Raw genomic sequence first — 224179 nt, 5'->3', positions numbered from 1 at the left:
CCCTCGTAGGCCCCCCACTGCGCGCCGGTCACGAACGAGGCGCCGCTGGTGGCCAGCGTCGGCTCGCCGGAGGACCACACGGCCGGGACGGCGCCGTCGATCGCCGGATCGGTCATCGGGACGCTCTCGTCGTAGCTGCCGCCGCCGTCGGGGTCCCAGCCGTAGTTGCCGCCCTCCCGGAGGAGGTTGACCTCGTCGTCCCGGTCGGGCCCGTGCTCGACGGAGAACACCTGGTCGGTGCCCGGCCGCACGGCCAGGCCCTGGACGTTGCGGTGCCCGCGCGTCCAGATCTGCCGTTCCCCGGTCCCGGGGTCGACGCGCAGCACCTTGCCGCCCAGCGACCGGTCGTCCTGCGGCACGGTCCCGTCGGCGGTGTCGCCCGTGCCGACCAGCAGCGTGCCGTCGGGCGCGAACGCCAGCCGGCACCCGCCGTGCCGGCCCGACCGCTCGTTGAGGGGGATCCCGCCGAGCAGGGGGTCGGCGACCCGGGTGGCCGAGGACCAGTCGGGCGCGGCGGTCCACGCCACGACGACGATCTCGCCGTCCCGGCTCCCCTGGCAGCTGTAGAACCGCCTGCCGGTCTCGAACCCGGGGTCGAGCGCGAGGCCCATCAGGCCGGTCTCGCCGTCCGCGAAGAGGTCGCCGAGGTCGGCGGCGACGTCGCGGACCGTGCCGTCCGGCAGCACCGCGGTGAACCCGCCGGCCCGCTCGTCGACCAGCAGCGTCCCGTCCGCGGTCCGGACGACGTCCCAGGGGTGGTCGAGCCCGTCGAGCACCACGGCGACGTCGAGCGCCGGTGCGGCCGCGGCCGAGGAGGAGCCGGCCGGCGGGGTGCCCGGCGACGCCGGGGTGTCGCTGACCGCCGTGTCGGTGCAGCCGGTCAGCAGCACCAGGACGAGCAGGCCGGCGATCCTCCGCATCGGCCCAGCATGCCGCTAGCTGGTGCGGGTCACCACGTAGTCGCAGAGGGCGGAGAGGGCGTCGCGCACGTCGCCGGCGGGCACACCGGCCAGCCGGGCCCGCGCCCGGTCGGCGTACTGCGCCAGGACGTCATCGGCGCGGGCCAGCGCCGCGGACGACCGCAGGAGGGCGAGCGCCTCGGCGTGCTCCGCGTCGTCGGTGACGGGGCGGGCGACGAGCTCGCGCAGCCGGGCGTCGGCCGGGTCGTCCCCGGCCAGCGCGAACAGCACCGGCAGGGTGGCGATGCCCTCGCGCAGGTCCGTGCCGGGCGACTTCCCGGAGGCGCCGTCCTCGCTCACGATGTCGAGCAGGTCGTCGGAGAGCTGGAACGCGACGCCGACCTCCTCGGCGAAGGCGGTGAGCTCGGCGACCAGCGCCGCGTCGACGCCCGCGAAGCTCGCGCCGAACCGGGCCGAGGTGGCCACCAGCGACCCGGTCTTGTCGGCGAGCACGTCGAGGTAGTGGTCGACCGGGTCGACGCCGGTCTCGGCGCCGACGGTCTCCCGGATCTGGCCGGTGACCAGCCGCTCGAAGGTCTGCGCCTGGATCCGGACCGCCTCGGGACCGAGGTCGGCCAGCAGGTCCGAGGCGCGGGCGAAGAGCAGGTCACCGGTGAGGATCGCGATGCTGTTGGTCCAGCGGCTGTTGGCGCTCTGCGCCCCGCGGCGGACGTCGGCCTCGTCCATGACGTCGTCGTGGTACAGCGTGGCCAGGTGGGTCAGCTCGCAGACCACCGCGGACTCGGTGACCCCAGGAGCCCGCGGGTCACCCAGCTGGGCGGCCAGCAGCGCCAGCATCGGCCGGAACCGCTTGCCGCCGGCCGACATGAGGTGCCCGGCCGCCTCGCGGATGAAGGCGTGCTCGCTGCCGACGGCCTGCACCAGCGCGGCCTCGACCCGGGCCAGCCCGTCGGCCAGCGCCGCCCCCAGCTCGCCGTCGGGCAGCCAGGGGCCGATGGTCGACGCAGGGGTGGAGATCCGGCGCTGCAGCTGGGGGCTGCCGCCCTGGACCTGCAGGTTGGTGCCCTCGACTGCGGCACGGGCTCCGGTCATCAACCGACGAATCTAGCCGCCTGCTCGGCGAGGTCGAGCACCGACCCGGGCACGATGCCCAGCGCCAGCGTCGCCGTGGCCGTGATCGCCAGGACGATCGTGGTGGGCAGACCGGGGACACCGACGGTCGGTCCCTGGCCGGTCTCCGCACCCGCGGGCGGCGAGAAGTACATGAGCACGATGACCCGCAGGTAGAAGAACGCCGCCACGGCGCTGGCCAGCAGCGCGACGACCGCCAGCGGCCAGGCGCCGTTCTCGATGGCGGCCCGGAACACCGCGAACTTCCCGGTGAAGCCGGCGGTCAGCGGGATGCCGGCCAGCGCGAGCAGGAACAGGGTCATCACCGCCGCGACGAGCGGGGAGCGCGCCCCGAGGCCCGCCCACTGCGACAGGTGCGTCGCCTCGCCGTCGCCGTCCCGCACGAGGGTGAGGACGGCGAAGGCGCCGAGCGTGGTCAGCCCGTAGGTGAGCAGGTAGAACATCGTGGCCGCCAGGCCCGAGCCCTCGCCGCCCGCACCGAGACCGATGACGCCGGTGAGGAGGAAACCGGCGTGCGCGATCGAGGAGTAGGCGAGCATCCGCTTGAGGTCGGTCTGGGTGAGGCCGAGGACCGCACCGACCACCATCGACACGATGGCCACCCCGTAGACCAGCGGCCGCCAGGTCCACTCGGCGGTGCCGAACGCGACGTAGAGCAGCCGCAGGATCGCCCCGAAGGCGGCGACCTTGGTGCAAGCCGCCATGAAGGCGGTGACCGGCGTCGGGGCGCCCTGGTAGACGTCCGGCGTCCAGGTGTGGAAGGGCGCGACGCTGGCCTTGAACAGCAGGCCGACGACGAGCAGCGCCAGCCCGAGGACCAGCAGGAGGTCGGTGCCCTCGGCGACGGAGGCAGCGCGGATGTCGGCCAGCCGGACGCTGCCGGTCGCGCCGTAGACGAGGGCCAGCCCGTAGAGGAAGAAGGCGGAGGCGAAGGCGCCCAGCAGGAAGTACTTGACCGCCGCCTCCTGCGAGAGCAGCCGGCGCCGGCGGGCCAGCCCGCTGATCAGGTAGAGCGGGAGGCTGAGCACCTCGAGGGCGACGAACATGATCAGCAGGTCGTTCGCCGTGACGAACAGCATCATGCCGCCGATGGCGAAGGAGGCCAGCGGGTAGACCTCGGTCTGGACCCGAGGCACGGTCAGCAGCTCGCGGTCGCGCGGGCTCCCGGCGGGGACGGCGGCGGAGACCACGAACGCCGAGCGCGCCGGGTCCAGCGACCGCTCGGCGAACAGCAGCAGCGACAACGCGCCCAGCCCGGCGACGGTGGCCTGGAGGAACAGCCCCGCGCCGTCGATGGCCAGCGCGCCGCCGGCCGTCACCTCGCGCGTGCCGGCCAGCAGCAGCGTGCTGACGAAGGCGCCCACCGTGCCCACCAGCGCGACGGCGACCTGCACCGGGTGCCGGGTGTCGCGCGGCCAGAACGCCTCGACGAGCACGCCGACGCAGGCCGCACCGAGGACGAACAGCAGCGGCGCGAGCGCGGCGAAGGAGAGGTCGGGAACCTCGATCACTGGTCGATCCCTCCGAGGTCGCTCATGGTGGCGCTGACGGCCGGCTCGATGAGGTCGAGCAGCGGCTGCGGGTACACGCCCAGCACGATGATCAGGGCGACGAGCGGGGTCACGACCCCGAGCTCGCGCCGGCTGAGGTCGGCCACCCGCAGCGTGCGGGTGGGCGCGGTCAGGGTGGCCGTCGCGCCGCCCTCACCGGTCGCAGGCACTGCGGGGTCCTCCTGCAGCAGCACGCCGCGGGCCGGGCCGTGCATCGTCCGCTGGTACATCAGCAGGATGTAGAGCGCGGCGAGGATGATCCCGGCGGTCGCGATGATGGTGAAGACCGGCTCCTCCGGGAACGAGCCGATGAGCACCAGGAACTCGCTGACGAAGCTGTTGGTCCCGGGCAGCGCCAGCGAGGCGAGGCCCGCCACCAGGAACGCGCCGGCCAGCAGCGGGGCCTTCGCGGCCACGCCGCCGTAGTCGCCGATCTGCCGGGAGCCGCCGCGGGCGATCAGCATCCCGACGACGAGGAAGAGCAGACCCGTCGCGATGCCGTGGTTGACCATGTACAGCACCGCGCCGGTCGCGGCCTCCGTGGTGAAGGCGAAGATGCCCAGCGCGATGAACCCGAAGTGCGAGATCGAGGTGTAGGACACCAGCCGCTTCATGTCGCTCTGCCCCATGGCGAGCAGTGCGGCGTAGAGCACGCCGATCACCGCCAGCACGAGGACGAACGGCGCGAAGAACCGCGAGGCGTCGGGGAACAGGGGCAGGCAGTAGCGCAGGAACCCGAAGGTGCCGACCTTGTCGAGGACGCCGACCAGCAGGACCGCACCGCCGATCGGCGCCTCGGAACCGGAGTCGGGCAGCCAGGTGTGGAAGGGCACCAGCGGGGCCTTGATGGCGAAGGCGATGAAGAACCCGAGGAAGAGCAGCTTCTGCACGCCCGGGGTGATCTCCAGCTGGCGCAGCGCGTCGAAGGCGAAGGTGCCCTCGCCGAGCTGGCTGTTGCTCACCACGTACAGGCCGATGACCGCGGCCAGCATGACCAGGCCGCCGAGCAGGCTGTAGAGGAAGAACTTCACCGCGGCGTACTGCCGCCGGGGGCCGCCGAAGCTCCCGATGATGAAGTACATCGGGACGAGCATCGCCTCGAAGAAGACGTAGAAGAGGAAGACGTCGGTGGCGGCGAAGACGCCGACCATCATCGCCTCGAGCAGCAGCAGCCAGGCGAAGTAGGCCTTCATCGACCGGGCGCCGGGCAGCTCGTCGTCCCACGACGCCGCGATCACGACCGGCACGAGGACGCCGACGAGGAGCAGCATCACCAGCGCGATGCCGTCGACGCCGAGGGCGAAGGAGACGCCGAAGTCCTCGATCCAGGTCCACGAGCTGGTCAGCTGGAAGCGGTCGCCGCCGGTGTCGAATGCGACCGTCGCCAGCACGGCCAGCAGCAGGACCACGAGGCTGACGGCGAGCGACACCTGCTTGGCGAGCAGGTCGCGGCCCTTCGGCAGCGCAGCGACGGCGGCGGCTCCGACCGCGGGCAGCGCGATCATCAGGAGGAGCCAGGGGAAGTCGCTCACGATCGGGGTCCCTTTCCGGAGATGGAGCTCATCCCGCCGTCACCGCCAGCAGGGCGCCCGCGACCAGCACGGCGCCGCCGAGCATCCCGAGGGCGTAGGTGCGCACGAAGCCTGTCTGCGTCCGGCCCAGCCGGGACGACGACCCGCCGAGGGTGGCGGCGAGGCCGTTGACCGCGCCGTCGACCCCGCGGTTGTCGAACCAGACCAGGGCCCGGGTGAGCCACTGGCCGGGGCGCATGAACAGCGACTCGTTGATCGCGTCGGCGTACAGGGCGTTGCGAGCCGCGCGGGTGACCGGCGAGACCCGCGTCGGGGCGGTCACGGGTACCTCGCGGCGGCCGACGAACAGCCAGGCGGCCAGGACGCCGAGCAGCATGATCACCGTCAGCGCGATGCCGATGGTGACCGGCGCGATGACGTGCTCGGCCTCCTCCGGCTCCCCGAACACCGGCTCGAGCCAGTCGCTCAGGGGGAAGACCGAGACCAGGAGCGCGCCGGAGAACACCGAGCCGACGGCGAGGACGATCATCGGCACCGTCATCACCGAGGGCGACTCGTGCGGGTGGACGCCGTCCTCCCACCGGGCGCGGCCGAAGAAGGTCATCAGCATCAGGCGCGTCATGTAGAACGCGGTGAGGCCGGCGGCGAGGACGGCGATGCCGCCGAACGCCCAGCCGAGCGCGTCGTCCCGGTCGAACGTGGCCTCGATGATCGCGTCCTTGGTGAAGTACCCGGACAGGAACGGGAAGCCGATCAGCGCCAGGTAGCCCAGCCCGAAGGTGACGAAGGTGACCGGCAGCTTCCGCCAGAGCCCGCCGAACCGGCGCATGTCGACCTGGTCGTCCATCGCGTGCATGACCGACCCGGCGCCGAGGAAGAGCCCGGCCTTGAAGAAGCCGTGCGCGAGCAGGTGCGCCAGGCCCGCGACGTAGCCGGCCGGCCCCAGGCCCACGGCCAGGAACATGTAGCCGATCTGGCTGACCGTCGAGTAGGCCAGCACCTTCTTGATGTCGTCGTACGCGCAGCCGGCGATGGCCCCGATGAGCAGGGTCAGCGCACCGATGGCCATGACGACGGTGCGCGCGGTCTCGGTGAGGTCGTAGATCGGCGCGGACCGGGCGATCAGGTAGACGCCGGCGGTGACCATCGTCGCGGCGTGGATGAGCGCCGAGACCGGGGTCGGGCCCTCCATGGCGTCGGGCAGCCAGGCCTGGAGCGGGAACTGGCCGGACTTGCCGCACGCGCCGAGCAGGAGCAGCAGGCCGATCGCGGTGATCGTCCCGCCGGCCAGGGTGCCGACGGTGCCGAAGACACCCGCGTAGGACGTCGTCCCCAGCTGGGCGAACATCAGGAAGATCGCCAGGGCCAGGCCGACGTCGCCGACCCGGTTCATGATGAAGGCCTTCTTGGCCGCGGTGGCCGCCGCCGGGCGGGTGTACCAGAAGGCGATCAGCAGGTAGGACGCCAGACCCACGCCCTCCCAGCCCACGTACAGCGCGACGAAGCTGTTGCCGAGGACGAGCAGCAGCATCGCGGCGACGAACAGGTTCAGGTAGGCGAAGAACCGCCGGCGCGCGGGGTCGTGCGCCATGTAGCCGATCGAGTAGACGTGGATGAGCGAGCCCACGCCGGTGATCAGCAGGACGAACACCGCCGACAGCGGGTCGTAGAGCAGCCCGGCGGTGATGTCGAGCTCGCCGGTGGAGATGAACGTGAACAGCTCCACGTCCACCGACCGCTCGTCGAGCCCGGCGAGCTGGACGGTGCACAGCAGCGCGAGCACGAAGGCGGCGACGACTGTCGCCGTCCCCAGGAGGTGACCCCAGCGGTCGGTGCGCCGCCCGCCCAGCAGCAGCACCGCGGCACCGGCGAGCGGCAGCGCGATCAGCAGCCAGGAGGCAGCGAGCAGGCCCTCGGCGGGCAGAGCATCCATTCCCCGGTCCCCGTCAGTACTTCAGCAGGTTGGCGTCGTCGACCGAGGCGGACCGCCTGGTGCGGTAGATCGACATGATGATGGCGAGGCCGACCACGACCTCGGCGGCGGCGACGACCATGACGAAGAACGCCATGATCTGGCCGTCGACGGTGCCGGTGGCGCGGGCGAAGGTGACCAGCGTCAGGTTCACCGAGTTGAGCATCAGCTCGACGCACATGAACACGACGATCGCGTTGCGGCGCACCAGGACGCCGACCGCGCCGATGGTGAACAGGATCGCGGCGAGGACCAGGTAGTAGGTGAGCGTCATCGGTCGCTGCTCCCGTCGCGCGGCGCGGGGTCGAGGGTGCCGAGCGCGGCGTCGGGCGAGCCGAGCTGGCCGCGGCCGGTGGGCCGGGGCATCTGGTCGGGCACCTCGGGCTCGATGCCCGCGGCCATGCTCGCCTCGGAGCGGGTGCCGTCGGGCAGGATCGCGGGCACGGCGACCGAGTTCGCGCGGGCGAAGACACCGGGGCCGGGCAGGGTCTGCGGGTGGTCGGCGGTGAGGAACCGGGCCCGCGAGAGCTCCTTCTGCGTCCGGCGGCTGCCGGGCTCCCGCTCGATGTGGGCGAGGACCATGGCGCCGACCGCGGCGGTGATCAGCAGCGCGCTGGTCACCTCGAACGCGAGCAGGTAGTCGGTGAACAGCAGCTCGGCGATCGCCGGGATGTTGCCCACGCCGCCCTCGTCGGCCAGCCCCGCGACGGGCAGGTCGCGGGTCGCCTCGGCGATGCCGGCGCCCACGAGGCCGGCGAAGCCGATGCCGAGCAGGATCGCCGCGACGCGCTGGCCGCGCAGGGTCTCCACCACCGAGTCGGAGGAGTCGCGGCCGACCAGCATGAGCACGAAGAGGAACAGGATCATGATCGCGCCGGTGTAGACGATGATCTGCACCGCGCCCAGGAACGGCGCCTCCTGGACGACGTAGAACACGCCCAGCGCCAGCATGGTGTTGACCAGCCAGAGCGCCGAGTGCACCGCGTTGCGGCTGAGCACCATGCCGAGCGCCCCGGCCAGGGCGATCGGGCCCAGGACCCAGAAGACGACGGTCTCGCCGCCGCCGAGCGTCTCGGTCATACCCGCTCCCCCTGCACCGGCTCGGCCGCGGAGGAGCCCGGGACCCGCAGGTAGTAGTCCTTCTCGTCGTCCCCGAGGCGCATCGGGTGCGGCGGCTGCTCCATGCCGGGCAGCAGCGGCGCCATGAGCTGCTCCTTGGTGTAGATCAGGTCCTGGCGGTTGTCGTCGGCCAGCTCGAAGTCGTTGCTCATCGTCAGCGACCGGGTGGGGCAGGCCTCGATGCACAGCCCGCAGAAGATGCAGCGCAGGTAGTTGATCTGGTAGACCGCGCCGTACCGCTCACCCGGCGAGAAGCGGGCGTCCTCGGTGTTGTCGCCGCCCTCGACGTAGATCGCGTCGGCCGGGCAGGCCCAGGCGCACAGCTCGCAGCCGACGCACTTCTCCAGGCCGTCGGGGTGCCGGTTGAGCACGTGCCGCCCGTGGTAGCGCGGCTTGGTCACCTTGGGCTCGAACGGGTACTGCTCGGTCGTCACCTTGCGGAAGATCTGCGCGAACGTGACCCCGAACCCCTGCGCGGGCGCGGGCATGATGCTGTCGCGCACCGCGGGCCGGTTGCGCGCCCCCGTCGAGCGCTCGATCTCAGACACTGTCGTCCTCCTGGACGGTCGCGGAACCCCGTCGGCCCGTGCCGACGACCACGTTCTGGGAGCCGGCCCCGTCCGTGGTGACCTGCTGGCGCCGCAGCCGAGGCGACGGCGGCACCTTCAGGTCCATCGGTGGGATGGGGAAGCCGCCCTCCGAGCGGCTCGGGCCCCCGCTGGGCCGGCGGCGCGGACCTGCCGCCGGCAGCACGTCGGGCTCCGGGTCGACGGCGTGGATCCCGCCCGCCGCGGCCTCCTCGGCCATGAGCCGGGTGTCGCGGTTCGCCGTCCGGCTGGCGACGAGCAGCCCGGCCAGCACCAGCAGCGCGATCGGGACGCCGACGTAGAGCGCGACCTGACCGGTGGACAGGTCGGCCTCGCGGGACACCGTGCGCATCGTGGCGACGACGAGGATCCAGACCAGCGCGGTCGGGACCAGCACCTTCCAGCCGAACCGCATGAACTGGTCGTAGCGCAGGCGGGGCAGCGTGCCGCGCAGCCAGATGAACACGAACAGCGCGACGACGACCTTGAGGAAGAACCAGAGCAGCGGCCACCAGCCGGTGTTGGCGCCGTCCCAGATCGAGATCGGCCAGGGGGCCCGCCAGCCGCCGAGGAACAGCGTCGCGGCCAGCGCCGAGACGGTGACCATGTTGATGTACTCGGCGAGGAAGAACAGCGCGAACTTCAGCGACGAGTACTCGGTGTGGAAGCCACCGACGAGCTCCGACTCGGCCTCCGGGAGGTCGAACGGGGCGCGGTTGGTCTCGCCCACGACGGCGATCGCGTAGATCACGAACGAGACCGGCAGCAGGACGGCGAACCAGCTCGGTCCGGTGAACTCCCAGCCGAAGAACGACAGCTGGTTGCCCTCGGCCTGGGCGGCCACGATCTCCGAGGTGGACATCGAGCCGGCGTAGAGGAACACCGCGACGATCGAGAGCCCCATCGCGATCTCGTAGCTGACCATCTGGGCGGCGCTGCGCAGCGAACCGAGCAGCGGGTAGGTCGACCCGGACGCCCAGCCGGCCAGCACGATGCCGTAGACGCCCATCGCCGAGCAGGCGAGGACGACGAGGACGCCGATGGGGGCGTCGGTGAGCTGCAGCGGGGTGCGCTCGCCGAAGATGCTCACGGTGGGGCCCAGCGGGATGACGGAGAACGCCAGGAACGCGGGGATCGCGGCGATCACCGGCGCCAGGAAGTACACCGGCTTGTCGGCGAGCGCCGGCATGATGTCTTCCTTGAACGCCAGCTTCAGCCCGTCGGCGAGGCTCTGCAGGTAGCCGCGGGGGCCGACCCGGTTGGGGCCGATCCGCTGCTGCATCCGGGCGACGACCTTGCGCTCGAACACGATGGCGAACAGCGTCATCAGCACCAGCACCACGAAGATGCCGACGATCTTGATGAGAACGATCCACCAGACGTCGGAACCGAAGTCCTCGAGCGTCGGCTGGTCGGGAGCTGAGAGCAGCATCAGAGCGACCCCCCGGCCGACAGTCGGACCACGCCACCCGGGCCGGTGCCCAGGTCGCTGCGGACATCGCTGCCCGGTGACCTCATCGGCAGCCAGACCACCTGGTCGGGCATGGCCGTGACGCGGACGGGCAGGCTGACCGAGCCGGTCGCGCCGCTCACCGTCACGCGGTCGCCGTCGACGACGCCGAGCCGGCCCGCGGCCTCGACGCCGATGCGGGCGACCGGCTGCCGGGCCGTACCGGCCAGCTCGGGCTCGTCGCGCAGCAGCGTCCCGGAGTCGATGAGCTGCCGCCAGGAGGCGAGCACCGCCTCGTCCTGCCGCAGCGACGGCGCCGGAGGCGGCGCGACGTCCAGGCCGGTCCCCTCACCGGGCCGGCGGACCGCACCCAGGGCGGCGAGCTCGGCACGCGCGGCCTCGGGGGTCGGCAGCCGCAGGTCTGCGACGTCGTCACCCATCTCGACCATGGCGTCAGCGATCCCCTGGAGGACGCGACCGTCGGGCAGCCGCCCGGTGCCGTGCAGCGTGGCGTCGAAGGTCCGCGGCCGGCCCTCCCAGTCGAGGTAGGTGCCCGCCTTCTCCGGCGCCGCCGCGACCGGCAGGACGACGTCGGCCCACTCTGTGACCACGCTCGGGAACATCTCGAGGCTGACCACGAAGGACGCGCTGGCCAGCGCGGACTCGGCCAGCGCCGGGTCGGGCAGGTCGCACGGGTCGACCCCGCCGACCAGGAGGCCGGGCAGCTCGCCGTCGCGGACGGCGGTGAGGATGCCGGTGAGGTCCCTGCCCGGGGTGGCGGGCAGCTCGGCGCCCCAGAGGGCGGCCACGTCGGCGCGCGCGGCGGCATCGCCGACGCCGCGACCGCCGGGCAGCAGGCTCGGCAGCGCCCCGGCCTCGACGGCGCCGCGCTCACCCGCGCGCCGGGGCATCCAGGCGACGCGCGCGCCGGTGGCCCGCGCCAGGGCGACGAGCGCCGAGAAGGCACCGGGTGCCTCGGCCAGCCGCTCGCCGGCGAGGACGACGGCGCCGGGCGCGCGGAGCGCCTCGACCGCCGGGCCGCCCCAGGTGCCCTCGGCCAGCGCCCGCAGCGACTGCGCCTCGGCGCCAGGCAGCGTGGTCAGCACGGTGGCGTCCAGCTTCTCGGCGGCGCGGGTGGCGAACGGCGCGAGGTCGAAGACCGGGAGCTTCCGCGTGCGCACGGCGCGGCGCAGGCGGAGGAACACGATCGGCGACTCCTCCTCCGGCTCGAACCCGGCCAGGAGGACGGCGGGCGCCTGCGCCAGCTCGTCGTAGGTGACCCCGCCGCGGCCCGGTCCCGTCCCGGCGACGAACGCGCCGAGGAAGGCGAGCTCCTCGGCGGAGTGGGCGCGGGCGCGGAAGTCGACGTCGTTGGTGCCGAGGGCCACGCGGGCGAACTTGGCGTAGGCGTAGGCGTCCTCGACCGTGAGCCGGCCGCCGGGCAGCACGCCGACACCGCCCTCGGCCCGCGCGTGGCTCAGACCCGCCGCCGCGGCGGCCCAGGCCTCCGGCCACGAGGCCGGCTGCAGCTCGCCGTCCCGGCGCACCAGCGGCGTGGTGAGCCGCTCGTTGGCGGTGACGTAGCGGAACGCGTAGCGGCCCTTGTCGCAGTTCCACTCCTCGTTGACCGCCGGGTCCTCGCCGGCCAGCCGTCGGGTGGTCTTGCCGCGCCGGTAGTCGGTGCGCTGGGCGCAGCCGGACGCGCAGTGCTCGCAGACGCTGGGCTCGCTGCGCAGGTCGAACGGGCGGGCGCGGAACCGGTACTGGGCGCTGGTGAGCGCCCCGACCGGGCAGATCTGGGTGGTGTTGCCGGAGAAGTAGGACTCGAACGGCTCGTCCTCGTAGATGGCGACCTGCTCCAGCGCGCCCCGCTCGAACAGCTCGATGAACGGATCGCCGGCCACCTGCTGGGAGAAGCGGGTGCACCGCGCGCACAGCACGCAGCGCTCGCGGTCGAGCAGGATCTCGCTGCTGATCGGCAGCGGCTTGGGGTAGGTCCGCTTCTCGTCGACGAACCGGCTCTCCGTGCGGCCGTTGCTCATCGCCTGGTTCTGCAGCGGGCACTCACCGCCCTTGTCGCAGACCGGGCAGTCGAGCGGGTGGTTGATCAGCAGCAGCTCCATCGTGCCCTGCTGCGACTTGTCCGCGACCTCGCTGGTGAGCTGGGTCTTCACCACCATCCCGTCGGTGACCGGCATGGTGCACGAGGCCACCGGCTTGCGCTGGCCCTCCACCTCGACCAGGCACTGGCGGCACGCGCCGACCGGCTCGAGCAGCGGGTGGTCGCAGAACCGCGGGATCTGGACGCCGATCTGCTCGGCGGCCCGGATGATCAGCGTCCCCTTGGGGACGGCGACCTCGAACCCGTCGATCACGCAGTGGACGGCGTCCGGCGGCGTGTGCGGCCCGGGCGTGCCCGGGGGGACCGCGGGCGCGGGAGTCGGGTTGGTCAGCGTCACGAAGCGACTCCGACGGGCTCGATGCGGAGGGAGCGGCCCAGGCGGGCCTGCTCCTCGGGCGGCAGCAGGGCGACGTAGTCGTCCCGGAAGTACTTCAGCGAGCTGGCGATGCAGCTGGTCGCACCGTCACCCAGGGCGCAGAACGAGCGGCCCAGGATGTTGTCGCAGGTGTCGGTGAGCAGGTCGAGGTCCTGCGCGGTGCCCCGGCCGTGCACCAGCCGCTCGAGGATCTGGACCAGCCAGTAGGTCCCCTCGCGGCACGGGGTGCACTTGCCGCAGCTCTCGTGCGCGTAGAACTCGGTGAACCGCAGCGTGGCCTCGACGATCGAGTCGGTCTCGTCGAAGACCATCAGCGCCGTCGTGCCGAGCATCGAGCCCGCGGCCGCCACCGAGTCGAAGTCGAGCGGGACGTCGAGGTGCTCGGCGGTGAAGTACGGCGTCGAGGACCCGCCCGGCGTCCAGAACTTCAGCTCGTGGCCGGGCCGGACACCGCCGGCCATCTCGAGCAGCTCGCGCATCGTCGTCCCCATGGGGGCCTCGTACTGGCCCGGGCGGACGACGCGGCCCGACAGCGAGTAGATCTTCGGACCGGGCGACTTCTCCGGGCCGAACTCCTTGAACCAGTCGGCGCCCCCGCGGACGACGAACGGCACGCTGGCCAGCGTCTCGACGTTGTTGATGACCGTCGGCGACCCGTAGAGACCGGCGACCGCCGGGAAGGGCGGCTTGAGCCGCGGCTGGCCCCGGTAGCCCTCGAGGGACTCCAGCAGCGCCGTCTCCTCGCCGCAGATGTAGGCGCCGGCGCCGGCGTGCACGACCAGCTCGAGGTCGTACCCGGAGCCGAGGATGTCGGTGCCGAGGTAGCCGGCCGCGTAGGCCTCCTCGACGGCGGCCACCAGCCGGCGGTGGGCGTGCACGGCCTCGCCGCGGACGTAGATCGCCGCGAAGTGCGACCGGATCGCGTACGCGGAGATGATCACGCCTTCGACCAGCGAGTGCGGGTCGGCCATCATCAGCGGCAGGTCCTTGCAGGTGCCCGGCTCGCCCTCGTCGGCGTTGACCACGAGGTACTTGGGCATCGCCGCGGGACCGGTGGGCGTCTCCCCCGGCTTGGGCTGCGGGATGAAGCTCCACTTCATGCCGGTCGGGAAGCCGGCACCGCCGCGACCGCGCAGGCCGGAGTCCTTGACCATCGTGACCAGCTCGTCGGGGGTCATGGACAGCGCCGTGCGCAGCGCCGCGTAGCCCTCCATCGACTCGTAGGTCGACAGCCGCCAGCTCTTGTGGGCGCCCCAGCGGGTCGTGAGGACGGGAGTGAGGGGCATGTCAGGCCTTCCCCGGACCCTGGCCGGAGGTGCCCGGCTCGGTCCCTGCAGGTGTCTCGGTGCCGTCGTCCTGGTCGGCGAGGGAGCGGCCGGCCGGCTCGGGCGCGTCGGGGTGCGAGCCGGCCGCGCCGGCCTTCTCGGCCGGGGTGTCGGCGGCGGCGACCCGCGCGTCGGCGGCCTCGCGGCCCGGCGTCTCCCCCGTCCGGCCCGTGGGCGCGACGGTGGCAGCGGGCTCGTCGGTGTCCGGTGCCGGCGTGGACGGGCGGGGCATCGGCGGGGCCGACTCCCTCCGCTGCTCGGCCAGCCGCAGGCCGACCAGGGTCGGCCCGTACTCGCCGGGGTTGTCGACGGCGGCCGCCGCGGAGGCGTCGTCGCCGTGCTGCGAGAAGCCGGCCAGCTGACGGGAGATGCCCCTGAAGTCGGTGAGCGGCGCACCGCGGGTGGGCAGCGGCTTCTCCCCGCGGCGCAGGGCGGCGACCAGCTCGCGGGCGCTGTCGACGTCCTGCTGGTCGTAGAACTCGTAGTCGACGGTGACGACCGGCGCGTAGTCGCAGGCGGCCAGGCACTCGGCGTGCTCGAGGGTGATCGACCCGTCGGCGGCGGTCTCGTCGTGGTGCACGCCGAGGTCGGCCGAGAGCGCATCCATGATCCGCTGCCCGCCGAGCACGCTGCACAGCGTGTTCGTGCAGACGCTGACCAGGTGCCGGCCGGTGGGACGCCGCTTGTACATCGTGTAGAACGTCGCGACCGCACCGACCTCGGCCTTGGTGAGGCCGAGCTGGTCGGCGCAGAACGCCACGCCCTCGGGCGAGACGTAGCCCTGCACCGACTGGACCAGGTGCAGCATCGGCAGCAGCGCCGAGCGGGGCACCGGGTAGCGGGCGATGATCTCGGCCGCCTCGAGGGCGGTCTGCTCGGTCAGCGGCGGCAGGTCGAGCGGCGCCGGCTCGACCGGGCTCGAGTCGAGGCCCGTGACCGCCGTCCCCTCGGCGGATCCAGGAAGTGCACTCACCGGTCGACTCCTCCCATGACGGGGTCGATCGAGGCGATCGCGGCGATGACGTCGGCGATCATGCCGCCCTCGCTCATCGCCGCCGTGGCCTGCAGGTTCACGAAGCTGGGGTCGCGCACGTGGACGCGCCACGGCCTGGTGCTGCCGTCGCTGACCACGTGGTAGCCGAGCTCGCCGCGGGGCGACTCGATCGGCACGTAGACCTGGCCGGCCGGGACCCGGAAGCCCTCGGTGACCAGCTTGAAGTGGTGGATCAGGGCCTCCATCGACTGGCCCATGATGTGCCGGACGTGGTCGAGGGAGTTGCCCATGCCGTCGGCGCCGAGCGAGAGCTGGGCCGGCCAGGCGATCTTCTTGTCCTCGACCATGACCGGGCCCGGCTCGAGCCGGTCGACGGCCTGCGCGATCAGCTTGAGCGACTCGTTGATCTCGGCCATCCGGACCAGGTAGCGGCCCCAGGCGTCGGCGGTGTCGGCGGTCGGGACCTCGAAGTCGTAGGTCTCGTAGCCGAGGTAGGGCTCGGTCTTGCGCAGGTCCCACGGCAGACCGGCCGAGCGGAGCACCGGCCCGGTGACACCGAGGGCGAGGCAGCCGGTGACGTCGAGGTAGCCGACGTCCTTGAGCCGCCGCTGCCAGATCGGCTGGCCGGTGAGCATGCGGTGGTAGTCGGCCACCCGCTTCGGCATGATCGTCAGGAACTCGCGGATCGAGTCGACCGCCCCCTCGGGGAGGTCCTGCGCGAGGCCGCCGGGGCGGATGTAGGCGTGGTTCATCCGCAGGCCGGTGATCTCCTCCAGCAGGTCGAGGCACATCTCCCGCTCGCGGAACCCGTTGGTCATCGCGGTGAGCGCACCGAGCTCCATGCCGCCGGTGGCCAGGCCCACGAGGTGGGAGGCGATCCGGTTGATCTCCATGACCAGCACGCGGATGGTCGCCGCGCGCTGCGGGATCTCGATGCCGAGCAGCTTCTCGACCGCCATGCAGTAGGCGGCCTCGTTGTACAGCGGGCTCAGGTAGTCCATCCGGGTCACGAACGTCGTGCCCTGCGTCCAGTTGCGGTACTCGGTGTTCTTCTCGATACCGGTGTGCAGGTAGCCGATCGTCGTCCGGGCCTTGGTGACCGTCTCGCCCTCGAGGTCGAGGATCAGGCGGAGGACGCCGTGCGTCGACGGGTGCTGCGGGCCCATGTTGACGACGAGGCGCTCCTCGCCGTGCGGGTCGGCGAAGGTGAGGTCCCAGTCGCCGCCGGTGACCGTGTAGACGCGGCCCTCGGTGGTCTCCCGGGAGCCGGCGTACGGGTCGGCCTCGTTGTAGACGGTGCTCATCGGTAGGCCCCCTTCATCGGTAGGCACGTCGGGTGTCCGGCGGCGGGATCGTCGCGCCGTGGTACTCCACGGGGACGCCGCCGAGGGGGTAGTCCTTGCGCTGCGGGTGCCCGTCCCAGTCGTCCGGCATGAGGATCCGGGTCAGCGCCGGGTGGCCGTCGAAGACGACGCCGAACATGTCCCAGGTCTCGCGCTCGTGCCAGTCCGCCGTCGGGTAGACGCCGGTGACCGAGGGGACGTGCGGGTCCTCGGCGGTGACGGCGACCTCGAGCCGGATGCGGCGGCGGTAGGTCATCGAGGTCAGGTGGTAGACGACGTGCAGCCGCGGGCGGTCGGGCCCGGCCGCCGGGCCGCCGCTGTCGAGGTAGTCGACGCCGGACACGCTGCTGCACAGCTCGAAGCGCAGCGCCTCGTCGTCGCGCAGCGCCTGCACGAGCGTGAGCAGGTGCTCGCGGGCGACGAAGTAGGTGATCTCGCCGCGGTCGACCAGCACCCGCTGCACCGCGGCCGCGTACGTCGCCTCGCCCACCGACTCGATCAGGGCGTCGGTGACCTCGTCGAAGAACCCGCCGTAGGGGCGGTCGGTGGAGTGCAGCGCCACCGCGCCGCCGGGCTCGACCCGGACCAGACCGCCGAAGCCGGAGGTGTCGCCGCTGCCGGTGACCCCGAAGGCGCCCTTCCGGAACCCGCCGCCGGGTGGGGTGGCGTCGTCGTAGCCGGCCTGCTCGCGGCCGGGGACGAGGTTCGAACCGCCGTCGTCGCTCATCAGCGCTGTCCCCTCATCGCCAGGCGTTCCCGAGCCCGCTGGGCCGCTCGTCGGGCAGCAGGACGGCGTTGCCGCCCCGCTGCTCGATCGCGAACTGACCGGTGCGGCCGGCCGCCGCGGCCTCCTCGTAGGCGCGGCGTGCCTTCTTGTCCACGCGCACCGTCGACGGCATCTCGACGTGCAGGTCCTTCGCCGTGCCGTCCTCGCGGGCCCGCTCCAGCTGCCGCTCGCGCTTGGCGCCGAGGGGCTCGTGCTGGATCTTGTGGTGCAGCTTGAGGATCGCGTCCATGAGCATCTCCGGCCGCGGCGGGCAGCCGGGCAGGTACATGTCCACCGGGACGATGTGGTCGACGCCCTGGACGATCGCGTAGTTGTTGAACATGCCGCCGGAGCTGGCGCAGACGCCCATCGCGAGCACCCAGCGCGGCTCGGGCATCTGGTCGTAGATCTGGCGGAGGACCGGCGCCATCTTCTGGCTGACCCGGCCGGCCACGATCATCAGGTCGGCCTGGCGCGGCGAGGCGCGGAAGACCTCCATGCCGAAGCGGGCCAGGTCGTAGCGGCCGGCGCCCGAGGCCATCATCTCGATCGCGCAGCAGGCCAGGCCGAACGTCGCCGGCCACAGCGACGACTTGCGGGTCCAGTTGACCAGCTTCTCCACGCTGGTCAGCAGCACGCCGCTCGGCAGCTTCTCCTCGAGTCCCATGTCAGCTCCCCTGTCAGTCCCAGTCGAGCCCGCCGCGGCGCCACACGTACGCGTAGGCGATGAACACGGTGGCGATGAACACGACCATCTCGACCAGCCCGAAGACGCCCAGCGCCTCGTTGTGCACGGCCCACGGGTAGAGGAAGACGATCTCGATGTCGAAGACGATGAAGAGCATCGCGACGAGGTAGTACTTCACCGGGAAGCGGCCGCCGGTGAGCGGCTGGTCGACCGGCTCGATCCCGCACTCGTAGGCCTCGAGCTTGGCCCGGTTGTAGCGGCGCGGACCCACGTACGGCGCGGCCGTCACCGAGAACAGCGCGAAAGCTGCGGCCAGCGCGAAGAGCCCGACGATCGGGACGTAGTTCGAGAGCATCAGCGGCACCCTACGGTGAGGACGATCACGTTCCGGCCAGGGACCGGACGGTTGCGGAGCGTGTCGATACGCGTGTGACGTGGCATGTCAGACCGCCGGTGCCAGCCGCGTGAGGACGGCGATCGCGCGGTCGACGCCGTCGCCGTCCCGGCCGTCGCTGAGGTTGCCCATGAGCCGCAGCGCGGCGTTCACCAGCGCCGGCCGCTTGAGGCCGTGGGCGGTGGCGAACCGGACGACGTCCGGCCGGGCCAGCAGGGCCAGGAAGCCGACGCCGAGGCGGTGGTGGCGCCCGTAGGCGGCGCGCAGCCGCTCGGGGTATCGGCGGAGGACGGCCTCCCGCGCCGGGCCCGCAGGAACCGCGAGCGCGTCGGCCGCGGCCTCGGCCGCCGTGCGCCCGGTCTCCATGGCGTAGCTGATGCCCTCGCCGTTGAACGGGTTGACCGTGCCGGCGGCGTCGCCGGTCAGCAGGAGGCCCCGGGTGTAGGCGGGCTGCCGGTGCAGGGCCATGGGCAGGCCGGCTCCGCGCAGCGGCGTGACGGCGTGCTCCTCGCCGAGCTGGTCCTCGGCGGGGAAGGTGTCCAGCCACCGCCGGAGGACCTCGCGGTGGTCGCTGCCGTCGGAGCGCCGGGTGTCGAGCAGGCCGAAGCCGACGTTGGCGGTGCCGTCGCCCATCCCGAAGATCCAGCCGTACCCGGGCATCGACTCGGAGGTGGGCCCCTCGGGGGCGAGGTCGAAGGAGATGTCGAGGTACTCGTCGGCGGTGCGCGGGCTGCTCACGTACCGGCGGACGGCGACACCGAGCGGCCGGTCCTCGCGGCGGGCCAGCCCCAGGCTCTTGGCCAGGCGCCCGGAGAGCCCCTCGGCCGAGACGACCAGGTGGGCGCGGATCTCGCCCGGCTCCTTGCCGGGGCCGGCGGTGTAGCGCACGCCGGCCACCCGCCCGGCCTCGTCGAGCAGCGGGTCGGTGACGGTGACCTCGGTGTGCAGCCGGGCGCCCGCGGCCTGCGCGTGGGCGGCGAGGCGGGCGTCGAGCTCGCTGCGACGGCACACCAGGCTGTACCCGGGCCAGCTCGCCAGCCGCGGCCAGTCGACCTCGACCACCTGTCCCCCGCCGGCGACCCGCAGGCCCTTGTGCCGCACCCAGCCGGTGGTGTCGACGCCCATGTCGTCGAGAGCCTTCACCCCGCGCGGGGTCAGGCCGTCGCCGCAGACCTTCTCGCGCGGGAAGGCGGCCTTCTCGAGGACGACGACGTCGAGCCCGGCCTGCGCCAGCCACCACGCGGCGCTCGACCCGGCGGGACCTGCACCGACCACGACCACATCGGCGCGGGCGTCCGCGTCGAGCGGTGCTGCGGTCGTGCCGGGCACGGCGCGCCTCCTCGGTTCCGCTTGTGAATTGGTTCACAAAGTCGACAGTTCCGAGTCTAGGCCGCGGTGTGAGCAACCTGACAGCACCCCCTGGCGGTGCGATCGGTCACAGCTCGCGGGCGGCGCCGTGGAGGGCGTGCCGGACCTCCTCGTCGGTGGTCTGGCCGAAGTCGCCGTAGGCGTGCCCGACTGCCCGGAACGAGGGCGGGGCCAGCAGGCAGACCAGGTCGTCGACGAGCGGCCGGAGTGCGTCGCAGGCCCGCGGCGAGCCGACCGGCACGGCGACGGTGATCGACGCAGGGCTCCCGGACCTGGCGGCGACGACGGCGGCGTGCATGGTGGCGCCGGTCGCGAGCCCGTCGTCGACCAGGACCACCGCGCGCCCGGCGACGGCCGGTGGCGGCCGGCCCTCCCGGTAGGCGGCCTCCCGCCGCCGCAGCTCCACGAGCTCCCGCCGCCCCACCTCGTCGAAGGCGGCGCTGCCGGCGCCGGCCGCGACGAGGACGGACTCGACCCGCACCGTCTCGACCGCCTCGCCGAGCGCGGCGATCGCGCCCATGGCCAGCTCGGGCTGGGCGGGCAGGCCGAGCTTGCGGACGACGAGGACGTCGAGCGGGGCGGCGAGCGCTGCGGCCACCTCCGCGGCGACGACCACCCCGCCGCGGGGCAGGCCGAGCACGAGCGGGGCGGGGAGGGGACGGCGGGCGAGGTGCTCGCCGAGCGCCCGTCCTGCGGCGCCGCGGTCGGCGAACGCGCGGCGGCCCACCGGAGGCCCCCGGCCCTAGAGCGGTTCGGGCATCGGCGCGGGCGGGGGCGCCGACGGGTCGACCGGATCCGGGGTCGGGTACGGCGCAGGCATCGGCGGCGGGATGGGGTCGGTCGGCGACGGCGAGGGACCCGGTGGCTGCGGGGACGGGGGCGGCGGGCTCGTCATGGACCGACGCTATGACCGGAGGTGCCCGACCGGAACCCGGGGAGGCATCACTCCGCGGGGCCGCCGCCCAGTCCGATCTCGTTGCCGTCGGGATCCCGGTAGGTCACCTTGCGCACGCCGTTCTCGTACGTCTCCCGCTCGGCCGGCGATATCCCCTGGTCGGCGAGGCGGTCGACCCACGCGTCGAGGTCGTCGACGAAGAGCGTGTGCATCGCGTGGCCGGCGTGCTCCGGCCGCACGTCGATGTACAGGTACCGGTGCTCGCCGATCTCCCAGACCGCCTCGACCTCGTTCGGGAAGAACGCGGGTGCGCCGAGCAGCCGCTCGTACCAGGTCAGCGACAGCTCGTAGTCGCTGACGGGCAGTCCCGCGAAGAGGTCGACAGCCACGCCCGGACGCTAGCGATGCCGACGCCGGCCGGGAACCGCTCACGGTCCGCCGCGGTGAGGGTCGTCAGAAGGGCGGCGGTTCGTCCGGCGGCCCCGGTGGCGGCGCCGGTGCGGGCAGTGCCCGTTGCAGGACGGGGTGGCGCAGACCCGGGGGGCGGGTGCACCGGGTGACGCCGCTCGGGGTGGTCACCCGGAGGGTCCCGTCGGGCGAGAGCTCGAAGCGCCAGTTCCGGGCGAAGGTCTTCAGCCGGTGGTGCGTCCGGCACAGGCAGCAGAGGTTCTCGCAGCCGGTCCGCCCGCCGCAGTCGTAGGCCACGACGTGGTCGGCATCGGTCCGCCCGGCCGGCTGCGAGCACCCGGGGTGCCGGCAGGTCCGGTCGCGGAGCTTCAGGAACCGGCCCTGGGCGGCGGAGGGCGCGTATCTCGCAACCGCGGCCGGCGCCCCGAGAACGGGGCAGGCGCACGCGGCGGCGCGGCCGTGCACCGGGCAGCCGCGTGCGGACTGCCGCGCCAGCTCTCCACCGGTTGCCGTCGCCAGCAGCGCGCCGTCCTCGCCGGTGATCGCGACCTCGAGGCTGCCGCCGGGCGGTGCCTGGACACCGAGAGCGCCGAGCTGGGTCATGAGCTCGCGCAGGTGTGCAGCGGTGATCGGCACGCCGGCAGCCTGCGGCCCCTGGTCGACGGCGAGGTCCGCGGTGCCGCCCGGGTGCAACGCCGCCAGCGGCGCGAGCACCGTGATCTGCGCGGTGGAGCCGGGCCCGGAGGGCGAGCCGCCGGGCCGGAGCACCATGGCCGCGTGCGCCTCGGCGCGCAGCAGCCCGATCGGTCGGTCGTCCCCCGCGGTGCGCGCGAGCTGGGCGGCCGTGTCGATCGCCGACCACATCGCCGCGGCCACCGGCGAGGGCAGCTCGCTCGACAGCACCGACATGCCGTCCTGCGTCGGCCGGACCCGCACCTCCGCGCGCCGCTCGGCCTCGATCCGCCGTCGCTCGGCGAACTCCTCGTCCGCCGCGATCGCGGCGGAGATCAACCGGCGCCGCAGCCGCCCCGACGAGAGCGCGGCAGCTTCCGGCAGCACGGCGGGCACCACGGTGGCGACCACCTCGTCCGAGGCCGGCCCCAGCACGTCGGCGAAGACCCGGGCCCGCCACCAGTCCAGCGCGCCCGCGGCGCACGCGGCCTGCACCGCGGGCATCCGCTCGACCAGCTCGTAGGCGTCCGCGAGGACACCCGTGGCGAAGGTGCGCGAGCAGTTCAGCACCAGCGCGAGTTCGTCGGGCAGGAATTCGCTGGTACCCGGCACCGGCGACCCCGCGCCCCGGCGCCGCGCACCGGGGTGGCCCGGCGGCGGGTCGTCGGTGTCCGGGCGGTCGGCCGCGAGACCCATGACCAGTTCCGCCTCGTACGCGGCGTCCATCGCCTTGCGGGCCTGGAGCCGCTGGAGCTCGGCGGCCTTCTCCCCGTCGGACAGCAGCGCCACGGGCAGCCGGGAAACGTCCGGCGGCTGCTCGAGCAGCAATCCGACCAGCGCGCCCTCCACAGGGCTGCGGCGGAGCTCGTCGACGGGCACGGATCGAACATACGTTCGCAGTACGACAATTCCGCGTGCGGCAGGATGACGTGCGTGACGACCCGAGCGATCGGCCGGCCCGAGCTGCTGCTCGGCGCGGCAGGGACGGCCGGCGCGGTCACGGCCGCGGTGCTGGACCGGTGGGTCCTGGCGCTCGTCGTCCTGCTCGGCTCGACCGTGGCGGAACTGCTCGTCGTCCTCGTGAGGAGGGGACGGTCAGGACGCGTCTGAGTTCCCTGACCGCCGCGCGCGGTGGAGCGCGACGATGCCGCCGGTGAGGTTGTGCCACGCGACGTCGTCCCAACCCGCGTCCTGGACCTTGGCCGCCAGGGCGGCCTGGTCGGGCCAGGCGCGGATCGACTCCGCGAGGTAGACGTAGGCCTCCGGATTGCTCGACACCGCACGGGCTATCCGGGGCAGGGCCTTCATCAGGTACTCGGTGTAGACGGTGCGGAACGGCGTCCACGTCGGCGAGGAGAACTCGCAGATCACCAGCGTCCCGCCCGGCCTGGTGACCCGGTGGAACTCGCGCAGCGCGGCCGACGGGTCGGCCACGTTCCGCAGGCCGAAGGAGATGACGACGCCGTCCACGCTCTCGTCGGCCAGCGGCAGCGCCATCGCGTCGCCGGCCACCTTGGGCACCGGCCGCGCCGCCCCCGCCCGCAGCATGCCCTGGGAGAAGTCGCAGGCGATCGCGGTCACGCCGCCGGCCGCGAGTTCGACCGTCGACACGGCCGTCCCGGCCGCCACGTCCAGGACCGTCTGCCCCGGTCGTGCGCCCAGCGCCTCGCGCGTGGCCCGCCGCCAGGAGGCGTCCAGTCCGCCGGAGAGCACGGTGTTCGTGACGTCGTAGCGCTTGGCGACCCGGTCGAACATCGCCGCGACGTCGGCCGGCCGCTTGTCCAGACCCGCCCGCAGCCCGGCGGTGTGTGCCATGTCCCTATGAGCAGGGTCTCGCCGGTCTCCCACGGCACCGACGCTACCGGGCTGCCTACGCTGGGGGCGTGACGGCAGCGGCTCTGACCTCCCCGGCAGCGGCCGCGCGCACCGTCACGACGGTCTGCACGGACGCCGTCGGCGAGCTGCTGGACCGGCTCCCGGCCGACGGAGCGCTCTCCTGGGTGCGTCGCGGCGAGGGCCTGGTCGGCTGGGGCGAGGCCGCGCGGCTGGAGGTCACCGGCCCCACCGCGCTCCGGGACGCCGCCGCGTGGTGGGCCCGCTACACCGCCGGCCTCGACGCCGACGACGCGCTGTCCGTGCCCGGTTCGGGGCCCGTCGCGTTCGCCAGCATCGCCTTCGACCCGGTCGCCGGGACGTCGGTCTTCGTCGTCCCCGAGGTGGTGCTCGGACGTCGCGACGGCGTGGCCTGGCTGACCACCGTCGGGGACGTCGACCCGCGCGACGTCCTCCTCCCCGGGCGCACCGACGACGGGCCTGCCCCGCGGCTGCGCTACGCCGACGGGGCGATGGACCCGGCGAGCTGGTGCGCCGCCGTCGCCACCGCCGTCACGCGGATCGACGCCGGCGAGCTGCAGAAGGTGGTGCTCGCGCGCGACCTGCTGGTCTCCGCCGACGTCCCGCTCGACCCGCGGCGGTTGCTGCGCAAGCTGGCGGCCCGCTTCCCCGACTGCTGGACCTTCTCCGTCGACGGGCTCCTGGGCGCCACGCCCGAGCTGCTGCTGCGGCGCACCGGGCGCGAGCTGTCGGCCCGTGTGCTGGCCGGAACGGCCCCGCGCGGCGCCGGAGCCGACGACCAGCGCCTGGCCGCGGCCCTCATCGGCTCGGCCAAGGACCGGGCCGAGCACGCGCTGGCCGTCGACTCGCTCGTCCGGGCGCTGGAGCCCTACTGCTCGACGCTGGACGCCCCCGCGGAGCCACAGCTGCTCACGCTGGCCAACGTGCGGCACCTCGCCAGCGACGTCACCGGGACGCAGCGGGGGCGCGCCGGGCTGCTCGAGCTGATCGGCGCGGTCCACCCGACGGCCGCCGTCGGTGGCACGCCCACGCCGGACGCCGTCGCGGTCATCGCCGAGCTCGAGGGCATGGACCGGGGCCGCTACGCGGGGCCGGTCGGCTGGCTCGACGCCCGCGGTGACGGCGAGTTCGGCCTGGCGCTGCGCTGCGCCGAGCTGGTCGGCGACGACAGCGCCCGGCTGTTCGCCGGTTGCGGCATCGTGGCCGGCTCGGACCCGGCCGCCGAGCTGGCCGAGACCCAGTCGAAGTTCGCCGCCTTCCAGGCCGCGCTCGAGGGCTGAGAGCTCTCAGTCGCGCAGCGAGCGCCAGGCGACCGGCGCCTCCGACCCGTAGAACAGGGTCACCATCCGGATCGGGTGGGTGAGCAGGTTCGTGCCCGGCTCCAGCTGCCGGGAGACCGCCGCGAGCACGAGGAAGCACGCGCCGACGACAGCGAGCCCGAGCCCGGCCAGCAGCGGGTCGTCCGATCGCACCGGCGCCGCATCGCCGGTGAGGCCCAGCACCAGCGCGACCACGTGGCTCAGCCACAGGAGCGACACCATCACCAGGTAGGCGATGGCGACCGGCCGGCTCAGCCGCACCTCATCCAGGCGATGCGTCACGTCGCGCAACGCTGGACGATCGAGGACCCGGCGGCAAGGACGACGCCCCGCACGCGGGCCGGTGTCACCCACCAGGGCGACCCTCAGGCCGCGAGCGCGTCCGCCGCGGCGGCGCGCAGCTCGACGGCGAGCGCGGCCTCCGCCCGCTGGTCGGTGCGGACGACGACGACCCGCGGACCGCCCAGGGCCAGCGCACCCGGCAGCTCCGCCGGGGACGAGATCTGCGTCGCGGCCCAGCCCAGCGACTGGGCCACCGCCACCAGGTCGCGGCCGTGCGGCGTCCCGAACACCCGCCGGTAGTCGCGCGCGTGCCGGTCCTCCCCCGGCTCGAGCTGGGCGAAGATGCCGCCGCCGTCGTTGTCGGGCACCACGACGGTGAGGTCCGGCGCCGGTTCGCCCTCGCCGAGCAGCAGACCGGTCAGGTCGTGCAGGAACGTCAGGTCACCCATCAACGCGAACGCCGGGCCGCCGTGCACCGTGGCGGCGCCCACCGCGGTCGAGATCGTCCCGTCGATACCCGCCACGCCCCGGTTGGCCAGCACGGTGAGGTCGCCGCGCGGTACGGCGAGCCGGTCGACGTCCCGCACCGGTGTCGAGGAACCGAGCACCAGGAGCGCCCCGGACGGCAGCGCCGCGACGACGTCGCGCGCGAGCCGGGCGGCGGTGAACTCCGGCCGGGCGTCGAGCAGCCCGTCGACGGCGGCACCCACGCGGTCGGCCGCCGCCGCCCACTCCCCGGCCCATCCGGCCACGACCGGGACCTGACCCGGCATCCGGGGGAAGCCGGTCGGCGGGCCGCCGACGCGGGCGGTCGACCGCGTCGCGTCCGGCCACCTCGGGCTCGCGGCGACGCTCTCCACGCGGACCTCCGGGTCGGCGAGGAGCGCCGAGACCGGTCGGGACAGGGTCGGCCTGCCGATCACCAGCACGCGCCCCGGGCGGTGCTCGCGCGCCCAGTCCCGCGCCCCCAGGAGCAGTGCCCCGCCGCGCTCCGAGGCCCCCCACGCGCCACTGGACGGCTCGGCGACCACCGGCCACCCGTGCTCCGTGGCCGCCTGGGCCGCCACGGCACCGAACCCGCCCGGCCCGTCGCCCACGACGACGAGGGTGCGCTCCGCGCCTCCGGCCAGGGGGGCGGCGACGGTGATGCGCTCACCGTCGGTCCACCGGGCACCGTCCGGGCGGCCGGCCCAGGGACCGGTGAGCTCCGCACCCTCGTCGTCCGGCAGCAGCGGCTCGCGCAGCGCGAGGTTCAGGTGCACCGGGCCCGGGTCTCCCGACAGGGCACCGCGGGCCGTGAGCAGCGCCTTGGCGACGAGCGACCGCCAGTACCGGTTCTGCGCCTCCTCGCGGCCCTCCTCCGGCACGCCGGCGTCGGCCGCCCACCGCACGGCACCGCCGTACAGCCCGGTCTGCTCGATGGTCTGGTTCGCGCCGGTCGCGCGCAGCTCGGGCGGCCGGTCGGCGGTCAGCGCCAGCAGCGGAACCCCGCTCGCGTCGGCCTCCAGGACGGCGGCGTGCAGGTGCGCGGCCGCGGTGCCGGACGTCGTCAGCACCGGCACCGGCCGGCCCGACGCCTTCGCCAGCCCGAGCGCGAGGAAGGCCGCCGTCCGCTCGTCGATGCGCACGTGCAGCCGCAGCCGCCCGTCCCGCTCGGCGGTCGCGAGCGCCAGCGCGACCGGCGCCGACCGGGAGCCGGGCGCCAGCACGGCGTCGGTCACGCCGCCCCGGACCAGCTCGTCGACCAGCACGCGGGCGAACGCGGTGGAGGGGTTCACGCGGCCGCCACGGCGTCGAGCCGGGCGCGCCAGCGGGCGGCGGTACCCGCGTCGGCCGCCACCGCGTCGAGCCGGTCCGGCTCCGGTCGCACCACCGGCAGCTCGCCGTCGACGGGGAGCAGCGGTGAGGAGGTCACGTCGTCGGTGAACAGGGCCACCGTGGCGAGCCCGCAGGCGAAGGGCAGCTCCGGCAGCGCGGCGGCCAGGGCGACCCCGGCGGCGATGCCGACCGAGCTCTCGAGCGCCGAGGACACGACGCACGGCAGGCCGTGCGCCTCGGCGACCCGCAGCGCCGCCCGCACCCCGCCCAGCGGCTGCACCTTGAGGACGACGACATCGCACGCCTCGCGCAGGTCGACGCGCAGCGGGTCGGCCGAGCGGCGGACGACCTCGTCGGCGGCCACCCGGACCTCGATCCTGCGGCGCAGCGCGACCAGCTCCTCGAGCGTGGCGCAGGGCTGCTCGACGTACTCCAGGCCGACGCGGTCGAGCTCCCCGATGCGGGCGACCGCCGTGTCGACGTCCCAGGCCGCGTTGGCGTCGACCCGGATCGCGCCGGCCGGCCCCAGGGCGTCGCGGACCGCCTCGACGCGGGCCAGGTCGTCGGCGGGCGTCTGCCCCGGTTCGGCCACCTTGACCTTGGCCGTGCGGCACCCCGACGCGCTGACGATGGCGTGCGCCCGTTCGGCGTCGACCGCGGGCACGGTGACGTTCACCGGGACCGACGAGCGCACGGGGGCCGGCCAGCCCTCGACGGCGGACTCGACGGCGGCCGCCCACCAGCGGCGGCTCTCGTCGACGTCGTAGTCCCAGAACGGGGAGAACTCGCCCCAGCCGGCCGGGCCCTGCACCAGCACGCCGTCGCGGACGTCGATGCCGCGGAAACGGGTGCGCAGCGGCACCCGGTACACGGCGGTCATCACCACGCCAGCGTAGTTGGGCAGCGCCGTAGGCTTGCCCGTCGTGGCCCAGCACCTCACCCTCGTGGCCGCAGCGGAGCTCACCCCGGACCACCTGCGCGACGCGCTGCGCGGCGGACGCCCCCTCGCCGTGCTGCCCGCCGGTCCCCCCGCCGTCGTGGACGCCGCTCTCGCGGTGCTCCGGCCCGACGAGCCCCTCGAGCACGGCACCGACCTCGTGGTCGTCACCTCCGGCTCGACCGGCGGGGGCCGCGGCGTCCTGCTCCCCGCCACCTCCCTCGAGGCCTCCGCGACCGCCACCCACGAGCGGCTGGGCGGTCCGGGGAACTGGCTGCTGGCGCTGCCGGTCTCGGCGATCGCCGGGTTGCAGGTGCTCTGCCGCAGCCTTCTCGCGGGGACGCGGGCCGAGGTCCTGGCCACGGGCGAGCGCCTCGCCGACGCGGTGCGCCGCATGCCGGCCGGGCGCCGGTACACGGCCCTGGTCCCCACCCAGCTCCGGCGGTACCTGGACGAGGAACCCGATGCGCTGCGCGCCTTCGACGCCGTCCTCGTCGGGGGCGCGGCCACCGACGCCGCGCTGCGCGACCGGGCGTCGGAGGCCGGGGTCCGCGTCGTGACGACCTACGGGATGACGGAGACAGCCGGCGGCTGCGTGTACGACGGGCGGCCGCTGGCCGGCGTGCAGGTTCGGGTGACCGACGGTGTCGAGCTGACCGGCCCCACCCTCGCCCTCGGCTACCGGCTCGACCCCGGGGCGACGGAGGCGGCGTTCGGCGGCGGCTGGTTCCGGACGCGGGACGCCGGCGCCCTCGACGCCGACGGCCGGCTGACCGTCACCGGCCGGCTGGACGACGTCGTCATCTCCGGCGGCGTGAACGTCGCGCCGGCCGCCGTGGAGGCCGCCCTCCGGGAGCACCCGGACGTCGCGGACGCCGTGGTGTTCGGCCGCCCGGACGAGACGTGGGGCCAGCGCGTGGTCGCCGCCGTCGTCCCGGCGCCCGGCGGGCGGCCGGACCTGGCGGCCCTGCGCGCGTGGGTGGCCGGGAGACTGGGCGCCGCGGCCGCGCCCCGGCAGCTGCACCTCCTCGACGAGCTGCCCCTCCTGCACACCGGCAAGCCCGACCGCCGCGCGGTCGCCGCCCTGACCACGGAGGTCTGATGGCCACCCCCGCCCAGTGGATCGCCGGCGCCCGGCCGAAGACCCTCCCGGCCGCGCTCGCCCCGGTCCTCGTGGGCACCGGCGCGGCGGCCGGGCTGGACGGTTTCGACCTCCCCGCGGCCCTGCTGGCCCTGGTGGTCGCGCTCGCCCTGCAGGTGGCCGTGAACTACGCCAACGACTACTCCGACGGCAAGCGCGGGACCGACGCCGACCGGGTCGGGCCGATGCGGCTGGTCGGCTCGGGCGCCGCCACCCCGGAGCAGGTGCTGGTCGCCGCCGGCATCGCCTTCGGCGTCGCGGCGGTGGCCGGGCTGGCGCTGGCCGCGCTGTCGAGCTGGTGGCTGGTCGCGGTGGGCGCCGTCTGCATCGTCGCCGCGTGGACGTACACCGGCGGGCCGGCCCCCTACGGCTACCGGGCCCTGGGCGAGGTGTTCGTCTTCGTCTTCTTCGGTCCCGTCGCCGTCGTCGGCACCACCTTCGTGCAGACCGGCGACGTCGAGGGCCTGGCGATCGCCGTCTCGGTGCCGATCGGGCTGCTCATCGTGGCGATCCTGGTGGTCAACAACCTGCGCGACATCGACGGCGACGCGACGGCGGGCAAGCGCACCCTCGCGGTGCTGCTGGGCGACCGGGCCACCCGGTTCCTGTTCGTCGACCTGTTCGTCGCCGCGTTCCTGGTGGTCCTCGCCGTCGGCGTCGTCCGGCCCTGGGCGCTGCTCGGCCTGCTGGCCGCGCCGCTCGCGGTCCCGCCGTCGCGGACGGTGCTGTCGGGCGGACGCGGACCGGCGCTCGTCGCGGCCCTGCAGGGCACCGGGAAGCTGACCCTGGCCACCGGGATCCTGCTCGGTGCGGGGCTCGCGCTCAGCGGTTGAGCGGGCTACTCGTCCCCGCTCAACCGGGTGCGCAGGTCCTCCTTGGCCGCCTTGCGCGCGACGCTGCGGGCCGCGAGGGCCTCGGTGAGCCGGTCGCGGGAGGGCCGCAGCAGCAGGTAGGACACCGGCATCGACAGCAGCAGGCCGAAGAGCAGGCCGGGGAAGCTGCCCAGGCCGAGCATCCAGAGGATCAGCACCAGCGCGGCGGCGATCGCCAGCCGCCCCACCGTGTAGACGAGCAGCCACGGGAGGATCTTGGGCGGTGTCGCCGGACCGCCCGACGGGCCGGCGGGGACGGGACGGTTCTCAGCCATGTCGGCCTTCCCATTTCGTGGAGAGCACCACCGTGGTGCGGGTGCGGGCGACACCCCTGATCCGGTTCAACGCGCCGATGGTGGCCTCCAGTGCCGGGATGTCGGTCACGCGCACCTTGAGCACGTACCCCTCGCTGCCGGCCACCCGCCAGCAGTCCTCGATGCCCGGGACCTCGCGCATCGCGGCCTCGACGCCGGTGTCGTCGACGGCGTCGCTCTCGATGACGCTCACCAGGGCGGTGACGTCGAGACCCACGGCAGCCGGGTCGACGACCGCGCGGTAGCCGGTGATGACACCGGCCGCCTCCAGCTTGCCGACCCGCTCGTGCACGGCCGGCGAGGACAGGCCGACCTGGCGGGCCAGCTCGGCGTAGCTCGCACGGCCGTTGGCGCGCAGGAGGTCGATGAGCTGCTCGTCCACGGCGTCGATGGCGGGCTCCTGTCGGGGTGTGGTCGAGAGATGTTCGTCCGTCCGGCACCGAGTATCTCCGCGGACGTACGCTGGGTGCCGACGAGGGGGTTCAACCGTGGTGTTCCTGGTGGTGCTCGTGATCGCCGTGGCGATCGTCGTGCTGGTCATGCGGGCGGCTGCCGCCCCCGGGCGGCCTGGTGGAGGCCTGCGCGCGCCGCGGCCGCCGCGCAGCCCGCGCCCGCAGCGTCCGCAGGGTCGTCCGCGACCCCTGGCGCCGGACGACGACCCCGACTTCCTGCGCGAGCTGGACCGGCGCACCCGACGGGACGACGGCTCGCCCGCCTAGGCGACCCGGCTCACCCCGAGCAGCCGGCGCCACCCGCGCCGGGCCGTGTCCGGTGCCGCCGGCGCCGGTGGTGCGGGCTCCTCAGGGGCGCTGTCGGCCTCGTCCGTCCCGTCGCCTCCCAGGCCGCCGGGCCAGCCCAGCCCGCCGCCCTCCTCGGCCGGCGTGCCCGGCCAGCCGACGGGGCCCTCGACCGCGGCGTGGTGCGCGGCTCCGGCCGGCCGGCGCGCGAGCGCGTCGGCGACGATCGGGTCGGCCGTCGCCCCCTCGGGCGCAGCATGCTTACCCACGGTGAACCCCCATGTGGCTGGTCGACGGTCGTCCGGGGGCATGGAAGCACGGAAACCGCGCCGTCGTCACCACCGGGTGCGCGACGAGGCCTCGGGGCCGGTGACGCAGCGTGAGGACAGCGGTGCTCAGCTGACGCCGGCGTAGCTGTGCAGGCCGGTGGACACCATGTTCACGAAGGTCAGGTTGAAGATCATCACGACCAGGCCGACGACGTTCACCCACGCAGCCGGCTTGCCCCGCCAGCCGGCCGTCGTCCGGGCGTGCAGGTAGGCGGCGTAGACGACCCAGGCGATGAAGGCCCAGGTCTCCTTGGGGTCCCAGCCCCAGAACCGGCCCCAGGCGGCCTCCGCCCAGATCGCGCCGGCGATGACGGTGAACGTCCAGATCGGGAAGCCGAAGACCGCCGTCCGGTGGGCGACCCGGTCGAGCGCCGCGGCGCCGGGCAGCCGGGCGAGCAGGCCACCGGCCTCCTCGCCGGCGGCGACCCGCTCGTCGGAGCGCGTCTTGACCAGGTACAGGATGCTGGCGATCCCGCTGACGAAGAAGATGCCGAACCCGATGATGGCCGTGCTCACGTGGATGGCCAGCCAGTACGACCGCAGCGCCGCCACCAGCGGGCCGGCCTCGGCGTAGAGGAACAGGCCGATCAGCACCATGGCCAGGACGACGGGCGCGAGGACGAACAGCCCGATGTGCCGCAGGCCGGGCGTGCGGACGGCGAAGACCAGGTAGGCCACGACGGCGACGAAGACGGTCGCCGTCGAGAACTCGTACATGTTGCCCCAGGGCAGCCGGTCGGTGGCCAGCCCGCGCGTGACCAGGACCGCGCCGTGGGCCACGGCGCCGAGGGCGGTCAGGCCCAGGGCGATGGCGCCCCAGCGGCGACCGCGGGTGTCCTCCGCGGACGCCGGGGTGGGCTCGGGAGCGGGGAGGGCCGGGCCACCGGCACCGACCAGCTCGCGGGCCCGCGTCGTCCGGCGGCCGAAGGCGAGCTGCGCGCAGAAGGCCACCATGGCCACGGAGTACAGCGCGATGCTGATCGAGAAGAGGGTGTCCGACAGCGAGGCGAGCTGGTCAGCAGTCACGCGGGTGGTCCTCCGGTTTCGGGTGCACGGGTGCCGTGCCGCTTGGTCAACGCGGCACCCAGGTCGTCGGTGAGGGCGGCGAACCGGGGCCCGTTCTCGCCGCTGCCCCGGGTGAGCGAGGCCAGCGTGAGCACGGTACCGCCGTCGCCGGGAGCGGGTTCTGCCCGGGCGAAGACCCGTTCGCGGCGCAGCAGCAGCATGCCCAGCAGCCCCGTGAGCAGCGCGATCGAGGAGACGAGCACCCACACCTGGCCGGGGTCGTGCGAGAACTGGAAGGCGGCGAACTCGCGGAACCCGGTGAACGCGATCGTCGTCCCGTCGGGGAGCGTGGTCGACTCCCCGACGGCCAGGTTCGCCGCCCCGACCTCGGTGAGGCTGCCGCGGTCGATCTGCGAGGCGTCGAGCGAGTAGACCGACTGCGGGATGCCGGAGTCCAGGCCCAGGTAGCCGGAGTAGGCGACGATCGCGACCTGCGGCGCCAGGGGGCGCGGGTCGACGGAGGTGAGGATCCCGCCCTGCACCAGCCCGGTCGGGGCGAAGAAGCCCTCGATCGCCAGCTGGTCCTCGCCGTCGGCCTGCAGGTCGGGCACCTTGAGCGCGCCCTGGCTGGCCATCGTCGACTGGTCCGAGGGCAGGAACGGCACCGACACGTCCTCCAGCGAGGTGCCGTCCGGGCGGGTGACGGTGAACGTCGGGCTGAAGCCGTGCCCGGTCACGTAGACGCGGTCGCCGTCGAGGCGCAGCGGCTCGTTGACGCCGATCGTCGTCCTCCGCCCCTCCTCCCCCGGGCCGCCGTAGCGGATGTCGGCGGTGAACGAGGCCGCGGTCAGGTTCTCCTCGTACTCGGCGCGGAAGTCGTCGAGGTCGACGCACAGCGGGCTGAGGTCCCCGCTGTCGACCAGCGGACCCGACGAGTAGGTGTCGTACTGCTGGAAGGAGTTGCAGAAGCCCTGGCCCTCGGTGACCAGGATGCTGCCCTCGTAGCCCCACAGCTTCCCGCCGGCCAGGCCGAGCAGCAGCGCCACCAGCGAGAGGTGGAACAGCAGGTTGCCGGTCTCCTTGAGGTAGCCCTTCTCGGCCGACAGCTCCGGGCCCCGCGCGGTCTCGCGGCGGACGACGCGGAACCGGCGGACCCGGAGCTCCTCCTCCACGACGTCGAGCGCCTGCTCCGCCGGCAGCGGGGTGCCCAGCTCGCCGGCGTCGGGCAGCCGCAGCAGGTTGCGGGGCGCCGCCGGGGGCGCGGCCCGCATGGCGCGGAAGTGCTCGAGCCCGCGGGGCAGCACGCAGCCGATCAGGGAGACGAAGAGCAGCAGGTACACCGCGGCGAACCACGGCGAGCTGAAGACGTCGAACAGGTACAGCCGGTCGAGCACCGGCGCGAGCGTCGGGTACTCGGTGAAGTACTGGTTGACGTTGTTCTGCGACAGCGACCGCTGGGGCAGCAGCGAGCCGGGGACGGCGGCCAGCGCGAGCAGGAACAGCAGCACGATGGCCGTGCGCATCGCGGTCAGCCGGCGCCACCAGCGCAGCAGGAGCCCGGCACCGCGCCGGGGGGCCGAGGGCGACGGCGCCGGCGCGGGCGGCCGCGGAGGGGCGATGGTGCTCACAGGGCCGACTCCCCGAAGCCGGTCGCGGCCAGCCAGGAGCGCAGCCACTGCATCATCTCGGTCCAGGCGCCGGTGAGCAGGAGCAGCCCGACCAGCACCAGCACCGCCCCGCCGAACCGCGTCACCGCCTGCGCGTGCCGGCGCAGGAACGACGTCGCCCCGACCGCCCAGCGGGCACCCAGCGCGACCAGCACGAACGGCACACCCAGACCGATGCAGTAGGCGACGCTCAGGACGGCACCACGGGTCGCCGTCGCCTCGGAGAACGCCAGCGAGTACACCGCCGACAGCGTCGGGCCCAGGCACGGGGTCCAGCCCAGGCCGAACACGATGCCCAGCAGCGGCGCCCCGGCCAGGCCGACGGCCGGCCGCGCGCTGAGCCGCTTGGTGCGCTGCAGCAGGGGCAGCCAGCCCAGGAAGCCCAGCCCGACGACGACGGTGATCACGCCGAACACCCGGTTGAGCAGGTCCGCGTGCTGCACCATGAGCCGGCCCAGGCCGCCGAAGGCCGCGCCGAACGCGACGAAGACCAGCGTGAAGCCGAGCACGAACAGCGACGCGCCCAGCACCATCCGGGCGCGCGGCGGGACCTCGGTGCGGACGGCGGTCGCCGTCCCGCCCGAGCCCGCCGGCCGGGACGCCGGTGCGCCGCTGCCGACCAGCCCGGTGACGTAGGACAGGTAGCCCGGCACCAGCGGCAGCACGCAGGGCGAGGCGAAGCTGATCAGGCCCACCAGCGCCGCGACGGCCGCGGCGACGAGCAGCGGGCCGTCGGTGACGAGGCCGGCGAAGGTCTCACCCACGTCAGGCCTCCTCCAGCACCAGGTCGATCACGCGGCGCAGGTCCTCCTGCGACACCTCGCCGGTGTAGACCGCGGCGACCCGGCCGTCCGGGTCCAGCACGATGGTGGACGGGATGGCGTTGGCCGGGTAGTCCCGGAACGCCAGCGCCACCTCCCCGCGCGGGTCGTAGAGCGAGGGGAACTCGATCCCGAAGCGCTCGACGAACTGCAGGGCGAACTGCTCGTCGGGCTCCTTGACGTTCAGCCCGAGGAACTGGACGCCGTCGTCGCGGACGTCGGCGTAGACCTCCTGGAACTCCGGTGTCTCCACCCGGCAGGGCGCGCACCACGATCCCCAGAAGTTGAGGACGGCGACGTCCCCGGCGAGCTCGTCGGAGCTGAAGTCGCCACCGTCGAGCAGCGTGCCGCTGAACTCGGGGGCGGCCCCGCGCTCGTCCGGGGGGATGACCTCGCCGCTCGGGGTCGCGGCCACGAAGCGGAACTCGCCGCCGTTGTTCACGTCGACCTGGTCGGCGCCCGTCGAGCAGCCGGCTACGAGGGCCGCCGCGCCCAGCGCGAGGACGAGGCGCCTCATGCGCCGGGCACCGCGTCGGGGTCGGTGGCCCCCGCGGGCTCCGCGTAGCCCAGCCCGACGAAGCGGTCGCCGTCGTAGGTCAGGGAGGTGACGCTGGCCAGGGCGCACTGCCGGCGCCGCGGGTCGTGCACGTAGCGCCGGCCCTCCACGTGCAGCCGCGTCGTCCAGATGGGCAGCTGGTGGCTGACCAGCACCGCCTCGTGCCCGCGGGCGGCGTCCCGCGCCGCCTCGACCGCGGCGAGCATGCGCGCGGCGATCTCGACGTAGGGCTCGCCCCAGGAGGGCTCGAAGGGGTTGCGGAGCTTCCACCAGTTGCGCGGGGCGCGGAACACGCCCGCTCCGCCGGCCACCTCCATCCCCTCGAAGGCGTTGCCGGCCTCGATCAGCCGGTCGTCGATCGCGACGGGGAGCGACAGCGACTCCGCCAGCGGCGCGGCGGTCTGCTGCGCGCGTTCGAGCGGGCTCGACACCAGGTGCGTGACGTCCTTGCCGGCGAACCACTCCGCCGCGGCCAGCGCCATCGCCTCGCCCGTGGTCGACAGCCGGTAGCCGGGCAGCCGGCCGTACAGCACGCCCCGGGGGTTGAAGACCTCGCCGTGGCGGAGGAGGTGGACGACCGTGGTGCCGCTCACGTGGACCTCTCGCTGCCGAGCTCCCCGGTGCGGTGCTCGTCCACCTCGGCGGCGGCGCGGGCAGCAGCCGGCAGCGCCTCGAGCACCCGGTCGAGGGCCTCCCCCGACAGCGCCGCGTTGACGAACCACGCCTCGAACGCCGAGGGCGGCAGGTACACGCCGCGGGCCAGCATGGCGTGGAAGAAGGCGGTGTAGCGGGAGACGTCCTGGGTCTTCGCGTCGTCGTAGTCGCGGACCTGACGCTCGTCGGGCACGAAGAAGATCGAGAACATCGAGCCGGCCTGCTGGACGCGGTGCGGCACCCCGGCGGCGAAGAGCGCCGCGCTGGCGGCCCCGCGGAGGACGGCCGCCACCTCGTCGCAGTGCGCGTAGACCTCGTCCGTGCAGTGCCGGAGCGTGGTCAGCCCCGCGGCGACCGCGACCGGGTTCCCGGACAGCGTGCCGGCCTGGTAGACGGGGCCGATCGGCGCCAGCTGGTCCATCAGGTCGGCCCGCCCGCCGAAGGCCGCCGCCGGCAGCCCGCCGCCCATGACCTTGCCGAAGGTGAACAGGTCGGCGTCGACGGGGTCGAGGCCGTACCAGCCCGAGCGCGAGACGCGGAAGCCGGTCATGACCTCGTCCAGGACCAGCAGCGCGCCGTGCGCGGCGGTGAGCCGCCGCAGCTCGGAGTTGAAGCCGTCCAGCGGCGGGACCACGCCCATGTTCCCCGCGGCCGCCTCGCTGATCACGCAGGCGATCTCGCTCCCCCGCTCGGCGAAGACGGCCTCGACGGCGGCGACGTCGTTGTAGGGCAGGACCACGGTGTCGGCGGCCGCGCCGGTCGTCACGCCCGGGGTGTCGGGCAGGCCGAGCGTCGCGACGCCGGAGCCGGCCGAGGCCAGCAACGCGTCGACGTGGCCGTGGTAGTTGCCGGCGAACTTCACCACCAGCGGCCGTCCGGTCGTGCCGCGGGCCAGCCGGACGGCGGAGAGCACCGCCTCGGTGCCGGAGTTGACCAGCCGCACCTTCTCGACCGGCGCCACGCGGTCGCGGATCTCCTCGGCGAGGTCCAGCTCGCCCTCGGTGGGGGCGCCGAAGGACAGCCCGCGCCGCGCGGCGGCGGTGACGGCCTCGACGACGGCGGGGTGCGCGTGGCCCAGCAGCAGCGGCCCCCAGGAGCTGACCAGGTCGACGTAGCGCCGTCCGTCGGCGTCGGTGAGCCAGGGCCCGGAGCCCTCGACCATGAACCGCGGGGTGCCGCCGACGGCCTGGAAGGCGCGCACCGGGCTGTTCACCCCGCCGGGGATGATCCCGCGGCCGCGGGCGAAGAGGTCGGCCGAGACCGGCGCCTCGTAGGTGTAGGCGGTGCTGTCCAGCGAGGTCACCGGCCCAGTGTCCCTTCTGTTCCTGACGGCCGGTCACGGGTGTCGGCGAGCCTGCCCACGAGGGCCTCGTGGAGCGGGGCGGGATCGCGCGTCGGCACGAGCACCGTGCGGCCGTCGGTGAGCTTCAGCGGCAGGCCCGTGCGGCCCTTGGGCAGCGACCACCCGCCACCCAGCACCGGCGCGCCGGCGTCGACGCCGGCGTCGACGGCGCGCAGGTGGTCGACGTCGATGTCGGCGTACCGGACCGTCTCGCGCCCGACGGAGAGGCCCTCGTCGTCCACGCGGACCGTCCAGACGCGGCGGGCCGACAGGCAGCCGATCCCGACGACACCGAGCACCCCGACGACGGCGACCAGCCACAGCAACGCCGGCACGTCACCGCCGGGCAGCGCGAGGTCGAGCACGAGGAAGACGGCGAGCGCCCCGGCGACCAGCCAGAACGGCCGCCAGCTGCCACCCGGCTCGACGTAGCCCTCTCCCGTCCCCCCGGTCACGTCAGCGGCGGAGCAGGCGCGCGGCCTCGACCGCCCAGTAGGTGAGCACGGTCCCGGCGCCTGCGCGGCGGATCGCGGTCAGGGTCTCCAGGATGGCCCGCTCGCGGTCCACCCAGCCGTTGGCCGCGGCCGCCTCGACCATCGCGTACTCGCCGCTGACCTGGTACGCGCTCACCGGCACGTGCACCGCGTCGGCGACCCGCGTGATGATGTCCAGGTAGGGCAGCGCCGGCTTCACCATGACGGCGTCGGCGCCCTCGGCGAGGTCCTGGGCCACCTCGCGCAGCGCCTCGTCGGCGTTGGGCGGGTCCATCTGGTAGGTCGAGCGGTCGCCGAACTGCGGCGCACCCTCGGCGGCCTCGCGGAACGGCCCGTAGAACCCGCTCGCGTACTTGGCGGCGTAGGCCAGCACCGGCGTCTCGGTGTACGCGGCGCCGTCCAGGGCCGCACGGATCGCGGCCACCTGGCCGTCCATCATCCCGCTGGGCGCGATGACGTGGGCCCCGGCCTGCGCCTGCGCGACGGCGACCGCGGCGTACCGGTCCAGGGTCGGGTCGTTGTCGACGACTCCTGCGGGCGTGACCACGCCGCAGTGCCCGTGGTCGGTGTACTCGCACAGGCACAGGTCGGCCATCAGGACGAGCTCGTCCCCGAGGTCGGACCGCAGCTGCCGCAGCGCGACGTTGACGATGCCGTCGGCGGCGTCGGCCTGCGAGCCGACGGCGTCCTTCTCGCCGGGGATGCCGAAGAGCATCAGCCCGCCGATCCCGGCGTCGGCGGCCTCGTGCGCCGCCTTCCGGAGCGAGTCCAGGGTGTGCTGGACGACGCCGGGCATCGAGCTGATCGCGACCGGCTCGTCGATGCCCTGCTTGACGAAGACCGGCAGCACGAAGTCGGCCGGCGCCAGCCGCGTCTGCGCGGTGAGCCGCCGCAGCGCGGGCGTCGACCGGAGCCGGCGCCCGCGCGCGAAGCCGGGGTTGGCGCCGCCGACCGAGATCACTTGCCCTCGCCGTCCTCCGACTCGCGCAGCGACAGGGCGTACTCGGCCAGGGCGTCGACCAGCGGCGCGACGGCGGCCGTCTCCGGCTGCACGTCGACGCGCAGGCCGAACTCCTGGGCGCTGGCCGCGGTGGCCGGGCCGATCACGGCGACGACGGTCTTCGCGTGCGGCTTGCCGGCGATGCCGACGAGGTTGCGCACGGTGCTCGAGGAGGTGAAGCAGACGGCGTCGAAGCCGCCGCCCTTGATCGCCTCGCGGACCGACGCGGCCGGCGGAGCCGCCCGGACGGTGCGGTAGGCGGTGACGTCGTCGATCTCCCAGCCGCGTTCCTGCAGCCCGGCGGCGAGCGTCTCGGTCGCGATGTCGGCGCGGGGCAGCAGCACCCGGTCGATCGGGTCGAAGACGTCGTCGTAGGGCGGGAAGTCGGCCAGCAGGCCCTGGCTGGACTGCTCGCCCGAGGGCACCAGCTCGGGCTGGATGCCGAAGGCGCGCACGGCCTCGGCGGTCTGCTCGCCCACGCAGGCGACCTTGACGCCGGCGAACGCGCGGGCGTCGAGGCCCAGCTCGGCGAACTTCTCGCGGACGGCCTTCACCGCGTTGACCGAGGTGAAGACGATCCAGCCGTAGCGGCCGGTGACCAGGCCCTTGATGGCGCGGTCCATCTGCGCCGGGCTGCGCGGCGGCTCCACGGCGATGGTCGGCACCTCGACGGGGACGGCCCCGTAGGCGCGCAGCCGGTCGCTCATCTCGCCGGCCTGGTCCTTGGTGCGCGGCACCAGCACGCGCCAGCCGAACAGCGGCCGGCTCTCCCACCAGGACAGGCGGGCGCGCTTGTCGACGGCGGTGCCGACCGTGGCGACGACGGGGCCGGTGAAGGCCTCCACCCCCGCGGTCTTCTCGGCCACGGCGGCGAGCTTGGCGACGACGCTCTTCTGCGCCGTGCCGGAGCCGCCGGTGGTGACGACGACCGGCGTCGTGGCCGCCAGCCCACCCTCGACCAGCCGGGCGGCGGCGTCGGGGAGGTCCTCGGCGTTGCCCTGGAGCACCAGCGTGCCGCCGGTCGCGTGCGCCGCGGCCGCGAGGGCCGGCACGTCGACGCCGCTGCGCAGGTCGGCGGTCACCGCGGTGCCGCCGGTGGCGACGCCGGCGTAGGCGGGCACTGCGGTCGCGGTGGCCACGCCGGGCACGACGTCGAAGGGCACGGAGGTCCGGCCGACGGCCAGCACCTCCTTGACCACACCGTCCGCGGCGTAGGGGTCGCCGGCCACCAGGCGGACGACGACGGCGCCCTTCTTGGCGGCCTCGACGGCGGCCTTGGCGACCTCCGCCGGCTCGCCGACGGCGGCGCTCAGCTCGGTGCCGGGGTTCGCCTCGCGGACGGCGTCCTGGACGGCCGGCGAGACCTCCGGGTCGACGAGGACGAGGGCGGCCTCGGCCAGCGCCGCCGTCGCCCGGGCGGTGAGCATGCCCGGGTCACCCGGTCCTGCTCCGACGAAGACGACCCGGCCCGTCTGGCCTGCGGTCTTCTTGACGCGCGTCATCGCGTGCTCCTGATCTCTGCCCGGCTCGGCCGGGCGATCGGCACGGCCCTGAGGGCCGCTGTTACGGGGGTCTGGACGGGGTGGGCGATCACTGGCCCACCGCCATGAGCTCGGCCGCGCCGCGGTCGAGGAGTTCCGCGGCCAGCGCCCGCCCGAGGGCGGCGGCATCGGCCGGCGGGCCGCTCACCGAGCCGCGGACGGCGTCGCTGCCGTCGATCGCGGTCACGGAGGCGCGGAGGAACAGTTCGGGACCCGAGTCGCCCTCGGATGCCCCGCCCTCGGCGATCACCGCGTAGGCGGCGACGGGGGCGCTGCACCCGGCCTCGAGAGCGGCCAGCGTGCTGCGCTCGGCCTGGACGCAGGCGCGGACGACGGGGTCCTCCAGCCGGCCGATCAGCTCGCGGGTGCGGGCGTCGCTGGCACGGCACTCGACCGCCAGGGCGCCCTGCGCCGGTGCGGGGAGGACCTGGAGGGGGTCGAGGGTCTCGGTGATGGCGTCGAGCCGGCCGAGGCGACTCAGCCCGGCGCGGGCGAGGACGACGGCGTCGAGGTCGCCGTCGGCCACCCGCCCCATGCGGGTGTCGACGTTGCCCCGGATCGGGACGACGTCGAGACCGAGCCCCAGCGCCCGGAGCTGGGCGACGCGCCGCGGGGCGCCGGTGCCCACCCTGGACCCCGGCGGCAGCTCGCCGAGGGTGAGGCCGTCGCGGGCGACCAGCGCGTCGCGCGGGTCCTCGCGACCGGGCACCGCCGCGATCGTGAGACCCGGTGCGGGCGCCGTCGGCAGGTCCTTGTAGCTGTGCACCGCGAGGTCGACCTCGCCCGCGAGCAGGGCGTCCCGGAGCGCGGCCACGAAGACGCCGGTGCCGCCGAGCTGCTGGATCGCCGCCCGCGAGCGGTCGCCCTCGGTGACGATCGGCACGAGCTCGACGGCCGCACCGGTCGCGGCGGTGATCGCGTCGGCGACGGCCTGGGACTGGGTGCGCGCCAGCAGGCTGGCCCGGGTGCCCAGGCGCAGGGTGGCGGTGACGGTGGACGTGGTCACGACGCCTCCCCGGCCCGCAGGTCAGGGTCCACCCGGACGGCGTCCGACAGGACCTCGACGGGCGTGTCGATGCCCAGGCCGAACAGCGCGCGCAGCGCACCGGCGTAGTCGGTGTCACCGGACGAGGCGGCCAGCTCCTTCACGCGCACCGTCGGCTCGTGCAGCAGCTTGTCCACGACCCGGCGGACGGTGCGGGCGATCTCGGCCCGCGCCCGGGCGTCGAGGTCGGGCAGGCGGGTCGACAGGCGCAGCAGCTCGGCGTCGACCACCTCCGCGGCCTGGCTGCGCAGGGCCGACACGGTGGGCGCCACCTCGGCGGCCTGGCGCTCGGCTCGCAGCAGGGCGGTCTCGGCCTCCACGAGGGCGTGCGCGGCCGCGACGTCGTCGGCGGCCAGCGCCCCCGCGGCGGAGCCGCGCTCGGCCTGCAGGAGTGCGAGGTCCACGACGTGCACGCCCGGCAGCGCGGCCACGCCGGGGTCGACGTCCCGGGGCAGGGCGAGGTCGACGACCGCGAGGGGGCGGCCGTCGCGACCGGTCATCGCCTCGGCGACGACGTCGGTGCCGACGACGAGCCCCGTGGCGCCGGTGCAGGTGAGCAGCAGGTCGGCGGTGGCGATCTCCGCGGGCAGGTCGGCGAGGTCGGCGGCACGGCCCCCGACGGCCTCGGCCACGCGGGCGGCGTGCGCCTCGGTGCGGCTGCTGACGACGACGGCGGCGCCCCGGCGGGCGAGGGTCGCGGCCGCGAGCGCGCCCATCGAGCCGGCGCCGACGACGAGCACCGGGCGGCCCTCGAGGCCGCCGATCGACTGCTCGGCGCGGTCGAGGGCGACCGACACCAGGGACGCGCCGGCCCGGTCGATGCCGGTCTCGGTGTGCACCCGCTTGCCGACCCGCAGCGCCCGCTGCGCGACCGGGTGCAGGGCCCGGCCGACGGTGCCCTCCTCGCGGGCGAGCGCGTAGGCGGCACGCAGCTGGCCCAGCACCTGGGTCTCGCCCACGACCATCGAGTCGAGGCCGGAGGCGACGGTGAACAGGTGCGCGACGGCCTGGTCCTCGTAGTGCACGGTCACGTACGGGGAGAGCTCCTCCACCGTGGCCCCGGCCTGGCGGGCGAGGACCCGGCTGACGTCGGTGACGCCGCCGTGGAACTTCTCGACCTCGGCGAAGACCTCGATGCGGTTGCACGTGGCGAGCACCAGCGCCTCGGTGACGTGGTCGCTCCCGACGAGCTCGTGCAGCGCCTTGACCCGGTCGTCGGGGCCCATCGCGAACTGCTCGAGCAGCGACACGGGCGCGGTCCGGTGGGAGATGCCCACCGCGAGGACGCTCATGCCGGTTCCTCGACCGGGACGAGCCGCTGCTGGCCGAGGAACGCCAGCACCTGCAGCTCCACGGACAGGTCGACCTTCCGGATGTCGACCCCGGGCGGGGCGGCGAGGGTGACCGGCGCGAAGTTCAAGATGCTCCTCACCCCGGCCGCGGCCAGCCGGTCGCAGACCGACTGGGCCACCTCGGCCGGTGTCGTGATGACCCCGATGGACGCCTGGGACGCCGCGACGACGTCCTCCAGCTCGTCCATCGCCCGCACCGTGTGGCCGCCGATCCGCTGGCCGACCCGCGCCGGGGCGGCGTCGAACAGGCCGACGAACTCGAAGCCCCGGGACCCGAAACCGGCGTAGTCGGCCAGCGCCGACCCCAGGTTGCCGATGCCGACCAGCACGCAGGCGCGCGACCGCTCCACGCCGAGCACGCGCGAGATGCGGTCGCGCAGCGTCCGGACCTCGTAGCCGACCCCGCGCACACCGCAGGGGCCGAGGTGGGAGAGGTCCTTGCGCAGCCCGGCGGGGTTGACGCCGGCCGCCGCGGCGAGCTCCCCGGAGGCGACGGTGCTCCGGCCGCCGTCGGCCAGCGCCGTCAGCACCCGGAGGTACACGGCCAGGCGGGCGACGGTGGCCTCCGGGATGGTCCGGGGCCGCGGCTGGATCACGGGCTCTCCACAGCGAGCGCGCCCGAGGTGGTCAGGGCGCGGGACAGAAGGACGCGGGCAGAACCACCCGCGTCCGCCACGGTAACCGCTTGTGAACGCAGGAACAAAGTCGCTGCGCGGTGCGCGGGCCCCTGACCGGCCCGAACGGGTGCCGCTGTGGTGAGGACCACCCTAACGACCCCGGTGGCGCCCCTCGTCCGGGGGGCTCAGAGCCCGAGATCCCGGCGCAGCCGCCCCACGTCGACGGTGAAGTAGGAGTGCTCCCGCCCGTCGAGCAGCACCACCGGCACCCGGTCGCCGTACTCCGCCTGCAGCTCCGGATCGGCGTCGACGTCCACCGCCACGACGGACTCCCCGGCCTCGGCGGCGACCCGCTCGAGCGTCTCGCCCGCGATCTCGCACAGGTGGCAGCCGGCCCGCGTCAGCAGCTGCAGCCGGGCGCCCGGCTCAGCCATCCGCGGCCACCCCGGCCTCCTCGGCGGCGTCCTGCCCGGTCAGGCCCAGCTCGCGCAGCCGCGCCCGGCTCACCTTCCCGGTCAGCGAGTGCGGCAGGGCGGGCAGGAAGTGCACCGAGGTCGGCACCTTGTACCGGGCGAGGGACTCCGCGGCGTGCGCCCGCAGCTCCTCGAAGGTCAGCTGCTCACCGGGCCGCACGACGACGACGGCACGCACCGCGGCACCGGTCCGCGGGTCGGGCACGCCGATGACCGCGCTCTCCGCCACCGCGGGGTGCGACTCGAGCACCCGCTCCACCTCGGCCGGGTAGACGTTGAAGCCGCTGACCAGGACGAGGTCGCTGCGCCGGTCCACCAGGTGCAGGTCGCCGTCGGCGTCGTGGTAGGCGAGGTCGCCGGTGCCCAGCCACCCGTCGGGGCCGGGACCGTCGGCGCCGTCGGGCCAGTACCCGGCGAAGAGGTTCGCCCCGCGGACCCAGATCTCACCGGGCCCTTCCTCGAGGTCCTCGTCCGCGTGCCCCTCCTGGGCGTCCTCCGTGGTCGCGGTGTCGCGCAGCTCCAGCTCCACGCCGGGAAGGGGTCCGCCGATGCAGTTCGGCTTCGCCCGGCCGGTGGCCAGGGTGCTGGCCACCACCGGGGACGCCTCGGTCAGGCCGTAGCCCTCCCACACGGTGACCGCGGCCCGGTCACGCATCGCCGTCCACACGTCCTCGGGGAGCGGCGCGGCACCCGACGAGGCCATCCGCATGGCCGCGAACCCGCGCCGCAGCTCGGTGTCGCTGTCGAGGGCGTCGGCCGTCGCCAGCCAGGCCTGGTACATCGGCGGCGCCCCGGGCACGGCGGTGACGTGCTCCTCGGCCATGAGGGCCAGCGACGCGCGGGGGTCGAAGGTCTCCTGCAGGACGGCGCAGGCACCGGTGGCCGCGACCAGGCCGAACCCGGCGTTGAGCCCGTAGACGTGGAACAGCGGCAGCACCAGGAGGACGCGGTCGTCCTCGCGCACCACCGGCGGCGTCATGGCCAGGCACTGCTCCTGGTTGGCCCGCAGCGCGGCCGCGGTGAGGATCGCGCCGCGGGGGCGGCCCGTCGTCCCGCTGGTGTACGCCAGGAAGGAGGGCGCCACGGGGTCCACCGCCACCTCGGGCGCCGGGCCGTCGGCCTCGGGCGGGCCCGCCTGCACCGGCACCCCGGCGACGGGCTCCCGGATGGTCCGCGTGACGAACAGGGCGGCACCGGAGTCGGTGAGCACGTACTCGAGCTCGGGGTCGGTGTAGGCGGTGTTCACCGGGACGACGACGAGCCCCGCCCGCAGGGCGCCCAGCGCGGCGCGCAGCCAGGACAGGCCGTTGGGCAGCTGGATCGCCACCCGGTCGCCCGGCGCGAGGCCGTGCGCGGCGAAGCCGGCGGCGGCCCGGTCGACCGCCGCGTCGAGCTCCGCCCAGCTCAGCCGCTCGTCCCCCGCCACCACGGCCGGCGCCTCGGGCCGGTGTCGCGCGGCCGCCCGCACGAGATCGGCGAGCGACGTGCCTGCCTCTTCCACATCTCCTCCGTGGTGCCGCTGCTGTCGGCCGGCCGCCGGCAGGCACTTCCGCGTGCATTCCGGCAAGCTGGTTGGACGGGCTGGGGCGATGTTGTCACCATGGGGGCAGCCCTGCAGCATCGCGCGCCCGTTCCCCGCCGGGTGCGTCGGGGGAAGACGTCCTGGTACGCGGGCCGGCAAGGAGGTCGATCGCCCGCATGCCGCACCCTCTGGACGCGGGGCGAGAGCTCGCTTCGTCGCCTCCGACAGGGTCCGCGAGACCCACCCCGCACCCGCGGCCCTCCCCCAGGCCGCGACCGACCCCGTTCCCGCGGTCCAGTGCGGAGGCCCTCCCCGAGCCGAACGTCGTCGAGGAGCTGCCCGCCCCGGCGGTGGACACCGAGGAGGTCGACGAGGCCGAGGCGCTGGAACCCGATCTCACCCCGGCCCCGGAGGGCATCGACGTCTGGGAGCTGGTGTCCCAGGCCCAGGCCGGGGACGCCGAGGCCTTCGGCCGGCTCTACGACCACTACGTGTCGATGGTCCACCGGTACGTCTACTACCGGGTCGGTGACCGCGCCACCGCGGAGGACGTCACCAGCGAGACGTTCGTCCGGGCGCTGCGCCGCATCGACTCGCTGTCCTTCCAGGGCCGCGACGTCGGCGCCTGGCTGGTCACCATCGCCCGCAACATCATCCGCGACCACGTGAAGAGCAGCCGGTACCGGCTCGAGGTGACCACGGCGGACATGCGCGACGCCGACCGGGCCACCGACGGCCCCGAGGACGCGGTGGTCCAGCACCTCACGAACCGGGAGCTCCTGGCCTGCGTGCAGCAGCTGGGCAGCGAGCAGCAGGAGTGCATCGTGCTGCGCTTCATCCACGGCCTCTCGGTGTCCGAGACCGCCGAGATCATGGGGAAGAAGGACGGCGCCATCAAGGCGCTCCAGCACCGCGCCGTGCGCCGCCTGGCGGGGCTCCTCCCGGACGGTCTGCGATGAGCGGAAAACGAATCGTCGGGGCCGTAACCGAATATCCTCACCCCTCGTTGGAGCGGGTGCAGCGGGGTGCGCCGGTCGGTGGCGTCCCCGCAGGAACGACGTCCGGAGGCCCCAGGTGAGCGTGCACGAGCGCGAGGAAGCCGTCGTCGCGCGGCTGCACGGGCTCGCGCCGCACCTCGACGGCGAGCCCGACCCCGCCTTCCGGGCCGCCACGCGCGCCCGGCTGGTCGCGATGGCCGCCGTCCGCACCCCGGAGCCGGCGCCCGCCGGCGGGATGCAGCGGCTGCTGGCCGTCCGCGCCCCCGACGTCCGGCCCGCGCGCTGGCGTTCCCGGTTCACCGCAGGCCTGGCCGGCGCCGCCCTGACGGTGACCGCCCTCGCCGGCCTGGTGGCGGTGGCCGACGGCGCCCGGCCCGGCGACGTCCTCTACGACCTCAAGCGCGGCACGGAGCAGACCCAGCTGGCCCTCGCCGGCGACGCCCGGGGCCGGACGCTGCTCGACTTCGCCAGCACCCGGCTCGACGAGGTGGAGGCGCTGGTCGGCGAGGGCGGCACGGCGCTGCCGGTCGCACCCGTCGAGCCCGCTGGCGACGGCGTCTCGGCGGCCGGCGCGGACCCCGCGCTCGTCCTGGAGACCCTCCGCACGATGGACGAGCAGACCAGCGAGGGTGCGTCCTGGCTGGCCGACCGCGCCGTCGACACCCAGGACGGCGAGCCCCTCGACGAGCTGGCCGAGTGGGCCGCGGTGCAGTCGGCCGAGCTGGCCGCGCTGCAGCCGCGGATGCCCGGCGAGACCACCGAGGCCGTCGGCCGGTCGCTGACGCTGCTGGCCGAGATCGGTGCGCGCACCGGCGGGCTGCAGGCCGCCGTCGCGTGCCCGGGCGGGCCCGCCGTGTCCGGGACCGACGACCTGGGACCGGTCCCCGCGCCCTGCCCGGCACCCGACCCGGCCCCGCCGGTGACCACGACGGGCGAGAGCCCCGGCCCGTCGACCCAGGCCGGTACGGGGACGACCCCGCCCGCGCCGACCGCGCCGGCCGCGCCGACCCCCACGCCGGTCCCCGTCCCGGGCACGACGCCGGGTGGCGGCCTGCCGACCACCCCGGCCCCCACCACCCCCGGCGGGGGGCTGCTGCCGCCGCTGCCGCTGCCACCGCTGCCGGGCGGCGGCTCGAGCGCGTCGACGCCACCGCCGATCATCCAGGTCCCCGGGCCGGTCACCCTCTGCCTCCCGCCGCTGGCCACCCTCGGCAACTGCTGACCGACCGACTCCCCTCCGGTACGCCCCGCTAGGGTCGGGAGGTCGGGTCGCCGCACCGGCGGCAGGTCGATCGCAGGGAGGACGTCGTGCCGCGAGTGCCGTTCCGCGGCCGCCGGTCCGTGCGCTCGGAGGCGGCCGTCGACGAGGAGACCCGCGCTCACGTCGCGGGCGCGGCGTCGGCCGCCGCGGCCGAGGTGGCGCCGCCGCCCTCGGTCGATCCCGACCCCACCGGCGCGGCGTTCTTCGACGTCGACAACACGATGATGATGGGCGCCTCGCTGTTCTGGTTCGCCCGCGGGCTGGCCGCCCGCAAGTACTTCAGCAGCCGCGACATGGCCGGCTTCGTCTGGCAGCAGCTCAAGTTCCGCATCGGCGGGAACGAGGGCAGCGCCGATGACATGCACACCATCCGCGAGAACGCGCTGGCCTTCGTCGCGGGCCGGCCCGTCGCCGAGATCGTGCAGGCCAGCGAGGAGATCTACGACGAGCTGATGGCCGACCGGATCTGGGCGGGCACCAGGGCGCTGGCCCAGCAGCACCTCGACGCGGGTCAGCGGGTGTGGCTGGTCACCGCGACACCGGTCGAGCTGGCCTCGATCATCGCCCACCGGCTGGGGCTCACCGGGGCGCTCGGGACGGTCGCCGAGGTCGTCGACGGCAAGTACACCGGCCGGCTGGTCGGCGAGCTGATGCACGGCCCGGCGAAGGCCGAGGCGGTGCTGGCCCTCGCCGAGCGGGAGGGCCTGGAGCTCGCCCGGTGCACGGCCTACAGCGACTCGGCCAACGACCTGCCGATGCTGTCGCTGACCGGGGACGCCGTCGCGGTCAATCCTGACACCGAGCTCCGGGCGGTCGCGCGGGCGCGCGGCTGGACGATCCGCGACTTCCGGACCGGCCGGAAGGCGGCGAGGATCGGCGTCCCCACCGTGGCCGCCGCTGCGCTCACCGGCGGTGTGGTCGGCGGAGCGATCGCCCTGCGGAGGCGCGACAAGCTCCCCTGGTGAGCTCGCCGCGCCGAGCCCTCGGGGCGATCAGCCGAAGACGCTCTTGCGCTGGAGGAGCAGCTGGTAGAGCGAGTGCTGGATGGTCTCGCGGACCTGGTCGGTCAGGTTGAACACCAGCATCGGGTCCTCGGCGGCGGCCGGGCCGTAGGACGCCGTCTCGATCGGCTCGCCGAAGGCGATCAGCCACTTCGAGGGCAGCGGTACCAGGCCGAGCGGGCCGAGCAGCGGGAAGGTCGGCGTGATCGGCAGGTAGGGCAGGCCGAGCAACCGGGCCGCCGTCCTGGCGTTGCCGATCATCGGGTAGATCTCCTCGGCGCCCACGATGGCGCACGGGATGATCGGGACACCGGTCCGCAGAGCCGCGGTGACGAAACCCCCGCGCCCGAACCGCTGCAGGGTGTAGCGCTCGCGGAAGGGCTTGCCGATGCCCTTGAACCCCTCGGGGAAGACGCCGACCAGCTCGCCGGCGGTCAGCAGGCGCTCGGCGTCCTCGTTGCACGCCAGCGTGGTGCCCATCTTGCGGGACATCGTGCCGATGAACGGCAGCTCGAAGACGAGATCGGCACCGAGCAGGCGCAGCCGCCGCCGGGCGGGGTGGTCGTCGTGCAGGGCGACCGTCGTCATCAGCGCGTCGACGGGCAGCGTGCCCGAGTGGTTGGCGACCAGCAGCGCACCACCGTCGGCGGGCACGTTCTCCAGCCCCTGGCTCTCGACGCGGAACCACGTCGAGAAGAACGGCCGCAGGACCGGCAGCAGCACGTGGTCGGTGAGGTCGGGGTCGAAGCCGAACTCGTCGGTCTCGTACTCCCCCGTCAGCCGACGGCGCAGGAACTCCAGCCCGCCGGCGAGCTGCTCCTCCCAGCCGGGCGGTGCCGCGGGCGGGACGTAGGGGTCGTCGTCGTCCGGGCGCAGCGGGATCACGCGTGCCTCAGGCATCGCGCACCGCCCGCAGGCCCGGGGCCGGCGGCGCCGGCCGGAGCCGCTCGCCGACCGCGGTCGCGGCGTCGCCGGCGTGCTCGAGGACCGAGCGGGCGCGCGAGGTGACCGAGTGCACCAGGCGCGGCGAGACGACCGGCGGCACCGTGCGGGCGTAGTCGTCCAGGGCGGCCTCCGTGGTGTACCGGGGGGTGTAGCCGAACCGCTCGCGCAGGACCGTCGTGTCGACGACCCGCCCGAAGTTCAGGAACCGCATCTGCTCCGGCGAGTAGTCCACGAAACCGAATCGGCGCGAGAGCCGCCCGACCGAACCCAGCGCCGGGGTCGGGATCGGGACCTCCACCCGGCCGAGCCGGCGGATGGCCTGCGAGAGCAGCAGCGTGCCCGCGCCGCCGACGTTCACCGTGCCGGTGAAGTCGCCGGTGGTGGCGCGGGTGAGCACGGCCAGGGCGTCGTCCTCGTGGAGGAGCTGGACCCGGGCGTCGTAGCCGAGGGCGGTGGGCACCACCGGCATGCGGAAGAAGCCGGTGAGCAGGGAGTCGATCCGCGGCCCGATGAAGTTGGTGAACCGCAGCATGGCGACCTCGACCTCGGGCCGCCGTCGCGAGAACGCGCGGACGTAGCCCTCGATGTCGAGGCTGTCCTTCGCGAACCCGCCCGAGGGCACGGCGCGCGCCTGCATCGCCTCGGTGAACACCGCGGGGTCGCGGGAGGAGGCGCCGTAGACAGCGCTCGTCGACTTCAGCACGAACCGGCGCACCGACGGCGCGCGCTGGCAGGCGGCCAGCAGCTGCATGGTGCCGATGACGTTGAGTTCCTTCATCGGCGCCCGCCCGCCGGAACCGGCCGGCGTGGAGCTGATGTTCATGTGCACGACGGTGTCGACCGACGCCGCCGCGATGACCTTGCCGATCAGCGGGTTGCGGATGTCGGCCCGCACGAACTCGGTGCGCCCGAGCCGGCGGAGCATCTCCTGCGACGGCGGGACGGTGTCCACGCCGATGACCCGCCCGATCAAGGGGTCAGCTGCCAGCTCGGCCGCCAGCGCACCACCCAGCCACCGGCTCACACCGGTGACGAGGACGACCGCGGGCGGCACGAGCGTCAGCTCACTTCTTGTTGCGTCGCTGGACGCGCGTCTTCTTCAGCAGCTTGCGGTGCTTCTTCTTCGCCATCCGCTTGCGCCGCTTCTTGATGACAGAACCCACGTGGTGCTCCCGACGTCGTCTTGAGAATTCTCAGCTCGTGCGTGACACCTGGGCGGGTCAGCCCTGGATCACCCGGCGACCGAGCGTACCGGCCGCCCCGCGGCGACGCTGCCGCGGGCGGACCGGGTCACGACGAAGGGGTGGAACAGCAGCAGGTGGCGCTCCGACGCGCGGAGGCCACCTGGCCGCGGTGTCGCCCGGCGGGCGACGGTGTGTCTGCTCTCAGGCGATGTCGGTGTAGGCGTCGCGGAGGTAGTCCTGCACGGCGCGCTCCGGGACGCGGAAGGAACGGCCGACGCGGACGGCGGAGAGCTCGCCGGCGTGGACGAGGCGGTACACGGTCATCTTCGAGACGCGCATCATGGAGGCGACCTCGGCGACGGTCAGGAACGTGACGGCGGCGCGGGGGGCGGGGACGGCGGGGCGGCCCAGCGGCATGGCGGCCGGGTGCTGCGCGGGGACCGGGCGGGCCATCGTGGCAGCCATCGGGCGGCCGACGGGGCGGGGGCCGGGCACACCGGGGCGGGCCATCGCGGGGGCTGCAGAGCGCTGGGGCATGGTCATCTCTTCGTCTCCGGACCTAGCGCATGTCGTGGCGCCGGCTTCCCCACCGGCAACTGAACACGCATGCGCTGGTACAGAGCGTAAGGGGCCCACGTGACTGGAGCGATGGGTGAATCGAACAGGCGGACCGGTCCGTCCTCGGCAGAACTACACCAGTGCAACCGCTCAGAACTGTGGCGCACCGCGTTTCGCAACTCTGTGACGACGCGATGACGGACAGTGCTGGATTCATGTCGACTTGTGGGTTACGGTGCCCGGCTCGCCGCCGCAGCGGGCCTCCGGGGGCGCAGGCGCCCCACGCCCCCCGCGCGTCAGCGGGTGTCGCGCCCCAGTTCCACCGACCGGGCGTGCGCCGCCTCGATGGCCGCGATGAGCGCTGCCCGCACACCGTGCCGCTCCAGCTCCCGGACCGCGGCGATCGTCGTCCCGCCGGGACTGGTCACCGCCTCCCGCAGCTGCACCGGGTGCTCGCCGGAATCGCGCATCATCACCGCCGAGCCCAGCGCCGTCTGCACGATGAGATCGGCCGCCAGCGCCCGCGGCAGGCCGAGCAGGATGCCGGCGTCGACCATCGCCTCGACCAGGTAGAAGAAGTAGGCCGGGCCGCTGCCCGAGAGCGCCGTCACGGCGTCCTGCTGGTCCTCCGGCACCCGGCGCACCCGCCCGACGGCGGCCAGCAGCGCCTCGGCCTCGTCGAGGTGCTCCTCCCCCGCGTGCGCCCCCGCCGACAGCACGCTCATGCCCTCGTCGACCAGCGCCGGGGTGTTGGGCATGACCCGCACCACCGGGACGCCGTCGGGAAGGGCCGCCTCGATCCGCCGCGTCGGGACGCCGGCGGCGACCGAGACCACCAGGTGGCCGGGGTCGACGTGCTCGGCCAGCCGGCCCAGGAGGACGTCGATGTCCTGCGGCTTGACCGCGAGCAGCAGCACCCGCGCGCGGGTGGCGGCCTCGCCGAGGTCGACGGTGCCCACGCCGTACCGCGCTCCGAGCTCGGCCGCGCGCTCGGGGCTCCGCTCGCACACGAGGATCCCGTCGGGCCCGCCGCGCCGGACCAGGCCCGACAGCAGCGCCTCGCCGATCTTGCCGCCGCCGATGATCGCCAGCCCCCGGCGCCCGGTCGCGGTCACGGGGCCACCGCCAGGCCGACCCGGAGGGCCGAGCCGGCGGCGACCAGCCGCCGCTGCTCGGCGAGCAGGACTCCGTAGGGCATGACGAGCTCCCAGCTGTCGGACGGGCGGCCGTTCCAGGCCGCGCGTTCACCGGCGATGGCGACCAACCGCGGATCGGACACCGCGACACCGAGGTGCCCGTCGGCGGCCATCAGGACGTTGAGGCAGCGGACGAGGCCGAGACCGGCCCGGTGGCCGGGCCCCGCCTCGAGCCGGATGCGCCGGCCCGCGAGGCGGCGGCAGCGTTCGTCGGCACCGGGCTGGTCGGCCCGCACGACGATCCGTGCGCCGGGCGGGGCCAGCTCGTCGACCACGGCGGGGGGACCCGTGACGGCGATCGCGACCCCGGCGTCCTCCGCGGGTCCGCGGACCGCGTCGAGCCGGTCGACCGGGACCGCCAGCTCGCAGGACCCCGCCAACCCGGCGCCGCGGGCACGCGCCACGAGCGCCGCGTCACCCCCCTCGAAGGCCACGAGGCACCCCGCGCCGACCAGCTCCCGCGCCAGCTCGACGGGGTCGCGCCCGGCGACCAGCCGCCGGGACAGCAGACCGCGCAGCGCGGTGGCGGGGCTGACGGGCACGCCGAAACCGTAGTGCGCCGGTGTGTGCCCCGTCGGGGGCACGGGTAGCGGCGGCCTCATGGCAGGAGAACTGAACGGGATGAAGGTGGCCGTGCTGGCCACGGACGGCGTCGAGCAGGTCGAGCTGGACCGGCCGTGGCAGGCGCTCGAGGAGGCCGGCGCCGAGCCGGAGCTGGTGTCCCTGGAGGGCGGCACCATCACCGCCTACGACCACATCGACAAGGGCGACACGAAGAAGGTGGACGCCGTCGTCGGCTCCGCCGACCCCGACTCCTACGGCGCCCTGGTGCTGCCCGGCGGCGTCATCAACGGCGACTTCGTCCGAGCCGACGCCGACGCCGTCGCGTTCGTCACCTCCTTCTTCGATGCGGGCAAGCCGGTCGCGGCGATCTGCCACGCGCCGTGGGTGCTCATCGAGGCCGGGGTCGTGAAGGGCCGCCGGATGACGTCGTGGCCGTCCCTGCAGACCGACCTGCGCAACGCGGGCGCGGACTGGGTGGACGAGGAGGTCGTCGTGGACGGCAACCTGATCACCAGCCGCAAGCCCGACGACCTCGACGCCTTCGGCGCGGCGATCGTCGAGGAGTTCGCCCGCGCCGACGCCGACGACGAGGAGGACTGACCCTCAGGAGCCGGCGGCGAGCAGCCCGGCGGCGGGGGCGATGGTCAGCAGCGTGCCGGCGAAGACCAGCACCGCCAGGAGCCACGCACCGACCGGCTCCCGCCCCTGCCGCTGACGCCACATGCCCACGCCGGTGACCAGACCGGTCACGGCGAGCGGGGCGAGCAGGACGGCGACGTGCGGGACGATCTCCCAGAGCACGGTGGCGGCGAAGTAGACGCCGACGCCCGCGGCGAGGGCGATGACCAGCTCGCCGGCGAAGCGCAGCCAGGCGAGGGCGCTCTCCCGCGGCGTCGCATCGAGGTCGGCGTCCAGGTCCGCGTCGACGTCGCCCGGCCGGACCACCGGGATCGGACCGGTGGACGGGTGCTCCTCGCGCGCCGGCCGGGACGCCCCCCGCTGCGGGAGCTCCCTCGAGTGCCGGCGGTCGAGCGCCGGGACCGGCGTGCTGTGCAGGGCCTCCCGGGGCGCCGGCGCGCTGGGCACCGGCGCGCTGGGCATCGGCGCCGCGACGGGGACGCCGGGCTTCCGGTCCGGGCGGATGCCGGGGATGGCGGCGGTCGAGGGGTCGGGCGCGCGCCGCGCCTGCCGCCGCTCGGGCTGCTGCCGGCGCTCCACGCCGGGGGGCGGGACGGTGAAGTCGGGGCGGTCGGGCGCCGCGTCGCTCCGGCGCCGTCCGTAGCCGGTGCGGCCGGCCACGCCGTCGGCGGCCGCCGCCTCGGCCCGGCGCTGCCGGATACCGGTCTCCTCGGGGTCGTCCCAGGAACGGCGTCGGGCAGCGCGGTCGGCCCGTTCGATGCCGGCCTCCCGGAGGATCTCGGCGAGCGAGCGACCTCCGGTGTCCGGGCTCCAGTCCGTCTCCGCCATCACACCCCTCCCAACGAGTCCAGCCTGCGCAGGATGACACCCTCCCGCAGCGCCCACGGGCAGATCCTCACGCACCGTACGTCCAGCGCACGCATAGTTGCGGCAGCCACCACGGCGCCGGCAGGAACCTGGTGCGCGCGATCGGGCGATACGCCCCGCAGCTCGGCCAGCGCCGCGCTCTCGATCCGCGACACGAAGCCGACGAGCTGGTCCAGGCCGTCGGCGGTGAGCTCCCGCGGCACCTGGAGGCCGGCGGAGTACGGGGCGGCCCCGGTCAGCCGTGCCAGGGTGCGGAAGGTCTTGCTGGTGGCGGCCACGATGTCCGGCCGGCCGGCACCCCGCAGCTTCTTGGCGCCGGGGGTCAGGAGCTCCGTGGCGTAGGAGTCCAGCTTCCCCAGCGCGGCCAGGTCGGGCCGGCCGCCGACGTGGGCCTCGGGCAGGAACCGGCGGGTCATGCGGCCCGCGCCCAGCGGCAGGGAGAGGGCGACGTCGGGGTCCTCGTCGACGCCGCTGGCCAGCTCCAGCGACCCGCCGCCGATGTCGAGCACGAGCAACCGGCCCGCGCTCCAGCCGAACCACCGGCGGACGGCGAGGAAGGTGAGCCGGGCCTCGTCCTCCCCGGTCAGCACCTGGAACTCCACGCCGGTGCTCTCCGTGACGCGGTCGAGGACCTCCTGGCCGTTGGACGCGTCCCGGATCGCGGACGTGACCATGGCCAGCAGCTCGTCGCACCCCTGCTGCTCCGCCTGCTCGCACGCCTCCAGCACCGCCTTCAGCAGGGCCTTCTCCCCCGCCTTGGACAGCACGCCGTCCTCCCCGATCTGCTCGGCGAGGCGCAGCAGCCAGCGGTCGTCGTGCATGGGGGTGGGGTGCGCGCCGCGGTGGGCGTCCACCACGAGGAGGTGCACGGTGTTCGAGCCGACGTCCAGCACCCCGAGTCGCATGGGCCCAGTCTGCCGGGCCGGACCACACCTAGGCTGGGTGCGTGCCAGACCCCCTCTCCGAGGTGCCGCTCGACTTCGCCCGCGAGTGGGTGGAGTTCCCCGATCCGGCCGACCCGGGGCACGTGATCCGGGCGGACCTCACCTGGCTGACGTCGGCCTGGACGTGCATCTTCGGCCGGGGCTGCGCGGGCGTGGTCGAGGGCCGCCCCGACGACGGCTGCTGCAGCCACGGGGCCTTCTTCACCGACGACGACGACCTGGCACGGGTCACGGCCTCCGTCGCGCAGCTCACCGACGAGGACTGGCAGCTCGCACCGGTGGGGCGGGTCGCGTGGACCGAGGAGGACAGCGCCCACGACGACAGCGGGAAGGGGTCGCTGCGCACCCGGGTGGTCGACGGCGCCTGCGTCTTCCTCAACCGGCCCGGGTTCGCGGGCGGCCAGGGCTGCGCGCTGCACCGCATGGCGCTGCGCAGCGGAGTACACCCGCTGACGACGAAGCCCGACGTCTGCTGGCAGCTGCCGGTGCGGCGGGAGCAGGAGCACGTGGAGCGGCCGGACGGGACCACCGTCCTCGTCTCCAGCATCGGCGAGTTCGACCGCCGCGGCTGGGGTCCGGGCGGGGCGGACCTGCACTGGTGGTGCACCGGCTCGCCGCTGGCGCACGTCTCGCGCGAGCCGCTGGTCGAGACCTACGCGCCGGAGCTGACCGAGCTCATCGGCGAGGCCGCCTTCACCGAGCTACGCCGGCTGGCCGAACTCCGCCTCGACCAGGGTCTCGTCGCGCCGCACCCGGCCAGCCCCCGGCCGGTGCCCGTCGAGCTGCAACGGCGCCGGCCCGGCGCCTGACGCCGTCCCGGCCCGGAAGGTCTGCCGGTAGGCACGCGGCGAGACCCCGCGCCGGCGGGCGAACTGCTCGCGCAGACCCGCCGCGGTGCCGAAGCCCACGAGCCGGGCGACCTCCTCGACCGGGGCGTCGGTCTCCTCCAGCAGCGCCTCCGCGGCCGCGAGCCGCTGGCCGAGGAGCCAGGCGTGCGGGGTGGTCCCGGTGGTCGCCTTGAACCGGCGGGCGAAGCTGCGCGGGCTCATCAGCGCCCGCCGGGCGAGCAGGTCGACCGAGATGTCCTCGGCCAGGTTGGCCGTGGCCCACTCCAGGACGGCGCCCAGCAGGTCGTCCTCGCAGGCGGCCACGGGGGCGTCGATGAACTGCGCCTGGCCGCCGTCGCGGTGCGGCGGCACGACCATCTCGCGGGCCAGGGCGTTCGCCGCGGCGGACCCCCACTCCCGGCGCACGAGGTGGAGCAGGGTGTCGACGCCGGCCGCCGTCCCGGCGCCGGTGATGACCTGCCCGTTGTCGACGTAGAGCACCGACGGGTCGACGGTGACCTGCGGGAACCGGGCGGCCAGCTCGCCGGCGTACTTCCAGTGCGTGGTCACGCGCTTGCCGTCGAGCAGCCCGGCGGCGGCGAGGACGAACGCACCGGTGCAGTGGCTGATGATCGTCGCGCCGCGGGCGTGCGCGGCGCGGAACGCCTCGAGCAGCGCGGGCGAGGGCACGCGGTCGAACAGCTCCCACGCGGTGATCGAGACGATGTCGGATCGGGCCAGCCGCTCGAGCCCGTGCTCGACGGTGATGGGGATGCCGGTGTCGGTGCGCAGCACGCCGGGGGCCTCGCTCACCAGCCCGAAGTCGAACCGGGGCAGCCCCATGCTGCTGCGGTCGTAGCCGAAGACCTCGGCGCATACGCCGAGGCCGAAGCTACCGACGAGGCCGTCGGCGACGACGACGCTGACGACGAGCGGGCGGTCCGGGAGAGCCATGCGGGCATCATGGCAGAAAAGACGCGATAGCGGTCACTTCTGCCACTCGTACCCGTCGCCCGGGCCGAGCACTCTTCTGACCATGCTGCTGATCACCTGCCCCGTCACCAGGACCGACGAGCTGGTCGCCGACCGGCGGATCCGGTCGGTCACCAACCACGCCACGGCCGAGGGGAGGCACATCGCGATGCACGTGGAGTGCCCCGCCTGCGGGAGCGTGCACGTCTACCGGACCGGCCGGCGCCCCGCCGTCACGAGCGCTCCCGCTCGGGAGGCGCGGGTCCCCGTCCCGGCCTAGCATCGAACACATGAGCGAATCGAACGCGAACACCGGCCAGGCCGGCGACCCCACCGCCGAGAAGGACCCGGCCGACTGGGTGACCGGCGACGAGCCGGCCACCGGTGCCCAGAAGAGCTACCTGGAGACGCTGTCCCGCCAGAGCGACGAGGAGGTCCCCGAGGACCTCACCAAGGCCGAGGCGTCGCAGAAGATCGACGAGCTCAAGAGCTGAGCCGGCTCAGGCCTCGAGCTTGTAGCCCAGGCCCCGCACCGTCAGCAGGTACTTGGGGTTGGCGGGGTCGGGCTCGATCTTGGCCCGCAGCCGCTTGACGTGGACGTCGAGGGTCTTGGTGTCGCCGACGTAGTCCGAGCCCCACACGCGGTCGATGAGCTGGCCGCGGGTGAGCACCCGGCCGGCGTTGCGGAGCAGGTACTCGAGCAGGTCGAACTCCTTGAGCGGAAGGGAGACCTGCTCGTTGTCCACGGCGACGACGTGCCGCTCGACGTCCATCCGCACGGGACCGGCCTCGAGGACGCCCTCGCTCGCGGGCGCCTCGCCGGCCTCCCCGCGCCGGCGCAGCACCGCGCGGATCCGGGCGACGAGCTCGCGCGCCGAGTACGGCTTGGTGACGTAGTCGTCGGCGCCGAGCTCCAGGCCCACGACCTTGTCGATCTCGCCGTCCTTGGCCGTCAGCATGATGATCGGGACGTTGCTGCGGCTGCGCAGGGACCGGCAGACCTCGGTGCCGGGCAGACCCGGCAGCATGAGGTCGAGCAGGACGATGTCGGCGCCCGCGCGGTCGAACTCCGCCAGCGCGTCGGGGCCGTTCGAGGCCACGACGGCGTCGTAGCCCTCCCGCCGCAGCATGTAGGAGAGGGCGTCGGAGAACGACTCCTCGTCCTCGACGACCAGTACTCGGGTCATGAGCGCTCGATCTCCATCTTCTCGGCGGGCCGCTCGTCGGCCGCCGCGGGCGGGGGTGCGTCGGTGTCTCCGGGGTCGGTGGGCCCGGACACCAGCGGGATGCGCAGGGTGAACGTGGAGCCGAGGCCCTCCTCGCTCCACACGGCGACCGATCCGCCGTGGTTGCTGGCCACGTGCTTGACGATGGCCAAGCCCAGCCCGGTGCCGCCGGTGCTGCTGGCCCGCGACTGGTCGACCCGGTAGAAGCGCTCGAAGACCCGGGTGCGGTCCTTGCGCGGGATCCCGACGCCGCTGTCGGTGACCGCGATCTCGGCGAACCCCGACCGCGCGCGGGCTGCCACGGCGATGCGGTTGTCGCCCTCGCTGTAGGCGACGGCGTTGGCGAGCAGGTTGGTCACCGCGGTCACCAGCTGGTTCTCGACGCCGCGGACCACCAGCCCGGCGTGCCCGCCGACGGCGATGTGCAGGTCCTTGGCCTTGGCGGCGGTGCGGGTGCGGTCCACCGCCTCGGCGATCACGTCGTCGACCTCGACGGGCACCAGCTCGGGCAGCGGCTCACCGCCCTGCAGCCGGGACAGGTCGATGAGCTCGCGGACCAGGCGCGCCAACCGGTCGGACTCCCGGGCGATCCGGCCGGCGAACCGCTGCACCGCCTCGGGGTCGTCGGCGGCCTGCTCGATCGCCTCGGCCAGCAGGGCGAGCGCCCCGACGGGCGTCTTCAGCTCGTGCCCGACGTTGGCGACGAAGTCGCGGCGGACGGCCTCGGTGCGCCTGGTCTCGGTGACGTCCTGCAGCACCAGCGCCACGGGGCCCGGCAGCGGCGCCGTGCCGCTGTGCAGCCGGACGCCGTGCACACCCATCAGCCGTGGGCCGGCGCCGGCGAGGTCTCCGGGCAGCCGGACGTCGGCGCGGCGGCTGCCGCCCGCCCGGACGTCCTGCACCAGCGTGAGCAGGTCGGGCACCAGCAGCCGGCTCCCCCGCACGATGCCCAGCGCCCGGGCCGACGGGTTGGCCAGCAGCACGGCGTCGTCGACGTCCACCAGGACGACCGCCGGATCCATGAGGTCCAGCAGGCGCCGGGCGAAGGCGGCCTCGGGCGGGCCGACGACGGCGCCGTCGACCGCGGGACCGGCGGGGTCCCGCGGGAAGCGGAGGATGACCGTGGCGGCCACCACCCCGCCCAGGACGAGGCCGACCACCAGCGCGACCAGTGGACTCACGACCCGATGCTAGGTCGGGACACCCCCGTTTCCGCCGGAACGCAGCCGATCTCCCCCTCCGGCGGGGCAGTGTTCACCTGGGTGTGGGCAGTCGTTCACCCGGGGACGGGAAACGCGGTCACCGGCGCACCTACCCTCGCAGGCACGCTGCAACGGGAGGACGACGACACATGCGCGAGAGCTACTTCGAGGAGCTCGAGGACATCCGGGGTTGCCTGGTCGAGATGGCGAACACCGTGGGCTCGCAGATGAGCACGGCCACGACCGCCCTGCTGGACGCCGACGTCGCCCTGGCCGACCTCGTGATCGCCGGTGACGAGCAGATCGACGCCACCCGGGAGAGCATCGACCAGCGCTGCTTCACGCTGCTGGCCCGCCAGCAGCCGGTCGCGACCGACCTGCGCACGATCGTGACGGCCACGCGGATCGCCAGCGACCTCGAGCGGATGGGGGACCTGGCCGAGCACATCGCGAAGGTGGCGCGCATGCGCTTCCCCGACCACGCGGTGCCGCAGGAGGTGCGCCCGGCCTTCCTGGAAGCCGGCCACGTCGCCGAGATGCTGGTCGCCAAGGCCGGCACCGTCATCGCCAAGCGCGACGTCGAGGCGGCCCGGGAGCTGGAGACCGACGACGACGCGATGGACCAGATCCACCGCGACCTGTTCCGCGAGCTGCTGGCGCCCAGCTGGCCGCACGGGGTGGAGACCGCGATCGACGTCACCCTGCTCGGCCGGTACTACGAGCGCTTCGGCGACCACGCCGTCGGCGTCGCCCGCCGGGTCGTCTACCTGGTGACCGGCGAGCGGCACGTGCCCGAGCCGAGCCAGCCCTAGCGCACGGCCTGGTCGCAGGGGCCCGCGGCGAGCGACAGCGAGGCGTGGCGGGCGACCAGGTCCTTCATTTCTTGCCCTGGTTCTTGACGGCTTCGATCGCGGCGGCCGCGGCCTCGGGGTCGAGGTACTCGCCACCGGTCTCGACCGGGCGCAGGTCCTCGTCCAGGTCGTAGCGCAGCGGGACGCCGGTCGGGATGTTGAGGCCGACGACCTCGTCGTCCCCCATGCCGTCGAGGTGCTTCACCAGCGCGCGCAGGCTGTTGCCGTGCGCGGCCACGAGCACGGTCCGGCCGGCACGCAGGTCCGGCACGATCGCGTCGTACCAGTAGGGCAGCATCCGGACGACGACGTCCTCCAGGCACTCGGTCGCCGGGCGCGCCTCGGGCGGCAGGAACGCGTAGCGGGCGTCGCCGTCCTGGGAGTACTCGCTGCCGGCCTCGATCGGCGGCGGCGGGGTGTCGTAGGACCGGCGCCAGATCATGAACTGCTCCTCGCCGTACTCGGCGAGGGTGGCGGCCTTGTCCTTGCCCTGGAGCGCGCCGTAGTGCCGCTCGTTCAGGCGCCACGACCGGCGCACCGGGATCCACTGGCGGTCGGCCTCGCCCAGGGCCAGCTCGGCGGTGCTGATCGCCCGCTTCAGCAGCGAGGTGTGCAGCACGTCGGGCAGCAGCCCGTGCTCGGCGAGCAGCTGGCCGCCGCGGGCGGCCTCGCCGCGACCCTTCTCGGACAGGGGCACGTCGACCCAGCCGGTGAAGAGGTTGGCCTTGTTCCACTCGCTCTCACCGTGGCGGAGCAGCACCAGAGTTCCAGTCACGCGCCCATCCTGCCGGACGGCGATCAGGCCGCCAGCCGGGGCCAGACCAGCCAGAGCTCGAAGAGCACCGGCGGCGCCAGCCCCAGCAGCAGCCAGAGGCTGAGCACGCGCCGGGCGGCACCCCACCGGACCGCCGCCACGACGCCGACGCTGGAGAGGACGCCGACCACCGACCAGAGCCCCACCGCCCAGCCGCGCGCCGGCTGGAGCTGGGCGAGGACGAGCATCACGGCGCTGACGAGCACCGGGTAGACCAGCGCCGAGGCGGCCACCACGCCCATGAGCGCGCGGGCGCGACGCTCCGGTGCGGGTCTGCTGTCCGCCATCCCCGACCACGCTAACCGCGGTCGGGCGGGCATGCCGCTCAGGCGGGGACGGGGACCCGGGACCGGGCGGTGGCGACCGCCTCGGCGATGATGCCGCCGGCCCGCAGCAGCTGCTCCTCGGTGTGCGTGGCCATGAGCGTCAGGCGCAGCACCCCCCGCCCGCGCGGGACGGCGGGGTAGGCGACGGCGTTGGTGTAGACGCCGGCGTCGAAGGCGAGCCGCCAGGCCAGCTGGGTGACCTCGTCCTGCCCGGTCGGCACGGCGATGACCGCGCCCTCGCCTGTGATCGGGGCCGCGCCCTCGTCGGCGAGCACCCGGCGGAGCAGCTCGCAGTTGTCCTGCAGGCGGCTGACCCGTTCGGGCTCGGCGCGCAGGATCCGCAGCGCGGCGAGGGCGGCCGCGACCGACGCCGGGTCGTTGCCGGCGCTGAAGACGTACGGCATGGCCGAGGCGCGGATGCCCTCCGCGGCCGCGCGCGAGGTCATGATCGCCCCGCCGATGCTCGCCAGCGCCTTGCTCAGCGCCACGGTGACCGCGTCGACGCGGGACAGGACCCCGAGGTGCTCGGCGGCACCCCGGCCGGTCTTGCCGAGGACGCCGAGGCCGTGCGCCTCGTCGACGACCAGGCGGGCGCCGGTGCGCGCGCAGAGCTCGGTGATCTCGGCCAGCGGGGCGACCTCGCCGGTCATCGAGTAGACGCCGTCGACGACCACGACGGCGCCCGCGCGCGGATCGATCGACGCCAGCCGCTGGGCGAGGCTGTCCAGGTCGTTGTGCCGCCAGCGCAGCGCCGTGCCACGGCTGGCCGCGGCGGCGGCGTGCAGGCTGGCGTGCACGTGCCCGTCGACGAGCAGCACGTCGTCGGAGCCGCAGATCGTCGACAGCAGCGCGACGTTGGCGTTCACGCCGGACGAGGTGAGGACCGCCGCCTCGGTGCCGTAGTGGTCGGCGAGCTCCTCCTCCAGCGCGAGGTGCAGCTTCGTCGTCCCGTTGAGGACCCGGCTGCCGGCCGTGCTGGTGCCGTACTGCGCGAGGGCGGCCGCGGCCGCCTCGATCACGCGGGGGTCGCCGGCCAGGCCGAGGTAGTTGCCGGTGCCGAGGTTGATCCGCTCGCGCCCGTCGGAGTAGCGGGTCACCGGCAGCGGGGCGCCGTCGGTCGGGACCGCGTGCGTCGCCGCGCCGTCGGCCACGTGCTGGCGGAACAGGGCGGCGAGGGGGTTCTCGAGCAGCGGCGCGAACGGGTCCCGCCGTCCCTGGACCGGGACGGGGTGGTCGGCGCGCACGCCGACCAATGTCGGCGGAGCGAGGCGTGTCGTCAACCGTGCGTTCCACCTTGGGGTCAGTCCGTGACCAGGGCCACGCTCCTCCGCCGTCCCGGGAGCCACACGAGGACGACCACCGCTGCGATCAGGGCCGCCAGGGCGGTGAAGACAGCGGTCACGTGCATGGCGGAGACGAAGGCCTCGCGGGCCGGCTCGACCAGGTCGGCCGCGGCCTGCGCGGCGTAGGCGTCCCCACCGTCCTGGGCCACCCGGGCAGCCTCGAGCGTGGCGACGATCGACTGGCTGGCCTCCGCGCGGACCTCCGCCGGGAGCACGTCGACCGCGCTGCCGAGGTTGGCCGAGTAGGAGGCAGCGAGGACCGAGCCGAGGATGGCGACGCCCAGGGCGCCTCCGACCTGGCGGACGGAGTTGTTCACCGCCGCCCCGGCGCCGGCCTTCTCCCGGGGCACGACGGACATGATCGACTCGGTGGCGGGGGCCATCACCGCGCCCATGCCGAGGCCCTGCACGCTCAGCACGACCAGCAGCAACCAGACCGGGCTCGTGAGGTCCAGCAGCTGGATGCCCAGGAAGGACAGGGCGATGAGGCCGAAGCCCCCTGCGCACACGGCCTTCGCGCCGAACCGTTCGGCCAGGCCGGAGCTGCGCGGCGCCATGACGGCCATGCCCACGGCCACGGGGATGAGCGCGGCGCCGCTCTGCAGAGGCGTGTACCCGCGGACGCCCTGCAGGTAGAAGACGAGGTAGAACGTCGCGCCGAGCAGGGCGAAGAAGTTCAGCCCGAGCGCGGCTGCGGCGGCGGAGAAGGCCGGGTTGCGGAACAGGCTGACGTCGAGCGCCGGGTGCGACGACCGCCGCTGGAGCTGGACGAAGAGCGCCAGGAGCAGGAGCCCGCCGATCAGCGGCACCAGCACGCCCGGCGTCGTCCAGCCCACGCCGGAGCCGCCCCGGATGAGCCCGTACACCACCCCGGCGAGCGCGAGGATCGACAGCAGCACCCCCGAGATGTCCAGCCGTCCGGGCGAGGGGTCCCGGGACTCGGGGACGAACGCCAGGACGGCGACGATGCCGAGGAGGGCGACCGGGACGCCGACGAGGAAGACCGAGCCCCACCAGAAGTGCTCCAGCACCGCCCCGCCGGCGAGCGGTCCGCCGGCGACGCCGATCCCGGCGGTGCCGGCCCAGACGCCGATCGCCCGGCCGCGCTCGCGGGGCGGGAAGACGTTGGTGATGACCGCCAGGGTGGTGGGCTGGACCGCGGCGCCGCCGACGCCCATGACCGCGCGCCAGGCGATCAGCTCGATCGCGCTGTCGCTGAACGCGGCGAGCACGGACCCGACGGCGAAGACCGTCAGACCGATGAGCAGGACGCGCTTGCGGCCGATGCGGTCACCGACGATGCCCCAGGTGAACAGCAGCCCGGCGAACACGAGGATGTAGGCGTCCACGGCCCACTGCAGCTCGCCCTGGGTGGCCGCCAGCTCCCGCTGCACGGTGGGGATGGCGACGTTGAGGATCGTGTTCCCCGTGATGACCACGAGCAGGCAGACGGTCATGGTGGCGAGGACCCACCAGCGCCTCGGGTAGCCGGGCGAGGATGGCTCCGCGGTCACGCCCGGCGGGTGGGGTCGGCGAACGCCGCGAAGGCCTCGAGGTTGCGCAGCGACTCCCCGCGCTTGACCCGCCACTCCCACTCCCGGCGGATCGAGGTGCCGAACCCGATCTCCAGCATGGCGTTGAAGTGGTCGTCGGCGTAGGTGAGGACCGAGCCGAGGATGCGGTCGATCTCCTCGGGGGTGACGGCGGCGTGCGGGAGCCGGCCGGTCAGGTAGACGTCCCCGACGCCGTCGATCGAGTAGGCGACGCCGTACATCCGCGCGTTGTGCTGCAGCAGGAAGGTCCACAGCTGCTCGCGGTTCTCGTCCGGCTGGCGGCAGACGAAGGCCTCCACGCGGAGGGCGTGCTCGCCGACGATGAGGCCGCAGACGGTCTTGAGCTTCTTGGTCCCGGGGAGGTCGACCAGCCACCTGCCGGGGCCCGGGTGCTCGTGGACGAGCTCGCTGTCGCGCAGGGTCTGCTCGATGACGGCGTCCAGCTCGGCGACGGTGCGGCTCACCGGGCCACCTGCACGCCGGGGAGCGCCCGCAGCGGGCCGATCGCGGAGTGGCGCACCGGGCGGGGCGCACGGCCCATCTCCTCGGCGGCCGAGGAGTAGGCGGCCACGAGGGCGTCGGCGGTGCGGTCCCACGAGAACAGCCCGGCGTGCCGGCGGGCGCCTGCCGCCAGCAGCTCGCGGCGGACCAGCACGGCACGGACGGCGGTGGCGTAGTCGCGCGGGTCGTGGCCGTCGACGAGAACACCCGAGACGCCGTCCCGGACGGCGGTGCGCAGGCCACCGACGGCCGCGGCGACGACGGGGGTGCCGCAGGCCTGGGCCTCGAGCGCGACGAGCCCGAAGGACTCGTTGTGGCTCGGGACGACGGTGACGTCGGCGGCCCGGTAGTGGTCGGCCAGCCGCTCCGGCGGCTGCGGCGGGAAGAACGTGACGACGTCGGCGATGCCCAGGTCGCCGGCGAGCTTCTGCAGCTGCTCGGGGGCGTCGAGCCCCGAGCCGCTCGGCGCGCCGACGACGTGGACGCGGAGCCGGCGGCGGAGGGCCGGCTCGTCGCGCAGCAGGTGCGCGGCGGCGTGCAGCAGGACGTCGGGGGCCTTGAGCGGCTGGATGCGACCCACGAACAGCAGCACGACCGCGTCCTCGGGCATGCCGACGGCGCGGCGGGCGGCGGCCCGCCCCCCGGGGCAGAAGCGCTCGAGGTCGACCCCGGGTGGGACGACGAGGGTGCGCGCGGGGTCGGCGTCGTAGAGGCGGACCAGCTGCCGGGCCTCCTCCTCGGTGTTGGCGATCAGCCGGTCGGCCTCCGCGACGACCTGCTCCTCGCCGATCACGCGGGCGCGCGGCTCGGGCCGGTCGCCGTCGGCGAGGGCCTCGTTCTTCACCTTGGCGAGGGTGTGCGCGGTGTGGATGAGCGGGACGCTCCAGCGGTCGCGGGCGAGCCAGCCGACCTGGCCGGAGAGCCAGTAGTGGGAGTGGACGACGTCGTAGAAGCCCGGTTCGTGCTGGGCCTCCTCGCGCAGGACCGCCGCCGTGAAGGCGCACAGCTGGGCGGGGAGCTCCTCCTTGCCCAGGCCCTCGAACGGGCCGGCGCTGACGTGCCGGACCGTCACGCCCGGGCTCATCTCGACCACCGGGGGGAGGTCGCTGGAGGTGGCGCGGGTGAAGATGTCGACCTCGATGCCGCGGGCGGCGAGGCGGCGCGAGGCCTCGACGATGTAGACGTTCATGCCACCCGCGTCGCCGGCGCCGGGCTGGTCGAGCGGGCTGGTGTGCACCGACAGCGTGGCCACGCGCCGGGGCGCGCCGGAGCGGGGGAAGCGGCGAGCGGGCACGGCGTTCCTCCCGCTCTCGTCCGCTGGTGGCGGGGCCGTCCGGGCCCCCTGTCGACTCGTCAATCCTGCAACAACGTCAGGATGGGCTTCATGCCCGGTACCGAGCCGTCCCACTCCCCCGCCCGTCCGCTTCCCGGATCGGGGCGCACCGCCGTCGTCACCGGTGCGTCCAGCGGCATCGGTGCGGCGACCGCCGCCCGGCTGGCCGCCGAGGGTTTCGACGTCGTCCTGGCCGCCCGGCGACTGGACCGGCTGGAGGCGCTCGCTGAGTCCACCGGCGGGAGGGCCGTCGCGCTCGACGTGACCGATCCGGCATCGGTCGAGGAGTTCGCGGCCGCGCTGGACCGGGTGGACGTGCTGGTCAACAACGCCGGCGGCGCCTTCGACGCCCAGCAGGTCGCGGACGCCGACCTCGACTCCTGGGCGCGGACGTACGAGGTGAACGTGCTGGGCACGGTGCGCCTGACCAAGGCCCTGCTCCCGGCGCTGCGCGCCTCCGGGGCAGGAGACGTGCTGTTCGTCAGCTCGACGGCGGCGCTCGTCTCGTACGAGGGCGGGGCGTCGTACACGGCGGCGAAGCACGGGGTGCACACGCTGGCGGAGACGCTGCGGCTGGAGCTGAACGGCGAGCCGGTGCGGGTGATCGAGATCGCGCCGGGGATGGTGCGCACGGAGGAGTTCTCGCTCAACCGGCTGGGCTCGGCGGACAAGGCCGACGCCGTCTACCGCGGCGTGCGCGAGCCGCTGGTGGCCGAGGACGTCGCCGACTGCATCGCGTGGGCGGTCACCCGGCCGAACCACGTGAACATCGACCTGCTGGTGGTCCGCCCCCTCGCGCAGGCCGCCCAGCACAAGGTCGCGCGGGAGAGCTGAGCTAGGAGGTCGGCGGCCGGACGGCGGTGGGCTCGCGCTCGAGCGTGACGCCGAACCGCTCCTCGACCGTCGCGACCACCCGGCCGGCGAACGCGAGCAGCTCGGCCGCGGTGGCGCCGTCCTCGGTGGTGAGGGCGAGACTGTGCTTGGACGACGTCCCGACGCGGCCGTCGCGCGTGCCGCGGCCGAAGCCGCCGTGCTGGACGAGCCAGGCGGCGCTCAGCTTGACCAGCCCGTCGCCGGCCGGCCAGCTGGGGCAGCCCTCGACCGCCTTCTCCGCGGGCACGATCGGATTGGTGAAGAACGAGCCGGCGCTGCGGCTGTCCGGGTCGGCGGGGTCCCAGACCATGCCCTTGCCGCGGCGCAGCCGGAGCACGGCCTCCCGGACGTCGGCCAGCGGCGCCGGTTCCCCGATCTCCACGCCCAGCGTGCGCGCCAGCTCGGCGTAGGTGACCGGACGCGACCCCGCGCCCGGCTGCAGCGCGAACGTGACGTCGAGGACGACGAACCGGCCCGGGTCCCGCTTGAGCCGGCTGTCGCGGTAGGCGAAGCCGCAGTCGGCCGGCGTGAGCGTGCGCTCCGACTTCTCCGCCCGGTCGTACACGCGCACGGCCGTGATCGTCTGCGCGACCTCCTGGCCGTAGGCGCCCACGTTCTGGATCGGGGTGGCGCCGGTCGAGCCCGGGATGCCGGACAGCGCCTCGATGCCGGCCAGCCGGTTCTCGACGGTGTGGGCCACCAGCTCGTCCCAGTCGTGCCCGGCCTGGACGGTGAGGCTGTCACCGTCGCGCTCGATGCCCCGCGAGCGGACGAGGACGACGTCGCCGGGCCACCCCTCGTCCGGCGCGACCACGTTCGAGCCGCCCCCGAGGACCAGCAGCGGGGTGCCGTCCTCGTCGGCCGCGCGCACCGCCGCGACGAGTTCAGCGGCGTCCTCGACCTCGATCAGCCGCGCGATCGGGCCGCCGACGGCGAGGGTGGTGAGGTCCGCCAGACGGACGTCGGATCGCACCTGCACGGCACCACGCTAACCGGGACTACCCTCCGGACCGGTGAGCGAGGCGGGGGGCGGGCACAAGCAGCGGGCATCGCTGTCCCCTGCTCCGCACCGCAAGGCCCCCCGGCTGGCGGCCGGGCGCGCCCGCGCCCTGGGGCTGCCGACACGGGGGACGACGAACGCCAACCGGCTGCGCCGGGTCGACCGGTGGCTGGTGGCGACCCAGGTGCCGCGGCTGCGCGACTCCGCCCGCCCGCTGGTCGTCGACCTGGGCTACGGGTCGTCCGCCGTCACGACGCTCGAGCTCGTCGAGCGGCTGGGGCCCGAGGTCGACGGCCTGGAGGTCGTGGGCCTGGAGATCGACCCCGCGCGGGTGACGGCCGTCGAGGCCGACCGCGACCCGCCGCGCGTGGACTTCCGCGTGGGGGGCTTCGAGCTGGCCGGGCTGCAGCCGGTGGTCGTACGGGCGTTCAACGTGCTCCGCCAGTACGACGAGGAGTCGGCGGCTCGGGCGTGGGACACGATGCGGGCTGCCCTGGCGCCCGGTGGCCTGATCGTCGAGGGCACCTGCGACGAGTGGGGACGTCGCTCGGCGTGGGTGGCGCTGGACGCCGACGGCCCGCTGACCCTCACGCTCGCCACGCGGGTCGCGGACATCGCCACGCCGTCCGACCTCGCGGAGCGGCTGCCCAAGGCGCTGATCCACCACAACGTGCCCGGCCAGCCGGTGCACGACTTCCTGCGGGCGTTCGACGCGGCGTGGGCGGCGGCCGCGGGGCTGTCGACCTTCGGCCCGCGCCAGCGCTGGGCGGCGGCGGTCGAGGCGCTGGCCGAGCAGGGCTGGCCGATGGTGGGCTCGTCGCGGCGGTGGCGGCACGGCGAGGTGACGGTGCGGTGGTCGGCGGTCGCGCCGACGTGAGGCCTCCCCCCGGCCCGACGGAGGTGGCGGGCGGGACGGCCGAGCTGCTCGGCGACGCCGACCGCGACGGCTCGTGGATGCTGCTGGTGAACGGCACCCCGCAGTCGCACGTCGACCTCGACGATCCGTCGCACCTCGAGTTCGAGTACGTCCGCCGCATGGGTCACGTCCTGGACCTCGCGGCCGAACCCGGCGCCCCGATCGACGTCGCGCACCTCGGCGGCGGTGCGCTCACCCTGCCCCGCTACGTCGCGGTCACCCGCCCGGGCTCCCGGCAGCGCGTCGTCGAGATCGACCAGCCGCTCACCGACCTCGTGCGGGAGCACCTGCCGCTCCCCCGGGGTGCCCGGATCCGGGTCCGAGCGGAGGACGCCCGCGTGGGTCTGGCCGCGCTGCACACCGGCAGCGCCGACGTCGTCGTCTGCGACGTCTTCGCCGGGGCCCGCACCCCCGCCCACCTGACCAGCGCGGAGTTCGCCGCGGAGGCCCACCGGGTGCTGCGAGCGGGCGGCGTCTACACGGCCAACGTCGCCGACGGCCCGCCCCTGCGGTTCGCCCGCGCCCAGGTCGCCACCCTCCGCTCGGTCTTCCGCTCCGTCTGCCTGCTCGCCGAGCCCGGGACGATGCGCGGCCGGCGCTTCGGCAACCTGGTCGCCGTCGCCTCCGACGCCGAGCTGCCGATCGACGGGTACGTCCGCCGGTGCGCCCGCGACCCGATGCCGGCCCGTGTCGTCCACGGCGCCGACCTCGACCGCTTCGCGAAGGGCGCGCAACCGGTCCTCGACGCCGACGCCGTCGACTCCCCCGAGCCCCCCGACGGCGTCTTCAGCCGCTGAGCGCCGTCCCGGACGCGGCCGGCGCCGCTCGGCCGGGCGCACGGCCGCGAGCGTCGGCGATCACCCGTAGGGTCGGGCGGCATGACGGTGCCCGCGAACCTCCCGCTGCGCAGGGACTCCCGCAACAAGGTGATCGGCGGCGTCTGCGCCGGCATCGCCCGCCGGTACGGGCTCTCCCGCAACGGCCTCCGCCTGGCGTTCGTGATCTCCTGCGTGCTCCCCGGCCCGCAGTTCATCGCCTACCTGCTGCTCTGGCTCTTCATCCCCGCCGACTGAGCGGGCGGCCCGCCGAGGCGGGCCGGGTCACCAGCTGTTGCCGCGCGGCAGCCCGCGGACGGCCGGGCGCACGTCGACCAGGTAGACGATCGCGGCGATGACGGCGGGCAGCCCGAACAGCGTCATCGGGTTCTGCTGCCAGAAGATGACCAGCGCCGCGAGGCCGGTGATCGCGGCCCACCCCGGCTTGGTCAGCTTGCCGGAGGCCACGAAACCGGCCGCGGGACGGATCAGCGCATCGACGAATGCCCACAGCGTGAGCGCCTGGGCGCCCACGTAGAGCACGAGCAGCACCAGCCCGTCGAACGTCGCCATGGGGCCGAGCCTACCCGCAGGGGGCCCGGTATCCCCGGGATCGCGGGCCCGGGAGCGCCCACGGACGCGACAGGGCCCCGGAGCGCTGCACGCAGCTCCGGGGCCCTGGTCGGTGGTCCGACGTCGGGGGGACGTCAGTTCTTCTTGGCGGGCACCGCGGTCGGGTCGGCCGGCTTGGCGGTGCGGGCGCGGGTCACGCGGGCCGAGGTGGACTTCGCCGGGGCCTTGCGGGCGGCGGTCGTCTTCTTGGCGGCGGGCTTGACCGGCTTGGCCTCGACGGCCTTCTCGGCGGTCGCCTTGGTGCCCTCGGCGGCGTCCTCGACCGTGCTCTCGGCCTTGGCAGCGACCTTGGTCGCCTTGGCGGCGGTCTTCTGCGCGACCGAGGTCACCTCGTTGGAGGCCTCGACGACGACCTCGGCCGTCTCCTCGAGCACGTCCTCCAGGGTGTCCTCGACGGTGTCGACGGCGCGCTCGGCACGACGCACGACCCGGCGGAAGCCGGGCTGCTGGCGCAGCTCCTCGACGACCTCGGCGCCGTGGGCGGCCAGGGACTCGACGGTGGCCAGCGCCTGGGTGCGGGCGGTCTCGACCAGGCCGGCGACGGTGGTGCGGAGCACCTCGGGACGGACGGCGACGGCGAGCTGCTGGGCCGTGGTGCGGGCGTTGCCGGCGGCCTCGTTGGCCCGGGTACGGGCCTCCTTGACGGCCAGGTCGGCCTGGACCTGGGCCTCGCCCGGGAGCGCCTCGGCCTTCGAGCGGAACTGGGCCACGACGGTCCTGGCGCGCTCGACGGCCAGGTCACCGGCGCCGATGGCGGCCAGGACGGCCGGCTTGGCCACGGTCACGACGGTCTCGCCGTACTGCTTCACGGTCTCGGTGGGGGTCATGCCGACTCCTTCGTAGAGCTGTCTGTGGGGTGGGAAGAGGTCTTCGCTGCGGCGGTCGTCGGTGCAGCTCGGTGTTCGCGCACGTAGGTCTCGTACAGCTCGAGCAGGACCGCCTTGTGACGCTCGGACAGGGCGTCGTCCGATCGGATCGCCGCCACGGTGTCCGGGTTGCCGGAGCGCCGGTCGAGGATCCCCGCCTGCTCGTAGAGCGATTCGGCGGAGATCTTCAGGCCCCGGGCGATCGACGCGAGGATCTCCGCTGACGGCTTGCGAAGCCCCCGCTCCACCTGGGACAGGTACGGGTTGCTGACCCCGGCGGTGCGGGCCAGCTCGCGCAGGGACACCCGGGCAGCGCTGCGCTGCTCGCGGATGAACTCACCGACCTGGGAGCTGACGGCCGCCACGCTGGGCTTGTCGCCCACCGATCCCGCGACCGACTCGGCCACGCTGCCGGCGACCCGGTCCACCTTCTCGCGGACCGTGGTCACCTGCTCGCGGACGAACTCACCGGGCGTCTGCACGGGTTCGACTCTAGGCCGGTGTGCTAGCTCCTGCAAGCGGAGCTGTTAGCAGATGGGCGTGAGCCCTGTCACATGCAAAAGCGCAGGTCAGCCGATCAGTGCGGGCGCCGCCCGGACCTCGCCGACCACGCCGTCGCCGCCCGGGACGGGTGTCAGCAACCACCGGGAGAGCTGCTCGGCCGGCACCCCGAGCCGCTGCAGCGCCGCCGCGAGAGCCGGGGTGCGGCCGCGGTCGCCCCCGTCGTCGAGCTTCAGCGCCACGGCGCCGCGGCCGGGGACCGCGGCCACGTGCACGCCGTCGGCCCCGCCCTTGACCAGCAGCCCGGGCACCGCCTGCATCAGCTCGGTGTCCTCGCGCCCGGTACCGGCGACGAACCACGGCTCGGCCCGCATGGCGTCGGCGACAGCCCGCTCCCGCGTACCGGCGGCCGCCTCCACCAGCGACAGGACGCCGCGGGCCAGCCCGGTCACCGACAAGGCGTGCTGAGGAGCCCCGCACCCGTCGACGACGACCGCCGTCACCGGCTCTCCCGCCGCCTCGGCCAGGCGCGCCTCGATGGCCTGCTGGAGGGGGTGGTCGCGGTCCAGGTAGCCGTCGGTCGGCCAGCCCGCTGCCACGCAGGCCGCCAGCATGGCCGCGTGCTTGCCCGAGCAGTTCATGGCCAGGCGCTCCGGCGCGCGCCCCGTCGCGATCCAGTCGGCCCTGGTCCCCTCGTGCTGCGGCAGCGCCGGGGGGCACCCGAGGTCGTCGGGGCCGAGCGCCGCCGAGGCGAGCATGGCCGCCGCCAGGTCGCGGTGCGCGTCCTCGCCGTTGTGCGACCCGGCGCCGATCGCCAGCTCCTGCGCCGACCGCGGCGCCCAGCCGGCCGCCAGCATCGCCGTCGCCTGCACGGGCTTGTTCGACGAGCGCGGCAGGATCGGGCGGTCGACCGCACCGACCCCGAAGGTCACCTGCCCGGAGGTGTCGAGGACGACGAGCGAGCCGCGGTGCACCGACTCCAGGAAGCCCGAGCGCCAGACCTCGACGAGGACGGGCGTGTCGGGCCAGCGGGACGACGGCGCAGAGCCCGTTCCGGATCGGCCCCCTTGCCCTGCAAGGGGGTCCTTCATCAGTGCCGGCCCTCGTCGGCCAGCAGGGCGGCGACGTCGGCCTCGCCGTCGCGGTACCGGCGGCCGAGCTCGGCAGCCAGCCCGTCCATGACCTGCTGCACGCCGCGACGACGCTCGGACAGGTCGCTCTCCGCATCCGCCAGCGCGCGTGCGGCCTTCTCCAGCTTGGCGTCGGTCAGGCTCTGGATGGCGGAGATGTCCACGCCCTTGGTCAGCGAGTTGACCCAGGACTCGTACTCCTCCGGAGCCTGCGGCTGCACCGTCTGGTGCCGGCCCAGGCCGTGCGCCGGCCCGCGCCCCTTCTCGCTCAGGATCTCGGGCAGCAGGTCGACCAGCGAGCGGCCGTCGTGCTCGGCGCGGCGCTGCAGCTCGCGGCGCACGATGTCGAGGCGCCCCTGCAGCAGGCGGCGCGTGTAGGAGAGGTTGACCTCCTGCTGCTCGGCGTCCCGGCGCAGGCGGCGCACCTCGGACATCGGCTGCCGCGTGGCGTTCTCCAGGAACGCGGGCTCCAGGAGCGCGTCGACGGCGGCACCGCCGGCGGGGGCGGGCTTGGGACTCATCGGGCAATCTCCATCGGCTTGATCCCCAGGAAGGTTCGGGCGTCCTCGGTAGTCATCGGCGGGCGCTGCGCGATCCGGGCCAGCCCGGCCGCGCGGGCGACCAACTGGGTGTTGTCGCGCACCGGCTCGCCGGGAGCGTAGGTGAGCGTGTCCTCCATGCCCACCCGCAGGTGACCACCCGCGGACAGCGCCGCGAGCATCACCGGCAGCGACGTCCGGCCGACGCCGGTGGCGGCGAACGTCGCCCCGGCCGGCAGCAGCGGCAGGCACGCCGTCAGCGCCTGCGCCGTCCCGGGCATCCCCCCGGGCACGCCCATCACCAGGTCGACGTGCACGTGGCCGCCGTGCGGCGGGCCGTACCTGTCGAGCAGCCGGGCGAGCGTCGCCAGCTGCCCCAGGTCGAAGACCTCGTACTCGGGGACGATGCCGCGCTGCTGCATCTGGGTGTGCAGCTCGACGATCAGGTCCCACGGGTTGGCGAAGACGTCGCGGCCGAAGTTGACGGTGCCCAGCGTCAGCGACGCGGCGTCCGGTTCGGCGTCGAGGACGGCGAGCCGCGCGTCGAACGGGTCGGTCACCGCACCGCCGGAGGACAGCTGGACCACCAGGTCGGTGTTCTCGCGCACCGCCGCCACGACCTCGCGCACCCGGCCGAGGTCGAGGGTGGGCCGGGTGTCGGTGTCCCGCACGTGGAGGTGGACGACGGCGGCGCCGACGGCCTCGCAGCCGCGGGCGGCGGCCACGACCTCCTCGACCGTGACCGGCAGCGCCGGGACGTCGGCCTTCGCCGACTCGGCGCCCGTGGGGGCGACCGTGATGAGCGTGCTGGAGGTCACCGGCCGATGGTCGCAGACCGGACCGCCCGGACGCGTTCGCGGGCCGCGACCAGGGTGTCGTCGGCCGCCGCCGGGGCGTCGTCGGGGTCGATCGCGGCGGTCGAGCCGGCGACGGTGAGGGCAGCGTCCATCGCGACCGACTGCTTCACCAGCGCGAGGGCGATCACCCCGAGCTCGTGGTGGCGGACGACGGTCCCGACCCGGCCGACCTCGCGGGCGCCGGCCAGCACCGGCGTCCCCGGCCCGGCCAGGTCCTCGCTGACGCCGTCCAGGTGCAGGAGCACCAGCCGGCGGGGCGGCCGGCCCAGGTTGTGCACGCGGGCGACCGTCTCCTGGCCGCGGTAGCACCCCTTGTCCAGGTGGACGGCGGTGCGCAGCCAGGGCAGCTCGTTGGGGATGGTGCGGTGATCGGTGTCCAGGCCGAAGCGGGGACGGCGGGCCTCGACGCGGAGGGCCTCGTAGGCGTCGATCCCGGCGAGCGGCACCCCGAGCCGGTCGGCGACCGCGTCGACCTCGGCACGCGGCACCACCAGGTCGAACACCGCGGCACCGCCGTCGCCGATGGCGGGCATCCGGCGGACGAGGCCGCCGCCGTCCACGCCGCCGACGCCCTCGGGCACCGGGAGCCCGGCGGCCGCCAGGGCCTTCTCCGCCTCCGGGCCGACCAGGCTCAGGACGGCCCACGCCTCGGTCACCAGGGCGGGCTCGACGCGCAGCATGAAGCGCATCTTCTGGAGGAAGGCCTCCAGGGCGGCCCCGGTGCCGGGCTCGACGTCGACCCACGTCGTGCCGTCGAGCTCGGCGACCGCGAGGTGGTGCTCGACGTGGCCGTTCGGCGAGAGGACCAGCGCCTCGCTCCCGGCGCCGTCGGTCAGCCGGTCGAAGTGCTGGCTGGTGATGCTGTGCAGCCAGGAGAGCCGGTCGGCGCCCGGGACCTGCAGGACGTCGCGGTCGCTGCGGTCGACCAGCCCGGCGCCCTCGGCCAGCAGCCGCTGCTCGCGCAACGGGTCGCCGTAGTGCGCGGCGACGGCGCCACCCTCGACGACGACGGCGCCCGGGCGGGAGAGCAGGGGGTTCACGATGGCTCCGTTCGTTCGCGGCACGCTCGGCACGTCCCGGACAGGGCGACGTGCCCCACGTCCACGGTGAAACCGAGATCGGCCGCCAGACGTTCCGCGGCGCTGTCGAGCAGGTCGGGCGCGGCCGACGCGATCTCGCCGCACGACTGGCAGACCACGTGCAGGTGCGGGTGCTCGGCCGCGTGGTAGACCGGCGCGCCCTTGCCCAGGTGGGTGTGCCAGACGAGCCCCAGCCGCTCGAGCAGCTCGAGGTTCCGGTAGACCGTCGAGGTGTCCGGCGCGGCACCGCCCGGCCCGGCCTCCTCGCGCAGCCGGGCGCCGATCGCTTCCGGCGTCGCGTGCTCGAGAGCGGTGACGGCGGCCAGGACGCGCTGGCGCTGGGCCGTCAACCGCAGGCCCTTCGCGCGCAGCCGCTCGGCGAGCGGAGCGCTGCTGTCCCGGCTGTCGGCCACCCGCCAAGCCTAGTTCCCGGTAGTGTCGTCGCCGGTGCGCCGGGAAGTCTGGTCGGCAACGTCCTCGCCGACCCATCGAAGCCGGAGCCGCCCGTGCCCTCCACCCAGTCCCGCCTGCTGAGCCGGGGTTCCTACCCCGAGGCGCAGCGGATCGCCTCCGTGCTCCGCAAGGAGACGGTCGGCGGAGCCCTCCTCCTCGCCGGCGCGGCGATCGCGCTCGTCTGGGCGAACTCGCCGTGGAGCGGGGCCTACGAGACCCTGCGGGACACCCGGGTCGGCCCGTCGTCCCTGCACCTGGACCTCTCCCTGGGTACCTGGGCGGCCGACGGCCTGCTGGCGATCTTCTTCTTCGTCGCCGGCCTCGAGCTCAAGCGCGAGTTCGTCGCGGGCGACCTGCGCGATCCCCGCCGCGCCGCGCTGCCCATCGCCGCCGCCGTCGGCGGCATGGCGGTGCCGGCCCTGTTCTTCGTGCTGTTCAACCTGGGCGGCGAGGACGGCGCGCTGCGCGGCTGGGCGATCCCGTCCGCCACCGACATCGCCTTCGCCCTCGCCGTCCTGGCGGTGATCAGCACCCACCTGCCCAGTGCCCTGCGGACCTTCCTGCTCACCCTCGCCGTGGTCGACGACCTGCTGGCGATCGTGGTGATCGCGATCTTCTACACCGAGGAGCTCTCGCTCGGATTCCTCGGGCTCACCCTGCTGCCGCTGGCCCTGTTCGGCTTCCTGGTGCAGAAGCGCGTCCGGTCGTGGTGGCTGCTGCTCCCGCTGGCCGCGCTCACGTGGGTCTTCATGCACGAGTCCGGCATCCACGCCACCGTGGCCGGCGTCCTGCTCGCATTCACCGTCCCCGTGGTGCGCAGCGACGCGGCCGGCGGTCCGGACGCCGGGCCCGGGCTCGCCGAGCACTTCGAGCACCGCATCCGGCCGCTGTCGGCGGGGGTCGCCGTCCCGGTGTTCGCGTTCTTCTCCGCCGGGGTCGCGATCGGAGGGGTGTCGGGTCTCGGGGAGTCCCTGGGCGACAGCATCGCGATCGGGATCATGGTCGGCCTCGTGGCCGGCAAGGCGATCGGCATCACGGGGGCCACCTGGCTGGTCTCGCGCTTCACCCGCGCGCAGCTCGACGAGAACCTGGGCTGGCCCGACGTGATCGGGCTGGCCCTGCTGGGCGGGATGGGTTTCACCGTCTCGCTGCTGATCACCGAGCTCGCCTACGGCGCGGAGAGCGAGAGCTACGACCACGCGAAGGTCGGCATCCTCGGCGGCACGCTGATCGCCGCCGCGCTCGCGGCGGTGCTCCTGCGGCTGCGGAACCGCCGGTACAAGCAGATGTACGAGGAGGAGCACCGGGACGTCGACCAGGACGGCATCCCCGACGCCTGGGACACCGTCGACGACCGCGCGGAGCACGACCCGGAGTGGCGCGGATCGCCGCCGCCGGGACGCACGGTCGGCCCGTCCGCCGACGGCTGAAAATCCTCGTTGCCGAGCCTCTGATCCCGACGTACTTTCGTCGTACACGAGAGAGGAGGTGGTCCGTAACTTTGCATAGCTACAGGACTCGTGAGGTGGCTGTCCGCTAGCCGCCGTCCAGATGGGCCGCCCGTTCAGACTCACGTCTGAGCGACGGCAGATCGCCCGTCCGTCGTACGGCGGCGAGCGAGAACCGGACAGTCACCCGACCCCCGGGCCGCCGACATTTGTCCAGTCGGCCCGCGTGCAGCTCCCTCTCCGGAGGACAGCGCCGCGGAGCAGCCCGGGGGTTGTCCGTTCCCTGGGTAGGTTCGTGGTCGTGCAGCTCGGCGGACTACCGGTCGAGACCGACGTCGCCCAGGGCGTGTGGATCTCCTCCGCCCGGCGTCGAGGAGAGCCCGGCACCGTCGCTGCGCTGGTGCCCGACGTCTTCGAGGCCTGCGCCCGCGTCCTCCACCCCGCGGTCCGCTACGCGGGGCAGGACGACGTCGAGGTGCCCTGGGCCGAGGTCGCGGCGCACAACGGCACCGCCGCCGGCCCCCTCGCGCCGTGGGACGCGCTCACCCGGGGCCCCGTCGACTGCCAGCCACCCGTCTGGGACGACGGCCCCAGCGAGGGCCACCTCCCCGCGCCGCTCGCCGGCCGCCTCGCCGCCGTCCTCGCCCGGCACACCGCGACACCGGAGCAGTGCCTCTTCGGTCGCTGGGACGGCTTCGGCTACGACCTGCCCTCGCCCGACGAACCGCCCCGGCTGCTGCTGCGCGGCGGGCAGGACGTCGTCCTGGTCCGCGGCGCGGTCGGTGACGCCGTCCGGAACCTGGCGCCCGAGCCGCACGAGCAGAGCGCCAACCTCTGGTGGCCCGGCGACCGCGCCTGGTGCGTGGTCACCGACGTCGACCTGCGCAGCACCTACGTCGGGGGCAGTGCGGCGTGCATCGCCGCCGTGCTCGCCGGCGACGACGTCGAGGGCTTCGCCGTCGCACCCGGCGATCCGGTCGCCTAGAGCCGGGCGAGCTCCGCGGCGAGGTCGTCGAGACCCAGCGACCCCTGGGACAACGCGGCCATGTGCCACGCCTTGAGGTCGAAGGCGTCGCCCCGGTTCGCCTGCGCCGCCGCGCGGCCCTCCAGCCAGGCCCGCTCCCCCAGCTTGTAGCTGATCGCCTGGCCCGGGATGCCGAGGTAGCGCACCAGCTCGCTGTCGAGGAACGCCGGGTCGGCACCCGAGTGCTCGCCGAGGAAGGTGCGCGCCAGCTCCGGCGTCCACGGCCGGCCGCGGTGCTCGGCGAGCGTCCCCTCGGCGTCGTCGGGGATCGGCAGCCCCAGGTGCATGCCGATGTCGATGACCACCCGGACGGCGCGCAGCTGCTGGGCATCGAGGTAGCCCAGGCGGGTGCCCGGGTCGGGCAGGTAGCCGAGCTCGTCCATCAGCCGCTCGGCGTACAGCGCCCAGCCCTCGACGTTGGCGCTCACCGAGCCGAGCGAGGTCTGGTAGGTCGACAGCTGCCCCGAGACGTAGGCCCACTGGGCCAGCTGGAGGTGGTGGCCCGGGACGCCCTCGTGGTACCAGATCGAGACGAGGTCCCAGAGCGGGAAGCGCTCCCGGCCCAGGGTGGGCAGCCAGGTCCGGCCCGGGCGGGAGAAGTCCTGCGCCGGCCGGGTGTAGTACGGCGCCGCGGCGCTGCCGGGGGGCGCGATCATCGCCTCGACCCGCCGGACCGGCTCGGCGAGGTCGAAGTGCGTTCCGTCGAGGGACTCGATCGCCTCGTCCATCATCGACTGCAGCCGTTCGCGGATCGCCTCGACGCCTTCGACCGACGGGCCGTGGGCGGTCAGCCAGCGCATGGCCTCGAGCGGGGTCGCACCCGGGAGGATCTTCTCCGCCTCGAGCCGCTGCTCGGCCAGGATGCGCCGGTGCTCGGCCCAGCCCCACGCGTAGGCGTCCTCGAGCCCGGTCCCGGCGCCGAGGTCGGAGCCGGTCCACCGGCGGGCGGCGACGGCGTAGCGCTCGCGGCCGACCGCGTCCGGCGTCCCCTCCGCCCGGGGGGCGTACTCGTCGCGCAGGTAGTCGCGGATCGCGGCCACCGCGCCGTCGGCGGCAGCCGCGGCGCGCACGAGCTCAGCACGCAGCGCCTCGGGGCCGGAGGCGACGAACGACGTGAAGTAGGGCCCGGTGAGCCACTCGTCGAGCTGGCCGACGACGGTGCGGACCTGGCGCGGGGCGACGAACAGCCCTCGCCGCGCGCCCTCCTCGAGGGAGGCCCGGAAGCCGGCGTAGGCCTCGGGGACGCTGGCCATCCGCCGGGCGACGACGGCCCAGTCCGCCTCGGTCGCGAGCGGCATGATCAGGAAGACCTGGCGCACCGCGTGGACCGGGCTGAACAGGTTCGACAGCGACCGGTAGCCCTCGCCTGCTTCGTGCGCGGCCAGCTCGGCGCCCAGGCGCTCGCGCAGCAGCCGGGCGCAGCCCCGCTCGATCGGGTCGTCGAGCAGCGCGGGCGACTCCGCGAGGACCCGGTCGAGCTCCGCGAGCGTGGTGCGGGCCAGCCCGGCCTCGGCCTCCAGGCCGGCCGGGCTGAAGTCGGGCAGCCGGTCGTCGCCCGGGCGCGTGCCGAGGGAGGCCGCGGTGATCGGGTCGAGGTCGCAGACCGCGTCGACGAAGGCGTCGGCGACGGTGCGGGCGGTGCTGGTCATCGGATCCGTTCGAGTCGGGCGGACATCCACGGGCGCGGCGCCTCGTCCGGACCGGCGCGGTCGATCGCGTACATGAGGGCGCCCTCGACGATCCCGTAGAGCCGGACAGCGCGGCTCACGTCCGGCGCGTCCGGCGTGCGGGCCATGACGTCGGTGGTGAGCTCCCAGCTCGTCGTGGTCCGCGCCCGGCCGACGTAGAGCTCGACGAGGCCTTCCGGGTTGGTCACGAGCAGCTCGACGTCGTCCTGACCGCGGGGTCGCCAGAATCCGGACTCCCGGACGCCCGGCCCGACGATCGCGCCGTCGTCGGTGAGCCGCCACGAGCGGGCGTCGTAGGCGAGGAAGCCGCGACCGTCGTGGCTGAACCGGATCCACTGGCCGAAGCGGAAGTCGCCGCCGGCGCCGGTCGACTGCCCCTCGCCGTGCCACTCCCCCAGCAGCGGCAGGACCGACAGCAGCTCCTCCGACACCTCGGCGCCCGACCGCACGTCGGCGGTGTCGGGCACCGGCAGCTCCGTCGCCCCGCTCACCGCCGCGCACCCTTCGGCCGCCGCACCAGCCGGAGGGCACCGACGGCGCAGCCGACCGCGCCGAGCGACGCCAGTGCGGCGAGGACCCACGCTGAAACCATGACCCCCACCGTAGGTGCGGGTCGCCACCCGGGTTCGGGCCGGTCACCGGAGCCCCCGCGGTCGTCGCCCGCACGACCTCCTGCCACGGCGCGTCGTCGGCCTCTCGGTCAGCCGCCCGGACAGCGGGTGTCGCCGCCGCTGTGCTCCTGGCAGACCGGCGGCCCGGAGTCCGGCGCCGGACCGTTGAACCCACCGCGGAACTCCTCGGCGAGCAGCACGGCCACCGGGACGGCGACGACGATCATCGCGGCGGCGAAGCAGGCGGCCGCGACCTTCCGTGTGCGCCAGGTGAGCAGCACGCCGAGGAGCGGCAGCCCGAGCGCCAGCGCCGACGCGACGAGGTAGAGCGTGCTCGCCTGGGACCGCTCTGCTGCTGTCGGCTGCTCGCCGAACAACGGCGCCGCACCGATCGCGCCCCCGAAGACCACCAGGGGTGGGACCAGGAGCCAGGCCAGCCAGATCAGGACCAGGGCTGCCGACGACGTCCGCCGCGGCCGGTCGCCGGCCAGCCGCACCCATCCCGCCTCGTCGCGCACCGGCCCATCCTGCACCGCCCGGTCCGGCGACGGCGGCCGGGCGACGTGCGGCGCGCCACCTATCGTTCTGGGCGGTCGTGGCGGTCGCCGGGCCGCTCGTGAGGAGGCACCGTGCCGTCGTCCGGGGACGAGCTCTCGAGGGTCGTCGCTCGCTACGAGTGGGTGCTCGCCCACGTGGCCGACGGCATCTACGGTCTCGACGCCCAGGGCCGGGTCGAGTTCCTCAACCCCGCGGCGGCCCGCATCACCGGGTACGGCGAGGGAGAGCAGCTCGGCCACGACCAGCACGCGCTGCTGCACGGGCGCCGTCCGGACGGCTCCCCCTATCCGAAGCACGAGTGCCCGGTGTGGCAGGCCATCACCACCGGCCGCACCGTGACGGCCCCCGACGAGGTCTTCTGGCGCAGCGACGGCAGCGGGGTGCCGGTGGAGCTGATCGCGGTGCCCACGGTGGAGGAGGGCGCGGTCACCGGCGTGGTCGTCTCCTTCCGCGACCTGACGTTACGGCGTGCGGCCGAGCAGCAGGCAGCCCAGCTGGCGCGCCTGTCGCGGGAGAACGTGGCGACCCGCGCCCTGGCCGACCGCTTGCAGCGGGCGCTGCTGACGCCGCCGCCCGAGCCCGACCACCTGCACGTCGCCGTCCGCTACCACCCGGCCGAGGACGACGCCCAGGTCGGCGGCGACTGGTACGACGCGTTCCTGCAGCCCGACGGCGCCACGGTGCTGGTCATCGGCGACGTGGTGGGCCACGGCAGCGACGCCGCCGCCGCCATGGGGCAGCTGCGGGGGCTGGTGCGCGCGCTGGCCTACGACAACGAGGAGACCCCGGCGGCGACGCTCACCCGGGTCGACCGCGCCGCGCGCGGCCTGGCCGTGTCGACGCTGGCGACGTCGATCCTCGCCCGCGTCGAGCGGCACCCCGACGTCCCCGTCGCCGGCCGCCGGGTCCTGCGCTGGAGCAGCGCCGGCCACATCGCCCCGGTGCTGCTCGCCCCCGACGGGTCGTCCCGCCTGCTCGAGACGCCGCCGGACCTGATGCTCGGGGTGGACCCCGACACGTCCCGCCGCGACCACGAGGTCGACCTCCACGACCACCACACGCTGCTGCTGGTGACCGACGGGCTGGTCGAGCGGCGGGACCAGGACCTGGATGCGGGCCTGCGTGCGCTGCAGGAGGCGCTGTCCGACCTGGCCGGCCGGCCGCTGGACGAGCTCCTGGACACCCTGCTGCGCCGCCTCCTGCCGCGCGCGGGCCGGGACGACGTCGCCGTGGTCGCGGTGCGCCCCTACCCGGAGGACCGGCCCCGACCGCCCGAGGCGGGCCCCAACGCGGTGCCGCCGTGCATCGACCGACCCACGACATGACTGCGCCCCGCCCGGCGGTGCCGGGCGGGGCGCTGTCACGACCGATCAGTCGACGACGATCGTCGTCTCGTTCAGGCCGACCTCGGCGGCGACGACCCGCTCGCCCTTGCCCACGGGGGCCAGGGAACGGACCTTCCACTCGCCGGGCGCGGCGAAGAACCGGAACTCACCCTCGGGGCTGGTCACGACCTCCGCGGTGAACTCGCCGGTCCCGTCCAGCAGCCGGACGTAGGCACCGGCCACCGGGGCGCCGTCGTGCCACACCTGACCCTGGATGACGGTCTGCGTGCTCAGGTCGATGCCGGCCAGGCCACCGCCCTGCTTCGGGGCTCCGCACATGTCAGCTCACTTCTCGATCGGGACGCCGACGAGCGAGCCGTACTCGACCCAGCTGCCGTCGTAGTTCTTGACGTTCTTCTTGCCGAGCAGCTCCTGCAGCACGAACCAGGTGTGGCTCGAGCGCTCGCCGATGCGGCAGTAGGCGATCGTCTCCCGCGAGTCGTCGAAGCCCTGCTCCGCGTAGAGCTTCTCCAGCTCCTCGTCGCTCTTGAAGGTGCCGTCCTCGTTGGCCGCCTTGCTCCACGGGATGTTGATCGCCGACGGCACGTGGCCGGCGCGCTGCGACTGCTCCTGCGGCAGGTGCGCGGGCGCCAGGATCTTGCCGGAGAACTCGTCGGGCGAGCGGACGTCGACGATGTTCTTCGTGCCGATCGCGGCCACGACCTCGTCGCGGAACGCGCGGATGGAGAGGTCGGGGTCCTGGGCCGTGTACTGCGTGGCCGGACGCTCGACCACGTCCTTCGACAGCGGGCGGCCGTCGAGCTCCCACTTCTTGCGGCCGCCGTCGATCAGCTTCACGTCGCGGTGGCCGTAGATCTTGAAGTACCAGTAGGCGTAGGCGGCGAACCAGTTGTTGTTGCCGCCGTAGAGGACCACGGTGTCGTCGTTGCTGATCCCGCGGGAGGACAGCAGCGCCTCGAAGGCGGCCTTGTCCAGGTAGTCGCGGCGCAGCGGGTCCTGCAGGTCCCTCTTCCAGTCCAGCTTGACGGCACCCTCGAGGTGGCCGCCGTCGTAGGCGCTGGTGTCCTCGTCGACCTCGACGAAGACGAGGCCGGGGGTGCCGAGGTTCTCCTCGGCCCAGTCGGCGGTGACGAGCACGTCGGTGCGGCTCATGGGTGGTTCCTCCGTTGATCGGGTGTGTGCGGACGGTCAGGCGGTGCTGGCGGGCGAGGTGGCCGGCAGGGCCCGCCGGGCGATCAGGTACAGCTCGCAGCCCAGGCAGAAGCCGGTGGCCGCGTTGAGCAGGGCCGCCACCAGCGCCAGGCCGGTCGCGACGGCGCCGAGCACCGGCGCGCCCAGCAGGTAGCCGGCCGCGCCCACGACGGCGAACACCAGGCCGACGACCTGGGCGAAGCGTGGCGGCGCCTCCGGCTCCCGCTCGCGCACCGGACCGAGCCGGGGCGCGACGAGCAGCCGGAAGAGGAGGCCGTACGGGGAGACCCGCAGGCCGGCCGCGGCGCCGATCGCGAAGACCACCGCCTGCGCGGCGACCACCCAGCCGTTGCCGGTGAGCAGCGCGACGGCGAGCACGGCGGACGTGAGCGCCGCGGCGAACCGCGGAGCGCGCACGTCGACCTGTGGGGACGGTGCAGTCATGGCAGAGAAGACCTTCGGACGGCGGGCAGGGCGCGTCTGGACGGTCGGAACCGACCTCAGGGGGTCGGACAGAGGCAGCTGCCGACGCGGCACAGGTCAACTGTGCGGCGAGAGGTCAGCAGGGTGCCCACGGCGCGAGAGTAGCCGATCACGAGGCCGCCCCGACATGGGCGTCCACCAGTGCGGTGAGCTCGGCGGCTGCCGGCGCGCCGCTGCTGCGGCCGATCACCCGGCCCCCGCGGTCCAGGTAGAACAGCGTCGGCGTGCGGCGGACGTCGAGCTCGCGCACCTCGTCGAGGTGGCTCTCGGCGTCCACCTGGACGACGGCCAGGCCCGGCCGGGTGGCCTGCAGCTGCTGCAGCCGCGCCTTGGTCGCGCGGCAGGGTCCGCAGAACGCGGTCGAGAACTGGACGACGGTGAGGTCGGCGCCGGCGGGCCGGGCCCCCAGCCGCTCGAACACGCCGCTCGAGGGCACCTCGTCGATCGTCCGCACCGTCCCGTTCCTCGTGCGCAGCCACCACGCCGCGACGGCGGTCACCGCCAGCGCGGCGACCAGCACGGCCGCTCCGATCCCGCTCATCCCCCGCACCAACCCGACCGGGCCGGTGGACTATTCCGGGGCGCGCAGGACCGTGTCGGTCGCCTCGCCGCGCACCACGACGCCGTCGTCGGCGACGGTCAGGCCGGTCAGCTGCAGCCCGAACGGCAGGGCGGGGACGGCGTACCGCAGGTCGAGCAGGTCGGCGACGCGGTCGACGAGGAAGCCGGGGACCTCCACGCCGGCCCCGGAGGCGTCCTCCACGTCGACGACGACGTCGTTCCCGTCGAGCGCGACCGTCCCGGCGGCGGTGAGCGGGATGGTCCGGCCCAGCACCTCGACGGTCTTGGTGATCCGCAGGCCGTCCCCCTCCCGGCGCAGCGTCGTGTCGCCGCCGAGCTGCGCCGACAGGAGCTCGTAGGAGAGGGTTGCCGTGCCGTCGATGCGCTCGACCGGGACCTCCTGCACGCTGCCCGAGAAGACGCTCGACAGCGGCACCTGCACTCCGCGCAGGACGATGTCGGCGCGGGTGCCCTCCGGCTGACCGAGCTGCTCGGCGGTGAGCGAGATGTGCACGTCGTCGTACCGGCCCGCGACCGCCTGGGTCAGGAACGGGAAGCCCCGGGCGTCGACCTCGGGGGCCGCGGCCAGCCCCGCCTGCTCCACGAGCTGGTCGGCGACGTACCCCTCGGCCCAGCGCTCGGTGACCCGGTCGGCCACGAACAGCAGACCGGCGACCACGACGAGGACGACGAGCAGCGCCTTCACAGCACCATCTGCAGCGCCAGGGCCACCGGGGCGCACGCGGCGAACGGCAGGACGGCCTGGACGACCGACACCGCCCACGGCGACAACGAGGGGTCCAGGCGCGGGGACGGCTGCTGACCGGGCTCGTCGTCGGCCGTCGCCTCGACGACGACGTAGCTGGCGACGAGCGCGACGAGGGCGGTGACGCCGGCGAGCGCCGCCCCGAGGACGAGGGCCGGAACCGCGCCGGCGGTGCCGCCGAGGTTGCGGCCCAGGTAGGCCACGAGCGCGCCGGCGACGACGGAGAGCACCAGCCCGAGCAGGCCGCGGGGGACGCCGGCCGCCAGGTACGGCCGCGGCAGCACCAGGTCGACCAGGTGGCCGACGAGCAACGCCACGCCGACCGCCAGCAGGGCGACCAGCGCGCGGTCGTGCCCCTCCTCCGTCCGGCCCAGCAGCAGGAGCGCGGCCAGGGCGGCGACCGCCGTCAGGAGCAGCACCGCACCGGCCAGCGAGGCGACCAGCGCCTCCCGGGGACGGCGGAACATCTGCTGCACGACGGCCACCAGGAAGCCGACCCCGAGGACGACGAGGAGGTCGCCCAGCTCCGGGTTCTCCGGCAGGACGAGGACCAGGTCGGCCGCCACCGCTGCCGCTGCACCCACGGCGAGCGAACCGGCGAACCCCTGGATCCCGGTCACCACCACCCAGGTGAGCACGAGACCGAGCTGGAGCACGAGGACCGCGGCCAGCCGGCCGCGGTCGCCCCACAGCTCGGGCAGCCCGGCGACGAGGGCGACGGCGAGCACGGTCAGCAGTGCCGGCTGGAGGTGGTGCACCCGCGCGGGGAGCGCGGACCGCATCGCCGAGGACGTCACCCCCGGATCGTCGCAGAAGCGGGCCCGGCGCTCCGCGCGACGAGCGGACGGGTGGGAAATCCGCTGCGCAGGGGCCGAACGGCGGTCTCGTCGGCTATCCTTCGCTCTCACCTCGACAGCGGCGTCGGAGGTCCCGGGGACGGCGGCCGTCGTCCCACGGCACCGTGAGGAGACGACATGCGACTCGTGCTCATGACCGCCGCGCGACAGGCGACGACCGAGGTGCTGCCCGCTCTGGGGCTGCTGGCCCACCAGGTGCGCGTGGTCGCCCCCGAGCTCTCGAGCCTCCTGGACGGCGATTCCGGTGACGTCGTGCTCGTCGACGCCCGCCACGACCTCATCCAGGCGCGCACCCTGTGCGGTCTGCTCTCCTCCACCGGCGTGGCCGCCGCGCTCGTCGCGGTCCTCTCCGAGGGCGGCCTCGTCGCGCTCTCGGCCGACTGGGGCGTCGACGACGTCCTGCTCGACACCGCCGGCCCGGCCGAGGTCGACGCCCGACTGAAGTGGGCGACGGCCCGCAGGCTCGCCGCCAGCACGCCGGCCGACGGCGGCGACGGCGGCGTGACGCAGGCCGGTGAGCTCGTCATCGACGAGCACAGCTACTCCGCCAAGCTGCGCGGCCGCGCCCTCGACCTCACCTACAAGGAGTTCGAGCTCCTCAAGTACCTCGCCCAGCACCCCGGCCGGGTCTTCTCCCGCGCCCAGCTGCTGCAGGAGATCTGGGGCTACGACTACTTCGGCGGCACCCGCACCGTCGACGTCCACGTGCGGCGGTTGCGCGCCAAGCTGGGCATCGAGCACGAGGCGCTGATCGGGACCGTCCGCAACGTCGGCTACAAGCTCGACCAGCAGGTCGCGGACGCGACGGCGAAGGCCGCCCAGGCGGAGGCGGACGCCGAGCTGGTCTGATGACCGGGTGAGCCACGGCACCCGCACGGACGTCCCCGAGGTCCTCGAGCTCCTGCGCGCGGCCACCGCCGCCGACGGGGTGCGCCCGCTGTCGGAGGACGCCGAGCTGCGGCTGCAGCACGGCACCCCCGGCGGCCACGACGTGTCCGTCCGCACCGCCGACGGCCGGCTCGCGGGCTACGCCCGGCTGGACGACGGCACCGCGGAGCTCGTCGTGCACCCGGCGCTGCGCCGCCGCGGGTTCGGCACGGCCCTCCTCGACCGGGTGCTCGAGCTCAGCGCGCCGGGTCCGGTGGACGTCTGGGCGCACGGCGACCTGCCCGGCTCCGCGGAGCTGCTGGGCCACCACGGGTTCACCCGCGCCCGCGTGCTGCTGCAGATGCGGATGCCCCTGGCCGGCGTCGACGCCGACCCGCGTCCGGAGCTCCCGGCGGACGTCCGCGTCGAGCCCTTCCGGCCCGGCCGCGACGAGGACGCCTGGCTGCGGGTCAACGCCCGCGCCTTCGCCTGGCACCCCGAGCAGGGCCGCATGACGCGCGCGGACCTGGAGCTGCGCGAGGCCGAACCCTGGTTCGATCCGGCCGGCTTCCTCATGGCCTGGCGCGGCGACCCCGACGCCGGCGGGCAGCTGCTGGGCTCGCACTGGACCAAGGTCCACCCGGCCGGCGACGCCGGACCGGAGCCGATCGGCGAGGTCTACGTCCTCGGGATCGACCCGGACGCGCAGGGCATGCGCTTGGGCCGCGCGCTCACCGACCTCGGCCTGGCGCACCTGCGCGGCCGCGGTCTGGGCGAGGTCCTCCTCTACGTCGAGGAGGACAACGCGGCCGCCGTGCGGCTCTACGAGGGCCGCGGTTTCCGCCGGTCCGCGGTCGACGTCGCCTGGCGGCTCGAGCGCTCCTGAGCGCCGTTCCGGGCCCGGTTCACCCGGTGGACGTATGACGGCCGCCACACGTCGACCCAAGGATCGACCGCCGTTCACCCCTCGTTCACCGACTCACCGGTGCGCGGCCACCTCGGCTCCCTAACTTCGCCTCCGTCGGTCCAACGCTGCCCGGAAATCGTCCGGGCAAATGTCGAGAGGCACTGAGTTGAAGCTCAGCACCAAGACGCGCGCCACCACGCTGTCCGTGGCGCTCGCCAGCACCCTCGCGCTCACCGCGTGCGGCGCATCCAACGAGTCCGACTCCGGGGGAGGCGCCGGCGGCGGCAGCGAGGCGGCGGAGCTCAGCGGCGACCTGGTCGGCGCGGGCGCCAGCAGCCAGCAGTCGGCGATGGAGGCCTGGCAGGCCGGCTTCCAGGGCGAGTACCCCGACGTCCAGTTCAGCTACGACCCGGCCGGGTCCGGCGCGGGCCGCGAGCAGTTCATCGACGGCTCCGCCGACTTCGCCGGCTCCGACGCCGCCCTGGACGAGGAGGAGCTGGCCTCGGCGCAGGAGCGCTGCGGCGGCGGTGAGGTCTTCGAGCTGCCGAACTACATCTCGCCGATCGCCGTCGTCTTCAACCTCGAGGGCGTCGACGAGCTGAACCTGACGCCGCAGACGATCGCCGGCATCTTCACCGGCGCCATCACCACGTGGAACGACCCGGCGATCGCCGAGTCGAACCCCGACGCCACTCTCCCGGACACCGCGATCACCCCCGTGCACCGCGGCGACGACTCGGGCACCACGGACAACTTCACCGACTACCTGTTCCAGACCGCCGGTGACGTGTGGACCTCGGAGCCCGACGGCGTGTGGCCGCTCGAGGGCGGCGAGGCCGCCAACGGCACCTCCGGTGTGGTCGAGGTCGTGACCAGCACCGCCGGCGCGGTCACCTACGCCGACGCCAGCCGCGCCGGTGACCTCGGGGTCGTCAACGTGGCCGTGGGCGAGGACTTCGTCGCACCCAGCGCCGAGGCCGCCGCCGCCGTCGTCGAGAACTCGCCGGCGGTCGAGGGCCGGGGTGAGTACGACTTCGCCATCGAGGTCAACCGGGAGACCGAGGGTTCGGGCGAGTACCCGATCGTCCTGGTGAGCTACCACGTCGGTTGCGTCGAGTACGAGGACCAGGAGACCGCGGACAACGTCAAGGCCTTCCTGGACTACGTGATCAGCGAGGAGGGCCAGCAGGCCGCCTCGGAGAACGCCGGCAACGCGCCGATCTCCGACTCGCTGCGCGAGCAGGCCCAGGGCGCGGTCGACGCCATCACCGCCGCCGCCTGACACCGGCACGCCGCGGTGGCCCGGGACGTCCCGCCGACGTCCCGGGCCATCGCACCGCCCGCACCCGGGCACCAGCACCAGCCACGAACGATCTCCACGGAGCAGCGGTGACCGCCACGAAGGCCCCGACCGAACCCCCGTCGACGCAACGTCCCGTGCGGCGGCCGGGCGACCGCATCTTCGCCGGCAGCGCCAAGGGCTCCGGCATCTTCATCCTCGTCGTCCTCGCCGGGGTCGCCGCCTTCCTCATCAGCGAGGCCATCCCCGCGCTCACCGCCCCGTCCGAGGACATCCCCGGCGGCGAGGGGCTGGCCGACTACATCGGCCCCCTGATCCTCGGCACCCTGCTCGGCGCCGCACTCGCGCTGCTGGTCGCGACACCGCTCGCCGTCGGCATCGCCCTCTACGTGACCTACTACGCGCCCCGCCGGATCGCGTCGGCGCTCGGGTACGTCATCGACCTGCTGGCGGCCATCCCGAGCGTCGTCTACGGCTTCTGGGGCCTGGCGGTCCTCGCGCCGCAACTCGTGCCGTTCCACGTGTGGGCGGCCGACCACCTGAGCTGGCTGCCGTTCTTCGCCGGCCCGGCGTCCACGAGCGGGCGCACCATGCTCACCGTCGGGCTCGTGCTCGGCGTCATGATCCTGCCGATCATCTCCGCCATCGCCCGCGAGGTGTTCGGGCAGGCACCGGCGCTGCACCGCGAGGCGGCCCTCGCCCTCGGCGCCACCCGCTGGGAGATGATCCGGATGGCGGTGCTGCCCTACGGGAAGTCCGGCGTCATCGCCGGCGCGATGCTCGGCCTGGGCCGCGCGCTCGGCGAGACGATGGCCGTGGCGATCATCCTGTCCGGCGGCGCCGGGGCGACTGTCAACCTGATCAGCAACTCGAACCCGTCGACCATCGCGTCGAACATCGCGCTGCGCTTCCCCGAGGCCACCGGCGTGGACGTCAACACGCTGATCGCCAGCGGGCTGGTGCTCTTCGTCATCACCCTCGGGGTCAACATGATCGCCCGGTGGATCGTGAACCGGCGCGCCGACTTCTCCGGAGCCAACTGATGAGCACCCTCACGCAGTCCGCGCCCGGGACCGCGGCCCCCCAGGGACCCGTCCGCGTCGAGCGCCGGCTCCCCCGCTTCGCCCCCCTCGGGCTCTACCTGGCCGGCATCGCCGTCGGCGCCGGGCTGTCGGCTCTCACCGGATTCGCGGTGACCTCGGCCGTCGTCTACGGCGTGGTCCTCGGTACGCTGGCCGTCTTCGCCGCCTCCCGCGCCGTGGAGGGACGGCGCAAGGCCACCGACCGGCTGGTCACCTGCCTGGTCACGACCGCGTTCGGGATCGCCATGGTCCCCCTGGTGTCGCTGGTCTACACCGTGCTCGACAAGGGCCTGGCCCGGCTGGACGGCGACTTCTTCGCCATGTCGATGTTCCGCGTGGTCGGCGAGGGCGGTGGCGCCTACCACGCCATCGTCGGCACTGTCGTCATCACGCTGCTGGCCACGGTGATCTCGGTACCGATCGGCCTGATGACGGCCATCTACCTGGTGGAATACGGCACCGGGCGGCTCAAGCGCGGCATCACGTTCTTCGTCGACGTCATGACCGGCATCCCGTCGATCGTCGCCGGCCTGTTCGCCTTCGCCCTCTTCACGCTGCTGTTCGGGAACGACTTCCGCGCCGGCGTCATGGGCGCTGTGGCCCTCTCGGTGCTGATGATCCCGGTGGTCGTCCGGTCCTGCGAGGAGGTCCTCAAGCTGGTGCCCAACGAGCTGCGCGAGGCCAGCTTCGCGCTGGGCGTCCCCAAGTGGCGCACGGTGGTCAAGGTGGTCCTGCCGACCGCGATCGCCGGCCTGGGCACGGGCGTCACGCTGGCCATCGCCCGCGTCGTCGGCGAGACCGCGCCGCTGCTCATCACCGTCGGGCTGATCACCGGCACGAACCTCAACCCGTTCGACGGGCGCATGGCCACCCTGCCGGTCTTCGCCTACTACCAGCTCACCCAGCCGGGCACCGCGACCCAGGCGTTCATCGACCGGGCCTGGACGGCGGCCCTCCTGCTCATCATCCTGGTCATGGCGCTCAACGTCGTCGCCCGCCTGATCAGCCGCTTCTTCGCCCCCAAGACCGGTCGCTGACCGACCGACCGACCAGGAGGACACGCACGTGGCCAAGCGCATCGAGGTCTCCGACCTCAACATCTACTACGGCAACTTCCTGGCCGTGGAGGGCGTCAACGTCTCCATCGAGCCGCGCAGCATCACCGCGCTGATCGGCCCCTCGGGCTGCGGGAAGTCGACGTTCCTCCGGTCGCTCAACCGGATGCACGAGGTGCTGCCCGGCGCCCGCGTCGAGGGAAAGGTCGTCATGGACGGCCAGGACCTCTACGGCTCCGACGTCGACCCGGTGAACGTGCGCCGGCAGATCGGCATGGTCTTCCAGCGGCCCAACCCGTTCCCGACCATGTCGATCTACGACAACGTCATCGCCGGCAACCGGCTGAACAACAAGCGGATGAAGAAGTCCGACACCGACGACCTGGTCGAGAAGTCGCTGCGCGGCGCCAACCTCTGGAACGAGGTCAAGGACCGCCTCGACCGCCCGGGCTCGGGACTCTCCGGCGGCCAGCAGCAGCGGCTGTGCATCGCCCGCGCCATCGCGGTCGAGCCCGACGTCCTGCTGATGGACGAGCCGTGCTCGGCGCTGGACCCGATCTCCACGCTGGCCATCGAGGACCTGATGACCGAGCTCAAGGAGCGCTTCACCATCGTCATCGTCACGCACAACATGCAGCAGGCGGCGCGGGTGAGCGAGTCCACCGGGTTCTTCAACCTCAACGGCGTGGGGCAGCCCGGCCGGCTGATCGAGTTCAACCCGACCGAGAAGATCTTCAGCAACCCCGACGAGAAGGCGACGGAGGACTACATCTCCGGCCGCTTCGGCTGATCGGGCCCGACCCGATCGGGGTCGGGGGTGCGGAAGGGCGGTTCGCCTCGGGCGGGCCGCCCTTCGTCGTCCCCGAGATCGTCCTCGGCCGCCACGTCGGGCTCCTCCCCCTCGACGCCGAACCCCGGGGCGGTCCCGGGGGCGCCCCGCCCCGGGTCGGCGGCCGGGATCCCGCTCTCGTCGGGATCGTCGGTGCTGAACGGCGGCGGCATCATCGACATGCCCCGCTCCTACCCGGTCCCGTGGCGGAGAGGCGACCGCCGGGTGAACAGCGGGCTCAGCAGCTGACGGGGGTCTGCTCCGGCGCGGCCGCCGGGGTGGGCGTCGTGTCGGCGGCCGGCGCCTCGGGGGCCGCGCCGACGGTCACCGGCACGACGGAGGAGTAGCCCGGGCCGATCACCAGCTGGACGGCGTCGCCGATCGAGTCGCTGGGCTGCAGCACCGCTCCGGGCACCGAGGCCGCAACGGTGCGCGCCTGCTCCAGGACGCCGGGGCCGTAGCGGACGACGGTCTCGCTCACCGTGCCCGGCTCGTTGCCCACCGCGCCGACGACGAAGCCCTGGCCGCGCATCAGGTCGGCCACCGTGGCCGCCAGCCCCGTCGTCGCCGTCCCGTTGAGCACGTCGACGGCGACCGACGCCGGCGGCACCGTCAGCGCGTCGTCCGCGGGCGGGGCCGCCTCCGACGCCGGCGGCACCTCCCCGGCCGGCGGCTCCTCGGCCGCCGCCGCGTCCTCGGGCCCGATCAGGAACTCCTCGGGCACCGACGTGCCCTCGATCACGGCGTCGAACAGCGACCGGGTGCCCTTGCCGTCGAGGAGCACGTACGCCTGGTCGGTGCCGGCGGGCACGTACCCCACCTGGGCGACCGGCAGGCTGGCCCGCTGCACGGCGTCGCCGGACAGATCGCCCAGGCTCCCGGCCAGCCCCCGGAGATCCCCCAGCGTCGTCTGCTCGTCGACGGTGAGCGCCTCGGCCGCGCGGTTGAGGAAGCGGTTGAGGCTCAGCGGGTCGACCAGGGTGCCGGTGGACATCGCCGCGCGCAGCGTCGAGGTGAGCAGCCGCTGGGCACGCTCCGCGACCGCCGTCCCGGTGACGTCGGCGCCGCTGTCGCCCGGCGCCAGGTAACCGGCCGCGTCCTCGCCCGAGACCTCCGAGTAGCCGGCCGGTAGCGGCGTCGCCGCGGCCGCCGTCGCCTGCGACGGGACGACGCAGACCGGCACGCCGCCGAGGGCGTCGACCATGCCGGGGAGGTCCGCGAGGTCGACGCCGAGGTAGTGGTCGACGCGCAGGCCGGAGAGCTGCTGGACCGCCCGGACCATGCAGCTGGGCCCTCCCTCGAGCAGCGAGCTCGCGAACGCCTCCGTGGCGGGGCTGCGGAGGTCGCCGTCAGGGGTCCGGCACGCCGGGGTGTCGACGAGCGCGGTCGGCGGGAAGCTCACGAGGACCGCGCGGTCGCCCTCCGAGGAGACCGACGCGAGGAGTGCCGCGACCGACGCCGTCCCGGTCTGGCCCGGCACGCCGCTGCCGACGACGAGGTAGGTCTCGTCACCTGCCTGCAGCTGCGGCGCGAGGATCTCCGGGCCGTCCACCGCGAGGGCGTCGACCCGGTCGATCTTCTGGTCGACGTAGAAGTAGAGGCCCAGGTGGTAGAGGACGACCACGCCGAGGACGGCGGCCAGCGCCACCAGCGCGCGGGTGAGCCGCCGCCGACCGGGGCTCGCCGGGGGGCGCGGCGGCCGCGCCGGACGCGCCGCACGGGGCCGGTCCGACGGCTCGGGCGGGGGGAACCGGCCGGGCAGCGGCGGGACGGGGCCGCTGCGGCGGACGGGCCGGCTGTCGGGGTGCCAGTCGACCTGCGGTCGCGGGCCGGCCGGGACCGGCGGCAGCGGCGGCTGGCCCGCGGGGCGGGCGGCACCGGGGACCGGTGGGAGGCCGCCCTGGCGGGCCGGGGGTGCGGAGGCACCGGGGACGGGCGGCAGGCCCGCGCGGACGGCGGGCGGCGATTCCTCGGGCGCGCGGAGGACCGGCTCCTCGACGCGCCGGGCGGCGCGGCGGCGGCCGACGCCGGTGTCCTGGCGGGCCAGCAGCTGCTCGACGGTCAGGGCCTCGGCGCCGGCCTGCTCGCCGTCCCGGCCACGGCGGCTGCGGCCGGAGGTGTTCCGGGGGACACCGGAGCGCCCCTCGTCCCACGTCGGCCTGTCCCCCACCGGAGTCGACACCTTCTCGTCGTCGTCCCTGCCCCGTCATGCCGCCGTGCGGCCTTCCCACCGACGATACGGGGAGGGAGGCGGGGAGACCGCCGGACGCGCGGCACCGGAGACCCCCGGACGGGCGAGGAGGTCCTCAACCGGATAGTGGGCCACCGGTTCCCTGCGTAGCGTGGGTCCGGTGAGACTGCCGTCGGTGCCCGGTCCCTCCGACCTCCTGAACGCCGTGGGCGGGGTCCGCGACGGGCTCGCCGACGCGCTCGACCTCGTCCCGCGGGTGGGGGCGGCCGTCGGTCGCATGGAGGAACTGCTGGGCAGGGTGGCGACCCTGCTCGACCGCGTCGACGGGATCGTCGACCGCGCGGACGGGGCGATCACCCGGCTGGAGGCCACCCGGGCGCGCGCCGACGAGGCGATCGACGGCGTCGAGCGCATCCGGGCGAAGGCCGACGGCGCCATCGAGGGCGTGGGGCGCACGCAGCAGAAGGCCGACGACGCCATCGAGGCCGTCGGCCGGACGCAGCAGAAGGCCGACGACGCCATCGAGCGGGTGGGCGGCACCACGTCCCGCGCGGACGCCATCGTCGACCGGACCGACGGGCTGGTCGGCCGGCTCGTGCCCCTCGTGACCGACTACGAGCCGGTGCTCACGGCGCTGGCGCCGTCCCTGCGTCGCCTCGCGGACTCCTTCGACCCCTCCGAGGTCGACGCGTTGATCACCCTCATCGACCGCCTGCCGCAGCTGGTGACCCACCTCGACGAGGACATCCTGCCCGTGCTGGAGACCCTGGGGACCGTCGGCACCGACGTGCACGACCTGGTCGACACCGTCCAGGACATGCGGCAGATCGTGAAGGGCTTCCCGGGCTCCCGCCTGTTCCGCCGCCGGGGTGCGGAGGAGATCGCGCAGGACGAGGCCCGGGAAGCCGCGGCCGACTAGGCCCGGCCCTCCTCGGCACCGGGCCCGTGCCCGGTCTCCGTCGGGTACCCGAGCGCGCGGACGACGTCGCCGATGCGCTCGTAGGTCTCGCCCTCCGGGAGCTTCGCGAGCTCGGCGGCGACCGCGTCGGGCGCGCGGTGGTCGCGCGCCGCCTCCACCAGCTCGGAGCCGGTCGACGGGAAGTCCGCGCGGTCCAGCCATCGGGCGAGCTCGGCGCGGGCGACGACGGCGTCCTCGGTCATGCCCTCCGGGACACCGCCGACGAGGGTGCCGGCCGGGTCGGCGGTGAGGTCCGGGTCGCCCTCAGCGACCGGCTCGGCCTCGCGCCACTCCTCGGAACGCGTGGCGTGCTCCGCCTTGAGCATCCCCTGGATCTCGTGCTCCAGTTCCTCGTCGACCCGAGGGTTGTGCTTGGTGCTGCGCGCGGACACTCCGGCGAACTGCTCTCCGGACTCGGTCACGGTGTCTCCTCAGGTGTCGGGCCCGGACGACACCGGGCCGGTCGTTCAGTCCTCGTGCAGGGCGCCGGGCTTGTGCACCGCCGTCCTGCCCGTCTTGTCGCTCCGGACCTCGTACTGCGGCTCGTCCTTGCTGGCCTTGACCTTCCGGCCGGACGCCTCGGTCTCCTTCGTGATCTTCCGTTCGACGGTGCCCTCCACGGTGTTCCCGTGGCTGTTCCAGGTGACGTGATCACCCTTCGTCAGGTCGTCGGCCATGACCGCTCCTCTCGCCTCCGGACCGTGCTGTCCCTGCCCTGCCCCCAGCCGCCGCCGCACACACATCGCCGTGGCGGGCGCACGATCACCCGTTCGGGACGCGACCTCACCCCTAGGGGCCATGGCAAGGCCGGTTCGGTCACGTAGCGTCGACTGCGACGGACACCCGATCGACGTCCGCGCTGGTCCAGCGGACGTTCTCGCTACCCAGCGTGATCGACGGGACCGTCCTCGATCGCCGGCCCGGTCGACTCCATTCCCCCGGAGTCGGCCGGGTCGGCCCGTTTACGCTGGTGTGCCGTGTCCACCCCCCTCGCCCTCGACGGGCTCCGCGACGTCGACGTCCTGACCGTCGTCTCGGTGTCGGACGTGACGCCCTCGGTCCGGCGGGTGACCCTCTCCGGCACGCCGGACGCCGTCGCCGCCGCCGGCCCGACCGTCAACCTGCTGGTGCCGCGGGTGGACGACCCGGCGCCCCGGTGGCCGCGCATCCAGCGGGACGGCCGGATCGTGTGGCCCGAGGGCAGCCACGGGGTGGCGCTGCGCAGCTACACCGCCCGCCGTCAGGACCCGTCGGCGGGCGTCGTCGAGATCGACTTCGTGCTGCACGGCGATGGGCCCGCGGCGACGTGGGCGGCCGCCGCCCGCCCGGGCGCGCTGCTCGCCGTGGCCGGTGCCGCCTCGCTGGCCGAGCGCCCCGCCGGCTGGCTGCTCCTCGCCGGCGACGAGACGGCGCTGCCCGCGATCAGCCGGCTGCTCGCCGCCGCTCCCCCGTCGGCGACGGGCGTCGCCCTCCTCGAGGTGGCCGGCCCCGCAGAGGAGCAGCCGCTGGACGGGCCGCCGGGCATCGCCGTGCGGTGGCTGCACCGGGGTGGCACCCCTCCCGGCGGGAGCACGCTGCTCGCCGACGCCGTCGCGGCGCTGGAGCGCCCCGAGGGGGACGACGTCTTCGCCTGGGTCGGCGCGGAGTCCGCGGCCGTGCGCGCGATCCGCGCGGACCTGCGCGGCCGGTGGGGGCTGGGCCGCGCCCAGCACCACGCGATCGGGTACTGGCGCCGGGGCCGGGCCATGTCGCCCGCGGGGTGACCCGGGCACAGGGAGTTCACAGGTAGCGTCCAGACCGAACGCAGCAGGCGGAGCCACCCTCGGTGGCATGACGACGGCACCCGCTCGCCCGACCGGAGGACCCGTGGCCGGTAACGCGACCAACCGCAGCACCCCGGAGGCCCGCCTCCTCGTCGTGGACGACGAGCCCAACATCCGCGAGCTGCTGTCGGCCAGCCTGCGCTACGCCGGGTTCGAGGTGGCCACCGCGGCCGACGGGCAGCAGGCGCTCGCGCTGGCGGAGTCCTTCCGGCCGGACCTGCTGGTGCTCGACGTGATGATGCCGGGGCTCGACGGCTTCGGCGTCGTCCGGCGGCTGCGCCAGTCCGGCCGGCACACCCCGGTGCTGTTCCTGACCGCCCGGGACGGCGCGGACGACAAGGTGTCGGGGCTGACCCTCGGCGGCGACGACTACGTCACCAAGCCGTTCAGCCTCGACGAGGTCATCGCCCGCATCCGGGCCGTGCTGCGCCGCACCGCCGGAGCCCAGCAGGCGGCCGCCGAGGCGCCCCGGCTCACCTTCGCCGACATCGAGCTGGACGAGGAGAGCCACGAGGTCATCAAGGCCGGCACGCTGATCAGCCTCTCCCCCACCGAGTTCAAGCTGCTGCGGTACCTGATGGCCAACGCCGGGCGGGTGCTGTCCAAGGCGCAGATCCTCGACCACGTGTGGAACTACGACTTCAACGGCGAGGCGAACGTCGTCGAGTCCTACATCTCCTACCTGCGCCGCAAGATCGACACGACGGAGCCGCGGCTGCTGCACACCATCCGGGGGGTCGGGTACACGCTGCGGCTGCCGCGGGGCGCATGACACCTCCTCCCGCGTCCGACGTGCGGGGCCCGAGGGTCCCGCTGCGGGTCACCCTCGTCGCGCTCATGGTGGCGCTGCTCAGCCTCGCCCTCCTCGCGACCGGCTTCGCCACCACCTCCCTGCTGCGCAACTACCTGCTCGACCAGCAGGACTCCGCCCTGCGTGCCGCGGTCAACCAGACCAACCCGAAGGTCTTCGAGGCGTGCCTCGACGAGGACTACCAGGCCGGGCCCCGGGCGGCCTACTTCGGCTGCCTGCCCCCGGCCTCCGACGACGTGGTGGACCTGCAGGGCCCACCGGACGACGACGGCATCCCGCAGATCGACCCGGGGAAGGTCGCCGACGGCGCCTTCGCCCACCGGCCGCGCACGGTCTACGCCGAGGACGGCTCCGCGTGGCGGGTCATGACCGGCGACCTCCCCGGCGGGTACACGCTCGTGGTCGGCACCGACCTCGAGGGCGACCAGAAGGCCATCTCGCGACTGGTCCGCATCGAGCTGTTCGTCGGGCTGGCGATCCTGGTGCTGCTCGGCGCGGCGGGTTACGTCATGGTCCGCAACAGCCTGCGGCCGCTCACCGAGGTGGAGCGGACCGCCCGGGCCATCGCGGCCGGCGACCTGTCGCAGCGGGTGCCGGCCGGCGACGAGCGCACCGAGGTCGGCCGGCTGTCGACGGCGCTGAACGTCATGCTGGCCCGCATCGAGACCGCATTCCGCCTGCAGCAGGCCTCGGAGGAGGCGGCCCGCGGCTCCGAGCACCGCATGCGCCGCTTCGTCGCCGACGCCAGCCACGAGCTGCGCACGCCGCTGACCTCCATCCGCGGTTTCGCCGAGCTCTACCGGCAGGGCGCCGTCCGCAGCGAGGACGACGTCACCCGCCTCATGCAGCGGATCGAGGCCGAGGGCGCCCGCATGGGCCTGCTGGTGGAGGACCTGCTGCTGCTGGCCCGCCTCGACCAGCAGCGCCCGCTGAGCTTCGCCCCCGTCGACCTGGCCGAGGTGGCCGGCGACGCCGTCCACGACGCCAAGGCCGTGCAGCCGGACCGGCCCATCAGCCTGCACGTGGACGGGTCGCTGACCGAGATCCCCGTGCTCATGGGCGACGAGAGCCGGCTGCGGCAGGTGGTCGGGAACCTGGTGACCAACGCGCTGACCCACACACCGCCGGACGCGCCGGTGACGGTCTCCGTCGCCGAGGCACCCGACGACCCCGACGTCCTGGTGCTCCGGGTCGCCGACCGGGGCCCCGGCATGGCGGAGGCCGACGCCGAGCGCGCCTTCGAGCGCTTCTACCGGGCGGAGGCCTCGCGCACCCGCGGGGAGGACACCACCGCCGAGGCCGGTGGGACCGGCCTGGGTCTGGCCATCGTCTCCTCCCTCGTGGCGGCCCACGGGGGCTCGGTCGAGCTCGCCACCGCGCCGGGCCAGGGGGCCACGTTCACCGTCCGGCTCCCCCGCTCCGGCCCCGCGGACATCGCGGCCGAGGGGGCCCCGCACGACGAGCGCGTCGGGGGCGGCGACCACCCGGGCTGAGCACCCTGCCACGATCCGGGCGTGACGACCGACGACAGCGCGACCATCCCCGACGCCGAACCGCTCGCGGCAGCGACCGACCTGGGGACGGCGCTGCGCGAGCTGATCGAGATCTCGGTGACCACGACCGTGGCCGCCGCCGAGGTGCGCGCTGCGGCAGACCTCGTCCGCCAGGCGACGGAGCGGCTCGCCGTCGCCCGCCGGCCGAAGTCCCAGCTGCCGGCCCTGGACGACGTCGCGCAGGGCCGCCGGGTGTTCAACCCGGTCACCGGGATCGGCAGCGCGCTGGCGCCGCCGCTCGCCGTCCGGCGCGACGGTGACGGCGTGGTCGCCGAGGTGACGCTGGGCATCGCCTACGAGGGTCCGCCGAGCTTCGTGCACGGCGGCATGAGCGCGCTGTTCATGGACCAGCTGCTGGGCTCGGCCGCGGCCGCCGCCGGCCTCTGGGGCATGACCGCGCACCTGGAGCTCGACTACCGGGGGCCGCTGCCGCTGGAGACCGGGCTGGTCATGCGCGCCGGGGTCGCGGAGCAGTCCGGCCGGAAGTCGATCATCACGGGCACGATCGCCCTGGCCGACGACCCCGACACCGTCCTCGTCGAGGCGCGGGGCGTCTTCGTCATGCCGCGGCCGGAGAAGGCGCAGGCGTACTTCGGTGCCATCACCGACGCCTCCGGGCAGCACCGGCCGCCGCGCCGGCCCGGCGACGCCACCGCGCTCGAGAACCCGTGACCGACGTCGAGGTGGCCGCGCGGGCGGCCCGGGCGGCCGCCGCCGTCCTGCGGGAGCTGCGGTCCGGGAACCTGGCCGGCCGGGAGCTCGGGGACGCCGGTGACGCCTCGGCCCAGGAGGCGATCCTCTCGGTCCTGCGGGCCGAACGCCCGGACGACGTCGTCTTCAGCGAGGAGGCCGCGGACGACCGGAGGCGGCTGGGGGCCGACCGCGTGTGGATCGTCGACCCCCTCGACGGCACCCGCGAGTACGGGGAACCCGGACGGCACGACTGGGCGGTGCACGTCGCGCTCTGGACCAGGGACGGGCTGGGGGCGTCGGCCGTCGCCCTCCCCGCCCTGGAGGAGGTCCTGCTCACCGAGCCGGCGCCTGCGCTCCCGCCACGGGGAGACGGACCGGTCCGGATCGCGGTGAGCCGCACCCGGCCCCCGGTCGAGGCCGACGCGGTGGCCGCCGCGCTCGACGGCGTCCTGGTGCCGCTCGGGTCGGCGGGCTACAAGACGCTCGCCGTCGTCCGGGGCGAGGCGGACGCCTACGTCCACGCCGGCGGGATGTACCAGTGGGACTCCGCCGCGCCGGTGGCGATCGCAGCGGCCGCGGGGCTCACGACCTGCCGGCTGGACGGCAGGTCGCTGGTCTACAACGAGCCCGATCCCTCGCTCCCGGACCTGGTGGTCTGCCGGCCGGAGCTGCGCGAGCGGGTCCTGGCTGCGGTGCGCGCCGCGCGATAGCGGACACTGGGCGGGAATCCGCACCAAACGCATGCGGTTGCTGGTCCTGATGTCGAACTCCCGGAGCCTGAGCGCATGACCACGCCCGACTACCGGCTGAGCCAGCTCGAGACGCTGGAGGCCGAGTCCATCCACGTCATCCGCGAGGTGGTCGCCGAGCTCGAGCGGCCGGTGCTGCTGTTCTCCGGCGGCAAGGACTCGATCGTGATGCTCGAGCTGGCCCGCAAGGCATTCGCCCCGGCGCGCATCCCGTTCCCCGTCATGCACGTGGACACCGGCCTGAACTTCCCCGACGTGCTCGAGTTCCGCGACAAGCGGGTGGCCGAGCTCGGCGTCGCGCTCGTCGTCGCCTCCGTGCCCGACGCGATCGCCGCCGGCACGGTGAAGGAGGAGCCCAACGGCTCCCGCAACCGCATCCAGACGCCGGTCCTGCTCGACGCGGTCGAGGAGCACGGCTTCACCGCCCTGTTCGGCGGCGCCCGCCGCGACGAGGACAAGGCCCGCGCCAAGGAGCGGGTGTTCTCCTTCCGCGACGAGTTCGGCCAGTGGGACCCGAAGAACCAGCGGCCCGAGCTCTGGGATCTCTACAACGGCCGGATCCACCTCGGCGAGTCGATCCGCGTCTTCCCGCTGTCGAACTGGACCGAGCTCGACATCTGGCAGTACATCCTCCGCGAGGACATCGCGATCCCGCCGCTCTACCTCGCGCAGGAGCGGGAGGTCGTCGAGCGCCAGGGGATGCTCTACGCGGTCAACGAGTTCATCCGCCCGAAGGAGGGCGAGCAGGTCCGCACCGAGACGGTCCGCTACCGGACCGTCGGCGACGCCAACCTGACCGCCGCGGTGCTGTCCGAGGCGACGACGGTCGAGGAGGTCATCGCCGAGATCGCGGTGACCCGCATGACCGAGCGCGGCGCCACCCGCGGCGACGACAAGGTCAGCGACGCCGCCATGGAGGACCGGAAGAAGGAGGGCTACTTCTGATGGGAATCCCCCTGCACACCCCCGAGGCCGAGCACGCGCACGACATCGCGCTCGCCCGCAAGGACATCCTGCGCATCGCCACCGCGGGCTCCGTCGACGACGGCAAGAGCACGTTGATCGGCCGGCTGCTCTACGACAGCAAGGCGATCTTCGAGGACCAGTACGAGGCGGTGGAGCGGGCCAGCAAGGGCGACTACGTCGACCTCGCGCTGCTCACCGACGGGCTGCGCGCCGAGCGCGAGCAGGGCATCACCATCGACGTCGCCTACCGCTACTTCTCGACGCCGCGGCGCACGTTCATCCTCGCCGACACCCCCGGGCACGTGCAGTACACCCGGAACATGGTCACCGGCGCCTCGACCGCCGACCTGGCCATCGTCCTGGTCGACGCCCGCAAGGGCATGCTCGAGCAGAGCCGTCGGCACGCCTTCCTCGCGTCCCTGCTGCGCGTGCCCCACCTGGTCGTCGCCGTCAACAAGATGGACCTCGTCGACTGGTCGGAGGAGCGGTTCGAGTCGATCCGCGACGAGTTCAGCGCATTCGCCAGCAAGCTGGACGTGCCCGACCTGACCGTCGTCCCGATCTCCGCGCTGCACGGCGACAACGTCGTCAGCCACTCGGCGAACACCCCCTGGTACGAGGGGACGACGCTGCTGCACCACCTCGAGCACGTGCACGTGGCCAGCGACCGCAACCTGGTCGACGCCCGTTTCCCGGTGCAGTACGTCATCCGGCCGCAGTCGGACGCGTTCCACGACTACCGCGGGTACGCCGGGACCGTCGCCAGCGGCGTGCTGCGCCCCGGCGACGAGGTGCAGGTGCTGCCCAGCGGCCTGACCACCACCATCGCCGGCATCGACGGTCCGCGCGGCCCGGTCGACGAGGCGTTCCCGCCCATGGCGGTGACCGTCCGGCTCACCGACGACGTCGACGTCTCCCGCGGTGACCTCATCTGCCGCCCGGCCAACGCCCCGCAGGCCACCCAGGACGTCGACGCGCTGGTCTGCTGGATGGCCGACGAGCCGCTGCGCCCGCGGCAGCGGCTGGCGATCAAGCACACGACCAGGACCGTGCGCGGGATGGTCAAGGAGCTCGTCTACCGGCTCGACGTCAACACGCTGCACCGCGATCCCGACGCCACCGAGCTCGGCCTCAACGACATCGGACGGGTGCGGCTGCGCGCCACCCAGCCGCTGTTCGTCGACGACTACACCCGGAACCGGGCGACCGGCCGGTTCATCCTGATCGACGAGGCCACCAACGCCACCGTCGGCGCCGGGATGCTCACCCCCGCCGGCTGATCGTGGCCCGATCCCGGGCCGCGGGCGTCCTGCTCGTCGCGGCGATCGTCGCCGTCGCCCTCAACCAGCGGCCGGCCGTCGTGGCGGTGGCGCCGATCCTGGGGGAACTGCGGGCCGACACCGGGCTGTCGTCGGCGATGGCCGGCCTGCTGACCACGCTCCCGGTGCTGTGCTTCGGAGCCTTCGCCCCGGTGGCGCCCCGCCTGGCCCGCCGGATCGGCCTCGAGACGGCGGTCGGGCTCTCGCTGGGGCTGCTGGCGGCCGGCATCGCGCTGCGTCTGCTGTCACCGGTGGCGCTGCTGTTCGCCGGCAGCCTGCTCGCCGGTGCGGCCATCGCCCTGGCGAACGTGCTGCTCCCCGCCTACGTCAAGCGCGAGTTCCGGCGGCCCGGCGCGGTCATGGGCCTCTACTCGGCCTCGCTCAACATCGGCGCCGCAGCCGGCGCGGCGCTCACCATCCCGATGGCCGGGGCGCTCGGCGTCGACTGGCACTGGGCGCTCGGCACCTGGCTGGTCCTCGCCCTCGCCGCCCTCGCCCTCTGGCTGCCCGTCGCCGGGACCGGCCGCGACCGGCGGGCGAGCGGGCCGCCGCCCGAGGGCCAGGGCTCGTGGTCGCTGCTGCGCCAGCCGCTGGCCCGGCAGGTGACCGCCTACATCGGCCTCCAGAGCGTGCAGTTCTACTCGGTGGCCGCCTGGCTGCCCACCCTGCTGGCCGATGCCGGCGTCCCGGCGGGTGAGGGCGGGCTGCTGCTCGGTCTGGCCAACGTGGTCGGCGCCGTCGGCGCGCTCCTGGCCCCCGCGCAGGCCGGCCGCATGCGCACCCAGCGGCCGCTGGTCCTCGCCGTCGCGCTCGCCTACGTGGTGGGCCTGGGCGGCCTGCTGGCCGATCCCGACGGCGCCACCCTCGTCTGGGTGGCCGCGTTCGGCCTGGCCCAGGGCGCCGGCTTCGCCCTCGCGCTCACCCTCATCGTGCTGCGCAGCCCCACCCCGCTGGTCGCCGCCCGCCTCGGCGGCGTCGCCCAGTGCCTGGGCTACCTGCTGGCCGCGCTGGGACCGCTGGTGCTCGGTGCCCTCCACGACGCGACCCTCGGCTGGTCGTGGCCGCTCGCACTGCTCCTGGCCGTCCTGGTCCCCATGACGTGGGCCGGGTGGGGCGCCGCCCGGGCCGCGGTGCTCAGCGCCGCGCCACCCGATGCAGCGCCACCGGGAGGTGCTCGAACCCCCGGAGCGTCTGCAGATCCCGTCGCACCGGCCGGCCGCTGACCCGCAGCGCCGGGAACCGCTCGCTCAGCGCCCGCAGCCCGACGACCCCCTCCAGCCGCGCCAGGCCCGCGCCCACGCAGTAGTGGATGCCCGCCGAGAAGGCGAGGTGCTCGCGGGCGTTCGCCCGGCCGACGTCGAACCGCGCCGGTGCCGGGAAGACGTCGGGATCGCGGTTGGCCGCGCCGAGCAGGACCGTGACGCGGGTGCCCGGCCGGACCTCGCGACCGGCGAGGGTCACCGGCTCCTTCGCCGTCCGGCCGGTGATCTGCACCGGGCTGTCGAACCTCAGGATCTCCTCCACCGCGCCGTCCCAGCCCGACGGCGCGGCCCGGAGGGCGTCCCACTGCTCGCGGTGGGCGTCGAGCAGCACGACGCCGTTGCCGAGCAGGTTGACCGTGGTCTCGAAGCCCGCCCCGAGCAGGAGCATCACGGTGGCGTGCAGCTCCCGCTCGGTGAGCGCCTCGTCGTCCGGGAGCCCGACCAGCCGGCTCACCAGGTCCTCGCCGGGGTCGCGGCGCAGGCGGGCGAAGTGCTCGCGCAGGAAGGCGTGCATCGCGCGCAGCGCCCGTTCGGCCGCCACGTACCGCCGGAACGACAGGCCGGGGTCGAGCGTGGCCGCGGCGGCGGCGCCCCAGCGGAGGAAGTCCTCGCGGCGCTCGGTCGGCACGCCCAGCAGGTCGGCGATCACCAGCACCGGCAGCTGAGCGGCGTAGGTCTCGACGAGGTCGACCTCGCCGCTCCGGAGCTCCAGCGCGTCGAGCAGCGCGTCGGCGGTCCGCTGGACCACCGGCTCGAAGGCGGCGGTGGCCCGCGGCGTGAACGCGCGGCTCACCAGCCGGCGGAAGCGGGTGTGGTCGGGCGGGTCGACGACCAGCATGGACGGCGGCTCGGCGACGCCCGTCGCGTCGAGCTCGTCGCCGAAGCGCAGGGCCCAGCGGATCAGCCTCGGCGCCTGGGCACGGTCCCAGCCGACGCCGAAGCGGTCGGACCGGAGGATCTCCGACGCGACGGCGTGCGAGGGGGTGACGAGCCCGATGCTGCCCGGGGACACCGGGCCGCGGGCCCGCAGCTCCTCGTAGAGCGCGTACGGCTCGTCCCGCACGGAGCTGTCGCGCAGCAACCGGCCGACGAGGTCCCCGCGTCGCGCCCCCCGTTCGAGGAAGACCGCCGGCAGGCCGTGGCGCACACCCCACCGGACGACCGTCCGGGCGGGGCTCAGAGCGGGGCGCAGCGCCCCTGCCAGGCGCGGGGTCGCGGACGTGTCCGTGGTCACGTCCGCAGTGTGTCAGTGCGGGCGCCGCCCGGCCGGTGCCGGCCGGGCGGCGCCGCGGCGGCTCAGGCCTGGTCGGTCGGGGCCGGCGCCTCGCTCGGGTCGCCGTTCCAGTCCTTGCCCGCGGTGTCGGCGTTCTCGGACGCGCTGTCGGTCTGGCCGGCGACGGTCTCGACCATCTCCTCGTCGGAGATGCTCTCTCCCGCTGCGTGGGTGTGGCTGCTGGGCTCGCTCATGTGCGTCGTCCCTCCGGATCGCTGACGTGTGCTCGCGGGAGCCCTCCCCGGTCACGCTTCCCGGCAAACCAGCAGGCCGGTCACGTGCCCGGGGTCACCTGGCGGGCGGGCGGAGCTCGAACCAGACGCGCTTGCCGCCGAGGTGGTCGTCGGCGCCCCACCGGTCCGCGATCGCCTGGACCATCCGCATCCCGCGACCACGCGGGCGTTCCATCGACAGCTCGCGGACCACCGGCCGCACCGACGAGCCGTCGACCACCGCGATGCGCAGCCAGTCGTCGGAGATCTCCAGCTCCAGGGTCAGGTTCGCCTCGCCGCCGACGTGGTCGACCACGTTGGACACCAGCTCGGTCACCAGCAGGGCGGCGTCCTCGCGGTCGTGCGGGGCGTCCCAGACGCGGAGGAGTTCCAGCACCAGGTGCCGGGACGCCGGCACGCTGGCAGCGGTCGGCGGGAGGTCGATGGTGGCGTTTCGGCTGGACACGGAGCTGTTCCCGTTCTGCTGGAGGGACGGAAGCATCCGCGCTGACACCATTCCGTTGCGCACAACCTAAAGCGGCCGCCCCATGGGTGCAAGGGGCCTTGCACCGCAGGGCGTGTTGCGCGTCATGGCCATTGCCTGCAACACGTGTGACGGTCCGGTAGTGTGCAACACAGTTGTGGCCTACCAGGAGGGTTCGTGAGCGCTGAGGTGGACACCGCCCCGAACGGGGACGCGGCCGGAGCTGCACTCGCTGACCTCCTCGTCGAGCTCGACCGCTGCATCGGCGATCTCGTGGAGGCCCGGGAACGCGCCGAGACGCTGCTGCGCGAGCGCCGGTCCGGAGGCGCCTGGCTGGACATCGTCACGCGCGAGTCGCGCCCCCTCGTCGTCGAGCGCATCTCCACGGTGCTGGCGACGCTGTCCGCCGCGGGGCACACCTGGCGGCGGGAGCAGGCCGCGGCCCTCCGGGCCGAGCAGGTGAGCATCAACCGCATCGCCGCGCTCTTCGGCGTCACCCGGCAGCGCATCTCGGCACTGCTGCGCGCGGATCCGGCCGAGGAGCCGCGCGGGGCCTGAGAGCTACGCGGTGAGCTGGTCGATCGCCTTGTAGACGCGCTGCTCGGAGATGGGCCGCGGCGTGCCGATGCCCTGTGCGAACAGCCCCACCCGCAGTTCCTCGATCATCCAGCGCACCCGGGTGACCGGGTCGTCGGGGGCCCCGGTGCCCGGCTGCTGCGCGCGCAGCTGCTCGTACTCCGCCGTGACCGCCGCCACCTGGCGCATCCACAGCTCGTCGCGCGCCGCGTTGGCCGGCAACTTCTCCAGGCGGTGGGCCATGGCGCGCAGGTAGCGCACCAGGTCGGGCAGCCTGCGCCGGCCGGCGGCGGCGACGAACCCGCGGTGCAGCAGGCCGGTCATCTGCCGTCGGAGGTCGGCGACCGCCGCCTCCGGGACGCGCCGGGCGGGCGCCGCTCCGATGGCGACGGCGACCTCCCGCGCCTGGGTCAGCACGTCCTCGACCTTCTGGACCGCGTCGGCGGTCAGCCGGTGCAGCTCGCTCTTCGCCGTCGCGACCAGGGCCGAGAAGGCGGCCTCGTCGCGCGGCGGCCCGCCGGCCGCGGCGATCAGCTCGTCGGCCGCCGCGTCGACGCAGTCGGCGACGAGATCGGGGATCTCCCCGTCGGGGTTGAACTGCATGGCCAGCCGCGAGCGCGGCGAGAGCGTCTTCACCACGGCCTTGACCGGCGACCCCGCCACCAGGACCAGCAGCCGTCGCGCGCCCCGCCGGGTCAGCCGCGCCGCCTCCGCCTCGGTGGGGACGACGCGGACGCCGACGGTCCCGCCCTCGTCCACCAACGCGGGGTAGGCGGTCACCACGTGCGCCCCCCGCCGGACCTCGACGGTCCGCGGCAGCGCACCGAACGTCCACCCGGTGAGCCCGGTCCGCTCGAGATCGGAGGCGGCGCGGGCGAGGCTGGCACGCGCCGTCGGCGCCACCTGGGCCCGCAGCGCCTCGAGGTCCTTGCCGGTGGCCATCGGCCGTTGCTGGTCGTCGAGCACCCGGAACGTCGCGCGCAGGTGGCCGGGCACCTGGTCCGGAGCCCAGGCGTCGGGCGGGATGGTGACCGCCGTGGCCCGCCGCAGCTCGCGCTCGAGCGCGGGCAGGAGCGGCTCGCCCGGATCGATCCTCGGCAGCACCTCCCGCACGCGGTCGGGGATCGGGACCAGACCCCGTCGCAGCTGCTTGGGCAGCGTCCGGAGCAGCGCCGTCACCAGCTCCTCCCGGAGACCCGGGACCGTGAAGGCCAGCGACTCCCCCGAGGTCTCCCGGGCCACCCCGTCGAGGACCGCGAGCGGCACGTCGACGGTGACGCCGTCCTCGGCCGCGCCCGGGGCGAACGCGTAGGACAGCGGCAGGGAGAGCCCCTGCGAGAGGTGCACCTCGTCCGGGTAGTCCTCGGGGCGGACCTGCCCCGCGGCCGCGGCGTCGGTGAGCATCTCCGGGGTGAGGGTCAGCAGGTCCGGCGTCCTGCGGCGGGCGTCCTTCCACCACCTGTCGAAGTGCCGGGTGGAGACGACGTCGGCCGGGATCCGCGCGTCGTAGAGCTCGAACAGCGTCTCGTCGTCGACCGCGATGTCGCGGCGGCGGGCCCGTTCCTCCAGCGCCGCCACCTGCTCGATCGCCCGCTGGTTGTCGGCCCAGAACCGGTGGTGGGTCGTCCACTGCCCCTCGACGAGCGCGTGCCGGATGAACAGCTCCCGGGAGACGACCGGGTCGATGGAGCCGTACTGCACCCGCCGTCCCACGACCAGCGGGAGGCCGTAGAGGGTGACCCGCTCGGTGGCGACCACCGACCCGCGCTTGGCGTCCCAGCGCGGCTCGGAGTACTGGCGCACCACCAGGTGGTCGGCCAGCTTCTCGACGGTCTCGGGGTCGATCCGTGCCACGGTGCGGGCGAAGAGCCGGCTGGTCTCCACGAGCTCGGCGGCCACCACCCACCGCGGCGGCTTCTTCGCCAGCGGGGTCCCGGGGGCGATGACGAAGCGGGTGTTGCGCGTGCCCACGTACTCGCGGCTCCCCCGCCGAGGAGGGCCACTCTGGCCCTTCGCGGGCTCCAGTTGCAGCCCGACGTGGCTGAGCAGGCCGGCGACGAGCGCCGCGTGGATGCCGCGCTCGTCGGGCTCGGTCGCCGCCTCGCCGAGCTGCATGCCCAGCCGCCGCGCGGTACCCCGGAGCTGGCCGTGCAGGTCCTGCCACTCGCGGATGCGCAGGTAGTGCAGGAACTCCCGCTTCACGGTGCGCCGGAACTGGTTGCCGCTCAGCGCCTCCTGCTGCTCGGCCAGGTACCGCCACAGGTTGAGCAGGGCGAGGAAGTCGGAGTTCTCGTCGGCGAACCGGCGGTGCAGCTCGTCGGCGGCCTGCTGGTGCTCGGTGGGCCGCTCGCGCGGGTCCTGGATCGTGAGGCCCGCCGCGATGACCAGGACCTCGTCGAGGACCCCGCGGCGGTCGGCCTCGACCACCATCCGCGCCATGCGCGGGTCCAGCGGCAGGGCGGCCAGCGCCCGGCCGGTGTCGGTCAGCTTCCCGTCCCCGTCGAGGGCGTGCAGCTCCTCGAGCAGCGCCAGCCCGTCGGCGATCGCGCGGCGGTCGGGCGGGTCGACGAACGGGAACTCCTCGACGGCGCCCAGGTCGAGGGCGGCCATCTGCAGCAGCACCGAGGCCAGGTTGGTGCGCAGGATCTCCGGGTCGGTGAACTCCGGCCGGGCCTCGAAGTCGTCCTCCGTGTAGAGCCGGATCGCGATCCCCGGCCCCAGCCGGCCGCAGCGACCCGAGCGCTGCCGCGCCGAGGCCTGGCTCACCGGCTCGATCGGCAGCCGCTGCACCTTCGTCCGGTGGCTGTACCGCGAGATGCGCGCGGTTCCCGGGTCGATCACGTACCGGATGCCCGGCACCGTCAGCGACGTCTCCGCGACGTTGGTGGCCAGCACGATCCGCCGTCCGGGATGCGGCGCGAAGACCTTGTGCTGCTCGGCCGCCGACAGCCGCGAGTAGAGCGGCACGACCTCCGTGTCCGGGAGCGAGCGCTCCGCGAGCGCGTCCTGGGTGTCGCGGATCTCCCGCTCCCCGGCGAGGAACACCAGGATGTCGCCCGGGCCCTCGGCGGTCAGCTCGTCGACCGCGTCCAGGATCGCGCTGACCTGGTCGCGGTCCTCGTCCGCCTCCGGGTCGTCGGGATCGACCACCGGCCGGTAGCGGACCTCGACCGGGTACGTGCGGCCGCTGACCTCCACGACCGGGGCCCCGCTGAAGTGGGCGGCCACCCGCTCGACGTCGATCGTCGCCGAGGTGATGACCAGCTTCAGGTCCGGGCGCCGCGGGAGGATCTGCGCGAGGTAGCCGAGCAGGAAGTCGATGTTGAGGCTCCGCTCGTGGGCCTCGTCCAGGATGATCGTGTCGTACTGGCGCAGCAGCCGGTCGTGCGCGATCTCGGCCAGCAGCACGCCGTCGGTCATCAGCTTGACCAGCGTCGAGTCCGACACCTGGTCGTTGAACCGCATCTTGTAGCCGACCGCCTCGCCCAGCGGCGTGCCCAGCTCCTCGGCGATGCGCTCCGCGACGCTGCGTGCGGCGATGCGGCGCGGCTGGGTGTGCCCGATGCGGCCGCGGACCCCGCGCCCGAGCTCGAGGGCGATCTTGGGCAGCTGCGTCGTCTTGCCCGAGCCGGTCTCGCCCGCGACGACGACCACCTGGGAGGTCCGGAGCGCCTCGGCGATGTCGTCGCGCCGTGCGCTGACCGGCAGCTCCTCGGGGTAGCTCACGACCGGTACGGCGGCACGGCGCCGCGCGATCCGCTCCTCGGCGGTCGCGACGTCGGCGGCGATCCGCTCCCGCTGCCGGGCCCGCGCCTGCGGGTCCCGGGTCTTCCGCAGCCCGTCGAGACGCCGGCGCAGCCGGTGCTCGTCGGCGAGGGCGAGTGCCGCCAGCCGCTGCCGGAGCTCCGGCTCCGCGGTGGGGTTCTCGGGGGCACTCACGGCGTTGCTCGGGTTCCTCTCGGGTCGGACAGGGCACTCCAGCGTCCCATCCCGGCCGCCGGGGAAACCTCCGCGGTCGCCGACGTCACACTCCGTGCGCCCTGCAACTTGTTGCTTGCGTCGTGCAACGGGTTGTATCGTGCATGCGACCTGAGCTCAGGAGGTGATCGGTCATGCAGCAGACGCCGCCGGACCGGCTCACCGAGGTGCGCCGGCTCTCCGAGCAGCTGCCCCGTTTCATGCGGGTCGTGCACGCGCTCAAGACGCAGGCGGCCCGCGCCGACAGCCGGGACCGTGCAGCCCTGGTGCTGCTCTTCCCGCTCGTCCGGATCGGCCCGCTCCGCCAGGGTGCGCTCGCCGAGCTGGTGCACGCGGATCCGTCGACCGTCAGCCGGCACGTGGCCGCGCTGGTGGAGCAGGGACTGGTCCGGCGCGTCGCCGACGAGTCCGACGGGCGGGCCAGCCGGCTCGTCGTCACCGAGGCCGGCCACGCCGCCCTCGAGTCCCTGCGCCGGGAACGGGAGAACCACCTCGCCGAGGTCACCGCGGACTGGGACGCCGACGACCTCGCCTCCCTGACCAGCCTGTTCGGCCGCTTCCTGGACGACCTGTCCGCAGCCCTGCCCGGCGTCCCCGACGCCGGCGTCCCCACCGACTCCGACTCCCCGAGAGAGAACCGATGAGCCAGTCCACCCGCGCCACCGCGGCCGACCGACGGGACGCTCGCGCGGCCGCGGCCGCGCCGGACGCCAGCGGCGTGTTCACGCACCGCCAGATCCTCACGATCCTCGGCGGCCTCATGCTCGGCATGTTCCTGGCGGCACTGGACCAGACCGTGGTCTCGACCGCGATCCGGACCATCGCCGACGACCTGGAGGGGTACGACCTCCAGGCCTGGGCGACGACGGCCTTCCTGATCACGTCGACGATCGCGACCCCGCTCTACGGCAAGCTGTCGGACCTCTACGGGCGCCGGCCGTTCTACCTCTTCGCCATCGGGGTCTTCGTCGTCGGCTCGATGCTCTGCGGCCTGGCCGACACCATGTACCAGCTGGCCGCCTACCGGGCGATCCAGGGCATCGGCGCCGGCGGCCTCATGTCGCTGGCCCTGGCGATCATCGGCGACATCGTGCCGCCGCGGGAGCGCTCCCGGTACCAGGGCATGTTCATGGCCGTCTTCGGCACGTCCAGCGTGCTCGGCCCGGTCATCGGCGGCTTCTTCGCCGGGCAGGACTCGCTGCTGGCCATCACCGGCTGGCGCTGGATCTTCTACCTCAACGTGCCGCTGGGCATCGCGGCGTTCGCCGTCGTCTTCCGGGTGCTGCACCTCCCGCACACCCGCCGCGACCACCGCATCGACTGGCCGGGCGCCCTCGCGCTCGTCACCTGCCTCGTCCCGCTGCTGATCGTGGCCGAGCAGGGCCGCATCTGGGGCTGGGACTCCGGGCGCGCGGTGCTCTGCTACGCCATCGGCGCCGTCGGCCTCGTGCTCTTCATCCTGGCCGAGCGGGCGTACAAGGACGACGCCCTGCTGCCGCTGCGGATGTTCCGGAACCGGAGCTTCGCGGTGAGCAGCGTCGGCAGCATCGTCCTGGGCGCCGGCATGTTCGGCGGCATCCTGCTGCTGCCCCAGTACCTGCAGATCGTGCACGGCTCGAGCCCGACGGTGGCCGGCCTGCAGATGATCCCGCTGGTCGCCGGCATCATGACCGGCGCCATGGGCTCGGGCATCGCGATCTCGAAGACCGGCAAGTACAAGATCTACCCGCTGGTCGGCATCGTCTTCATCGTCGCCGCGCTCGTGTCGATGTCGTTCATCATCGGCGCCGACACCTCGGTCTGGGTCCTCGCGCCGTTCATGGTGCTGCTCGGTCTCGGGCTCGGCTTCAACTTCCAGCCGGTGATCCTGGCCGTGCAGAACGCCGTCCGGCCCACCGAGATGGGCGTCGCCACCTCGTCGGTGACGTTCTTCCGGCAGATGGGCGGCACGATCGGGGTGGCGGCCTTCCTGTCCATCCTGTTCACCACACTGCCGGACAAGATCAGCAGCGCGGTGCGCGCCGCAGCGGCGACCGATCCGCGGGTGGCCGAGGCGGTGCAGAGCGGCCAGCTCAACGGGGGCGGGGACCTGTCGGACACCTCGTTCATCCAGCAGCTGCCCGACTTCCTCGCGCTGCCGTTCAAGACCGGGTTCTCCGACTCGATCGACCTGGTCTTCATGGTCGCGGCGATCGTCGTGGCGATCGGCTTCTTCGTGATGCTGTTCCTGCCGGAGCTGCCGCTGCGCAACCAGTCGGGCATCCAGGCCCAGCAGGCCGGCGCCGGCGAGATCACCGGCACCGCGGTCACCCCGGACGTCGAGGCCGACCAGCGGGTGCAGTCGGTCGGCGCCTCGGCGCCGACCTCGACGCCGCCGCCGTCCGGGACCGCGGAGGACCCGCGCTCCTGATGGCCGGAACGACGACGGCCCCCTTCCTCTCCGGGAGGGGGCCGTCGTCGTCGCTCCTGCGGAGGGCACCTGGCCGCGGTGTCGTCCGGAGGACGACAATGTCGCCGTGGCCCCGTCGCTGATCCTGTCCCGCCGTGACCTCGACTTCATGCTGCACGAGTGGCTCGACGTCGAGTCGCTGACCAAGCGGCCCCGGTTCACCGAGCACTCCCGCGAGACGTTCGACGCCGTCCTCGACCTCGCCGAGCAGATCGCCACCGACCACTTCGCGCCGCACAACCGCACGGCCGACCTCAACGAGCCGCGCATGGTCGACGGCAAGGTCGAGATGATCCCCGAGGTCGCGCGCGCCCTGAAGGTGTTCACCGACGCGGGCCTGATGGCCGGCTCGTTCGACGAGGAGTACGGCGGCATGCAGCTGCCGCACACGGTCGGGCAGGCGGTGTTCGCCTGGTTCAAGGCGGCGAACGTCGGCACGTCGGCCTACCCGTTCCTGACCATGGGCAACGCGCGGCTGCTGCTCGCCCACGGCAGCCCGGAGCAGATCGACACCTACGTGCGGCCCGAGCTCGAGGGCCGCTGGTTCGGCACGATGGCGCTGTCCGAGCCGCAGGCGGGCTCCTCCCTGGCCGACATCACCACCAGGGCCGAGCCGCAGGACGACGGCACGTACCGGCTGACCGGCAACAAGATGTGGATCTCCGGCGGCGACCACGAGCTGACCGAGAACATCGTCCACCTGGTCCTCGCCAAGATCCCCGGCGGACCGCCCGGCACCAAGGGCATCTCGCTGTTCATCGTGCCCAAGTTCCTGGTGCAGGCCGACGGCACCCTGGGCGAGCGCAACGACGTAGTCCTGGCCGGGCTGAACCACAAGATGGGCTACCGCGGGACGACGAACACGCTGCTGAACTTCGGCGAGGGCGTGCACCGCCCCGGCGGTAGGCCCGGCGCGGTCGGCTACCTCGTGGGCGAGCCGCACAAGGGCCTCACCTACATGTTCCACATGATGAACGAGGCGCGGATCGGCGTCGGGGTGGGCGCGACCGTCCTCGGCTACACCGGCTACCTGCACGCGCTGGAGTACGCCCGCACCCGCACGCAGGGCCGCCCGGCCGGCGCCAAGGACCCCGCCACGCCGATGGTGCCGATCGTCGAGCACCCGGACGTCCGGCGGATGCTGCTGACGGCCAAGTCCTACGTCGAGGGCGGGATGGCGCTCGGCCTCTACTGCGCCCGGCTGGTCGACGAGGAGCAGACGGCGGAGACGCAGGAGGAGCGCGACCGCGCGCACCTGCTGCTGGACATGCTCACCCCGATCGCGAAGGCGTGGCCCTCGCAGTGGGGGCTGGCGGCCGGCGACCTGGCGATCCAGGTGCACGGCGGCTACGGCTACACCCGCGACTACCCCGTCGAGCAGTTCTACCGGGACAACCGGCTCAACCCGATCCACGAGGGCACGCAGGGCATCCAGTCGCTGGACCTGCTCGGCCGCAAGGTGGTCATGAAGGGCGGCGCCGGGCTGGCCCTGCTCGGGGAGACGATCGGCGCGACGACGGCGCGCGCCGCGGGCACCGAGTGGGCCGGCTTCGCCGCCGACCTGGACGCCGCGGTCGCCCGCATGGGCGCGGTGACAGCGACGCTGTGGGGTGCCGGCGACCCGGAGGTGACGCTGGCCAACTCGCACGTCTACCTGGAGGCGGCCGGGCACCTCGTCGTCGCGTGGCTGTGGCTGGAGCAGGCGCTGGCCACGGGCTCGTCGGAGTCGGACTTCCACGAGGGCAAGCGGCAGGCGGCGCGGTTCTTCTGGCGGTGGGAGCTCCCCCGGGTCCACCACCGGTTCGACCTGCTGGAGTCGCTGGACCGCACGGTCCTCGACGCGGATCCCGGCTGGCTCTGACCGAGGGCCGACGAGCAGCACCCCGGACGTGACAGCGCCCCGCCCCTCCTGACGGAGGGCGCGGGGCGCGCTGTCGTGCTGCCGGGTCAGGCGGGGGCGGCGCCCACCGTCTCGGCGGCGGCCTGGCGCTGCGTGGCCACACCCTCCGCACGCTCCCGCTCGTAGCGGGCGGTGGACGAGGTGCCCATCGCGATGACCAGGGCCGTCAGGAAGAAGAACCCCAGCAGGGTCACGGCCATCATCATCAGTTCGGTACTCCCCCAAGCAATCGGGTGATCCGCCGGGACAGGGGCGGAACACGTCGTCGGGGCACTGTGTCCCCCGTGAACCGAGGTCTCAATCGTCGAGTTGGGTACTTCACCTGACTGAGTGTGATCGGCTTCACCTCCATCGGTTGCTGACCGCACCGACTTGAGAGCCGGGGCCGCATGGTCTGATCGGTCGGTGCCCACGACCACCGTCCGTCCCGGGCTGCTGGTCCTCGCGCTCGCCCTCGGCGTCACCACCCTGTCGCTGCTGCAGAGCCTGGTGGTGCCCGTGCTGGGCGCCATCGAGGAGCAGCTGGACGTCTCCGCCGCCGCCGCGGGCTGGGTCCTGACCGCGAACCTGCTCGCCGCGGCCGTGTTCACCCCGGTCCTCGGCCGGCTGGGGGACCTGCGCGGGGAGCGCCCGGTGATCCTCGGGATCCTCGTCGCCGTGGCGCTGGGCACCCTGCTGGCGGTCGTCACGACGTCCCTGCCGCTGCTGCTGGCCGGCCGGATCCTGCAGGGCGCCTCCTACGGACTGTTCCCGCTGTCGATCAGCGTGCTGCGCCGCGAGCTGCCCGAGCGCCGGCTGAGCGTGGCCATGAGCATCGTGAGCAGCACGCTGGCCGTGGGCGGCGTGGCCGGGCTGGTGGCCACCGGCCTGCTGGTCGGCGACGGCGGCGACTACCGCCGCCCCTTCTGGATCGGTCTGGGCGTCACCCTCGTCTCCCTGCTGATGGCCCACCGGCTGCTGCCGCACCGCCCGTCGTCGGCGTCCGGGCGGGTCGACTGGTGGGGTGCGCTCGTCCTCGGGGTCGGACTGGTGCTGCTCCTCCTGCCCGTGTCCCAGGGCAACGCGTGGGGATGGGCGTCGCCCGCGGTCGTCGGCTGCTTCGCCGGAGCTGTCGTCGTCCTGACCGGGTGGGTGGTCCTCCAGCGGCGGACGGCGCAGCCGCTCGTGCGCCCGGCGATGCTGGCCGACCGGCGCACCGTCGTCCCGAACGTCGCCGGGCTCATGACCGGCATCGCGCTGTTCGCGTCCTTCCTCGCCGTCCTCCAGTACGTGCAGGCTCCCCCGGCGGTCACCGGCTACGGCTTCGGGGCGTCGGTCCTGGAGGCGTCGGTGGTCTACCTGCTCCCCGGCGGGATCGCGGGCATCGCCCTCGCCCCCGTCGCGGGACGGGTGGTCACCCGGCTCGGCGCGCTGCCGACCCTGCTCGCGGGCGCGTCCTCGGGCGTCGCCGGGTTCCTGCTGCTGGCTCTCCTGCGCGACGAGCCCTGGCTGGTCGTGGTGGCCGGTCTGCTGACCCAGGTGTCGGTGACGGTGGCCTACGCCGCGCTGCCGGCACTGGTCGTGCAGGCCGTGCGGGAGGACGAGACGGGCGTGGCCAACGCCGTCAACTCGATCGCCCGGTCCGTCGGGCAGGCCCTGGGCAGCACCGTGGCGGTGACGCTGATCGCGGCCGGTCTCGACCCGGCGACCGGTTTCCCCGGCGACGACGTCTACACCCAGGTGGCGCTGGTCGGCGCCGCCGCGACGCTCGCGGTGGTGGTGGTCGCGATCGCCGGGATGATCGCCGACCGCCGCGCCGGCCGGGCGCGGCTGCGCGATCGGCTGGCCGAGGTGGAGGAGGCCACGGCCCGCGCCGGTGAGTGGTCGCCGGTGTCCGGCATCCGCTGAGCACCGCGCCGGCACCGAACCGTTACCGGCGCGTCCGGCATGGAACGGGTCCGTCCGGGGAACCGCAGTCGGGACTTCCCGCCGCCTGACCCCGGAGGACCCCATGGCCCGAGCCACCGGCTCGCACCGCGCAGCGGAGACGCAGTTCCACGAGAACCGCGCCGCCGCCACCGGCGGAGACCCCGCGCCCGAGACCGACGAGATCAGCGGTACCCGCGCCGACTACGCGCCGACGGGGGCCGATCCCGAGCCGGGTGCCTTCCCGACGCTCAAGCGCACGGCCAAGGAGTTCAGCGAGGACGACCTCACCGACTGGGCCGCCGCCCTCACCTACTACGGCGTGCTCGCCCTGTTCCCCGCGCTGATCGGCCTCGTGTCGATCGTCGGCCTGCTGGTCGAGCCGGAGGAGCTCACCCAGGCCCTGACCGCCGTCGTGCCGCAGAGCGCGGCCACGCAGCTGGAGCCGGTGATCGAGCAGATCGCCGGCAACAACAGCACCGCGGGCTTCGGGCTGGTCATCGGCCTGGCCGCCGCCGTCTGGTCGGCGTCGGGCTACGTCGGGGCGTTCACCCGCGCGGCCAACGTCGTCTACGAGACGCCCGAGGGCCGCAAGATCTGGAAGCTCAAGCCGCTCCAGCTGCTGATCACCCTGATCGGCATCCTGTTCGCCGCGGTCATCGTCGCGCTGCTGGTCCTCAGCGGCCCCGTCGTCGATGCCGTCGCCTCGGCCATCGGCATCGGCGAGGCCGGTCAGACCGTCTGGACCGTCCTGAAGTGGCCGGTCATCCTCGTCGTCCTGGCCCTGATGATCGCCGTCCTCTACTACGCGACGCCGAACGTCAGGCTGCGCGGCTTCAAGTGGGTCAGCCCCGGTGCGGGCGTGGCGATCCTCGTCGCCATCGTGGCGTCGGCCGCCTTCGCCTTCTACGTCGGCAACTTCGGCAGCTACAACAAGACCTACGGCGCGCTCGCCGGCGTCGTCGTCTTCCTGATCTGGTTCTGGCTGATCAACCTGGCGCTGCTCTTCGGCATCGAGCTCGACGCCGAGATCGAGCGCAACCGGGAGCTGAAGGAGGGCGTCCCGAGGGCCGAGAAGGAGATCCAGCTCGACGCCCGCGAGGACCCCAAGGACAAGCAGACGACGTAGTCGTCGGCCGGCACGAACGGCCCGCTGGAGGCCCTCTCCCGATCCGAGGAGAGGGCCTCCCGCGCGTTCTCGTCCCGTCGGGTGCGGCCGGTTGACCGCCCCTGCCCCGCGGGTAGGGGGCGGGCGTGACCGAGGCGAGGACACTGACGTCCGACTTCTACGACCTGGAGGCGCTCCTCGACGAGGAGGACCGCGCGGTGCTGCACCGCGTCCGCGCGTTCATGGACGAGCAGGTCCAGCCGATCATCAACGACTACTGGACCCGGGCGAAGTTCCCGCTGGAGCTGGTCCCCGGCCTGGCGGAGCTCGGCATCATCGGCACGCCGTACTCCGGCTTCGGCTGCCCGGGGAAGTCCTCCCTGCTCGACGGCATGATCTCGATGGAGCTCTCCCGTGGCGACCCGTCGGTGGCCACCTTCTACGGCGTGCACAGCGGGCTGGCCATGGGCTCGGTGCACCTGTGCGGCTCCGAGGAGCAGAAGGAGCGCTGGCTGCCGGCCATGGCCCGCATGGAGCAGATCGGCGCGTTCGGGCTGACCGAGCCCGATTCCGGCTCCGACGTCGCGCGCGGGCTGAAGACGAAGGCCCGCCGGGACGGCGACGGCTGGGTCCTCGACGGGCAGAAGAAGTGGATCGGCAACGGCAGCTTCGCCGACCTGGTGGTCATCTGGGCGCAGGACGTCGACACCCAGCGGGTGCTCGGCTTCGTCGTCGAGAAGGACACCCCCGGGTTCAGCGCGGTCGACCTCGAGGACAAGATCGCGCTGCGGGCCGTGCAGAACGCCCTGATCACCCTCGACGGCGTGCGGGTGCCCGAGGAGAACCGGCTGCAGGAGGCCAACAGCTTCAAGGACACCGCCAAGGTGCTGAAGATGACCCGGGCGCTGGTCGCGTGGTCGGCGGTCGGCTGCGCGCGCGGGGCCTACGAGCACGCGCTGCGCTACGCCACCGACCGCACCCAGTTCGGCAAGCCGATCGCGAGCTTCCAGCTGGTGCAGGACCTGCTGGTGCGCATGCTCGGCAACATCACCGCCTCGGCGTCGCTGTGCGCCCGGCTGTCGCAGCTGCAGGACTGCGGGACGATGACCGACGAGCAGGCGTCGCTGGCCAAGGCCTTCACCACGGTGCGGATGCGCGAGACGGTCGGCTGGGCCCGGGAGCTCATGGGTGGCAACGGCATCCTGCTCGAGCACAACGTGGGCCGGTACGTCGCCGACGCCGAGGCCATCTACTCCTACGAGGGCACCCGCGAGGTGAACACCCTGATCGTCGGGAGGGCGATCACCGGGAAGGGCGCGATCGTCTAGCCGCGCGGGTCGGTGCGGTCGCGGAGGAGGTCGAGGACCGGCGCGTAGAGGCGGGCCTTGATCGTGCCCAAGGTCTCGCCGGCCTTGCCCGTCAGGGACCCGGCCAGCTCCACCGCGGTCTGCCGCACCTCGTCCTCGCCGACCGCCCGGTCGACCACCGCCGCGGCCAGCGCGTCCTGACCGCCGTAGCGGCGCGCCGTGGTCATCGCCTCGTGCGCCGTCTGCGGGGTCAGCCGCGCCTGGATCAGCGCGGACATGCCCCGGGTGAAGGGGATGCCGATGTCGGCCTCCGGCAGGCACCAGAACCCGCGGTCGGCCCGCATGACGCGGAAGTCGTGCGCCAGCGAGAGCATCGCGCCGGCCGCGAACGTGTGGCCCTGCAACGCGGCGACGGTCATCACCGGCAGGGCGAGGTAGCGGGCGAACAGCTCCTGCACGCCGGCCACGTACTCGTCGGCCCGGTCGGGGTTCGCGACGAGCCAGTCGAGGTCCAGGCCGTTGGAGAAGAACTTCCCCGTCGCGGCGGTCACGAGGGCGCGCGGACCCTCCGCCTGCTCGACATCGTCCAGCGCGGCGCCGACGCCCGCCAGCCAGTCGGGGTGGAACCGGTTCTCGCCGTCGCCGAGGTCGAGGACGAACACGTCGCCGGAGCGGTCGAGCACGGGCATCGGAGGTCTCCTAGGAGGGAAGGGGGCAGTCGAGGACGGCCGCGACGGCGGCTGCCAGCCGGCGGCGGGTGAGCGGGTGCACCCGCCCGGCGCGGATCTCGGGGAAGAGCAGCGCGGCCGGCAGCCGCACGACGCAGGTGGTGACGACGTCGACGGCGGCCCGGTCGGTGCGGTCCCAGACGGCGCGGGCGAGCCGGCGCAGGACGGCGGCGAGGTCGCGGTCGAGGGAGCGGAGATCGGCCGCCACGGCCTCCGGGACGCCGTCGGTGAGGACGTCGTCGCGCCGCAGCGCCGTCAGCAACCGGGCGGCGGTCGGCTCGATGTCGTGCAGCCGGGCGGGCGCGTCGGCCGCGGCCTGCACCGCCGCCACGGGGTCCCCCGCGGCCAGCGCCGCGTCGACCGCGGTCCGCTGCACCTCGAGGAACTGCTGCGCGCGGTGCAGCCAGGCCTGCGCGACGACGTTCTCGACCGACCCGAACGCGTGGTAGAGGCTGCCGTTCGACGCCCCGGCCCGTTCGGCCAGCGCGCGCACGGTGAGGCTGGCCCGGCCGTGCGCGACCACCAGCTCCTCGGCGGCGTCGAGCACCGTCTCCGGGGCGTGCAGTCGGGGGCGGGCCACGGACGTAGTAGAGCACGTGCTCCACAACTGGCCGTCAGTCGCTCCCCCACCAGCGCATCGCCGCCTCGCGCGGGGTGAGCCCGTCCAGCTCGACGGCCCGGTTGAGCTGCACGAGGTCGCTGGTGGTCAGCAGGGCGCTGGTCTCGTCCAGGGCCTCGGTCAGCCCGTCCCACCGGTCGGCGGCGTCCTTGCGCACGAGCGGGACGACGTTCTCCCGCGGCTGCAGCCCGAGGTCGTCCACCAGCAACATCACCGGCGCGACCGCCAGGCGGGCGTCGGTCGTCTCCAGGAGGCCGACCTGGATGTCCCCGGACAGCAGCGCCTCGACCGTCGCCGCCCGGCTCGGCATGGCCAGCACCTCGCCGAAGTCCAGGCCGTAGACCTGCTCCAGGCCCTCGAGGCACAGCGGCCGGTCGGGGCACTCCGGCGGGCCGCCGAAGGCGATCCGCCGGGCCAGGGGGCGCAGGTCGGACAGCGAGCCGATGCCGTTCGCGGCGGCGAACTGCGTGGTGACGGCGAACCCGTTCTGGTCCTCCGCGCGTGCGACGTCCAGGACGAGCACCCCGCGTCCACCCAGCGTCCGGGCCAGCACCGCGTGCATGCCCTCCGGCGTCCCCGGCAGGTCGGGGAAGGCCGGACGGGCGAAGAGGGTCGCCGTCCCGAGGTAGTCGACGACGACGTCGACGACGCCCTGCTGCAGCGCCGGGGAGACGACCTCCCGCGTGCCGATCCCGTGCTGGACGCTGACCGGCAGACCCGCGCGGCGGGCCGCCTCCGCGTAGACCTCGACCAGGATCTGGTTCTCCGGGAAGTCGTAGGAGGCGAAGCGGATCGCGTCCGCCGGGGCCGCCGGCGCCTCCGGCGTCCCCCCGCAGGCCACCACGAGGGCGAGCAGCAGCACCCCGAGCAGGCCGCGGGGCCGACGTCGCACGACGCTTCTTCCCTTCCCCGGTGTGCGGGCGGGGCCACCCTAGACCGGGCCGGGGCCCGGCGGGGGACCAAAGGGGATGGTCCGGATCCGGTTCCGGGTGCAGCATTCCCGGACATGGCGTCGCTGCCGCAGGCACCGCCCGGTCCGGGGCGCTCGATCCCCGTCCCGCGGCCCGCTCCCCCGGCGATCGCGCTCGTCCGCAGCCGCCGCCGTCCCTCCGGCGAGCCGCCGCCGCTGCCGAGGGCGCTGAACGCCTCGGGCAAGTTCTGGCTCGGGTTGTCCGGCGTCGTCCTGGTGATGTGGGTCGTCGTGGTGGTCACGGGTACGGTCACCGTGTTCGACGTCGTCGACACCCGCGTCCTGCAGGCGATCAGCCGGCTGCGCTCCCCCGGTCTGACGCCGGCCGTGGAAGCCCTGGGCGTGCTCGCCACCGCGCAGGCCATCCACGTCCTGTGGCTGAGCAACCTCGTCCTGCTGGTCGTCTTCCGGCGCTGGCGGCACCTGTTCGTCTGGGTGGGCGTCGGGCTGCTCGTCGCCAACCTCGGCGCCTTCCTCGCTCTCACCCTCCAGCGCCCCCGGCCCTACGAGGTCGAGATCATCGGCAGCTGGTCGGGCTTCTCCATGCCGTCGCTGCCGATGACGGTGCTCGCGGCGTTCCTGCTCAGCACCGTCTACGCGCTCATCCCGCCGGGGACCTGGCGCACCCGCGGCAAGTGGGCGGTCGCCGCCCTGCTCGTGATCACCGCGCTGTCCCGCCTCTACCTGGCGCAGGACCACCCCACCGACATCCTCGCCGGGGTGGTGCTCGGGGTCGCCGCCCCGCTGGCCGCGTTCCGGCTGCTCACGCCGAACGCCGTCTACCCCGTGCGCTACAGCCGGTCCCGCCCGGCCCACCTCGACGTCTCCGGGGAGCGGCAGGAGGCGATCGTCCGGGCGCTGCACGACCAGCTGGGCGTGCTCGCCACCGAGGTGGTCCCGTTCGGGCTCTCGGGGTCCGGCGGCTCGACCCCGCTGAAGATCAGCGTGAAGGCCGCGGACTCCTCCGGCAGCGACGAGAGCTGCATCTTCGGCAAGCTCTACGCGGCCACGCACGTGCGGTCCGACCGCTGGTACAAGCTGGGCCGCACCCTGCTCTACGGGCGCCTCGAGGACGAGAAGCCGTTCCACACCGTGCGCCGGCTGGTGCAGTACGAGGACTACATCCTCCACCTGTTCTCCGACGCAGGGCTGCCGGTCCCCCACCCGCTGGGCATCGTCGAGATCACCCCCGAACGCGAGTACCTCCTGGTCACCGAGTTCATCGCGGGCGCGAAGGAAGCGGGCGACGCCGAGGTCGACGACTCGGTCATCGACCAGGGGCTCTCGATCGTCCGCCGGATGTGGGACATCGGCATGGCCCACCGCGACATCAAGCCGGCGAACCTGCTCGTGCGTGACGGCACGCTCTTCCTCATCGACTCCGCCTTCGCCGAGGTCCGCCCCAGCCCGTGGCGCCAGGCTGTCGACCTCGCCAACATGCTGCTGGTCCTGGCGCTGCGCACCGACGCCGAGCGGGTCTACCGGCGGGCCCGGCTGCAGTTCTCGGACGAGGAGATCGCCGAGGCCTTCGCAGCCACCCGCGGCCTCACCATGCCCTCCCAGCTGCGCCGCATGCTCCGCCAACAGGGTCGCGACCTGCACGCGGACTTCCTGAGGCTGCTGCCCTACCGGCTGCCGCCCGTGCGCATCCAGCGCTGGACCTGGCGCCGGGCGGGCCTCACGCTGGTCACCCTCGTCGGAGCCGCCGTCGTCGCCGCCATCACGGTCACGATCCTCGGATCGCCGCTGTGAGGCGCCGGTGGGGCGCGGTCCTGCTCGTGCTCGCGGCGCTCCTCGTGCTGCCGGGCTGCATCCGCGTGGGCGGCACCCTCAGCGGTGACCTCGTCGCCTGCAAGGAGGGCGACGACGGCACGCCGTCCAACGGCGTCGTCCTCATGGCGCAGGCCGTGCCCAGCGCCTCGTGGGTGCCCTGCCTGGAGGGCATGCCGCTCGGGTGGCACTTCTCGGCCATGGACGTCGACCGCGGCTCCGGGCGCTTCTGGCTGGACTCCGACCGGGACGGACTGCACGCCATCGAGGTGCGGCTGACCCGGTCCTGCTCCACGAGCGGCGCGACCGAGATCCCGAGCGACCGGCCGGAGATGCGCCGGCTCGAGCGCGTCAGCCAGGTGACCCCCATGTACGTCGGGCGGCGCTACTACGTGTTCGAGGGCGGCTGCATCACCGTGCTCTTCCGGCTCTCCGGCGAGAACCGGGGCGAGCCGTTCGCGGTCGCGACCCAGGGGCTGGGCGCCGTAGCACGGGAGGACCTGCGCGCGATGGTGCACGAGGACAGCGACGGGCGGCTGCAGCTCGACCCGCCCGCTGACGGGGAGGGCGGCTGATGACCACCGTGGAGTCCCGCACCGCGACCGACGTCCCCCGCCCGCGCCGCGGCGGGTGGCGGCGGTGGGTGGGGCCGGCGCTGTCGCTCGCCCTCGTCGCGGCCGTGTTCGCCTGGTTCCTCCCCCAGTTCACCAGCCTGTCGGACGTGTGGACGTCGGTCCGCGCCATGACCTGGGTCGAGGTGGTGGTCCTGCTCCTGGCCGCGCTGTGGAACCTCGCCACCTACCAGTTCCTGATGATGACGACGACGCCCGGGCTCACGTTCCCCCAGGCCACCGTGGCCACGGAGACGACGACGGCGGTCTCGAACACGGTCGTGGGCGGCGCGGCGATCGCCCTCGGGCTCACCTACGCGATGAACTCGTCGTGGGGCTTCTCGCGGTCGCGCACCTCCGTGTCGCTGCTCATCTCGGGCCTGTGGAACAACTTCGCCAAGCTGGGGCTGCCGGTCGTCGCGCTGGTCCTCCTCGCGTTCACCGGCACGCCCACGACCGGCCGCGTCGTCGCCGGGCTGCTGGGGGTCGCGGCGCTGGGGGCGGCCGTCGTCGCCCTCGGCATGCTGCTGCGCAGCGAGGCTGCCGCGGCCCGCATCGGAAGGGGCGCCGCACGGGTGGCGACGGCGCTGCGGCGCATGGTCGGCCGCGGCCCCGTGACCGGCTGGGACCGGGCCACGACCAAGTTCCGCGGGCGCACGATCCTGCTGCTGCGGGCGCGCTGGCACTGGATCACCCTCGCCACCGTCGTCAGCCACCTGTCCCTGTTCCTGGTGCTGCTGCTGGCCCTGCGCTTCGTCGGCGTCGGCGCCGACCAGGTGAGCCTCGCCGAGGCGCTGGCGGTGTTCGCCTTCGCCCGGCTGCTGACGGCGATCCCCTTCACCCCGGGCGGGCTCGGCGTGATCGAGCTGGCGCTGATCACCGGCCTGTCCACCGCGGGCGGACCACGCGCCCTGGTGGCCGCCGCCGTGCTGATCTTCCGGGCGCTCACCTTCGTCCTGCCGATCCCGATCGGCCTGGGCACCTACGTCTTCTGGCGGCGCAACCGGTCGTGGCGGCGCGAGCCCGGCGCCGCGCCGCGGACCGAGCTGGTGCCCGAGTCGGCCTGACGTGCTGGTCGATTCCCGCCGGGGCCTCCTGGTCAGCGGCTCGCTGCTGGTGGGGGCCGTCGTGGTGGGCGCCCTGGTGTTCCTGCCGGCCACCGCACCAGCCGTCCAGGCGGTGGACGACGCGGTCTGGCGGCTGGCCGGGGCGGTGGAGAACGACCCCACGACCGCGGTGGCGAAGGTGCTGTCGTGGCTGGGCAGCGGCGAGGTCAACTGGCCGTTGCGGGCGGCCGCCCTGGTGCTGCTGGCGTGGCGCCGGCACTGGCTGCGGGCCGCGGCCTTCACCCTCGCCGTCGTCACCAGCGAGCTGTTCATCGGGCCGGTCAAGGCGTGGACCGACCGCGCCCGGCCGCCCCAGGCGCTGATCGAGACGACGGGGGCGTCGTTCCCCTCCGGCCACGCCATCGCCACCGCGGTGACCGCCGTGGGGCTGGTGCTCGTGCTCGCCCACCCGGGTCCCACCCGCTGGCGCTGGGAGGTGAACGCGGTCGTCTTCACCTCGATCATGGCGCTGTCCCGCGTGTACCTGCGGGCGCACTGGCTCTCGGACACGGTGGCCGGAGCACTGCTCGGCGCGGGCCTGGCGCTGGGCTGGCCCGCCCTGCTCATGGCCATCCGGCACACGCGGGATCCGGCGGCGCCCACGTCCTGAGACCGGCCTGCCGGGTTCCGGAAGCTGTGGTTCAGTGAACGGAGTCACACATCTGCGCTGGGGGGAACGGCGCATGCGTCGTCCCCGCGCGCGCCCGGCGCACCGCCGCGCTCGAAGGAGACCCGTCGATGGCCCAGCCCACGACCGACCCCGCCGCGCAGGAGAAGAAGAAGAAGGAGCGGCAGGCCGCTCCCGGCCGTCCCGCCGACCCGCCGGAGGAGGCGGCCGAGGCCGTCATGGGGCTGGACATGGTGCTCGTGGACGCCGCACGCGGGCCGCTCCGCCGGCTCGTCCCGCCCGCCGGGACGGCGCTGCGCTTCGGCGGTGCGCTGGCCCGCCGTCCCGGCACGGTCGCCCGGCGGGCCGGGGAGCTGGCGCAGGAGCTGGGCAAGGTCGCGGTGGGGCGGTCGGAGGTCACGCCGGGGAAGAAGGACAAGCGCTTCGCCGACCCGGCGTGGAGCGGCAACCCCCTGCTCCGGCGCGCGATGCAGGCCCACCTGGCCACCGCCCGGGTCGCCTGGGAGCTGATCGAGGACGCCGACCTGGACTGGCAGGACGACGAGCGCATCCGGTTCACCGCGACGAACCTCGTCGACGCGCTGGCGCCGAGCAACATCCCGGTGGTCAACCCGCTGTCGCTGAAGGCGGCGATCGACACCGGCGGGGGCAGCGCCCTGCGGGGGATCGGGCGGTTGCTGCGCGACCTGTCGAACCCGCCGCGCGTGCCGTCGATGGTCGACCCGGACGCGTTCACCGTCGGCGAGGACCTCGCGAGCACCCCCGGCACGGTCATCTTCCGCACCCCGGTGTTCGAGCTGATCCGGTACACGCCCACGACGGACACCGTCCGGGCCGTGCCGCTGCTGATGGTGCCGCCGACGATCAACAAGTTCTACATCGCCGACCTGGCGCCCGGTCGCAGCATCGTCGAGCACTACGTGAGCAGCGGCCAGCAGGTCTTCATGATCTCGTGGCGGAACCCCGACGAGCGGCACGCCGAGTGGGGGCTGGACACCTACGGCCAGGCGATCCTCGACGCGATGGACGCCGTCGAACGGGCCACCGGCAACGAGAAGGTGGCGCTCCAGGCGTTCTGCTCCGGCGGGATCATCACCACGATGCTGCTGGCCCACCTCGCCGCCACCGGCCGGCTGGACCGGGTGGTCGGGCTCAGCCTCGCCGTCACCGTCCTGGACTGGTCGCGGGCCGGAACGGTCTCGGCCCTCATGGACGAGGAGTCGGTGAAGGCGGCGACGGAGAAGTCCCGGCGGAAGGGCTACCTGGACGGCGCCCAGCTCGCGGAGGTCTTCGCCTGGCTGCGCCCCAACGACCTGGTGTGGAACTACTGGGTCAACAACTACCTGCAGGGCAAGCCCCCGCCGAACTTCGACATCCTGTTCTGGAACGCCGACACGACGCGGATGAGCGCGGCGCTGCACCGCGACTTCATCGACATCGCGATCGGCAACGCCCTCACCGAGCCGGGGAGGGCCACGATGCTCGGCACGCCGGTGGACCTCTCCACCGTGACCGTCGACTCCTACGTCACCGCGGGGATCGCCGACCACCTGTGCCCGTGGCAGGCCTGCTACCGCTCCACCCAGCTGCTGGGCGGGGAGAGCCGGTTCATCCTCTCCACCAGCGGGCACATCGCCTCGCTGGTCAACCCGCCGGGCAACCCGAAGTCCACCTTCCAGGTCGCCGGCGAGACCCCACCCGACCCGCAGGACTGGATGACGCAGGCCGAGACCGTGCAGGGGTCGTGGTGGCCGGACTTCATGACCTGGATGGGCGAGCGCTCCGGCGACGAGGTGGCCCCGCCGAACCTGACCGGCGAGCTGGACGAACCGGTCCAGGCACCGGGCACCTATGTCTTCGACAGGTAGGTCGCCCGGGTCCGCGCCGCGGGACGTCGTCCGGACGGTGACGGCCGCCGGGCGGACCCTCCGCGTCTCCGTCCGGCAGGGCACCGACCCCGACGCGCCGGCGCTGCTGCTGATGAACGGGATCGGGGCGAGCCTCGAGGTGCTGCAGCCCTTCGTCGACGCACTCGGTCCGCGGCGCAGCGTCATCCGGTTCGACGTCCCGGGTGTGGGTGGGTCACCGCGTCCGGTCGTCCCCTACAACCTGGCCACGTTCGGCCCGGTGGTCGGCGGCATGCTGTCCCGGCTGGGCATCGACGAGCCGGTCGACGTCCTGGGGCTCTCGTGGGGCGGCGGGCTGGCGCAGCACTTCGCCGTCCAGCACCGGCGCCGGGTCCGCAAGCTCGTGCTCGCGGCGACCGGCACGGGCGCGCTGATGATCCCCGCCCACCCGCGTGTGCTCAGCCGGATGCTGACCCCGCGGCGGCACCGCGACCCCGAGTACGCGCGCAGCATCGCCGGCGAGATCTACGGCGGGACCATGCGCGCGGACCCCGGCCGGGCCGCGCACGTGCTGCACTCGGCGAGCCGGCTCGGCCCGCGGCGCGGTTACTACTACCAGCTGGCGGCCGCCACCGGCTGGAGCAGCCTGCCCTTCCTGCGGCTCATCCGTCAGCCGACGCTGGTCGTGGCCGGCGACGACGACCCGATCGTGCCGGCGGTCAACGCGCGGATCATGGCGAAGCTGATCCCGGACGCCCGTCTCCACCTGTACTCCGGGGGCCACATCGCGCTGATCACCGAGGCCCCCGAGCTCGCCCCGGTCATCGAGGAGTTCCTGGACGGGTGATCCCGGGCGGCAGGTCCCCCGCCGAGCGCCTGCGGCGTGCCATGCTCCGCGGACGGATCGGGTAACGGGAGGTCTCGATGGTGATCCGGGCGCGCCGGGTGGCAGGCCCGGCAGCCGCGCTGCTGGTCGTCGCGGTGTGCGCCGGGTGCGGCTTCCTGGAGGACCTGGCCACCCCGGACGATCCTGCCCCGGCCGCGCCCTCCGCCCCCGCGGTGACGGCGGCTCCTGCCGAACCCGCGCCACGGCAGGTCCTCGCGGTCCCGCTCGAGGACGACCGGGACTTCCCCTTCAGCGCGGACGTGAGCGTGGTCACCTGGCCGGCGCTCGACGGCCTCCCCCCGCTGGGCAGCCGGTTCGACGACGACTGCGGTCTGGCCGACGACGCGACGACGCAGTACGTGCCGGTGGAGGTGTCCTTCGGCAACCGCAGCGAGGCCGTCGCCGCGCTGTCGGCCGGCGTCGCGCTGTTCCCGGCCGGCGGCTCCGGGGACGTCACGGAGGAGGTGGGCCTGTTCATCGCCTCCGGCGATCCCACCGTCCGGTACTGCCAGGGCGGCGACACCACCCCGGCCGGCGACCACTTCGCCGTGGGAGCCGACGCCCAGCGGCCCAGCAGCGTCTGGTTGTACCTGGTCCGGCGCGCGCCGACGCCCGAGGAACGGGCTCGTGGCCAGGCCGTCTTCGCCGCCCTCGGGTTGCGCTTCAGCGCCCTGGAGAACCCGGTCGACTCGGTGCCGGGGCCCTGGAAGCTCGGGCACTGGACGGCGACGCGGCCGCCGTCCGCGGGCGCACCGTGCCCGGACGATGCGACGGCCCTGTGCGCGAAGCTGGGATGACGCGGCGTCAGCCCTGCGGCGCGCCCGCCCGGGAACGCAGCAGCTGCCCCGCGTCCTCCGCCCGCAGCGGGCGGTAGAGCAGGTAGCCCTGCGCCTGGTCGCACGCCTGGGCGCGGAGGCGCTCGAGCTGGTCGGGCTCCTCGACGCCTTCGGCCACGACGGTGAGCCCGAAGGTGTGCGCCGCGCGGATCATCAGCGCCACGAGCTCGCGGTGTGCGGGGTCCGTGGACGCGACGAAGCTGCGGTCGATCTTGAGCGTGTCGACGGGCATGTGCCGGAGCTGCCCGATCGAGGTGTACCCCGTGCCGAAGTCGTCGATGGCGATGCCGACGCCCATGGCCCGCAGGTCGGTGAGGTGGTCGAAGGCGGCCGGGTCGTCGACGAGCACCGTCTCGGTGACCTCGAGGACGAGCAGCTCGGGGGGCAGCCCGGAGGCGGCAAGGGCGTCCGCGACGTCCACGACGATGCGGCGGTCGGCGAGGTGCCGGCCGGAGATGTTCACCGCGACGGTGGGCTCGGGTCGTCCCGGGGCGGCCGGGAACCGCTCCCGCCACTCGGCGAGCTGCCTGGTGGCCTCCACCAGGACCCAGCGGTCGATGTCGCCGATGAGCCGGGAGCCCTCGGCGACCGGGATGAACTGGTCGGGCGGGACCATGCCGACGCCCGGCCGCTCCCAGCGGATCAGGGCCTCGTAGCCGGTGAGCCGGTCCGACGCCACGTCCACGACCGGCTGGTAGTGCAGCTGCATCTCGCCGCTCACCAGGGCGTGGGCGATGGCGGCCTCGAGCTCGGCGCGCCGGCTGAGCTGGAGGCGCAGCGTCTCGTCGAAGATCTCGGCGCGGCCGCGGCCGTGCGCCTTGGCACGGTAGGCGGCCGTGTCGGCCTCGGCGAACAGCACGTCGGCATCCGTGCCGCCGTCACGGCTCACGGCCACACCGACGCTCGCGCCGACCCGCACCAGGGCACCGGCGAGGGCGATCGGCTCGCTGACCGAGGCGATGAGCCGGTCGGCGAGCTCGAGCAGGTCGTGCTCGCCGTGCACCGGCTCGACCAGGACGACGAACTCGTCCCCGCCGAGGCGGCAGACCACGTCACCGGGACGCACAGCGGTCCGGAGCCGGCGGGAGACCTCGCGGAGGACCTCGTCGCCCGCGGCGTGCCCGTGCCCGTCGTTCACGGCCTTGAAGCCGTCGAGGTCGACGAACAGCAAGCCGGTCATGGCGCCGGAGCGACGGCCCCGGTGCAGGGCCGACGTGACGAGGGTGACGGCCTGGGCGCGGTTGGGCAGCTCCGTCAGCGGGTCGTGAGTGGCCTGGTGCGCCAGGGCGAACTGGAGCTCCTCGCGCTGGCGGACGGAGTTGACGATCTCCTTGACCGACGCGTGCACCACCTCGCCGAGCGGGCCGGGCAGCGGCTGGTGCAGCAGGGCGTTGTCGAGGTCTCCCCGTGCCACCGCCTGCGCCTGGTCCTGGATGCGGCGCAGCCCCGCGACGGCGGAGCCGAGCGCGGCGGACACCGTCCGCACCTCGCGCGGGCCGGCGACCTCGACCTCGACCAGCGACCCCTCGCTGATCTGCGTCGCCTGGCCGGCGAGCAGCCGGAGAGCGCGGACGACGCTGCGCCCGAGGAAGAAGCCACCCAGCACCGATGCGGCGACGAGGCCGGCCACGAGGACGACGACGACGCGCAGACCGTCGTTGGCCCGCTCGCGGTCAGCGACGACGAGGGCCTGGGCCTCGTCGGCGGCCGAGCCCACGAGCTCGGTGAGCATCGCGCTGCGCTCCTGGCTCTGGAACAGCAGCGTGACCAGTTCGGTGATGCCCAGGTCCGCTGCGCTCCCGCCGGCGACGCCGCTGCTCAGGACGGTGTCGACACCGGTCACCACGGGCGAGTCCCGGACCTGGTCCCAGGACCGCGCGAGCGTCGCCGAGGAGAGGCCGGCCATCTGGCGCCTGGCGTCGGTGTAGTCCAGCCACGCGGTCTGCCAGGCGGTGCGGGAGCCGATCAGGCTCTCCCCTCCCACCATGAGCGACCCGAGGTAGAGCGGCATCTGCCGACTCGCCGACTGGGCCAGCTGGGCGATGGTCTGCACGTCGCGGATGGCCCGGAGCGTCGCGCCGGGGACCCCCTCGGAGGTGGCAGCGGCGGCCGCGGTCCGCTGCGCGGTCATGAGGTCGGTGGACACCGCGAGGAAGCGGATGTAGACCTCCTCCACGTCCATGACGCCGCCGTCGCTGGCCCGTCGCAGTGCCGCGAGGTCCCCGGCCGCCTTGCGGGCGGCGCGCGCACCGACCGAGCCGTCGGGCACCTGCCGCAGGGCCCGGTCGGTCACGGAGCGGGCACGCTCGGCCTCCTCGACGGCGGTCTGGCGCTGGGCCTGGAGGAGGAACTCCGGGAGGCCGAGCGCCGCCGCCACCGACGGGTCGTCGATGACGCGGAGCGACAGGACGGGGAGCATCTCCTGCTCGGCACCGCTGCGGGCGGCGTCGAGGAGGGCGAGGACGCGAACGGCCTCCTCGGCCCGCTCGGCGCTGGAGACCTCGGACATCCGCGCCTGGACGACGGCCGCCGCGAGGGCGCCGACCCCGATCAGCGGCAGCAGCACGAGAGCGGTGAGGTACCGCCACAGCGGGGCCCCGCGCCGTCCGCCGTCGTGTCGCCCGAAGATTCGCACGATTCCGTATCGGCACGGAAGCGTCGGGCTTGAGGTCCTCCTCCCTCCGATCGGTGAGACCGGCTCCCCCAGGGAGTTCACAGCTGGCCACCGGCGGAATGTCAGACCCCGTCGCCACGATCAGGTCACCCGAACCACCGAGGAGACGCCGTGATCGACCTGCCCGCCCGTTCCGACCGCTCGAGCACGGCCGTCCCCGCCCCCTCCCGGCCGCGGCTGCCGTCCCGCCTGCGCGGTCGCCGGCCCCTCGTGGTCCCGCCCGCGCCCGGCGCCCGGTTCAGCGCCGGCGGATCCTGACGTCGTCGGTGCAGGTGACGGCCGACCGCAGCCGGCGGTACCGGAGGCCTGCGGCGTCGAGCCGCTCCATCGCCGCGAGCTGGCCGGCCGCGTGGGCGTCGTCCTCCTCCTGCGGCCCGGCCTCGACCCGCACGACGACGCGGTGGCTGAACGCGCTCAGCTGCGCGTCGTAGGTGAGGGTCCCCTCCTCCGTGAACGCCGAGGAGAACAGGTCGTGGTCGGCGAGCCCCTCCTGCAGCACCGTCCGCTGGGCGTCGTCCAGCCCGTCGAAGACGCCGCGGACGGTCACTCGGTAGGTGCGCTCGGACACGGGTGGCGACGCTAGCGCCGTCGGTGCCCGGAGCGCGACCGGATATCCGCGAGGGTCAGAGGGCCGCGCGCACCACGTGCCCGCTGCCGCCACCGAACTCGGCGACGACGAACCCGCGGACGCGCAGGATCTGCGCGAGCGTCCGGTTCATCACCTGCTGCACCAGCGAGTCGGCCGCCACCCCGGCGACCTGCTCGATGCTCATCCGGTCGTGCTGGCGCCAGGTGACCACGACGCCGCCCAGCCCCGGCTCGGGGGTCAGACACGCCCCACCGAGCTCGCTCGCCGCGCCGGTGGCGTCGTGCAGCGTCAGCCCGGCCTCGGCCAGCGCGCCGGCCACCTCGACCACGAGCGTGGTGAGCGGGTCCTCGTCGGAGATCGTGGCGTCCCACTCGGGCACCAGCCGGTCGAGCTGGTCGCCCAGGTGTGCCAGCCAGGACCAGTCCTGCGGCGAGGGCCGCCGGCTCAGCCCACCGTCGGGGCGGCGCGTGCCGTAGACCGGCCAGGCGTAGTCACGGCTCTCGGACCCGCGGGCCGACGCGGCCCACCGGGCCTCGGCCCGATCCGTGAAGGGCCCCGCCACGATGCGGCCGGGCCCGGCCTCCTCGTCGGACACGAGCCACCAGCCCTGGGCCACCGTGCTGAGGGCACCACTGGGAAGAACACTCACGAACAACCACTCCTTGGACAACCGCCAGGCTGGGGAAGCGCCCGGCCACCGCACCCATCCGTGTGCGCGGTGTGGGGAGAAAGGTATGTGGCCGCGGGCACCCGGACGGTGTGTCGCGAGGGGGCGAGTCGCGCGCGTTTTCGAATCGTTGCGAACGTCCTCCGGAGGTTCCGGTCACCGCCTCGGCACACGCCCACAAGTCGACAAAATTGCCGGTCAGGAGCGTGCATCCCTCTCCTTGAACGGGCGGTGACCCCGGTCGGGTCGTGTCCGTCGGCGCGTCGCGGGGAGGGTCAGGCGGCCGAGGGGAAGGACCTGTCGCCGAAGAGGATCCGGCGGGCGGCCGAGCGTCCCACCGGGGTGCGGAGCAGGGGGAAGGCCGCCGCCGCGACGGCCGGGGTGCGCACCTGCGCCAGCCCGCGGCGAAGCAGGAGCCGGCCCCGGAACTGCGCCCGCAGCGCTGCCCCGTCGTAGGCGGCCAGGGCGTCGCGCCGCCCGGTGCGCAGGGCGTCGTCCAGGACGTCGGCCGCCAGCTCGGACAGCCGCAGGCAGGGGTCGAGGCCGCCGGCGGTGAGCGGCGAGACGGCCCCGGCGGCGTCGCCGACCAGCAACCCCTCGGGGCAGCCGATCCTGCGGAGCAGCCCGCCGACCGGGATCGGCCCGCCACGCCGCTCGACGTCGTCCGGGCGGTCGACGCCGTCCAGCCCGGGCGCCGTCGCGGCGAAGCGCGTCACGGCCCGCCGCAGCCCGTCGGGGTAGCGATCGGCGTAACCGGCCACGCCGACGTGGGCGTGCCGCCCGTCGTTCACCACCCAGGCCAGGTAGCCCGGCGCGAGCGAGGGGTCGAGCACGCAGTGGAAGGACGGGGGCTCGTCGCCCGGCCGGACGTCGTAGACCTCCTCGGCGCCCACCAGCAGCCGGCTGTTGCGGTCCAGGGCGAGGTCGCGGGCCACCCGCGACCGCGCGCCGTCGGCCCCGACGACGAACCGTGCACGGACGCGAGCCGGCCCGGACGGACCCTCCAGGAGCACGGTGCTCAGCCCGCGCCCGGCGTAGCGGGTGCCGAGCGCGATCCGCACCCCGGCGTCGGACGCCTCGCGCGCCGCGGCCAGGTACAGCGGCGCCATGTCCCCCACGCGGTACTCGTCGCGGTCGGAGACGAGGTCGACCGGGCGGCGTCGATCCGGCGGGTAGAGCACCACGCGCCGGATCGGCGGCCCCAGGCACTCCGGTGGCAGGACGAAGTCGTCCAGGGTCTTGCGGACGAAGATCCCGGTGGTCCGGACCGCCGTGGTGAGCGAGGTCCGCCGCTCCACCAGCAGGACGTCGTGCCCGCGGCGGGCCAGCAGCGTCGCGGTGTGCAGCCCCGCGAGACCCGCGCCGACGACGAGGACGTCGACGTTCCCGGCGCCGCTCACCGGTTGGCGTCGGTCCGGAGCAGCCGCCAGCCACCCAGCACGAGGGCGCCGACCGCCCACCCGAGCAGGACGGCGACCGACGACCCCTCGGTCATGCCGGGCACCTCGCCGAGCAGGAGGAACGCCGCACCGGACCCGGGCAGGACGTGGGCGACGGCGTCGGTCCACGAGTAGCCGAACTGTGGCAGCAGGATCGGGAGCACCAGCATGAGCAGGAAGACGCTCACGAGGGCGCCGGCCGTGTTGCGCAGCACGAAGCCCAGCCCGGCCGCGAGCGCCGTGCCGCAGGCGAAGACGAGCGCCACGGTGCCGAGCACCTCCAGGCCCTCGTCGAGGGGCAGGGTCACGTGCGGCGAGGCGGCGGCGAAGGCGACGACGGCGGAGACGAGCGCCAGCAGGACGCCCGCGCAGGTCGCGGTGGCCACCGCCACCAGCGTGCGGGCGGCGAACAGCAGCCCGCGCCGTGGCGTCCACTGCAGCGCCGGCACGATCCCGCCGGTGGCGTAGTCCGCGGTGACGGCGCTGACGACGAGGCCCAGGAGCGCGAACTGCCCCGGCATCGCGGCGATGGAGACCACGCCCCACGCCGGGTCGCCCTCGGGTGGCGTGGGATCGCTCGCCGCGTCGAAGCCGGCGATGGCGCCGATGCCCACGAGGGCGACCGCCGCGGCGGCGAGGAACCACCAGCTGGTCCGCACGGTCCACAGCCGGGTCCACTCCGCCGCCAGGGTGCGGGCGAACGCCCGGCCCGGTGCCGCCGTCGCCGTCATCGGGCCTCCTCCGTCACCGGTTCCGGCCGGGTCTCCCCGCCGGCGAACTCGACGCTGTCGCCGGTGAGCGCGAGGTAGGCCGCCTCGAGGGAGTGCGCCACCTCGGAGAGGTGGTGCAGCGGGATGGACGCCGAGTTGGCCAGCTCCCCCACCACCTCGGCGCCGGCCTCCTCCACCTGCAGCTCGTCGGCGTCGACCCGGGTGACGCGGACGTCCCGTGCGCGGAGGAGGTCGACGAGCGCGCCGGCCCGTGGGGTGCGCACCCGCACCTGCCGGCTGCCGAGGCCGCGCAGGATCTCGTCGGTCGTCGTGTCGGCGATGAGCCGGCCCCGGCCGATGACGACCAGGCGGTCGGCGGTCTGCTGCATCTCGCTGAGCAGGTGGCTGGAGACCAGGACGGTCCGGCCCTCGTCGGCGAGGCGGCGCAGCAGCGCCCGGATCCAGCGGACGCCGTCGAGGTCGAGGCCGTTGACCGGCTCGTCGAACAGCAGCACCCGGGGGTCGCCGAGCAGCGCCGCGGCGATGCCCAGCCGCTGGCGCATGCCGAGGGAGTAGCCCGTGATGCGGCGGCGCGCCGCCGAGCCCAGCCCGACCTCCTCGATGACCTCGTCCACCCGCCGCCGCGGGATGCCGTTGGACCGGGCCGCCACGCGCAGATGGCTGCGGCCGGTGCGGCCCGGGTGGACCGCGCCCGGGTCCAGCAACGCCCCGACCTCGCGCAGCGGCTCGGTCAGGCTCGCGAAGGGGCGCCCGTTCACCCGCGCCGTCCCCGACGTGGGCCGGTCTAGGCCCAGCACCATGCGCATCGTCGTCGACTTGCCCGCCCCGTTCGGGCCGAGGAAGCCGGTCACCTTGCCCGGCTCGACGTCGAAGCTCAGGTCGTCGACGGCGAGGACGTCGCCGTAGCGCTTGGTGAGCCCCCGGACCTCGATCACCGGTGCGCCTCGTGCGGCTCAGGGGTGGCGGTCTCCGGCTCGTCGACCCACTCGAGCAGGTCGCCGGGCTGGCAGCCGAGCACCCGGCACATCGCCTCGAGGGTGCTGAAGCGCACCGCCTTGGCCCGGCCGTTCTTGAGCACGGCGACGTTCGCGGGAGTCAGCCCGACCCGGTCGGCGAACTCCCCGACGCTCATCTTGCGCTTGGCCAGTTCCACGTCGATGCGGACGACGATCGGCATCAGATGACCGCTTCCATGTCGGCCCGCAGGTTCGCGGCCTGCCGCAGGAGCGCACGCATGACCACGATGAGCAGGCCGAGGACCGCGCCGACCAGCAGCGAGAGCAGCAGCAGCGCCGGCAGGGCCGGGTCGTCGCTCACCTCGTCGACGATGAAGTAGTAGGAGCAGACGAAGACGCCCAGCAGCGCCGCCCAGCCGACGACCGTGGCGCGGACGATGCCGTCGACCCACCGCAGCGCGGCCGCGCTGAAGATGCGGTCGTCGGTGACCATCGTCAGCAGCTTCCAGGTGCAGACGATGACCACCTGGACGCAGAGCAGGGCAAGGACAGCGACGGCCAGCATCACTGCGCGCATGACCGAGCGCTCGGTCGTCGGTTGCGCCAGGTCGGGCAGCAAGGCCGGTGCGCCCCAGACCTGGGCGGCGAGCAGCGCCGCGAAGACGATGACCAGCAGGACCCGGAGCGGCAGCACCACGTTGCGCAAGTGCGTCATGCCATCGACTTTCGCGGCATGTCTATCGAAAGTCAATCGATACACGCCGAGAGGCGGTATGTCTCCCTCGGCCGGGGGGCCCTACGCCGCCAGCAGGCGGAACTCGTTGCCGTCGGGGTCGGCCATGGTGATCGCGCCCGCGTCGTCCTGGCCGACGCGGGTGGCCCCGAGCGAGACCAGGCGCTCGACCTCCGACTGCTGCGCGCCGTCGACCGCTGCGAGGTCGAAGCGGAGCCGGTCCCTGCCGACCCGCGGCATCAGCGGGGGGCCACCCCAGGTGATCTTCGGCCCGCCGCGGGGCGACCTGATGGCCGTCTCCTCGTCCTGGTCCCAGACCAGCGGCCAGCCCAGTGCCTCGCTCCAGAAGCAGCCGACCGCCTGGGAGCCGTCGCAGGCCAGCGCGCCGACGAACCCGCACTCGGCGAGGAAGCCGTTGCCCGGCTCGATGACGCAGAACTCGTTGCCCTCCGGGTCGGCGAGCACCACGTGCGGCTCCTCCGGCTTCTGGCCCACGTCGGTGTGCCGGCCGCCGAGCTCCAACGCCTTCGCGACCGTCGCCTGCTGGTCCTCGAGGGAGGAGCTGGTGAGGTCGAAATGCATCCGGTTCTGCGTGGCCTTCGGCTGGTCGGTGGGGAGGAAGACCAGCCGGAAACCGGTGTCGTCGGTCGGCACCACCTGGGTGCCGTCCGTGACTTCCCACCCGAGCAGTGCAGCCCAGAACCGCGCGAGTGCCGCGGGGTCGGTGGCGTCGACGGTCAGCGCGTGCAGGCGCGAGGGCATCCGGTCTCCTGGAGGTGCTGCCGGTGGGAGGGCGACGCTAGGCCGCTGCGCACGAGCGGCGCAAAGGAGTTGTCGCAGATCAGCCCGGGCCGACGGGGTGGGTGAGGTCGTAGGCGCGGGAGAGCTTCTTCGGGACGACCATGCGCCAGGCATCGACGACGAGCTCGCGCGCCTCCGCCGGGTCGAGCGCGGCCAGGTGGGCGTGCACCCAGTTGAAGCGCAGGTCGGACTCCCCCGGCAGGGAGAACTTCTCCGGCTCGCCCGCGACGAGCGCCGCCCGCTCCTCCTTGGGGAACGCGAACCCCATCACGGTCTCGTCGCGGGAGAACGCGACGTAGACGATCTGGCCGACCCGGAACTTGAGCCGGCCGCGCACGTGCACGGGGTACGAGCGCTCCAGCTCCGTGCCCAGGGCCCGGACGTCGTCGATCTCCGCCATGCACCCACCGACTGCGCCGGCGGAGAGGAATCATCGGCCCGTCGCGTTCGGGCGCCCGGTCGTGGAAGCTGTGGCGATGCTGACGCAGGTGGCCGACGGCGTGCTCGTTCACCGGAGCGAGCTGATCCGGAACAACACCGTCGTCGTCGACGGTGCCGCGGGCGTGCTGCTCGTGGACCCCGGCATCACCGACGGCGAGATGGCATGCCTCGCCGACGACCTGTCGGCCTCGGGTCGGCGCGTGGCGGTCGGCTTCGCGACGCACCCCGACTGGGACCACGTCCTCTGGCACGACGCGCTCGGCGAGGCGCCGCGCTACGGGACGGAGCTGTGCGCGGCGTTCATGGCCGACCTCCGGTCTGACCCGCGGTGGCGGGCACGGGCCGCCGAGGGGCTGCCGCAGGAGATCGCCGGGGAGATGACGCTGGACCGGTTCGGGCTCCTCACCGGCCTGCCCGCCGGGACCTCCGAGCTCCCGTGGGACGGCCCCCGCGTCCGGATCGTCGAGCACCCGGCGCACGCCCAGGGCCACGCCGCCCTGGTGGTCGAGGGACCTCGGGTCCTGGTCGCCGGCGACATGCTCTCCGACGTGCTGGTCCCGATGCTCGACGTGCACGGTGCCGCTGATCCGATCGGGGACTACCTCGCCGGATTGGACGCACTCGAGGCCGTGGCGCAGGAAGTCGACGTCGTGGTGCCGGGGCACGGGTCCGTCGGCCGAGCCGGCGAGGTGCGGGCCCGCATCGACCTGGACCGCGCCTACGTGCACGCCCTGCGGGATGGCCGGACCCCGGACGACCCGCGCATCGGCGCCTCGGCCGAGCCGGGCTGGGAGTGGGTCGGCGACGTGCACACCGGGCAGGCGCAGGCCCTCGCCGCACGGGGCGAGCGCGGCTAGAGCCCGGGGGCGGGCCGGCCCGGAGGGGACCCACCGGCGCCGGAGCAGGACGGTGGCCGTGGCGGTCAGGCCGACCACCCAGCCGAAGGCGACGGCGACCTCACCGGCGCGGATGTCGTGGCCGTAGTCGGGCACCCGGACCACCGGGGCGTCGAGCGGGTGCTCGCCGGCCACGAGGAGCACGGCAGCGGCCGACAGCAGGCTCGCGTGGACCACGGCAGTGGACCGGCGTGCCGTGCGCGTCGCACACGCCCGGCGCGCGGTGGGCCCCGTGGGGATCGAACCCACAACCCGCGGATTAAAAGTTCCCAAAAGACACTTTTCTGATCAGCGCATTCTACGCGGAACTGGGCCATGACCAGCGGAAATACCGTTTGCTGCGATCGGCCGATGTTGGTCGCGAACGGCCCTTCTGTGGGCGTCTTGTGGGCGCGGTGTGGGCGGGAGACCGTCCGGTGAAGCGTCCCCACTGACCCGCACGCCATGGTGAACCATCCGGGTGATGGCGAGCGCCGTAGCTGGGGGGCACCCACCCCCGACCTGGACGACGGGCGGCGGCACTAACCGGAACGGTGCTCAGCGCCCCGTCGTCGAAGGCTCCGGCGGGCGCCGCCCGCTCAGCGCGATATGCCTCGCCCTGCGGCGGTGTGCCGGGTGAGTGCCGCGAGGTCCTCGGGCCGCGGGAGGCGGACACCCGGCTCGGAGGCGGTCGGCAGCGGGGCGGCCGATCGGTGTGGGTTCGGGTCGGCGTCCTGGCGTGCACGCCAGGTGTCCCGCTCTCCGGCGAGGCGGTCGGGCGGCTGGGCGCGGAGCGCCGGCTCGGAGGTCAGTCGTGCGATGCGCGCGCGTACATCGGTGAGCTGCTGGCGAGCAGCGGCGATCTGGTGTTCGGTGTCGGACAGTCGCTCCGCCGGGTCGAAGGTCCGGGCGAGCGGTCCGAAGCGGGCGAGCCGGTTCTCGTGCTGGCGGCGGGCGTCGGCCACCGCGGCCCCGACGTGCCGGTGGGCCTCCTGGGCGGTGGCTGCGGTCGCGCGCAACTGAGCGTGCTCCGGGTGGGCGTGTTCGGCGTGGTGGCGGGCGTAGGAGTCGAAGGCGGTCCACAGCCGCGGTTGGTCGTCGGACCGGTCAGCCAGGCGCGCGATCTGCCGCGGGTCGGTGGGCATGGCCGGCAGGTAGGGCCGCCAGGCGTCCGCCCAGTCCACCAGCTGCTCGCCGGCCCGGTTCACCGCCGCCAGCCGAAGCCGGAGCCGGCCGGGACCGTCGAGCACGACCCGCGCGGCGTCGCGGGCGGCGTCCCGCCCGGTGTCCCAGCTGGCGAGCAGCGTGTCGCGGATCCGGTCGGTCTCGGCGGTGACGGCCGCGCCGCTGGCGTCGGCCCGCGCCGTGGCGTGTCGGGCGTCGATCCCTGTCTGCCGATAGGCCTCGGTGAGCGCGGCGGTCCGGTCGGCGTGGGCCGACTTGAGCGCGACGATCTCGCGTAGCGCGTCCCGGCGCGGCAGGTCGGAGGCGAGCCGATCCAGGCAGCGTTGCTCGGCCGTCCACGCAGAGTGCAGGTCGGCGAGCGACTGTTCCAGCGGTCGGGGCGTGGCGTAGCGGGTGGCTTCGGCGGCGGCCAGCCGGGCGGCGTGTGCGGGGCCGAGGTCGGCGCGGTCGCGGGCGAAGACCGCGAGCCACTGCTCCCGTGCCTCGGCGGGGTCGTCGGCGACGAGGTGGGCGGTGTTGGCGGTTCGGCCGCGGGTCATCCCGACGTAGGCCGCGGCCGCGCCGGTGTCCTCGCCGACCACCAGGTGGGCGGCGGTCACAGTGTCGCCTTGGATGCCGTGCGCGGTGGTGGCGTAGGCCAGTTCCACATGCGCGGTGACGTAGTCGGCGGGCAGCACCCGCGCCCGGTTCCCGGCCGGGGGAACGGCGGGGGTGACAGCTGCGGACCCGCCGCTGGCGGGGGTGACATGGGGTGTGCGGTCGGGGGTGACGAGCAGCCCGCCGTCCCGGTCGACGCCGGTGACCGTCCACACGTCGCGGTTGGCGACCTGCAGGTCGCGGTCGTTGCGCCGGGTGGCGATCCGGTCGCCGACGCCGATCCGCTCCCCGGCCCCGGTCACGACCACACGCCGGTCGTCGACCCGACCGTCGGTGACGAGCCGGTCCCGGATGGCGGCATTGAGGGCGGCGGCCTGCTCACGGATGGCGACCACCACGGCCACCCGCTCGCCCGCGGTGTAGCACTGCGCCGCGGTGGCGGCGAGCTCCTTCCGCAGCGCCTGCGCGTCGGGGTGCAGCCGGATCTGCCCGCGGGCCAGCAGAGTGTCGAACACCGTCCCGGGGTTCTCGCCGGCGCGCATCGCCAGGGTCAGCTCGGCGTAGTCGCTGTCCGGTGTCGTGGCGCCGGTGGCGTCGGTGCGGGTGAAGCGGTGTACCCCGTCCAGGGTCAGGTGCCCGGTCAGGTCAACCTGGGCCGCGGCGAGGTCCAGCACGCCACCCCGCCCGACCGCCGCGAGCTGATGCCGGTCACCGAGCAGGGCGACGCGCACCCGGCACTCGTCGGCGACCGTCAGGAGGGCCCGGGCCGTGTCCTGATCCAGCATCCCGGCCTCGTCGACGACGAGGAGGTCCCCCGGGCGGAGTCGCGCTCCCTCCCCCGGCCCGGCGTAGACACCTCCCGTGGTCGGACAGAGATCTCCGATACCGAGCCGGGTCCAGGCGCCGTCGTTGTTCCAGCGCCAGCCGTGCTGGAAGGCCAGCCGGGCCGCCGACCCCGCGACCGCCCCGACCTCCGCGGCGGCGACCTTGGCCGCCTTCAGCGTCGGGGTGACGACCACCAGCCGGCGCCCCTGCTGGTCGAGCACGTTGCGGGTGGCGGCGAGGGTGGTGGTCTTGCCGGCGCCGGCCGCACCCTCCACCACGGCCAGTGGCCGGTCGCCGGCCAGTGCGGCGACCGCCGCGGCCTGGCCGGCATCCAGCCGCGCGGCGCCGGCCGCGAGGTCGACCGGGGGTGTCAGGTCGGTTTCCGGTCCGCCGGTCCTGGCGCGGGCGGCGAGGCGGGCGGTCAGCTCGGCCTCGACGGCGAGCACCGGCCGCGACGTCCAGGCCCGGATGTGCTCGGGGACGCCGTCGCGGTCCAGCAGTGGCAGGCAGCGGTCCATCGCGCGGGCGGCGAGGTCCTCGGCCAGCTCGAGGCGCACCGCCGCCCCGGCGACGACGCCCGCCGCGGCGATCAGCCGCTCGACCTCGCCGCGGACGTCCGCGGCGTTCCACGCCGACCGGCCCGCCGCCAGCCGGGCCAACGCGCGCTGCACCAGCTCCTCCCGATCGAGGGCACCGACCTGGGTGGGCGCAAGGTCCACGGGACCGGCCGGGCCGCGGTAGCCGAGCCCCAACAGCTGCCCCCGCCACCGTTCGTCGAGGGTCACCCCGCGCTGCGCAACCACCTTGTCCGGGCGGCCGTCGGCCCAGGCGCGGGCGTCCCACGCCCGCCGCAGCGCCGGGCCTGGCCGTTCACCGGGGTGCGCGGCGGTCCACTCGGCTTCGTAGCGGTCCACATTCCGGGCGATCTGCGCGTTCCGCGCGCTGAACGGGCCGACATAGTCGGCGAGCTCCAGTATTTCTCCAGTAGCGTCCTTCGTGTAGCCGTGCGCGGCGAACGCGGCGTTCAATTCCGGGTCACACGCCATCGCCGCGTGCCCGATGCCGTTGATCGCCCCGAGCGAGTCGCGGACCCCGACGGTGTGCAGCCCGCGCCATTTTCCGACGGCGAACACGCGGGACAGGATCTGCAGGTGCAGATGCCAGTGCGGATCGCCGGCGCGGGAGGTGTAGTGCCGCACCGTCGCCGCCTCCAGCACCTGCAGCGGCACCTGCACCTGCCCGCCGCGCGGGCCGACCCTGGTGGTGGCGTGCTGCGAGAGCCAGCCGATGATCTGCTCGGCCGCGCGGTCCTGCGCCGCCTCGTACGCGGCGGCGATGTCCGGGTGCAGTGCGGCGGCCAGCGACCAGGTTTTCGGGCCGTTGACCACCACCTCGACGAACCGCACCGCCCGGTCGTCGTCGCGCAGCTGCCCCCGCGGCTGGTCGGTGTCCGGGTCGTGGCCGGCCACCCAGGTCTCGTATCCGTCGCCGGTCAACGGGGCCAGTTCGGTCACGCGGGCGTCGGTGGCGGTGAAGCGGCGGGCGAAGCCGGTGCCCTCGGCCAGGTAGTAGTCATCGGCCCGACCCCGATCAGCCTCCACATAGGCGCGGGCGGCGGCCGGGTCGCCGACGTACACCTTCATTCCCCCGTGCATTTTCAACGCCACCCAATAATGACCAACAGGTCACCCCTAGAAACGGCGATGGGCCCCGCGAAGCGGGGCCCGAACTACCCGCAAGGGTAGCATGCGTGCCGTCCTTCAGTGAGGCCTTGGGCGGTGCAGGAACCTGTTGACGACTTGGTTGTCCGGGGCGGGCTACTGGATTATTGGGTGATCACGGTAATGAATGATTGGGTTAGGACTTTGCGGCGGCTCTCGGTTGATTATTGGCGTTGAGCGACACACTCCCCTGCTTTCGGATCCACGATCGCCGGCAAGCGGCAAGTACCGACAGGCCGACGAGCACCGACCCGTGGCGCAAGACGGTGGGACCGGACGAGGCGTCTCACGCCGGCCTGGCGCACTGGGCGCGCCCCGTCGCAGCGCGACGGACGGCGGTCGCTTCCTTCCCCGAGTCAGCCGCCTGCGGTCTCGTCAGATTCAGGCCGTGGGCTCTCCTGCCACCGGGCGATGGCATCGCCCAACTCGGTGCGGAGGAAGGCGGCGAAGGCGAGGGCTTCGGAGATCCGGGTGCCGCCTGGCGTGCCTCTGCGAAGGGACTGGACTGCGTCGGTGAGTCTGTCCTCGGCGGTGCGCACCCGTTGGATCCTGGATGCCAGGTAGCGCGGTAGGGGATTGTGCTGAGCCAGCGCGTAGAGGTCGCTGCGGACTCCTGGCTCTCTGGTGCGTTCGACGAGGCCGAGGTCCATCAACTGGTGCAGGGCGCCGGAGATGGCGGCGGGGCTGACATCCAGACCTTCGGCGAACTGTCCGGCGGTATGGGTGTCGTGATCGGCGACGAGGGCGTAGGCCAGCACGCGCGCCGGCATGGGTGGAATGGCCAGTCGGCAGAGTTCGAGCGCCAGCCGCTCGACCAGCTCGAGGAGGTCTGCTCGATCGGGGACATGCCGGTGGGTCGGGTCCCCGCCTGCCGGCCGCTCGACGGGTGGACCGGATGGGCCTCGACGGTGCGAGACCCCCGGGTCAGGGCCGTTCATCGGGGCCGGAGAGGGAACTGGCGATGCGGAGCGTGGCCACTCCGGTTCGGAGTCCCTCGGTGGCGTCCTGCTCGTCGAGCGGCGGCAGCGGCTCAGCGCCCGGCGGGTTGAGCGCGTCGAAGGCCAGGGAGAGGTAGCGGCGGCGGACGGCGGGGGTTGCTCGGGGGGTGGAGAGACCGACCAGGAGCATGCTGAAGATGCGCGGAATGTCGTGGGGTTGCAGGTCGGCCCTGATCTCGCCGGCGTGCTGGGCCCGTCGCAGCAGGATGGCGAAGGGGTCGACGAAGTCCCGCAGCAGTTCATCGGTGAGCACGGCGAAGTTCGCCGAGGACGCGATCAGCCCGCGCTCCCTGTCGACCAGGTCCAACAGGCGGTCGGCGATCGCCATGAAGGTGGCCCTGGGGGTGCTCTGGGCACAGGACTCGGTGAGCAGGGGGACGAGTTCGGTGTCGAAGATGGACCGGTAGACCGCGCGGGTCAGCAGCTCGCGGTTGGGGAAGTGCCGGTACAGGGTGGCGATGCCCAGCCCGGCCTCGGCGGCGATCTCCTCCAGCGACGCCTGCCCGTTCCGGGCGAAGACGCTGCGCGCGGCGGTGATCAGCCGTTCGGTGTTGGAGGTCGCGTCGCGTCGCCGGGTCTTCACCGCCTCGTCGGCCATCGTGTCCTCCCGGGCGCCGTCATCAGGTCCGTCACGTCGTTGCCCGGCCGATGCTATCGTTCCGCCTGATAGTTGACTATCACTTCGATGATCATGGTTGTCGGGTGAGACGAGCCAGGGGGACCCCGTGTCGACGTTTCTCTACCGCGTGGGACGGGCGGCCTACCGTCATCCGCTGCGTGCGATCGGCGCCTGGGTGCTGCTGTTGGCGGTCCTGATCGGCGCTCTCGTGCTGAATCCGCCGCGGTTGAGCACCGAGTTCCGGATCGACGGCACGCCGGCGCAGGAGGTCATCGACCAGCTGGGCCGGGAGCTGCCGGAGGCGGCGGGCGGGCAGGGCTCGATCGTGTTCCAGGCGCCCGAGGGTGAGCGCCTCGACTCCCTGGCCCTGGCCGCCGCGGTCGCCGAGTCGGTCGCGAACGTCTATGCCGTCGAGCACGTCGTCGACCCGGCGGAACTGATCGCCGCCCAATCCGAGCGCGGCGGCGCGCCCGCACCCCCGGGTGGGAGCCCGCCCGGGAACCCGGAGCAGGCGCCGGCTGCCCCGCCGGCCGGCATGCTGGTGGTCGACGGCCAGCCGGTGCTCGGGGTGACCGTGTCCCCCGACGGGCGGGTGGCGCTCCTGCAGTTCCAGTTCACCGACCAGCTCTTCGAGCTGCCCGCCGGGACGGTCGGCGACACAGTCGCGGCCGCGGAGGCACCGGCGGAGGACGCCGGCATCGCGGTGCTCCCCGGCGCCACCCTGCAAGAGATCCCCGAGGTCATCGGGGTCGCGGAGATCGTGGGCGTCGGTGTCGCGGCCCTCGTCCTGCTGGTCACCCTCGGCTCCGTGGTCGCCGCCGGCCTGCCGCTGGCCAACGCGCTGGTCGGGGTGGCCACCGGCATCGGCGGGGCCTTCGCCCTGGGGCACCTGTTCCAGCTCAACTCGATCTCGGTCGTCCTGGCACTCATGCTCGGCCTGGCAGTGGGCATCGACTACGCCCTGTTCATCGTCAACCGGCAGCGCTGGCTCATCCTGAACAAGGGGCTGGACGCCCAGGAGGCCACGGCCCGCGCGGTCGGCACCGCCGGCAGCGCCGTCTTCTTCGCCGGAACCACGGTCGTCATCGCCCTGACCGCCATGCTGGTGGTCGGCATCTCGCTGCTCAGTGTCATGGCCCTCATCGCCGCCGCCACCGTCGCCATCGCCGTGCTCGTCGCGCTGACCTTCCTGCCCGCCCTGCTGGGCCTGCTCAAGGAGCGGATCTGCTCGCCGGCGGCCCGCCGCCGCGCGGCCGGACATGCCGACCGGTCGCGCTCCCCGTCGCGGCAGTGGTCCGGCTTCGTCGTGCGGCACCGACTGCTGGTCGTCCTGGCCGTCGTCGCGGTCACCGCCCTGCTGGCCGCGCCGATGACGAGCATGCGGCTGGGCATGCCCTCGGCGGAGAGCTACAGCAGCGGCACGCCGCAGCGGGACGGGTACGACGCCGTCGCGGACAGCTTCGGGGAAGGCTTCAACGGCCCCCTCGTCGCGGTCGCCAGCTCCACTCAGCCGGGCACACCCCTGGACCAGCAGGCCCTGCAGGAGGTGGTTGGCGACCTCGGCGCGCTGGACGGCGTGCAGACCGCCATCCCGGCCGGGCTCAGTCAGGACGGCGCCACCGCGGTGCTCTCGGTCATCCCCACCAGCGGACCGACCGACGAAGCCACCGAGGAACTGGTCACCCAGATCCGCGACCGCGCCGATCGCTACGCCGACGAGTTCGGCATCGACCTCGGCGTCACCGGCCTCACCGCCATCGGGATCGACATGTCCGAGCGCCTGGCCGAGGTCCTGCCGCTCTACCTCGCCGTGGTCCTCGGCCTGTCGCTGCTGGTGCTGCTGCTGGTCTTCCGCTCGGTCCTCGTCCCGATCAAGGCCACCGCCGGCTTCCTGCTCAGCATCCTGGCCACCTTCGGCGCCACCACCGCGGTGTTCCAGTGGGGCTGGCTGAACGAGGTCTTCGGGTTCGACACCACCACGCCGGTGATGAGCATGCTGCCGATCATCGTCACCGGCGTGCTGTACGGGCTGGCGATGGACTACCAGATCTTCCTGGTGTCCTCCATGCGCGAGTCCCACGTCCACGGCCACCACGGCACCGACAGCGTGGTGGACGGGTTCACCCAGGCCAGCCGGGTCGTGGTGGCCGCGGCCGTCATCATGATCGCCGTCTTCAGCGGGTTCATCTTCAACGCCGACCCGATGGTCAAGCAGATGGGCTTCGCCCTGGCCATCGGCATCACCATCGACGCGTTCCTCATCCGCCTCACCCTGGTCCCGGCGGTGATGTCCATGTTCGGCGACCGGGCCTGGTGGCTGCCCCGATGGCTGGACCGCCTCCTGCCCGACCTCGACGTCGAGGGAGACAAGCTCCTCCAGCAGCTCGACCGGCAGAGACAGGACGCCGCCGCGCCGGAACGGCGGACCGCCGAAGAACCGGTGTCCACCCCGAGCCGATGAGCGCGCGCACTCCCGGCAGGAGGACCACGGGCACGTCGGCCCGCGGGCCAGACCTGCGGCGGTGGGGACGGCGGCTGATCGCCGCCTCCGCCGTCGCCAGCGCCACCCTGCCATGGCTGGCCGACTGGAACCGTCGGCACACGTTCGGGCCGGAGTACGGCCCGCACGCGCGCTGGCACGGCGCCTCCGAAGTCGTCAGCGCGACCCTGGACGGCCTGATCGCCCTCTGGCTCCTGCGCGAGGGCGAACGCGACCACCCCGGGTCGCAACGGACCGTCACCGCCGCCGCGCTGCTGCCCATCGCACGGTGGGCACCGTTCAACCTCACCCTGCTCCTGCCCGGCACCTCCCCCTACGACCAGCACCGCCTCCCGCAACGGGTGCTCGGCGTGCCGGCCGCCCTCCTCAGCCAGGACCTCATCGCAGCCACCGCAGCCACCGGACTGCTCCTGCACCGACGAGGACATCGCAGGCGGTAGTCAGGCGCGGTGCCCTCCGGACGGTTAGACGATGATCCTCGCTGAGCCCCTGGGGGCTGAACAAACGTCCCGGGCACCACCCCAAGCCTGAAGCGCACGGGCGCAGGCGGTCACCGAGTCCACTCGGGTTCGCACTCACCCGCCGACGCAACACCGTCTTGCTATGCCGGTTGCTGCACTTCTCCAGCACGTCGGATACGCGCCCTCGTCGATGTCGTGAAGAGAAGGCATCGTCCCCTTGAGTCGATGCTCAGGGTGCGACGGGCGGATCTCCTGCCGCTGCGCCGGCGAAGTGCTGGAGTGGCACGACGACGAACAGCGCCTTCGCGGTGAACGCTGTGTTGCCGGCGTCATCGGTCCCGGTGGCCTCGACGAACAGCTTGCGGCCTTCCCGCCGTTCCAATCGGGCCTCGAGCACATAGCGACGCTGGAGCAGCACCGGGGCGTGATAGTCGACCTCCAGGTGCCGGGTGACGGCCGGCTCTCCCACGAGGTAGAGGACGAACCCGAAGAGGTCGTCGACGACGGTCGCCACCGCGCCACCGTGAGCGATGCCTGGCGCGCCGACGTGCCGGGCATCGAAGACGTGCTCGCTCACTACGCGTTCACCGGCGCGCCGCACCTGGAGGTGATGACCGTGTGCATTGTCCGGCCCGCAGCCGAGGCACTCCGGGTGGTGCGCTGGCAGGACGTCCGCCGCTGTGGACCGGTGATTGAAGCCGGCGGCCCAGTCCGCGAGCACGCCGTCGGCCTCACTCATGCGGCACCGGCATCCAACTTGAGCAAATCTCCGATGCACTTCTCATGGCTGGTCCTCTTCCTGGTCTTCGGCGTGCGTTCCGTGGCAGGCCAGGTCGGCCGTCACCCGAAATGGCACGCGGCAACTGCCGGGCGACTGGGATCTGCGCATCTCATCGACCAGCGAAGGCGAGAGCGTCCTGCCAGGCGGTTCGCCGTCCGATCATCGCCCGATATTTCATGATCTTGCCCGGCATGTTTAACGCGAGGGCGCCCACGAGCAGGTCCTCATGGCGGTACAGCGCGAGCCACCGAGTGCCGTCCAGGTCCCCGATCACGGTGACCTCGTCGGCGGCGGTGATGCCGACCATCTGCAACTTGTCGGTGTACCAGTCCGACCAGAAGTAAGGAACGGTGCCGTACGGGGTGGCCTCGGCGGGGGCCAGAGCGTTGCGCGCGGCTGCGGCGCCTTGCTCGGCGGCCGACGTCCAGTGCTCCAGGCGCATCGTCCGGCCGAAGAGCGGGTTGGGCCAGCGGGCGACGTCCCCCGCGGCGTACACCTCGGTGTCGGCGCGCAGTGTCTCGTCGCAGACGACGCCGTCGTCGACCTGCAGTCCTGAATCGGTGAGCCAGTCGGTGACGGGGTCGGCGCCGATGCCGACGACGACGAGATCGGCGGGCAGGACCGAGCCGTCGGACAGCGCGACGCCTTCGACGCGATCCTCGCCTTCGAGCCCGGTAACGGAGACACCGCACCGCAGCTCGGTGCCGTTGCGGGCGTGAAGGTCTGCGCACGGGGCGGCCATCTGCTCGCCGACGGCACGAACGAGCGGCAGCGGGGCCGCCTCGAGGATGGTGACGTCGACGTCCCGCTTGCGGGCGGCCGAGGCGACCTCGGACCCGATGAAGCCACCACCGACGACGACCGTGCGGCAGCCAGCGTCCAGGGCCCGGCGGATGCTGCGGGCGTCCTCGACGGTGCGCAGGGTGTGCATCCCGTCGAGCTGCTTCCCGGGCAGCTGGCGGGCGCGCGCACCGGTGGCGATGACCAGCCGCTCGTAGCGCAGCCACTCGTCATCGCCAAGGATGATCTCCCGGCCGGCGGTGTCGAGCGCGGTCGCGGGGACGCCGAGCCGCAGCTCGACGTCCAGGGCGCGCAGCTCGTCCTCGGTGCGGTGGTGCGGCATCGCCGGTTCGTCGCCCGGGTCGAGAAAGGTCTTGGACAGCGGTGGCCGGTCGTAGGGCAGGTGCTCCTCGGCCCCGACAAGGATCAGCCGACCGGTGTAGCCGCTCTTGCGGGCGGACTCGACCGCCCGCAAGCCGGCCAGGGACGCGCCGACGACGACGAAGGGTTCCTCGGGCAAATTTCCTCCAGGGAACGGCCGGGGACGGTGGGCCGGCGGAGCGTGCCGACGTGCTAGGAGGGTGGCTCGCGGCCGAGGAATACCCCGACCGGTGTCAGGGTGAAGGTCGAACCGACGCCCATCTCCTCGGCCACCGACCGCATCACCTCGTCGTAGGCGGTGAGCGTCGGGTTTCTGCACGACGCCGAGCATCCGGCTGGCCTGGTCGTACCGGGGCGCCAGCTCGTCCTGTCAGTCGGTGATGTGCGAACACTGCCGGTCCCGGAAGAACGGCGCCGGCGAAGACGACCACCTTGCCGACCTTGCTGATCCGCTGGATCCCCTTGAGCCCCAGGCGGGGGGCCCACAGGAACCGGCGGACATCCCATGAGGTCCGGGGCAAGGTGTCGTCGGTGAAGCGCAGCCCGGCCTCGAGCACGGTGACCCGGTAGCCCTTCTCCGACGGCCGCAGCGCCGCGACGCTGCCACCGAAGCCGCTGCCGATGACCAGGACGTCGGCGTCGTGCTCCGGGCGCGGTGCGCCCATCCTCACTCCTCGATGCTCAGCGCGCTGGTGGGGCAGGCCGCGACGGCCTCCTCCATCAGCGCCCGCCGGTCCTCCGGGGGCGTGGGGTTCAGCAGGTTGAGTGCGCCGTCGTCACCGACCTCGAAGAAGTTCGGGGCCACCGACTCACACATCCCCAGCGACGAGCACTTGTTCTCGTCCAGCACGATCCTCACGGGAGTGTCCTTTCCGGTCGGGTGGGTCGGTCAGCGCTCCGGGGTGAAGCGCACGGGCAGGTGGTTGACGCCGTGGAAGAAGGTGCTGACCGTGTAGGAGGGCTCGCCGGACACCTCGATGTCGGGCAGCCGGGTCAGCAGCTCGCGGTAGATGGCCGCCAGCTGCTGGCGGGCCAGCTGATTGCCCAGGCAGTGGTGGATCCCGCCCCCGCCGAAGCTCACGTGCGGGTTCGGGTTCCGGGAGAGGTCGAAGCGCTCGGGCGCGTCGAACACCTCGGTGTCCCAGTTGGCCGAGGCGTAGAACATGACCACCTTGTCGCCATGGGTGATCTGCTGCCCGTTCAGCTCGCAGTCGCGGGACGCGGTGCGCCGGAAGGTCATGATCGGGGTGGCCCACCGGACCATCTCCTCGACCGCCCCCTTGAGCCGGCCGTCGAGGTCCTCCATGAGCCAGGCCTTCTGCTCGGGGAAGTCGGTGAGGGCCTTCATCGCGTGACTGGTGCTCTGCCGGGTGGTGTCGTTACCGGCGATGGTGAGCAGCCCGAAGAAGGACATGATCTCGTCGTCGGTCAGCCGCTCGCCGTCGACCTCGGCCTGCACGAGGTTGCTGAGCAGATCCTCGCCCGGGTTGCGCCGGCGCTCGGCGATGTACCTGCCGGCCAGCTCACCGAGGTAGAGCATGGCCTCGAACAGGCGGCCGAGGGGTTCCTGGTCACCCATCAACTCCGGGTCGTTCCAGCCGCCGGCGAACTGCGCCTCGTAGGCCATCTTCGTCCGGTCGGCCTCGTCGATGCCCATCATGTCGCAGATGTTGTGCATCGGGACGAGAGCCGCGACCTCGGGGACGAAGTCGACCTCCCCCCGGGTCGCGATGTCGTCCACGATGCGCCCGGCGTTGGCCTGGATCTGGTCGTGGATGCGGCGGATCTGCTTCGGGGTGAACGCCGAGCTCAGCAGCCGCCGGATCTTGGTGTGCCGCGGCGGGTCCATCGCGATGAAGCCCTGGCCCGCGTCGAGCAGTTCCTGCGGCATCGACTCCATCACGATGCCCTCGCCCGAGATGAAGTCCTCGTGCCGCTTGGTGACCTCGACCAGGTCGGCGTGGCGCACGACAGCCCAGAACCCCTGGTCGTTCGGGTCCTTCATCAGCATGTCCTCGACCGGCTGGTGCCAGCTCACCGGACGCTCGGCACGCAGTACGGCGTAGGTCTTCTCCCGCTCGGCGGCCGTCTGCGACCAGAACGCTCGGGACGAGATGTCCGCGGGGTCATAGGGGCGGGTGTCGCGCGGATGGGCAACAGTGGTCATCACGGCTCCAGGGTCTGCTCCGTACGGGTGGCCCCAGGTTGACACACAGCCAACTTTTGTCAAGTTATGGACCCAGACCTCGTACTTGTCAGGACCGGCCTTCGATGGAAGGAGTCTCCGACAGTTGGCTGTGACAGACTGTCGGCAATTGTCAAGGACCGAACAAACATGACCGGACGGGGGCGGCCAGTGGCGGCAGAGCCTCTTCGTCTGACCTTCCGGCAACACGTGCGCGATCGCGCACTGGACGCAGCGCGGGCCCTGACGGTCGAGAAGGGCTGGTCGCGGGTGCGCGTGGGCGATGTCGCCGCGCTGACCGGGGTATCGCGCCCGACGTTGTACAAGGAGTTCGGCGACAAACAGGGCCTCGGGGAAGCGCTGATCATGCAGGAAACCGAGCGGTTTCTCGTCGGCATCTCCCGCACCCTCGAAGCCCACCCTCAGGACGCCGCCGGAGGAATCACCGCAGCAATCGAGTACGTGCTCGCCGAGGCCGACGCCAGTCCCTTGCTGTGCGCCATCCTCACCTCTGCACGCGACGCCGACAACGAGCTGCTGCCCATGCTCACGACGCGTTCCGCACCTGTGCTCGACGCCGCCACCCGAACCCTGATCTCCTGGTTCACCGAGCACTTCCCGCAGCTCGACCCGCAAGACCTGGCCGACGGCGTGGACGCCCTGGTCCGACTCGCCGTCAGCCATCTCGTACTACCCGCCGATGACCAGACCACCACCGCCCGCAGCCTCGCTCGGATCGCCCTGCGCACCCTGCGGCTCGACTCCACCTGAGAATCGGTTCACCCTGACCGGCGAATCGTCGAGACGGTCCACAAACGATCTGCGCATGGACTTCCACGGGGATCGGACGCTCGAAGCCGTTCACGGCCATAGGGCATGACAGCCGGACGGAAAGAACGGCGAGGCACCTCAGCACCTTCCGGACCGGTTGGCGGTCGTCCCACCGTAGCCAGGCGACCTGGCCGAACGACCCGGCGACGATCAGTTCGGTCGAGCCGCCTGCGCGGCGTCTTTCGCGGTGCTGTCGGCGACAAGCCGATCACAACGACCCCAGCGCAGGCATCACCCTCCCCCGCCGTCGGCGCACCGAGGCGGTCATGCGGCTGCCCACCGCCGCCCATGGGAAGCGTTCTGCGCGCCACCGACGACGCGTTCCGACCGTTCGTCGCCCCTACGCCTTCGCCGGCCTGCGGCTCGGCGAGGCCGCCGCCGTCCAGGACTACTGATGGCTGACGTAGCGACCCGTCATCGCCGTCACGTGGGGTCCTCAAGAGGCTTCCGAGACCCTCGCGTCAGCTCCTCATCCGTCGCCTGGCCGCTCCCTCGATCAACCTTGCGGCGGCTTCCCGCCGCCTCGCCGTCGCCGGACTCCGCCCCGCCGGTCGCCACCCAGGCGGCCGCCCACGACGACACCGCATCGAGGACTGGAGCGAGGGCCCGCCCCTTGGCCGTCAGGCTGTAGCAGGAACCGCCGGCCGAGGAGGGCAGCGACCGCGTCACCACCCCCTCGCGCTCCAGTTCGCGCAATCGCTCGGCGAGCAGCCGGTCGGACAATCCGGGGACCGCCGCGCGCACGTCGCTGAAGCGCTGCCCGCCGGCGAGCAGCGCCCGGACGATGACGCCGTTCCACCGCCGGCCGATCAGCTCGATCGCCCGGTGGAAGACCGCGCAGTACTCCGACCCGCGGTCGGCGTCGAGCGGCGCACGCTCGACGGACACCCGTCCCGTTGTCGGCCCTGAGCTGCTCACGCTTGACCCTATCCCCGGCGCCTGCTATCCCTTCACCTTACGGAAAGTAAGTACTCCTTGTTAGTGACAGGAGCCAGTATGGACGTCGTCGTGCTCATCGGGCGGATCCTGTTCGCCGTGCTGTTCCTGGGGTCAGGGATCGCGCACGTCACCCAACGCCAGATGATGGCCGGATACGCGGCCAGCAAGAAGGTTCCCGCGGCGGGGGCCGCCGTGCCGGCCAGCGGCGTGCTGATCGTGATCGGCGCGCTCATGGTCGCCGTCGGGGTGTGGCCCGATCTCGGCGCGTTGCTGCTGGCGGCATTCCTGGTCCCCACCGCGGTCCTCATGCACGGATTCTGGGCCGAGACCGAGGCTGCGGCCCGGATGACCGAGCAGACGCAGTTCCTCAAGGACCTCGCGCTGGCCGGGGCGGCGCTGGTGATGTTCGGCCTGTTCGCCCAGCTCGGCGACGACCTCGGCCTGGTCGTCGTGGGACCACTGTTCGAGCTGTCGTGACCGCGGGCGCAGCCTCCCTCCCGCGACGCAGCGGGGGTCGGCCGGCCACCACCCCGACCAACCCGCACATGCAGCTGGAGCAGCAGCCGAGCGACGACCGGCCGCGCCGGCGGCTCGAGGCGCTGCTCGCCGACCTGCCCGGCGTCGTCTGGGCCGACAGCCTGATCTCGGTGCCCGGCGCGCGTGCCCTCACCCTGCCCCCGGACCAGGCGGTCGGGCCCCGGGAGGCGTTCATGCTCGGCACGGAGTTCGCCCACCTGCACCCCGCTCCCGACCATTCCCTGCACCTGGCCCTGCCACCTGACGTGGCCCGCCAGGCCATCGACGCGGGGTGGGCGGAGCAGCATCCGGTCGCCGCGCGCGGTCTGATCCCCGCGGGCACGGTGATGCTCTACGCCCCGCGCGACGACGCCGAGGCCGACGTCGTCGCCGCCCTGGTCAGAACCTCCTACGACTACGCGCGCGGGGCGACGGCCACCGACCGGGGCTGAGCCTCCGACACCAGGCCCTGGCCTCCCGCGACACCAAGGTCATCGAGAAGGAGCCACAGCGATGCGCGTGCACGAACTCGGCCACCTGGTCCTCTACGTCCGGGACCTCGACCGGTCCCGGCACTTCTACCGAGAGGTACTCGGCTGGGACGAGGTGCGCGGAGACGTTCCGCTGCCCGTTCCCGCCGCCGCCTTCAGCTCCGGCCGCACGCACCACGAGCTGCTGCTCATCGAGGTGGGGCCCTCCGCCGCACCCATGCCGCCGGGCCGGCGCGTCGGGATGTACCACTTCGGCCTCAAGGTGGGCGAGAGCGACGAGGAGCTGCGCGAGGTCGTCCGCCACCTCGACCGGCACGGCGTCCCCGTCCTCGGCGCCAGCGACCACACCGTCACCCACTCGCTCTACATCGCCGACCCCGACGGCCACGAGATCGAGCTCTACGTCGATGTGCTGCCGCGTGACCAGTGGCTCGCCGACCCCTCGTTGATCTTCGCCCCCATCCGACCGCTCCGCCTGTAGCCGGATCCCCGCCTGTCCCGGACTACTGCTGGAGAACTCCGAGGCGGCTGCCCGGGGGCTCTCAGGCTGATCAAGGCTGCGCCGGCCAGCCCGTGGCCGCTGGCAGCCGCGACGACGCCCGCTGGTGCGGATCATCCCACCGGGCGGCCGGCCGAGCGTCCGGTGGGCAGCGCCGCCACGGTCGCTGCCGAGCGAAGCGCCGAAGCCTCGGCGGCGAGCGCCACGTCTATCGCGTCGGCGGCCTCATCGAGCTGGTTGGCCCGTGGGTTTCCGACGTGATGCACGCCGCAGATCGCCGGCGTGGAAGAGCTGGCGATCGAGCCGAGGGCCTGGACTACGCACTGGCCGCCCTCACCGCCCAACTCGACCAACTGGCCGCGCACCCGGATCGCGGCCAGCGGCCTGCTGCTCAGCACGGTCGGTGACCAACCCGCGGGCCGCGCAACTGCTGGCCCGGCACGTCGCCGACGTCCAGGCCGGAACTATCGCAGTCGCCACCAGCCGCATCCGACGGTCTACCACGTCGGCGTCCAGTCACCGGTCGCCGCCTACGCCGCCGGCAAGGCGATCGTCGGCAAGGCCTCCGTCCGGGCCGCCATCACCACAGTCACGACAGCATGACCACCGCCGCGGCAGCATGACCACCAAGCCCCGCGCGTCCGCGACCGGCGCGGCTTGCTCATGCACTTCGCACTGATCAACCATCCCGACGCGCCGCCGTCGTCATCGGACGCGGCCGGTAACACCGGGCAAGAAGATGACCGTCGTGTCGTACGTGGGCGGTGTGGCCAACGACCGCGCAGCGCTGGGGAGTACCGGTCCAAGGACTACCAGGGCTTCCAAGTCACCGAGGTCAAGACCCCATCCCAGCCGACGATCACCGAAGTCAACTCCTCGGCCTCGATTTAGCGCTTGGTAGATGGTGGCGGCCGCCGAACGGATTCGGTCATCGACATCGTCGGCGGCCTTCAGTGCCTCGAGCACCTCGAGCAGGCAGACTGGTCCTGGGCCATCGTGTGCTGTGCCCTTCCAGGAGAACCATCGGCGTGGTCCCGCTAACCATCGCTCGATGGCCCCTTGCACGTGATCCCCACGCGGTCAGTGCCCTGCACTGTTACCACCTCGCGGGACGGCACCCTCAGCCGTGGGGGACAGCTCAACTGGCGCAAAGGGAAGAAGGACGGATCAACGGCGGGAAGAGGTCACACCTTCCCGTCCACGTGCGGTCGGCGCTCCGCAGCCCCGCGGGCCACGCGCTATCGATCGATGACGATCAGTTCGCCGGTCCCGACTCGCCCCGCCTCGGCGGGCGGGCCGAACCCCGGGGCGGCTTGCCAGCCGCCAGCCAGCACTCCAAGGCTGCGATTCCTCGGCCTGCCTGCAACTTGATGGCCACCGGTGTCGTGCGCGATCGTCCACGCGCGGGCGGACCAGTCGCCAGCCAGTCGGTCAGCACGGCGGGGCGTCCGGACCAGGTGGTGCCCCACGCGAGGCATCCGGTCATGACGCACCACAGCAGCAGCCGGCCGAGGTCGAGTACCCATGTCGCCCCGGCATAGAGAGCGACTCGAACGGCCGGCCGCACAGCGCCCCCTCCCCTGAGGGTTCCGGAGTTTCGCTTTCCGACGACGCGTCCGGGTGAGCCCACTCGGGCCGCGCCGACCTCGATCCGCTTGTTATCTGCCCACCATCATCGCGCCGGCCAGCACGGGTGGAAAGGGGTTCACTCTCCCGGCCGACCGCTGCATGTGCCGAGACCGACGCGCGATCCAACCGGCCAGGCGGAGCCGGACCAATCGGCTCCCGACGCGACGGCGTCCTACTGCTCCGGTCGCGGGGGGCTGACGGGTGCGGATCGCCTGGCGTCGGCGGCCGGGCGGTCTGCGGCCTGGTCCTCGTCGCCGTGGCCGAGATCGCTGTCGGGATCGACGGCCGTCTCGAAGGCCTCGGCGAGGTTCTCCCCGGTGGTGTGCTCCTGCGCGTGCCGGCGCAGCGGTGTCTCCCGCAGGAACAGCAGCACGAGGAAACCCAGCAGAGCGAACGGCACAGCTGCCAGGAACGTGGTCTGCAGCGCGTCGGCGAAGCCGGTGATGACCGCGGTGTGCACCGGCTCGGGCAAGGCGGCGATCTGTTCGGGGCTGCCCAGCGTCGGAGTTCCGCCGGCGAGCCGCTCGGCCGGGACGCCGGCCTCGGCGAGCCGGGACGGGATGGTGTCGGCGAGGCGATGGGTGAGCAGCGCGCCGAACACCGCCACCCCCAGAGCACCGCCCAGTGACCGGAAGAACGTCGCCCCGGAGGTGGCCACGCCCAGGTCCTTCTGCTCCACGGCGTTCTGGGCGGCCAGCACGAGCACCTGCATCACCAGGCCGATGCCGACCCCGGTGACCAGCATGTACAGCCCGGCCACCACCAGCGAGGTGTCCACTGAGAGCCGGCTCATCAGACCCAGCCCCACCGCGGCGATCAGCAGGCCGATCACCGGGAAGATCTTGTACCGGCCGGTGGCCGTGATCGCCCGCCCCGAGCCGATGGAGGCAGCGAGCAGACCCACCATGAGTGGCAGCGTCAGGAGCCCCGAGGCGGTCGGCGACTCGCCCTTGACGATCTGCAGGTACTGCGGCAGGAAGATGATCGCGCCGAACATCGCGACGCCGACGACGAAGCCGGCCAGGCTGGTGATGACGAAGGTGTGGTTGGCGAACAGGTGCGGCGGCATGATCGGCTCGCGGGCGCGGCGCTCCTGCCAGACGGCCAGGGCCAGCATCACGGCGGCCACGGCCGCCAGCACGTAGGTCCAGGGCGAGTTCCAGGCGAATTCCTTGCCACCCAGGGACAGCATGAGCAGCAGCGCGCTGACCGATGCCACGATGAAGAACGCGCCGAGCCAGTCGATGGCGTGCCGGGTCCGCGGGAAGGGCAGCTGGAGCACCCGTTCGGTGACGATCAGGGCCGCGATCCCGACCGGGATGCCGACCCAGAACGTCCACCGCCAGGACAGGTGCTCGACCAGGAATCCCCCCAGCAGGGGGCCGGCGACCGTCGCGATCCCGAACACCGACCCGATGTAGCCCTGGTAGCGACCACGCTCCCGCGGGCTGACGACGTCGCCGATGATCGCCTGCGACAACGCCATCAACCCGCCGACACCCAGGCCCTGGACCGCGCGGAAACCGATCAGCTGGGCCATGTCCTGCGCGAAGCCGCTGGCCAGGGAGGCGAGCAGGAAGATCCCGATCGCGGACTGGAACATGATCTTCCGCCCGTAGAGATCGGACAGCTTGCCCCAGATCGGCGTGGAGGCGGTGGAGGTCAGCAGGGTGGCCGACACCACCCACGCCAGCTGCTCCTGCCCACCGAGCTCACCGACGATGGTCGGCAACGCAGTGGCCACGATCGTCTGGGACAGCGCCGCCACCAGCATGCCCAGCATGAGCCCGACCAGCACGGTCAGGATTTGGCGATGGCTCAGGGCCGGCATCACCGGCGCGGTGTGCGGTGTTCCGCGCCGATCGTCGGCGGGTGTCGAACTCACGGGTGTGCGGCCTCTCTGTAGCGAGCCGTGCGAGGGGGGAACGACCGTCTCAGCAGGGGAATCCTCAGGCCGAGACGTGGATCTGACTCTGGGCCGACGGCGGAGGATGGTCCGTCTGCGCACCAGGGAGTCGGGCGTCCAGCCCCGCGTTCAGCCGCTCCAGCAGGGCGGCCAGAGTCCTCCGGTCCTCCGCCGACCAGGAACTGAGCAGTTCCCGGACCAGGCCGCGGCGGGCCTTGCGAGTGGCCGCCACGGCCCGGTGCCCCGTCTCGGTCAGTCGCAGGCGGCACGCCCGCCCGTCCTCCGGATCGGCCTCCCGCGCGATCAGCCCCGACTGCTGCAACGCCGCCACGTGCCTGCTCACCGTGGACGCATCGAGGCCGAGCAGCGCCGCCAACGCACCGTTGCGCAGCGGGCCCTCGTCGCGCAGCCGGCCGAGGATCAGGTACGCGGACCGCTCCAACGGCTGCCCGGACGACTCGGCATGCAGGTGGACCCGTTGCGCCCGCTGAACCAGGTGGGTCAGCTCGCGTTCGATGCGCTCCAACGGCTCGGAGACACCCGCGTCCACGCCTTGTTGCATGGCGCAACCATATACCCGGTCCGAGGCGCTTGCACGTTGCACCGGAGACTCCGTGGCCTCGCGGTCAGCCCGGGCCGCCGGGATCCTGAGCCTGCGGCGGCTGCGCCACCAGCCAGAGTTCGAGCTCGGCGATGCCCCTGGCGGCCTCCCGTCGGAGTTGGGCCTCGTCCTCTTCCGGCTTGCCATGGCCGACCGCGACACTGCGCCGACTGGCACCCATGGCCGCGCACGCCATCCAGCACACCCCAACGGCGAACGATCCCACGGCGCACCAGCCGAAGAAGCGGACGGCTTCCTGGAGCAACAGCGACAAGGCGAAGCCCATCGCGGCACCGCTCGACCCCACCACGCTGTCCTCCACGGCGAGGGCGCCGGGACACCGGGCAGGCCACGGCAAGGCCCCTCAGCAGAGCATCGTTCCTGATCTCGACGGGGACGGGAACAGGAGCTGCCGTCTCGCCAGATTTCTCCGCTCCGGTCAAGGGCCTATCAGATCCCCACCCAGCAACATCGTCGTCGGTGTCCGGATGCGACACCACCAGCAGTTCAGGTTGGAGCAGCCGACCCCGGCGGTCGGCAGTTGATCCCCAGCGATACCGGTCGCGGTGACCATGATGTGGCCATCGTGGCTCAAGGACCGGTCGGCGCCGTGGACAGCAGCTCGGGCATGGGGCCCGACCCGGCGTGCGGTGACCCATCCCCCACAGGCCGCCAGCTCCAGATCACCCCAAGAGACTGCTCCGGAGCAGCGCAGTCTCCGGCAGTCACGCCGAGTTCTTCAGAAATGATCTTCCAGTGTCTAATGTCTCCCCATGTCCGGGTCGACGACCGATAGCGCGCAGGCCAGCCGGGGAGGGCGTCCACGCGACCCCACCCGCGACGGCGTAATCCGGGCCGCTGTTCTCCACTTGCTCGCCGCGGTCGGCTACGGCGCGCTGACCATGGACGCCGTGGCCTCTCAGGCCGGCGTCGGCAAGGCCACCATCTACCGGCGCTGGCGGACCAAGCAGGACTTGGTCATCGACATCATCGCCGAGCTCAATCAGGCCGAGATCATCCCGCCCGATACCGGCTCGCTTCGAAGCGACCTGCGCGATCTACTGCACGCGCTGGTGGCCCTCATCAACGGACCGGCCGGGGCAGCCATCCTGTCGCTGCTGTCGACGGTTCCGCACGACCCCACCCTCGCCGAGGCGTTCCGCGGCGGCCCTCTGGACGGCTGGCAGCACGCTTTCGAACACGTATGGGCGCACGCCGCACAGCGCGGGGAGGTACCGCCTGGGCTGGCCGGTACGGTGCTGGCCGAGGCGGCCAGCTCCCTGCTCGTCCAGCGCTGGCTGCTCACCGGCCAGCCGGTCGACGACGCCTACGCCGACGCGGTGCTCGCCGCTGTCCTCCTCCCGCTGCTGACCTCTATCCCGTCGCGCTGAGGTTGGTGCAGGAAGGAACGAGCGAACCCCGCCGGGCACCTGGCATGCGGGCATCGACGCAAAGAAGACCGAGATGGACTCACCTGTCAATGCAACGCCTCAAGATCATCGCGGAGGTTAGGCAATGGCCGAGTTGCGGCGGCCGGGGATGTCGGATCAGCAGTAGGCGCCTCGACCTGTTCGCCGATCTGGTCGTGCAGGGCGGCGATCTTCGCCGCCCGGGCGGCGTCGGCCGCCTCCCGCTGCGCCGGACTCAGCTGCGGTCGCCCACTCCGACTTCCCCTGCCGGTCCGACTGCTGCTCGTGCCGCTGGCCGCGCTGCTTATCGTGGTGCTGGTGCTGGTCATCTGGACCGTCCCGGAACTGGAGCCGACACCGGTACGGGAGGGACCACGGAACAGGTGCCCTGCCACCCATTCCCCCGGCCCGTCCGGCACAGAGCTCTGCTCAGGGGCCGGGAGCGACGGCGGGGGGACGACCGGACCAAGACTGCTTCCGCAGCGGAGCGCCCGAAGGGCGGAAGGATCTTGGTCCGGTCGGGAGGAGGCGGCGCGGGAGGCCCCTACGCTGAGCTGCCGGACGGGTCGGGGGAACAGTAAGGACAGCCCGCCGCAGGCGGACCTTGACGACGGCGCAGCCGGCGCCACGCGCAGCGTGGCCCGAAGGGTGCTCCTGGCCCGCCCCAACGGTCCCGGCGCGACGACGTCGACGGCGCGCCCACCGGATAGCGAGCCTCGATCACCCGACACGCCGCGGAGACCCCTGGCGGACCGATCACGGGCCCCGCGGTCTCGCCGTGCCCCGAGCGAGGTGTCCAGCGCCATGAGTCAAGCTTGGCCAGGCCAGCACGCGCCCGAGGGCGTCCGCCCGGATGTTGTGCACAGCAGCCGTCGTCCACAGGGGCCGATCGCGCAGGAGCGCCCCAATGCTCACGGCCTGCATCGGCTGACTGGAGGACAACTGGAGGAACCCCGGGTCAGTCACCAGCGACCTCCAGTAATTCTCCAGGTCCCGCGGGACACGGGTACCCCGACTGTCGTCGGCCTACGGGAGAACGCGCTTCGGAAGCGCGGGCGGCGCAGGTCGGCGTCGGCCAGGCACAGCGTCGCGGCGGACAACCGGGCACCGGCCGCAGACGAACTGGAGGCGGTCCCGGGACACCGCCTACCGGGACGGCGAACCCAGCCGCAGTCCCGGGGCTGTCCACCGGCGGTCCCGGCGCCGACCCACGGCGTCGGCAGACGGAGGGCCTCCGTCGCTGGCAGGTGACGCGCCACCGGTGGCCGCTAGAGGAGAAAAACCGGAGACCGTCCGAGAAAGCTGGCTGTGAAGTGTCACCACCGGGCCCGAAATGGCGCCTTCTGTGGTGAAGACACCGCCCACCACCGACGACCCCCGGAGCCAGCCATGCCCGACCCCGCCGCCGACCACGAGCCCGAGCTGCTCACCATCACCGAGGCCGCGGACGTACTCCGCGCGCCCGTCGCCACCCTCCGGTACTGGCGACACCTGGGCACCGGCCCGAACAGCTTCCGACTCGGCCGGCGCGTCCTCTACCGCCGCGCCGACTTGCACATCTGGATCGACGCACAAGCAGACCAGCCCCTCCGCCGATAGCCGCTTCCTGAGCGCGGCGGGACCGGGCACCGGACCGCTGCGCACTGCGGGCACACGGGTGACGCCCGGCGGCCAGCCCCGCCTGTGGACGACGACGGTCCTCCACAGAAGCCGAACAGAACCGGCTCCAGCAGCACCGGAACAGCGACGCTCCCATCACCGGAAGCAGGAGCCATGGGATGGATGGGCCCGGTCGTGAACGGCCAGGCGCACGAGGGCTGGGTCGTTCCGCTGTTCGCCGACGGCGCACAAGGCGCGGGCACCACCAGCACCCGCGGCGTGCTGATGGCCCGCCGGCCCGACGACGGGCCCCGCGACGGCGACCGGGTGCGGCTGGCCTACCGCGACGGCGGCACCGCCGAGGGCCTCTGGTCCGACGGCACGATCCTCCGCGGCGACGGGATCGTCCACTCGCACACCAGCCGCCAGGCCGCCTCGAGGTGGTCGACCAGGCGGAGGGAGTGGCGCCCGGACGCGGCGGTCGTCGGGTGGGCCGCCGACCGCACCTGCGGCTGGCGCGGCACCTGCTGGACCCGCGTACCACCGGAGCTGGCCGACCCGGCGGCGCGGCGGCTCGCCGTCACCGGCCCGTGGGCCGATCTGGACGCCGCCGACGAGCACCGGGTGATGACCGAATGGCGCCGGCACATCGCCGGATGGCAGGCCCTGGAGGAGGTGGAGCAGGCCGCCGCCCGGCAGGCTGCCGCCGCCCGCGCCCTGGATGAGGCGGTCCGCGCCGCGGTCGCCGCCGGGGCCTCGGAGGCCGATATCGGCCGGGCCACCGGCGTGACCGGCCGGTCGGCGACCGAGCGGTGGTCCGCCCGTGGCTGAGCAGGCGGCCGGCCAGCCCGGACCGAACGAGCAAACCCCGCCAAGGGCGGCGCATCCCGCTCGTCGTCGACCTCGACGGCGAGCCGCTGGCGCCGCTGCGCGCCCTGGAAGAGATCCTGCTGTGCCTGGGCACGTGGGAGGACGACGACCGGTGGGATCCGGGCACCGGCACGGAGCCGCTGCGGGTGCCGGCGCCACTGGCCGACCGGGTCGCCTTCGCCGCTGTCCAGCGCCCTCGTGCCCAAGCCAGTCCCGGGGACCCGGGTGCGGCCGGGTGCTCGCTCCGGCCGCTACGAGTACGCGCTCACCCCGCCCGCCGCTGGAGTCGACGGTGACCGCCCGTCCTGGTCACGCCACTCGCCGGCCGAGGTTGGCGCGGATGTCGGCGGCTACGTCCGAGAGATGCCGGTAGGTGTCCGTGGGCAGCCGCCAGCCGTTTCCCGCCTCGGCGAGGACGTCGTTCGCCGCCCGGGTGGACAGTGCGGCTTGCTCGGCATCCCGGGAGATCTTGTTGAGTCGCCAGCTGGGCGAGGCGGGCATGCGGTCGATCTCGGCCAGTTCGCGCTGACGTGCCCGCACGGCGTGCTCGCGCCAGCTGTTGATCATGCTGCTGGCGCCGTCCGGGCAGCAGGAGCTCTCCGGGCAGACCAGCGTGGCCCGCAGCAGCCGGTTCTCGAGCAGCTTCTGGCCATGGCTGCGGTCGAGGCTGCGGCCGAAGGCGGTGAAGTACACGTTGGCCTCTCCGCCGCCCGTGCGGGGCTTGTCGCTGGGACGCTTGCGGGCCAGCAACTGGGGATAGTGGCCGGCCTCGCCGTGCCCGGGACCGGTCTCGTAGCCGGCGGCTCCCACGCCGGTCAGGGCTGCGCCGTAGAGGCCTTGACGCCAGGACAGCACCCGCCGTCCGGCGGCGGCGTGCTGGGTGGCGGTCATCAGCGTGGCGATGGCGTCGTAGCTGGCGGCCCGCTGCTTGGACCAGGACATCGACAGCGCCACGTAGCGGGTGTTCATCTCGTCGGCGGTTGCGAGGAACGGGTCCAGCCCGGCCGCCCAGGTGGACTGGGGGCCGAACTGGTGCAGGGATGCGGCGAAGACGGGCGCGACGGGCAGGTCGATGTCTTCGCGCTCCAGATAGCGGGCGGTCCGGATCAGCAGGCTGCGGTTGACCTCCAGCCAGGCGCTGTTTCGCCGGTCGACGTAGACGTAGGGCGGAATGAGCACCGTGGCGCCCTGCTCGCGCTGGAAGCCGATCACCTGGTCGATCAGTTCGTCCTGCAGTTCGTGGTGGCCGAGGTCTGCCGGGGTCAGCTTGTCTGCGGTCGCGTACGGCAGTCGCGCCCAGCCATTGCTCGGCGACTGCTGATCGGCCAGCAGCGGGGTGAGCGGGTCGACCAAGAACGGCACCCCGGCCGCATCCGCAGTCTCCCGCAGGCCCGGCCGCTCCACCGCCACCTGCGCATCGGCAACCACGCCGGTGAGGGGCAACTCCCGCAGGGGCCACAGTCCGCTGGCGGCCGGGGCGCACAGATCCTTGACGAGCAGGTGGTCACCGCGACCGGCCCTGATCAACAGATCCATCGGTGGGTCTCCAACCACAGAGTTACCGAACTGTGACGCTTGCGGGGTGAACTCTAGCACGAACTTGACGATGTACCTACCGGTGAACAGTGAGAGTGTATAGCGTCTACCTCGCAGGCCGAACGGACCGATCGGCGCTGCCTCAGAAGGAGACCAGTCAGATGAGCCCGACCCGCACCGCCGCGGCGGCGTCCCAGCCTGCGCCGCACGATCCGGCCGGAGACTCCCCCGTCTACCGCCATGTCGTGGCCGACACGCGCCGCGCGCTCACCCTCACCGAGATCGGGGAGATCGTCGGCGCCGGAGAACGCGCAGTGCAGAAATGGGCCGCCGGCGCCGCGCGGCCCGAGGGCACCAAGCGCGACCGGCTACTGGAGCTGCAGTACGTCATCGCAGAACTCTCCGACGTCTACAAGCCCGAAGGCATCGACATCTGGCTGCACGCCCGGCAACGCGCCCTAGGCGACCGTCGCCCGATCGACGTACTCAAGGCAGGCGACTTCGAGACCGTGCTGCAACTAGTGCAGCGCCTCGCCGGCGGGCCGAAGGTTCGGTAAGGCGTGCAGCGCTCCATGGCCGAACGCGTCGCGGCCGTGCCACCGATCAGCGTGCACGGCACCTTCTACCGACACGCGGCGGTCAACCGCGACGCCTTCGCCGGCGGCGACCAGGGACGCTGGGGAGAGACGTTTCCCGTCATCTACCTCGGCCGTCCACCGGCGTCAGTCACCGCCGAGGCCTACAGGCACCTGGTCGAGGCCTACGGCATCCCCGTCGAGCTTGTGCAGCCGCGCCGCTTCTACACCGTCACCGTGGATGTCGACGCGGTGCTCGACCTCACCAACGCCCACAACCTCGCCGCCGTGGGACTCTCCGCTGCCGACCTGAGGTCCGAGGTCGACGACTACGCCGCCTGCCAGCGCATCGCCGCCGCCGCCCACCAGCTCGAGCTGCATGCCGTCCTCGCCCCCTCGGCCACCGGCCTGGGTGAGACGCTCGCGCTCTTCCGGGAACGGATCACCCTGCGGGAGATGCCGGTCGTGCGCACCGAGGAGACCTGGAACACGCTGCCGGCCGACCCGCGCCAGCTCCGCGCCGTCCCGCCCAGGCAGGCCTGACCCAAGCCACCCCATTCAGGACGGGAGTTTGCGGGAACCATGCCGCTCAGCGGCGAGCGGCATAATCATGTCCGGGATGACGAGGGCCGCCTGTTGTCAGAGGTGTCCGGCACGCTGGAGACACATACCTCGCTACGGAGGTCCTCATGGACGGCTCGATCACCCGCATCACACTCAGCGACGGCTCTACCCGCTACCGCGCTCGGTATCGCGACCCGGGCGGTCGCCAGCACGAGCGACGCTTCGCACGGAAGGTCGACGCCCAGCGCTGGCTCGACGAGGCGACCTCGGCTCTGGTCACGCAGACATGGACGGCGCCGGAGCGAGGCCGGGTCACCGTCGCCGACTGGGCCGACCGATGGCTGTCCTCGCAGACCGGGGTCAAGCCGAGCACCCTCTACCGGTACGGGAACCTGCTGCGGACCCACGTGCTGCCGTCGTGGGGTCGGCACCGGCTCGTCGACGTCACCCACGCCGACGTCGCCGTGTGGGTGGCTGGGCTACTGACGCAGGGGTCCGCCCCGGGCACGGTCCGCCAGGCCCACCGCGTCTTCTCACTCCTCCTGGGCCTCGCCGTCCGCGACGGGCGCATTCCCCGCAACCCGGCCGAGCGCGTACCCCTGCCACGAGTGACGCGGCAGGAGCCGCGGTTCCTCACCCATGACGAGGTCGAGCGGCTCGCCGACGCGGCGAATGAGGACGGGGACGTCATCCGATTGCTCGCCTACACCGGACTGCGCTTCGGCGAGATGGCCGCCCTGCGGGTGCGCCGGATCGACTTCCTCCGGCGCCGACTCACCATCGCCGAAGCGGTCACCGAGGTCGGCGGGCGGCTGGAGTTCGGCACACCGAAGACCCATCAGCGGCGGACCGTGCCCCTGCCCGCGACCCTCGCCGAGTCCCTGGCCCGCCACTGCGCGGGCAAGCAGGGCGACGACCTGCTGATGGCCACGGCCAGCGGCACGGTGCTGCGGCTGCGGAACTGGCGTCGGGCTGTCTTCGATCCGGCGGTCCGGACGGCCGGGCTGAGCGACGTCACCCCGCACGACCTGCGGCACACCGCCGCCTCTCTCGCGGTCGCCAGCGGCGCGACCGTCAAGAGCGTCCAGCGGATGCTCGGGCACGCCTCGGCGGCCATGACGCTGGACGTGTACTCCGGCCTGTTCGACGACGACCTGACCGCGTTGGCCGACCGGATGGACGCCGCCGCGCGGGCAGCCGCGGACGCGCGTGTGGGCGCCGTGTGGGCGCGACCACCAGCCGAGACTCGCGGGATAGGTAAACGTGCAGGCCAGCGCGGTGGGCCCCGTGGGGATCGAACCCACAACCCGCGGATTAAAAGTCCGCTGCTCTGCCAGTTGAGCTAGAGGCCCGGCGGGCCTGCGGCCCGGTGCGAGGCTACCGCCGGGACCGCCCTGCTCCTGGCGCTCAGGTCCGCAGGGAGGCACGTGCGGCGCGGACCAGCGCATCCGCCACCCGGTCGAGCGGCGCGGACTCCAGCCGCCACTGCTGCCAGTACAGGAGGACGTCGACCGCGCCGTCCGGGTCGAAGGCGGCGACCGGGCCCGGCCCCTCCGTCAGCTGGAGCTCAGGCAGCATCCCCCAGCCGAAGCCCAGCGCCACCGCCGACAGGAAGTCCGCCGACGACGGGATGTAGTGCAGCGGCACCTCGGCCACCGACGTCAGGTGCCGTCTCAGGTAGGCGTGCTGCAGGTCGTCGCGGCGGTCGAACACCACCACCGGTGCCCGGTGCAGCGCCGCCGCGTCGGGGCCGTCCGGGAACCACCGCTCCACGAAGGCGGGCGCTGCGCAGGGCAGGTACCGCATCCGCCCCAACGGCGTCACCCGGCAACCCGCTACCGGCTCCGCGTCGGAGGTGACCGCGCCCATCACCGTGCCGGCCCGCAGCAGCTCGCTGGTGTGGCTCTGGTCGGAGCTGTGCAAGTCGAAGCGCAGCTCGCCCGCCAGCGGGGCGAGCGCCGGCAGCGCCCACGTCGCCAGCGAGTCGGCGTTCACCGCGATCGGCACGACCGGCGCACGGCCGGCGTCCGCGGCATCCAGGTGCCGGCCGGCGTCCTCGACGAGCAGGCCGACCTGGCGGGCGAGCCGCAGCACCGGCTCGCCGGCCGCCGTGACCGTCGCCGGCCGGCCGCGCTGCACCAGCACCCGGCCGGTCGCCACCTCCAGCGCTCGCAGCCGCTGCGACACCGCCGACGGCGTTACGTGCAGCCGCCGCGCGGCCGCCTCGAGGGTGCCCTCGTCGATCACCGCGACGAGCGTCCGCAGCTGCGCCAGCTCCACGTCCATCGACAGCGATGCTAATGCCGGTGAAGAAACCGTAGCTGGACTGTCGGAGCAGCCGTTCCTAGCGTCAGCAGGCATGACGACGGGACTGCTCGCCGCGACGGCCGGCCTCGGGCTGGGGCTCTCGCTGATCGTGGCCATCGGGGCGCAGAACGCCTTCGTCCTCCGGCAGGGACTGCGCCTCGAGCACGTGACGGCCGTCGTCGTCATCTGCGCGGTGTCCGACGCGGTGCTGATCCTCGCCGGCGTCGCAGGCAACTCCTGGCTGAGCACCCGCCTGCCCGACGCGATCACCGCCATCCGCCTCGCCGGCGCTGCCTTCCTGCTCGGGTACGCCGTCCTGGCCGCGCGCCGCGCCCTGCGCCCCGCGTCCATCGCCGTCGAGACCGGCGGCCTGCGCACCGGGCTGGTGGCGACGGTCGTGACCTGCCTGGCCCTCACCTGGCTCAACCCGCACGTGTACCTCGACACCGTGCTGCTGCTCGGGTCCGTCGCCGACAGCCGTGGCGGCAGCCGCTGGTGGTTCGCCGCGGGTGCCGCCGTCGGCAGCCTGATCTGGTTCAGCGCCCTCGGCTACGGCGCGCGCCTGCTGCGGCCGCTGTTCGCGCGGCCGTCGGCCTGGCGCGTGCTCGACGCGCTGATCGCCGTCGTCATGGCCGCGCTCGGCGTGGGTCTGCTCGCTTCCGCTCTGTAGCCGTCAGAGGACGTCGAAGACCAGCAGCACGACCAGCGTCAGCACCGCCGAGACCAGGAGCGACCCGAGGCAGCCGAGCCGGCTGGAGAAGAGGAAGAACACCCCCGGCCGGTGCCCACGCACGCCTCCCGGCGAACGAGGGTGGGTGTGCGCTCGGTCACCGCGATCGCGCGCATTGCACCCGTTCAGGGGATGTCACGCGAAGGCGGCGACTACGTACCGTCATCACCGCTGCTTCCGCCGGTGCGACCGGCGGCTTCGACCCCGGCCCGGCTGACCCGTTCCCCCCGGGGCGGCCGGGCCGGCTTCTCCTCCGCCTCGCCGCCCGGAGCCTCAGCGCCCGACGGCGCAGACCCGCTGCACGAGGGCCGCCAACCCGTCCTTCGCCGCCTGGTCGAGCCGCAGGTCCATGTTCACCGGCTCGTCGTCCCCGACCTGCACGGTCAGCGGGAAGACGTAGGGCTTCTTGGTCTCCGACAGCACGTGCGGGTCACAGGTCGCCGGCGTGAAGGACACGTCAGTCCGGGCGTTCGACGCGCCCTCGCGCAGCTCCAACGGCAGTCCGTCCGCGCTCGCCTCGACCAGGACGCTGCGGTTCAGCGTGGTCACCACGACGGGCTCGTCGCCCTGCCGCCGGGTGAGGGTCAGCGACCCCGCGAGCGCGTCGCCGTCGTCGGCCAGGTCGGTGACGGCGACGTCCACCGTCTCGGTCACCGCCTCGACGGCGCACTCCTCGTCGTGGATCAGCTGGAGGACGTCCGCCGACAGCGGCGCGTGCACCGTCTCTTCCCCGCCACCGGGGCGGACGACGGTCAGCCGCGCCGCGGCCGGAAGGGGCTGCGCGTCGCAGACCGGCGTGCCGTAGGGGGCGGGCAGGTCGATGACCCGCCCCGGCTCGAACTCCGCCGTCTCGACGGTGGGCGGGAGGGCGGCGAAGCCCGGCGAGTCCAGCGCGACCGAGGTGACGGTGAACTGCTCGGACGCGGTGATGCGCACCTGGACGCGGCCGCCCACGGCCTCGTCGGTGCGCAGCCGCACCGCCTCTGCCTCCAGGCCCGGCACGGCCGGGACGGCGTCGGCCGAAGGGGCCGACGACGACGGGGGAGCGGCCGACGGCGACGACGTCGTCCCGCAGGCAGCGGTCAGCGCCACCAGCAGTGCGACCGCCGTCCGCCTCACGTGCGGAGCGTAGGCCTCCGGAGCGGCCTACCGGTTGCGCCCCGGCAGCCGCGCCATCACCCGGCCGGCCTCCATGCGCACCTCGAGCTTCTCCTGCGGGTTCGCGGCCGGCCCGCGGCGGGGCGAGCCGTCGTCCAGGTCGAACGCCGAGCCGTGCCACGGGCAGACCAGGCACTCCTGCCCCCGCACCTCCTCGACGCGGCCCTCGTGCAGCGGCCCGGCCAGGTGCGAGCAGGCTCCGATGAAGACGTCGACCCGGGCGCCGCGCCGGACGGCGGCCAGCGGGACGGCGACGCTGCTGCCCTTGCCCGTGCGCAGCGCCGGACGCCCCTCGGGCAGGTCGTCGAGCGGACCGAGGTCGATCCAGTCGGTGGTGAGCGCCCGGGCAGCGGTCGCCGCGTGCGACGCCCCCGAGGCCTGGGCGTAGGACATGTGGCCCCCGACCGCCGCCGAACCGGTCGCGATGCCGAGCCCGGCGTAGGACAGCACCCGCCCCAGCCCGCCCCGGCCGTTGCGGCGGGCGGCCAGGGAGCCGACGTACAGGCCGAGCGCAGCGACGTTGGCCACCGCGTGCAGCGCGCCCAGCCGCCGCACCCCGGCGTCCTGCTCCGACCAGTCCGCGGCGCCGGTCAGCGCGGCCGGGACCGCCGCGGTGACGCCGGTCGCGATCATGACCGTCGCGGCCGGGCGGAGCGCGGGGACGGCGTCGAGGACGCCCGCCGACACCCAGCTGCCGACCGGCACCTGCACGAGGACGGGGTGGAGGGAGTGCCCGAGCCACGTGCCGTGCAGCAGATCCTTGAAGGCCTGGGGACGCAGCGCGGCGTTGACCGCCTTGCGCGCCGGCTCGATGACCTTGTCGAAACTCTGGACGTCGGCAACGCGGTCGAGGATCCCCATGAGGCTCATGGGCGCTCCCCTACCCCCGCTCGCGGCCGGTGACGCCCCTCGATCCGAGGCGGTCGGCGGCCGATCGTGATGGAACAGACAGGTGAGTGTCAGGGTGAGCAGGCATGTTTTCGCGTGACAAGGGTTAGGCGGAAGAGGAGCCTTGACCCAGCTCGCCCCGAACCGAGAGGACCGTCGTGACCTGCCCGTCCCTGCTGCGCCGCCGGCCGGAGGACACCGAACCCCACGGTGACCTCCCGCACGAGCACGCGCACACGGCCGGAGAGGTGGCGCACGACGTCGCGCACGCCGTGTCGGAGCAGGTCCGCCGCGAGGACACGCTCGGGCAGTTCCTCCGCTTCGTGCTCGTCGGCGGTTCGTCCACGGCCGTCTACGCGCTGCTGTTCCTCGGCCTCGAGGGCTTCGGCTACCTGACCGCGCACATCATCGCCACGGTCGCCTCCTCCGTGCTGGCCAACGAGATGCACCGCCGGCTCACCTTCCGCGCCGACGAGCGGGTCGGCTGGCTGGCCGCGCAGATCGAGGCGGGCGGGGTGTCGCTGTTCGGCCTGGTGACGACCAGCGTCGCGCTCGGCTGGCTCGACTCGGCCGCCGGGTCGGCCCACCCCGCGCTGCAGATCAGCCTGGTCGCGGCGGTCACGGGGCTGATCGGGCTCATCCGCTTCGCGGCGCTCCGCTGGATCTTCCGTCCGACGGGAGCCGTCCCCGCTCAGTAACGTGGGCGCGGTGAGCGACCCCACCGCGCCCACCCCCTCACCCTGGGCCGGTCGTGCCCGGGTGGCGGGGCGCTGGACGCTGCGCGTGGCGATCGCCCTCACCGGCGCGATGATCGCGGTGGCCCTCTTCGGCCGGATCTCCGCCCCCATCGGCCCGTTCGACGCGACCCTGGCCTTCCGGCCGGCCGGCGGTGGCGCGACCGTCGCCGTCCCCCCGCTGGGGTCGATCGCGGTCGAGGTCTACGACGGTCCGCTCCGCCTGGACGTCGCGCTCCAGCGCGTGGACCAGGAGCGCGCCCAGCGGCTGGCCAGCGACCCGGTCCGGCTCGCGGGGGTCGTCGACCAGGTGACCGACGACCTGCGCTCGGCCGTCGTCCGCCTGGTGTGGACCACGGCGGGACTCGCCCTGGCGGGGGCGGCGCTCACCAGCTTCGCCCTCACCCGGCGTCGCAAGGAACCGCTGATCGCCGCGGGGATCACCACCGTCGTGCTCCTGGGCACCGGCGGCCTGGGCGCGGCGACCTGGCGGCCCGAGGCGATCTCCCAGCCCAGCTACACCGGCCTGCTGGTGAACGCGACCAGCGTCATCGGCGACGCCGCGGACATCGCCGCCCGCTTCGATGCCTACCGCGCCTCGCTGGAGGACATCGTCGGCAACGTCGGCACGTTGTACTCCGCCGTCTCCGCGCTGCCCGCGCCCAGCGGCGACGGCGAGACGGTGGCGCTGCTGCACGTGTCCGACCTGCACCTCAACCCGGCGGGGTTCGACCTGGTGTCGCAGGTGGTCGACCAGTTCGGCGTCGACGGCGTGCTCGACACCGGGGACATCACCGACTGGGGCAGCGAGCCCGAGAACCGGCTGATCACGTCCGTGGGGACCCTCGGCGTGCCCTACGTCTACATCCGCGGCAACCACGACTCCGCGACGACGGCGGCACTGGTCGCCGCCCAGCCGAACGCGGTCGTGCTCGACAGGTCCTCGACCACCGTCGCCGGCCTGGTGATCGCCGGCATCCCCGACCCGCGGTTCACCCCCGACAAGAGCACCGGCGACGACGACGCGGGCGACGAGGTGCTCTACGAGTCCGGCGAGGAGCTCCTCGACTACGTCGAGACCCTGCCCGAGCCCCCGGCGATCACGATGGTCCACGACCCGAAGCAGGGCCGCCCCCTGGACGGCGACGTCCCGCTCGTGCTGGCCGGCCACACGCACGACCGGAAGGTGGCCTCCTTCGACGAGGGCACGCTGCTGATGGTGGAGGGGTCCACCGGCGGCGCCGGGCTGCGCGGGCTCCAAGGCGAGTTCCCCGAGCCGCTCACCTGCACCGTGCTCTACCTCGACGCCGAGACCGGGCGCCTCCAGGCCTACGACGAGATCACCCTGGGCGGCCTGGGCGAGACCGAGGTGACCATCCAGCGACGCTTCCCGCCGCCACCGGAGGAGAACCCCGACGAGGCGTCCGTCGACGTCCCGGCCGCGCCCGCGTCCCCGTCGGACTGACCCCGCGCACCTAGGCTCGGGCCATGCCCCTCACGTCGACGGCCTCCCGGATCGCGGCACCGCTGCTGGCGGGAGCCCTGCTCGTGCCGTTGTCCGCATGCTCCTTCACCTCCAACGGCGTCAGCTGCTCGACGAGCGGCTGCACCGTGACGCTGTCCGGTGACGGTGCCGAGGCCGACGTCCTCGGCACGACCCTCAGGTTCGGCGGCGTCCAGGACGGTCGCGCGTCGCTCGGCGTGGGCGACGCCAGCGTCTCCTGCGCCGAGGGCGAGAGCGTCACCGCCGGCCCCCTCGAGCTCGAGTGCTCCAGCGTCACCGACGACTCCGTGGAGCTGCGGGCCTCCCTCGGGTGAGGCCGCTCCGGCCCCGGCGCGGAGGGCACGGGAGGGCCATGTATTGTTTCTCCCGCCCCCGGCGAACTACGAGCCCCCATCGTCTAGTGGTCCAGGACGCCGCCCTTTCAAGGCGGTAGCACGGGTTCGAACCCCGTTGGGGGCACGCACGAGAAGCACGACCAAGCAAGGCCCTGTAGCGCAGTTGGTTAGCGCGCCGCCCTGTCACGGCGGAGGTCGCGGGTTCGAGTCCCGTCAGGGTCGCTCTCCGGTGGAGACACCGGGAGGGGCAGGTAGCTCAGTCGGTACGAGCGCTCGCCTGAAAAGCGAGAGGTCGGCGGTTCGACCCCGCCCCTGCCCACACTGAACGGTCCGATGCCTCGTGGCCGGCTGGTCCCGCCGACCGGCCTCCGATGATCACAGGAACGGCTCCTCGAAGCCGGGCAGGTCCCGCATCCTCGTAGCTCCGACGAGGAGCTGGGACCCGTGTTCGCCGTCCGGAAGCACACCGATGCGGACATCGCTGACCAGTCGGGTCACCTCTGCGGCGATGATGTCGACGAACACCTTCAGCAGCTCGCGCTCCGTACGAGCGTCCGTGTCCATGTGGATGACGACGTACCGGTCGCCCACCCCGACGCTGACGTACGCGGGTGTGTAGTGGTTCCAGGTCATGTCCGGACGTGCGCCCACGTGTTCGAAGGCGCCGTCGATGTCGACGACGACGAGTCGGCGGTACAGCTCCGTGAGGACCTGCACGAGAGATTCTTCGGGCCACGGCTCGGCGGTCACCACGAGGAAGGTGGGATCCACGCCGTCATCGAAGGGCTCGGTCCCGTTGCCGAGCACGTAGTCCCGGAGCTCAGCATCGACGATCACGGCCATGCACCCTGCCTATCAGGCTGATCCTCCGGCTCGCGCCTCCGTCACCCCTCGGGGTCACACCCAGGTGCGGTCGGCGGCCACCTGCGCGTAGACGTCGGCGTGCACCTGCCGGATCGCCGTCCGCTGCTCGTCCCGCCACTGCCGGTCGGCCGGCCGCGACATCGGCCGGGCCAGCGCGGCACCGATCGCGGCGGTGAGGGAGACCGGGTCCAGGCGGCCCTGCTCGTGGTTGCCGAAGGACACGACGTCCGACCACTGGTCGGCGAACCAGCCGCAGCTCGGCGCCACGACCCGGGTGCCGACGTCGCGGCAGACCTCCAGCTCGCGTGAGTGGCTGCCGCAGGCCTCGGCCAGCACGGCGACGTGCAGCTGCTGCAGCTGCGCCGGCCGGTCCTCGGCGGAGTGGACGACCAGCTCGAGGTCGCCCGCGGCGGCCAGCTTGCGCACCGCGCTGCCGATCCACGGCTCGTCGACCGCGTCGACCAGCACCCGCAACCGCCCGCCACCGGACACCGCGCCCGAGAGCGCCGCCCGCACGAGCGCGCCGGGGTCGGGGACGGCGGACGAGATCCGCCCCAGCCTCAGCCCCACCAGCCCTCGCTCCGAGCCGAGCTCGGGATCCGGGATCGCCACCGACGGGTGCGCCACCACGATCGCCGTCCGGCCGAAGCGCTCGGCGATCTCGTCGGCCGCTCCACGGGTGAGGGTGAAGACCACCTCCGCCGTCGACAGCACGGCCTCGAGGTGGGCGTCCACCGCGGGGTCGCGGGGGCAGCCTGTTCCGGCGCCGACCCGGTGCACGGTGACCACCAGGGGGATCCCCAGCCGCCGCACCGTCTCCGCCCAGCACTGCACGGCCATGGCGGCCACGTCGGCCGCCCCGGTGTGCAGGTGGAGCACGTCGACCTCCGCGGCGTGCTCGGTGAGGAAGGTGACGTCGAGCCAGGGGCTCAGCTCGCCCGAGGACCCGACCCGGACGACGTCCGGCGGCAGGACGGCGTCGACGTACGGGTTGCCGAACGGGATGGTGGCCACGCGGACGGGACCGCCCCGGCGGGACGGCCCCCCGGTTTCCGGGGGGTCGGTGGACATCTCGGCGATCGGCTCCTCGTGCGATCGAGCACTGCGGCAGCACGTGCTGCGCGGCGGTGTCAGCGCCCGGCCACGATCGTTCGAGCCGGTCCGTCCGCCCTACCCCGTCATCTGGCGGCCAACCCGTGAGCAACTCCATCGGGTGAGCGGGAACCCACTCTCAGCTTCGGACGTCCGCCGTGGCGGCGCGGTGCGCATGCACGAGCGTGATCGCCAGGGCGCCCTCCCCCACCGCCGAGGCCACCCGCTTCACCGATCCCGACCGCACGTCGCCGGCGGCGAAGACCCCCGGCAGGCTGGTCTCCAGCAGTGCCGGCGGCCGCTCGAGCGGCCACGCCGGGGACGCGTCGTCGCCCAGCAACTGCGAGCCGGTGAGCAGGAACCCCCAGCGATCGCGCGCCAGCGTGCCCGCCAGCCAGCCGGTCCGCGGCTCGCTGCCGATCAGCACGAACAGGACCCCGGGCTCGACGGTCTCCTCGCCGCTGTCCAGGTCCCGGATCGTCACCGTCTCCAGGAAGTCCCCGCCGGCCCCGCCCACGACCTGCACGCGCGGGCGCACGTCGACGTTCGGCAGGGCGTCGAGCTCGCGGATCAGGTAGTCCGACATGGTCTCGACCAGCGAGGCGCGCCGGATGAGCACGGTGACCCGGTCGGCGTAGCGCGAGAGGTGGACGGCCGCCTGCCCGGCGGAGTTGCCGCCGCCGACCACGAACACGTGGCGGCCGCGCATCGCCGGCGCCTCGCTCACCGCCGCCCCGTAGAAGACCCCGCGCCCGGTGAGGGCCTCCAGCTCGGGCACCCCGATCCGGCGCCAGCTGGCGCCGGTGGCCACGACGACGGCCCGGGTGAGCACGGAGGCGCCGTCGCTCAGGGTCATCCGCAGCAGGTCGCCCTCGGGCGCGATGGCCTGCGCCGAGCGCATGAAGTGGAACGTGCTGCCGAAGGCCCAGGCCTGCAGGTAGGCGCTGAAGGCCAACCGGTTCCCGCTGATCCCGGTCGGGAAGCCGGGGTAGTTGCGGATCAGCGAGCTCGTGCCCGCCTGCCCGCCCACGGCCTCCGGCTCGAGCACCAGGGTCCGGAGCCCCTCGGAGGCCGCGTACACGCTGGCGCCCAGCCCGGCCGGCCCGGAACCGGCGATCACCAGGTCGAAGACCGCGTCGGTGTCCAACGGCGTGAGCAGGCCGAACGCGTCGGCGATCTCGAGGTCGCTGGGGTCCTCCAGCACCGGACGCTCGGGCCGGAAGCGCAGCTGGACCACCGGCAGCCGGGGGTTCTCCAGCTTCAGGCCGGCGAGCACGGCGGCGCCGTCGGCGGAACCGGCGTCGTAGAAGCCGAGCGGGATGCGGTTGCGGGTGAACGTGTCGCGCAGGTGCTGGGCGCGCTCGGACCAGCGGTCGCCGATCATCCGGACGGCCTCGAAGCCGCCCCCCTGCCGGGCCGACCACTCCTCGAGGATCTCGGTCATCGCGCTGTGGAACTCCTCGTCGCCCACCACCTCCGGCACGTAGGACCAGCGGTCGAGCTGACCGAGCGTGAGCGCCTCGAAGATCGGCCGGGCGGTGTCGAAGTCGCCCCACCGCACCACCGCCACCGCGATCGCGCCGGGGTGCTCGCGGTGCACCGAGCGCAGCACCTCCAGGCCGTCCGGGTCGGCGCCACCCAGCCCGCCGAGCAGGGCCGCGACCGGCAACCCCTCGGGCAGCCGGGCGGCGACGTCGTCGGGCACCGAGCAGCCGACGACGGCGTAGTCGCGGCCGTAGCGGCGCTCCAGCTCGGCACCGAGCGCGGCGCGCGCCGCGTCGTCCCGGGTGAGGACGACGAGCGCCGCCTTCTGCTCCTCAGCCATGACGCCGGCTCGCCGCAGGTGCCGCACGCCACCCGGCTGCGCCGGTGAGGACCACGGCGGCGGCCATGCCGACGAAGATCCAGGCCGGCGCCTCGTCCCAGTCCAGCGTGTCGGGGAAGCGGGCGACCGCGACCAGGACCAGCGCGCCGAACACCGTGTAGGCGATGGCCGCGGTGCGCAGCCGGCGGAGGTCGCCGCCCAGCGCCGCCAGCGCCGTCGCCAGGCCGAAGGCGAGCAGCCAGGCCGCCACGACCCGCGCGGTGAAGGGCGGCATGTCCCACGGCCACACCCAGGTGGCCGTCGCGGGGTCGAGGTAGATCAGCGCCCCGACGACGAGCAGGACGGCGGACTCGACCGCCAGCGCGAAGCGCAGCACGACCGGGACCGGGTGGGTCGGCTCCGGGTCCTCACCGGGCGCCCGCTCCTGGTGCACCAGCAGCACGGCCATGGCGACGGGGATGACGACGTAGACGGCCAGCCAGAACCAGGCGGCGCCCTTGGCCAGCGCGCCCAGGTCGCCGAAGTCGTCGTCGAAGTGCATGCGGTTGATGTGCAGCAGCGTCGCGACCAGGGTCAGGACGACGAAGACGAAGATCGTCAGCACCGCCACCCGGCTGTGCGCCCACACCGGGTCCCGCAGCGACAGGACGACGAGGACGAAGCCGGCCGCGTAGCCGGCGCCGATGAACGCCGCGGTCAGGGGCGGGTCGATCGTCCAGGCGAAGGTCTCGGCGGTGTTCTCGGCCAGCACGTACAGCGCGCCGGTCGCGAGCGCGGTGAGCACGGCGAAGGACGCGAGGAGCGCCCGCATCCCCGGGTGCACCGGACGGTGACCAGGCGGTGCCGACGTCGTCGATGGGGCAGGGTTCACCTGGACCTCCCGAGCACATCGGGCCCCCGTGCACGGTTGTCGACCAGAACGATCGAACCACCGCCGTCGCCGCCTGTCACCGCCTTTCCGGCCCCTGCCGGGATCCCTAGACTCCCCGGCACGGTCGGCGTCGACGGGAGGCCTCGTGGCCGCAGACACCCGCGCGTCCGGCGACGCCCCGGAACCGATCGCCACGCCCGACCGCCGGCTGCGCGTCTTCGTCTCCTCGACCCTCGAGGAGCTGGCCGCCGAGCGGGCGGCTGTCCGCGCCGCGGTCCGCCGGCTGCACCTGACCCCGGTGATGTTCGACCTGGGCGCGCGGGCCCACCCACCCCGCGAGCTGTACCGCGCCTACCTCGAGCAGAGCGACGTCTTCGTGGGCATCTACGGCGAGCGGTACGGCTGGATCGCCCCCGACATGGGGATCTCCGGCCTGGAGGACGAGTACGAGCTGTCGGGCGGACGACCGCGGCTGCTCTACGTCCGCCGCCACGCCCCCGGCCGCGAACCGCGCCTGGAGGGCCTCATCGCCCGGATCCAGGCGGAGAGCGGCGCCTCCACGACTCCCTACGACGATCCCGACGACCTCGGCGAGCGGGTGGCCGACGACCTCGCCGTCCTCATGACCGAGCGGTTCGCGGCGCCCGCGGCGCCGTCGCTGCCCGGGCTGGCCGCGGGCTGGCTCCCGGTGCCGGCCACGCCGCTGGTCGACCGCCGCGACGAGCTGGCCCTCGTCACCGGTCTGCTGCGCGATCCCGCCGTTCGGCTGGTGACGGTGAGCGGGCCGGGCGGCATCGGGAAGTCGCGGCTGGCGATCGAGGCCGCGCAGGAGCTGACCGCCGAGCGGGACGCGGTGTGGCTGGTGGACCTGCAGTCGGTCCGGGACCCTCGCGACGTCGCCGGGACCATCGCGGCCGCCCTGGGCGTCGAGGCCGAGGGACGGCGACCGGTGCTCGACGTCGTCGCCGACCGGCTCGCCGGGCGCCGGGTGCTGCTGCTCCTCGACAACCTCGAGCAGGTCCTGGACGCCGCCCAGGAACTCGGCGTCCTGCTCTCCCGCTGCCCCCGGACGCAGCTGCTGGCGACCAGCCGCAGCCTGCTGCGGCTGCGCGGGGAGCACGACGTCCCCCTCGGCCCGCTGGCGGTGTCCGGCGGCGGGACGAGCCCGGCGGTGCAGCTGTTCACCGAGCGCGCCCGCCAGGCCGACCCCGGATTCCGCCTCGAGGGCTCCGCGGACGCCGTCGCCGAGCTGGTGCGCCGGCTGGACGGGCTGCCGCTGGCCATCGAGCTCGTGGCCGCGCGCGTGCGCACGATGCCGCCGGCGCTGCTGCTGCGCCGCCTCGACCGGGCGCTCGACATGCGTGCGGCGGAGGTCGACGTCCCCGACCGGCAGCGCACCCTGCGCGCCACCGTGGCCTGGAGCCACGACCTCCTCGACGACGACGCCCGGGCGCTGCTCGCCCGGCTGTCGGTGTGCCCCACCGGCGCCACCATCGACACCGCGGAGGCGGTCGGCGTGGTGGACGACGACCTCGACGTCCCGGAGGTGCTCTCCGCACTGGTCGGGCACAGCCTGGTCATGCCGTCGGACACCGGGGAGGGCGAGCCCCGCTTCCGGATGCTCGAGGTGGTGCGGGCGTTCGCGGCGGAGCGGCTGCGGGAGCGGGGCGATGAGGAGGCCACGCGCGAGCGCTGGGCGCGGCACCTCGCGACGGTCAGCGCCGCCGCAGGGGCCGGGCTGGCCGGCCCCGACCGGGCGATCTGGCTGGCGCGGCTGGACGCGGAGACCACCGACCTCCAGGAGGCCGTCCGCTGGGCGGTGACCACCGACCGGGCCGAGCTCGCCGTCGCCCTCACCGCCCCCCTCGCGCGCTGGTGGTGGGCGCGGGGCCTGCTGGTCCCGATGGCCGCCGTCGCGGAGGAGACCGCCCGGCTGCCGTCGGCCGCCGGCCTGCGTCCGGAGTCCGCGGCCCTCCTCCGGTGGGCGCGCGGGACGATGCACATCGCCCTCGGCCGGCTGGACGACGCGGCGCCGCTGCTCCAGGAGGTGGTCGAGGACGCCCGCGAGCGCGGCGACCCGTGGCTGCTCGGCCTCGGGCTGGTCGGGGAGGCGATGACGCGCACCGCCGAGGACCCGGCGCTGCCCGCGCTCTACGACGAGGCGGTGCAGGCGCTGCGACGCAGCGGCGACACCTGGTCGGTGGCCTTCGCCCTGGTGCCGCACGGCGACGTCGCCCTGCTCGCCGGGGACGTGTCCGCGGCCGTCCGCGCGCACGAGGAGGCTCTCGGGCTCGCGCGGGAGCTCGACGACGACCACCTGACCGCGACACTCCTCGACCAGCTCGGGCTGGACGCGCTCATGTCCGGTGACGTGGCGGCCGCCCGGGCACACCTGGCCGAGGCGGCGGCCCTGCACCGCGCGGGCCAGGACCGCGAGGGGCTGGCCTACTGCCTGGACGGCCTGGCCGCCCTCGCCCTGCTCACCGGGGACGCCGCCGCGGCCGCCCGCCTGTGCGGCGCGGCCGACGCCGTCCGGACGGAACTGGGCGTCGCGGTCTGGCCGATGCTGCGCCCGCTCCTGGTCCAGCTGGGTGACGGGATCCGCAGCGCGCTCGGCGACGCCGGTGACCGGGCGGCCCGCGCCGCCGGGGCCGCGGCCGACCCCTGGGCGCTGCTCGACGAGGCACTCGTCGTCACGCCGACCGCGTAGCGCTCCGCTCGGCCCTCGCGCGGGCGTAGGCCGGTGCCCGGAACCGGGCCATCGGGCCGTCGGGCGTCAGGCCGGGCGGCGGGTTCCGCACCGCGTCGAAGCGGATGTCGGGGTCGAGCGAGGGCAGCGGGCGGGTGAGGCAGAGCCGCGCGAAGGGCCGCCACGGGCCGAGGCCGACGGCCACGGCGACGGCGAACCGGAGACCGTCCCGGGAGACGGCCTCGGCGAGGGGGTGCGGGTCGGAGGGCACGGAGTCGGCCTCCGGGAACGCGGCCAGGCGCACCGACCCGGCGGCCGAGCGGTAGCCCATGATCGAGGTGTAGACGGCGGCGGTGTCGCTGCGCAGAACCGGGACCAGCCGGCTCAGCGGGCCCCGCCCCGTCGTGGTGAGGAGCAGGTCCACCGGGCTCCCGTTCCCCGGCAGCCGGACGGCCAGCCCCAGCAGGTCCGGCAGCGGAGCGGGCAGGCCCGCCCCCCGGGACATCCGCACCACGACCGGGTCGCTGCTCCGGGCGTCCAGCCACGGGACCCCCAGGTCGCCGCCCTGCCGCTCCAGGACCGCGTCGAACACCGCGCCGCGTGGGTGCATCGGCTTGCCGCCCCGCCACCGGGCGATGGCCCCCAGGGGAACCGCCACCAGCCGCCCGGCGGCGCCGGTCACCGCTCCCGCCACCCGTTCCACCGCTCGCACCGCGCCGTCCTACCCAGGCCGGCCGCACCGGCACACCGACGACCCGGCGCTGTGGGGATCTGCCCGTGCAAGCGGTGCGCTTGCCGCGTCAAGCGGCGAAGTGTGTCAACCTTCCGGCGATCTTCGGTGAGATCTTCCCGAGTCGACCGCCTGACACGGATCGGTCCGGCGCATACCTTCTGCACATGCTCTCCACGCTCCTGGTCATCGGCGGCGTCCTCGTCGGGATGCTCGTCCTCCTCGCCCTGATCGTGAGCCTGAGCGCCCGCCCGCAGACCCGTACGACCGGCACGCCCGCGCCGGCCCGGACCTGGGTCGCCGACGCGGGTCGTCCGCACCCCGACGCGTGGTCGCCGCTGTCGACCACCACGAGCGAGCTGCCGGCGGTCCGCTGACCCCCTGAGCCCCGGCGTCCCGGCGGCTGCGGTCGCGCGCCGCCGGGACAGCCCGGCTGCCTCACGCAGAGTCCGGGGGTCGACCCGCTGCGTCACCCCGCGACAGATCGCGGACCGGGCGCCGCCCGACACGCCGTCCCGTTCGGTCTCGATGCGGCATACGGCCTGTTCGCCGAACCTCTCCGGGGTCCACGATGTCGGCACGTTGCAGGCACGACGTCGGCGAGGTGGTCCATGGCCGGGCAGGACCGTCCGCGGCTGCACGCCGCCCGGCTGCTCGTCCTCGTCGCGGTGCCGATCGCCGGCGCGCTCCTCGCGGCGCTCATGCTGCCCTGGATCCTCGGGCCCGGCCTGGTCGTCCGCTCCAACGGCAACCTGCTCGACCCGCTGCCGGTCGAGCTGGGCGACGCCACCCCGGCGGGCAACTCCGTCGTCCTCGCCGCCGACGGATCGCTGATCACCTACTTCTACCGGCACAACCGCACGCCCGTGCCGCCCGAGGCGATCAGCGACGTGATGAAGCAGGCCCTGGTCGACATCGAGGACTCGCGCTTCTACCAGCACCACGGCCTGGACGTGGAGGGCACCGCCCGCGCGCTGATGCGCAACCTCATGGCGGGCAGCGTCATGGAGGGCGGCTCGACGATCACCCAGCAGCTGGTCAAGCAGACCCTGCTGCAGACCGCCACCACCCCGCAGGAGCGGGCGGCGGCCACCGAGGAGAGCGTCGGCCGCAAGCTCCGCGAGGCCCGCCTGGCGCTGGCGCTGGAGCGCCGGTACGGCAAGGAGGAGATCCTCACCCGGTACCTGAACATCGTGTACTTCGGCCGGGGCGCCTACGGCGTCCAGGCCGCCGCCCAGCGGTACTTCGCCGTGAACGCCGTCGACCTCACGCTGCCGCAGGCGGCCATGCTCGCCGGGCTGGTGCAGACACCGACCAACGACGACCCGGTGTCGAACCCGGACGGCGCCCGCGTCCGGCGGGACCAGGTTCTGCAGCGGATGCACTCCCTCGGCCACATCACCGACGAGGAGCTCGCCGCCAACCTCGGCCAGGCCGTGGTCGTGAACCCCACCGAGCAGCCGCCGAACGGCTGCGTCGACGCCCTGGTGGGCGCGTTCTTCTGCGACTACCTGCAGCGGCACCTGACCGGCACGCTCGGCATCACCCAGGAGCAGCTGGAGACCGGCGGGCTGACGATCCGGACCACGCTGCGGCCGGACCTGCAGGTGTCCGGGGACCAGTCGGTGGCCGCCGACCTGGCCCTCGACGACCCGCTGGCCGCCATGTTCACCGCCGTGGAGCCGGGCACCGGCAAGGTGCTCGCGATGAGCGTCAACCGGCGCTTCGGCTACGACGCGAACGACCCCACCCAGGAGTCGGTCAACCTCAACCTCGTCGCCAGCCAGGGCGCGGGGTCCACCTACAAGGTCTTCGTGGCCGCGGCCGCCCTCGAGCGCGGGATCCCGCCGTGGCACACGATCACCACCAGCGACCCCTACGTCTCGCGCGTCTACAAGAACGGGCGGGCGCCCTACGTCGTCCAGAACGCCGGCCGCTACCCCGGGACGCTGTCCATGGTGGAGGCCCTCGTCCGCTCCTCGAACACCTACTTCGTCGCGCTGGAGGACGAGCTCGGCAGCGTGGAGGGACCGGTCCGCACGGCGCAGCGGATGGGCCTGTTCTCCCTCGACCCGGTCGCCGACCAGGTCGTGTCGGAGAACCGCGGCTCGTTCACCCTCGGCGCCGAGGCGACCAGCCCCCTGGCGCTGGCCAGCGCCTACTCCACGCTCGCGGCGTCCGGCACGCAGTGCGCCCCCACGCCGGTCACCGAGATCCTCGACCGCGACGGCGTCCCGCTGACCGGAGCGGACGGCGCCCCGCTGAACACCGCCCCGGCGTGCACCCCGGAGGCGGTGCGTCCCGACGTCGCCACCACGCTCAACCAGATCCTGATCGGTGACACCGCCTCCCCCATCGGCACCGGGACCCGCGCGGCGATCCCCGGGCACGAGATCGCCGGCAAGACGGGCACCAGCCAGAACCGCTACTCCGTGGCCTTCGTCGGCTACACGCCGCAGTACGCGGCCAGCGTCATGCTGCTCAACCCGAAGCGGAACGAGGACCTCGGCGGCTACGGCGGCCGGCTGGCCGCGCCGATCTGGCGCGATGCCATGTTCCCGATCCTGTCCGCGCAGGAGCCGGTCCCCTTCCCACCGGCGGGGATCCCGCTGGCCGACCCGAACCCGCCGCCGCCCCCACGGCCGGCCCCGGCACCCGCCCCGCCCGACGGGGGGCCGCCGCCCGAGGCGCCGGCGGACGTCCCCCAGTTCCCTCCCGACCAGCTGCCGGCCGACCAGTTCCCGCCCGGCTTCCCGTTCGACGACTAGGTCACCAGCTCGGCGGCCCGTTCCCCGATCATCACGGCGGTGGCGGCGGTCCCCCGCGAGACCACCCGGGGCATCACCGACGTGTCGACGACGCGCAGACCCGTCACGCCCCGCACGCGGAGCTCCTGGTCGACCACCGCGCCCTCGTCGTCCGGCGGTCCCATGCGGGCGGTGCCGGACAGGTGGACGGCGGTGGTCAGCCGCTCCCGGACCCAGGCGTCCAGCTCGTCGTCGGCACCGGGGACGTCGGCGGTCTCGACCAGGTCGCCGAGCGCGCGCGTGCGCAGCAGGGCCGTGGCCAGCCGGACCCCCTCCCGCAGCCGCCGCCGATCCGGCTCCTCCGCCAGGTACCGGTACTCGATGCGCGGCGGCCGCTCCGGGTCGGCGGTCACCAGGGAGAGCCGGCCGCGGGACTCCTCCCGCTGGAGGCCGACGCCGACGAGCAGCTCGTCGCCCGCCGGTGCGCCGGTGATCCGGCTGAACGGGACGAGCCAGGGGAGCACCTCGAGGTCCCCCGGCAGGGCCGAGCCCTCCGCCGTGGCGTGCAGGACGCCGTGCAGCGGCAGCCCGCCCGGTGGGGGCGGCAGCGGGCGCGCCGGACGGAACGGGACGTAGACCTGCGGGTGGTCGGTGAGGCCCGCACCCACGCCGGGCACGTCGGCGACGACGGGGATCCCCAGGGCGCGCAGAGGGTCGGCGGGGCCGACGCCGGAGTGCAGCAGCAGCTGCGCCGAGCCCACCGCGCCGGCCGAGAGCACCACCTCGCCGGCGCGGACGACGCCGTCCGCCGTCTCCACCCCCACGGCCCGGCCGCCCTCGATCAGCACCCGGCGCACCCGGACACCGCCGCGCACGGTCAGCTCCGGCAGCCCGCGGCGGGGCCACAGGTAGGCGGTCGCGGTGCTCACCCGCCGTCCGCCGGACAGCGCCAGGGGCACCGGCCCGTAGCCGGGCGGCTGGTCGCCGTTCTTGTCGGGCTCGGCAGGGTGGCCCAGCTCCCGGGCGGCCGCGGCGAACGCGTCGGCCAGCGGATGGCCCTCCCGGGGGCGCACGACCGCGACGGGGCCGTCCGCCCCGTGGCCCGCCTCGTCGCCGTGGTCGGCGTCGGTCTCGAGCCGGCGGAAGGCCGGCAGCACGGCGTCGTAGGACCACAGGTCGTTGCCGGCGGCGGCCCAGCCGTCGAGGTCCGACCGGGTGCCGCGGATGAACGACCCGGCGTACAGGGCGCTGGAGCCGCCGACCACCCGACCGCGGGGCACCCGCACGGTGCGTTCCCCCGTCAGCTCGGCTGTGAGGTCCCAGTTCGCGGGGTGACCGGGGACGGCGCCCCGCATCGATGCCGGGTCGAGCAGCTCCTCCGGCAGGTGGTCGGCCCCCGCCTCGAGCAGGAGGACGCGGCGCCCGGCGTCGGCCAGCCGCGCGGCCAGCGCGCATCCCGCCGTCCCCGCCCCCACGACGACGACGTCGTGCTCCTCACGCATCGGGCAGCCCGAGCACCCCCGGCAGGTCGAGCCGGCGCACCTTGCCGGTGGAGGTGCGCGGCAGCTCGTCAAGCGGGTGCAGCTGCTTGGGCCGCTTGGCCGGGGCCAGGCGCTCCCGCGCCCAGGCGGCCAGGGCGGCCGGTTCCGCGGCCCCCACGTAGGCGGCGACCACGCGCCGGCCCCACTCGGCGTCGGGGACACCGAAGACGGCGCTCTCGACCACGTCGGGGTGCGCGTCGAGCACCGCCTCGACCTCCGCGGGGTAGACGTTCACGCCGCCGGAGATGACCAGGTCCTCGCGGCGTCCGTCGAGCCAGACCACGCCGTCGTCGTCCACCCGGCCCAGGTCGCCGACCGTCACCCGGTCGCCGCGCCAGGCCGCCGCCGTCTTCCCGGGGGCGCGCCAGTACTCGAACCGCGCCCACGGGGGGACGGCGCACCACAGCTGGCCGCGCTCGTCGGTCTCGAGCCGCCGCCCGGGCCGCGCCCTGCCGACGCTGCCGGGGGAGGCCAGCCAGTCCTCGGGCGAGCAGACGGTGAACTGGGCCTCGGTCGACCCGTAGAACTCCCACACGCTGCCCTCGGGCAGGGCGGCGAGGACGGCCCGCTTGAGCGGTTCGGGGCACGGCGCACCCGCGTGCACCAGGCGGCGGAACGAGGACCAGTCCACGTCGTCCCGCCCGACGAGCCGCTGCAGGTGGGTGGGCACGCAGAACGTCGTCGTCGGCCGGAGCGTGCTGATCGCCGCGGCCGCCCGCGAGGCGTCGAAGGGCCCGGGCAGCAGCACCTCCCCGCCGGCCAGCAGGGTGTGGACGGCGAACCGGAGCGGGGCGCTGTGGTGCAGCGGCGAGAGCACCAGGTGCCGGTCGGCCGGCCCGAAGCCCCACAGCTCGATCTCCTCGGCGGCCAGCGCCCGCGCGTCGTCCTCGGCCAGGACGCCGGACCAGACGCCCTTGCGGCGCCCCGTCGTGCCGGACGTGTAGTGCATGGGCCGGGCCAACGGCACCTCGGCGAGCTCCGCCTCCTCGCTCCCGGAGAGCAGCCGGGCGGGATCGGACCCCACGTCGAGCGCCGCGTCGGCGTCCTCCGCCAGCGCTGCGCGCTCGTCCGCGGGCAGCGCGGGATCGAGGACGACGGGCACGATGCCCGTCCGCAGGGCACCCATGACGACGGCGAGCAGCGCCGGCGAGGCCGCGGCGGAGACCAGCAGCCGGTCCCCCGCGCCCAGCCCCGCAGCGGACAGGGCGGCGGCCGCCCGGCGCTGGTCCTCCTCGCTCGCGCTGCTGGGAACGACCGCGACGTCGGTCATGCCGGGCGCACCGCGTCGCCGGGGCCCTGCTCGACGCGCCCCTCGGCGTGCAGCTTCGCCAGCGTGGCCCGCGTCGACTGCGCGGCGGCGGGCCACAGCTGCCGCGGGACCTCCGCGTAGACCGCGGCGACCAGCTCGTCGACCGTCCCCGCCCCGGCCACCAGCGCCGCGAGCAGCTGCTGCTCGCGGAAGGCCCGGTGGGCCAGGTAGTAGTCGAGGACCGCGCCGGGGTCCTCGGTGAGCTCGGGTCCGTGGCCGCAGTAGAGCGCGCTCGGGCCCAGGTCGTGGACCCGCCGCAACGACTCCAGGTAGGCGACGACGTCGCCCTCGGGGTGGGTCACCACGGACGTGCCGCGGCCGAGGACGTGGTCCCCGACGAGCACCGCGCCGGACTCCAGCCGGAAGGCGAGGTGGTCACTCGTGTGCCCGGGCGTTCCGACGACGTCGATGCCCGTCCCGGCCAGGGCGAGCCGTTCGCCGTGCTCGAGCACCCGGCCCCGGGGACCGGCCACCGCCGCCGTGGCCGCGGCGACCGGCGCACCGAAGCGCTCGCCCCACGGCAGGGCCGCCTCCGCGTGGTCACCGTGGTGGTGGGTGACCAGGACGGCGACGCAGCGGGCACCCCGGGCATCGAGGGCCGCTTCCACGGCCGCGAGGTGCGCGGCGTCGTCCGGCCCGGGGTCGACCAGCACCGCCTGGCCGCTGCCGGGCCCGCCCACGACGTAGGTGTTGGTCCCGTCGAGCGTCATGCCGGACGGGTTGGGCGCCAGGACGCGGGTGACCAGCGGCTCCAGCTCCGCCGTCCGGGGCATCCCGCCCGGGACGGGTAGGGCCCACGAGGTGCGCGGGTCAGCCGGGGCGTCCACGCGGGGCACGCTAGCCGTGCGGCTGCGCGGCCGCGCACCCGGCGGTTAGCCTCGCGCCCATGCGTCGAATCCTTCCCGGCCTCTCCTTGGCTGCCGCCGCCGTGCTGCTCACCGCGTGCGGGGGCTCCGACGACGACAGCGCGTCGTCGGAGACCAGCGCGAGCAGCTCCAGCGCCGCCGAGACCACCGCCGAGCAGACCGACTCCGAGTTCTGCTCGCAGGCGGCCTCGGCCTTCGAGCAGGTCGAGCCCGCGCTCTCCGGCACGGAGAACGACCCCACCGCCCTCGCCGGTGCGCTGCAGACGGCCGCCGACAACGTCCGCGGCGTCGAGCCCCCGAGCGAGATCAGCAGCGACTGGGCGGCCCTGGCCGACGGCATCGAGCAGCTCGCGCAGGCCTTCGCCGAGGTGGACGTCAACGACCCGAACGCCCAGGCCACGCTGGAGCAGCGCACCAGCGAGGTCATCGGCTCGCTGACGTCGTCGGCCACCAACGTCCAGACCTACCTGTCCGAGGAGTGCGACCTCGACGTCGACTCGACCGAGCCGGCCGCCCCGACCAGCTGACGCTCACCGACGATCGGCTGCGGCCCGCCACTCATCCCCGATGTGGCGGGCCGCAGCTGTCCGCGGCGGGGGTCAGCCCCCGCATCCCCCGATGTAGACGCCGCGGTTGTTGAGCCACGGCACGGGGTTCATCTGGTTGCTGTAGAGCTGGCCGCCCGAGTGCACCTCGAAGTGCAGGTGCGGTCCGGTCGACTGACCGCGGTTGCCGACCTCCGCGATCTGCTCGCCGGCCGAGACGCGCTCCCCGTAGGAGACGAAGTACCGGTTCACGTGCCCGTACACGGTGACGTAGCCGTCGTCGCCGAGGATGTAGACCGCCTGGCCGAAGCCGGTGGCGGCGCCGGCACGCTTCACCACACCGGACGTCGCCGCGTAGACGGGGGTCCCGATGGGGGCGGCGATGTCGACCCCGTAGTGGGTGACCCCCCAGCGGGCGCCGTAGCAGCTGCTCACCCGGCCGTAGGTCGGCGCGACGTAGCTGCCACCCCCGCCGCCGCCGCCACCGCCGGACGACCCGCCGCCCGACGACCCGCCGTCGTTCTGCGCGGCAGCTGCCGCCGCCGCAGCCGCACGTGCGGCCGCCTCCTGGGCAGCGCGCGCCGCGGCGGCCTCCTCGGCCTGCTTCTGCGCCACCCACTGCTGGTACGCGTCGCGGGCGCCCTGCAGCTCGAGCAGGTGGATCTGCGCCGCCTGGAGCTGCGCCTCGTAGCCGGCCTTCTCCGTGGCGACCTGCTCGTAGGCGCCCTGCTGGGCGGCCAGCTGGCTGTCGGCCGCCTGCTTCGCGGCCTCGGCGGTCTCCTCGGCGGCGGCCATGTCGTCGCGCGCCGCCCGGGCGGCCGACTCCGCGTTGGCCTGGGACACCTTCGCCACCTCGAGCTCGCCGAGGACGTCGAGCTGGTTGTCGGCGACGTAGGAGAGGATCGCGGCCCGCTGGATGAGCTCGCCGGGGCCGGCCGAGTCCAGGAGCGCGGCGGTGGTGCTCAGCTGCGACCCCTTCATGTAGCTGTCGCGGGAGAACAGGGCGATCCGCGCCTCGGACGCGGCGACGGCGTCCGCGGCGACCTGCAGCGCGGCGGCCGCGGCGTCGGCCTGCTCCTGCGCCTGCATCAGGGCCTCCTCCGCGGCCAGGTAGGCGGTGCCGGCGGCCTCGGCGAGGACGCCGACGCGCTCGAGCTCGGCCTCGGCGCTGGCGACGAGGGCGGCGATCCGGCCGACCTCGGCCGCGGCGGCCTCCTGCTGCGCGCGGGCGTCGCCGAGCTGGCCGTCGGTGGGGTTGGGCGGCGGCGCGGGGACCGCGAGGGCGGGACCTGCGGAACCGAGGAGCAGCGCACTGGTCACCGCGCCGGTGAGAACGGCGACGAGGACGGTGCGCACGGGGCGTGGCCTGCGGCCCACGACCGGCCGGCGGGAACCCCGGCGTGCGGGGACCGTCGGTGCCGCCGGTCCGGACGGACGGCGCTGGAACATGACTCGCTCCCTGGGGAAGAGGGTGGGCGTCGACAGCAGCTCGACGCCCAGCGAGAGTCGCAGCCTCACCAGGAGTCACAAAGGCAACACGCGGAACAGTTGACGCGCCGCAACAAGAACGGTAAGTCACCGTCTCGGCACTGTCGGTATGTCGACAATCCCGGTCAGCCGGGCGGCCGCTCCAGCTCGTGCGCCAGCTGGTCGAGCTCGGCGCCTCCGGCCATCAGCCGGGTGAGCTCCTCGCGGTCCACCTCGCCCTTGGCGAAGGACCCCAGGCTGCGCCCCCGGTTGAGCAGCAGGAACCTGTCCCCCACCGGGTAGGCGTGGTGCGGGTTGTGGGTGATGAGGACGACGCCCACGCCGCGGTCGCGGGCCTGGGCGACGTAGCGCAGCACGACACCGGCCTGCTTCACGCCGAGGGCCGACGTCGGCTCGTCCAGGATCAGCACCCGCGCGCCGAAGTGGACGGCGCGGGCGATCGCCACCGACTGGCGCTCCCCGCCCGAGAGGGTCCCCACCGGCTGGTCGGGGTCGCGGATGTCGATGCCCATGTCGCCCAGCGCCCGGCGGGTCGTCTCCTTGGCGGCCGCCGCGTCGAAGCGCCGGAACGGCCCCCGGCCCTTCGTGGGCTCGGCGCCGAGGAAGAAGTTCCGCCAGATCGCCATCAGCGGGATCATCGCGAGGTCCTGGTAGACGGTGGCGATGCCGGCGTCGAGCGCCTCCCGCGGGGCGCCGAAGGAGACCGGCTCGCCGTCCAGCAGCACCGCACCGCGGTCGGGGCGGTGCACCCCGGCGAGGATCTTGATCAACGTCGACTTCCCGGCGCCGTTGTCGCCGAGGACGCAGGTGACCTCGCCCGCCCGCACGGTCGTGCTGATCCCGTCGAGGGCGATGACCGAGCCGTAGTCCTTGCCGACGTCGCGCAGCTCGAGCAGCGGCGCGCTCTGCGGGGCGCTCATCGGCGGGCCGCCTCGGCGTAGCGGCGGACCAGCCGGTTGGCCAGCACGGCGAGCAGCAGCATCGCGCCGAGGAAGAAGTAGAACCAGTCGGCGTCCCAGCGCAGGTACGGGATGCCCAGCTGGGTCATGCCGAAGATCAGCGCGCCCAGGGAGGCGCCGACGGCCGACCCGAACCCGCCGGTGAGCAGGCACCCGCCGATGACGGCCGCCACGATGTAGATCAGCTCCTGCCCGATGCCGGTGTTGGCCTGAACCGAGGTCAGCCGGACGGCGAGGGTGACGCCGACGAACCAGGCGGCGGCCGCCGTCGTCATGAACAACGTGATGGTCGTGCGTCGGGCCGGGACGCCGACGTTGCGCGCCGCCACCTCGTCGCCGCCGGTCGCGAACACCCAGTTGCCGAAGCGGGTGCGCAGCAGCACCCAGGTCGCCAGCGCGGTGAACAGCACCCACCAGAGGATCGCGACCCGGAACTCGGTGCCGGCGATCTCGATCCGCGAGGCGAACACCCACTCGGCGGCCGCGTAGCCGGGGACGTCGGCGATGCCGCTGGCCGTGACCGTGCCGGTGAAGAACTTGGTGAGCCCGAGGTTGAGGCCCTGCAGCATCAGGAAGGTGCCGAGCGTGATGATGAAGCTCGGCAGCCCGGTGCGCGTGACCAGCCAGCCGTTGGCGAGACCGATCGCCAGGGCGACCACCAGCGCGACGGCGATCGCCACCCAGATGTTCTGCTCGAACTCGACGGCGACGATGCCCACGGTGAGCGCCGTCGTGCCGGTCATGACGCCCGCCGACAGGTCGAAGTGCCCGCCGATCATCAGCAGCGCGACGGCGACCGCCATGATCCCGAGCGTCGAGGCCGGGTCCAGCCAGTTGGCGATGCCGCGCGTGGACCGGAACACCTCGGACTGCACGGCGAAGAAGGTGAAGACGACGACGGCGCCGATCAGGGCGCCGAGCTCGGGCTTGACCAGCAGCCGCCGCAGCGGTCCGGTGGCGGCCAGCCGCTCGTCGGCCCGGCGCTCGGCCGGCGCCCGCGGCGGCCCGGCCGTCTCCTCCTGCGTGCTCAGCGGGTGCCGGCCGAGGCCAGGTCGGCGATCTCGTCGACGTTGCTCTCGTCGACGATCCCGGGGCCGGTGAGCACCGGCTGACCGCCGCCGACGGTGTTGAGGTTCTGCGCGTACAGCTTCAGCATCACGATCGGCAGGTAGCCCTGCTCGTACTGCTGCTGGTCGACGGCGAAGGCGATGTCGCCGTCCTGGATGCCGCTGATGACGTCCTGGTTCAGGTCGAAGGTGGCCACCTGGGCGTCGGAACCGGCGTCGCCGGCCGCCGCGACCGCCACCGCCGCGACCGCGGAGTTCAGCGTCAGCACCGCGTCGATCGACGGGTCGCTCTGCAGCGACGAGGCGATGGTCGACTGGGCGCCCTGGAGGTCGTTGATGTCCACCTGCAGTGGGGTGACCTGGCTGCCGAGGCCGTCCGAGGCACCCGAGCAGCGCTGCTCGAGCCCGATGTTGCCCGCCTCGTGGACGACGCACAGCACGTTGGTCGCGCCGGCCTCGGCCAGCTCCCGCCCGGCGCCCTGGCCGGCGATCGTCTCGTCCTGGCCCACGTGGCCGATCGCGCCGAACTCCGCCGACCTGTCACCGCCGGAGTTGATCGTCACCACGGGAATGCCCGCGTCGACGGCCGCCTCCACCGAGTCCCGCAGCGCGTCGGGGTTGGCCATCGAGACCACGATCCCGTCGACACCCTGGTTGACCGCCGCGTCGATCAGCTGCGCCTGGCGCTGCGGGTCGCCGTCGCTCTGGTAGTCGACGGAGACGCCGAGGTCGTCACCGGCGGCCTCGGCGCCGTTCTGCACGACGTCCCAGAACGCGTCACCGGCCGAGCCATGGGTGATGACGGCGAAGCTCAGGTCGCCGTCCCCACCGCCCCCGCCGCTGCCCGAGCTCGCGCCGTCGGAGTCGTCCCCGCCGGTGGTGCACGACGCGAGGAGGAGCGGTGCGGCCACCGCGATCGCGAGCAGACGGTGGCGTCGGGCCATGGGAGTCCTCCTGAGCTGCGCGGAGACGCCCTCGCCCCCGCAGTTTCCGGGGGAATCATGCCCCGCAACGGAGCGCGCACGCCGACGGACCCGCGCACGGACCTCCGGACGGGCGACACGTCACCGGCGATCTACCCTCCTGGGCGTGGAGATACTGAGCGCCGGTCACGAACAGGTCGTCCTCTGCAGCGACGCCGGGTCCGGGCTGAAGGCGGTCATCGCCATCCACTCGACGGCGCTCGGCCCGGCGCTGGGCGGCACGCGGTTCTACCCGTACGCCAGCGAGGAGGCGGCGATCGCGGACGCGCTGCGCCTGTCGGCCGCGATGTCGTACAAGAACAGCCTCGCCGGGCTCGACCTCGGCGGCGGCAAGGCCGTGATCATCGGCGACCCGCGCACCGACAAGACCGAGGCCCTGCTGCGTGCCTACGGCCGGTTCGTCGAGGCGCTCGGCGGGCGGTACCTGACCGCCTGCGACGTCGGGACCTACAACGCCGACCTCGACGTCGTCGCCCGGGAGACGCGCTTCGCCCACGGCCGGTCCGAGGCCCTCGGCGGGTGCGGCGACTCGTCGGTCCTCACCGCCTACGGCGTCTTCCTCGGCATGCAGGCCGCCGCCCAGCACTGCTGGGGCACGCGGTCGCTCTCCGGGCGCACCGTGGCGGTGGCGGGGGCCGGCAAGGTCGGTTCGCACCTGATCGGCCACCTGGTCGAGGACGGCGCCGACGTCGTGGTCACCGACGTCGACCCGGCCGCCGTCGAGCGCGTCCGGGCGCGGCACCCGCAGGTGACGTCGGTGCCCGACACCGCGACGCTGATCCGCACCGAGCACGACGTCTACTCGCCCAACGCCCTGGGCGGCGCCCTGGACGAGGAGACCGTCGCGGTGCTGCCGTCGCGGATCGTCTGCGGCGGGGCGAACAATCAGCTGGCCACCCCGGCCGTCGCCGAGCAGCTGCGCGGCCGCGGCATCCTCTACGCCCCCGACTACCTGGTGAACGCCGGCGGGGTCATCCAGGTCGAGGACGAGCGGCACGGGTTCTCCTTCGCCCGGGCGAAGGCGAAGGCGGACGGGATCTTCGACGTGGCGCTGCGGGTGTTCGCCGCCGCCGACGAGGAGGGCGTCTCCCCCTCCGTCGCGGCCGACCGGCTGGCCGAGGAGCGCATGCGGTCGGTGGGCCGCCTGGCCACGATCCGCCTGCCCCGCTGAGAGCTGGGACACGGCGCCGCTCCTCCGGGGGAGGGACGTGTGCCCGTCGCCGATCCGTGTCGTAAGGTTGCGCAGGACATAGTCACTCAGTCGGGGTCGCCACGCGGGCCGTTCCAGCCCGGGGGCTGGACTCCCGTACTCCGTAGCGAGGGGGTCGAGCCGATGGGGCGCGGCCGAGCGAAGGCGAAGCAGACACGCGTCGCCCGTGAGCTCAAGTACAGCTCACCGAACACCGACCTTTCTGCACTGCAGAAGGAGCTCGCCGGTTCGACGCCGTCCTACACCGCGCCTGCGCGGGCGACGGACGACGATGACGAAGACGACGAGTACGCCGACAAGTGGGCGGACGACGACGCGGACGACGACTGGGCCGCCAGCCGCTGAGGCGGCCGGGCTCACCCACTCCTCCACGCACCACGGCACCGCGCCCCGAGGGGCACGGTGCCGTGGTCTGCGGTGGAGCGGAGGGCGTCAGCCGACGTACGGCCTCGTCCGGTGGAGCTCCTCGCAGGCGATCGGACGACGGTCGCAGACGTGCGACGCGGGTGTCGGTGCGAAGTCCATCTCCTCAGCTCTCCTGCTCGAGCCGGGCGAGGCCCGCCTCGGCGATGCGGCGCACCTCGCCGTCCAGGTCCCCGAAGTCCTGGCCGGCCATGGCACCGGCCGCGACGCGCGCGGCGATGCCCTGGGCGATGGCCGCGAACTTGAAGTGGGCGAACGCCTCGTAGAACACCAGCTCACCCAGGTCCAGGCCCGCCCGTGCGGCGTACCGCTCGGCCAGGTGCGACCGGGCCGGGAAGCCCGGGGCACGGGTCACGGCGGGGGTGAGCACCGGGGCCGGCTCCCCCGGCTCGACCCAGTAGAAGAGCAGCATCCCCACGTCGGTGAGCGGGTCCCCGACCGTCGACAGCTCCCAGTCGAGCACCGCGGCGATGCGCGCGGGGTCGTGCGGGTCGAGCAGGCAGTTGTCCAGCCGGTAGTCGCCGTGGACGATCGCCGGGCGCGGGGCCGACGCGGGCAGCCGGCGGGACAGCCGGGCCGCCAGCGCGTCCACGGCCGCGACGGGCTGCGTCGCCGTGCTCTCCCACTGCGCGGTCCAGCGGCGCAGCTGCCGCTCGAGGAAGCCGTCGGGTCGTCCGTAGCCGGCCAGCCCGACCGCCGCCGGGTCCACCGCGTGGAGTTCCACGAGCACGTCGACGAGCGCGTCGGCGATCGCCCGCTTCTGCTCCGGGGTGTCGGCGTACCCGGCCGGCAGCTCGTCGCGGACGACGTGCCCGGGCACCTTGGTCATCACGTAGAACGGCACACCCAGCAGGTCGCCCTCGTCGTGCAGGACGATGCTCGGGACGGGCACCGCCGTGGCCGCGAGTGCGCGCTGCACGCGGGTCTCCCGGCCCATGTCGTGGGCACTGGGGAGCAGGTCCCCCGACGGGGGGCGCCGGAGGACCAGCTCGCCGGCCGGCGAACGCACCGCGAACGTCAGGTTCGACTTCCCGCCCGCGATCAGCTCGGCCTCGACGTCGGTCCAGCGTCCGTCCCCCGTCGCCGCCGCCAGGGCCGGGCCGACGACGTCGAGCCGCACGAGGGCGGCGTGGTCGGCCATCACACGCCTCCGGTGAGGGTCAGCCCTCCGTCGACGGTGAGCACCTGCCCGGTCACCCAGGCGGCGTCGGCCGACAGCAGGTAGGCGATCGCGGCGGCCACGTCCTCCGGGACCCCCAGCCGGCGCAGCGGGTAGGCGGCGCTGACCTCCTCCTCCCGGCCGTCGTAGAGGGCGGTGGCGAACCTCGTCTTCACCACGGCCGGCGCGACCGCGTTGACGCGGATCCGCGGCCCCAGCTCGACCGCCAGCTCCTGGGTGAGGTGGGCCAGCATCGCCTTGCTGGCTCCGTAGAAGCCGATGCCCGGGGCGGGCTTGAGCCCGGCCACGGACGACACGTTCACCACGGATCCGCCGTGCAGCCCCATCCACGCGCGGTGCGCGTGCTGCACCCAGGAGAGCGCGGCCAGGCAGTTGACCTCGACGATCTTCCGGGCGGCGTCCAGCGGCAGCTCGACCATCGGCCCGTAGACGGGGTTGATGCCGGTGTTGTTCACCAGCAGGTCCAGCGAGCCGAACGCCGCGACCGTGCGCTCGACGACCTCGGCCTGGTGCCCGAGGTCGTCGGCAGGGCCGGCGACGGCCATGGCGCGCTCGGGTCCCCCGAGCGCGGCCACGGCCGCCTCCAGCGCCTCGGGCTTGCGTGCGGTCACGCAGACCCGCGCACCCTCCCGGACGAGCTGCTCCGCGACGGCGAACCCGATCCCGCGGCTGGCCCCCGTGACGACGGCGACCTCCCCGGCGAACCGGGGTGCCGTCACGCGGCCACCCGGTGCGAGCGCACCTGGAACGGCTGCAGGTCCAGCGCGGGGGTCCGGCCGGCCACGATGTCGGCCATGATCCGGCTCGAGCCGCACGCCATGGTCCAGCCCATGTGCCCGTGACCGGTGTTGTAGTACAGGTTGGCCTGCTTGCCCCGGCCGATGATCGGCGGGCCGTCGGGGGTCATGGGCCGCATGCACGACCGCATCCGGGCCCGCTCCCAGTCCACGGCGCCCGGGAAGATCTCCTTGCCGGTCTTGAGGATGTTGGAGAAGTCCGAGTACTTCCAGTCCCGGTTGAAACCGGCGAACTCCGCGGTCGAGGAGATCCGCAGCTGGTCGCCGAAGCGGGACCACGCCACCAGCGTCGCCTCGTCCACGCCGCCCACCGTCGGCGCCGCGTCGGAGTCGACGATGTCGGCGGTCAGCGAGTACCCCTTCGCCGGGTACATCGGCAGCCGCTGGCCCGCCGAGCGGGCCAGGAACGGGCTCTGGATGCCCATCGCCAGGACGTAGTCGTCGGCGGTGAGCAGACCGGCGTCGGTCTGCACCCCGGTGACCCGGTCGCCGGCGACGACGAACCGCTGGGCCGTCACGCCCAGCCGGAACTCCACGCCCATCGCCTGGCAGCGGGCCGCCAGCTCGTTGGTGAACAGCTCGGAGTTGCCGCTGGCGTCGGAGGTGACGTGGATGGCCCCGGCGAAGGTGTTGCCCGCCGACGCGAAGGCGGGATCCAGCTTGGCCACCTGCTCGGCGTCGAGGACGTCCATCGGCACGCCGTTGCGCCGCAGCAGGTCCATCTTCTTCACCCCGGCGTCGAGCTCCGCCTGGGTGCGGTAGAGGTAGGCCAACCCCTTCTGCACGTGGTGGTAGTCGATCGACTCGGCCGCGGCGAGCTCGTCGAGCAGCCGCTGGCTGTACAGGCAGAGCTCGAGCTTGACCAGGGTGTTGGCCTCGGCCCGCGCCGGGGTGCACTCGCGGAGGAACTGCAGCCCCCAGGTCACGAGCTTGGCGTCCAGGCGCGGCTTGACCCGGATGGCCGTCTTCTCCCCGCGCAGCGAGGCCAGGAGCATCTTCGGGGCGGCCGGCGACGCCCAGGCGAACGAGTGCCCGGGCGCGATGAGCCCGGCGTTCCCCCCGGTGGCGTCGGTGCCGAGGCTGTCGCGGGCCTCCACGACGACGACCTCGTGCCCCTCCTGGGCCAGGTAGTAGGCGGTGGTGACGCCGATGACGCCGCCGCCGAGGACGATGGTCTTCACAGGGGACTCCCTAGGTGGTGGGGCGGGTCAGAGCGCGGCGACGGCCTGGATCTCGACGACCAGGCCGGGCAGCAGCAGCCCGGCCACGACGGTCGCCCGGGCGGGGCGGTGGTCGCCGAACGCCTCGCCCCATGCCTCGTTGAAGGCGGCGAAGTCGTCGAGCGAGGTGATGAACACCGTGGCCGAGACGATGTCGGTCAGCTCGGCGTCGAACTCGGCGAGGATCGTCCGGATCCGCTCGATCGTCACCCGCGTCTGCTCGCGCATGTCGCCGGGCGCCACCACGTTGTTGTCCTTGTCCAGCCCGACCTGGCCGGCGAGGTAGGCGAAGCCGTTGGCCACCACGGCCTGGGAGTAGGGCGCGATGGCGGGGCCGAGCGTGCTGGGGTTGTAGATCTTCAGGTCTGCGGACATGGCGGAGCTCCGTTCGTGGAAGGGGTGGTGCGGTCTCGCCGGTCCCGGACGACCCGGGACCGGGTCGGTCAGTAGGCGCCGCGGTAGGCGCGGGGGTCGGTGGCGTCGTGCACGTAGCGGATGAAGCCGGCCCAGTCGAAGACCGGCAGGCCGGTCGCCTCGTGGACCGCGCGGGCGTACGGCGGGAGGTCGCTGCACTCGAGGAGGATCGCGCCGAGGTCGGGGCTGGCCGAGGCGACCGCCACGGCGGTCTCGACCACCTCGCGCCGCATCAGCTCGTCGTCGAGGGTGCCGACCTCCTGGATGATCACCTCGTTGAAGTGGGGCTGGTGGTCGAGGCCCTGGACCACCAGCCGGGCGGGGTCGGTGATACCGGCGCCGGCGAGCACGCTCTCGCTGATGCCGTTGCCGTTGGCCACCAGCACGCCGAGCCGCTGCGCGGGTGCGAGCATCCGCAGCAGCATCGGCGCCTGCAGCAGGCTGGACATGAACACCGGCACGTCCACCGCGGCCGCGACGACGTCCTGGTAGGCCGCCATGTAGCCGCAGTTCCCGGTGATCGCGCGGACGCCTTCGGCCTCCAGCTGCTTGGCCGCCGCGACGAACAGCTCGCCGTAGGCGGCCGCGTCACCGGTCAGCACGTCGGAGCCGGCCGCCCCGTCGACGACCAGGTAGCGCACCGGGAAGCCGAACGTCGTGGCGTTGTTCAGGTCACCGGGCACGAACGGGACGTTCCACTCGGCGCAGAGCATGCCGATCGTGTAGCCGTAGGCGACCGGGCGGGCGGTGGTGGTGCGGTAGACGGCCATCACAGGACCCCCTCGACGACGGACGTGACCTCGGGCGTCGACGCGGGCAGCCCGCCGAGGTAGAGCTCGCTGACCTGGGGGTCGAGCATCAGCTCGCGCGCCGCCCCCTCGAGGGCGACCTGCCCCTGGACCAGCACCAGCCCCCGGTCGCTGACCGCGAGGGACTGGACGGCGTTCTGCTCCACGCAGAGCACGGTGACGTCCTCGTCGGCGCGGATCCCGACGATCGTGTCGAACAGCTCGGTGACCTTCGCGGGCGACAGCCCGGCGGACGGCTCGTCGAGCAGCAGGACGTCGGGCCGGGGCATGAGCGCACGGCACACGGCGAGCAACTGGCGCTCGCCGCCGGACAGCGAGTCGGCACGCGCGTGCTGCCGGTCCCCCAGCGCCGGGTACCGGCCGAGCAGCTCGTCGGCCCGCCGTTCCCGTTCCCGTCGCGGCATGTGCTGGCCACCCGCGCGCACGTTCTCGCGGATGCTCATCGGCCCGAACACGTTGTCCAACTGGGGGACGAACGCCATCCGGTGCCGGCGCACCCGCCGGTGTGCCGGCACCTTGGTGCAGTCCGCGCCCGAGATCGTGACGGTCCCGGTGCGGGCCGGGACGAAGCCCATCAGGCACTTGAGGAAGGTGGACTTCCCCGACCCGTTCGGGCCGATGACGGTCATGATCTCCTGGTCGGCGAGGTCGAAGGAGATCCCGTCGAGGATGTTCACGCCGGGCACGTAGCCGGCGGTGAGGTCTCGGGCCTGCAGTTTCATGAGCTGGTCGCTCCGGTGGTGACGTGGGTGGGACGGGGAGCGCCGAGGTAGGCCTCGACCACGCGGGGGTTGTCCTTCAGCTCGTCCGGGCGGCAGGAGGCGATGACGCTGCCCTTGTCCAGGACGTGGACGCGCTGGCAGAGCCGGCCGATGAAGCCCATGTCGTGCTCGATGACGAGCAGCGTCGCGCCCCGCTGGTTGATGTCCTTGAGCCGGTCGGCGATCGTGACGCGCAGCGTCGGGTTGACCCCCGCCGTCGGCTCGTCGAGGAGGAGCACCTCCGGATCGGTCATCAGCGCGACGCCGAGGCTGAGCAGCTTCTTCTGCCCGCCCGAGAGCCGTCCCGCCGGCTGCTCGACCATGTGGCCGAGGTTGAGGAAGTCCAGCAGCTCCAGGGCCTTGCCGACCGCGACCTTCTGCTCGGCCGCCCGCGCCCGGCGCCGGAGCAGACCCCGGACGGGAGCGCTGCCGATCGGCAGGGTGGCCCCGCACAGCATGGCTTCGAGGACGCTCATCTTCATCGGCTGCGCCGCCGTCTGGAAGGTGCGGCGGATGCCCATCCGGCTGACCTGCCAGTCGGCCAGCCGGTCGAGGCGGGTCCCGCCGTACTCGATCGTGCCGGTGTCGGGGTTGAGGAACCCGGACAGGCAGTTGAGCAGGGTGGTCTTGCCCGAGCCGTTCGGCCCGACCAGGCCGACGATCTCGCCGGGGGCGATCTCGAGGTCGACGTCCTGCAGGACGCGGACGGCGCCGAACGACTTGCCCACGCCGCTACTGGTGAACATCGATCCTCCGCAGCTTCTCGGCGAACAGCCCCTCGGGGCGGGTCATGAGGAAGGCCGTGAGCACGAGGCCGACGACCAGGAGCCGGACGCTGCTCGCGCTCTGCTCGGGGATGGGGAGGACGTCCTTGAGGAACCGGCTCCCGGCGTAGATCAGCTGGATGGCCAGGGCCCCGAACACCGCCCCGCGGTTGTTGCCCATGCCACCGATGATCAGCATGGTGAAGACCAGGAAGGTCTCGATCGGCAGCAGCTGGTTGGGGCCGATGTAGGAGATGTAGAGCGTGTAGACCGACCCGCCGACGGCGGCGATCGGCGCGGCGACCGCGAGGACCCGCATCTTCTCGGCGGTGATGTTGTGCCCGAGCGAGGCGGCCAGCACCGGCTCCTCGCGGATCAGCCGCAGCACCCGGCCGAACTGCATGCGGGTGAGCGACTCGGCGATCAGGTACGCCACGCCGGCGAGGGCGATGCAGAGGACCAGCCAGACGATGGCCGAGCCGATGCCGGTGAGCCCGGTGAAGGGGCCGGCGATGCCGCTGATCCCCTGGGGCCCGCCGGTCAGCGCGCTCTCGTTGACCACGACCAGCCGGAGGCACTCGGCCACGGCCAGGGTGACGATCGCCCAGTAGTCGGCGGCCAGCGTCCGGCCGAGGCGGCCGATCGCGGCGCCGAGCAGGCTGGCGGCGACGATGCCGACCACGATGCCGAGCAGCCAGCTCCCGCCGTGCAGGGCGACGATGCCCGACGCGTAGGCCCCGATGCCGAAGAAGGCGACGTGCCCGAAGTTGAGCAGGCCCGTGACGCCGGCCTGCAGGTTGAGGCTGAGCGCGAAGAGCGCGTAGATCGCCGCGACGGTGGCGACGTAGAGGAGGAAATCAAGCACGTCGGCCTCCCAGGCCGAAGAGCCCCTGGGGACGCAGGAGCATCACGAGGATGACGGCGACGAAGCCGACCGCCGGCCGGTAGCTCACCGGCACGAGCAGGGGGTCGCCGCCGAAGATCGCGCCGAAGTCGACGCGCAGGACCGTGCTCTCGGCGAGGGCGAGCACCGCCGCGGCGAGCAGCGACCCGCCCACGCTGCCGATGCCGCCCATGATCACGGCGGCGAAGACGGCCAGCAGCAGCGCGCTGCCCATCTCCAGGGAGATGGACGTGTCCGCGGCGATGAAGACCCCGCCCGTCGCCGCCATGGCGGCGGCGAGGAACACCACCGACGTCGAGACCCGGCGGACGTCCATGCCGCTGGCCGAGGCCAGGTCGGGATTGGTCGCCGCGCAGCGCACCGCGCGGCCGGCGTTGGTGAACGCCAGGACGAAGAAGAGGACGGCGAAGATCGCCACCGTCAGCGCGACGACCCAGATCTGCGCCCGGGTCACCACGGCATCGCCGAGCCGCAGGCCGGGAGCGGGCGCGAGGGGGAGGCGCTCGGGCCGCGGACCGGCGATCGCCTGGATCGTCGCGGTGATGACGATGGACAGCGCGAGCGAGCCGATCAGCGCCGTGGCGCTGCTGAACGACGACAGCCGGCGGAAGAAGAACAGGTGCAGCAGCACCCCGAGGACGCCGGCCGCGAGGATGCCGACGACCGACCCGAGGACGACGCCGAGCCCGATCCCGGAGGCGGCCACGAGGGCCAGGTAGGCCCCGACCGGCGCGAACTGGACGTGGGCGACGTTGGCGAACCTGACGATCCCCCACGTCATGGAGAGACCGACGGCGATGAGGCTCAGCTGCGACGTGCGCACGAGCGTGTCGATGATGATCTGGGTGAGCACGCGTCCGCCTCCCGGGCAGGCAGTGGGTCGGGCGAGGGGTGTCCCGTCCGGGCCCGCGGCGGCGGGCCCGGACGGGCTTCCGCTCAGCTCTCCTCGACGACCTTGCCGTCGGTGTACTTCAGGACGAGGTAGGGCTGGTCCGACCGCTGGTTCTGGTCGTCGAAGGTGATGTCACCGGTCACCCCGGCGTAGCCCTGCCCGATCGTCCCGAGCGCCTCGGCGATGGCGTCCGCGTCGGTGGACCCGGCCTTCTCGATGGCCTCGGCCAGCATCATCGTGGCGTCGTAGGTGTAGCCGCTGAAGGTGGAGGCGAAGTCCTCGCCGTACTCCTCCTGGTAGGCGTCCTGGTAGTCCTGCCCCTCGGGGCCGACGTAGTTCACGTCCATGCCGATCTGGTCCTGGACGGTCTCGGGTGCGGAGTCCGACGTGCACATCGTCAGGTAGATCCCGAACCACGGGGTCTCCTGCATGCCGCCCTCGAAGGCCTGCTGGTTGATGACCGACGAGTCCTGGCCGTACGCGCTGTACAGGACGACGTCGGGCTGGGAAGCGGCGATGCGCTCCAGCTCGGCGCGGTAGCTGGTCTGGCCCTCGGTGTAGAGGATCGTCTCGGTGACCGAGCCGCCGGCCGCCTCGTAGGCCTCGGTGAACGGGTCGACGATCCCCTCGCCGTAGGAGTTGTTGGGCACCATGATCGCGGCCTTCATGAGGCCGCGCTCGGCCAGCTGCTCGGAGGCGAACTTGCTGGCGATCGTGTCCAGGCCGATCACGGAGAAGGACTTGTCGCCGATCCCGGCGATCTCGGGCGAGGACGAGCCGACGTTCATGTGGATCACGCCCTCCTGCTGGAGGTACTGACCCAGCGGCACGGTGACGCCGGAGGAGTACTCCCCCATCACGGCCGCGACGTCGTCGACGCTGACCAGCTTCTTGGCCGCGTCGATGGCCGCGTTCGCGGCGCCGGCGGAGTCCTCGACGATGACGTTGAGGTCCTTGCCCATGACCCCGCCGTCCTCGTTGATCTTGGCGACGGCGAGCTCGATGCCACGGCGCTGGTCCTCGCCGATGGAGGCGCTGCTGCCGGTGAGCGGCAGCACGGCGCCGATGTTGACGGCGCCCTCAACGGCGTCGCTGTCACCGCCGGACGCGGGGTCGCCGCCCCCGCCGCCGGTGTTGGCGGCGGTGCCGCCGCAGGCCGCCAGGACGACCGCCAGACCGAGAGCGGCGGCGGGCTTCAGGAGTCGGTTCGGAGTCAGCACGGCAGTCCTTCAGCTGGAAGGGACGGCTTGCATACGGCTCTGTATGCAGCCTCGTATGCTGCGGGAGTATGTGAGCGTCGACACGTCGATGTCAACGGGTCGGCGAGAGGACGATCGGGACGTGGCGGAGCCCGAGCGTCGCGTCACCAGGACGTTCGCGAGCCGTAACATCGCCGTCGCAGATCAGCTGGAGAGGGGCACCGTGACGGTCACGAAGCCGGTCGAGCCCGTGCACGGGTCGTTGTCCGAGGCGGTCTACGCCGCCGTCCACCACCGCATCGTCACCGGCGTCTACCGCCCCAACCAGCGGTTGGTCGAGACCGAGATCGCCGCGGAGCTGGGGGCCAGCCGGACACCGGTCCGCGAGGCCCTCGTGCGGCTGATCAACGACGGCCTGGCGGTCCGGTCACGGCACGGCCTGATGGTCCGCGAGTTCACGCTCCCGGAGGTCAGGGAGATCTACGAGGTCCGCGCCGCCCTGGAGGGCTACGCCGCCCGGTTGGCGGCGGAGCGGGCCACCCCCGAGGCGCTGGCCACGCTCGGGGAGACCCTGCAGCACCACGCCCGGACGTCGCTGGACGAGGCGCTGGACCGGGCCAAGGTCGTCGAGACGAACGCCGACTTCCACGACGCGGTCCTGGCGGCCGGCGGCAACACCCGCATGCGGGGCCTGGCGACCGGCAACCAGTCCTACTTCTTCAACATCGAGGCCGCCGCCGTCACCTCGGACGAGGCGCTCGTCGTCGCGCTGGACGAACACCAGCTGATCTACGAGGCGATCCGCGACCGGGACGCCGACAAGGCCGAGGCGATCGTCCGGGGCCACGTCATGGCCGGCCTGAAGGTCATCGAGAGCTTCCTCTGAGGGCGACCCGGCAGGCGACCGCCGACGCGACGAGCTGCTCGAAGGACCGGGGGTCCCAGGCGGTGAGCTGCGCCCACCGCTGGAGCCGGTAGGTCACCGAGTTCGCGTGCAGGTGCAGCGCCTCCGCCGTGCGCGCCACCGACATGTCGGCGGCCGCGAAGGCCAGGACGGTCTCGGCCAGGTGCGGGTGCTCCCCGGCGGTCCGCACGGCGGTGGCGACCAGCGGCTCGAGCCGCTCGGTCTCCGCGAGCAGGCAGGCCTGCGCCCAGACGTCCCCGAACCTGGTCACGCCACCGCCCTCCCCGGCCGCGCCGAGCGCCAGCCGCGCGTCGCCGAGGCTGACCACGGCACCGCGCAGGCCACGGCGCCGCAGGCCCACGCCGACGGGCCCGCCCATCGGCAGGCGGCCGGCCGTCCCGGCCAGCCAGTCGTCCCCGTCCCCCCGGGCGAGGACGACGACGGCACCCGGCGGGGAGGAGTGGACGACCGGCACCGGCGCCCGGTCGAGCTCGCGCGCCACCTCCGGCGGGAGCACGACGTCGGCGCCGGAGGTCGCCCACGTCGCCGCGACGAAGTCGCCCCGCGGGTCCAGGCCGAGCGCGTCGGCCAGCCGGGCCGCCTCCGCGTCGTCCCGCCCCGCGACGAGGAGCTCCAGCAGGCGGGAGGACAGCGTGGCGCGGTGGCTGTGCAGCTCCCGGGTCACGTCCCCGTGGGCGGAGGCGAGGACGGTGGAGATGGCGTGCAGCAGCCGGAGCAGCTGCGCGGCCACGTCGGGCAGCAGCGGCGCCGCGGGCCCCGGGTCCGCGCACAGAGCACGCCACAGCTCCTGGTCGCCCAGGTGGTAGGCGCCGATGAGCACGTCCACCCCGATCCCCTGGCGGGCCCGGCGGCGGGCCAGGTCGGCCGCCCGCTCCAGGTCCGCCGGCGCCAGCAGCCGCCGCCCGGCCAGCGCGTCCAGCCGGCGGCGCTGTTGCTCCGTCACCGCCGCCAGGTGCTCGTCGTGGGGCACCGCGGCGTAGGCCGGCAGGTCGCGCCTGATCGTGGTGACGGAGTCGCGCGCGAGGCGGTCGAGGTCGCCGGTCACCCGCCGGCACAGCTCCGCGACGGGGCTCCAGTCCGACGTCGTCATGAGCGTCGTCCCGTGATTTCCACGAGGACACACTCCCCCATCGGGCCGCGTTTTGGCGATCGCACCGCAGACAGCACGCCGGCCGGGCATCCATATTGGTGAAGCCACCGAACCGGCCCGACCCAGGGAGCCCCATGACCCTCACGACCGGACGGCCCGTGCGCCTCGAGGACCGCTACGAGCTCCGCGACGGGGAGATCTACCTGTCCGGGTTGCAGGCCCTCGTCCGCATCCCGCTGGACCAGAACCGGCTCGACCGGCGGAACGGGCTGGACACCGCGACCTTCGTCTCCGGCTACGAGGGCTCCCCGCTGGCCGGGTTCGACCTCGAGCTGTCCCGGCAGGCGAAGCTCCTGGAGCAGCACCGGGTGGTCTTCACGCCCAGCGTGAACGAGGAACTCGGCGCCAACGCGGTGCAGGGCTCCCAGCTCGCGTCCTCCGTGGGCGGGATGACCTGCGACGGGGTGGTCGGGATCTGGTACGGCAAGGCCCCGGGGCTGGACCGCGCCACGGACGCGCTGCGCCACGCCAACCTCGGCGGGGCGGCCCCCACCGGCGGCGTCCTCGTCCTCGTGGGCGACGACTCGATCGCCAAGTCCTCCACCGTGCCCAGCAGCTCCGAGACCGCCATGGCCGAGATCGGCATGACCGTGCTCTCCCCGAGCGACCCCCAGGACGTGCTCGACCTGGGCCTCCACGGCATCGCGCTCTCCCGGTTCAGCGGGCTGTGGACCGGGATGAAGCTGGCGACCAACGTCGTCGACGGGGCCGGCACAGCGGTCGTCCGGACCGACCAGGTCGAGCCGGTCTTCCCCGACCGGAGGGTCGACGGCGTCCCGTACACGCACGAGGTCACCGCGAACTTCCTGCAGCCGACCCTCGCCGCGCTGGAGAAGACCCTCACGACGACCCGCCCCGAGCTGGCGATGCGCTACGCCCGCGCCAACGGGCTCAACCGCATCGAGGGCGACCCCGGAGCCAGCATCGGCATCGTCACCGCCGGCCCTGGCTACCTCGACGTGCTCCAGGCGCTCGCGCTCATGGGCATCCCGGCTGCCGACCTCCCCACCTCCGGCATCCGGATCCTCAAGCTGGGCATGGTCTCCCCGCTGGAGCCGCAGATCGTCGCGGAGTTCGCCCAGGGCCTGGACGAGATCGTCGTGGTGGAGGAGAAGCGCCCCTTCGTCGAGCTGGCGGTCAAGGACCTGCTCTACGGGAGCCCGGGCGCTCCCGCCGTCCACGGCAAGCGGGGCCCCGGCGGCACGCCGCTGCTGCGGCCCGACGCCGACCTGCCGCCGGAGGTCATCGCGAAGGCGCTGGCCCCGCGGCTGCTGGAGCGGACCGGCTCCGAGGCGGTCGCCGCCTGGCTGGAGACGGCGTCCGCGCCGGTCCGCCGCTCCCTCCCCCTGCTCCCGATGGTCAACCGGACGCCGTTCTTCTGCTCCGGGTGCCCGCACAACCGCTCCACCGAGGCCCCCGAGGGATCACTGGTCGGGGCCGGCATCGGGTGCTCCGCGCTCGCCTCGTTCATGCCGGAGGAGCGGGTTGGCACCATCGTCGGCCTGACCCAGATGGGCGGCGAGGGCGTCGCCTGGATCGGGATGGCGCCCTTCGTCGAGCACCGCCACCTCCTGCAGAACCTCGGCGACGGCACGTACCACCACTCCGGCAGCCTGGCGATCCGCGCGTCCGTCGCCGCCCGCTCCAACATCACCTACAAGCTGCTGCACAACGGCGCCGTCGCCATGACCGGCGGCCAGCAGGCGATCGGCAAGATGGCCGTGCGCGAGATCGCGGCGGAGCTGCTGGCCGAGGGCGTCGCCCGGGTCGTCGTCACGACCGAGGACCTCCAGCGGTACAAGGGCGTGCGGCTGCCCAAGGGCGTCGAGGTCCGCCACCGCGACCGGCTGATCGAGACGCAGGAGGAGCTGGCCCGCGTGGAGGGCGTCACCGTTCTCATCCACGACCAGGAGTGCGCCACCGAGCTCCGTCGCAAGCGGAAGCGCAAGAAGGTCGCCGAGCCGGTCGAGCGGGTGTTCATCAACGAGCGCGTCTGCGAGGGCTGCGGCGACTGCGGGCACAAGTCCAACTGCCTCTCGGTGCAGCCCGTCGACACAGAGTTCGGCCGCAAGACGCAGATCCACCAGGCGTCCTGCAACAAGGACTTCTCCTGCCTCGACGGCGACTGCCCCTCGTTCATCAGCGTCGTCCCGGGCACGAAGGCGCCGGCGCAGGACGGCGGACGACTCGAGGCGACCGACCTCCCCCAGCCGGAGCTGAAGGTCGACCCGGCCGACTACAACCTGCGGATCACCGGCATCGGCGGCACCGGCGTGGTCACGACCGCGCAGATCATCTCCACCGCCGCGGTGATGGCCGGGATGTACGTCCGCAGCCTCGACCAGATGGGCATGGCCCAGAAGGGCGGCGCGGTCGTCTCCGACATCAAGCTGTCGTCGGCCCCCATCGACGGGACGAACAAGGTCGCCGGCGGCGAGTGCGACCTCTACCTCGGCTGCGACGTCATCGTCGCCGCCAACGCGGCGAACCTCGAGGTCACCGCACCCGGGCGCACCATCGCCGTCGTCTCCACGTCGGTGGTGCCCACCGGCGCCATGGTCGCCGATCCGACCGTGGCCTTCCCCGACGTCGAGGAGACCACCGCCCGGATCCTGCAGACCTGCCGCGCCGACGACAGCGCGGTGGCCGACGTCCGGAAGCTCGTCGACGGGCTCTTCGGCGACGACCAGTACGCCAACATCTTCCAGGTCGGGATGGCCGTCCAGGCCGGCGCGCTGCCGGTCGACCCGGCGGTGCTCGAGCGGGCCATCGAGCTCAACGGCGTGGCCGTCGAGCGCAACCTGCAGGCCTTCCGGCGGGGCCGGCAGCTGGTCGCCGACCCGGCCGCGCTGCAGGCGGCCCTGCCCGCCCCGACGTCGGGGCCGACCGGCCCGTCGGCCGCGGCCCGCGAGCTCGCGGCTCACCTCGACCTCTCCGAGCCGGAGCTGGCGGAGCTGGTCCTGCGGCGGATCGACGAGCTCGTGGCCTACCAGAACCGGAGGTACGCGCAGCGGTACGTCGCGGTGCTGCGGCGGGTGCAGGGACGGGAGGTGGCGGCGACGGGGTCGAGCGGCCCGGTCACCGGTGCGGTGGCGGCCAACCTGTACAAGCTCATGGCCTACAAGGACGAGTACGAGGTGGCGCGCCTGTCGCTCGACCCGGAGCTGGAGCGGCGGCTGCGGGAGCAGTTCGGCGCCGACGTCCGGTACTCCTACCGGCTGCACCCGCCGGTCCTGCGCGCCGCCGGCATGGACCGGAAGATCAGCCTCGGCCGGTGGTTCCGCCCCGGGTTCGCGGCCCTCTACGCGATGCGAGGCCTGCGCGGCACCCGGCTCGACCCCTTCGGCCGGGGCGAGGTCCGGGCGACCGAGCGGGCGCTGATCGAGGAGTACGTCGACGCCGTCCACGGGGCCACCGCCCGGCTCACACCCGGGAACCTGCCGCAGGTCGCCGACCTCGCCGGTCTGCCCGACGTCGTCCGGGGCTACGAGCACGTGAAGATGGCCAACGTCGCCCGCTACCGCGAGCGCCTGGCCGCCCTGCGGGCCGAGCTCGGCATCTGACGGCCCCTCGCCGCGGGCCGCTCCTCCTCCGGGAGGGGCGGCCCGTCGTCGTTCAGCGGTAGGTGCCGACCAGCCGCGCGGCGGTGTCGTCCGTGCGGCGCTGCACACCCCCGGCCACCCAGGCCGGCACGCCGGCGGCGGTGAGCTGCGCGACGACTGCGTCGGCGACGTCGGGGGCGACCGCGGCGACCATGCCGACGCCGCAGTTGAACGCGCGCTCGGACTCCTCGCGCGGGACGCCGTGCTCCTCCATGAGCCGGACCGCGGCGGGCAGCGCCCACGTGGCCCGGTCGAGCACAGCCTCCAGCCCGTCCGGGACGACGCGGGCGGTGTTGCCCGCCAGCCCGCCGCCGGTGATGTGCGCGTAGGCGTGCACGCCGTCGACGCCGAACTGCTCGACGAGCGCCAGGCAGTCGCGGGCGTAGATGCGGGTGGGCTCGAGGAGCTCCTCACCGAGCGTCCGGTCGAGCCCGGCCGGCGTGGCGTGCAGGTCGAGCCCCGCGGCGCTCACCACGCGCCGCACCAGCGAGTAGCCGTTGGAGTGGAACCCGGACGACGCCATGGCCACGACCGCGTCGCCCTCGCGGACCCGCTCCGGGCCCAGGACGCCGTCGGCCTCCACGACGCCGACCGCCGTCGCGGCGAGGTCGTACTCGTCGGCGTCCATGAGGTCGCCGTGCTCCGCCGTCTCGCCGCCGACCAGGGCGGCGCCGGCCTGCGTGCAGCCCTCGGCGATGCCGGTGACGATCGCGGCGATCCGCTCGGGGACGACCTTGCCGCAGGCCACGTAGTCCTGGAGGAACAGCGGCTCGGCGCCGCAGGCGACCAGGTCGTCGACGACCATCGCGACCAGATCGATGCCGACGGTGTCGTGCCGGTCGAGCTGCCGGGCGAGCGCGATCTTCGTGCCGACGCCGTCGGTCGAGGAGGCCAGCAGGGGCTTGGCGTACTTGGCGGTGTCGAGCGCGAACAGGCCGGCGAAGCCGCCGAGGCCGCCGACGACCTCGGGCCGGTTGGTGCGCGCGACCGCCGTCCGCATCAGCTCGACGGCCCGCTCACCGGCGTCGATGTCGACGCCGGACGCCGCGTAGGTGAAGGGGGTGCTCACGGTCGGCTGAGCGCGTCCTCGGCCCCGCCCGGGACGCTGGCGCTGCCGGCCTGCTGACCCGTCCAGCCGCTCACCGACCGCTGGTCGTGCGCCGACGCCATCGGCAGCGGCGTCCGGCCGATGCCCTCGAGCACGTTCTTGCCGAGCACGCCCTCCTCCGCCAGCGGGATCGGGTACTCGCCGGTGAAGCAGGCCGTGCAGAGCCGGTTGGCCGGCTGCTCGGTGGCCGCGATGAGCCCCTGCTCCGAGACGTAGCCCAGGGAGTCGGCGTTGATCGACGCCCGCACCCCGTCGATCTCGAGCCCGTTGGCGATGAGCTCGGCCCGGCTGGCGAAGTCGATGCCGTAGAAGCAGGGCCACTTCACCGGGGGCGAGGCGATGCGCACGTGCACCTCGACGGCGCCGGCCTCGCGCAGCATGCGGATCAGCGCGCGCTGGGTGTTGCCGCGGACGATCGAGTCGTCGACGACGACCAGCCGCTTGCCGCGGATGACGTCGCGCAGCGGGTTGAGCTTCAGCCGGATGCCGAGCTGCCGGATGGTCTGCGACGGCTGGATGAACGTGCGGCCCACGTAGGAGTTCTTGACCAGGCCCAGCCCGTAGGGGATGCCCGACGCCTCGGCGTAGCCGACGGCGGCAGGGGTGCCCGACTCCGGGACGGGGATGACGAGATCGGCCTCGACCGGGTGCTCCTTGGCCAGCCGCCGGCCGATCTCCACGCGCGCGGCGTGCACGCCGCGGCCGGAGATGGTGGTGTCCGGGCGGGCCAGGTAGACGTACTCGAAGACGCAGCCCTTGGGCTCGGCGACGGCGAAGTGCTGGCTGCGCAGCCCGTTCTCGTCGATCGCGATGAGCTCACCGGGCTCGACCTCGCGGACCACCGAGGCGCCCACGATGTCCAGCGCCGCGGTCTCGCTGGCGACCACCCAGCCGCGCTCCAGCCGGCCGAGCACCAGCGGGCGCACGCCCTGCGGGTCGCGGGCGGCGTACAGCGTGTCCTCGTCCATGAAGGTGAGGCTGAAGGCGCCGCGCAGCTTGGGGAGTACCTCCATGGCCGCGGCCTCGACGGAGATGTCCGGGCGGGCGGCGATGAGGGCGGTGACCAGGTCGGAGTCGTTGGTCGCCACGAACGCCCCGGGCACGCCGGCGTCGGCGGCCTCGACGGCGAGCTCCGCGGTGTTGACGAGGTTCCCGTTGTGGCAGAGCGCGAGCCCCGTGCCGGCCTCCGTCGTCCGGAAGGTGGGCTGCGCGTTCTCCCACGTGGAGGCGCCGGTGGTCGAGTAGCGGGTGTGCCCGACGGCGAGGTGGCCGCGGAGGCTGCCCAGCGTCGCCTCGTCGAAGACCTGGCTGACCAGGCCGAGGTCCTTGTAGACCACGACCGAGGCGCCGTCGGACACCGCGATCCCGGCCGCCTCCTGACCGCGGTGCTGGAGCGCGTACAGACCGAAATAGGTCAGCTTCGCGACCTCCTCCCCCGGCGCCCAGACCCCGAAGACGCCGCAGGCGTCCTGGGGACCGGGAGAGTGGGGGTCGAGGTCGTGCGTCAGCCGTCCATCACCGCGAGGCACCCCCCGAGACTACCGGGGTCGTCGCGCGACACACCCGGGCTCCGGGTGGGACGTGTCACTCCCTCGTGGCGGGACCTCACCCCGCCGGGCGCGTGACCAGTACGTTCGCGCCATGCGACTGCCGCGGATCGACGGCGAGATCGAGCGCCGGCTCCTGGTGAACTACCGCGTCGACCCCGACGTGCTGCGCCCCCTCCTGCCCTCACGGTTCCGCCCGCAGACGGTGGACGGTGCCGCGGTGGCCGGGATCTGCCTCATCCGGCTCGGCCACCTGCGACCGCACGGTCTGCCCCGCCCCCTCGGCGTCGCCTCCACCGAGAACGCCGCCCACCGGATCGCCGTCGAGTGGGACGGGCCCGACGGCGTGGAGACCGGTGTCTACATCCCCCGGCGGGACAGCAGCTCGTGGTTGACGGTCCTGCTGGGCGGCCGCGCGTTCCCGGGGGTGCACTCGCATGCGCGGTTCGAGGTCACCGAGACCGACGAGGACCTCCGCGTCGCGTTCCGCGCGGACGACGGCGAGGCAGCCGTCGGCGTGCACGTCCGGCTGACGCCCGAGCTGGACCACAGCGCGCTGTTCACCGACGTGGCGGCGGCGTCGGCGTTCTTCGAGGCGGGGGCCGTGGGCTGGTCCCCCGACCGCGCCGGCGGGGTGGAAGGCGTCCGGCTGGCCACCTCCGCCTGGCGCGTCGACCCCGCGCAGGTGGTCTCGTGCCGCTCGTCCTTCTTCGACGACGGGCTGCGCTTCCCGGCCGGCTCCGCGGAGCTGGACTCCGCGCTGGTGATGCGCCGCGTGCCGGTCACCTGGGGAGCGCTGCCCTCCGTGGCCGCCTGACGCGGTGCCCAGCGCCGTCGTCCTCATGTGGCACGAGTGAGCCGGCCCGGCATCGTCCCTGGAGCGGCCGCTATCGAACGGGAAGTGACCGGCTCAGGGACAACGCTCGGTCAGCGCGGGCGCGCCGCTGCGCGCCCGGCCACCGGGGCGGCGACGGACCCGGAACTTCTCGGGCTGCGCCCTCGTTGCAGCTCGGTCGCCCCACCTGAAGCCGGAGGTCCGCCCGTGCCCGCACTCCTGCCGTCCACCGTCGTCCCCGCTGCGTCGCTCCCGTCACCCGCCGCCCAGGCCGACCGGCTCGTGGGGTTGGGCGTCCACGCGCTGGCGGGCATGACCGACCGCGAGCTGCGCGGGGCGGCAGACGGCCTGCCCGCCGGCTCGCTGCTCGTCCTCGCCCCCGAGCGGGCCCCGGCGTCCGCGCTGGCCCCGCTGCTCGCACTGGACGACCGACCCGGTTTCGTCGTGGAGGACATGACCGACGTCGACGCGTTCGGGCCGCTGCCCTCCGTCGTCGTCCCGGACGGCCCGGTCTACGCCGTCTGCGGCCTGGACCGCGGCGACGACATGGCGAACTGGAGCCCGGACGAGGCGCTGCCGACGATCCTCGGCGCCGGCCGGACGCCCCTGACGCTCACCGAGGGCATCCACTGGCTGCTCCAGCGCCCCGACGTCCTGGAGCGGAACCGGTGCTTCATGACGATCGGCTCCCGGCTGCGCAAGGCCGACGGCCGGCTGGACAGCCGCACGCCGGCCCTGTGGATCAGCAACGGCACCGGCCGGGACGGCCGCGAGCGCCGGGGCGCGCCCAAGGTGGGCTGGTGCTGGGCCGGCAACCGGCACACCTGGCTCGGCTTCGCGTCCGCCGAGGCCCGGGTGGCGGGCTGACCGGGGAACCCCGACGGCGTCCGGCTCGTTCCTCCCTGTGCACCGTCCTCACCGGCGGAGGAGGAGAGCGGATGGCCGGCGACCGACCCGATCCGGGCGAGTTCCTCGACATGGCCCAGCGCATGCTGCGCGAGCTGTTCGGCGAGGGGCGCCGCAGCGAGGAGCCGTGGTCGGATGCGACCCGCCGGTTCCGCGAGTCGTTCGCCGGCGACCGACCGGCGCGCAGCGAGGCGCGGTACCGGGAGCCCAGCCCCGAGGAGCAGCGGGAGAACCTGACGTTCGCCCTGGCCACGCGGGCCGTCGAGGCGCTCGAGGACGTCGCGCTCAACGTCGCCGCGATCCGGCAGCGGCTCGAGCGCACGGCGCCGCCGGACCGCCCTGCCGCCGAGGACGACGGGCAGGGCGGCGCGAAGGACGGCTGACCGTCAGCCCAGGTTGCGCAGCTCCGCGGCGATGGTGGTGTCGTCGCCGTGCCCGGTCTTCACCACCGTGTCGCCGTGCAGCGCGAACAGCTCGGACCGGATCGAGTGCTCGATCGTCGGCCGGTCGCTGTAGGAACGGCCCGTGGCGCCCGGGCCGCCGTGGAACAGCGTGTCGCCGGTGAACACGGTCGTGAGGTCCGGTGCGTGCAGGCAGACGCTGCCGGGCGAGTGCCCGGGCGTGTGGAGGGTCAGCAGCTCGACGCCGGCGACCTGGAAGCGGGCGCCCGCGGCCAGGTCGCGGTCGGGCTCGCTGCCGGGGTGGACGACGTCCCACAGCATCCGGTCCATCGGGTGGAACCAGATCGGCGCGCCGGTCGCCTCGCGCAGGGCGACCGCGGCGGTGATGTGGTCGTTGTGGCCGTGGGTCAGCACGATCCCGGTGACCGAGCGGCCGCCGATCGCCTCGACGATCGGCGCCGCGTCGTGGGGCGCGTCGACGACCAGCACCTCGTCGTCGTCCCCGACCAGCCAGACGTTGTTCTCGACGTCGAAGTCCTGCCCGTCGAGGCTGAACACCCCGGGGACGACGACCCGCTCCACCCGCGCGGTCACGGGAAGACCACCACGCTGCGCAGCACCTCGCCGCGGTGCATCTTGGCGAAGGCCTCCTCGACGTCGTCGAGCCCGATCGTCTCGGAGACGAAGGCGTCGAGGTCGAAGCGGCCCTGCAGGTAGAGGTCGATGAGCATCGGGAAGTCGCGGCTGGGCAGGCAGTCGCCGTACCAGGAGGACTTGACGGCGCCGCCGCGGCCGAAGATCTCGATGGCGGGGAGGGTGATCTCCATGTCCGGCGTCGGGACGCCGACCATGACGACCCGGCCGGCGAGGTCGCGGGCGTAGAAGGCCTGCTCGAAGACCTTCGGGTGGCCGACCGCGTCGATCGCGACGTCGACCCCGAACCCGCCGGTGAGCGCCTTGACCGCCTCGACGGCGTCGGTCTCCTTCGAGTTGACGGTGTGGGTGGCACCCATCCGCGTCGCCCACTCCAGCTTCGTGTCGGAGATGTCGACGGCGATGATCGTCGTCGCCCCGGCGAGCTTCGCGCCGGCGATCGCGGCGTCACCGACACCGCCGCAGCCGAAGACGGCGACGCTCTCGCCACGGCGGACGCCGCCGGTGTTGATGGCCGCACCCACGCCGGCCATGACGCCGCAGCCGAGCAGCCCGGCGGCGGCCGGCGGAGCGGCTGGGTCCACCTTCGTGCACTGGCCCGAGTGCACCAGGGTCTTCTCGGCGAACGCCCCGATGCCGAGCGCGGGGGACAGCTCCGTGCCGTCGGCCAGCGTCATCTTCTGCGCGGCGTTGTGCGTGTCGAAGCAGTACTGCGGCTCGCCCTTGAGGCAGGCCCGGCACTGCCCGCACACCGCCCGCCAGTTGAGGATCACGTAGTCGCCGACGGCCACGTCGGTGACGCCCTCGCCCACCGCCGAGACGACACCGGCGGCCTCGTGCCCCAGCAGGAAGGGGAACTCGTCGTTGATGCCGCCCTCGCGGTAGTGCAGGTCGGTGTGGCAGACGCCGCACGCCTGCACGTCGACCACCGCCTCACCCGGACCGGGGTCCGGGACGACGATGGTCTCGATCGAGACGGGAGCACCCTTGCTTCGGGCGACGACGCCCTTCACCTCGTAGGCCATGCCCCGAGCGTAGGGGGCGGCCCGGGGACCGTGCCCGCCCGATCCGTTAGCCGAGGAAACGGTTACGGCGAGGTCTCGATCCGAGTGTGAACGCGCGAGTAGGTCGTGCACGACGTACCGTGCCAGCGGCCGCGATCCTCGTCACACAGCGCGCGCCCAGGTTGCGCCCAGCCGGGCGCGGCTCCCCCGATCCCGGAGGTCCGATCCGTGGCAGTCCCCGGATTCCTGGCTCGCGAACGCATCATCGCGAAGCCGGGCTTCAACCGCTGGCTCATCCCGCCGGCCGCCCTGGCGGTGCACCTCTGCATCGGCCAGGCCTACGCGACGAGCGTCTACAAGAGCGCGCTCGTCGCCCACTTCGACACCAGCCTCACGGCGATCGGCATCATCTTCTCGATCGCCATCGTGATGCTGGGTCTCTCCGCGGCCGTCTTCGGCACCTGGGTCGACCGGAACGGTCCCCGGTCGGCGATGGCCACCGCGGCCGTCTTCTGGTCGACCGGCTTCCTCGTCGGGTCGCTCGGCATCGCCACCAGCCAGCTGTGGCTGGTCTACCTCGGCTACGGCGTCATCGGCGGCATCGGACTGGGCATCGGCTACATCTCGCCGGTCTCCACGCTGATCAAGTGGTTCCCCGACCGCCCCGGCCTGGCCACGGGCATGGCGATCATGGGCTTCGGCGGCGGCGCGCTCATCGCCTCCCCGCTGTCGCGCCAGCTCATGAACTGGTACGACCCCGGCTACGACGGCACGGCGGGGACGACCCCCAGCGGCGGCGCGGTCGCCGGCCTCTTCCTCACCCTGGGCCTGGTCTACCTGGTCTTCATGCTCTTCGGTGCGCTCATCGTCCGCGTGCCGGCCGACGGCTGGAAGCCGGCCGGCTGGGACCCGTCGACGGTCAAGCAGAAGGCACTGATCACCACGGAGAACGTGTCGGCGGGCAACGCGATCAGGACGCCGCAGTTCTGGCTGCTGTGGGTCGTGCTGTTCTGCAACGTGACGGCCGGCATCGGCATCCTCGAGCAGGCCGCCCCCATGATCCAGGACTTCTTCCGCGACGGGACGACCTCCGCGGTCGCAGCCGCCTCGGCCGCCGGCTTCGTCGGCCTGCTGTCCCTGTTCAACATGGGTGGCCGGTTCGTGTGGTCCTCGACGTCGGACTTCATCGGCCGCAAGCCGATCTACATGATCTACCTCGGCGTCGGCATCGTCCTGTACATCGTCCTGGCGACGCTCGGCAGCACGGCGACGTGGATCTTCGTCATCACCGCCGCGATCATCATCAGCTTCTACGGCGGTGGCTTCGCGACGGTTCCGGCCTACCTGCGCGACCTGTTCGGCACCTACCAGGTGGGCGCCATCCACGGCCGGCTGCTGACCGCGTGGTCGGCTGCCGGCGTGGCCGGTCCGCTGATCATCAACGGCGTCCTCGACGCCCGCGGGACGCCCGGTGAGCTCGTCGCCGGCGACTACCGGCCCGCGCTGTTCATCATGGTCGGGCTGCTCGCGGTGGGCTTCGTCGCCAACCTGCTCATCCGGCCCGTCGCCAGCAAGTGGCACGAGCCGAAGGCCGCCCCGTCCGCCACCACCCAGGAAGCGAGCGCTGTCCGATGAGCACCCCTGCCTCGAACGAGCAGACCAGCACGACGCCCGTGGGCCTCATCGCCTTCGCGTGGGCCCTCGTCGGCATCCCGCTGGTGTACGGGCTGTACAACACCGTGAAGGCCGCGAGCGCCCTCTTCGGCGGCTGAACCGTTCCACCTCGCTGAGCCCCGTCCGCTGATCCAGCGGGCGGGGCTCAGTGCTGTCGGAGGGGGCGCAGCGGCAGCAGCGCGCTCAGGTCGGCGCGGTTGCCGCTGGCGGTGACCTTCCCGGCGGCCACGGCGTCGGCCCACGTGACGCGGCCGCTCACCAGCCGCAGCCACGTGGCGGCGTCGGTCTCGACGACGTTCGGCGGCGTCCCCCGCGTGTGCCGGGGCCCTTCGATGCACTGGACGGCGACGTGCGGCGGCACCCGCACCTCCACCGACCGGCCGGGCACCTGCTGCGCCATCCAGCGCGCGCTGGTCTTCACCGCGGCGCCGACCACGCTCCGGGGCGGCTGCTCGGCGTCGTCGTCGAGCCAGGCCCGCACCGGCCCGAGGACGGCGCGCAGCTCCTCGGCCGGGATGGGCGCGGTGCCGGCCATCAGCTGGTCGGGACGGTGCCCGCCGGGACGGTGAGCGGGGTGCTGTGCTCGGGCCCGCCGAACAACGCCGGCAGGGTCGCGGTCCAGGCGGCGCGGAGCTCCGCGAGCGGCAGGTCCAGCACGTCGGCGACGCTCAGGGCCTCCCCACCGGTCGTGCCGAGTTCCGTCACGGGGACGCCGGCCCACTGCGCCGTCGTCTTCACCCCACCCGGGTCGTTCGTCGTGACGACGACGCGACCGGTCGACTCGCTGAACAGGGCGGTGAACGCGTCGCCGGCCAGGTGCAGGCTCGCGCCGACGCCGTAGCGGAGCGCGGACTCGGTGAGCGCCTGCGCCAGCCCGCCGTCGGAGAGGTCGTGGGCCGAGCTGATCAGCCGCTGCTCCCCCAGTGCGGCCAGGAGGTCGGCCAGCTTCCGCTCGGCGGCCAGGTCCAGCGCCGGCGGGCGGCCACCGAGGTGGCCGTGCACGACACTCGCCCACGCGGAGCCCCCGAACTCGGGCCGGGTCTCGCCGAGGAGCAGGACCGTCTCCCCCGCGCTGCGCCAGCCGCCGGGCACCCGCAGGCGGACGTCCTCGTGCACACCCAGCACGCCGATGACCGGCGTCGGGTTGATCGGGACGTCGCCGGTCTGGTTGTAGAGGCTCACGTTGCCGCCGGTCACCGGCAGGCCGAGCGCGCGGCAGCCGTCGGCCAGGCCGCGGACGGCCTCGGCGAACTGCCACATGACCTCGGGCTCCTCGGGGGAGCCGAAGTTCAGGCAGTTGGTGACGGCCAGCGGCTTGGCCCCGCTGACGGCGACGTTGCGGTAGGCCTCGGCGAGGTTCAGCTGCGCGCCGGCGTACGGGTCGAGCCGGGCGTAGCGGGCGTTGCCGTCGAGCGCGAGCGCGATCCCGCGGTGCGACTCCTCGTCGATGCGCACGACGCCGGCGTCCTCCGGCTGGGCCAGGACGGTGTTGCCTCGCACGTAGCGGTCGTACTGCTCGGTGACCCACGTCTTGTCGGCGCCGTCGGGGCTGCTGACGACGGCCAGCCAGTGCGCCTGGAGCTCGGCACCGGTCGTGGGCCGCGGGAGCTTCGCGGCGTCGTCGGCCTGGAGGGCGTCGAGGTCGGCCGGGCGGGCCATCGGCCGCTCGTAGACCGGGCCCTCGTGGGCGACGGTCCGCGGCGGGACGTCGACGATCCGCTCGCCGTGCCAGTCGACGGTGAGCCGGTCGCCGTCGGTCACCTCACCGATGACGGTGGCGAGGACGTCCCACTTGCGGCAGACGGCGAGGAACTGCTCGACCTTCGCGGGCTCCACGATCGCGCACATGCGCTCCTGCGACTCGCTCATCAGGATCTCGGCCGGAGTCAGCGTCGAGTCGCGCAGCGGGACGGTGTCGAGGTCGACGTGCATGCCCCCGGTGCCGGCGCTGGCCAGCTCGGAGGTCGCGCAGGAGAGCCCGGCGCCGCCGAGGTCCTGGATCCCGGTGACGAGGTCCTGGGCGAAGATCTCGAGGCACGCCTCGATCAGCAGCTTCTCGGTGAACGGGTCGCCGACCTGGACGCTCGGCCGCTTGGCCGGGCCCCCTGTGCCGTCGTCCTGAGTGTCGAAGGTCTCCGACGCCAGCACGGAGACGCCGCCGATGCCGTCGCCGCCGGTGCGGGCCCCGAAGAGGATGACCTTGTTGCCGACGCCCTCGGCCTTGGCCAGCCGCACGTCCTCGTGCTTCATGACGCCGACGCACAGGGCGTTGACCAGCGGGTTGCCGGCGTAGCAGTCGTCGAAGAGCAGCTCGCCGCCGATGTTGGGCAGGCCCAGGCAGTTGCCGTAGCCGCCGACGCCGGCGACGACGCCCGGCAGCACGCGCGCGGTGTCGGGGGCGTCCGCCCGGCCGAAGCGCAGCGAGTCCATGACGGCGACCGGGCGGGCGCCCATGGTGAGGATGTCGCGGACGATGCCGCCGACGCCGGTCGCCGCGCCCTGGTAGGGCTCGACGTAGCTGGGGTGGTTGTGCGACTCGACCTTGAAGGTGACCGCGTAGCCGTCGCCGACGTCGACGACGCCGGCGTTCTCGCCGATGCCGACGAGGAGGGCGTCGCTGGGCGGCAGGTCGCCGAACTGGCGGAGGTGGACCTTGGAGCTCTTGTAGGAGCAGTGCTCGCTCCACATGACGCTGTACATCGCGAGCTCGGCGGTGGTCGGGCGGCGGCCGAGGATGTCCTTGATGCGGGCGTACTCGTCGGCCTTGAGGCCGAGCTCGGCCCAGGGCTGCTCGTCGTCGGGGCTCTTCGCCGCGAGCTCGACGGTGTCGATCTGGCTCATGCGTTGACGACTGCCTTCAGGACGCTGGTGAAGAACCCGAGGCCGTCGGTGCTGGGCCCGGTGAGGTCCTCGATCGCGTGCTCGGGGTGCGGCATGAGGCCGACGACGCGGCCGTTCTCGCTGGCGACCCCGGCGATGTCCCTGCTCGACCCGTTGGGGTTGCCGTCGGCGTAGCGGAACACCACCCGGCCGTCGCCCTCGAGGCGGTCGAGGTCGGCGTCGGAGCCCACGTAGCGACCCTCGCCGTTCTTGACCGGGATGACGATGCGCTGGCCGGTCGCGTAGTCCGACGTCCAGGCCGTGTCGGCCCGCTCGACGACGAGCACCTGGTCGCGGTTGCGGAAGTGCAGGTGGCTGTTGCGGGTGAGTGCGCCCGGGAGCAGGCCTGCCTCGCAGAGCACCTGGAAGCCGTTGCAGATGCCGAGCACCGGCAGGCCGTTGCCCGCGGCCGCGACGACGTCCTGCATCAGCGGCGAGCGCGCGGCGATGGAGCCGGCGCGCAGGTAGTCGCCGTAGGAGAAGCCACCCGGGAGGACGACGGCGTCGACGTCCTTGAGGTCGTGGTCGCCGTGCCAGAGGGCGACCGGCTCACCGCCGGCGAGGCGCACCGCGCGGGCGGCGTCGACGTCGTCCAGGGAGCCCGGGAAGGTGATGACACCGATGCGCAAGGAAGTGCGTCCGTTCAGTCGGTGGAGAGGTGCAGTTCCACGTCCTCGATGACGGGATTGGCGAGCAGGGTCTCGGCGATCTGCTTCAGCTCGGCCTCGTCGGGCGTCCCGTCGACCTCGAGCACGAAGTGCTTGCCCTGGCGGACGCTCCGGATGCTGTCGTGGCCGAGCCGGCCGAGCGCGCCGAGCACCGCCTGACCCTGGGGGTCGGAGATCTCCGGCTTCAGGACGACGTCGACGACCACCCGGGACACGCCGACGAGCGTACCGGCCCCGCGAAGGACCCCCGGGTGACCCTGCTCTCCTCCCGCCGCCCGACCGAGTGCGACGAAGTCGTGGCCATCGAGGCTCGATCGCCACGAGTTCGTCGCACTCGTCGTCAACTGCCGCTCAGCACGCGGGTGAGCAGCTGGAGCACGGCCGCTCGGCGACCGAGGACGTCGGCCGAGCTGAACCGCAGCACCTGCCACCCGGCCAGCACGATCCCGTTCTGCCTTCGCAGGTCGTTGACGAAGACCCGGCGCTCGCGGTGCACGTCCCCGTCGAACTCGACCAGCACCCGCCGTTCCGGCCAGGCCATGTCGACGCACGCCAGGAAGCGGCCCAGCTCGTCACGGATCTCGTGCTGGAGGACGGGGCACGGCAGACCCGCGTCGAGGATCGCCCAGCGGAGGACCGACTCCATCGGCGAGCCCGCCAGGCCGTCGCCCCACGCCATGACGGCGCGTGCCCGGGCGGCGCCCCGCCGTCCCCGGCAGCGCCGGACGACGTGCGGGAACTCGTCGGCCGGAAAGCCTCGCGCGAGCAGCTGGTCGGTCACCGCCAGGAGCGCCGGCGGCGGCACCACCCCGGCGAGGTCGATCCAGGTGCGGCTCGGCGAGGTCACCAGCAGGTCCTCGATGCGCCGCGTCTCGGGTACCGGCACGACCGACGCGTGCACCACCCGGTCCGCCCGGGACCGGACGCGGGCCTCCGGCGCCACGGTGAGGTGCACCCGCCGGTCCTCGCCGACCAGCGGGATCTCGAGGCCCCAGAGCTCCGCCGCGGTCCGGTGGCTGATCACGGAGCCGGGCGGAGCGCCCAGGAGGACGGCGTCGACCCGCTGCCGGAGCACCGACTGCGCATCCCGCGGCAGGTAGGTGTCCCGCGACGTCCGGGTGATGCCGGTGTGGCGGAGCTGCCAGTCACTCACCCCGGCCGAGCGGGCCCGCCGGCGGTCCGTGGGCGCGTGGACGCGCGGTGGGACGGGTGGGGTCGGCACGCGCCGCAGCGTGCCCGGATGCCGGGCAGCCCCGCTGACTCCGTCCACAGGCCGGCCGAGTGCAACGGACTCGTGGTGATCAGCGGCTGATGGCCACGAGTTCGTTGCACTCGCGCCGGGGGGTCAGGCGAACGTCGTGCCGGTCAGCCGCTCGTAGGCGGTGACGTAGCGCTCGCGGGTCGCGGCGACGACGTCGTCCGGCAGCTCCGGCGGCGGAGAGACGCGGTCCCAGCCGGACGACGTCAGCCAGTCGCGCACGTACTGCTTGTCGTACGACGGCTGCACCGACCCCGGGGACCAGGTGGCGGCCGGCCAGAAGCGCGACGAGTCGGGCGTGAGCACCTCGTCGCCGAGCACCAGCCCGCCGTCCGGCGCGACGCCGAACTCGAACTTGGTGTCGGCCAGCACGATCCCGGCCGCCTCGGCCAGCTCCGCCCCGCGCCGGTACAGCGCCAGGGTCAGCTCGCGCAGCTCGGAGGCACGCGGAGCACCCACCGCCGAGACGACGGCGGAGAAGTCGATCGCTTCGTCGTGCTCGCCGATCTCCGCCTTGGTCGACGGCGTGAACACCGGCTCCGGCAGCCGCGAGCCCTCGACCAGGCCCGCCGGCAGCGCGACGTCCCGGATCGACCCGGTCCGCGAGTACTCGACGGTTCCCGAGCCCGACAGGTAGCCGCGGGCCACGCACTCCACCGGCAGCATGTCCAGCCGCCGCACGAGCATCGCCCGGCC

Annotated in this window: 226 protein-coding genes, 4 tRNA genes and 2 pseudogenes (2 of these 232 only partly in view); 82 read left to right on the top strand and 150 right to left on the bottom strand. The window is 73.8% G+C overall.

All coding sequences use genetic code 11. The annotated features are described in order from the left end of the window. The 20 genes from DCS98_RS09015 to DCS98_RS08920 all read right to left on the bottom strand — a co-directional run. Positions 1-920: the 5' portion of a PQQ-dependent sugar dehydrogenase gene (locus DCS98_RS09015; RefSeq protein ID WP_116451023.1), read on the bottom strand. It extends 211 nt beyond the left edge of the window; 920 of the gene's 1131 nt are visible here — the first part of the coding sequence; its start codon is at positions 918-920; the stop codon falls past the left edge of the window. Between the two features lie 15 nt (positions 921-935). Then, positions 936-2012, bottom strand: coding sequence for a polyprenyl synthetase family protein (locus DCS98_RS09010; RefSeq protein ID WP_116451022.1), 1077 nt, complete (start codon positions 2010-2012; stop codon positions 936-938). Then, complete coding sequence (nuoN, locus tag DCS98_RS09005; RefSeq protein ID WP_116451021.1) at positions 2012-3562, bottom strand: NADH-quinone oxidoreductase subunit NuoN; 1551 nt, start codon at positions 3560-3562, stop codon at positions 2012-2014. The genes DCS98_RS09010 and nuoN overlap by 1 nt, the downstream gene beginning before the upstream one ends. Then, positions 3559-5133: an NADH-quinone oxidoreductase subunit M gene (locus DCS98_RS09000; protein WP_116451020.1), complete on the bottom strand. Its 1575-nt coding sequence runs from the start codon at positions 5131-5133 to the stop codon at positions 3559-3561. Before DCS98_RS09000 ends, nuoN begins: the two co-directional genes overlap by 4 nt. A gap of 28 nt (positions 5134-5161) precedes the next feature. Then, a complete protein-coding gene (gene nuoL / locus DCS98_RS08995; RefSeq protein WP_206340166.1) occupies positions 5162-7066 on the bottom strand; it encodes an NADH-quinone oxidoreductase subunit L in 1905 nt (634 codons plus the stop codon). 13 nt (positions 7067-7079) lie between these two features. Continuing rightward, positions 7080-7379, bottom strand: coding sequence for an NADH-quinone oxidoreductase subunit NuoK (nuoK, locus tag DCS98_RS08990; protein WP_116451019.1), 300 nt, complete (start codon positions 7377-7379; stop codon positions 7080-7082). Beyond that, entirely contained in the window at positions 7376-8185 is an 810-nt protein-coding gene (locus tag DCS98_RS08985; protein ID WP_116451018.1) for an NADH-quinone oxidoreductase subunit J, read from the bottom strand. Before DCS98_RS08985 ends, nuoK begins: the two co-directional genes overlap by 4 nt. Beyond that, complete coding sequence (nuoI, locus tag DCS98_RS08980; protein ID WP_116451017.1) at positions 8182-8772, bottom strand: NADH-quinone oxidoreductase subunit NuoI; 591 nt, start codon at positions 8770-8772, stop codon at positions 8182-8184. Before nuoI ends, DCS98_RS08985 begins: the two co-directional genes overlap by 4 nt. Then, positions 8765-10243: an NADH-quinone oxidoreductase subunit NuoH gene (nuoH, locus tag DCS98_RS08975; protein WP_116451016.1), complete on the bottom strand. Its 1479-nt coding sequence runs from the start codon at positions 10241-10243 to the stop codon at positions 8765-8767. The genes nuoI and nuoH overlap by 8 nt, the downstream gene beginning before the upstream one ends. Beyond that, positions 10243-12720, bottom strand: a complete 2478-nt coding sequence (locus DCS98_RS08970; protein ID WP_116451015.1) for an NADH-quinone oxidoreductase subunit G — start codon at positions 12718-12720, stop codon at positions 10243-10245. The genes nuoH and DCS98_RS08970 overlap by 1 nt, the downstream gene beginning before the upstream one ends. Continuing rightward, on the bottom strand, positions 12717-14045 hold the full coding sequence (gene nuoF, locus DCS98_RS08965) for an NADH-quinone oxidoreductase subunit NuoF (protein ID WP_116451014.1): 1329 nt from the start codon (positions 14043-14045) through the stop codon (positions 12717-12719). The genes DCS98_RS08970 and nuoF overlap by 4 nt, the downstream gene beginning before the upstream one ends. 1 nt (position 14046) lies before the next feature. Next, entirely contained in the window at positions 14047-15057 is a 1011-nt protein-coding gene (gene nuoE / locus DCS98_RS08960; RefSeq protein ID WP_116451013.1) for an NADH-quinone oxidoreductase subunit NuoE, read from the bottom strand. After that, positions 15054-16382, bottom strand: a complete 1329-nt coding sequence (locus DCS98_RS08955; RefSeq protein ID WP_116451012.1) for an NADH-quinone oxidoreductase subunit D — start codon at positions 16380-16382, stop codon at positions 15054-15056. The genes nuoE and DCS98_RS08955 overlap by 4 nt, the downstream gene beginning before the upstream one ends. A gap of 13 nt (positions 16383-16395) precedes the next feature. After that, a complete protein-coding gene (locus DCS98_RS08950; protein WP_116451011.1) occupies positions 16396-17148 on the bottom strand; it encodes an NADH-quinone oxidoreductase subunit C in 753 nt (250 codons plus the stop codon). A gap of 13 nt (positions 17149-17161) precedes the next feature. Further along, entirely contained in the window at positions 17162-17854 is a 693-nt protein-coding gene (locus DCS98_RS08945) for a NuoB/complex I 20 kDa subunit family protein (RefSeq protein WP_116451010.1), read from the bottom strand. 13 nt (positions 17855-17867) lie between these two features. Then, positions 17868-18230, bottom strand: a complete 363-nt coding sequence (locus DCS98_RS08940; protein ID WP_164704475.1) for an NADH-quinone oxidoreductase subunit A — start codon at positions 18228-18230, stop codon at positions 17868-17870. Between the two features lie 87 nt (positions 18231-18317). Further along, positions 18318-19598 carry a geranylgeranyl reductase family protein gene (locus DCS98_RS08935; RefSeq protein ID WP_116451009.1) on the bottom strand — a complete coding sequence of 427 codons (1281 nt, stop codon included), beginning with the start codon at positions 19596-19598 and terminating at the stop codon, positions 18318-18320. 106 nt (positions 19599-19704) lie between these two features. Continuing rightward, positions 19705-20364 (bottom strand): phosphoribosyltransferase, encoded by a 660-nt coding sequence (locus DCS98_RS08930; protein ID WP_116451008.1) that lies wholly within the window; start codon positions 20362-20364, stop codon positions 19705-19707. A gap of 215 nt (positions 20365-20579) precedes the next feature. Continuing rightward, the gene (locus tag DCS98_RS08925; protein ID WP_116451007.1) at positions 20580-20921 is read right to left on the bottom strand and encodes a VOC family protein; all 342 of its coding nucleotides are present in this window, start codon (positions 20919-20921) and stop codon (positions 20580-20582) included. 64 nt (positions 20922-20985) lie between these two features. Continuing rightward, positions 20986-22491, bottom strand: a complete 1506-nt coding sequence (locus DCS98_RS08920) for an HNH endonuclease signature motif containing protein (RefSeq protein ID WP_164704474.1) — start codon at positions 22489-22491, stop codon at positions 20986-20988. Between the two features lie 54 nt (positions 22492-22545). Here DCS98_RS08920 and DCS98_RS22955 point away from each other — a divergent pair, with 54 nt between their 5' ends. Further along, complete coding sequence (locus tag DCS98_RS22955) at positions 22546-22722, top strand: hypothetical protein (RefSeq protein WP_164704473.1); 177 nt, start codon at positions 22546-22548, stop codon at positions 22720-22722. Here DCS98_RS22955 and DCS98_RS08915 read toward each other — a convergent pair. Further along, the gene (locus tag DCS98_RS08915; protein WP_116451005.1) at positions 22708-23427 is read right to left on the bottom strand and encodes a demethylmenaquinone methyltransferase; all 720 of its coding nucleotides are present in this window, start codon (positions 23425-23427) and stop codon (positions 22708-22710) included. The two genes, DCS98_RS22955 and DCS98_RS08915, sit on opposite strands and share 15 nt — an antisense overlap. A 68-nt stretch (positions 23428-23495) precedes the next feature. On the opposite strand from DCS98_RS08915, the gene DCS98_RS08910 reads away from it, so the two are divergent. After that, positions 23496-24746: an isochorismate synthase gene (locus DCS98_RS08910; RefSeq protein ID WP_116451004.1), complete on the top strand. Its 1251-nt coding sequence runs from the start codon at positions 23496-23498 to the stop codon at positions 24744-24746. A gap of 6 nt (positions 24747-24752) precedes the next feature. Here the strand turns inward: DCS98_RS08910 and DCS98_RS08905 are convergent, their stop codons facing one another. The 3 genes from DCS98_RS08905 to DCS98_RS08895 form a co-directional block, all read right to left on the bottom strand. Further along, positions 24753-25067: a hypothetical protein gene (locus DCS98_RS08905; RefSeq protein WP_164704472.1), complete on the bottom strand. Its 315-nt coding sequence runs from the start codon at positions 25065-25067 to the stop codon at positions 24753-24755. A gap of 83 nt (positions 25068-25150) precedes the next feature. Continuing rightward, positions 25151-26845, bottom strand: a complete 1695-nt coding sequence (gene menD, locus DCS98_RS08900) for a 2-succinyl-5-enolpyruvyl-6-hydroxy-3-cyclohexene-1-carboxylic-acid synthase (RefSeq protein WP_116451002.1) — start codon at positions 26843-26845, stop codon at positions 25151-25153. After that, on the bottom strand, positions 26842-27765 hold the full coding sequence (locus DCS98_RS08895) for an o-succinylbenzoate synthase (protein WP_116451141.1): 924 nt from the start codon (positions 27763-27765) through the stop codon (positions 26842-26844). Before DCS98_RS08895 ends, menD begins: the two co-directional genes overlap by 4 nt. A 43-nt stretch (positions 27766-27808) precedes the next feature. Here DCS98_RS08895 and menE point away from each other — a divergent pair, with 43 nt between their 5' ends. Then, positions 27809-28924, top strand: coding sequence for an o-succinylbenzoate--CoA ligase (menE, locus tag DCS98_RS08890; RefSeq protein WP_116451001.1), 1116 nt, complete (start codon positions 27809-27811; stop codon positions 28922-28924). After that, the gene (locus tag DCS98_RS08885; protein WP_116451000.1) at positions 28924-29796 is read left to right on the top strand and encodes a 1,4-dihydroxy-2-naphthoate polyprenyltransferase; all 873 of its coding nucleotides are present in this window, start codon (positions 28924-28926) and stop codon (positions 29794-29796) included. The genes menE and DCS98_RS08885 overlap by 1 nt, the downstream gene beginning before the upstream one ends. Before the next feature lie 5 nt (positions 29797-29801). Here DCS98_RS08885 and DCS98_RS08880 read toward each other — a convergent pair whose 3' ends face one another. Next, on the bottom strand, positions 29802-30110 hold the full coding sequence (locus DCS98_RS08880; RefSeq protein WP_116450999.1) for a DUF4229 domain-containing protein: 309 nt from the start codon (positions 30108-30110) through the stop codon (positions 29802-29804). Then, the gene (locus DCS98_RS08875) at positions 30103-30531 is read right to left on the bottom strand and encodes an Lrp/AsnC family transcriptional regulator (protein ID WP_241037393.1); all 429 of its coding nucleotides are present in this window, start codon (positions 30529-30531) and stop codon (positions 30103-30105) included. Before DCS98_RS08875 ends, DCS98_RS08880 begins: the two co-directional genes overlap by 8 nt. A 106-nt stretch (positions 30532-30637) precedes the next feature. On the opposite strand from DCS98_RS08875, the gene DCS98_RS08870 reads away from it, so the two are divergent. Beyond that, a complete protein-coding gene (locus DCS98_RS08870; protein ID WP_116451139.1) occupies positions 30638-30868 on the top strand; it encodes a hypothetical protein in 231 nt (76 codons plus the stop codon). Here DCS98_RS08870 and DCS98_RS08865 read toward each other — a convergent pair. The 15 genes from DCS98_RS08865 to DCS98_RS08795 form a co-directional block, all read right to left on the bottom strand. Continuing rightward, positions 30865-31155 carry a hypothetical protein gene (locus tag DCS98_RS08865; RefSeq protein ID WP_116450998.1) on the bottom strand — a complete coding sequence of 97 codons (291 nt, stop codon included), beginning with the start codon at positions 31153-31155 and terminating at the stop codon, positions 30865-30867. The genes DCS98_RS08870 and DCS98_RS08865 overlap by 4 nt on opposite strands. A 126-nt stretch (positions 31156-31281) precedes the next feature. Further along, positions 31282-32241 carry a c-type cytochrome biogenesis protein CcsB gene (ccsB, locus tag DCS98_RS08860; RefSeq protein ID WP_206340165.1) on the bottom strand — a complete coding sequence of 320 codons (960 nt, stop codon included), beginning with the start codon at positions 32239-32241 and terminating at the stop codon, positions 31282-31284. Further along, positions 32238-33848: a cytochrome c biogenesis protein ResB gene (gene resB / locus DCS98_RS08855; RefSeq protein WP_116450997.1), complete on the bottom strand. Its 1611-nt coding sequence runs from the start codon at positions 33846-33848 to the stop codon at positions 32238-32240. The genes ccsB and resB overlap by 4 nt, the downstream gene beginning before the upstream one ends. Then, the gene (locus DCS98_RS08850) at positions 33845-34651 is read right to left on the bottom strand and encodes a cytochrome c biogenesis CcdA family protein (RefSeq protein WP_116450996.1); all 807 of its coding nucleotides are present in this window, start codon (positions 34649-34651) and stop codon (positions 33845-33847) included. Before DCS98_RS08850 ends, resB begins: the two co-directional genes overlap by 4 nt. 1 nt (position 34652) lies before the next feature. Next, a complete protein-coding gene (locus DCS98_RS08845) occupies positions 34653-35225 on the bottom strand; it encodes a TlpA family protein disulfide reductase (protein WP_116450995.1) in 573 nt (190 codons plus the stop codon). Then, on the bottom strand, positions 35222-35857 hold the full coding sequence (locus tag DCS98_RS08840; RefSeq protein WP_116450994.1) for a histidine phosphatase family protein: 636 nt from the start codon (positions 35855-35857) through the stop codon (positions 35222-35224). Before DCS98_RS08840 ends, DCS98_RS08845 begins: the two co-directional genes overlap by 4 nt. After that, positions 35854-37221 carry a glutamate-1-semialdehyde 2,1-aminomutase gene (gene hemL, locus DCS98_RS08835; RefSeq protein ID WP_116450993.1) on the bottom strand — a complete coding sequence of 456 codons (1368 nt, stop codon included), beginning with the start codon at positions 37219-37221 and terminating at the stop codon, positions 35854-35856. Before hemL ends, DCS98_RS08840 begins: the two co-directional genes overlap by 4 nt. Continuing rightward, positions 37218-37715 carry a hypothetical protein gene (locus tag DCS98_RS08830; RefSeq protein WP_116450992.1) on the bottom strand — a complete coding sequence of 166 codons (498 nt, stop codon included), beginning with the start codon at positions 37713-37715 and terminating at the stop codon, positions 37218-37220. The genes hemL and DCS98_RS08830 overlap by 4 nt, the downstream gene beginning before the upstream one ends. 1 nt (position 37716) lies before the next feature. Further along, complete coding sequence (gene hemB, locus DCS98_RS08825; protein ID WP_116450991.1) at positions 37717-38715, bottom strand: porphobilinogen synthase; 999 nt, start codon at positions 38713-38715, stop codon at positions 37717-37719. Continuing rightward, positions 38712-40256: a uroporphyrinogen-III synthase gene (locus DCS98_RS08820; RefSeq protein WP_116450990.1), complete on the bottom strand. Its 1545-nt coding sequence runs from the start codon at positions 40254-40256 to the stop codon at positions 38712-38714. The genes hemB and DCS98_RS08820 overlap by 4 nt, the downstream gene beginning before the upstream one ends. A gap of 88 nt (positions 40257-40344) precedes the next feature. Then, complete coding sequence (hemC, locus tag DCS98_RS08815) at positions 40345-41301, bottom strand: hydroxymethylbilane synthase (protein ID WP_116450989.1); 957 nt, start codon at positions 41299-41301, stop codon at positions 40345-40347. Next, the gene (locus DCS98_RS08810) at positions 41298-42632 is read right to left on the bottom strand and encodes a glutamyl-tRNA reductase (RefSeq protein WP_116450988.1); all 1335 of its coding nucleotides are present in this window, start codon (positions 42630-42632) and stop codon (positions 41298-41300) included. Before DCS98_RS08810 ends, hemC begins: the two co-directional genes overlap by 4 nt. Then, a complete protein-coding gene (locus DCS98_RS08805; protein ID WP_116450987.1) occupies positions 42629-43288 on the bottom strand; it encodes a redox-sensing transcriptional repressor Rex in 660 nt (219 codons plus the stop codon). Before DCS98_RS08805 ends, DCS98_RS08810 begins: the two co-directional genes overlap by 4 nt. 206 nt (positions 43289-43494) lie before the next feature. Next, a complete protein-coding gene (locus DCS98_RS08800) occupies positions 43495-43743 on the bottom strand; it encodes a glutaredoxin family protein (protein ID WP_116450986.1) in 249 nt (82 codons plus the stop codon). Then, positions 43736-45283 carry an AMP-binding protein gene (locus DCS98_RS08795; RefSeq protein WP_116450985.1) on the bottom strand — a complete coding sequence of 516 codons (1548 nt, stop codon included), beginning with the start codon at positions 45281-45283 and terminating at the stop codon, positions 43736-43738. Before DCS98_RS08795 ends, DCS98_RS08800 begins: the two co-directional genes overlap by 8 nt. A gap of 371 nt (positions 45284-45654) precedes the next feature. On the opposite strand from DCS98_RS08795, the gene DCS98_RS08790 reads away from it, so the two are divergent. The 3 genes from DCS98_RS08790 (at position 45655) to DCS98_RS08780 (ending at position 48528) form a co-directional block, all read left to right on the top strand. Next, entirely contained in the window at positions 45655-46263 is a 609-nt protein-coding gene (locus DCS98_RS08790) for a sigma-70 family RNA polymerase sigma factor (RefSeq protein ID WP_241037391.1), read from the top strand. 115 nt (positions 46264-46378) lie between these two features. Then, the gene (locus DCS98_RS08785; protein WP_116450983.1) at positions 46379-47524 is read left to right on the top strand and encodes a DUF5667 domain-containing protein; all 1146 of its coding nucleotides are present in this window, start codon (positions 46379-46381) and stop codon (positions 47522-47524) included. Between the two features lie 86 nt (positions 47525-47610). Beyond that, complete coding sequence (locus DCS98_RS08780) at positions 47611-48528, top strand: HAD family hydrolase (RefSeq protein ID WP_116450982.1); 918 nt, start codon at positions 47611-47613, stop codon at positions 48526-48528. Between the two features lie 27 nt (positions 48529-48555). Here the strand turns inward: DCS98_RS08780 and DCS98_RS08775 are convergent, their stop codons facing one another. The 6 genes from DCS98_RS08775 to DCS98_RS08750 form a co-directional block, all read right to left on the bottom strand. Beyond that, the gene (locus DCS98_RS08775) at positions 48556-49464 is read right to left on the bottom strand and encodes a lysophospholipid acyltransferase family protein (protein ID WP_116450981.1); all 909 of its coding nucleotides are present in this window, start codon (positions 49462-49464) and stop codon (positions 48556-48558) included. Next, entirely contained in the window at positions 49457-50563 is a 1107-nt protein-coding gene (locus tag DCS98_RS08770) for an NAD-dependent epimerase/dehydratase family protein (protein WP_116450980.1), read from the bottom strand. The genes DCS98_RS08775 and DCS98_RS08770 overlap by 8 nt, the downstream gene beginning before the upstream one ends. A gap of 10 nt (positions 50564-50573) precedes the next feature. Next, positions 50574-50672 (bottom strand): 30S ribosomal protein bS22, encoded by a 99-nt coding sequence (locus DCS98_RS08765; protein WP_012854759.1) that lies wholly within the window; start codon positions 50670-50672, stop codon positions 50574-50576. Between the two features lie 222 nt (positions 50673-50894). Beyond that, the gene (locus DCS98_RS24165) at positions 50895-51236 is read right to left on the bottom strand and encodes a helix-turn-helix domain-containing protein (RefSeq protein ID WP_241037389.1); all 342 of its coding nucleotides are present in this window, start codon (positions 51234-51236) and stop codon (positions 50895-50897) included. Positions 51237-51547: 311 nt separating this feature from the next. After that, on the bottom strand, positions 51548-52366 hold the full coding sequence (gene proC, locus DCS98_RS08755) for a pyrroline-5-carboxylate reductase (protein ID WP_116450979.1): 819 nt from the start codon (positions 52364-52366) through the stop codon (positions 51548-51550). Further along, on the bottom strand, positions 52363-52989 hold the full coding sequence (locus tag DCS98_RS08750; protein ID WP_164704471.1) for a hypothetical protein: 627 nt from the start codon (positions 52987-52989) through the stop codon (positions 52363-52365). Before DCS98_RS08750 ends, proC begins: the two co-directional genes overlap by 4 nt. Before the next feature lie 58 nt (positions 52990-53047). Here DCS98_RS08750 and DCS98_RS08745 point away from each other — a divergent pair, with 58 nt between their 5' ends. Continuing rightward, complete coding sequence (locus DCS98_RS08745) at positions 53048-53611, top strand: type 1 glutamine amidotransferase domain-containing protein (protein WP_116450977.1); 564 nt, start codon at positions 53048-53050, stop codon at positions 53609-53611. Positions 53612-53614: 3 nt separating this feature from the next. Here the strand turns inward: DCS98_RS08745 and DCS98_RS08740 are convergent, their stop codons facing one another. Together DCS98_RS08740 and DCS98_RS08735 are read right to left on the bottom strand one after the other, a co-directional pair. Then, on the bottom strand, positions 53615-54478 hold the full coding sequence (locus DCS98_RS08740; protein ID WP_116450976.1) for a hypothetical protein: 864 nt from the start codon (positions 54476-54478) through the stop codon (positions 53615-53617). Beyond that, entirely contained in the window at positions 54478-55422 is a 945-nt protein-coding gene (locus DCS98_RS08735) for a Ppx/GppA family phosphatase (protein ID WP_116450975.1), read from the bottom strand. The genes DCS98_RS08740 and DCS98_RS08735 overlap by 1 nt, the downstream gene beginning before the upstream one ends. 41 nt (positions 55423-55463) lie before the next feature. On the opposite strand from DCS98_RS08735, the gene DCS98_RS08730 reads away from it, so the two are divergent. Then, complete coding sequence (locus DCS98_RS08730; RefSeq protein ID WP_116450974.1) at positions 55464-56270, top strand: DUF3109 family protein; 807 nt, start codon at positions 55464-55466, stop codon at positions 56268-56270. On the opposite strand, the gene DCS98_RS08725 is transcribed toward DCS98_RS08730, so the two are convergent. Further along, positions 56163-57242 carry a helix-turn-helix domain-containing protein gene (locus DCS98_RS08725; RefSeq protein ID WP_116450973.1) on the bottom strand — a complete coding sequence of 360 codons (1080 nt, stop codon included), beginning with the start codon at positions 57240-57242 and terminating at the stop codon, positions 56163-56165. The genes DCS98_RS08730 and DCS98_RS08725 overlap by 108 nt on opposite strands. A gap of 82 nt (positions 57243-57324) precedes the next feature. Between DCS98_RS08725 and DCS98_RS08720 the strand changes: the two genes are divergently transcribed. Both DCS98_RS08720 and DCS98_RS08715 read left to right on the top strand, forming a co-directional pair. Next, complete coding sequence (locus tag DCS98_RS08720; protein WP_116450972.1) at positions 57325-57540, top strand: hypothetical protein; 216 nt, start codon at positions 57325-57327, stop codon at positions 57538-57540. 10 nt (positions 57541-57550) lie between these two features. After that, positions 57551-57754: a DUF3072 domain-containing protein gene (locus DCS98_RS08715; protein WP_116450971.1), complete on the top strand. Its 204-nt coding sequence runs from the start codon at positions 57551-57553 to the stop codon at positions 57752-57754. A gap of 6 nt (positions 57755-57760) precedes the next feature. Here the strand turns inward: DCS98_RS08715 and DCS98_RS08710 are convergent, their stop codons facing one another. Continuing rightward, complete coding sequence (locus DCS98_RS08710; protein WP_116450970.1) at positions 57761-58447, bottom strand: response regulator transcription factor; 687 nt, start codon at positions 58445-58447, stop codon at positions 57761-57763. Further along, entirely contained in the window at positions 58444-59667 is a 1224-nt protein-coding gene (locus DCS98_RS08705) for a sensor histidine kinase (RefSeq protein WP_116450969.1), read from the bottom strand. The genes DCS98_RS08710 and DCS98_RS08705 overlap by 4 nt, the downstream gene beginning before the upstream one ends. Positions 59668-59837: 170 nt before the next feature. Here DCS98_RS08705 and phoU point away from each other — a divergent pair, with 170 nt between their 5' ends. Further along, positions 59838-60500 carry a phosphate signaling complex protein PhoU gene (gene phoU / locus DCS98_RS08700; RefSeq protein WP_116450968.1) on the top strand — a complete coding sequence of 221 codons (663 nt, stop codon included), beginning with the start codon at positions 59838-59840 and terminating at the stop codon, positions 60498-60500. 64 nt (positions 60501-60564) lie between these two features. On the opposite strand, the gene DCS98_RS08695 is transcribed toward phoU, so the two are convergent. From DCS98_RS08695 to mshA, 6 genes are read right to left on the bottom strand one after another with little or no spacing between them, the layout of a single operon-like run. Further along, positions 60565-61314, bottom strand: a complete 750-nt coding sequence (locus DCS98_RS08695) for a phosphoglyceromutase (RefSeq protein ID WP_116450967.1) — start codon at positions 61312-61314, stop codon at positions 60565-60567. 23 nt (positions 61315-61337) lie between these two features. Then, positions 61338-61640 (bottom strand): hypothetical protein, encoded by a 303-nt coding sequence (locus DCS98_RS08690; RefSeq protein WP_164704470.1) that lies wholly within the window; start codon positions 61638-61640, stop codon positions 61338-61340. A gap of 38 nt (positions 61641-61678) precedes the next feature. Continuing rightward, positions 61679-62923 carry an aminotransferase class I/II-fold pyridoxal phosphate-dependent enzyme gene (locus tag DCS98_RS08685; protein ID WP_164704469.1) on the bottom strand — a complete coding sequence of 415 codons (1245 nt, stop codon included), beginning with the start codon at positions 62921-62923 and terminating at the stop codon, positions 61679-61681. Between the two features lie 56 nt (positions 62924-62979). Next, positions 62980-64536, bottom strand: a complete 1557-nt coding sequence (locus DCS98_RS08680; RefSeq protein WP_241037383.1) for an MFS transporter — start codon at positions 64534-64536, stop codon at positions 62980-62982. Further along, positions 64533-65039: a type III secretion system chaperone family protein gene (locus DCS98_RS08675; protein WP_116450964.1), complete on the bottom strand. Its 507-nt coding sequence runs from the start codon at positions 65037-65039 to the stop codon at positions 64533-64535. Before DCS98_RS08675 ends, DCS98_RS08680 begins: the two co-directional genes overlap by 4 nt. Next, on the bottom strand, positions 65036-66370 hold the full coding sequence (mshA, locus tag DCS98_RS08670) for a D-inositol-3-phosphate glycosyltransferase (protein WP_116450963.1): 1335 nt from the start codon (positions 66368-66370) through the stop codon (positions 65036-65038). The genes DCS98_RS08675 and mshA overlap by 4 nt, the downstream gene beginning before the upstream one ends. A 90-nt stretch (positions 66371-66460) precedes the next feature. Between mshA and DCS98_RS08665 the strand changes: the two genes are divergently transcribed. After that, positions 66461-67243, top strand: coding sequence for an SDR family oxidoreductase (locus DCS98_RS08665; RefSeq protein ID WP_116451136.1), 783 nt, complete (start codon positions 66461-66463; stop codon positions 67241-67243). Position 67244: 1 nt separating this feature from the next. Here DCS98_RS08665 and DCS98_RS08660 read toward each other — a convergent pair whose 3' ends face one another. Beyond that, positions 67245-68261, bottom strand: a complete 1017-nt coding sequence (locus DCS98_RS08660) for a UDP-N-acetylmuramate dehydrogenase (protein ID WP_116450962.1) — start codon at positions 68259-68261, stop codon at positions 67245-67247. A 34-nt stretch (positions 68262-68295) separates the two neighbouring features. Here DCS98_RS08660 and DCS98_RS08655 point away from each other — a divergent pair, with 34 nt between their 5' ends. From DCS98_RS08655 to DCS98_RS08645, 3 genes are all read left to right on the top strand, one after another. Then, entirely contained in the window at positions 68296-69159 is an 864-nt protein-coding gene (locus DCS98_RS08655; RefSeq protein WP_116450961.1) for a class I SAM-dependent methyltransferase, read from the top strand. Next, a complete protein-coding gene (locus DCS98_RS08650) occupies positions 69156-69995 on the top strand; it encodes a spermidine synthase (RefSeq protein WP_116451135.1) in 840 nt (279 codons plus the stop codon). The genes DCS98_RS08655 and DCS98_RS08650 overlap by 4 nt, the downstream gene beginning before the upstream one ends. A gap of 81 nt (positions 69996-70076) precedes the next feature. Beyond that, positions 70077-70271 carry a PspC domain-containing protein gene (locus tag DCS98_RS08645; protein WP_116450960.1) on the top strand — a complete coding sequence of 65 codons (195 nt, stop codon included), beginning with the start codon at positions 70077-70079 and terminating at the stop codon, positions 70269-70271. A gap of 27 nt (positions 70272-70298) precedes the next feature. Here DCS98_RS08645 and DCS98_RS08640 read toward each other — a convergent pair whose 3' ends face one another. The 8 genes from DCS98_RS08640 to DCS98_RS08605 form a co-directional block, all read right to left on the bottom strand. Further along, the gene (locus tag DCS98_RS08640; RefSeq protein WP_116450959.1) at positions 70299-70586 is read right to left on the bottom strand and encodes a DUF2516 family protein; all 288 of its coding nucleotides are present in this window, start codon (positions 70584-70586) and stop codon (positions 70299-70301) included. Between the two features lie 134 nt (positions 70587-70720). Further along, positions 70721-71473 carry a hypothetical protein gene (locus DCS98_RS08635; protein WP_116450958.1) on the bottom strand — a complete coding sequence of 251 codons (753 nt, stop codon included), beginning with the start codon at positions 71471-71473 and terminating at the stop codon, positions 70721-70723. Then, positions 71470-71994: a helix-turn-helix domain-containing protein gene (locus DCS98_RS08630; RefSeq protein ID WP_116450957.1), complete on the bottom strand. Its 525-nt coding sequence runs from the start codon at positions 71992-71994 to the stop codon at positions 71470-71472. The genes DCS98_RS08635 and DCS98_RS08630 overlap by 4 nt, the downstream gene beginning before the upstream one ends. An 87-nt stretch (positions 71995-72081) precedes the next feature. Next, complete coding sequence (locus tag DCS98_RS08625) at positions 72082-73104, bottom strand: asparaginase (protein WP_116450956.1); 1023 nt, start codon at positions 73102-73104, stop codon at positions 72082-72084. Next, positions 73104-73664: an RsiG family protein gene (locus DCS98_RS08620; protein ID WP_116450955.1), complete on the bottom strand. Its 561-nt coding sequence runs from the start codon at positions 73662-73664 to the stop codon at positions 73104-73106. The genes DCS98_RS08625 and DCS98_RS08620 overlap by 1 nt, the downstream gene beginning before the upstream one ends. Next, entirely contained in the window at positions 73661-74500 is an 840-nt protein-coding gene (locus DCS98_RS08615; RefSeq protein ID WP_116450954.1) for a beta-keto acid cleavage family enzyme, read from the bottom strand. The genes DCS98_RS08620 and DCS98_RS08615 overlap by 4 nt, the downstream gene beginning before the upstream one ends. Beyond that, positions 74497-75579 (bottom strand): CAF17-like 4Fe-4S cluster assembly/insertion protein YgfZ, encoded by a 1083-nt coding sequence (gene ygfZ / locus DCS98_RS08610; RefSeq protein WP_241037379.1) that lies wholly within the window; start codon positions 75577-75579, stop codon positions 74497-74499. The genes DCS98_RS08615 and ygfZ overlap by 4 nt, the downstream gene beginning before the upstream one ends. After that, the gene (locus tag DCS98_RS08605; protein WP_116450953.1) at positions 75576-76031 is read right to left on the bottom strand and encodes a Fur family transcriptional regulator; all 456 of its coding nucleotides are present in this window, start codon (positions 76029-76031) and stop codon (positions 75576-75578) included. The genes ygfZ and DCS98_RS08605 overlap by 4 nt, the downstream gene beginning before the upstream one ends. A 93-nt stretch (positions 76032-76124) precedes the next feature. Between DCS98_RS08605 and nhaA the strand changes: the two genes are divergently transcribed. Both nhaA and DCS98_RS08595 read left to right on the top strand, forming a co-directional pair. Continuing rightward, on the top strand, positions 76125-77501 hold the full coding sequence (gene nhaA / locus DCS98_RS08600; RefSeq protein ID WP_116450952.1) for a Na+/H+ antiporter NhaA: 1377 nt from the start codon (positions 76125-76127) through the stop codon (positions 77499-77501). Positions 77502-77820: 319 nt separating this feature from the next. Then, the gene (locus tag DCS98_RS08595; protein ID WP_241037377.1) at positions 77821-78504 is read left to right on the top strand and encodes a hypothetical protein; all 684 of its coding nucleotides are present in this window, start codon (positions 77821-77823) and stop codon (positions 78502-78504) included. Here the strand turns inward: DCS98_RS08595 and DCS98_RS08590 are convergent. The 3 genes from DCS98_RS08590 to DCS98_RS08580 all read right to left on the bottom strand — a co-directional run bounded on the left by DCS98_RS08590 (position 78501) and on the right by DCS98_RS08580 (position 81360). Continuing rightward, on the bottom strand, positions 78501-80192 hold the full coding sequence (locus DCS98_RS08590; protein ID WP_116450950.1) for a DUF885 domain-containing protein: 1692 nt from the start codon (positions 80190-80192) through the stop codon (positions 78501-78503). The two genes, DCS98_RS08595 and DCS98_RS08590, sit on opposite strands and share 4 nt — an antisense overlap. After that, positions 80189-80722 (bottom strand): heme-binding beta-barrel domain-containing protein, encoded by a 534-nt coding sequence (locus tag DCS98_RS08585; RefSeq protein ID WP_116450949.1) that lies wholly within the window; start codon positions 80720-80722, stop codon positions 80189-80191. Before DCS98_RS08585 ends, DCS98_RS08590 begins: the two co-directional genes overlap by 4 nt. Positions 80723-80931: 209 nt before the next feature. After that, complete coding sequence (locus DCS98_RS08580; protein ID WP_116450948.1) at positions 80932-81360, bottom strand: hypothetical protein; 429 nt, start codon at positions 81358-81360, stop codon at positions 80932-80934. Between the two features lie 111 nt (positions 81361-81471). On the opposite strand from DCS98_RS08580, the gene DCS98_RS08575 reads away from it, so the two are divergent. Beyond that, positions 81472-82725: a PP2C family protein-serine/threonine phosphatase gene (locus DCS98_RS08575; RefSeq protein WP_116450947.1), complete on the top strand. Its 1254-nt coding sequence runs from the start codon at positions 81472-81474 to the stop codon at positions 82723-82725. A 45-nt stretch (positions 82726-82770) separates the two neighbouring features. Here the strand turns inward: DCS98_RS08575 and DCS98_RS08570 are convergent, their stop codons facing one another. The 6 genes from DCS98_RS08570 to DCS98_RS08545 all read right to left on the bottom strand — a co-directional run bounded on the left by DCS98_RS08570 (position 82771) and on the right by DCS98_RS08545 (position 86544). Further along, positions 82771-83064 carry a DUF1416 domain-containing protein gene (locus tag DCS98_RS08570; protein WP_116450946.1) on the bottom strand — a complete coding sequence of 98 codons (294 nt, stop codon included), beginning with the start codon at positions 83062-83064 and terminating at the stop codon, positions 82771-82773. Between the two features lie 6 nt (positions 83065-83070). After that, positions 83071-83898, bottom strand: a complete 828-nt coding sequence (locus DCS98_RS08565; RefSeq protein ID WP_116450945.1) for a sulfurtransferase — start codon at positions 83896-83898, stop codon at positions 83071-83073. Between the two features lie 36 nt (positions 83899-83934). Continuing rightward, positions 83935-84381 (bottom strand): DUF4395 domain-containing protein, encoded by a 447-nt coding sequence (locus DCS98_RS08560; RefSeq protein ID WP_116450944.1) that lies wholly within the window; start codon positions 84379-84381, stop codon positions 83935-83937. Between the two features lie 148 nt (positions 84382-84529). Further along, entirely contained in the window at positions 84530-84961 is a 432-nt protein-coding gene (locus DCS98_RS08555; RefSeq protein WP_116450943.1) for a TlpA family protein disulfide reductase, read from the bottom strand. Positions 84962-84991: 30 nt separating this feature from the next. Beyond that, complete coding sequence (locus DCS98_RS08550; protein WP_116450942.1) at positions 84992-85687, bottom strand: LmeA family phospholipid-binding protein; 696 nt, start codon at positions 85685-85687, stop codon at positions 84992-84994. Then, positions 85684-86544: a hypothetical protein gene (locus DCS98_RS08545; protein ID WP_116450941.1), complete on the bottom strand. Its 861-nt coding sequence runs from the start codon at positions 86542-86544 to the stop codon at positions 85684-85686. Before DCS98_RS08545 ends, DCS98_RS08550 begins: the two co-directional genes overlap by 4 nt. 177 nt (positions 86545-86721) lie before the next feature. Between DCS98_RS08545 and DCS98_RS08540 the strand changes: the two genes are divergently transcribed. From DCS98_RS08540 to pstB, 6 genes are all read left to right on the top strand, one after another. Beyond that, complete coding sequence (locus tag DCS98_RS08540; protein WP_116450940.1) at positions 86722-87453, top strand: winged helix-turn-helix domain-containing protein; 732 nt, start codon at positions 86722-86724, stop codon at positions 87451-87453. Positions 87454-87460: 7 nt separating this feature from the next. Next, positions 87461-88357 (top strand): mycothiol synthase, encoded by an 897-nt coding sequence (gene mshD, locus DCS98_RS08535; RefSeq protein WP_116450939.1) that lies wholly within the window; start codon positions 87461-87463, stop codon positions 88355-88357. Positions 88358-88544: 187 nt separating this feature from the next. Further along, positions 88545-89660 (top strand): phosphate ABC transporter substrate-binding protein PstS, encoded by a 1116-nt coding sequence (gene pstS / locus DCS98_RS08530; protein ID WP_206340164.1) that lies wholly within the window; start codon positions 88545-88547, stop codon positions 89658-89660. A gap of 107 nt (positions 89661-89767) precedes the next feature. Continuing rightward, a complete protein-coding gene (gene pstC / locus DCS98_RS08525; RefSeq protein ID WP_116450937.1) occupies positions 89768-90721 on the top strand; it encodes a phosphate ABC transporter permease subunit PstC in 954 nt (317 codons plus the stop codon). Continuing rightward, a complete protein-coding gene (pstA, locus tag DCS98_RS08520) occupies positions 90721-91797 on the top strand; it encodes a phosphate ABC transporter permease PstA (protein WP_116450936.1) in 1077 nt (358 codons plus the stop codon). The genes pstC and pstA overlap by 1 nt, the downstream gene beginning before the upstream one ends. A gap of 28 nt (positions 91798-91825) precedes the next feature. Then, positions 91826-92605 (top strand): phosphate ABC transporter ATP-binding protein PstB, encoded by a 780-nt coding sequence (pstB, locus tag DCS98_RS08515; RefSeq protein WP_116450935.1) that lies wholly within the window; start codon positions 91826-91828, stop codon positions 92603-92605. Here pstB and DCS98_RS08510 read toward each other — a convergent pair. Both DCS98_RS08510 and DCS98_RS08505 read right to left on the bottom strand, forming a co-directional pair. Beyond that, complete coding sequence (locus DCS98_RS08510) at positions 92581-92826, bottom strand: hypothetical protein (RefSeq protein WP_206340163.1); 246 nt, start codon at positions 92824-92826, stop codon at positions 92581-92583. The genes pstB and DCS98_RS08510 overlap by 25 nt on opposite strands. A gap of 56 nt (positions 92827-92882) precedes the next feature. After that, the gene (locus DCS98_RS08505; RefSeq protein ID WP_116450934.1) at positions 92883-94814 is read right to left on the bottom strand and encodes an LCP family protein; all 1932 of its coding nucleotides are present in this window, start codon (positions 94812-94814) and stop codon (positions 92883-92885) included. 181 nt (positions 94815-94995) lie between these two features. On the opposite strand from DCS98_RS08505, the gene DCS98_RS08500 reads away from it, so the two are divergent. Beyond that, positions 94996-95754, top strand: a complete 759-nt coding sequence (locus tag DCS98_RS08500) for a hypothetical protein (RefSeq protein ID WP_116451132.1) — start codon at positions 94996-94998, stop codon at positions 95752-95754. Here DCS98_RS08500 and DCS98_RS08495 read toward each other — a convergent pair. Then, positions 95751-96215 carry a DUF2795 domain-containing protein gene (locus DCS98_RS08495; RefSeq protein WP_116450933.1) on the bottom strand — a complete coding sequence of 155 codons (465 nt, stop codon included), beginning with the start codon at positions 96213-96215 and terminating at the stop codon, positions 95751-95753. The genes DCS98_RS08500 and DCS98_RS08495 overlap by 4 nt on opposite strands. Positions 96216-96260: 45 nt before the next feature. Next, entirely contained in the window at positions 96261-96470 is a 210-nt protein-coding gene (locus tag DCS98_RS08490; RefSeq protein WP_116450932.1) for a hypervirulence associated TUDOR domain-containing protein, read from the bottom strand. Positions 96471-96770: 300 nt separating this feature from the next. Here DCS98_RS08490 and DCS98_RS08485 point away from each other — a divergent pair, with 300 nt between their 5' ends. The 8 genes from DCS98_RS08485 (at position 96771) to DCS98_RS08450 (ending at position 104930) form a co-directional block, all read left to right on the top strand. Beyond that, entirely contained in the window at positions 96771-97556 is a 786-nt protein-coding gene (locus DCS98_RS08485; protein ID WP_116450931.1) for a siderophore-interacting protein, read from the top strand. Between the two features lie 67 nt (positions 97557-97623). Further along, a complete protein-coding gene (locus tag DCS98_RS08480; RefSeq protein ID WP_206340162.1) occupies positions 97624-98388 on the top strand; it encodes a response regulator transcription factor in 765 nt (254 codons plus the stop codon). 20 nt (positions 98389-98408) lie between these two features. After that, positions 98409-99920 (top strand): sensor histidine kinase, encoded by a 1512-nt coding sequence (locus tag DCS98_RS08475; RefSeq protein ID WP_241037374.1) that lies wholly within the window; start codon positions 98409-98411, stop codon positions 99918-99920. Positions 99921-99941: 21 nt separating this feature from the next. After that, on the top strand, positions 99942-100652 hold the full coding sequence (locus DCS98_RS08470; protein ID WP_116450928.1) for a PaaI family thioesterase: 711 nt from the start codon (positions 99942-99944) through the stop codon (positions 100650-100652). Then, positions 100649-101383, top strand: a complete 735-nt coding sequence (locus DCS98_RS08465) for an inositol monophosphatase family protein (RefSeq protein WP_116450927.1) — start codon at positions 100649-100651, stop codon at positions 101381-101383. The genes DCS98_RS08470 and DCS98_RS08465 overlap by 4 nt, the downstream gene beginning before the upstream one ends. A 75-nt stretch (positions 101384-101458) precedes the next feature. Then, positions 101459-102367: a sulfate adenylyltransferase subunit CysD gene (cysD, locus tag DCS98_RS08460; protein WP_116450926.1), complete on the top strand. Its 909-nt coding sequence runs from the start codon at positions 101459-101461 to the stop codon at positions 102365-102367. Beyond that, positions 102367-103668, top strand: a complete 1302-nt coding sequence (locus DCS98_RS08455; protein ID WP_116450925.1) for a sulfate adenylyltransferase subunit 1 — start codon at positions 102367-102369, stop codon at positions 103666-103668. The genes cysD and DCS98_RS08455 overlap by 1 nt, the downstream gene beginning before the upstream one ends. A gap of 2 nt (positions 103669-103670) precedes the next feature. Beyond that, positions 103671-104930: an MFS transporter gene (locus tag DCS98_RS08450; RefSeq protein WP_206340161.1), complete on the top strand. Its 1260-nt coding sequence runs from the start codon at positions 103671-103673 to the stop codon at positions 104928-104930. Here the strand turns inward: DCS98_RS08450 and DCS98_RS08445 are convergent. The 3 genes from DCS98_RS08445 to DCS98_RS08440 all read right to left on the bottom strand — a co-directional run bounded on the left by DCS98_RS08445 (position 104842) and on the right by DCS98_RS08440 (position 106920). Beyond that, on the bottom strand, positions 104842-106203 hold the full coding sequence (locus DCS98_RS08445; RefSeq protein ID WP_206340160.1) for a cytochrome P450: 1362 nt from the start codon (positions 106201-106203) through the stop codon (positions 104842-104844). The genes DCS98_RS08450 and DCS98_RS08445 overlap by 89 nt on opposite strands. Before the next feature lie 62 nt (positions 106204-106265). Next, a complete protein-coding gene (locus DCS98_RS22950; protein WP_164704467.1) occupies positions 106266-106436 on the bottom strand; it encodes a hypothetical protein in 171 nt (56 codons plus the stop codon). A 94-nt stretch (positions 106437-106530) separates the two neighbouring features. Continuing rightward, positions 106531-106920 (bottom strand): ATP-binding protein, encoded by a 390-nt coding sequence (locus tag DCS98_RS08440; RefSeq protein ID WP_116451130.1) that lies wholly within the window; start codon positions 106918-106920, stop codon positions 106531-106533. Positions 106921-107115: 195 nt separating this feature from the next. Here DCS98_RS08440 and DCS98_RS08435 point away from each other — a divergent pair, with 195 nt between their 5' ends. Beyond that, positions 107116-107496, top strand: a complete 381-nt coding sequence (locus DCS98_RS08435) for a hypothetical protein (protein WP_241037372.1) — start codon at positions 107116-107118, stop codon at positions 107494-107496. 3 nt (positions 107497-107499) lie between these two features. On the opposite strand, the gene hrpA is transcribed toward DCS98_RS08435, so the two are convergent. After that, positions 107500-111453 (bottom strand): ATP-dependent RNA helicase HrpA, encoded by a 3954-nt coding sequence (gene hrpA / locus DCS98_RS08430; RefSeq protein WP_116450923.1) that lies wholly within the window; start codon positions 111451-111453, stop codon positions 107500-107502. 173 nt (positions 111454-111626) lie between these two features. On the opposite strand from hrpA, the gene DCS98_RS08425 reads away from it, so the two are divergent. From DCS98_RS08425 to DCS98_RS08415, 3 genes are all read left to right on the top strand, one after another. Beyond that, positions 111627-112136, top strand: coding sequence for a MarR family winged helix-turn-helix transcriptional regulator (locus DCS98_RS08425; RefSeq protein ID WP_116450922.1), 510 nt, complete (start codon positions 111627-111629; stop codon positions 112134-112136). Beyond that, complete coding sequence (locus tag DCS98_RS08420) at positions 112133-113902, top strand: MDR family MFS transporter (RefSeq protein ID WP_116450921.1); 1770 nt, start codon at positions 112133-112135, stop codon at positions 113900-113902. The genes DCS98_RS08425 and DCS98_RS08420 overlap by 4 nt, the downstream gene beginning before the upstream one ends. A gap of 106 nt (positions 113903-114008) precedes the next feature. Further along, on the top strand, positions 114009-115802 hold the full coding sequence (locus tag DCS98_RS08415; RefSeq protein ID WP_116450920.1) for an acyl-CoA dehydrogenase: 1794 nt from the start codon (positions 114009-114011) through the stop codon (positions 115800-115802). 86 nt (positions 115803-115888) lie between these two features. On the opposite strand, the gene DCS98_RS22945 is transcribed toward DCS98_RS08415, so the two are convergent. Beyond that, positions 115889-116035 (bottom strand): hypothetical protein, encoded by a 147-nt coding sequence (locus DCS98_RS22945; RefSeq protein ID WP_164704443.1) that lies wholly within the window; start codon positions 116033-116035, stop codon positions 115889-115891. 211 nt (positions 116036-116246) lie between these two features. Between DCS98_RS22945 and DCS98_RS08410 the strand changes: the two genes are divergently transcribed. The 3 genes from DCS98_RS08410 to DCS98_RS08400 all read left to right on the top strand — a co-directional run bounded on the left by DCS98_RS08410 (position 116247) and on the right by DCS98_RS08400 (position 120182). Continuing rightward, positions 116247-117728, top strand: coding sequence for an MFS transporter (locus tag DCS98_RS08410; RefSeq protein WP_116450919.1), 1482 nt, complete (start codon positions 116247-116249; stop codon positions 117726-117728). A gap of 103 nt (positions 117729-117831) precedes the next feature. Further along, positions 117832-118875 carry a YihY/virulence factor BrkB family protein gene (locus DCS98_RS08405; protein ID WP_116450918.1) on the top strand — a complete coding sequence of 348 codons (1044 nt, stop codon included), beginning with the start codon at positions 117832-117834 and terminating at the stop codon, positions 118873-118875. Between the two features lie 125 nt (positions 118876-119000). Beyond that, on the top strand, positions 119001-120182 hold the full coding sequence (locus DCS98_RS08400; protein WP_116450917.1) for an acyl-CoA dehydrogenase family protein: 1182 nt from the start codon (positions 119001-119003) through the stop codon (positions 120180-120182). Here the strand turns inward: DCS98_RS08400 and DCS98_RS08395 are convergent. The 3 genes from DCS98_RS08395 to DCS98_RS08385 are packed head-to-tail and all read right to left on the bottom strand — an operon-like array spanning position 120179 to position 122400. Next, on the bottom strand, positions 120179-120850 hold the full coding sequence (locus DCS98_RS08395) for an enoyl-CoA hydratase-related protein (protein WP_116450916.1): 672 nt from the start codon (positions 120848-120850) through the stop codon (positions 120179-120181). The two genes, DCS98_RS08400 and DCS98_RS08395, sit on opposite strands and share 4 nt — an antisense overlap. 10 nt (positions 120851-120860) lie before the next feature. Further along, positions 120861-121469: a TetR/AcrR family transcriptional regulator gene (locus tag DCS98_RS08390; protein WP_116450915.1), complete on the bottom strand. Its 609-nt coding sequence runs from the start codon at positions 121467-121469 to the stop codon at positions 120861-120863. A 34-nt stretch (positions 121470-121503) separates the two neighbouring features. After that, positions 121504-122400, bottom strand: a complete 897-nt coding sequence (locus DCS98_RS08385) for an ABC transporter substrate-binding protein (protein WP_116450914.1) — start codon at positions 122398-122400, stop codon at positions 121504-121506. A 114-nt stretch (positions 122401-122514) separates the two neighbouring features. On the opposite strand from DCS98_RS08385, the gene DCS98_RS08380 reads away from it, so the two are divergent. From DCS98_RS08380 to DCS98_RS08350, 7 genes are all read left to right on the top strand, one after another. Then, positions 122515-124230, top strand: coding sequence for a phosphatase PAP2 family protein (locus DCS98_RS08380; protein WP_116450913.1), 1716 nt, complete (start codon positions 122515-122517; stop codon positions 124228-124230). Further along, positions 124227-124823, top strand: coding sequence for a hypothetical protein (locus DCS98_RS08375; protein WP_241037370.1), 597 nt, complete (start codon positions 124227-124229; stop codon positions 124821-124823). The genes DCS98_RS08380 and DCS98_RS08375 overlap by 4 nt, the downstream gene beginning before the upstream one ends. Next, a complete protein-coding gene (locus DCS98_RS08370; RefSeq protein WP_116450912.1) occupies positions 124823-125926 on the top strand; it encodes a lysylphosphatidylglycerol synthase transmembrane domain-containing protein in 1104 nt (367 codons plus the stop codon). The genes DCS98_RS08375 and DCS98_RS08370 overlap by 1 nt, the downstream gene beginning before the upstream one ends. 1 nt (position 125927) lies before the next feature. Continuing rightward, entirely contained in the window at positions 125928-126575 is a 648-nt protein-coding gene (locus DCS98_RS08365; protein WP_116450911.1) for a phosphatase PAP2 family protein, read from the top strand. Positions 126576-126703: 128 nt separating this feature from the next. Continuing rightward, entirely contained in the window at positions 126704-128461 is a 1758-nt protein-coding gene (locus tag DCS98_RS08360; RefSeq protein WP_116450910.1) for a PHA/PHB synthase family protein, read from the top strand. Positions 128462-128498: 37 nt separating this feature from the next. After that, positions 128499-129287, top strand: coding sequence for a poly(3-hydroxyalkanoate) depolymerase (gene phaZ / locus DCS98_RS08355; RefSeq protein ID WP_206340159.1), 789 nt, complete (start codon positions 128499-128501; stop codon positions 129285-129287). A 77-nt stretch (positions 129288-129364) separates the two neighbouring features. Next, complete coding sequence (locus DCS98_RS08350; protein WP_116450908.1) at positions 129365-130123, top strand: hypothetical protein; 759 nt, start codon at positions 129365-129367, stop codon at positions 130121-130123. Positions 130124-130130: 7 nt separating this feature from the next. Here DCS98_RS08350 and DCS98_RS08345 read toward each other — a convergent pair whose 3' ends face one another. From DCS98_RS08345 to DCS98_RS08300, 10 genes are all read right to left on the bottom strand, one after another. Next, the gene (locus DCS98_RS08345) at positions 130131-132797 is read right to left on the bottom strand and encodes a putative bifunctional diguanylate cyclase/phosphodiesterase (RefSeq protein WP_116450907.1); all 2667 of its coding nucleotides are present in this window, start codon (positions 132795-132797) and stop codon (positions 130131-130133) included. Between the two features lie 277 nt (positions 132798-133074). Then, entirely contained in the window at positions 133075-133404 is a 330-nt protein-coding gene (locus tag DCS98_RS08340) for a DUF6204 family protein (protein ID WP_116450906.1), read from the bottom strand. 55 nt (positions 133405-133459) lie between these two features. Beyond that, a complete protein-coding gene (locus tag DCS98_RS08335) occupies positions 133460-134074 on the bottom strand; it encodes a hypothetical protein (RefSeq protein ID WP_164704466.1) in 615 nt (204 codons plus the stop codon). A 293-nt stretch (positions 134075-134367) separates the two neighbouring features. Then, a complete protein-coding gene (locus tag DCS98_RS08330; protein ID WP_116450904.1) occupies positions 134368-135492 on the bottom strand; it encodes an FAD-dependent oxidoreductase in 1125 nt (374 codons plus the stop codon). Then, entirely contained in the window at positions 135489-136262 is a 774-nt protein-coding gene (locus DCS98_RS08325; RefSeq protein WP_116450903.1) for a hypothetical protein, read from the bottom strand. Before DCS98_RS08325 ends, DCS98_RS08330 begins: the two co-directional genes overlap by 4 nt. Further along, positions 136259-137197: an ABC transporter ATP-binding protein gene (locus DCS98_RS08320; RefSeq protein ID WP_116450902.1), complete on the bottom strand. Its 939-nt coding sequence runs from the start codon at positions 137195-137197 to the stop codon at positions 136259-136261. Before DCS98_RS08320 ends, DCS98_RS08325 begins: the two co-directional genes overlap by 4 nt. After that, positions 137194-137439: a helix-turn-helix domain-containing protein gene (locus DCS98_RS08315; RefSeq protein ID WP_116450901.1), complete on the bottom strand. Its 246-nt coding sequence runs from the start codon at positions 137437-137439 to the stop codon at positions 137194-137196. The genes DCS98_RS08320 and DCS98_RS08315 overlap by 4 nt, the downstream gene beginning before the upstream one ends. Beyond that, positions 137439-137933, bottom strand: coding sequence for a DUF2975 domain-containing protein (locus DCS98_RS08310; RefSeq protein ID WP_116450900.1), 495 nt, complete (start codon positions 137931-137933; stop codon positions 137439-137441). The genes DCS98_RS08315 and DCS98_RS08310 overlap by 1 nt, the downstream gene beginning before the upstream one ends. A gap of 81 nt (positions 137934-138014) precedes the next feature. Further along, complete coding sequence (locus DCS98_RS08305; protein WP_116450899.1) at positions 138015-138713, bottom strand: VOC family protein; 699 nt, start codon at positions 138711-138713, stop codon at positions 138015-138017. A gap of 79 nt (positions 138714-138792) precedes the next feature. After that, positions 138793-139152: an MmcQ/YjbR family DNA-binding protein gene (locus DCS98_RS08300; RefSeq protein WP_116450898.1), complete on the bottom strand. Its 360-nt coding sequence runs from the start codon at positions 139150-139152 to the stop codon at positions 138793-138795. A gap of 76 nt (positions 139153-139228) precedes the next feature. On the opposite strand from DCS98_RS08300, the gene DCS98_RS08295 reads away from it, so the two are divergent. Beyond that, positions 139229-140050 (top strand): MBL fold metallo-hydrolase, encoded by an 822-nt coding sequence (locus tag DCS98_RS08295; protein WP_116451127.1) that lies wholly within the window; start codon positions 139229-139231, stop codon positions 140048-140050. Between the two features lie 617 nt (positions 140051-140667). Here DCS98_RS08295 and mobF read toward each other — a convergent pair. The 3 genes from mobF to DCS98_RS08280 all read right to left on the bottom strand — a co-directional run bounded on the left by mobF (position 140668) and on the right by DCS98_RS08280 (position 145992). After that, positions 140668-144318, bottom strand: coding sequence for a MobF family relaxase (gene mobF, locus DCS98_RS08290; RefSeq protein ID WP_116450897.1), 3651 nt, complete (start codon positions 144316-144318; stop codon positions 140668-140670). A 434-nt stretch (positions 144319-144752) separates the two neighbouring features. After that, complete coding sequence (locus DCS98_RS22940) at positions 144753-145166, bottom strand: GbsR/MarR family transcriptional regulator (protein WP_344686966.1); 414 nt, start codon at positions 145164-145166, stop codon at positions 144753-144755. A gap of 154 nt (positions 145167-145320) precedes the next feature. Further along, complete coding sequence (locus DCS98_RS08280) at positions 145321-145992, bottom strand: TetR/AcrR family transcriptional regulator (protein ID WP_116450896.1); 672 nt, start codon at positions 145990-145992, stop codon at positions 145321-145323. Positions 145993-146119: 127 nt separating this feature from the next. Between DCS98_RS08280 and DCS98_RS08275 the strand changes: the two genes are divergently transcribed. Together DCS98_RS08275 and DCS98_RS08270 are read left to right on the top strand one after the other, a co-directional pair. After that, complete coding sequence (locus DCS98_RS08275; protein WP_116450895.1) at positions 146120-148474, top strand: MMPL family transporter; 2355 nt, start codon at positions 146120-146122, stop codon at positions 148472-148474. Then, positions 148471-148953 carry a hypothetical protein gene (locus DCS98_RS08270; RefSeq protein ID WP_116450894.1) on the top strand — a complete coding sequence of 161 codons (483 nt, stop codon included), beginning with the start codon at positions 148471-148473 and terminating at the stop codon, positions 148951-148953. The genes DCS98_RS08275 and DCS98_RS08270 overlap by 4 nt, the downstream gene beginning before the upstream one ends. A 250-nt stretch (positions 148954-149203) precedes the next feature. Here the strand turns inward: DCS98_RS08270 and DCS98_RS08265 are convergent, their stop codons facing one another. The 5 genes from DCS98_RS08265 to DCS98_RS08245 all read right to left on the bottom strand — a co-directional run bounded on the left by DCS98_RS08265 (position 149204) and on the right by DCS98_RS08245 (position 153083). Continuing rightward, positions 149204-149713, bottom strand: a complete 510-nt coding sequence (locus tag DCS98_RS08265; protein ID WP_116450893.1) for a PaaI family thioesterase — start codon at positions 149711-149713, stop codon at positions 149204-149206. Positions 149714-149864: 151 nt separating this feature from the next. Beyond that, positions 149865-151055, bottom strand: a complete 1191-nt coding sequence (locus DCS98_RS08260) for an NAD(P)/FAD-dependent oxidoreductase (RefSeq protein WP_116450892.1) — start codon at positions 151053-151055, stop codon at positions 149865-149867. Between the two features lie 142 nt (positions 151056-151197). Beyond that, complete coding sequence (locus tag DCS98_RS08255; protein ID WP_275585492.1) at positions 151198-151581, bottom strand: FAD-binding protein; 384 nt, start codon at positions 151579-151581, stop codon at positions 151198-151200. A gap of 2 nt (positions 151582-151583) precedes the next feature. Further along, positions 151584-151775 (bottom strand): ferredoxin, encoded by a 192-nt coding sequence (locus tag DCS98_RS08250; RefSeq protein WP_116450891.1) that lies wholly within the window; start codon positions 151773-151775, stop codon positions 151584-151586. 30 nt (positions 151776-151805) lie between these two features. Then, a complete protein-coding gene (locus DCS98_RS08245) occupies positions 151806-153083 on the bottom strand; it encodes a cytochrome P450 (protein WP_116450890.1) in 1278 nt (425 codons plus the stop codon). Positions 153084-153251: 168 nt separating this feature from the next. Between DCS98_RS08245 and DCS98_RS08240 the strand changes: the two genes are divergently transcribed. Further along, positions 153252-153872: a TetR/AcrR family transcriptional regulator gene (locus DCS98_RS08240; protein ID WP_116450889.1), complete on the top strand. Its 621-nt coding sequence runs from the start codon at positions 153252-153254 to the stop codon at positions 153870-153872. A gap of 483 nt (positions 153873-154355) precedes the next feature. Here the strand turns inward: DCS98_RS08240 and DCS98_RS08235 are convergent, their stop codons facing one another. Beyond that, on the bottom strand, positions 154356-154820 hold the full coding sequence (locus tag DCS98_RS08235) for a winged helix-turn-helix transcriptional regulator (protein WP_116450888.1): 465 nt from the start codon (positions 154818-154820) through the stop codon (positions 154356-154358). Positions 154821-154928: 108 nt separating this feature from the next. Between DCS98_RS08235 and DCS98_RS08230 the strand changes: the two genes are divergently transcribed. The 3 genes from DCS98_RS08230 (at position 154929) to DCS98_RS08220 (ending at position 156359) form a co-directional block, all read left to right on the top strand. After that, positions 154929-155348 (top strand): DoxX family membrane protein, encoded by a 420-nt coding sequence (locus tag DCS98_RS08230; RefSeq protein WP_116450887.1) that lies wholly within the window; start codon positions 154929-154931, stop codon positions 155346-155348. 68 nt (positions 155349-155416) lie between these two features. Beyond that, positions 155417-155839, top strand: coding sequence for a luciferase domain-containing protein (locus DCS98_RS08225; protein ID WP_116450886.1), 423 nt, complete (start codon positions 155417-155419; stop codon positions 155837-155839). 61 nt (positions 155840-155900) lie between these two features. Continuing rightward, positions 155901-156359 (top strand): VOC family protein, encoded by a 459-nt coding sequence (locus DCS98_RS08220; protein ID WP_116450885.1) that lies wholly within the window; start codon positions 155901-155903, stop codon positions 156357-156359. Positions 156360-156490: 131 nt separating this feature from the next. On the opposite strand, the gene DCS98_RS23295 is transcribed toward DCS98_RS08220, so the two are convergent. The 5 genes and pseudogenes from DCS98_RS23295 to DCS98_RS22935 form a co-directional block, all read right to left on the bottom strand. Continuing rightward, positions 156491-156775, bottom strand: a complete 285-nt coding sequence (locus DCS98_RS23295; protein WP_204261770.1) for a hypothetical protein — start codon at positions 156773-156775, stop codon at positions 156491-156493. Between the two features lie 459 nt (positions 156776-157234). Next, positions 157235-157372, bottom strand: a pseudogene (locus tag DCS98_RS24070) (IS256 family transposase); the annotation flags it as partial. Positions 157373-158178: 806 nt separating this feature from the next. Further along, positions 158179-159837: an MDR family MFS transporter gene (locus tag DCS98_RS08210; protein WP_116451125.1), complete on the bottom strand. Its 1659-nt coding sequence runs from the start codon at positions 159835-159837 to the stop codon at positions 158179-158181. Positions 159838-159955: 118 nt separating this feature from the next. Further along, positions 159956-160462, bottom strand: a complete 507-nt coding sequence (locus tag DCS98_RS08205; RefSeq protein WP_164704464.1) for a MarR family winged helix-turn-helix transcriptional regulator — start codon at positions 160460-160462, stop codon at positions 159956-159958. 76 nt (positions 160463-160538) lie between these two features. Continuing rightward, positions 160539-160835: a hypothetical protein gene (locus DCS98_RS22935; RefSeq protein WP_164704463.1), complete on the bottom strand. Its 297-nt coding sequence runs from the start codon at positions 160833-160835 to the stop codon at positions 160539-160541. Positions 160836-161286: 451 nt separating this feature from the next. Between DCS98_RS22935 and DCS98_RS08200 the strand changes: the two genes are divergently transcribed. The 3 genes from DCS98_RS08200 (at position 161287) to DCS98_RS08180 (ending at position 164352) form a co-directional block, all read left to right on the top strand. Continuing rightward, positions 161287-161904: a TetR/AcrR family transcriptional regulator gene (locus DCS98_RS08200; protein ID WP_116450883.1), complete on the top strand. Its 618-nt coding sequence runs from the start codon at positions 161287-161289 to the stop codon at positions 161902-161904. 1407 nt (positions 161905-163311) lie between these two features. Next, positions 163312-163521, top strand: coding sequence for a helix-turn-helix transcriptional regulator (locus DCS98_RS08185; RefSeq protein ID WP_116450881.1), 210 nt, complete (start codon positions 163312-163314; stop codon positions 163519-163521). A gap of 183 nt (positions 163522-163704) precedes the next feature. Continuing rightward, a complete protein-coding gene (locus DCS98_RS08180; protein WP_241037367.1) occupies positions 163705-164352 on the top strand; it encodes a hypothetical protein in 648 nt (215 codons plus the stop codon). 348 nt (positions 164353-164700) lie between these two features. On the opposite strand, the gene DCS98_RS08170 is transcribed toward DCS98_RS08180, so the two are convergent. Beyond that, positions 164701-165927: a hypothetical protein gene (locus DCS98_RS08170; protein WP_116450879.1), complete on the bottom strand. Its 1227-nt coding sequence runs from the start codon at positions 165925-165927 to the stop codon at positions 164701-164703. A gap of 161 nt (positions 165928-166088) precedes the next feature. Here DCS98_RS08170 and DCS98_RS08165 point away from each other — a divergent pair, with 161 nt between their 5' ends. The 3 genes and pseudogenes from DCS98_RS08165 to DCS98_RS24065 all read left to right on the top strand — a co-directional run. After that, positions 166089-166484 (top strand): antitoxin Xre/MbcA/ParS toxin-binding domain-containing protein, encoded by a 396-nt coding sequence (locus DCS98_RS08165; RefSeq protein WP_116451124.1) that lies wholly within the window; start codon positions 166089-166091, stop codon positions 166482-166484. A 3-nt stretch (positions 166485-166487) separates the two neighbouring features. Next, positions 166488-167045, top strand: a complete 558-nt coding sequence (locus DCS98_RS08160; protein ID WP_116450878.1) for an RES domain-containing protein — start codon at positions 166488-166490, stop codon at positions 167043-167045. A gap of 146 nt (positions 167046-167191) precedes the next feature. Further along, positions 167192-168142: pseudogene (locus DCS98_RS24065) on the top strand (tyrosine-type recombinase/integrase); the annotation flags it as partial. Between the two features lie 203 nt (positions 168143-168345). On the opposite strand, the gene DCS98_RS08145 reads toward DCS98_RS24065, so the two are convergent. Together DCS98_RS08145 and DCS98_RS08140 are read right to left on the bottom strand one after the other, a co-directional pair. Next, positions 168346-168418: transfer RNA gene (locus tag DCS98_RS08145), tRNA-Lys, on the bottom strand. Positions 168419-168473: 55 nt separating this feature from the next. Further along, a complete protein-coding gene (locus DCS98_RS08140) occupies positions 168474-169352 on the bottom strand; it encodes a LysR family transcriptional regulator ArgP (protein ID WP_116450877.1) in 879 nt (292 codons plus the stop codon). A 73-nt stretch (positions 169353-169425) separates the two neighbouring features. Here DCS98_RS08140 and DCS98_RS08135 point away from each other — a divergent pair, with 73 nt between their 5' ends. After that, the gene (locus DCS98_RS08135) at positions 169426-170043 is read left to right on the top strand and encodes a LysE/ArgO family amino acid transporter (protein WP_116450876.1); all 618 of its coding nucleotides are present in this window, start codon (positions 169426-169428) and stop codon (positions 170041-170043) included. A gap of 333 nt (positions 170044-170376) precedes the next feature. Here the strand turns inward: DCS98_RS08135 and DCS98_RS08130 are convergent, their stop codons facing one another. Both DCS98_RS08130 and DCS98_RS08125 read right to left on the bottom strand, forming a co-directional pair. Then, entirely contained in the window at positions 170377-171222 is an 846-nt protein-coding gene (locus DCS98_RS08130; protein ID WP_116450875.1) for a hypothetical protein, read from the bottom strand. 27 nt (positions 171223-171249) lie between these two features. After that, positions 171250-172131 carry a Rieske (2Fe-2S) protein gene (locus DCS98_RS08125; protein ID WP_116450874.1) on the bottom strand — a complete coding sequence of 294 codons (882 nt, stop codon included), beginning with the start codon at positions 172129-172131 and terminating at the stop codon, positions 171250-171252. Between the two features lie 176 nt (positions 172132-172307). Between DCS98_RS08125 and DCS98_RS08120 the strand changes: the two genes are divergently transcribed. The 6 genes from DCS98_RS08120 to DCS98_RS08090 all read left to right on the top strand — a co-directional run bounded on the left by DCS98_RS08120 (position 172308) and on the right by DCS98_RS08090 (position 175041). Next, the gene (locus tag DCS98_RS08120) at positions 172308-172847 is read left to right on the top strand and encodes a GtrA family protein (protein ID WP_241037365.1); all 540 of its coding nucleotides are present in this window, start codon (positions 172308-172310) and stop codon (positions 172845-172847) included. A gap of 10 nt (positions 172848-172857) precedes the next feature. After that, the gene (locus DCS98_RS08115) at positions 172858-174348 is read left to right on the top strand and encodes a metallophosphoesterase (protein WP_116451122.1); all 1491 of its coding nucleotides are present in this window, start codon (positions 172858-172860) and stop codon (positions 174346-174348) included. A 23-nt stretch (positions 174349-174371) separates the two neighbouring features. Beyond that, positions 174372-174701: a hypothetical protein gene (locus DCS98_RS08105; protein WP_206340157.1), complete on the top strand. Its 330-nt coding sequence runs from the start codon at positions 174372-174374 to the stop codon at positions 174699-174701. A 72-nt stretch (positions 174702-174773) separates the two neighbouring features. Continuing rightward, a tRNA-Glu gene (locus DCS98_RS08100) sits at positions 174774-174846 on the top strand. Positions 174847-174870: 24 nt separating this feature from the next. Further along, positions 174871-174944: transfer RNA gene (locus DCS98_RS08095), tRNA-Asp, on the top strand. Between the two features lie 23 nt (positions 174945-174967). After that, a tRNA-Phe gene (locus tag DCS98_RS08090) sits at positions 174968-175041 on the top strand. Between the two features lie 56 nt (positions 175042-175097). Here DCS98_RS08090 and DCS98_RS08085 read toward each other — a convergent pair. From DCS98_RS08085 to DCS98_RS08070, 4 genes are all read right to left on the bottom strand, one after another. Further along, a complete protein-coding gene (locus DCS98_RS08085) occupies positions 175098-175565 on the bottom strand; it encodes a hypothetical protein (protein WP_116450873.1) in 468 nt (155 codons plus the stop codon). A gap of 54 nt (positions 175566-175619) precedes the next feature. After that, positions 175620-176657, bottom strand: coding sequence for a glycosyltransferase (locus DCS98_RS08080; RefSeq protein ID WP_116450872.1), 1038 nt, complete (start codon positions 176655-176657; stop codon positions 175620-175622). 160 nt (positions 176658-176817) lie between these two features. Next, positions 176818-178503, bottom strand: a complete 1686-nt coding sequence (locus DCS98_RS08075; protein ID WP_164704462.1) for an NAD(P)/FAD-dependent oxidoreductase — start codon at positions 178501-178503, stop codon at positions 176818-176820. Next, on the bottom strand, positions 178496-179314 hold the full coding sequence (locus tag DCS98_RS08070) for a hypothetical protein (RefSeq protein WP_164704461.1): 819 nt from the start codon (positions 179312-179314) through the stop codon (positions 178496-178498). Before DCS98_RS08070 ends, DCS98_RS08075 begins: the two co-directional genes overlap by 8 nt. 205 nt (positions 179315-179519) lie before the next feature. On the opposite strand from DCS98_RS08070, the gene DCS98_RS08065 reads away from it, so the two are divergent. Further along, the gene (locus DCS98_RS08065) at positions 179520-182084 is read left to right on the top strand and encodes a winged helix-turn-helix domain-containing protein (RefSeq protein ID WP_164704460.1); all 2565 of its coding nucleotides are present in this window, start codon (positions 179520-179522) and stop codon (positions 182082-182084) included. Here the strand turns inward: DCS98_RS08065 and DCS98_RS08060 are convergent. Further along, positions 182068-182775: a phosphodiesterase gene (locus DCS98_RS08060; RefSeq protein WP_241037361.1), complete on the bottom strand. Its 708-nt coding sequence runs from the start codon at positions 182773-182775 to the stop codon at positions 182068-182070. The two genes, DCS98_RS08065 and DCS98_RS08060, sit on opposite strands and share 17 nt — an antisense overlap. A gap of 185 nt (positions 182776-182960) precedes the next feature. Here DCS98_RS08060 and DCS98_RS08055 point away from each other — a divergent pair, with 185 nt between their 5' ends. Both DCS98_RS08055 and DCS98_RS08050 read left to right on the top strand, forming a co-directional pair. Beyond that, a complete protein-coding gene (locus DCS98_RS08055) occupies positions 182961-183170 on the top strand; it encodes a hypothetical protein (protein ID WP_116450868.1) in 210 nt (69 codons plus the stop codon). A 234-nt stretch (positions 183171-183404) separates the two neighbouring features. After that, on the top strand, positions 183405-185561 hold the full coding sequence (locus tag DCS98_RS08050; protein ID WP_116450867.1) for a transglycosylase domain-containing protein: 2157 nt from the start codon (positions 183405-183407) through the stop codon (positions 185559-185561). On the opposite strand, the gene mftG is transcribed toward DCS98_RS08050, so the two are convergent. From mftG to DCS98_RS08035, 3 genes are read right to left on the bottom strand one after another with little or no spacing between them, the layout of a single operon-like run. Next, positions 185558-187042 (bottom strand): mycofactocin dehydrogenase MftG, encoded by a 1485-nt coding sequence (gene mftG / locus DCS98_RS08045; protein WP_116450866.1) that lies wholly within the window; start codon positions 187040-187042, stop codon positions 185558-185560. The two genes, DCS98_RS08050 and mftG, sit on opposite strands and share 4 nt — an antisense overlap. After that, the gene (locus DCS98_RS08040) at positions 187035-188351 is read right to left on the bottom strand and encodes a class I adenylate-forming enzyme family protein (RefSeq protein WP_116450865.1); all 1317 of its coding nucleotides are present in this window, start codon (positions 188349-188351) and stop codon (positions 187035-187037) included. Before DCS98_RS08040 ends, mftG begins: the two co-directional genes overlap by 8 nt. Next, positions 188348-189217 carry an MBL fold metallo-hydrolase gene (locus DCS98_RS08035; RefSeq protein ID WP_116450864.1) on the bottom strand — a complete coding sequence of 290 codons (870 nt, stop codon included), beginning with the start codon at positions 189215-189217 and terminating at the stop codon, positions 188348-188350. The genes DCS98_RS08040 and DCS98_RS08035 overlap by 4 nt, the downstream gene beginning before the upstream one ends. Before the next feature lie 59 nt (positions 189218-189276). On the opposite strand from DCS98_RS08035, the gene DCS98_RS08030 reads away from it, so the two are divergent. After that, complete coding sequence (locus DCS98_RS08030; protein WP_164704459.1) at positions 189277-189783, top strand: hypothetical protein; 507 nt, start codon at positions 189277-189279, stop codon at positions 189781-189783. Between the two features lie 72 nt (positions 189784-189855). Here DCS98_RS08030 and DCS98_RS08025 read toward each other — a convergent pair whose 3' ends face one another. The 4 genes from DCS98_RS08025 to DCS98_RS08010 all read right to left on the bottom strand — a co-directional run bounded on the left by DCS98_RS08025 (position 189856) and on the right by DCS98_RS08010 (position 194259). After that, entirely contained in the window at positions 189856-191157 is a 1302-nt protein-coding gene (locus tag DCS98_RS08025) for a M23 family metallopeptidase (RefSeq protein WP_241037359.1), read from the bottom strand. Positions 191158-191414: 257 nt separating this feature from the next. Further along, the gene (locus DCS98_RS08020; RefSeq protein ID WP_116450861.1) at positions 191415-192209 is read right to left on the bottom strand and encodes an ATP-binding cassette domain-containing protein; all 795 of its coding nucleotides are present in this window, start codon (positions 192207-192209) and stop codon (positions 191415-191417) included. Further along, positions 192206-193123, bottom strand: a complete 918-nt coding sequence (locus tag DCS98_RS08015) for an ABC transporter permease (RefSeq protein WP_241037356.1) — start codon at positions 193121-193123, stop codon at positions 192206-192208. Before DCS98_RS08015 ends, DCS98_RS08020 begins: the two co-directional genes overlap by 4 nt. 152 nt (positions 193124-193275) lie before the next feature. Further along, positions 193276-194259, bottom strand: a complete 984-nt coding sequence (locus tag DCS98_RS08010) for a sugar ABC transporter substrate-binding protein (RefSeq protein WP_116450860.1) — start codon at positions 194257-194259, stop codon at positions 193276-193278. A 145-nt stretch (positions 194260-194404) separates the two neighbouring features. Here DCS98_RS08010 and DCS98_RS08005 point away from each other — a divergent pair, with 145 nt between their 5' ends. Both DCS98_RS08005 and DCS98_RS08000 read left to right on the top strand, forming a co-directional pair. Next, the gene (locus tag DCS98_RS08005; RefSeq protein WP_116450859.1) at positions 194405-195469 is read left to right on the top strand and encodes a Glu/Leu/Phe/Val family dehydrogenase; all 1065 of its coding nucleotides are present in this window, start codon (positions 194405-194407) and stop codon (positions 195467-195469) included. 162 nt (positions 195470-195631) lie between these two features. Continuing rightward, positions 195632-195853, top strand: coding sequence for a DUF3073 domain-containing protein (locus DCS98_RS08000; RefSeq protein WP_116450858.1), 222 nt, complete (start codon positions 195632-195634; stop codon positions 195851-195853). Between the two features lie 184 nt (positions 195854-196037). Here DCS98_RS08000 and DCS98_RS07995 read toward each other — a convergent pair whose 3' ends face one another. From DCS98_RS07995 to DCS98_RS07950, 10 genes are all read right to left on the bottom strand, one after another. Further along, a complete protein-coding gene (locus DCS98_RS07995; RefSeq protein ID WP_116450857.1) occupies positions 196038-197072 on the bottom strand; it encodes a phosphotransferase family protein in 1035 nt (344 codons plus the stop codon). Continuing rightward, positions 197072-197830, bottom strand: coding sequence for an SDR family oxidoreductase (locus DCS98_RS07990; RefSeq protein ID WP_116450856.1), 759 nt, complete (start codon positions 197828-197830; stop codon positions 197072-197074). Before DCS98_RS07990 ends, DCS98_RS07995 begins: the two co-directional genes overlap by 1 nt. Beyond that, entirely contained in the window at positions 197827-199089 is a 1263-nt protein-coding gene (locus DCS98_RS07985; protein ID WP_116450855.1) for a D-amino acid dehydrogenase, read from the bottom strand. The genes DCS98_RS07990 and DCS98_RS07985 overlap by 4 nt, the downstream gene beginning before the upstream one ends. A 27-nt stretch (positions 199090-199116) precedes the next feature. After that, positions 199117-199503 carry a RidA family protein gene (locus tag DCS98_RS07980; RefSeq protein WP_116450854.1) on the bottom strand — a complete coding sequence of 129 codons (387 nt, stop codon included), beginning with the start codon at positions 199501-199503 and terminating at the stop codon, positions 199117-199119. Positions 199504-199571: 68 nt separating this feature from the next. Beyond that, a complete protein-coding gene (locus tag DCS98_RS07975; RefSeq protein WP_116450853.1) occupies positions 199572-200312 on the bottom strand; it encodes an aspartate/glutamate racemase family protein in 741 nt (246 codons plus the stop codon). Further along, positions 200312-201073, bottom strand: coding sequence for an ABC transporter ATP-binding protein (locus DCS98_RS07970; protein WP_116450852.1), 762 nt, complete (start codon positions 201071-201073; stop codon positions 200312-200314). The genes DCS98_RS07975 and DCS98_RS07970 overlap by 1 nt, the downstream gene beginning before the upstream one ends. Beyond that, positions 201070-201858, bottom strand: a complete 789-nt coding sequence (locus DCS98_RS07965; RefSeq protein WP_116450851.1) for an ABC transporter ATP-binding protein — start codon at positions 201856-201858, stop codon at positions 201070-201072. The genes DCS98_RS07970 and DCS98_RS07965 overlap by 4 nt, the downstream gene beginning before the upstream one ends. Further along, on the bottom strand, positions 201845-202741 hold the full coding sequence (locus tag DCS98_RS07960; RefSeq protein WP_116450850.1) for a branched-chain amino acid ABC transporter permease: 897 nt from the start codon (positions 202739-202741) through the stop codon (positions 201845-201847). Before DCS98_RS07960 ends, DCS98_RS07965 begins: the two co-directional genes overlap by 14 nt. Further along, the gene (locus DCS98_RS07955; RefSeq protein WP_164704458.1) at positions 202734-203633 is read right to left on the bottom strand and encodes a branched-chain amino acid ABC transporter permease; all 900 of its coding nucleotides are present in this window, start codon (positions 203631-203633) and stop codon (positions 202734-202736) included. Before DCS98_RS07955 ends, DCS98_RS07960 begins: the two co-directional genes overlap by 8 nt. An 83-nt stretch (positions 203634-203716) precedes the next feature. Then, positions 203717-204892: an ABC transporter substrate-binding protein gene (locus DCS98_RS07950; RefSeq protein WP_206340156.1), complete on the bottom strand. Its 1176-nt coding sequence runs from the start codon at positions 204890-204892 to the stop codon at positions 203717-203719. Positions 204893-205094: 202 nt separating this feature from the next. Here DCS98_RS07950 and DCS98_RS22930 point away from each other — a divergent pair, with 202 nt between their 5' ends. Then, positions 205095-205757: a GntR family transcriptional regulator gene (locus tag DCS98_RS22930; protein ID WP_164704457.1), complete on the top strand. Its 663-nt coding sequence runs from the start codon at positions 205095-205097 to the stop codon at positions 205755-205757. Here the strand turns inward: DCS98_RS22930 and DCS98_RS07940 are convergent. Further along, the gene (locus DCS98_RS07940; RefSeq protein WP_116450848.1) at positions 205738-206886 is read right to left on the bottom strand and encodes a PucR family transcriptional regulator; all 1149 of its coding nucleotides are present in this window, start codon (positions 206884-206886) and stop codon (positions 205738-205740) included. The two genes, DCS98_RS22930 and DCS98_RS07940, sit on opposite strands and share 20 nt — an antisense overlap. A gap of 134 nt (positions 206887-207020) precedes the next feature. Between DCS98_RS07940 and DCS98_RS07935 the strand changes: the two genes are divergently transcribed. After that, on the top strand, positions 207021-210509 hold the full coding sequence (locus DCS98_RS07935) for an indolepyruvate ferredoxin oxidoreductase family protein (protein WP_116450847.1): 3489 nt from the start codon (positions 207021-207023) through the stop codon (positions 210507-210509). Between the two features lie 52 nt (positions 210510-210561). Here the strand turns inward: DCS98_RS07935 and purM are convergent, their stop codons facing one another. After that, on the bottom strand, positions 210562-211617 hold the full coding sequence (purM, locus tag DCS98_RS07930) for a phosphoribosylformylglycinamidine cyclo-ligase (protein ID WP_116450846.1): 1056 nt from the start codon (positions 211615-211617) through the stop codon (positions 210562-210564). Beyond that, positions 211614-213185, bottom strand: coding sequence for an amidophosphoribosyltransferase (purF, locus tag DCS98_RS07925; protein WP_116450845.1), 1572 nt, complete (start codon positions 213183-213185; stop codon positions 211614-211616). The genes purM and purF overlap by 4 nt, the downstream gene beginning before the upstream one ends. 112 nt (positions 213186-213297) lie before the next feature. On the opposite strand from purF, the gene DCS98_RS07920 reads away from it, so the two are divergent. The 3 genes from DCS98_RS07920 (at position 213298) to DCS98_RS07910 (ending at position 215327) form a co-directional block, all read left to right on the top strand. Next, the gene (locus DCS98_RS07920; RefSeq protein ID WP_116450844.1) at positions 213298-214020 is read left to right on the top strand and encodes a DUF2071 domain-containing protein; all 723 of its coding nucleotides are present in this window, start codon (positions 213298-213300) and stop codon (positions 214018-214020) included. Between the two features lie 225 nt (positions 214021-214245). Then, positions 214246-214905 carry a DUF5701 family protein gene (locus DCS98_RS07915; protein WP_116450843.1) on the top strand — a complete coding sequence of 220 codons (660 nt, stop codon included), beginning with the start codon at positions 214246-214248 and terminating at the stop codon, positions 214903-214905. 71 nt (positions 214906-214976) lie between these two features. Next, entirely contained in the window at positions 214977-215327 is a 351-nt protein-coding gene (locus DCS98_RS07910; RefSeq protein ID WP_116450842.1) for a hypothetical protein, read from the top strand. A gap of 3 nt (positions 215328-215330) precedes the next feature. Here DCS98_RS07910 and DCS98_RS07905 read toward each other — a convergent pair whose 3' ends face one another. Beyond that, positions 215331-215939 (bottom strand): MBL fold metallo-hydrolase, encoded by a 609-nt coding sequence (locus tag DCS98_RS07905; protein ID WP_116450841.1) that lies wholly within the window; start codon positions 215937-215939, stop codon positions 215331-215333. Beyond that, a complete protein-coding gene (locus DCS98_RS07900) occupies positions 215936-217024 on the bottom strand; it encodes an S-(hydroxymethyl)mycothiol dehydrogenase (RefSeq protein WP_116450840.1) in 1089 nt (362 codons plus the stop codon). Before DCS98_RS07900 ends, DCS98_RS07905 begins: the two co-directional genes overlap by 4 nt. Positions 217025-217231: 207 nt before the next feature. Here DCS98_RS07900 and DCS98_RS07895 point away from each other — a divergent pair, with 207 nt between their 5' ends. Together DCS98_RS07895 and DCS98_RS22925 are read left to right on the top strand one after the other, a co-directional pair. Next, on the top strand, positions 217232-218638 hold the full coding sequence (locus DCS98_RS07895) for an OFA family MFS transporter (protein WP_116450839.1): 1407 nt from the start codon (positions 217232-217234) through the stop codon (positions 218636-218638). Next, positions 218635-218775, top strand: coding sequence for an MFS transporter small subunit (locus tag DCS98_RS22925; protein WP_164704456.1), 141 nt, complete (start codon positions 218635-218637; stop codon positions 218773-218775). The genes DCS98_RS07895 and DCS98_RS22925 overlap by 4 nt, the downstream gene beginning before the upstream one ends. 47 nt (positions 218776-218822) lie before the next feature. Here DCS98_RS22925 and DCS98_RS07890 read toward each other — a convergent pair whose 3' ends face one another. The 6 genes from DCS98_RS07890 to DCS98_RS07865 all read right to left on the bottom strand — a co-directional run. Continuing rightward, positions 218823-219212, bottom strand: a complete 390-nt coding sequence (locus tag DCS98_RS07890) for a sterol carrier family protein (protein ID WP_116450838.1) — start codon at positions 219210-219212, stop codon at positions 218823-218825. Continuing rightward, positions 219212-221518, bottom strand: a complete 2307-nt coding sequence (gene purL / locus DCS98_RS07885; RefSeq protein WP_116450837.1) for a phosphoribosylformylglycinamidine synthase subunit PurL — start codon at positions 221516-221518, stop codon at positions 219212-219214. The genes DCS98_RS07890 and purL overlap by 1 nt, the downstream gene beginning before the upstream one ends. Further along, the gene (gene purQ, locus DCS98_RS07880; protein ID WP_116450836.1) at positions 221515-222186 is read right to left on the bottom strand and encodes a phosphoribosylformylglycinamidine synthase subunit PurQ; all 672 of its coding nucleotides are present in this window, start codon (positions 222184-222186) and stop codon (positions 221515-221517) included. The genes purL and purQ overlap by 4 nt, the downstream gene beginning before the upstream one ends. A gap of 14 nt (positions 222187-222200) precedes the next feature. Further along, positions 222201-222440 carry a phosphoribosylformylglycinamidine synthase subunit PurS gene (gene purS, locus DCS98_RS07875; protein WP_116450835.1) on the bottom strand — a complete coding sequence of 80 codons (240 nt, stop codon included), beginning with the start codon at positions 222438-222440 and terminating at the stop codon, positions 222201-222203. A gap of 125 nt (positions 222441-222565) precedes the next feature. Continuing rightward, entirely contained in the window at positions 222566-223378 is an 813-nt protein-coding gene (locus DCS98_RS07870) for an endonuclease domain-containing protein (protein WP_116450834.1), read from the bottom strand. 192 nt (positions 223379-223570) lie between these two features. Next, on the bottom strand, positions 223571-224179 hold the 3' portion of the coding sequence (locus DCS98_RS07865) for a phosphoribosylaminoimidazolesuccinocarboxamide synthase (protein ID WP_116450833.1). 249 nt of this gene lie beyond the right edge of the window; only the last 609 of its 858 coding nucleotides appear in the window; the start codon falls outside the window, past its right edge — the gene reads right to left on this strand; it ends in the stop codon at positions 223571-223573.

The organism is Blastococcus litoris (assembly GCF_003075095.1).
Lineage (GTDB): Bacteria > Actinomycetota > Actinomycetes > Mycobacteriales > Geodermatophilaceae > Blastococcus_B > Blastococcus_B litoris.
The sequence above is the reverse complement of the archived record's forward strand: the minus strand, read 5'-3'. Positions and strand labels throughout refer to the sequence as shown.

What these genes read in the sequence shown, in the direction of transcription:
- DCS98_RS09010 (WP_116451022.1), bottom strand. Translation starts at nt 2,012, where the DNA reads ATGACCGGAGCCCGTGCCGCAGTCGAGGGCACCAACCTGCAGGTCCAG.
- nuoL (WP_206340166.1), bottom strand. Translation starts at nt 7,066, where the DNA reads ATGGATGCTCTGCCCGCCGAGGGCCTGCTCGCTGCCTCCTGGCTGCTG.
- nuoK (WP_116451019.1), bottom strand. Translation starts at nt 7,379, where the DNA reads ATGACGCTCACCTACTACCTGGTCCTCGCCGCGATCCTGTTCACCATC.
- DCS98_RS08985 (WP_116451018.1), bottom strand. Translation starts at nt 8,185, where the DNA reads ATGACCGAGACGCTCGGCGGCGGCGAGACCGTCGTCTTCTGGGTCCTG.
- nuoH (WP_116451016.1), bottom strand. Translation starts at nt 10,243, where the DNA reads ATGCTGCTCTCAGCTCCCGACCAGCCGACGCTCGAGGACTTCGGTTCC.
- nuoF (WP_116451014.1), bottom strand. Translation starts at nt 14,045, where the DNA reads ATGCCCCTCACTCCCGTCCTCACGACCCGCTGGGGCGCCCACAAGAGC.
- DCS98_RS08955 (WP_116451012.1), bottom strand. Translation starts at nt 16,382, where the DNA reads ATGAGCACCGTCTACAACGAGGCCGACCCGTACGCCGGCTCCCGGGAG.
- DCS98_RS08950 (WP_116451011.1), bottom strand. Translation starts at nt 17,148, where the DNA reads ATGAGCGACGACGGCGGTTCGAACCTCGTCCCCGGCCGCGAGCAGGCC.
- DCS98_RS08945 (WP_116451010.1), bottom strand. Translation starts at nt 17,854, where the DNA reads ATGGGACTCGAGGAGAAGCTGCCGAGCGGCGTGCTGCTGACCAGCGTG.
- DCS98_RS08940 (WP_164704475.1), bottom strand. Translation starts at nt 18,230, where the DNA reads ATGCTCTCGAACTACGTCCCGATCGTCGGGCTCTTCGCGCTGGCCGCA.
- DCS98_RS08915 (WP_116451005.1), bottom strand. Translation starts at nt 23,427, where the DNA reads ATGGCACACACCGCCGGGCTGCGGGCGGGTCTGGACAAGCGGCCGGCC.
- DCS98_RS08895 (WP_116451141.1), bottom strand. Translation starts at nt 27,765, where the DNA reads ATGACCGCCGTGTACCGGGTGCCGCTGCGCACCCGTTTCCGCGGCATC.
- DCS98_RS08885 (WP_116451000.1), top strand. Translation starts at nt 28,924, where the DNA reads ATGGCCACCCCCGCCCAGTGGATCGCCGGCGCCCGGCCGAAGACCCTC.
- DCS98_RS08880 (WP_116450999.1), bottom strand. Translation starts at nt 30,110, where the DNA reads ATGGCTGAGAACCGTCCCGTCCCCGCCGGCCCGTCGGGCGGTCCGGCG.
- DCS98_RS08845 (WP_116450995.1), bottom strand. Translation starts at nt 35,225, where the DNA reads ATGAGGCGCCTCGTCCTCGCGCTGGGCGCGGCGGCCCTCGTAGCCGGC.
- DCS98_RS08820 (WP_116450990.1), bottom strand. Translation starts at nt 40,256, where the DNA reads ATGACGCGCGTCAAGAAGACCGCAGGCCAGACGGGCCGGGTCGTCTTC.
- DCS98_RS08810 (WP_116450988.1), bottom strand. Translation starts at nt 42,632, where the DNA reads ATGAGCGTCCTCGCGGTGGGCATCTCCCACCGGACCGCGCCCGTGTCG.
- DCS98_RS08800 (WP_116450986.1), bottom strand. Translation starts at nt 43,743, where the DNA reads ATGGCTGAGCCGGGCGCCCGGCTGCAGCTGCTGACGCGGGCCGGCTGC.
- DCS98_RS08775 (WP_116450981.1), bottom strand. Translation starts at nt 49,464, where the DNA reads ATGCCTGAGGCACGCGTGATCCCGCTGCGCCCGGACGACGACGACCCC.
- DCS98_RS24165 (WP_241037389.1), bottom strand. Translation starts at nt 51,236, where the DNA reads ATGACCATGCCCCAGCGCTCTGCAGCCCCCGCGATGGCCCGCCCCGGT.
- DCS98_RS08745 (WP_116450977.1), top strand. Translation starts at nt 53,048, where the DNA reads ATGGCAGGAGAACTGAACGGGATGAAGGTGGCCGTGCTGGCCACGGAC.
- DCS98_RS08740 (WP_116450976.1), bottom strand. Translation starts at nt 54,478, where the DNA reads ATGGCGGAGACGGACTGGAGCCCGGACACCGGAGGTCGCTCGCTCGCC.
- DCS98_RS08735 (WP_116450975.1), bottom strand. Translation starts at nt 55,422, where the DNA reads ATGCGACTCGGGGTGCTGGACGTCGGCTCGAACACCGTGCACCTCCTC.
- DCS98_RS08725 (WP_116450973.1), bottom strand. Translation starts at nt 57,242, where the DNA reads ATGGCTCTCCCGGACCGCCCGCTCGTCGTCAGCGTCGTCGTCGCCGAC.
- DCS98_RS08720 (WP_116450972.1), top strand. Translation starts at nt 57,325, where the DNA reads ATGCTGCTGATCACCTGCCCCGTCACCAGGACCGACGAGCTGGTCGCC.
- DCS98_RS08715 (WP_116450971.1), top strand. Translation starts at nt 57,551, where the DNA reads ATGAGCGAATCGAACGCGAACACCGGCCAGGCCGGCGACCCCACCGCC.
- DCS98_RS08710 (WP_116450970.1), bottom strand. Translation starts at nt 58,447, where the DNA reads ATGACCCGAGTACTGGTCGTCGAGGACGAGGAGTCGTTCTCCGACGCC.
- phoU (WP_116450968.1), top strand. Translation starts at nt 59,838, where the DNA reads ATGCGCGAGAGCTACTTCGAGGAGCTCGAGGACATCCGGGGTTGCCTG.
- DCS98_RS08690 (WP_164704470.1), bottom strand. Translation starts at nt 61,640, where the DNA reads ATGGCGGACAGCAGACCCGCACCGGAGCGTCGCGCCCGCGCGCTCATG.
- DCS98_RS08665 (WP_116451136.1), top strand. Translation starts at nt 66,461, where the DNA reads ATGCCCGGTACCGAGCCGTCCCACTCCCCCGCCCGTCCGCTTCCCGGA.
- DCS98_RS08645 (WP_116450960.1), top strand. Translation starts at nt 70,077, where the DNA reads ATGACGGTGCCCGCGAACCTCCCGCTGCGCAGGGACTCCCGCAACAAG.
- DCS98_RS08640 (WP_116450959.1), bottom strand. Translation starts at nt 70,586, where the DNA reads ATGGCGACGTTCGACGGGCTGGTGCTGCTCGTGCTCTACGTGGGCGCC.
- DCS98_RS08635 (WP_116450958.1), bottom strand. Translation starts at nt 71,473, where the DNA reads ATGACCCCCACCGAGACCGTGAAGCAGTACGGCGAGACCGTCGTGACC.
- DCS98_RS08625 (WP_116450956.1), bottom strand. Translation starts at nt 73,104, where the DNA reads ATGAAGGACCCCCTTGCAGGGCAAGGGGGCCGATCCGGAACGGGCTCT.
- DCS98_RS08620 (WP_116450955.1), bottom strand. Translation starts at nt 73,664, where the DNA reads ATGAGTCCCAAGCCCGCCCCCGCCGGCGGTGCCGCCGTCGACGCGCTC.
- DCS98_RS08590 (WP_116450950.1), bottom strand. Translation starts at nt 80,192, where the DNA reads ATGACCAGCACCGCCCGCACCGTCGCCGACGCCTTCGTCGACGCGGTC.
- DCS98_RS08570 (WP_116450946.1), bottom strand. Translation starts at nt 83,064, where the DNA reads ATGTGCGGAGCCCCGAAGCAGGGCGGTGGCCTGGCCGGCATCGACCTG.
- DCS98_RS08565 (WP_116450945.1), bottom strand. Translation starts at nt 83,898, where the DNA reads ATGAGCCGCACCGACGTGCTCGTCACCGCCGACTGGGCCGAGGAGAAC.
- DCS98_RS08560 (WP_116450944.1), bottom strand. Translation starts at nt 84,381, where the DNA reads ATGACTGCACCGTCCCCACAGGTCGACGTGCGCGCTCCGCGGTTCGCC.
- DCS98_RS08555 (WP_116450943.1), bottom strand. Translation starts at nt 84,961, where the DNA reads ATGAGCGGGATCGGAGCGGCCGTGCTGGTCGCCGCGCTGGCGGTGACC.
- DCS98_RS08540 (WP_116450940.1), top strand. Translation starts at nt 86,722, where the DNA reads ATGCGACTCGTGCTCATGACCGCCGCGCGACAGGCGACGACCGAGGTG.
- pstA (WP_116450936.1), top strand. Translation starts at nt 90,721, where the DNA reads ATGAGCACCCTCACGCAGTCCGCGCCCGGGACCGCGGCCCCCCAGGGA.
- DCS98_RS08510 (WP_206340163.1), bottom strand. Translation starts at nt 92,826, where the DNA reads ATGTCGATGATGCCGCCGCCGTTCAGCACCGACGATCCCGACGAGAGC.
- DCS98_RS08490 (WP_116450932.1), bottom strand. Translation starts at nt 96,470, where the DNA reads ATGGCCGACGACCTGACGAAGGGTGATCACGTCACCTGGAACAGCCAC.
- DCS98_RS08480 (WP_206340162.1), top strand. Translation starts at nt 97,624, where the DNA reads ATGACGACGGCACCCGCTCGCCCGACCGGAGGACCCGTGGCCGGTAAC.
- cysD (WP_116450926.1), top strand. Translation starts at nt 101,459, where the DNA reads ATGACCACGCCCGACTACCGGCTGAGCCAGCTCGAGACGCTGGAGGCC.
- DCS98_RS08455 (WP_116450925.1), top strand. Translation starts at nt 102,367, where the DNA reads ATGGGAATCCCCCTGCACACCCCCGAGGCCGAGCACGCGCACGACATC.
- DCS98_RS22950 (WP_164704467.1), bottom strand. Translation starts at nt 106,436, where the DNA reads ATGAGCGAGCCCAGCAGCCACACCCACGCAGCGGGAGAGAGCATCTCC.
- DCS98_RS08425 (WP_116450922.1), top strand. Translation starts at nt 111,627, where the DNA reads ATGCAGCAGACGCCGCCGGACCGGCTCACCGAGGTGCGCCGGCTCTCC.
- DCS98_RS08420 (WP_116450921.1), top strand. Translation starts at nt 112,133, where the DNA reads ATGAGCCAGTCCACCCGCGCCACCGCGGCCGACCGACGGGACGCTCGC.
- DCS98_RS08405 (WP_116450918.1), top strand. Translation starts at nt 117,832, where the DNA reads ATGGCCCGAGCCACCGGCTCGCACCGCGCAGCGGAGACGCAGTTCCAC.
- DCS98_RS08395 (WP_116450916.1), bottom strand. Translation starts at nt 120,850, where the DNA reads ATGCCCGTGCTCGACCGCTCCGGCGACGTGTTCGTCCTCGACCTCGGC.
- DCS98_RS08380 (WP_116450913.1), top strand. Translation starts at nt 122,515, where the DNA reads ATGGCGTCGCTGCCGCAGGCACCGCCCGGTCCGGGGCGCTCGATCCCC.
- DCS98_RS08370 (WP_116450912.1), top strand. Translation starts at nt 124,823, where the DNA reads ATGACCACCGTGGAGTCCCGCACCGCGACCGACGTCCCCCGCCCGCGC.
- DCS98_RS08360 (WP_116450910.1), top strand. Translation starts at nt 126,704, where the DNA reads ATGGCCCAGCCCACGACCGACCCCGCCGCGCAGGAGAAGAAGAAGAAG.
- DCS98_RS08350 (WP_116450908.1), top strand. Translation starts at nt 129,365, where the DNA reads ATGGTGATCCGGGCGCGCCGGGTGGCAGGCCCGGCAGCCGCGCTGCTG.
- DCS98_RS08325 (WP_116450903.1), bottom strand. Translation starts at nt 136,262, where the DNA reads ATGACGGCGACGGCGGCACCGGGCCGGGCGTTCGCCCGCACCCTGGCG.
- DCS98_RS08315 (WP_116450901.1), bottom strand. Translation starts at nt 137,439, where the DNA reads ATGCCGATCGTCGTCCGCATCGACGTGGAACTGGCCAAGCGCAAGATG.
- DCS98_RS08310 (WP_116450900.1), bottom strand. Translation starts at nt 137,933, where the DNA reads ATGACGCACTTGCGCAACGTGGTGCTGCCGCTCCGGGTCCTGCTGGTC.
- DCS98_RS08305 (WP_116450899.1), bottom strand. Translation starts at nt 138,713, where the DNA reads ATGCCCTCGCGCCTGCACGCGCTGACCGTCGACGCCACCGACCCCGCG.
- DCS98_RS08300 (WP_116450898.1), bottom strand. Translation starts at nt 139,152, where the DNA reads ATGGCGGAGATCGACGACGTCCGGGCCCTGGGCACGGAGCTGGAGCGC.
- DCS98_RS08295 (WP_116451127.1), top strand. Translation starts at nt 139,229, where the DNA reads ATGCTGACGCAGGTGGCCGACGGCGTGCTCGTTCACCGGAGCGAGCTG.
- mobF (WP_116450897.1), bottom strand. Translation starts at nt 144,318, where the DNA reads ATGAAGGTGTACGTCGGCGACCCGGCCGCCGCCCGCGCCTATGTGGAG.
- DCS98_RS22940 (WP_344686966.1), bottom strand. Translation starts at nt 145,166, where the DNA reads ATGCCGGCGCGCGTGCTGGCCTACGCCCTCGTCGCCGATCACGACACC.
- DCS98_RS08280 (WP_116450896.1), bottom strand. Translation starts at nt 145,992, where the DNA reads ATGGCCGACGAGGCGGTGAAGACCCGGCGACGCGACGCGACCTCCAAC.
- DCS98_RS08270 (WP_116450894.1), top strand. Translation starts at nt 148,471, where the DNA reads ATGAGCGCGCGCACTCCCGGCAGGAGGACCACGGGCACGTCGGCCCGC.
- DCS98_RS08265 (WP_116450893.1), bottom strand. Translation starts at nt 149,713, where the DNA reads ATGAGTGAGGCCGACGGCGTGCTCGCGGACTGGGCCGCCGGCTTCAAT.
- DCS98_RS08255 (WP_275585492.1), bottom strand. Translation starts at nt 151,581, where the DNA reads ATGGGCGCACCGCGCCCGGAGCACGACGCCGACGTCCTGGTCATCGGC.
- DCS98_RS08245 (WP_116450890.1), bottom strand. Translation starts at nt 153,083, where the DNA reads ATGACCACTGTTGCCCATCCGCGCGACACCCGCCCCTATGACCCCGCG.
- DCS98_RS08240 (WP_116450889.1), top strand. Translation starts at nt 153,252, where the DNA reads ATGACCGGACGGGGGCGGCCAGTGGCGGCAGAGCCTCTTCGTCTGACC.
- DCS98_RS08230 (WP_116450887.1), top strand. Translation starts at nt 154,929, where the DNA reads ATGGACGTCGTCGTGCTCATCGGGCGGATCCTGTTCGCCGTGCTGTTC.
- DCS98_RS08225 (WP_116450886.1), top strand. Translation starts at nt 155,417, where the DNA reads ATGCAGCTGGAGCAGCAGCCGAGCGACGACCGGCCGCGCCGGCGGCTC.
- DCS98_RS08220 (WP_116450885.1), top strand. Translation starts at nt 155,901, where the DNA reads ATGCGCGTGCACGAACTCGGCCACCTGGTCCTCTACGTCCGGGACCTC.
- DCS98_RS08210 (WP_116451125.1), bottom strand. Translation starts at nt 159,837, where the DNA reads ATGCCGGCCCTGAGCCATCGCCAAATCCTGACCGTGCTGGTCGGGCTC.
- DCS98_RS08200 (WP_116450883.1), top strand. Translation starts at nt 161,287, where the DNA reads ATGTCCGGGTCGACGACCGATAGCGCGCAGGCCAGCCGGGGAGGGCGT.
- DCS98_RS08185 (WP_116450881.1), top strand. Translation starts at nt 163,312, where the DNA reads ATGCCCGACCCCGCCGCCGACCACGAGCCCGAGCTGCTCACCATCACC.
- DCS98_RS08180 (WP_241037367.1), top strand. Translation starts at nt 163,705, where the DNA reads ATGGGCCCGGTCGTGAACGGCCAGGCGCACGAGGGCTGGGTCGTTCCG.
- DCS98_RS08170 (WP_116450879.1), bottom strand. Translation starts at nt 165,927, where the DNA reads ATGGATCTGTTGATCAGGGCCGGTCGCGGTGACCACCTGCTCGTCAAG.
- DCS98_RS08165 (WP_116451124.1), top strand. Translation starts at nt 166,089, where the DNA reads ATGAGCCCGACCCGCACCGCCGCGGCGGCGTCCCAGCCTGCGCCGCAC.
- DCS98_RS08140 (WP_116450877.1), bottom strand. Translation starts at nt 169,352, where the DNA reads ATGGACGTGGAGCTGGCGCAGCTGCGGACGCTCGTCGCGGTGATCGAC.
- DCS98_RS08135 (WP_116450876.1), top strand. Translation starts at nt 169,426, where the DNA reads ATGACGACGGGACTGCTCGCCGCGACGGCCGGCCTCGGGCTGGGGCTC.
- DCS98_RS08125 (WP_116450874.1), bottom strand. Translation starts at nt 172,131, where the DNA reads ATGAGCCTCATGGGGATCCTCGACCGCGTTGCCGACGTCCAGAGTTTC.
- DCS98_RS08105 (WP_206340157.1), top strand. Translation starts at nt 174,372, where the DNA reads ATGCCCCTCACGTCGACGGCCTCCCGGATCGCGGCACCGCTGCTGGCG.
- DCS98_RS08085 (WP_116450873.1), bottom strand. Translation starts at nt 175,565, where the DNA reads ATGGCCGTGATCGTCGATGCTGAGCTCCGGGACTACGTGCTCGGCAAC.
- DCS98_RS08080 (WP_116450872.1), bottom strand. Translation starts at nt 176,657, where the DNA reads ATGTCCACCGACCCCCCGGAAACCGGGGGGCCGTCCCGCCGGGGCGGT.
- DCS98_RS08075 (WP_164704462.1), bottom strand. Translation starts at nt 178,503, where the DNA reads ATGGCTGAGGAGCAGAAGGCGGCGCTCGTCGTCCTCACCCGGGACGAC.
- DCS98_RS08070 (WP_164704461.1), bottom strand. Translation starts at nt 179,314, where the DNA reads ATGCGGGCGCTCCTCGCGTCCTTCGCCGTGCTCACCGCGCTCGCGACC.
- DCS98_RS08055 (WP_116450868.1), top strand. Translation starts at nt 182,961, where the DNA reads ATGCTCTCCACGCTCCTGGTCATCGGCGGCGTCCTCGTCGGGATGCTC.
- DCS98_RS08050 (WP_116450867.1), top strand. Translation starts at nt 183,405, where the DNA reads ATGGCCGGGCAGGACCGTCCGCGGCTGCACGCCGCCCGGCTGCTCGTC.
- mftG (WP_116450866.1), bottom strand. Translation starts at nt 187,042, where the DNA reads ATGCGTGAGGAGCACGACGTCGTCGTCGTGGGGGCGGGGACGGCGGGA.
- DCS98_RS08040 (WP_116450865.1), bottom strand. Translation starts at nt 188,351, where the DNA reads ATGACCGACGTCGCGGTCGTTCCCAGCAGCGCGAGCGAGGAGGACCAG.
- DCS98_RS08030 (WP_164704459.1), top strand. Translation starts at nt 189,277, where the DNA reads ATGCGTCGAATCCTTCCCGGCCTCTCCTTGGCTGCCGCCGCCGTGCTG.
- DCS98_RS08020 (WP_116450861.1), bottom strand. Translation starts at nt 192,209, where the DNA reads ATGAGCGCCCCGCAGAGCGCGCCGCTGCTCGAGCTGCGCGACGTCGGC.
- DCS98_RS08010 (WP_116450860.1), bottom strand. Translation starts at nt 194,259, where the DNA reads ATGGCCCGACGCCACCGTCTGCTCGCGATCGCGGTGGCCGCACCGCTC.
- DCS98_RS08000 (WP_116450858.1), top strand. Translation starts at nt 195,632, where the DNA reads ATGGGGCGCGGCCGAGCGAAGGCGAAGCAGACACGCGTCGCCCGTGAG.
- DCS98_RS07995 (WP_116450857.1), bottom strand. Translation starts at nt 197,072, where the DNA reads ATGGCCGACCACGCCGCCCTCGTGCGGCTCGACGTCGTCGGCCCGGCC.
- DCS98_RS07980 (WP_116450854.1), bottom strand. Translation starts at nt 199,503, where the DNA reads ATGTCCGCAGACCTGAAGATCTACAACCCCAGCACGCTCGGCCCCGCC.
- DCS98_RS07975 (WP_116450853.1), bottom strand. Translation starts at nt 200,312, where the DNA reads ATGGCCGTCTACCGCACCACCACCGCCCGCCCGGTCGCCTACGGCTAC.
- DCS98_RS07970 (WP_116450852.1), bottom strand. Translation starts at nt 201,073, where the DNA reads ATGAAACTGCAGGCCCGAGACCTCACCGCCGGCTACGTGCCCGGCGTG.
- DCS98_RS07965 (WP_116450851.1), bottom strand. Translation starts at nt 201,858, where the DNA reads ATGTTCACCAGTAGCGGCGTGGGCAAGTCGTTCGGCGCCGTCCGCGTC.
- DCS98_RS07940 (WP_116450848.1), bottom strand. Translation starts at nt 206,886, where the DNA reads ATGACGACGTCGGACTGGAGCCCCGTCGCGGAGCTGTGCCGGCGGGTG.
- DCS98_RS07935 (WP_116450847.1), top strand. Translation starts at nt 207,021, where the DNA reads ATGACCCTCACGACCGGACGGCCCGTGCGCCTCGAGGACCGCTACGAG.
- DCS98_RS07920 (WP_116450844.1), top strand. Translation starts at nt 213,298, where the DNA reads ATGCGACTGCCGCGGATCGACGGCGAGATCGAGCGCCGGCTCCTGGTG.
- DCS98_RS07910 (WP_116450842.1), top strand. Translation starts at nt 214,977, where the DNA reads ATGGCCGGCGACCGACCCGATCCGGGCGAGTTCCTCGACATGGCCCAG.
- DCS98_RS07900 (WP_116450840.1), bottom strand. Translation starts at nt 217,024, where the DNA reads ATGGCCTACGAGGTGAAGGGCGTCGTCGCCCGAAGCAAGGGTGCTCCC.
- DCS98_RS22925 (WP_164704456.1), top strand. Translation starts at nt 218,635, where the DNA reads ATGAGCACCCCTGCCTCGAACGAGCAGACCAGCACGACGCCCGTGGGC.
- DCS98_RS07890 (WP_116450838.1), bottom strand. Translation starts at nt 219,212, where the DNA reads ATGGCCGGCACCGCGCCCATCCCGGCCGAGGAGCTGCGCGCCGTCCTC.
- purL (WP_116450837.1), bottom strand. Translation starts at nt 221,518, where the DNA reads ATGAGCCAGATCGACACCGTCGAGCTCGCGGCGAAGAGCCCCGACGAC.